Source organism: Rhodococcus sp. 05-2254-2 (genome assembly GCF_002259095.1).
Classification (GTDB): Bacteria; Actinomycetota; Actinomycetes; order Mycobacteriales; family Mycobacteriaceae; genus Rhodococcoides.
Map to the genome: position 1 here is coordinate 115,344 of NZ_NOZJ01000009.1, position 230,686 is coordinate 346,029.

Annotated in this window: 214 protein-coding genes, 3 tRNA genes, 1 other RNA gene and 1 riboswitch (2 of these 219 only partly in view); of the genes, 80 read left to right on the forward strand and 138 right to left on the reverse strand. The window is 65.5% G+C overall.

Annotated features, from left to right (window positions below):
• On the forward strand, positions 1-1,175 hold the 3' portion of the coding sequence (gene treZ, locus CH283_RS15175) for a malto-oligosyltrehalose trehalohydrolase (RefSeq protein ID WP_094640392.1). Its footprint begins 571 nt before the window's first position; 1,175 of the gene's 1,746 nt are visible here — the last part of the coding sequence; its start codon lies beyond the left edge, outside the window; it ends in the stop codon at positions 1,173-1,175.
• Here treZ and CH283_RS15180 read toward each other — a convergent pair.
• Positions 1,148-2,704, reverse strand: coding sequence for an MFS transporter (locus CH283_RS15180; RefSeq protein ID WP_373454823.1), 1,557 nt, complete (start codon positions 2,702-2,704; stop codon positions 1,148-1,150). The genes treZ and CH283_RS15180 overlap by 28 nt on opposite strands.
• Positions 2,705-2,828: 124 nt before the next feature.
• Here CH283_RS15180 and CH283_RS15185 point away from each other — a divergent pair, with 124 nt between their 5' ends.
• Positions 2,829-3,353 (forward strand): TetR/AcrR family transcriptional regulator, encoded by a 525-nt coding sequence (locus CH283_RS15185; protein WP_068051915.1) that lies wholly within the window; start codon positions 2,829-2,831, stop codon positions 3,351-3,353.
• Positions 3,354-3,380: 27 nt separating this feature from the next.
• Here the strand turns inward: CH283_RS15185 and ilvA are convergent, their stop codons facing one another.
• Positions 3,381-4,736: a threonine ammonia-lyase IlvA gene (gene ilvA, locus CH283_RS15190; protein ID WP_094640116.1), complete on the reverse strand. Its 1,356-nt coding sequence runs from the start codon at positions 4,734-4,736 to the stop codon at positions 3,381-3,383.
• A 70-nt stretch (positions 4,737-4,806) separates the two neighbouring features.
• Positions 4,807-5,241 (reverse strand): nitroreductase family deazaflavin-dependent oxidoreductase, encoded by a 435-nt coding sequence (locus tag CH283_RS15195; RefSeq protein ID WP_068051906.1) that lies wholly within the window; start codon positions 5,239-5,241, stop codon positions 4,807-4,809.
• A gap of 157 nt (positions 5,242-5,398) precedes the next feature.
• Between CH283_RS15195 and CH283_RS15200 the strand changes: the two genes are divergently transcribed.
• Entirely contained in the window at positions 5,399-5,668 is a 270-nt protein-coding gene (locus tag CH283_RS15200) for a hypothetical protein (RefSeq protein ID WP_094640117.1), read from the forward strand.
• On the opposite strand, the gene dnaE is transcribed toward CH283_RS15200, so the two are convergent.
• The 4 genes from dnaE to lspA all read right to left on the reverse strand — a co-directional run bounded on the left by dnaE (position 5,639) and on the right by lspA (position 11,533).
• Positions 5,639-9,175, reverse strand: coding sequence for a DNA polymerase III subunit alpha (gene dnaE / locus CH283_RS15205; protein WP_094640118.1), 3,537 nt, complete (start codon positions 9,173-9,175; stop codon positions 5,639-5,641). The genes CH283_RS15200 and dnaE overlap by 30 nt on opposite strands.
• A gap of 146 nt (positions 9,176-9,321) precedes the next feature.
• Positions 9,322-9,978, reverse strand: a complete 657-nt coding sequence (locus CH283_RS15210) for a hypothetical protein (protein ID WP_068051922.1) — start codon at positions 9,976-9,978, stop codon at positions 9,322-9,324.
• Positions 9,978-10,904 carry an RluA family pseudouridine synthase gene (locus CH283_RS15215; protein WP_094640119.1) on the reverse strand — a complete coding sequence of 309 codons (927 nt, stop codon included), beginning with the start codon at positions 10,902-10,904 and terminating at the stop codon, positions 9,978-9,980. The genes CH283_RS15210 and CH283_RS15215 overlap by 1 nt, the downstream gene beginning before the upstream one ends.
• Positions 10,901-11,533: a signal peptidase II gene (gene lspA / locus CH283_RS15220; protein WP_068051928.1), complete on the reverse strand. Its 633-nt coding sequence runs from the start codon at positions 11,531-11,533 to the stop codon at positions 10,901-10,903. The genes CH283_RS15215 and lspA overlap by 4 nt, the downstream gene beginning before the upstream one ends.
• 89 nt (positions 11,534-11,622) lie before the next feature.
• On the opposite strand from lspA, the gene CH283_RS15225 reads away from it, so the two are divergent.
• On the forward strand, positions 11,623-12,600 hold the full coding sequence (locus CH283_RS15225; protein ID WP_255183229.1) for a hypothetical protein: 978 nt from the start codon (positions 11,623-11,625) through the stop codon (positions 12,598-12,600).
• Positions 12,597-13,340 carry a hypothetical protein gene (locus CH283_RS15230; protein ID WP_068051932.1) on the forward strand — a complete coding sequence of 248 codons (744 nt, stop codon included), beginning with the start codon at positions 12,597-12,599 and terminating at the stop codon, positions 13,338-13,340. Before CH283_RS15225 ends, CH283_RS15230 begins: the two co-directional genes overlap by 4 nt.
• A 94-nt stretch (positions 13,341-13,434) precedes the next feature.
• On the opposite strand, the gene CH283_RS15235 is transcribed toward CH283_RS15230, so the two are convergent.
• The 24 genes from CH283_RS15235 to CH283_RS15350 all read right to left on the reverse strand — a co-directional run bounded on the left by CH283_RS15235 (position 13,435) and on the right by CH283_RS15350 (position 41,283).
• Positions 13,435-13,920, reverse strand: coding sequence for a hypothetical protein (locus CH283_RS15235; RefSeq protein WP_176460298.1), 486 nt, complete (start codon positions 13,918-13,920; stop codon positions 13,435-13,437).
• A 197-nt stretch (positions 13,921-14,117) separates the two neighbouring features.
• The gene (locus CH283_RS15240; protein ID WP_068051935.1) at positions 14,118-15,476 is read right to left on the reverse strand and encodes a DNA polymerase IV; all 1,359 of its coding nucleotides are present in this window, start codon (positions 15,474-15,476) and stop codon (positions 14,118-14,120) included.
• A 103-nt stretch (positions 15,477-15,579) separates the two neighbouring features.
• A complete protein-coding gene (gene ileS / locus CH283_RS15245) occupies positions 15,580-18,717 on the reverse strand; it encodes an isoleucine--tRNA ligase (RefSeq protein ID WP_094640395.1) in 3,138 nt (1,045 codons plus the stop codon).
• Positions 18,718-19,001: 284 nt separating this feature from the next.
• Positions 19,002-19,178 (reverse strand): hypothetical protein, encoded by a 177-nt coding sequence (locus CH283_RS28325; protein WP_176460265.1) that lies wholly within the window; start codon positions 19,176-19,178, stop codon positions 19,002-19,004.
• A gap of 79 nt (positions 19,179-19,257) precedes the next feature.
• Complete coding sequence (gene wag31 / locus CH283_RS15250; RefSeq protein WP_094640120.1) at positions 19,258-20,109, reverse strand: DivIVA-like cell division protein Wag31; 852 nt, start codon at positions 20,107-20,109, stop codon at positions 19,258-19,260.
• A 160-nt stretch (positions 20,110-20,269) separates the two neighbouring features.
• The gene (locus CH283_RS15255; RefSeq protein ID WP_068051947.1) at positions 20,270-20,557 is read right to left on the reverse strand and encodes a YggT family protein; all 288 of its coding nucleotides are present in this window, start codon (positions 20,555-20,557) and stop codon (positions 20,270-20,272) included.
• 82 nt (positions 20,558-20,639) lie between these two features.
• The gene (locus CH283_RS15260; protein ID WP_068051950.1) at positions 20,640-21,284 is read right to left on the reverse strand and encodes a cell division protein SepF; all 645 of its coding nucleotides are present in this window, start codon (positions 21,282-21,284) and stop codon (positions 20,640-20,642) included.
• Positions 21,285-21,367: 83 nt separating this feature from the next.
• Positions 21,368-22,123 (reverse strand): YggS family pyridoxal phosphate-dependent enzyme, encoded by a 756-nt coding sequence (locus CH283_RS15265; protein WP_068051992.1) that lies wholly within the window; start codon positions 22,121-22,123, stop codon positions 21,368-21,370.
• Positions 22,124-22,142: 19 nt separating this feature from the next.
• Entirely contained in the window at positions 22,143-22,910 is a 768-nt protein-coding gene (gene pgeF, locus CH283_RS15270) for a peptidoglycan editing factor PgeF (protein WP_068051953.1), read from the reverse strand.
• Positions 22,907-24,202 (reverse strand): cell division protein FtsZ, encoded by a 1,296-nt coding sequence (gene ftsZ / locus CH283_RS15275; protein WP_068051956.1) that lies wholly within the window; start codon positions 24,200-24,202, stop codon positions 22,907-22,909. The genes pgeF and ftsZ overlap by 4 nt, the downstream gene beginning before the upstream one ends.
• Before the next feature lie 171 nt (positions 24,203-24,373).
• Positions 24,374-25,168, reverse strand: coding sequence for a cell division protein FtsQ/DivIB (locus tag CH283_RS15280; RefSeq protein WP_094640121.1), 795 nt, complete (start codon positions 25,166-25,168; stop codon positions 24,374-24,376).
• A complete protein-coding gene (gene murC / locus CH283_RS15285) occupies positions 25,165-26,670 on the reverse strand; it encodes a UDP-N-acetylmuramate--L-alanine ligase (RefSeq protein WP_094640122.1) in 1,506 nt (501 codons plus the stop codon). Before murC ends, CH283_RS15280 begins: the two co-directional genes overlap by 4 nt.
• Before the next feature lie 63 nt (positions 26,671-26,733).
• The gene (murG, locus tag CH283_RS15290) at positions 26,734-27,876 is read right to left on the reverse strand and encodes an undecaprenyldiphospho-muramoylpentapeptide beta-N-acetylglucosaminyltransferase (RefSeq protein ID WP_217901112.1); all 1,143 of its coding nucleotides are present in this window, start codon (positions 27,874-27,876) and stop codon (positions 26,734-26,736) included.
• A complete protein-coding gene (ftsW, locus tag CH283_RS15295) occupies positions 27,873-29,471 on the reverse strand; it encodes a putative lipid II flippase FtsW (RefSeq protein WP_068051961.1) in 1,599 nt (532 codons plus the stop codon). Before ftsW ends, murG begins: the two co-directional genes overlap by 4 nt.
• On the reverse strand, positions 29,468-30,940 hold the full coding sequence (gene murD, locus CH283_RS15300) for a UDP-N-acetylmuramoyl-L-alanine--D-glutamate ligase (protein ID WP_094640123.1): 1,473 nt from the start codon (positions 30,938-30,940) through the stop codon (positions 29,468-29,470). The genes ftsW and murD overlap by 4 nt, the downstream gene beginning before the upstream one ends.
• A 3-nt stretch (positions 30,941-30,943) precedes the next feature.
• Complete coding sequence (gene mraY, locus CH283_RS15305) at positions 30,944-32,029, reverse strand: phospho-N-acetylmuramoyl-pentapeptide-transferase (protein ID WP_032394385.1); 1,086 nt, start codon at positions 32,027-32,029, stop codon at positions 30,944-30,946.
• Positions 32,026-33,534 carry a UDP-N-acetylmuramoyl-tripeptide--D-alanyl-D-alanine ligase gene (locus tag CH283_RS15310; RefSeq protein WP_094640124.1) on the reverse strand — a complete coding sequence of 503 codons (1,509 nt, stop codon included), beginning with the start codon at positions 33,532-33,534 and terminating at the stop codon, positions 32,026-32,028. Before CH283_RS15310 ends, mraY begins: the two co-directional genes overlap by 4 nt.
• A complete protein-coding gene (locus CH283_RS15315) occupies positions 33,531-35,132 on the reverse strand; it encodes a UDP-N-acetylmuramoyl-L-alanyl-D-glutamate--2,6-diaminopimelate ligase (RefSeq protein ID WP_094640125.1) in 1,602 nt (533 codons plus the stop codon). Before CH283_RS15315 ends, CH283_RS15310 begins: the two co-directional genes overlap by 4 nt.
• Positions 35,133-35,291: 159 nt before the next feature.
• Positions 35,292-37,148, reverse strand: a complete 1,857-nt coding sequence (locus CH283_RS15320; protein WP_068051974.1) for a peptidoglycan D,D-transpeptidase FtsI family protein — start codon at positions 37,146-37,148, stop codon at positions 35,292-35,294.
• Positions 37,145-37,972, reverse strand: coding sequence for a hypothetical protein (locus CH283_RS15325; RefSeq protein ID WP_231893930.1), 828 nt, complete (start codon positions 37,970-37,972; stop codon positions 37,145-37,147). Before CH283_RS15325 ends, CH283_RS15320 begins: the two co-directional genes overlap by 4 nt.
• Complete coding sequence (rsmH, locus tag CH283_RS15330) at positions 37,969-39,000, reverse strand: 16S rRNA (cytosine(1402)-N(4))-methyltransferase RsmH (protein WP_255183230.1); 1,032 nt, start codon at positions 38,998-39,000, stop codon at positions 37,969-37,971. The genes CH283_RS15325 and rsmH overlap by 4 nt, the downstream gene beginning before the upstream one ends.
• Before the next feature lie 220 nt (positions 39,001-39,220).
• Positions 39,221-39,652 (reverse strand): division/cell wall cluster transcriptional repressor MraZ, encoded by a 432-nt coding sequence (gene mraZ / locus CH283_RS15335; RefSeq protein ID WP_027497352.1) that lies wholly within the window; start codon positions 39,650-39,652, stop codon positions 39,221-39,223.
• A 510-nt stretch (positions 39,653-40,162) separates the two neighbouring features.
• Positions 40,163-40,600, reverse strand: coding sequence for a DUF3040 domain-containing protein (locus tag CH283_RS15345; RefSeq protein ID WP_068051986.1), 438 nt, complete (start codon positions 40,598-40,600; stop codon positions 40,163-40,165).
• Between the two features lie 227 nt (positions 40,601-40,827).
• Entirely contained in the window at positions 40,828-41,283 is a 456-nt protein-coding gene (locus tag CH283_RS15350) for an SAV_6107 family HEPN domain-containing protein (protein WP_068051989.1), read from the reverse strand.
• A 196-nt stretch (positions 41,284-41,479) separates the two neighbouring features.
• Between CH283_RS15350 and CH283_RS15355 the strand changes: the two genes are divergently transcribed.
• Genes CH283_RS15355 through CH283_RS15375 form a run of 5 tightly spaced genes read left to right on the forward strand, consistent with a single transcriptional unit; the run spans position 41,480 to position 46,497 of the window.
• Positions 41,480-42,097, forward strand: coding sequence for a GNAT family N-acetyltransferase (locus CH283_RS15355; RefSeq protein ID WP_094640397.1), 618 nt, complete (start codon positions 41,480-41,482; stop codon positions 42,095-42,097).
• 4 nt (positions 42,098-42,101) lie between these two features.
• Entirely contained in the window at positions 42,102-43,709 is a 1,608-nt protein-coding gene (locus CH283_RS15360) for a phytoene desaturase family protein (RefSeq protein WP_094640126.1), read from the forward strand.
• Positions 43,706-44,548, forward strand: coding sequence for a carotenoid biosynthesis protein (locus tag CH283_RS15365; protein ID WP_094640127.1), 843 nt, complete (start codon positions 43,706-43,708; stop codon positions 44,546-44,548). Before CH283_RS15360 ends, CH283_RS15365 begins: the two co-directional genes overlap by 4 nt.
• 27 nt (positions 44,549-44,575) lie before the next feature.
• Complete coding sequence (locus CH283_RS15370; protein WP_176460266.1) at positions 44,576-45,331, forward strand: LppM family (lipo)protein; 756 nt, start codon at positions 44,576-44,578, stop codon at positions 45,329-45,331.
• Positions 45,328-46,497 carry a glycosyltransferase gene (locus tag CH283_RS15375; RefSeq protein ID WP_255183231.1) on the forward strand — a complete coding sequence of 390 codons (1,170 nt, stop codon included), beginning with the start codon at positions 45,328-45,330 and terminating at the stop codon, positions 46,495-46,497. Before CH283_RS15370 ends, CH283_RS15375 begins: the two co-directional genes overlap by 4 nt.
• Positions 46,498-46,503: 6 nt before the next feature.
• Here the strand turns inward: CH283_RS15375 and metF are convergent, their stop codons facing one another.
• Positions 46,504-47,430 (reverse strand): methylenetetrahydrofolate reductase [NAD(P)H], encoded by a 927-nt coding sequence (gene metF / locus CH283_RS15380; RefSeq protein WP_068052013.1) that lies wholly within the window; start codon positions 47,428-47,430, stop codon positions 46,504-46,506.
• Positions 47,431-47,679: 249 nt separating this feature from the next.
• Here metF and CH283_RS15385 point away from each other — a divergent pair, with 249 nt between their 5' ends.
• From CH283_RS15385 to CH283_RS15400, 4 genes are all read left to right on the forward strand, one after another.
• Positions 47,680-48,738, forward strand: a complete 1,059-nt coding sequence (locus CH283_RS15385; protein WP_068052016.1) for a polyprenyl synthetase family protein — start codon at positions 47,680-47,682, stop codon at positions 48,736-48,738.
• 11 nt (positions 48,739-48,749) lie between these two features.
• Positions 48,750-50,333, forward strand: a complete 1,584-nt coding sequence (gene crtI, locus CH283_RS15390; protein WP_176460268.1) for a phytoene desaturase family protein — start codon at positions 48,750-48,752, stop codon at positions 50,331-50,333.
• 157 nt (positions 50,334-50,490) lie between these two features.
• Positions 50,491-52,134, forward strand: a complete 1,644-nt coding sequence (locus CH283_RS15395; protein WP_094640129.1) for an alpha-(1->6)-mannopyranosyltransferase A — start codon at positions 50,491-50,493, stop codon at positions 52,132-52,134.
• Positions 52,135-52,145: 11 nt separating this feature from the next.
• Positions 52,146-53,111: a phytoene/squalene synthase family protein gene (locus tag CH283_RS15400; RefSeq protein WP_068052046.1), complete on the forward strand. Its 966-nt coding sequence runs from the start codon at positions 52,146-52,148 to the stop codon at positions 53,109-53,111.
• On the opposite strand, the gene CH283_RS15405 is transcribed toward CH283_RS15400, so the two are convergent.
• A complete protein-coding gene (locus CH283_RS15405) occupies positions 53,108-53,479 on the reverse strand; it encodes an Rv2175c family DNA-binding protein (RefSeq protein WP_068052028.1) in 372 nt (123 codons plus the stop codon). The two genes, CH283_RS15400 and CH283_RS15405, sit on opposite strands and share 4 nt — an antisense overlap.
• Before the next feature lie 185 nt (positions 53,480-53,664).
• On the opposite strand from CH283_RS15405, the gene pknB reads away from it, so the two are divergent.
• Positions 53,665-55,647, forward strand: a complete 1,983-nt coding sequence (gene pknB, locus CH283_RS15410) for a Stk1 family PASTA domain-containing Ser/Thr kinase (protein WP_094640400.1) — start codon at positions 53,665-53,667, stop codon at positions 55,645-55,647.
• Here the strand turns inward: pknB and CH283_RS15415 are convergent, their stop codons facing one another.
• Positions 55,648-57,033: a class II 3-deoxy-7-phosphoheptulonate synthase gene (locus tag CH283_RS15415; protein ID WP_032394396.1), complete on the reverse strand. Its 1,386-nt coding sequence runs from the start codon at positions 57,031-57,033 to the stop codon at positions 55,648-55,650.
• 45 nt (positions 57,034-57,078) lie between these two features.
• Positions 57,079-57,570: a polyadenylate-specific 3'-exoribonuclease AS gene (locus tag CH283_RS15420; RefSeq protein ID WP_027497365.1), complete on the reverse strand. Its 492-nt coding sequence runs from the start codon at positions 57,568-57,570 to the stop codon at positions 57,079-57,081.
• Between the two features lie 80 nt (positions 57,571-57,650).
• On the opposite strand from CH283_RS15420, the gene CH283_RS15425 reads away from it, so the two are divergent.
• Complete coding sequence (locus CH283_RS15425) at positions 57,651-58,943, forward strand: glycosyltransferase 87 family protein (RefSeq protein ID WP_094640130.1); 1,293 nt, start codon at positions 57,651-57,653, stop codon at positions 58,941-58,943.
• Between the two features lie 22 nt (positions 58,944-58,965).
• Here CH283_RS15425 and CH283_RS15430 read toward each other — a convergent pair whose 3' ends face one another.
• From CH283_RS15430 to CH283_RS15455, 6 genes are all read right to left on the reverse strand, one after another.
• Positions 58,966-59,694: a lysophospholipid acyltransferase family protein gene (locus CH283_RS15430; protein ID WP_068052034.1), complete on the reverse strand. Its 729-nt coding sequence runs from the start codon at positions 59,692-59,694 to the stop codon at positions 58,966-58,968.
• 179 nt (positions 59,695-59,873) lie between these two features.
• Positions 59,874-60,848, reverse strand: a complete 975-nt coding sequence (locus CH283_RS15435) for an ROK family protein (protein WP_037192841.1) — start codon at positions 60,846-60,848, stop codon at positions 59,874-59,876.
• Between the two features lie 55 nt (positions 60,849-60,903).
• Complete coding sequence (locus CH283_RS15440; protein ID WP_094640131.1) at positions 60,904-61,377, reverse strand: hypothetical protein; 474 nt, start codon at positions 61,375-61,377, stop codon at positions 60,904-60,906.
• 31 nt (positions 61,378-61,408) lie between these two features.
• On the reverse strand, positions 61,409-62,635 hold the full coding sequence (locus CH283_RS15445) for an ArsA family ATPase (RefSeq protein WP_082898940.1): 1,227 nt from the start codon (positions 62,633-62,635) through the stop codon (positions 61,409-61,411).
• A 29-nt stretch (positions 62,636-62,664) separates the two neighbouring features.
• Entirely contained in the window at positions 62,665-63,099 is a 435-nt protein-coding gene (locus CH283_RS15450) for an SRPBCC family protein (protein ID WP_068052039.1), read from the reverse strand.
• Positions 63,100-63,232: 133 nt separating this feature from the next.
• On the reverse strand, positions 63,233-63,625 hold the full coding sequence (locus CH283_RS15455) for a polyketide cyclase / dehydrase and lipid transport (protein ID WP_082898941.1): 393 nt from the start codon (positions 63,623-63,625) through the stop codon (positions 63,233-63,235).
• Between the two features lie 136 nt (positions 63,626-63,761).
• Between CH283_RS15455 and CH283_RS15460 the strand changes: the two genes are divergently transcribed.
• Positions 63,762-65,567 carry an AMP-dependent synthetase/ligase gene (locus CH283_RS15460; RefSeq protein ID WP_094640132.1) on the forward strand — a complete coding sequence of 602 codons (1,806 nt, stop codon included), beginning with the start codon at positions 63,762-63,764 and terminating at the stop codon, positions 65,565-65,567.
• A gap of 10 nt (positions 65,568-65,577) precedes the next feature.
• Here CH283_RS15460 and CH283_RS15465 read toward each other — a convergent pair whose 3' ends face one another.
• The 5 genes from CH283_RS15465 to CH283_RS15485 form a co-directional block, all read right to left on the reverse strand.
• Complete coding sequence (locus tag CH283_RS15465; RefSeq protein ID WP_094640133.1) at positions 65,578-66,702, reverse strand: glycosyltransferase family 4 protein; 1,125 nt, start codon at positions 66,700-66,702, stop codon at positions 65,578-65,580.
• A 23-nt stretch (positions 66,703-66,725) separates the two neighbouring features.
• Positions 66,726-68,078 (reverse strand): hypothetical protein, encoded by a 1,353-nt coding sequence (locus CH283_RS15470; protein WP_094640134.1) that lies wholly within the window; start codon positions 68,076-68,078, stop codon positions 66,726-66,728.
• A 31-nt stretch (positions 68,079-68,109) separates the two neighbouring features.
• Complete coding sequence (locus CH283_RS15475) at positions 68,110-69,171, reverse strand: C40 family peptidase (RefSeq protein WP_082898910.1); 1,062 nt, start codon at positions 69,169-69,171, stop codon at positions 68,110-68,112.
• 308 nt (positions 69,172-69,479) lie between these two features.
• Positions 69,480-70,034 carry a C40 family peptidase gene (locus CH283_RS15480; RefSeq protein ID WP_068052083.1) on the reverse strand — a complete coding sequence of 185 codons (555 nt, stop codon included), beginning with the start codon at positions 70,032-70,034 and terminating at the stop codon, positions 69,480-69,482.
• Between the two features lie 16 nt (positions 70,035-70,050).
• A riboswitch (cyclic di-AMP (ydaO/yuaA leader) is annotated at positions 70,051-70,214 on the reverse strand.
• Positions 70,215-70,329: 115 nt separating this feature from the next.
• A complete protein-coding gene (locus tag CH283_RS15485) occupies positions 70,330-70,611 on the reverse strand; it encodes a hypothetical protein (protein WP_068052086.1) in 282 nt (93 codons plus the stop codon).
• Between the two features lie 147 nt (positions 70,612-70,758).
• Here CH283_RS15485 and CH283_RS15490 point away from each other — a divergent pair, with 147 nt between their 5' ends.
• On the forward strand, positions 70,759-72,558 hold the full coding sequence (locus CH283_RS15490) for a DEDD exonuclease domain-containing protein (protein ID WP_094640401.1): 1,800 nt from the start codon (positions 70,759-70,761) through the stop codon (positions 72,556-72,558).
• Between the two features lie 54 nt (positions 72,559-72,612).
• Complete coding sequence (locus CH283_RS15495) at positions 72,613-72,888, forward strand: Lrp/AsnC family transcriptional regulator (RefSeq protein WP_068052089.1); 276 nt, start codon at positions 72,613-72,615, stop codon at positions 72,886-72,888.
• A gap of 12 nt (positions 72,889-72,900) precedes the next feature.
• Here CH283_RS15495 and trpD read toward each other — a convergent pair whose 3' ends face one another.
• On the reverse strand, positions 72,901-73,962 hold the full coding sequence (gene trpD / locus CH283_RS15500; RefSeq protein ID WP_094640136.1) for an anthranilate phosphoribosyltransferase: 1,062 nt from the start codon (positions 73,960-73,962) through the stop codon (positions 72,901-72,903).
• Positions 73,963-74,013: 51 nt separating this feature from the next.
• Positions 74,014-74,490 (reverse strand): hypothetical protein, encoded by a 477-nt coding sequence (locus CH283_RS15505; protein WP_068052095.1) that lies wholly within the window; start codon positions 74,488-74,490, stop codon positions 74,014-74,016.
• Between the two features lie 151 nt (positions 74,491-74,641).
• Between CH283_RS15505 and ctaE the strand changes: the two genes are divergently transcribed.
• The 5 genes from ctaE (at position 74,642) to CH283_RS15530 (ending at position 79,687) form a co-directional block, all read left to right on the forward strand.
• Positions 74,642-75,253 carry an aa3-type cytochrome oxidase subunit III gene (gene ctaE / locus CH283_RS15510; protein ID WP_037192869.1) on the forward strand — a complete coding sequence of 204 codons (612 nt, stop codon included), beginning with the start codon at positions 74,642-74,644 and terminating at the stop codon, positions 75,251-75,253.
• 83 nt (positions 75,254-75,336) lie between these two features.
• Positions 75,337-76,185, forward strand: coding sequence for a cytochrome bc1 complex diheme cytochrome c subunit (qcrC, locus tag CH283_RS15515; RefSeq protein ID WP_094640137.1), 849 nt, complete (start codon positions 75,337-75,339; stop codon positions 76,183-76,185).
• On the forward strand, positions 76,182-77,393 hold the full coding sequence (gene qcrA, locus CH283_RS15520; protein WP_255183232.1) for a cytochrome bc1 complex Rieske iron-sulfur subunit: 1,212 nt from the start codon (positions 76,182-76,184) through the stop codon (positions 77,391-77,393). Before qcrC ends, qcrA begins: the two co-directional genes overlap by 4 nt.
• Positions 77,390-79,168 (forward strand): cytochrome bc1 complex cytochrome b subunit, encoded by a 1,779-nt coding sequence (qcrB, locus tag CH283_RS15525; protein WP_094640138.1) that lies wholly within the window; start codon positions 77,390-77,392, stop codon positions 79,166-79,168. Before qcrA ends, qcrB begins: the two co-directional genes overlap by 4 nt.
• A 243-nt stretch (positions 79,169-79,411) precedes the next feature.
• Positions 79,412-79,687, forward strand: coding sequence for a helix-turn-helix domain-containing protein (locus CH283_RS15530; RefSeq protein WP_068052101.1), 276 nt, complete (start codon positions 79,412-79,414; stop codon positions 79,685-79,687).
• A gap of 171 nt (positions 79,688-79,858) precedes the next feature.
• Here the strand turns inward: CH283_RS15530 and CH283_RS15535 are convergent, their stop codons facing one another.
• Both CH283_RS15535 and ctaC read right to left on the reverse strand, forming a co-directional pair.
• Positions 79,859-80,275, reverse strand: a complete 417-nt coding sequence (locus tag CH283_RS15535; RefSeq protein WP_068052104.1) for a cytochrome c oxidase subunit 4 — start codon at positions 80,273-80,275, stop codon at positions 79,859-79,861.
• 18 nt (positions 80,276-80,293) lie between these two features.
• Entirely contained in the window at positions 80,294-81,373 is a 1,080-nt protein-coding gene (gene ctaC / locus CH283_RS15540) for an aa3-type cytochrome oxidase subunit II (protein ID WP_068052110.1), read from the reverse strand.
• Positions 81,374-81,595: 222 nt separating this feature from the next.
• On the opposite strand from ctaC, the gene asnB reads away from it, so the two are divergent.
• Positions 81,596-83,524, forward strand: coding sequence for an asparagine synthase (glutamine-hydrolyzing) (asnB, locus tag CH283_RS15545; protein WP_094640139.1), 1,929 nt, complete (start codon positions 81,596-81,598; stop codon positions 83,522-83,524).
• 94 nt (positions 83,525-83,618) lie between these two features.
• On the opposite strand, the gene CH283_RS15550 is transcribed toward asnB, so the two are convergent.
• The 3 genes from CH283_RS15550 to CH283_RS15560 all read right to left on the reverse strand — a co-directional run bounded on the left by CH283_RS15550 (position 83,619) and on the right by CH283_RS15560 (position 86,201).
• Positions 83,619-84,593: a carbohydrate kinase family protein gene (locus CH283_RS15550; protein WP_094640140.1), complete on the reverse strand. Its 975-nt coding sequence runs from the start codon at positions 84,591-84,593 to the stop codon at positions 83,619-83,621.
• 104 nt (positions 84,594-84,697) lie between these two features.
• Positions 84,698-85,063 (reverse strand): HesB/IscA family protein, encoded by a 366-nt coding sequence (locus tag CH283_RS15555; RefSeq protein WP_068052114.1) that lies wholly within the window; start codon positions 85,061-85,063, stop codon positions 84,698-84,700.
• Between the two features lie 64 nt (positions 85,064-85,127).
• Positions 85,128-86,201 carry a glycerate kinase family protein gene (locus CH283_RS15560; RefSeq protein ID WP_094640141.1) on the reverse strand — a complete coding sequence of 358 codons (1,074 nt, stop codon included), beginning with the start codon at positions 86,199-86,201 and terminating at the stop codon, positions 85,128-85,130.
• A gap of 100 nt (positions 86,202-86,301) precedes the next feature.
• On the opposite strand from CH283_RS15560, the gene CH283_RS15565 reads away from it, so the two are divergent.
• From CH283_RS15565 to CH283_RS15580, 4 genes are read left to right on the forward strand one after another with little or no spacing between them, the layout of a single operon-like run.
• Positions 86,302-86,961, forward strand: a complete 660-nt coding sequence (locus tag CH283_RS15565; RefSeq protein ID WP_068052118.1) for a DUF3043 domain-containing protein — start codon at positions 86,302-86,304, stop codon at positions 86,959-86,961.
• 5 nt (positions 86,962-86,966) lie between these two features.
• Positions 86,967-87,536 carry a bifunctional adenosylcobinamide kinase/adenosylcobinamide-phosphate guanylyltransferase gene (gene cobU, locus CH283_RS15570; RefSeq protein ID WP_094640142.1) on the forward strand — a complete coding sequence of 190 codons (570 nt, stop codon included), beginning with the start codon at positions 86,967-86,969 and terminating at the stop codon, positions 87,534-87,536.
• Entirely contained in the window at positions 87,533-88,651 is a 1,119-nt protein-coding gene (gene cobT, locus CH283_RS15575; RefSeq protein WP_094640143.1) for a nicotinate-nucleotide--dimethylbenzimidazole phosphoribosyltransferase, read from the forward strand. The genes cobU and cobT overlap by 4 nt, the downstream gene beginning before the upstream one ends.
• A 2-nt stretch (positions 88,652-88,653) precedes the next feature.
• Positions 88,654-89,415 (forward strand): adenosylcobinamide-GDP ribazoletransferase, encoded by a 762-nt coding sequence (locus CH283_RS15580; protein WP_094640144.1) that lies wholly within the window; start codon positions 88,654-88,656, stop codon positions 89,413-89,415.
• Here CH283_RS15580 and CH283_RS15585 read toward each other — a convergent pair.
• Positions 89,412-90,515 carry a branched-chain amino acid aminotransferase gene (locus tag CH283_RS15585; RefSeq protein WP_094640402.1) on the reverse strand — a complete coding sequence of 368 codons (1,104 nt, stop codon included), beginning with the start codon at positions 90,513-90,515 and terminating at the stop codon, positions 89,412-89,414. The genes CH283_RS15580 and CH283_RS15585 overlap by 4 nt on opposite strands.
• 41 nt (positions 90,516-90,556) lie before the next feature.
• Positions 90,557-91,657 carry a glycine cleavage system aminomethyltransferase GcvT gene (gene gcvT / locus CH283_RS15590; protein WP_094640403.1) on the reverse strand — a complete coding sequence of 367 codons (1,101 nt, stop codon included), beginning with the start codon at positions 91,655-91,657 and terminating at the stop codon, positions 90,557-90,559.
• A 117-nt stretch (positions 91,658-91,774) separates the two neighbouring features.
• Here gcvT and CH283_RS15595 point away from each other — a divergent pair, with 117 nt between their 5' ends.
• Positions 91,775-93,298 (forward strand): leucyl aminopeptidase, encoded by a 1,524-nt coding sequence (locus CH283_RS15595; RefSeq protein WP_094640145.1) that lies wholly within the window; start codon positions 91,775-91,777, stop codon positions 93,296-93,298.
• A gap of 48 nt (positions 93,299-93,346) precedes the next feature.
• On the opposite strand, the gene CH283_RS15600 is transcribed toward CH283_RS15595, so the two are convergent.
• On the reverse strand, positions 93,347-93,688 hold the full coding sequence (locus CH283_RS15600) for an oxidoreductase (RefSeq protein WP_094640404.1): 342 nt from the start codon (positions 93,686-93,688) through the stop codon (positions 93,347-93,349).
• A 378-nt stretch (positions 93,689-94,066) separates the two neighbouring features.
• Between CH283_RS15600 and sucB the strand changes: the two genes are divergently transcribed.
• The 5 genes from sucB (at position 94,067) to CH283_RS15625 (ending at position 99,536) form a co-directional block, all read left to right on the forward strand.
• Positions 94,067-95,854: a 2-oxoglutarate dehydrogenase, E2 component, dihydrolipoamide succinyltransferase gene (gene sucB / locus CH283_RS15605; RefSeq protein ID WP_094640146.1), complete on the forward strand. Its 1,788-nt coding sequence runs from the start codon at positions 94,067-94,069 to the stop codon at positions 95,852-95,854.
• Between the two features lie 149 nt (positions 95,855-96,003).
• Positions 96,004-96,894 carry a TIGR01777 family oxidoreductase gene (locus tag CH283_RS15610; protein ID WP_068052143.1) on the forward strand — a complete coding sequence of 297 codons (891 nt, stop codon included), beginning with the start codon at positions 96,004-96,006 and terminating at the stop codon, positions 96,892-96,894.
• A 21-nt stretch (positions 96,895-96,915) separates the two neighbouring features.
• On the forward strand, positions 96,916-97,695 hold the full coding sequence (gene lipB, locus CH283_RS15615; protein WP_094640147.1) for a lipoyl(octanoyl) transferase LipB: 780 nt from the start codon (positions 96,916-96,918) through the stop codon (positions 97,693-97,695).
• Positions 97,696-97,705: 10 nt separating this feature from the next.
• Positions 97,706-98,719, forward strand: a complete 1,014-nt coding sequence (gene lipA, locus CH283_RS15620; RefSeq protein ID WP_176459221.1) for a lipoyl synthase — start codon at positions 97,706-97,708, stop codon at positions 98,717-98,719.
• A gap of 61 nt (positions 98,720-98,780) precedes the next feature.
• The gene (locus tag CH283_RS15625; protein WP_094640148.1) at positions 98,781-99,536 is read left to right on the forward strand and encodes a DUF4191 domain-containing protein; all 756 of its coding nucleotides are present in this window, start codon (positions 98,781-98,783) and stop codon (positions 99,534-99,536) included.
• Between the two features lie 40 nt (positions 99,537-99,576).
• On the opposite strand, the gene CH283_RS15630 is transcribed toward CH283_RS15625, so the two are convergent.
• Positions 99,577-100,041 (reverse strand): RDD family protein, encoded by a 465-nt coding sequence (locus CH283_RS15630; RefSeq protein ID WP_068052146.1) that lies wholly within the window; start codon positions 100,039-100,041, stop codon positions 99,577-99,579.
• A gap of 167 nt (positions 100,042-100,208) precedes the next feature.
• Between CH283_RS15630 and glnA (CH283_RS15635) the strand changes: the two genes are divergently transcribed.
• The 5 genes from glnA (CH283_RS15635) (at position 100,209) to CH283_RS15655 (ending at position 105,436) form a co-directional block, all read left to right on the forward strand.
• A complete protein-coding gene (gene glnA, locus CH283_RS15635) occupies positions 100,209-101,645 on the forward strand; it encodes a type I glutamate--ammonia ligase (RefSeq protein ID WP_032368128.1) in 1,437 nt (478 codons plus the stop codon).
• Between the two features lie 186 nt (positions 101,646-101,831).
• Positions 101,832-102,482: an ABC transporter permease gene (locus CH283_RS15640; protein ID WP_037192916.1), complete on the forward strand. Its 651-nt coding sequence runs from the start codon at positions 101,832-101,834 to the stop codon at positions 102,480-102,482.
• Complete coding sequence (locus tag CH283_RS15645) at positions 102,475-103,671, forward strand: ABC transporter ATP-binding protein (protein ID WP_094640149.1); 1,197 nt, start codon at positions 102,475-102,477, stop codon at positions 103,669-103,671. The genes CH283_RS15640 and CH283_RS15645 overlap by 8 nt, the downstream gene beginning before the upstream one ends.
• Entirely contained in the window at positions 103,668-104,453 is a 786-nt protein-coding gene (locus CH283_RS15650; protein WP_094640150.1) for an ABC transporter permease, read from the forward strand. The genes CH283_RS15645 and CH283_RS15650 overlap by 4 nt, the downstream gene beginning before the upstream one ends.
• Entirely contained in the window at positions 104,453-105,436 is a 984-nt protein-coding gene (locus CH283_RS15655) for a glycine betaine ABC transporter substrate-binding protein (protein ID WP_094640151.1), read from the forward strand. Before CH283_RS15650 ends, CH283_RS15655 begins: the two co-directional genes overlap by 1 nt.
• 13 nt (positions 105,437-105,449) lie before the next feature.
• Here CH283_RS15655 and CH283_RS15660 read toward each other — a convergent pair whose 3' ends face one another.
• From CH283_RS15660 to CH283_RS15670, 3 genes are all read right to left on the reverse strand, one after another.
• Complete coding sequence (locus CH283_RS15660; protein ID WP_094640152.1) at positions 105,450-108,497, reverse strand: bifunctional [glutamine synthetase] adenylyltransferase/[glutamine synthetase]-adenylyl-L-tyrosine phosphorylase; 3,048 nt, start codon at positions 108,495-108,497, stop codon at positions 105,450-105,452.
• A 130-nt stretch (positions 108,498-108,627) separates the two neighbouring features.
• On the reverse strand, positions 108,628-109,968 hold the full coding sequence (glnA, locus tag CH283_RS15665) for a type I glutamate--ammonia ligase (protein ID WP_032379097.1): 1,341 nt from the start codon (positions 109,966-109,968) through the stop codon (positions 108,628-108,630).
• A gap of 102 nt (positions 109,969-110,070) precedes the next feature.
• Complete coding sequence (locus tag CH283_RS15670) at positions 110,071-111,639, reverse strand: alpha/beta hydrolase (RefSeq protein WP_094648543.1); 1,569 nt, start codon at positions 111,637-111,639, stop codon at positions 110,071-110,073.
• A gap of 81 nt (positions 111,640-111,720) precedes the next feature.
• On the opposite strand from CH283_RS15670, the gene CH283_RS15675 reads away from it, so the two are divergent.
• The 4 genes from CH283_RS15675 to pip all read left to right on the forward strand — a co-directional run bounded on the left by CH283_RS15675 (position 111,721) and on the right by pip (position 115,868).
• Positions 111,721-113,451, forward strand: coding sequence for an NAD+ synthase (locus CH283_RS15675; protein ID WP_094640405.1), 1,731 nt, complete (start codon positions 111,721-111,723; stop codon positions 113,449-113,451).
• A gap of 118 nt (positions 113,452-113,569) precedes the next feature.
• Positions 113,570-114,421, forward strand: coding sequence for a 3-methyl-2-oxobutanoate hydroxymethyltransferase (gene panB / locus CH283_RS15680; RefSeq protein ID WP_068052164.1), 852 nt, complete (start codon positions 113,570-113,572; stop codon positions 114,419-114,421).
• Positions 114,422-114,463: 42 nt separating this feature from the next.
• Positions 114,464-114,910 carry a hypothetical protein gene (locus tag CH283_RS15685; protein WP_176460269.1) on the forward strand — a complete coding sequence of 149 codons (447 nt, stop codon included), beginning with the start codon at positions 114,464-114,466 and terminating at the stop codon, positions 114,908-114,910.
• A gap of 1 nt (position 114,911) precedes the next feature.
• Entirely contained in the window at positions 114,912-115,868 is a 957-nt protein-coding gene (gene pip, locus CH283_RS15690) for a prolyl aminopeptidase (protein WP_094640153.1), read from the forward strand.
• Here pip and CH283_RS15695 read toward each other — a convergent pair.
• From CH283_RS15695 to rnpB, 3 genes are all read right to left on the reverse strand, one after another.
• Positions 115,858-117,288, reverse strand: a complete 1,431-nt coding sequence (locus CH283_RS15695) for an RNB domain-containing ribonuclease (protein ID WP_176460270.1) — start codon at positions 117,286-117,288, stop codon at positions 115,858-115,860. The two genes, pip and CH283_RS15695, sit on opposite strands and share 11 nt — an antisense overlap.
• Positions 117,289-117,290: 2 nt before the next feature.
• Positions 117,291-117,473, reverse strand: a complete 183-nt coding sequence (locus tag CH283_RS15700; RefSeq protein WP_045194843.1) for a hypothetical protein — start codon at positions 117,471-117,473, stop codon at positions 117,291-117,293.
• A gap of 60 nt (positions 117,474-117,533) precedes the next feature.
• An RNA gene (gene rnpB / locus CH283_RS15705) (RNase P RNA component class A) lies at positions 117,534-117,975 on the reverse strand.
• Positions 117,976-118,038: 63 nt separating this feature from the next.
• Here rnpB and CH283_RS15710 point away from each other — a divergent pair.
• Both CH283_RS15710 and CH283_RS15715 read left to right on the forward strand, forming a co-directional pair.
• Positions 118,039-118,563 (forward strand): DUF1697 domain-containing protein, encoded by a 525-nt coding sequence (locus tag CH283_RS15710; RefSeq protein WP_094640154.1) that lies wholly within the window; start codon positions 118,039-118,041, stop codon positions 118,561-118,563.
• Entirely contained in the window at positions 118,560-119,810 is a 1,251-nt protein-coding gene (locus tag CH283_RS15715; RefSeq protein WP_094640155.1) for an SLC13 family permease, read from the forward strand. The genes CH283_RS15710 and CH283_RS15715 overlap by 4 nt, the downstream gene beginning before the upstream one ends.
• 91 nt (positions 119,811-119,901) lie before the next feature.
• Here the strand turns inward: CH283_RS15715 and CH283_RS15720 are convergent, their stop codons facing one another.
• From CH283_RS15720 to cobC, 5 genes are all read right to left on the reverse strand, one after another.
• Positions 119,902-120,504 carry a hypothetical protein gene (locus CH283_RS15720; RefSeq protein WP_094640156.1) on the reverse strand — a complete coding sequence of 201 codons (603 nt, stop codon included), beginning with the start codon at positions 120,502-120,504 and terminating at the stop codon, positions 119,902-119,904.
• Positions 120,505-120,537: 33 nt separating this feature from the next.
• On the reverse strand, positions 120,538-121,647 hold the full coding sequence (locus CH283_RS15725) for a bifunctional RNase H/acid phosphatase (RefSeq protein ID WP_094640157.1): 1,110 nt from the start codon (positions 121,645-121,647) through the stop codon (positions 120,538-120,540).
• 5 nt (positions 121,648-121,652) lie between these two features.
• Positions 121,653-122,390 (reverse strand): zinc ribbon domain-containing protein, encoded by a 738-nt coding sequence (locus CH283_RS15730; protein ID WP_032394446.1) that lies wholly within the window; start codon positions 122,388-122,390, stop codon positions 121,653-121,655.
• Between the two features lie 106 nt (positions 122,391-122,496).
• Positions 122,497-123,618, reverse strand: a complete 1,122-nt coding sequence (locus CH283_RS15735) for a Nif3-like dinuclear metal center hexameric protein (protein WP_094640158.1) — start codon at positions 123,616-123,618, stop codon at positions 122,497-122,499.
• 14 nt (positions 123,619-123,632) lie between these two features.
• Positions 123,633-124,670, reverse strand: a complete 1,038-nt coding sequence (cobC, locus tag CH283_RS15740) for an Rv2231c family pyridoxal phosphate-dependent protein CobC (protein WP_094640407.1) — start codon at positions 124,668-124,670, stop codon at positions 123,633-123,635.
• 55 nt (positions 124,671-124,725) lie between these two features.
• On the opposite strand from cobC, the gene CH283_RS15745 reads away from it, so the two are divergent.
• Genes CH283_RS15745 through CH283_RS15755 form a run of 3 tightly spaced genes read left to right on the forward strand, consistent with a single transcriptional unit; the run spans position 124,726 to position 126,830 of the window.
• The gene (locus tag CH283_RS15745; protein ID WP_094640159.1) at positions 124,726-125,418 is read left to right on the forward strand and encodes an HAD-IA family hydrolase; all 693 of its coding nucleotides are present in this window, start codon (positions 124,726-124,728) and stop codon (positions 125,416-125,418) included.
• Entirely contained in the window at positions 125,415-125,888 is a 474-nt protein-coding gene (locus tag CH283_RS15750) for a low molecular weight protein-tyrosine-phosphatase (protein ID WP_176460271.1), read from the forward strand. Before CH283_RS15745 ends, CH283_RS15750 begins: the two co-directional genes overlap by 4 nt.
• Positions 125,889-125,906: 18 nt before the next feature.
• Positions 125,907-126,830 (forward strand): SURF1 family cytochrome oxidase biogenesis protein, encoded by a 924-nt coding sequence (locus tag CH283_RS15755; RefSeq protein WP_068052193.1) that lies wholly within the window; start codon positions 125,907-125,909, stop codon positions 126,828-126,830.
• Here CH283_RS15755 and CH283_RS15760 read toward each other — a convergent pair.
• Both CH283_RS15760 and CH283_RS15765 read right to left on the reverse strand, forming a co-directional pair.
• Positions 126,771-127,739, reverse strand: coding sequence for a cobalamin biosynthesis protein (locus CH283_RS15760; protein ID WP_094640160.1), 969 nt, complete (start codon positions 127,737-127,739; stop codon positions 126,771-126,773). The genes CH283_RS15755 and CH283_RS15760 overlap by 60 nt on opposite strands.
• Positions 127,740-128,103: 364 nt before the next feature.
• Positions 128,104-129,000, reverse strand: a complete 897-nt coding sequence (locus CH283_RS15765; protein WP_094640161.1) for a LysR family transcriptional regulator — start codon at positions 128,998-129,000, stop codon at positions 128,104-128,106.
• A gap of 112 nt (positions 129,001-129,112) precedes the next feature.
• Between CH283_RS15765 and CH283_RS15770 the strand changes: the two genes are divergently transcribed.
• Positions 129,113-130,606, forward strand: coding sequence for a CoA-acylating methylmalonate-semialdehyde dehydrogenase (locus tag CH283_RS15770; protein WP_094640409.1), 1,494 nt, complete (start codon positions 129,113-129,115; stop codon positions 130,604-130,606).
• Positions 130,607-130,698: 92 nt separating this feature from the next.
• Positions 130,699-131,865, forward strand: coding sequence for an iron-containing alcohol dehydrogenase (locus CH283_RS15775; RefSeq protein WP_094640162.1), 1,167 nt, complete (start codon positions 130,699-130,701; stop codon positions 131,863-131,865).
• Positions 131,866-131,871: 6 nt separating this feature from the next.
• On the opposite strand, the gene CH283_RS15780 is transcribed toward CH283_RS15775, so the two are convergent.
• Entirely contained in the window at positions 131,872-133,272 is a 1,401-nt protein-coding gene (locus tag CH283_RS15780; protein WP_094640163.1) for an amino acid permease, read from the reverse strand.
• A 104-nt stretch (positions 133,273-133,376) separates the two neighbouring features.
• Between CH283_RS15780 and CH283_RS15785 the strand changes: the two genes are divergently transcribed.
• Together CH283_RS15785 and CH283_RS15790 are read left to right on the forward strand one after the other, a co-directional pair.
• Positions 133,377-134,318, forward strand: a complete 942-nt coding sequence (locus CH283_RS15785; protein WP_094640164.1) for an NAD(P)/FAD-dependent oxidoreductase — start codon at positions 133,377-133,379, stop codon at positions 134,316-134,318.
• 283 nt (positions 134,319-134,601) lie between these two features.
• Positions 134,602-135,957, forward strand: coding sequence for an MFS transporter (locus CH283_RS15790; protein WP_094640410.1), 1,356 nt, complete (start codon positions 134,602-134,604; stop codon positions 135,955-135,957).
• Here the strand turns inward: CH283_RS15790 and CH283_RS15795 are convergent.
• From CH283_RS15795 to CH283_RS15810, 4 genes are all read right to left on the reverse strand, one after another.
• Positions 135,938-136,612, reverse strand: a complete 675-nt coding sequence (locus CH283_RS15795) for a nitroreductase (RefSeq protein ID WP_176460272.1) — start codon at positions 136,610-136,612, stop codon at positions 135,938-135,940. The two genes, CH283_RS15790 and CH283_RS15795, sit on opposite strands and share 20 nt — an antisense overlap.
• Before the next feature lie 152 nt (positions 136,613-136,764).
• A tRNA-Val gene (locus CH283_RS15800) sits at positions 136,765-136,836 on the reverse strand.
• An 87-nt stretch (positions 136,837-136,923) separates the two neighbouring features.
• On the reverse strand, positions 136,924-137,385 hold the full coding sequence (locus CH283_RS15805) for a peroxiredoxin (protein ID WP_094640166.1): 462 nt from the start codon (positions 137,383-137,385) through the stop codon (positions 136,924-136,926).
• Positions 137,386-137,417: 32 nt separating this feature from the next.
• Complete coding sequence (locus tag CH283_RS15810; protein ID WP_032379129.1) at positions 137,418-137,840, reverse strand: DUF3052 domain-containing protein; 423 nt, start codon at positions 137,838-137,840, stop codon at positions 137,418-137,420.
• A gap of 258 nt (positions 137,841-138,098) precedes the next feature.
• Here CH283_RS15810 and aceE point away from each other — a divergent pair, with 258 nt between their 5' ends.
• From aceE to CH283_RS15840, 6 genes are all read left to right on the forward strand, one after another.
• Entirely contained in the window at positions 138,099-140,918 is a 2,820-nt protein-coding gene (gene aceE, locus CH283_RS15815) for a pyruvate dehydrogenase (acetyl-transferring), homodimeric type (RefSeq protein ID WP_094640411.1), read from the forward strand.
• Between the two features lie 87 nt (positions 140,919-141,005).
• Positions 141,006-142,385, forward strand: coding sequence for a PucR family transcriptional regulator (locus tag CH283_RS15820; protein ID WP_231893914.1), 1,380 nt, complete (start codon positions 141,006-141,008; stop codon positions 142,383-142,385).
• A gap of 128 nt (positions 142,386-142,513) precedes the next feature.
• Positions 142,514-143,422, forward strand: a complete 909-nt coding sequence (locus CH283_RS15825) for an ACP S-malonyltransferase (protein ID WP_094640167.1) — start codon at positions 142,514-142,516, stop codon at positions 143,420-143,422.
• Between the two features lie 88 nt (positions 143,423-143,510).
• A complete protein-coding gene (acpM, locus tag CH283_RS15830; protein ID WP_045199610.1) occupies positions 143,511-143,855 on the forward strand; it encodes a meromycolate extension acyl carrier protein AcpM in 345 nt (114 codons plus the stop codon).
• An 8-nt stretch (positions 143,856-143,863) separates the two neighbouring features.
• Positions 143,864-145,114, forward strand: a complete 1,251-nt coding sequence (locus CH283_RS15835) for a KasA/KasB family beta-ketoacyl-ACP synthase (RefSeq protein WP_068052249.1) — start codon at positions 143,864-143,866, stop codon at positions 145,112-145,114.
• A gap of 127 nt (positions 145,115-145,241) precedes the next feature.
• Complete coding sequence (locus CH283_RS15840) at positions 145,242-146,675, forward strand: acyl-CoA carboxylase subunit beta (RefSeq protein ID WP_094640168.1); 1,434 nt, start codon at positions 145,242-145,244, stop codon at positions 146,673-146,675.
• Positions 146,676-146,819: 144 nt separating this feature from the next.
• Here the strand turns inward: CH283_RS15840 and CH283_RS15845 are convergent, their stop codons facing one another.
• The 3 genes from CH283_RS15845 to CH283_RS15855 all read right to left on the reverse strand — a co-directional run bounded on the left by CH283_RS15845 (position 146,820) and on the right by CH283_RS15855 (position 148,811).
• Complete coding sequence (locus tag CH283_RS15845; protein ID WP_068052255.1) at positions 146,820-147,266, reverse strand: cold-shock protein; 447 nt, start codon at positions 147,264-147,266, stop codon at positions 146,820-146,822.
• Positions 147,267-147,350: 84 nt separating this feature from the next.
• On the reverse strand, positions 147,351-147,863 hold the full coding sequence (locus CH283_RS15850; RefSeq protein WP_068052258.1) for a DUF3145 domain-containing protein: 513 nt from the start codon (positions 147,861-147,863) through the stop codon (positions 147,351-147,353).
• 144 nt (positions 147,864-148,007) lie between these two features.
• On the reverse strand, positions 148,008-148,811 hold the full coding sequence (locus CH283_RS15855; protein WP_094640169.1) for a serine hydrolase domain-containing protein: 804 nt from the start codon (positions 148,809-148,811) through the stop codon (positions 148,008-148,010).
• 85 nt (positions 148,812-148,896) lie between these two features.
• Here CH283_RS15855 and CH283_RS15860 point away from each other — a divergent pair, with 85 nt between their 5' ends.
• The 4 genes from CH283_RS15860 (at position 148,897) to CH283_RS15875 (ending at position 153,226) form a co-directional block, all read left to right on the forward strand.
• Positions 148,897-151,032 carry a molybdopterin-dependent oxidoreductase gene (locus tag CH283_RS15860; RefSeq protein WP_094640170.1) on the forward strand — a complete coding sequence of 712 codons (2,136 nt, stop codon included), beginning with the start codon at positions 148,897-148,899 and terminating at the stop codon, positions 151,030-151,032.
• A 69-nt stretch (positions 151,033-151,101) separates the two neighbouring features.
• A tRNA-Ile gene (locus CH283_RS15865) sits at positions 151,102-151,175 on the forward strand.
• 431 nt (positions 151,176-151,606) lie between these two features.
• Positions 151,607-152,170 carry a gamma carbonic anhydrase family protein gene (locus CH283_RS15870; RefSeq protein ID WP_217901114.1) on the forward strand — a complete coding sequence of 188 codons (564 nt, stop codon included), beginning with the start codon at positions 151,607-151,609 and terminating at the stop codon, positions 152,168-152,170.
• Between the two features lie 132 nt (positions 152,171-152,302).
• Complete coding sequence (locus CH283_RS15875; RefSeq protein ID WP_094640172.1) at positions 152,303-153,226, forward strand: sensor domain-containing diguanylate cyclase; 924 nt, start codon at positions 152,303-152,305, stop codon at positions 153,224-153,226.
• Positions 153,227-153,335: 109 nt separating this feature from the next.
• On the opposite strand, the gene CH283_RS15880 is transcribed toward CH283_RS15875, so the two are convergent.
• From CH283_RS15880 to CH283_RS15895, 4 genes are all read right to left on the reverse strand, one after another.
• Positions 153,336-153,884: a hypothetical protein gene (locus CH283_RS15880; protein ID WP_217901115.1), complete on the reverse strand. Its 549-nt coding sequence runs from the start codon at positions 153,882-153,884 to the stop codon at positions 153,336-153,338.
• Positions 153,885-153,916: 32 nt separating this feature from the next.
• Complete coding sequence (locus tag CH283_RS15885) at positions 153,917-154,267, reverse strand: hypothetical protein (protein ID WP_094640174.1); 351 nt, start codon at positions 154,265-154,267, stop codon at positions 153,917-153,919.
• On the reverse strand, positions 154,264-156,054 hold the full coding sequence (locus tag CH283_RS15890; RefSeq protein ID WP_094640175.1) for a TIGR03767 family metallophosphoesterase: 1,791 nt from the start codon (positions 156,052-156,054) through the stop codon (positions 154,264-154,266). The genes CH283_RS15885 and CH283_RS15890 overlap by 4 nt, the downstream gene beginning before the upstream one ends.
• A gap of 104 nt (positions 156,055-156,158) precedes the next feature.
• Positions 156,159-156,626, reverse strand: a complete 468-nt coding sequence (locus CH283_RS15895; protein ID WP_094640176.1) for a universal stress protein — start codon at positions 156,624-156,626, stop codon at positions 156,159-156,161.
• 116 nt (positions 156,627-156,742) lie between these two features.
• Between CH283_RS15895 and CH283_RS15900 the strand changes: the two genes are divergently transcribed.
• Complete coding sequence (locus CH283_RS15900; RefSeq protein WP_068052282.1) at positions 156,743-157,465, forward strand: GAF and ANTAR domain-containing protein; 723 nt, start codon at positions 156,743-156,745, stop codon at positions 157,463-157,465.
• Positions 157,466-157,475: 10 nt separating this feature from the next.
• Here CH283_RS15900 and CH283_RS15905 read toward each other — a convergent pair whose 3' ends face one another.
• From CH283_RS15905 to CH283_RS15910, 3 genes are all read right to left on the reverse strand, one after another.
• A complete protein-coding gene (locus tag CH283_RS15905) occupies positions 157,476-158,942 on the reverse strand; it encodes a DHA2 family efflux MFS transporter permease subunit (protein ID WP_094640177.1) in 1,467 nt (488 codons plus the stop codon).
• Between the two features lie 52 nt (positions 158,943-158,994).
• On the reverse strand, positions 158,995-159,147 hold the full coding sequence (locus CH283_RS28330; protein ID WP_156516304.1) for a hypothetical protein: 153 nt from the start codon (positions 159,145-159,147) through the stop codon (positions 158,995-158,997).
• Between the two features lie 74 nt (positions 159,148-159,221).
• A complete protein-coding gene (locus CH283_RS15910; protein ID WP_094640178.1) occupies positions 159,222-159,689 on the reverse strand; it encodes an NUDIX domain-containing protein in 468 nt (155 codons plus the stop codon).
• Between the two features lie 82 nt (positions 159,690-159,771).
• Here CH283_RS15910 and CH283_RS15915 point away from each other — a divergent pair, with 82 nt between their 5' ends.
• On the forward strand, positions 159,772-160,413 hold the full coding sequence (locus CH283_RS15915) for a ScbR family autoregulator-binding transcription factor (RefSeq protein ID WP_068052291.1): 642 nt from the start codon (positions 159,772-159,774) through the stop codon (positions 160,411-160,413).
• Here the strand turns inward: CH283_RS15915 and CH283_RS15920 are convergent.
• On the reverse strand, positions 160,391-161,305 hold the full coding sequence (locus CH283_RS15920) for an AfsA-related hotdog domain-containing protein (RefSeq protein ID WP_094640179.1): 915 nt from the start codon (positions 161,303-161,305) through the stop codon (positions 160,391-160,393). The genes CH283_RS15915 and CH283_RS15920 overlap by 23 nt on opposite strands.
• 271 nt (positions 161,306-161,576) lie before the next feature.
• Positions 161,577-161,649, reverse strand: a tRNA-Asn gene (locus CH283_RS15925).
• 138 nt (positions 161,650-161,787) lie between these two features.
• On the opposite strand from CH283_RS15925, the gene CH283_RS15930 reads away from it, so the two are divergent.
• Positions 161,788-162,033 (forward strand): hypothetical protein, encoded by a 246-nt coding sequence (locus tag CH283_RS15930; RefSeq protein ID WP_068052299.1) that lies wholly within the window; start codon positions 161,788-161,790, stop codon positions 162,031-162,033.
• Here the strand turns inward: CH283_RS15930 and dnaG are convergent.
• The 7 genes from dnaG to CH283_RS15965 are packed head-to-tail and all read right to left on the reverse strand — an operon-like array spanning position 162,030 to position 169,568.
• Positions 162,030-163,946, reverse strand: coding sequence for a DNA primase (gene dnaG / locus CH283_RS15935; RefSeq protein ID WP_094640181.1), 1,917 nt, complete (start codon positions 163,944-163,946; stop codon positions 162,030-162,032). The two genes, CH283_RS15930 and dnaG, sit on opposite strands and share 4 nt — an antisense overlap.
• A gap of 53 nt (positions 163,947-163,999) precedes the next feature.
• On the reverse strand, positions 164,000-165,274 hold the full coding sequence (locus CH283_RS15940) for a deoxyguanosinetriphosphate triphosphohydrolase (RefSeq protein WP_094640182.1): 1,275 nt from the start codon (positions 165,272-165,274) through the stop codon (positions 164,000-164,002).
• On the reverse strand, positions 165,275-165,991 hold the full coding sequence (locus CH283_RS15945) for a YdcF family protein (protein WP_068052310.1): 717 nt from the start codon (positions 165,989-165,991) through the stop codon (positions 165,275-165,277).
• A gap of 55 nt (positions 165,992-166,046) precedes the next feature.
• The gene (locus CH283_RS15950; protein WP_068052311.1) at positions 166,047-166,655 is read right to left on the reverse strand and encodes a response regulator transcription factor; all 609 of its coding nucleotides are present in this window, start codon (positions 166,653-166,655) and stop codon (positions 166,047-166,049) included.
• 12 nt (positions 166,656-166,667) lie between these two features.
• Complete coding sequence (locus tag CH283_RS15955) at positions 166,668-167,777, reverse strand: sensor histidine kinase (RefSeq protein ID WP_094640412.1); 1,110 nt, start codon at positions 167,775-167,777, stop codon at positions 166,668-166,670.
• A gap of 46 nt (positions 167,778-167,823) precedes the next feature.
• Positions 167,824-168,627 (reverse strand): ABC transporter permease, encoded by an 804-nt coding sequence (locus tag CH283_RS15960; protein ID WP_094640183.1) that lies wholly within the window; start codon positions 168,625-168,627, stop codon positions 167,824-167,826.
• On the reverse strand, positions 168,624-169,568 hold the full coding sequence (locus tag CH283_RS15965; RefSeq protein WP_094640184.1) for an ABC transporter ATP-binding protein: 945 nt from the start codon (positions 169,566-169,568) through the stop codon (positions 168,624-168,626). Before CH283_RS15965 ends, CH283_RS15960 begins: the two co-directional genes overlap by 4 nt.
• Positions 169,569-169,696: 128 nt before the next feature.
• Between CH283_RS15965 and CH283_RS15970 the strand changes: the two genes are divergently transcribed.
• The gene (locus CH283_RS15970; RefSeq protein ID WP_255183233.1) at positions 169,697-171,649 is read left to right on the forward strand and encodes a TPM domain-containing protein; all 1,953 of its coding nucleotides are present in this window, start codon (positions 169,697-169,699) and stop codon (positions 171,647-171,649) included.
• Between the two features lie 69 nt (positions 171,650-171,718).
• On the opposite strand, the gene CH283_RS15975 is transcribed toward CH283_RS15970, so the two are convergent.
• The gene (locus tag CH283_RS15975) at positions 171,719-173,104 is read right to left on the reverse strand and encodes a glycine--tRNA ligase (protein ID WP_094640185.1); all 1,386 of its coding nucleotides are present in this window, start codon (positions 173,102-173,104) and stop codon (positions 171,719-171,721) included.
• A gap of 184 nt (positions 173,105-173,288) precedes the next feature.
• Here CH283_RS15975 and CH283_RS15980 point away from each other — a divergent pair, with 184 nt between their 5' ends.
• Complete coding sequence (locus tag CH283_RS15980) at positions 173,289-173,750, forward strand: ArsR/SmtB family transcription factor (protein WP_306437454.1); 462 nt, start codon at positions 173,289-173,291, stop codon at positions 173,748-173,750.
• On the forward strand, positions 173,747-174,187 hold the full coding sequence (locus tag CH283_RS15985; RefSeq protein ID WP_037193030.1) for a Fur family transcriptional regulator: 441 nt from the start codon (positions 173,747-173,749) through the stop codon (positions 174,185-174,187). The genes CH283_RS15980 and CH283_RS15985 overlap by 4 nt, the downstream gene beginning before the upstream one ends.
• Before the next feature lie 6 nt (positions 174,188-174,193).
• On the opposite strand, the gene CH283_RS15990 is transcribed toward CH283_RS15985, so the two are convergent.
• The 4 genes from CH283_RS15990 to recO are packed head-to-tail and all read right to left on the reverse strand — an operon-like array spanning position 174,194 to position 177,257.
• Complete coding sequence (locus tag CH283_RS15990) at positions 174,194-175,186, reverse strand: iron-siderophore ABC transporter substrate-binding protein (protein ID WP_094640186.1); 993 nt, start codon at positions 175,184-175,186, stop codon at positions 174,194-174,196.
• 50 nt (positions 175,187-175,236) lie between these two features.
• Positions 175,237-175,656 (reverse strand): hypothetical protein, encoded by a 420-nt coding sequence (locus tag CH283_RS15995; protein WP_068052323.1) that lies wholly within the window; start codon positions 175,654-175,656, stop codon positions 175,237-175,239.
• A complete protein-coding gene (locus CH283_RS16000) occupies positions 175,649-176,467 on the reverse strand; it encodes an isoprenyl transferase (RefSeq protein ID WP_068052326.1) in 819 nt (272 codons plus the stop codon). The genes CH283_RS15995 and CH283_RS16000 overlap by 8 nt, the downstream gene beginning before the upstream one ends.
• Entirely contained in the window at positions 176,424-177,257 is an 834-nt protein-coding gene (recO, locus tag CH283_RS16005; protein ID WP_068052329.1) for a DNA repair protein RecO, read from the reverse strand. Before recO ends, CH283_RS16000 begins: the two co-directional genes overlap by 44 nt.
• A gap of 72 nt (positions 177,258-177,329) precedes the next feature.
• Between recO and CH283_RS16010 the strand changes: the two genes are divergently transcribed.
• Positions 177,330-178,751 carry an amidase gene (locus CH283_RS16010; protein WP_094640187.1) on the forward strand — a complete coding sequence of 474 codons (1,422 nt, stop codon included), beginning with the start codon at positions 177,330-177,332 and terminating at the stop codon, positions 178,749-178,751.
• Positions 178,752-178,794: 43 nt separating this feature from the next.
• On the opposite strand, the gene era is transcribed toward CH283_RS16010, so the two are convergent.
• The 8 genes from era to hrcA all read right to left on the reverse strand — a co-directional run bounded on the left by era (position 178,795) and on the right by hrcA (position 186,652).
• Positions 178,795-179,709: a GTPase Era gene (gene era, locus CH283_RS16015; RefSeq protein WP_068052356.1), complete on the reverse strand. Its 915-nt coding sequence runs from the start codon at positions 179,707-179,709 to the stop codon at positions 178,795-178,797.
• A gap of 15 nt (positions 179,710-179,724) precedes the next feature.
• On the reverse strand, positions 179,725-181,047 hold the full coding sequence (locus CH283_RS16020; RefSeq protein ID WP_068052334.1) for a hemolysin family protein: 1,323 nt from the start codon (positions 181,045-181,047) through the stop codon (positions 179,725-179,727).
• Between the two features lie 40 nt (positions 181,048-181,087).
• Positions 181,088-181,630 carry an rRNA maturation RNase YbeY gene (gene ybeY / locus CH283_RS16025; RefSeq protein ID WP_068052336.1) on the reverse strand — a complete coding sequence of 181 codons (543 nt, stop codon included), beginning with the start codon at positions 181,628-181,630 and terminating at the stop codon, positions 181,088-181,090.
• A 53-nt stretch (positions 181,631-181,683) separates the two neighbouring features.
• Positions 181,684-182,727 carry a PhoH family protein gene (locus tag CH283_RS16030; protein WP_032394544.1) on the reverse strand — a complete coding sequence of 348 codons (1,044 nt, stop codon included), beginning with the start codon at positions 182,725-182,727 and terminating at the stop codon, positions 181,684-181,686.
• Between the two features lie 93 nt (positions 182,728-182,820).
• Entirely contained in the window at positions 182,821-183,564 is a 744-nt protein-coding gene (locus CH283_RS16035) for an alpha/beta hydrolase family protein (RefSeq protein ID WP_255183234.1), read from the reverse strand.
• Positions 183,565-183,572: 8 nt separating this feature from the next.
• A complete protein-coding gene (locus CH283_RS16040; protein WP_094640189.1) occupies positions 183,573-184,346 on the reverse strand; it encodes a 16S rRNA (uracil(1498)-N(3))-methyltransferase in 774 nt (257 codons plus the stop codon).
• A 3-nt stretch (positions 184,347-184,349) separates the two neighbouring features.
• Positions 184,350-185,510: a molecular chaperone DnaJ gene (gene dnaJ, locus CH283_RS16045; RefSeq protein WP_094640190.1), complete on the reverse strand. Its 1,161-nt coding sequence runs from the start codon at positions 185,508-185,510 to the stop codon at positions 184,350-184,352.
• A gap of 98 nt (positions 185,511-185,608) precedes the next feature.
• Positions 185,609-186,652, reverse strand: coding sequence for a heat-inducible transcriptional repressor HrcA (gene hrcA, locus CH283_RS16050; RefSeq protein ID WP_027497502.1), 1,044 nt, complete (start codon positions 186,650-186,652; stop codon positions 185,609-185,611).
• A gap of 133 nt (positions 186,653-186,785) precedes the next feature.
• Between hrcA and CH283_RS16055 the strand changes: the two genes are divergently transcribed.
• Entirely contained in the window at positions 186,786-187,091 is a 306-nt protein-coding gene (locus CH283_RS16055) for a type II toxin-antitoxin system VapB family antitoxin (RefSeq protein WP_008715485.1), read from the forward strand.
• Positions 187,092-187,101: 10 nt separating this feature from the next.
• On the opposite strand, the gene hemW is transcribed toward CH283_RS16055, so the two are convergent.
• Positions 187,102-188,313: a radical SAM family heme chaperone HemW gene (gene hemW / locus CH283_RS16060; protein ID WP_094640191.1), complete on the reverse strand. Its 1,212-nt coding sequence runs from the start codon at positions 188,311-188,313 to the stop codon at positions 187,102-187,104.
• A 336-nt stretch (positions 188,314-188,649) separates the two neighbouring features.
• Here hemW and CH283_RS16070 point away from each other — a divergent pair, with 336 nt between their 5' ends.
• Genes CH283_RS16070 through CH283_RS16090 form a run of 5 tightly spaced genes read left to right on the forward strand, consistent with a single transcriptional unit; the run spans position 188,650 to position 194,153 of the window.
• Positions 188,650-190,368, forward strand: coding sequence for a nitrite/sulfite reductase (locus CH283_RS16070; RefSeq protein ID WP_094640415.1), 1,719 nt, complete (start codon positions 188,650-188,652; stop codon positions 190,366-190,368).
• Positions 190,365-191,075 (forward strand): phosphoadenylyl-sulfate reductase, encoded by a 711-nt coding sequence (locus tag CH283_RS16075; RefSeq protein WP_094640414.1) that lies wholly within the window; start codon positions 190,365-190,367, stop codon positions 191,073-191,075. Before CH283_RS16070 ends, CH283_RS16075 begins: the two co-directional genes overlap by 4 nt.
• Positions 191,072-192,016 carry a sulfate adenylyltransferase subunit CysD gene (gene cysD, locus CH283_RS16080; RefSeq protein ID WP_068052360.1) on the forward strand — a complete coding sequence of 315 codons (945 nt, stop codon included), beginning with the start codon at positions 191,072-191,074 and terminating at the stop codon, positions 192,014-192,016. The genes CH283_RS16075 and cysD overlap by 4 nt, the downstream gene beginning before the upstream one ends.
• The gene (locus CH283_RS16085; protein WP_094640193.1) at positions 192,016-193,320 is read left to right on the forward strand and encodes a sulfate adenylyltransferase subunit 1; all 1,305 of its coding nucleotides are present in this window, start codon (positions 192,016-192,018) and stop codon (positions 193,318-193,320) included. The genes cysD and CH283_RS16085 overlap by 1 nt, the downstream gene beginning before the upstream one ends.
• Entirely contained in the window at positions 193,317-194,153 is an 837-nt protein-coding gene (locus tag CH283_RS16090; protein ID WP_094640194.1) for a sirohydrochlorin chelatase, read from the forward strand. The genes CH283_RS16085 and CH283_RS16090 overlap by 4 nt, the downstream gene beginning before the upstream one ends.
• Here the strand turns inward: CH283_RS16090 and CH283_RS16095 are convergent.
• From CH283_RS16095 to CH283_RS16115, 6 genes are all read right to left on the reverse strand, one after another.
• On the reverse strand, positions 194,113-195,168 hold the full coding sequence (locus CH283_RS16095) for a sulfate/molybdate ABC transporter ATP-binding protein (protein ID WP_094640195.1): 1,056 nt from the start codon (positions 195,166-195,168) through the stop codon (positions 194,113-194,115). The two genes, CH283_RS16090 and CH283_RS16095, sit on opposite strands and share 41 nt — an antisense overlap.
• Complete coding sequence (gene cysW / locus CH283_RS16100) at positions 195,168-195,968, reverse strand: sulfate ABC transporter permease subunit CysW (protein ID WP_094640196.1); 801 nt, start codon at positions 195,966-195,968, stop codon at positions 195,168-195,170. Before cysW ends, CH283_RS16095 begins: the two co-directional genes overlap by 1 nt.
• Entirely contained in the window at positions 195,965-196,858 is an 894-nt protein-coding gene (cysT, locus tag CH283_RS16105) for a sulfate ABC transporter permease subunit CysT (protein WP_373557644.1), read from the reverse strand. Before cysT ends, cysW begins: the two co-directional genes overlap by 4 nt.
• A 5-nt stretch (positions 196,859-196,863) precedes the next feature.
• Positions 196,864-197,886 carry a sulfate ABC transporter substrate-binding protein gene (locus CH283_RS16110; RefSeq protein WP_094640416.1) on the reverse strand — a complete coding sequence of 341 codons (1,023 nt, stop codon included), beginning with the start codon at positions 197,884-197,886 and terminating at the stop codon, positions 196,864-196,866.
• A gap of 203 nt (positions 197,887-198,089) precedes the next feature.
• Positions 198,090-198,179, reverse strand: coding sequence for an Ms4533A family Cys-rich leader peptide (locus CH283_RS29030; protein ID WP_310180897.1), 90 nt, complete (start codon positions 198,177-198,179; stop codon positions 198,090-198,092).
• A 118-nt stretch (positions 198,180-198,297) separates the two neighbouring features.
• A complete protein-coding gene (locus CH283_RS16115) occupies positions 198,298-198,531 on the reverse strand; it encodes a hypothetical protein (RefSeq protein WP_094640198.1) in 234 nt (77 codons plus the stop codon).
• Positions 198,532-198,678: 147 nt separating this feature from the next.
• On the opposite strand from CH283_RS16115, the gene CH283_RS16120 reads away from it, so the two are divergent.
• Positions 198,679-200,670, forward strand: a complete 1,992-nt coding sequence (locus CH283_RS16120) for a glycoside hydrolase family 15 protein (protein WP_373454812.1) — start codon at positions 198,679-198,681, stop codon at positions 200,668-200,670.
• A 10-nt stretch (positions 200,671-200,680) separates the two neighbouring features.
• On the opposite strand, the gene CH283_RS16125 is transcribed toward CH283_RS16120, so the two are convergent.
• Complete coding sequence (locus CH283_RS16125) at positions 200,681-201,688, reverse strand: nitronate monooxygenase (RefSeq protein ID WP_094640200.1); 1,008 nt, start codon at positions 201,686-201,688, stop codon at positions 200,681-200,683.
• A 126-nt stretch (positions 201,689-201,814) separates the two neighbouring features.
• A complete protein-coding gene (lepA, locus tag CH283_RS16130; RefSeq protein WP_373557645.1) occupies positions 201,815-203,662 on the reverse strand; it encodes a translation elongation factor 4 in 1,848 nt (615 codons plus the stop codon).
• 150 nt (positions 203,663-203,812) lie between these two features.
• Here lepA and CH283_RS16135 point away from each other — a divergent pair, with 150 nt between their 5' ends.
• A complete protein-coding gene (locus tag CH283_RS16135; protein WP_094640417.1) occupies positions 203,813-204,382 on the forward strand; it encodes a type II toxin-antitoxin system PemK/MazF family toxin in 570 nt (189 codons plus the stop codon).
• 48 nt (positions 204,383-204,430) lie between these two features.
• On the opposite strand, the gene CH283_RS16140 is transcribed toward CH283_RS16135, so the two are convergent.
• From CH283_RS16140 to CH283_RS16150, 3 genes are read right to left on the reverse strand one after another with little or no spacing between them, the layout of a single operon-like run.
• Positions 204,431-205,261 carry a transglutaminase family protein gene (locus CH283_RS16140; RefSeq protein WP_094640202.1) on the reverse strand — a complete coding sequence of 277 codons (831 nt, stop codon included), beginning with the start codon at positions 205,259-205,261 and terminating at the stop codon, positions 204,431-204,433.
• A gap of 8 nt (positions 205,262-205,269) precedes the next feature.
• Complete coding sequence (locus tag CH283_RS16145) at positions 205,270-206,244, reverse strand: alpha-E domain-containing protein (protein WP_068052387.1); 975 nt, start codon at positions 206,242-206,244, stop codon at positions 205,270-205,272.
• Positions 206,245-207,804 (reverse strand): circularly permuted type 2 ATP-grasp protein, encoded by a 1,560-nt coding sequence (locus CH283_RS16150; RefSeq protein ID WP_255183248.1) that lies wholly within the window; start codon positions 207,802-207,804, stop codon positions 206,245-206,247.
• 355 nt (positions 207,805-208,159) lie between these two features.
• Between CH283_RS16150 and rpsT the strand changes: the two genes are divergently transcribed.
• On the forward strand, positions 208,160-208,420 hold the full coding sequence (rpsT, locus tag CH283_RS16155) for a 30S ribosomal protein S20 (RefSeq protein WP_027497522.1): 261 nt from the start codon (positions 208,160-208,162) through the stop codon (positions 208,418-208,420).
• A 74-nt stretch (positions 208,421-208,494) separates the two neighbouring features.
• Here rpsT and holA read toward each other — a convergent pair whose 3' ends face one another.
• From holA to CH283_RS16210, 11 genes are all read right to left on the reverse strand, one after another.
• Positions 208,495-209,469 carry a DNA polymerase III subunit delta gene (holA, locus tag CH283_RS16160; protein WP_217901116.1) on the reverse strand — a complete coding sequence of 325 codons (975 nt, stop codon included), beginning with the start codon at positions 209,467-209,469 and terminating at the stop codon, positions 208,495-208,497.
• Between the two features lie 50 nt (positions 209,470-209,519).
• Positions 209,520-211,112: a ComEC/Rec2 family competence protein gene (locus CH283_RS16165; protein WP_094640203.1), complete on the reverse strand. Its 1,593-nt coding sequence runs from the start codon at positions 211,110-211,112 to the stop codon at positions 209,520-209,522.
• Positions 211,109-211,993 carry a ComEA family DNA-binding protein gene (locus CH283_RS16170; RefSeq protein ID WP_094640204.1) on the reverse strand — a complete coding sequence of 295 codons (885 nt, stop codon included), beginning with the start codon at positions 211,991-211,993 and terminating at the stop codon, positions 211,109-211,111. Before CH283_RS16170 ends, CH283_RS16165 begins: the two co-directional genes overlap by 4 nt.
• 108 nt (positions 211,994-212,101) lie before the next feature.
• A complete protein-coding gene (locus CH283_RS16175; RefSeq protein ID WP_094640205.1) occupies positions 212,102-212,950 on the reverse strand; it encodes a DegV family protein in 849 nt (282 codons plus the stop codon).
• Complete coding sequence (gene octT / locus CH283_RS16180) at positions 212,947-213,696, reverse strand: diglucosylglycerate octanoyltransferase (protein WP_068052408.1); 750 nt, start codon at positions 213,694-213,696, stop codon at positions 212,947-212,949. Before octT ends, CH283_RS16175 begins: the two co-directional genes overlap by 4 nt.
• Positions 213,683-214,336, reverse strand: a complete 654-nt coding sequence (locus CH283_RS16185) for a histidine phosphatase family protein (protein WP_094640206.1) — start codon at positions 214,334-214,336, stop codon at positions 213,683-213,685. The genes octT and CH283_RS16185 overlap by 14 nt, the downstream gene beginning before the upstream one ends.
• Positions 214,333-214,722 (reverse strand): ribosome silencing factor, encoded by a 390-nt coding sequence (rsfS, locus tag CH283_RS16190; protein WP_032394567.1) that lies wholly within the window; start codon positions 214,720-214,722, stop codon positions 214,333-214,335. The genes CH283_RS16185 and rsfS overlap by 4 nt, the downstream gene beginning before the upstream one ends.
• Complete coding sequence (gene nadD, locus CH283_RS16195) at positions 214,719-215,432, reverse strand: nicotinate-nucleotide adenylyltransferase (RefSeq protein ID WP_068052425.1); 714 nt, start codon at positions 215,430-215,432, stop codon at positions 214,719-214,721. The genes rsfS and nadD overlap by 4 nt, the downstream gene beginning before the upstream one ends.
• A 107-nt stretch (positions 215,433-215,539) precedes the next feature.
• Positions 215,540-216,955, reverse strand: coding sequence for a vWA domain-containing protein (locus CH283_RS16200; protein WP_094640207.1), 1,416 nt, complete (start codon positions 216,953-216,955; stop codon positions 215,540-215,542).
• 1 nt (position 216,956) lies between these two features.
• Entirely contained in the window at positions 216,957-217,838 is an 882-nt protein-coding gene (locus CH283_RS16205; protein WP_068052415.1) for an AAA family ATPase, read from the reverse strand.
• Positions 217,839-217,883: 45 nt separating this feature from the next.
• Positions 217,884-219,161, reverse strand: a complete 1,278-nt coding sequence (locus tag CH283_RS16210; RefSeq protein WP_094640208.1) for a glutamate-5-semialdehyde dehydrogenase — start codon at positions 219,159-219,161, stop codon at positions 217,884-217,886.
• Positions 219,162-219,274: 113 nt separating this feature from the next.
• On the opposite strand from CH283_RS16210, the gene CH283_RS16215 reads away from it, so the two are divergent.
• Entirely contained in the window at positions 219,275-220,393 is a 1,119-nt protein-coding gene (locus tag CH283_RS16215; RefSeq protein WP_176460275.1) for an NADH:flavin oxidoreductase/NADH oxidase, read from the forward strand.
• A gap of 4 nt (positions 220,394-220,397) precedes the next feature.
• Here CH283_RS16215 and CH283_RS16220 read toward each other — a convergent pair whose 3' ends face one another.
• The 8 genes from CH283_RS16220 to CH283_RS16255 form a co-directional block, all read right to left on the reverse strand.
• Complete coding sequence (locus tag CH283_RS16220; RefSeq protein ID WP_094640209.1) at positions 220,398-221,354, reverse strand: D-2-hydroxyacid dehydrogenase; 957 nt, start codon at positions 221,352-221,354, stop codon at positions 220,398-220,400.
• Entirely contained in the window at positions 221,354-222,784 is a 1,431-nt protein-coding gene (locus tag CH283_RS16225) for an MFS transporter (RefSeq protein WP_231911481.1), read from the reverse strand. Before CH283_RS16225 ends, CH283_RS16220 begins: the two co-directional genes overlap by 1 nt.
• Before the next feature lie 114 nt (positions 222,785-222,898).
• Positions 222,899-224,095: a M20 family metallopeptidase gene (locus CH283_RS16230; protein ID WP_094640210.1), complete on the reverse strand. Its 1,197-nt coding sequence runs from the start codon at positions 224,093-224,095 to the stop codon at positions 222,899-222,901.
• A complete protein-coding gene (locus CH283_RS16235; protein WP_094640211.1) occupies positions 224,092-225,384 on the reverse strand; it encodes an aminotransferase-like domain-containing protein in 1,293 nt (430 codons plus the stop codon). The genes CH283_RS16230 and CH283_RS16235 overlap by 4 nt, the downstream gene beginning before the upstream one ends.
• A gap of 2 nt (positions 225,385-225,386) precedes the next feature.
• A complete protein-coding gene (locus tag CH283_RS16240) occupies positions 225,387-226,565 on the reverse strand; it encodes a M24 family metallopeptidase (protein WP_176460303.1) in 1,179 nt (392 codons plus the stop codon).
• A gap of 223 nt (positions 226,566-226,788) precedes the next feature.
• Entirely contained in the window at positions 226,789-227,502 is a 714-nt protein-coding gene (locus CH283_RS16245) for a GntR family transcriptional regulator (RefSeq protein WP_230596661.1), read from the reverse strand.
• A 15-nt stretch (positions 227,503-227,517) separates the two neighbouring features.
• Positions 227,518-228,990 (reverse strand): NAD-dependent succinate-semialdehyde dehydrogenase, encoded by a 1,473-nt coding sequence (locus CH283_RS16250; protein ID WP_094640212.1) that lies wholly within the window; start codon positions 228,988-228,990, stop codon positions 227,518-227,520.
• Positions 228,987-230,686: the 3' portion of an FAD-binding and (Fe-S)-binding domain-containing protein gene (locus CH283_RS16255; RefSeq protein WP_094640423.1), read on the reverse strand. Its footprint extends 1,156 nt past the window's final position; only the last 1,700 of its 2,856 coding nucleotides appear in the window; its start codon lies off the right edge, out of view; it ends in the stop codon at positions 228,987-228,989. The genes CH283_RS16250 and CH283_RS16255 overlap by 4 nt, the downstream gene beginning before the upstream one ends.

Sequence of the window (230,686 nt, forward strand, 5' to 3'; positions counted from 1 at the left end):
ACCTCGGCCCGTCCGGCAACTACCTCGACCGCTTCGGCCCGTACATGACCGAGGGTGCCAACAGTTGGGGCCAGGCGATCAACTACGCCGAGGCCGACTCGGGCGAGGTGCGGCGCTACGCCCTCGACAACGCGCTGCGATGGTTCTCCGAGTTCCACATCGACGCGCTGCGACTCGACGCGGTGCACGCGATCGTCGACCACACTGCGATACACCTCCTCGAACAGCTCTCGATCGAAACGCGAAGCCTCTCCTCTCATCTGGGTCGGCCACTGACCCTGATCGCCGAGAGCGATCTCAACGATCCGATGCTGATCACTGCTCGATCGGGTGGCGGTTACGGACTCGACGCCCAGTGGGACGACGACATCCACCACGCGATCCATGCCGCGGTCTCCGGTGAGCGGCAGGGTTACTACGGTGATTTCGGTTCACTGCAGGGGCTTGCGAACACGCTGCGGCAGGGCTTCTTTCACGCCGGAACGTACTCGAGTTTCCGCGGTCGCGTCCACGGTCGCCCACTGGACACCCGGCGTATCCCGGCCAGTTCCCTGGTGACCTACACGACCACACACGATCAGGTGGGCAACCGTGCGATCGGCGACCGACCGGGCTTCTACCTCTCCCCCGGCCAGCTCGCGATCAAGGCCGCCCTGGTGCTGACCTCCCCCTACACTCCGATGCTGTTCATGGGCGAGGAATGGGGAGCGTCTACGCCGTTCCAGTTCTTCACCTCGCACCCCGAGCCCGAGCTGGGCAAGGCCACCGCAGAGGGGCGCAAGGCGGAGTTCGCCGAGCACGGTTGGGACAAGAGCGATATCCCCGATCCGCAGGATCCCGAGACGTTCACGCGGTCGAAGCTGAACTGGTCGGAGTTGGGCGACGGCGATCATGGGCGACTGTTGGCCGTCTACCGCGATCTGTTGCGGCTGCGTCGTGACCGTACCGAACTGACCGATCCGTGGCTCGACCACGTGAAGGTGGAGTACGACGAGGACGCGCAATGGATCGTCGTACGCCGAGGCCGCATCAGCGTGGTGTGCAACCTGTCCGAATCCGCGGTGACGGTGCCGGTCGGCGGCTCCGCACTGCTCGAGTGGGAGCCGACGACCTCGGACGAGACCGGCTCTGCCACCACGGTTCCCGGTCACTCCGTCGTCGTGCTGGAGTCCTGACGCTCACGTAGATTGACCAGGACGAACACGGCGGTGATCGCCAGCACCACCGCGGTGGCGACGGCCGCGACATGCATGCCCGACACGAACGCAGCATGCGCGGAATCGAGCAGAACCGTCGCCACCGAGTCCGGCAACTCACGAGCCACCGCATCCGCGCCGCCGAGTGTCTCCCCTGCCCTGGCTCCGAGTTCGGGGGTCAATTGGGTGACGTCGATTCCGCGGCGGAAGATGGCCATGACCACGGTGCCGAGTACGGCGACACCCAACGCGATACCCAGCTCGTATGCGGTCTCCGACACCGCCGAGGCCGCTCCCGCTCGTTCGGGTTCGACGGAGCTGACGACCAACTCGGAGGTCAGCGTGAGCGCCACACCGACCCCGGCTCCCACCAGGACGAATCCTGCGATGAACAACGCCGGTCCGCTGTCGGTCGCGAGTCCGACCAGGATGCCTGCGCCCGCGGCGGCGACGATCATCGCGACGCCGAGAACCGTTCCCGCGCTGAAGTATCGAACCAGGACCGCGACCAGCAGTGAGGTGACGATACTGGCGGCGGTGCCGGGCAGCAGCAACAATCCGGCTTCGAGTGGGCTGTTGCCGAGCACGAGCTGCAGGTACTGCGAGCCGAAGAACAACACCCCGGCGAGGGCGAACACCGACAGGAAGTTCGTGGCCACGCCCGTCGAGAACGCCCGGTTGGCGAACAGTCGTAGGTCGATCATCGGGGCGGCAAGCGTCCGCTGACGACGGACGAACACGTACCCGGCGATGACGCCGACCACCGCGGAGAGCAGGTAGACCACGTCGAATCCATGTGCCGCAGTCTCTTTCACCGCGAACACCACGGGGACGATGGCAAGCATCGACAGTGCCGAGCTCGTCAGGTCGAAGCGCCCCGGGTTCGGATCCTTGGACTCGGGGATGACCAGGGGCCCGAGCGCGATCAGCACGATCATCACGGGGATGTTGATGAGGAACACAGATCCCCACCAGTAATGCTCGAGCAGCCAGCCGCCCACGAGCGGGCCTGCGGCGGCACCGCCGCCTGCCATCGCGCCCCACACGCCGATCGCGGCGACGCGTTGACGCGGGTTCAGGAAGATGGTCCTGATCAGGCCGAGAGTCGCGGGCATCAGAGTTGCGCCGGAGATGCCCTGCAGCACCCGGGCGGCGATGAGCATCTCGGCGCTGGTCGACACCGCGGCGACGAGCGAGGCGAGGCCGAAGCCCGCTGCTCCGATCAGCAGCAGTCGACGACGACCGATTCGGTCGCCGAGCGTGCCCATGGTGATGAGCAGGCCGGCAAGGACGAACGAGTAGACGTCGATGATCCACAGCAGCTGATTGCTGGTGGGTGCCAGATCCGCGCTGACGAACGGCAGGGCCAGATCGAGGACGGTGCCGTCCACAGCGATGAGCAGCACCGCGAAGGCAAGCACCACCAACCCGAGCCAATCTCGGGGGCCGGCCCGATGCTCGGACGCTCCGTCGACCTCGTGCACCGAACCGGTGCGCACGTCACTCACCACGATCTCCTACGTTCTGCGCTCGACGACCGGGTAGGTGGCCGAAGCGACGACAGGCACCGACCGTCCAGCCGGTACAGTGATCGAGAGTACCGCGAACCGTCCAGCCGGTAAAGTGAGTTTCATGTCATCGGACACCCGCGACCGAATACTCGACGCACTCGAATCGATGCTGATCGAACACGGCATGACCAAGGTGACCCTCGACAGTGTCGCCGCCGCCGCAGGCGTCTCCAAGGGCGGCTTGCTCTATCACTTCAAGACCAAGGACGCCCTGGTTGCCGCCATGGTGAGGCGACTCGGTGCCCAGGCCGATCAGCAGCGCGCCGACGCCGCAGCGGGGGGCACCTCGGTGTCCGAGTGGTATCTGCAACCACCCGACTCCATCTCCGAGAAGGAGATCGCTCTGTATCGATCGACCCTGGCCGCGTTGCGCAGCGTCGACGGTAATTCCGGCGAGGTGCAGGACGCCGTCACGGAGATGATGCGATTGTGGGACGAGGGGCTACGCGCCGAAATCGACGACCCCGTTCAGGCCGAGATCATCCGACTCGTCGGCGACGGCATCTACCTCGGAGCCCTCCTCGATCTCCCGGGCGTGGACCCCGAACTGCACCGACAGGTGGTCGATCGCCTCCTCGGCCGGTAACGCCGCAGGTAGGTGCGGTGGGCCGACTCAGGTCAGGTAGCGGTACACCGGAGAGCCCGGCTCCAGCTGCTCGACGTGCAGGTGCGAATTCCGCATACGTTCGAGCAGCGGGCTCAATCCGGTCGCCGACCCGAGTTCGACGCCCACCAGAGCCGCACCGGTCTCGCGGTTGTTGCGCTTGACGTACTCGAACAACGTGATGTCGTCCTCGGGGCCGAGCACCTCGTCGAGGAATCGGCGCAGCGCCCCGGGTTCCTGCGGGAAATCGACCAGGAAGTAGTGCTTGAGCCCCAGGTGGACCAGAGAGCGCTCGAGGATTTCGCCGTAACGGGAGACGTCGTTGTTACCACCCGAGACCAGGCACACGACGGTACTGCCGGGGGCGATGTCGAGGTGCTCGAGCGCAGCCACCGCGAGTGCGCCCGCGGGCTCGGCGATGACGCCCTCGTTCTGGTACAGCGCCAGCATCGCCGTGCAGGTCGCGCCCTCGTCGATCTGCGTGATCAGGAACGCGCCCGGGCCCGCACTTTCGAACACCGGCGCAGTGAGCAGCGGCAACGAGGCATGCGAGACCACACTCGCTCCCAGCGACCGCAGCGCGGCGTACGGCACGTCTCCGATGCGGCGGACGGCAGCTCCGTCGACGAACGGATCGATGTCGGCGAGTGTCACCGGACCACCGGCGATCAGTGCGGCGGTCATCGACGCGGCTCCGGACGGCTCGACGCCGACCAGTGAGGTCTGCGGTGCTCGCTCACGCAGGTAGCTCGAGATGCCCGCGATGCATCCGCCGCCGCCGACCGGCATCACGACGACATCCGGCGCGCCGCCGAGCTGGTCGACGATCTCGGCGGCGATGGTGCCCTGGCCGGCCACGGTTCGGGGGTCGTCGAACGGCGGCACCATCGTGGCACCGGTACGAGCGACATCCTCGGCAGCCGCGGCAGCCGCCGCGTCGAACGTGTCGCCGATGACGATGAGATCGACGAATTCCCCTCCGTGCACCCGGATGCGGTCACGCTTCTGCTTGGGGGTGTTGGCCGGGACGTAGATCCTCCCCCGCACCTGCATCGTGCGGCACGCGAATGCGACGCCCTGTGCGTGGTTCCCGGCGCTCGCCGTCACCACGCCCACGGCGCGCTCGGCATCCGTCAGCTGATCCATCAGGTTGTATGCGCCGCGAATCTTGTACGACCGCACGATCTGCAGGTCCTCGCGCTTGAGGTAGACCTTTGCGCCCGTCTCCGCAGACAGCCGCTCGCACAACTGCAGGGGTGTCGCGGCCACCACCGAAGAAATTCGCACCGCAGCGGCATCGATGTCGGCAGCGGTGACGGCTACCGACGATGAGTGCTGGGAGGCGAGTTCAGGGGATGAAGACACCAGGACATGCTGCCACCAGCGTGGAACGGTTGCCCATCCGGGACCGTTCCACGACCGGTGCAGACACTCCTCAGGCGCGCGAGAGAACCAGAACCGGTATCTCGCGGTCGGTCTTCTTCTGGTACTCGGCGTAGTCGGGGTACGCGGCAACCGAGCGTTCCCACCACACGGCCTTCTCGTCGCCGGTCACTTCACGTGCGATGTAGTCGTGCTTCTCGGGACCGTCCTGTAGCTCGACCAGTGGCTCGGCCTTGACGTTGTGGTACCAGACGGGGTGTTTCGGCGCGCCGCCGAGGGAGGCGACGATGGCGTACTCGCCGTCGTGTTCGACCCTCATCAACGGCGACTTGCGAAGCTTGCCGCTCTTGTTGCCCTTCGTGGTCAGCAGCACGACCGGCATACCGTTCATCATCGTGCCTTCGGTTCCGCCGGAGTTCTCGTACAGCTCGGCCTGCTCGCGGGCCCAGTCGGATGAACTCGGTTCGTATTCTCCTGTCAATGGCATGGCGTTCAGTCAACACCCACCGACGTTGCGACGCCAGGAGATCGGCAACAATGCCAGGCCGGAGCCCAAGTTCGGTGGACCGAATCTTTTGTTGGGTATAGTCTGAACTTCGCGCAGCGGAGACCCGAATCTGCCGGTGGCACCAGAGGAGAACGCGATGACCTACACGAGCACCCAGGTGACCCGTCGACCCGCTCCTACCCTGCGCACCGCGGACGTGGCAGGCATCGCATGGCCGGTCTACAAGCTCGAAGCCCTCGCACTCGGACTTCTCGTGTTCGCCGCGACCCTCGTCATCGCCGGCTCGCTGCAGGCAGCCGTGCTGGCCGGCGCAGCGGTTGCCGTAGTCGCCTGGTGGACGCTGCGGCTGACCGAGTTGGGTTCGACCGGGCCGGCCTCAGCCCGTCAGGCAGCCCGGCCCCAGTAGCGCCTTCAGGTCGCCCATCAACGCCGAGGTCGGCGTCACCCTCAGGCTGTCGTCCAGCTTCATCGTGGTGATCTTGTCGCCGCTGACCAACCGCAGATGGACGTCCGAGGTCCCTGGGTGACTGATCAACACCCGCTTGAGCGCGCCGACCTTGTCGGCGGTGCACAGTCGCGTCGGTAGACTCACCGCGAGCGGCTTGTCGATACCGATGGCCGAAAGATCGGGCACCGCAAGGTCGTTCGCGATCAAGGAAACCCGGTCGTCACGCACCGAAACCCGACCCTTGACCAGCACCACCGAATCCTCGGTGACATCGGCACCGAACACCGAGTACGCCTGCGGGAAGAACAGCACCTCGATACCACCGGCCAGGTCCTCGAGCTGAGCCGACGCCCACGTCAGACCGTTCTTGTTGATCCGACGGTTCACCGAGGCCAGAATGCCGCCCACAGTCACCTGGGTGCCGTCCTTGATGTCACCCTCGAGGATGGTCGGGATGTTGCAGTCGGACTTCGCCGCCAACATGTGCTCGACGCCCAGGAGCGGGTGGCCCGAGACGTAGAGACCGAGCATCTCGCGCTCGAGGGCGAGCCGATGCTTGGATTCCCACTCCTCGTCCGGCACTCGGACGTTGAACACCGCGGAGATGGACTCGTCGGCGTCCTCCCCGCCGAACAGGTCGAACTGGCCGATCGCCTCGGCCTTCTTGGTACCCATCACCGCGTCGATCGCATCGGCGTGAATGAGCATCAGACCTTTGCGCGGATGATCGAGCGAGTCGAAAGCACCTGCCTTGATGAGAGATTCGGTGACCTTCTTGCTGCACGCGACCGCGTCGATCTTGCCTAGATAGTCGGAGAAGTCGGTGTACTTCGACTTCTCCGATCGCGCCCTGATGATCGACGCGACCACATTGGTACCGACGTTGCGGACAGCGCCGAGACCGAACCGGATGTCCTTGCCCACCGACGCGAAGTTGAGTTCGGACTCGTTGACGTCCGGCGGCAACACCGTGATTCCGAGCTTGCGGCAATCGGCCAGATAGATCGCAGCCTTGTCCTTGTCGTCGCCGACACTGGTGAGCAGGCCGGCCATGTACTCGGCCGGGTAGTTGGCCTTGAGGTACGCCGTCCAGTACGACACCAGGCCGTAGCCCGCGGAGTGAGACTTGTTGAACGCGTAGCCCGCGAAGGGCAGCACGGTGTCCCACAGCGCCTTGATGGCCGCCTCGGAGAAGTCGTTGTCCAACATGCCCTGCCGGAACCCGGCGTACGCCTTCTCGAGCTCGGAGAGCTTCTTCTTACCCATGGCACGACGCAGCAGGTCAGCTTGGCCCAGGGTGTAGCCGGCCACCTTCTGCGCGAGCTGCATGATCTGCTCCTGGTAGACCACCAGGCCGTACGTCTCGCCGAGAATCACCTTGAGCGGCTCTTCGAGCTCCGGGTGAATCGGCTTGACCTCTTGCCTACCGTTCTTGCGGTCGGCGTAATCGTTGTGCGAGTTCATGCCCATCGGACCGGGCCGGTACAGCGCCAGGACGGCGACGATGTCCTCGAAACCGGTGGGCTGCATGCGCCGGAGCAGATCGCGCATGGCACTGCCGTCGAGCTGGAAGACGCCGAGAGTGTCTCCGCGAGAGAGCAAGTCGAAGGTCGCCGGGTCGTCGAGCGGGAGAGCGTCGAGGTCGATGTCGATGCCGCGGTTGGCCTTGATGTTGTCGATGGCGTCACCGATGACGGTGAGGTTTCGCAAGCCCAGGAAATCCATCTTGAGCAGGCCGATGGCCTCGCACGACGGATAGTCCCAGCCGGTGATGATCGCGCCGTCCTGCGCGCGCTTCCACACCGGAATCGCGTCGGTGAGCGGCTCGGAGGACATGATGACCGCGCAAGCGTGCACGCCTGCGTTGCGAATCAGGCCCTCGAGTCCCTTGGCCGTCTTGTAGATGGTCGCGACGTCGGGGTTGGAGTCGATCAGCGCTCGAACCTCGACGGCTTCCTTGTAGCGCTCGTGCGACGGATCGGTGATGCCCGCCACCGAAATGTCCTTGGCCATGATGGGCGGCGGCAGCGCCTTGGTGATCTGATCGGCGATACCGAAACCGGGCTGGCCGAACTGCACTCGGGCCGAGTCCTTGATCGCGGCCTTGGTCTTGATGGTGCCGAATGTGATCACCTGGGCGACGCGATCGCTGCCCCACTTCTCAGTGGCGTAGCGGACCATCTCACCGCGGCGACGATCGTCGAAGTCGATATCGATATCGGGCATCGACACACGCTCGGGGTTGAGGAATCGCTCGAAGAGCAGACCGTGCGGCAGTGGGTCGATGTTGGTGATGCCCATGGCGTACGCGACCAACGATCCGGCGGCGGAACCTCGGCCCGGCCCGACGCGGATGCCGACGGCTTTGGCGTGGTTGATCAGGTCGCCGACCACGAGGAAGTAGGCCGGGAAGCCCATCTCGAGGATGACCTTGATCTCGTACTCGGCGCGTGCCAGGTAGTCCTCGGCCGGGCCGTCGGGGAACCGTCGCTCGAGTCCGGTCATGACCTCGTGGCGCAACCAGGTGCCCTGGGTGTGGCCCTCGGGCACGGGGAAGATCGGCATGCGGTCGCGGTGCGCCCACACCTCGTCGTACGGCTGCACTCGCTCAGCGATGAGCAGGGTGCTGTCGCAGGCACCGGGCACCTGATCGTCCCAGAGCTCGCGCATCTCGGCGGCGGACTTGAGGTAGTAGCCGTCACCGTCGAACTTGAAGCGAGTGGGATCGCTGAGCGTCTTACCGGTCTGGATGCACAGCAGCGCCTCGTGGTTCTCGGCGGCATCCTTGGTGACGTAGTGGCAGTCGTTGGTGGCCAGCGGCGGAATCGAGAGCTTCTTGCCGATGTCGAGCAGGCCTTCGCGGACACGCCGCTCGATGGACAGGCCGTGATCCATCAGTTCGAGGAAGAAGTTCTCCGGACCCCAGATCTCGCGCCATTTGGCAGCGGCCTCCAGCGCCTCACGATCCTGGCCGAGTCGCAACCGAGTCTGCACCTCACCCGACGGGCAGCCGGTGGTGGCGATGATGCCCTCGGCGTGCTGGGCGATGATCTCCTCGTCCATCCGGGCCCACTTGCCCAGCTGACCCTCGATGGAGGCGAGCGAGGACAGCTTGAACAGGTTGCGGACTCCGGTCGCGTTCTCGGCGACCATCGTCATGTGCGTGTACGCACCGCTACCGGAGACGTCGTCGGACTTCTGGCTGCGGTCGCCCCACAGCACACGCTTCTTGTTGAATCGGGACTCGGGCGCGATGTAGGCCTCGATGCCGATGATCGGCTTGATCCCGGCCTTCTTTGCCTCGTTGTAGAACTCGCTGGCCCCGTACATGTTGCCGTGGTCGGTCATGCCGACTGCCGTCATCTCCAACCGTGCTGCCTCGGCGAACATCGCGCCGATCTTGGCGGCACCGTCGAGCATCGAATATTCGGTGTGGTTGTGCAGATGAACGAACGAATCGGCCACGAAGGTTCTCTCCTGAAGGTCGTGCGTCGGCGTGAATACGAGCCGCGAACGTACTCACTGTAAGCGGTCGAACCGACAGAATTTTCACGCTGCCGGTGTGTCCTGGGAGGACGTGACAGGTGTGACGGATGCGACGAGAAATCGCCTCATCGGGTCGGCACGGGACCGTCGTCCGGGAGCGGACCGACGACGTCGACGTGCTCCGGCAGGAGCGGCTCGACTGCGAACTTGCCGGACACCGCATCCGGCGGAAGCGCCTGCACCGCTCGCACATCGGCGCGGCCGGCCAGCTCGCTCAACTCGGCTGGGGTCGCGCGCACCACCAACGTCACCACACACGCACACCCGTCGAGCAGACGTTGCTGCGAGACTGCGGCGATCTGCGCCTGCCGGTCCCCCGCCCCGAACGATTCGGTCGCCAGGCTCGCTGCCCGCGCGGTCGAATTCAGTACCGAGCGTTCGCTGCCCGGCACGCCGACGGTCAGTATCGGGGTCTGCACACGATCGAGCGGAACACGCAAAAGCACCTGCGAGATACGAATCCCGTCGGCGACGGCATAGGCCTGTTGGGCGGTGAGTTCGCGATCGAACGAAACCGATCCCCACCGAGGTTCGGTGTTGTCGCTGCGCAGGCTCGCCTCGGCGCGGGCCAGGTAATCGATCACCTGCTCGCCGCTGTCCGGGCCGAGCCGGTCGGTGCCCACACCCAGCTGTCGTACCGGGTTGAGGTGCCCGATCACCGCGAGCGCCACGAACACGAGTGCAGCGGTGACGACACCGCCCAGCACTCCCCTGGTGCGCATCACGCCTTCCGAAGCACCTCGAGTGCGTGCTCGAGGTCGGCCGGATACTTGCTCTCGATCTCGACCCAGCGGCCGTCGGACGGATGCGCGAAGCCGAGCGACCGCGCATGCAGCCACTGCCGCTCCAGGCCCAACCGTTCGGCCAGCCGCGGATCGGCACCGTAGGTCAGATCGCCGCAGCACGGATGACGCAGAGCCGAGAAGTGCACCCGAATCTGGTGCGTGCGACCGGTTTCCAGGTGCACGTCCAGCAGGCTCGCGGCCTGGAACGCCTCGACCGTGTCGTAGTGGGTGACGCTGGGCTTGCCGTCGGCACGGACGGCGAACTTCCAGTCGTTGCTGCCGTGTCGACCGATCGGGGCATCGATCGTTCCACTGCTCGGATCCGGATGCCCCTGCACCAGTGCGTGGTAGCGCTTGTCGATCGTGCGCGCCTTGAACGCCCGCTTGAGCACGGTGTACGCCCGCTCGGACGTGGCGACCACCATGACCCCGGACGTGCCGACGTCGAGGCGGTGCACGATGCCCTGACGCTCGTGCGCACCGGAGGTCGAAATTCGGAAACCGGCGGCCGCGAGACCGCCGATGACGGTGGGTCCGGTCCAGCCGACGCTGGCATGCGCGGCGACCCCGACGGGCTTGTCCACGGCCACGATGTCGTCGTCGGCGTAGAGGATGTCCATCCCCTCGACCGGCTCCGCCTCGATCGTCAACTCACGGGCCGGCTCGGGCAGCGTCACTTCGAGCCACGACCCAGCGGCCAACCGATCGGACTTGCCGACGGCACCGGCATCGACCAGAACCGAGCCCTCCTCGGCCAGCGCCGCGGCGACGGTACGCGAGAGCCCGAGCAACCGAGCGAGACCGGCGTCCACCCTCATTCCGTCCAGACCGTCGGGCACCGGCATCGAGCGCGATTCCCTCACTTGTCGGCCTCGGCTGCGGCATCGGAGTTCGCCTTGGTCACCCGTTCACCGTTCGGCTCGAACCCGAACAGGCTCAGGACGACGAGGAGGATCGCACCACAGACGATGGACGAATCGGCAACGTTGAACACCGGCCACCAGCCCACCGACACGAAGTCGACGACGTGTCCCTGGAACGGACCCGGGGCACGGAAGAATCGGTCGATCAGGTTGCCGAGCGCGCCGCCGAGAACCAGACCCAATCCCAGTGCCCACCACGGCGATCGCAGCGTCCGACCGATCTTGATCACTCCGATGACGACCGCGACTGCCACGACCGTGAGCAACCAGGTCATGCCGGTGGCCATCGAGAACGCCGCACCGGGATTACGCACCAGCCGCAACGTCACGACGTCTCCGACGATCGAAATCGGGTTGCCGGGCTTGACGTAGTGCACCACCACGATCTTGGTCACGAGGTCGAACAGCAGAATCACGGCCGCGATCGCGACCAGCAACCGCGTCTTGAGCGGCTTCGGAACTCGACTCGCGGCGCTGTCGGTATCGGTCACCTGCGAGTCCGCGGTCTCGTTCGGTGCCGGAACACTACTCGTCTCGGCTGGCGGATCGTCGGCGCGGTCTTCACTCACCTGTCCATCATGGCGTATGGACGGCGGCGGGTCCTCATCCGTGCCGCGCACCACCGGTCGCCACGGGCGGTGTCAGTAGCCTGGTGGCCGTGAAGTCGACCGATCGTTTCCGCACCGTCCGCTCCGGCACCGTCCGCTCCGGTTTCCTCGCTGCCTGCTGTGCACTGGTTCTCGTCGCCGGATGTTCGAGCGCCGACACCGACACCGATCCCGCTCCCGAGCAGGCGGCGTCCTCGAACGAGGTGACGATCGCCGTGACGCCGACGACCACCACCGTGGTCGACCCCGGCACCGAGCCGCGACGCGTACTGGCCTTCGAAACCTCCGACGCGAACGAGCAGAACGTGGACCTCACCACCACCTCCACCGTCTCGCAGCAGATCAGCGACGGGGCTCCACAGGACTTCTCCAGCCCCGAACTGACCGTGCCCCTGTCCGCATCGACGTCCGATACCGTCCCGGACGACGACGCCTCAACCGGCGCTACCCGGTCCGTCGAGCTGACCATCGGAGCTGCGACGTCGCCCGACGAGGGCCTGACCGACGCACTCTCCGCATCCGAGGGCTCGTCGGCACGGCTGGCGACCACCGACTCGGGAGCGATCACCGCACTGCACATCACCCCCGCCGACGCCGCGCTCGACACCGCCCGCGCGGCGATCGAACGCTCGTTGAACGCCGCGGTGTACCGCTCCGTCGACTTCCCCGAAGCAGAGGTGGGAGTGGGCGCGACATGGACCGTCGATCAACAGGTACTGAGCGGCATCACGTTGAACCAGCGCACCACGGTCACGCTGCGCGCACTCGACGGTGACCGAGCGACCCTGGACGTCGCGATCACCCAGACGCCCGAATCGACCACCTGGAACCTGCCCGACGACGCAGGGACGCTCAATATCGAGACGTACACGTTCACCGGCTCGGGAACGCTCGAGATCGATCTGACCCGACCACTTCCCGTCGGCGGATCGATCACCGCAGGTGGCGAGCAGATGTACACCGACCCCGAAAGCACAACCGTGCTGCGTCAGACCGTCGGAGATTCGATCACCTGGGCCGCCCGATGACCGGGCGGACCGCGACGCAGCTGCTGGCGGCGCTGTCTGTCCTCGGCGTCGCCGCGTCCGGGTGCAGCGCAGACGAGCCGGCCCCGACCCCTGCACCCGCGCCCAGCTCCGTCCCCGCACCCGATCCCTTGCTCGGTGCCCCCATCACCGACTCCGGCGTCCTCGCCGCAGCGATGTTGGGTCTCGGCGACCTCCCGGACGGCTTCTCCTCGATTCCCGACCCCGTTCAGGATCTCGGTCTCGATCCGGCTCCCGAGTACGACTCCCCCGACGAGTCCGGTACCGATCCTGCCGAGTGCGCTGCGGTACTGGCACCGATCTCGGAGCAGCGGGGCGGTGCGGCGTCGAACGCAGTCGTCCGCTTCTCGGGACCGAACTTCTCCTCGATCGACGAGGACGCGGCGAGTTACCCCGATACGGGCACGGCCGAGGCCTTCACGGCGATCCAGCAGGCGTGGGTGGGGTGCACGACGTTCAGCGGCACGGATGCGGACGGGGTGAGCGTCGACTACGCGTTGGCGGGCCGGGAGCAGTCGACGGTCGGTGACGCGTCGGCCTCGGTACGCCTGACCACCAGCAGTGAAGGGTTCACCTTGGTCTCCGATGTGGTGGTGGCCGTGGTCGACTCGACCGTCGTCCAGATCGTCGTCTCGGATCAGGCCGGCCTGGAACCGGAGACCGTCACCGCTGTCGCCGAGGCTGCCGTCGAACGCATTCGATCGGTGACACCGAGCATGTGAATCGAGCCGGGCCCACGAAAAACTGCCGGTGACACGTCCCCGAGGGGACATGTCACCGGCAGTGTTCTTGTCGGTCAGAGACGATCGGCAGGACTCAGGGTGCGGGGCACGCCGGGCTGGTCAGCTGCGCGAGCGAGACGATGCCGCACGCGTTGTCCTTGGAGAGCTTCCAGACGCCGTCCTCGGGGACGAACTGGAAGGTGCCGGGGTTGGCCTGGCCGTTGAGCGTGATCGTGATGCCCGCGTTGAGGACGCCGGTGCCGAGATCGTCGATGCTGGTGATCTCGATCTGCGCGTTGTTGGCGACGGCAGCGGCGGCGACCTGGTTGATCAGTTCGGGATCCTCGGATGCACCCTGGATCAGGGCGGCCTTCTCCTCGACCGGAACGTTGGGGTCGAGCCCGCGTACGAGCTGGGCGTTGAGGTCCTCCACGGTCGGCACCGGCGGGTACGCACCGGCGTCGGGAGCGGCAGCGGCAGAAGTTGTGACCGCCGTCGTCGTCGCGGTGGGCTCTTCGTCGCCTCCGGAGCTGCAGGCGGTCATGGTGAGCGCTCCGGCGATGGCGATGCCGGCAACCATTGCCCGTCGGGTGTTGCGAAGCTTCAAGTGCTTGTCCTTTTCACTCTGAGTCACGTCTCGATCGTTCTGTGACTCGTCGGTCGTCTGGAATGGGGTCGTCTCGGACCTGGTCCACTATGTCAGCTCGACACGCCCGAGTCACAACGCGATCGGCATACCTGTGAAACCTCACAGAGTTTCCTCAGCGACGCCACAGCTCACTTCAGGCTGTCGAGAACGTCGGCAACGACCAGGTTGTCGTCCGATTCGGCGAAGGTGCGCGCGATTCCCGGCCCGCTGGTTCGCGTCTCGAATCGCACGGTCACCACCGAGTGACCGGCCCCCTGCACCCAGCCGTGACCGAAGTCGGGATGCCGGACGTCCATGCCCGGTTGCCACCGCGGACCGTCCGGGACAACGACATCCGCGGCGGCCTCGATCGGTGCGGGCGACTCCTCGGTCGCATCCGCGGCAGGCTCGTACTCCAGCTCGGGAAACAGCGAACCCTGTCGCACGGCCGACAGCCCGGCCAGCCCGACGCCGACGAGCCTGATCGGACCGACGTCGACCGGATCGACGGCAAGTCGCTGTGCCGTGGCCACGATGGTCTGCTTGTCCACCGTCGCGTACGGCAACGTTGCCGATCGGGTGATGATGCTCATGTCGGACTTGCGCAGTTTCAGTACCACCGTCCTGGCACCCCGACCGTCCTTCAGCAACCGGCGATGCGTCGAATCGACGATGGACTCGATGGCCGGGCGGAGCTGAGCGAGAGAGATCAGGTCCTGTGCGAACGTCGTCTCGGCGCTGACCTGTTTGGCCTCGGCCCGCTCGGCCACGACGCGATTGTCGATTCCGCGTGCGAGCTGATGCAGGCTCGGCCCCATCGTGGCCCCGAGAATCGACGCCACCTCGGACTCCGGGGTGGCCACGAACTTGCCGATGGTGTCGATCCCCAAGCGTCGCAAGCGCTCTCCGGCCACCGGTCCGATCCCCCACAATTTCCGAACCGGCAGAGCCGCCATCAACTCGGCCTGGATTCCCGGAGCGACGACGGTGATGCCGTCGGGTTTGGCCAGTCCCGACGCGATCTTGGCAATCTGCTTTCCGGATCCGGCACCGATCGAGGCGACCAGTCCGGTCTCGGCGAGTATCAGTGCGCGCAGGCCCGCGCAGAACTGCTCGACCTCGTGAACCGTCGCACCGGCGAGTTCGAGCGGCTCACCGAACGCCTCGTCGATCGAGAGTTGTTCGAGAACGGGCATGGGTCCGCGTAGTGCCTCGAAAGCGCGTCGGCTGAGCTCGGAGTAGAGAACGAACCGCGGTGGCAACACCACGGCCCCGGCTCCGACGAGTCGGCGAGCCTGATGCATCGGCATGGCCGAACGCGCCCCGAAGGCACGCGCCTGGTAGCTGCAACCGGCCACCACTCCCCGCCCACCCGCGCCGCCGACGAGGACCGGGCGGCCCCGCAACGTGGGGCGAGTGAGCTGTTCGGCGGATGCGAAGAACGCGTCCATGTCCAGGTGCAGCACCCATCGGCGACTCCGCAGAGTGTCGTCGGCGATGTTCGACATGGTCAGCCGAGATCGACGGTGAAGCCGAGCGCCTGCGCCGCACGGTCGGGTATCGGACCCGACCACGGCTCGGTGGGCACGACGACCGATCCGTCGACGTCGATCATGACGACTTGGTGATCGCTGCCCGCACTCCCTCACCGAGATCGCTGCCGTCGTCCCCGACGCGTCCGTCGACGAGCGAGAGTGCGAGCACCTCACCGGCGATGAGATCGCGGTGCGTGTCGAGCCACGCCTGCCGATGTTCGGGGACCTCGATGACGATGTCGATGCGGTCCGAGACGTCGAAGCCGTGGTTGCGACGCGCATCCTGCAGTTCACGGATGCGGTCCTTGGCCCAGCCCTCCGCTTCGAGCTCCTCGGTGACGGCGGAATCAAGCACGACCAGTCCGGCGTTTCCGGGCAACGGTGCCGTCGATTCGGGCTCGGCGGCAACGAGCCTGCGGGTGAATTCCTCCGGCAGCAGAGCAATTCCTGCTGCGCTCACCACACCGTCCGCGTCCTCGGACCAATCGCCTGCCTTCACGGCCTTGATGACGGTCTGGACGTCCTTGCCGATCCGCGGGCCCGCAGCACGCGCATTGACGACGAGCTCGAACTTTCCGTGTACCGCAACGTCTTCGGTGAGATCGACCTTCTTGACGTTGACCTCGTCGGCGATGATGTCGACGAACGGACGCAGCCGCTCCGCATCGGCGGCCGCGACGGTCACCTCGGGCAGCGGCAACCGCACGCGCAGGTTCTGTGCCTTGCGCAGACCCAGAACCGTCGAGCACACGGTGCGGACCTCGTCCATGCTCTCGACGAGTTCGGGATCCGACGGCAGTTCGTCGGCCTCGGGCCAGTCGGTCAGGTGCACCGAGCGGCCACCGGTCAAGCCCCGCCACACCACTTCGCTGATCAGGGGCAGCAGCGGGGCGGCGATGCGCGTGAGCACCTCGAGCACGGTGTGCAGGGTGTCGATCGCGTCGGCGTCCTCGCTCCAGAACCGCGAACGCGACCGTCGCACATACCAATTGGTCAACGCATCGCAGAACGTGCGCAGCTCGTCGCAGGCACCGGCGATGTCGTTGCCCTCGAGCGCATCGGTGATCGCGTCGCGGGTGGCCGACAGCTTGGCCAGAACGTAACGATCGAGCACGTGCGGCGAATCGGTTCGCCACTGCCCGGGCTTCGAGGCGTAGAGCTGAAGGAAGCTCCACGCATTCCAGATCGGCAGTAACGCCTGGCGGACGCCCTCGCGGATGCCCTGCTCGGTGACGATGAGGTTGCCGCCGCGCAGGATCGGTGAGGACATCAGGAACCACCGCATGGCGTCGGAGCCGTCGCGGTCGAAGACCTCCTTGACGTCCGGGTAGTTGCCCTTGGACTTGCTCATCTTCAGGCCGTCGTCACCGAGCACGATGCCGTGTGCAGCAACAGTTTTGAACGCCGGTCGATCGAAGAGGGCCGTGGCCAGCACATGCAACGTGTAGAACCAGCCGCGTGTCTGCCCGTTGTACTCGACGATGAAATCGCCCGGGTTGTGCGTGGAGAACCACTCCTCGTTCTCGAACGGGAAGTGCACCTGCGCATACGGCATCGAGCCGGACTCGAACCAGCAGTCCAACACCTCGGGGACGCGGCGCATCGTGGACTCACCCGTCGGGTCGTCCGGGTTGGGACGCGTCAGATCGTCGATGTAGGGCCGGTGCAGATCGGTCGGCCGCACACCGAAGTCACGCTCGAGCTCGTCCAGGCTGCCGTACACATCCAGCCGTGGGTACGCCGGGTCGTCGGAAGTCCACGCCGGAATCGGGCTGCCCCAGTACCGGTTTCGGCTGATGTTCCAGTCGCGTGCACCTTCGAGCCACTTGCCGAACTGGCCGTCCTTGATGTGCTCGGGAACCCAGGTGATCTCCTGGTTCAGCTCGACCATCCGATCACGGAACTTGGTCACCGCGACGAACCACGACGGCACCGCCATGTAGATCAGTGGCTGACCACTGCGCCAGCTGTGTGGGTACGAGTGCTCGATGGTCTCGTGCCGCAACAACCGACCCGAGGCCTTCAGATCCTTGATTATCACCGGATTGGCGTCGAACACCATCAGGCCCTCGTACGGCGGCACCAGCGAGGTGAACTTGCCGCCTGCGTCGAGCGGTTGCACCACTTCGATGCCGTTCGCGGTGGCAACGTCCATGTCCTCCTCGCCGAAAGCCGGTGCGAGGTGGACGATTCCGGTGCCCGAATCGGTGGTGACGTAGTCGGCCTGCAGCACGCGGTGCGAGTTCTCGTGGCCGAGGAAGAAATCGTACGGCGGTGCGTAAGCAAGTCCGACCAACTCGATACCGGTGTGCTCCGAGAGCACCTCCGGCTCCTCCCCCAGTTCCTTCGCGTAGTGCGAAAGACGCGCAGCGGCAAGCACGTAACGCTCACCGTCGGTGCCTCGCACCTGCACGTACTGCACCTCGGGATGCACCGCGATCGCCAGGTTCGACGGCAGGGTCCACGGCGTGGTGGTCCAGATCAACGCGTTCGCGCCGTCCAGGTCCGAGCCGGGAGCCGTCAGCGGCATCGTGACGGTGACCGCAGGATCCTGACGCATCTTGTACGCGTCGTCGAGGCGGGTCTCCTGATTGGACAGGGGTGTCTGCTCGTACCAGCTGTACGGCAGAACTCGGTAGCCCTGGTAGATCAGGCCCTTGTCGTGCAGCGTCTTGAACGCCCACATGACGGACTCCATGAAGTCGACGTCGAGGGTCTTGTAGTCGTTGTCGAAGTCGACCCACCGCGCCTGCCGAGTGACGTAGTCCCGCCACTCGTCGGTGTACTGGAGTACCGACTGCTTGCAGTAGGCGTTGAACTTCGCCAGACCCATCTCGTCGATCTCGGACTTGTCCTTGATACCGAGCTGCTTCTCCGCTTCCAGCTCTGCGGGCAGACCGTGGCAGTCCCAGCCGAAGCGCCGCTCGACCTTCTTGCCCCGCATCGTCTGGAATCGCGGGACGAGGTCCTTGACGTAACCGGTGAGGAGGTGGCCGTAGTGCGGCAGACCGTTCGCGAAGGGAGGGCCGTCGTAGAAGACGAATTCCTCGGCACCCGCTCGATTGTCGATGCTCGCTCGGAAGGTGCCGTCCTCGGCCCACTCGTGCAGCACGATGCGCTCGAGATCGGGGAACGGGACACTGCCCGATCGGCCCTCGGCCAGATCGACCAGCGGGTAGGACGCATTCTTCGGACGTGCGCTCGCATCTGTCATATCTGTCTCCTCCGTGCCGGACGCGTACTGGACGCGACACCTGTTGGCACGGGGACGACATTCGACGATCGGGACGTCGGATACCGCGGTACCACCCCGCTTGCTCGGCTCCGACGACTGCGTCGCCGGAGCAAGCCTCTCCACGTGAGCTGTGACGGGCTCACCCGTTCGGTTCTACTGGACGTCGATTCGAGGTGGTTGCCCATCGAACCGAGTCGTTCTTCCGAAAGCTCCCCGGTGATAGCCGGATCGACGCCTGAAACAACTGGGGAAATCAGCACATATTACTTGTCGGGTTCCGGCGGTGGTCGTTTGCCCGTCAGTGCACCGACAAGTAGCAGAACTGCTCCCACGATACACACGACGATGCAGGCCCACGCCCACACGACCGACCCCGTCATCAACGCAAGAATTAGAAAGCCGAAGCCGATAGCCGCTGCGCCGAGAGTCAGGACCAGCACGTGATTCCTCGCTCACCGTTCGACGCGACGTCAGGGTGCGATGCTGCCGTGTTCGGCAGCATCGACACGAACTCCTGCGTCAGTTGCCCTTGGCGTACGACTGGCTGTACCCCGACGACTGGCTGTCCTGGTTGAAATTGTCCTGCCCGTTGTCCACCGGCAGCGCCGAGGAACGGTTCTCGAGCTCTTCGAGCTGCGATTCCAGGTAGGACTTGAGCCGCACGCGGTACTCGCGCTCGAACGTCTTGAGCTGCTCGATGCGACCTTCGAGGACCGAACGCTGCTGGTTGATCGTCGCCATGATCTCGGTGTGCTTGCGCTCGGCATCGGCCTGCAGTGCGTCGGCCTTCTCCTTGGCCTGACGCAGCTGGGTCTCGGAGCGCGTCTGTGCGTCGGACAGCAGCGACTCGGACTTCTGCCGAGCCTCGGACATCATCGACTCCGAACGCGTGCGGGCATCCGAGACCAAACGCTCGGCGTTGGTGCGCGCGTTGCCGAGCAGCTGCTCGGACTCCGACTTGGCATCACCGGTGAGACGATCGGCCATCTCCTGAGCGAGGCCCAGAATCTTGGCGGCCTGCATGTTGGAGTCGCCGCTCTGCTGCGGGGCCGCCGCAACGGGTGCGACCGGAGCGGGCTGGGCCGCGACGGGCGGTGGCTTGGGGGGATCCACCGGGCGCTGTGGCTCGGCCTTCGGTGCCGCGACCTGAGCCGCCTGCGGGCTCTGCCGCGAAGCGTTCTTGGCGTCCGCAAGCTCCTGGTCGAGCTCACCGACCCGCTGGCGGAGGTCGGCGTTCTCTTCGATCAGTCGCGACAACTCTTGCTCGACGAGGTCGAGAAAAGCGTCGACCTCGTCTTCGTTGTAACCACGCTTACCGATGGGCGGCTTGCTGAACGCGACATTGTGCACATCAGCTGGAGTCAGCGGCATGGAAGGATCCCTTCACGCGTCTTGGGGCGGTAGAGCAAGCATTCAGTTATATGCCATTCCGCGCGAGTGCAGAACAATCAAACTGTAACTGGCGTCCATTCTGTCACACAGGACACGCAGCATGCGCTGGGTCCCGCGTTCTAACATTTCGTCTGCGATCTCAGGCCGCGAGACCGCTGGTCACATTCCACGCGATGAAGACGACGAACAGCAGGACCATGATGGACAGGTCCAGTCGCACTCCGCCGAGGTTGAGCGGCGGAATTATCCTGCGGAGGAACTTCACCGGCGGGTCGGTGACCGTGAAGATCGCCTCGAGCACGATGACGACCAACCCGGTCGGTTGCCAATCTCTCGCGAAAGTTCTGATGAACTCGACGATGATTCGACCGATGAGAAGGAGCCAAAAAAGAAACAATACGATGTTGATCACCGTGAACACGATCACGGCTATACTCTGCCTGAATTCGACGGGCTGAGCAAAGCGTGCTGGTCACAGCCCTGCACTACCGCCCCGAACAGCGAATCTCTCACTGCTGACTGTAGAAGCCGGTCTCGGCGATCCGCCTGCGCTCCTGCGGCGAGACGTCGACGTCGGCCGGCGAGAGCAGGAATACCTTGGTCGCCACCTTGTCGAAGGAACCGCGCAGCGCGAAGGCGAGCCCGGCCGCGAAATCGACCAGGCGCTTGGCGTCGGCGTTGCTCATCTCGACCAGGTCCATGATGACCGGAGTGCCGTCGCGGAAACGCTCACCGATGGTGCGCGCCTCGCTGTAGTCACGCGGTCGCAGCGTGGTGATCTTCGAGAGCGGGCCGCCGTCGTCCGCGATAGGGCTGCGTCGCGTCTCCGCACGCACGTCCATCCGAGTGTCCATGGCCAACGCTCCCCTGGTTGCTGCACCTCGCGTGGTCGGTGCCGCGCCACGTCCTCGTCCGCCGATCGGGGCCAGCGTCGCCGGACGCGGGGCCTCGTAGTCGTCGTAGTCGTCCTCGACCTGCGCGTGCCGAGATCCACCGAACGACGGCTTCACGAATTCACGCTCATCCATGTCGTCGTAGGTGTCACGACCACCACGGGAACTGCGTCGCGTGTCCGGATCGTCGAGGTAGTCGTCCTCGTAGTCGGCGAGCGGAACCATGCCGAAGTACGCCTTGAACTTGTGCAGGGTGCTCATCGTTCTGCCTTCCGTGGCGGTGTGTCTACTGTCCATCTCCAGGTTCGCAAGTGTCTGTTGTGACTGATGTGATCCATGGACTGTTATTGCGAGGTTATCGGCCGCGCGCCGAGTATTGCGGTACCGACACGCACGCACGTCGATCCGTGCCGCACAGCAGCTTCCAGGTCTCCGGTCATGCCTGCGGACAGCTCGAGCGCTTCGGGATGATCGGCCGTCAGCCGACGGTGCAGGCTCTCGAGATCGGCGAATGCGGCGTCCGGATCGGCACCGAGCGGTGGCACCGCCATCAACCCCGCCAAACGCAACCCGGACGCGTTCGACACCGCGTCGGCAAGCTCGTGGAGTTCGTCGCGTTCGACGCCGCCGCGGTGCACATCCCCGTCGAGACTGACCTGAACGATCACGTCGAGTTCGGTCCGACGCACACCCTCGTCCAATGCCGCCGTCGTCGCCTTGGACAGTGCGGCCACCAACCGCGCACTGTCGACGGAATGAATGGCGTGCGCCCACGCGGCAACCGACTTCGCCTTGTTTCGCTGCAGGTGTCCGATCATGTGCCAGCGAGGCGGATCGCCGACGAAATCTTCGGCCGTCTCGGCGACCTTGGGCGACGCGTCCTGCTCTCGGGACTCGCCGAAGTCGCGGCACCCCAGTTCGTAGAGAACCCGCACGTCCGAGGCGGGGAAGAACTTGGTCACCGGCAGCAGAGCCACGTCGGCGGGCGACCGGCCCGCATCGACACAGGCGCGGTGCAACCGCTCGCGCACCGACGTCAACGCCGTCTCGATCTCCTGCGCCCGGTCGGTGCCCGACGCGCTGCCGGTGGGTTCGCTCATGACAACCTCTTCTGCCGGTTCACCGGTCTGCCGTTTCGGCCCGATCACCGGGGGATGTGCTGTCCATCCAGACGACACTGGCGATTCGGCCGGTCGATCCTTCACGACGGTGACTGAACAAGGCCCGGTCCTCGATGGTGCACCGCGGATCCTGAGCGACACCGGACACTCCCGCGGCGAGCAGCTGAGCGCGGATACCGGCGGGAATGTCCAGCCCCGGCGTGTTGCGGACCGTGGTCGTCGCGCTGCCGGGGAGATGCTTGTCGACGTCCGCTCGCATGGAGGCGGGCACCTCGTACTGTCGGCCGCTCGCCGCCGGACCGAGAAATGCGCCGATCCGCGCCGGAACCGCCCCGAGCTCGACCATGGCGGCCAACACCCGGGGAACGATGCCGATGCGGGCACCGACCCGTCCTGCATGCACCGCTGCGATCACGCCTGCCTCCTCGTCGGAGAGCAGGACCGGCACGCAATCGGCAGTCAACACCACCAGACCGAGATCACGTTGCGTCGTCACCAACGCATCGGTCATCGGCACCGGCTCGGACACCGGACCGTCCACCACGGTGACGGTGCGTCCGTGGACCTGCTCCATGAACACGAGCCGTTCGAGTCCCATACCCAGTCGATCGCCGAGGCGTCGACGGTTGGCTTCCACCGAAGCGGGGTCGTCACCTACGTGATCGCCCAGATTGAACGTGTCGAACGGCGGTGCCGAGACGCCGCCCGCCCGCGTCGTCGAGACGCGTCGGACACGAAACGGACCGGCGGAAGCGGTGTCACTCACCGCCGCATGAAGGACGGCACATCGACTTCGTCTTCGCCCTCGTCCTCGGCGATCGGAACGCGACGGCCGGAACCGACGGACTCGCGGCCCTGTCCGGACGAGTCCCGGCCCTGGCCGGACGAGTCGCGACCGTAACCGGCTGCGGATTCGCGGCTCGACGATTCGCGGTTGGACGAGCTCGACGAGTTCAGCGGCGGCAGACTGCTACCACTCGGTGCGCCGACCGGGTCGCGGAACACAGCACCGTCGGAACTGTCGGTCGATTTGGAGGACACCTCGCCCGAGCGAGCCGATCCGATGGGGCCGCGGGTGGAGGTAGCAGCTTCGACCGGACGCCGCGTCGGGGTTCCGCCGTCGAAGCCTGCGGCGATGACGGTCACGCGGACCTCGTCGCCGAGCGAGTCGTCGATGACGGTGCCGAAGATGATGTTGGCGTCGATGTGTGCGGCTTCCTGCACCAGCGAGGCGGCCTCGTTGATCTCGAACAGACCGAGATCGGATCCACCGGCGATGGAGAGCAGCACTCCGCGTGCACCTTCCATCGAGGCTTCGAGCAGCGGCGAGTTGATCGCCGATTCGGCCGCCTTGATCGCGCGACCCTCACCGCGTGAGGATCCGATACCCATCAGTGCACTGCCTGCGCCGGACATGACGCCCTTGACGTCGGCGAAGTCGACGTTGATCAGTCCGGGAGTGGTGATCAGGTCGGTGATGCCCTGGACACCGTTGAGCAGTACTTCGTCGGCGCTGCGGAACGCGTCCATGAGGCTGACGGCCGCGTCGCCGAGCTGGAGCAGTCGGTCGTTCGGGATGACGATGAGCGTGTCGCAGGACTCGCGGAGCTGCTGGATGCCGGTGTCGGCCTGTCCACCGCGCCGCTTGCCCTCGAAAGAGAACGGCCGGGTGACGACACCGACGGTCAGTGCGCCGAGCTTGCGAGCGATGTTGGCGACGACAGGAGCGCCACCGGTACCGGTGCCGCCGCCCTCGCCTGCGGTGACGAACACCATGTCGGCACCCTTGAGCACCTCTTCGATCTCGTCCTTGTGATCGTCTGCTGCGCGGCGGCCGACCTCGGGATCGGCACCTGCGCCGAGTCCGCGGGTCAGTTCGCGGCCGACGTCGAGCTTGACGTCTGCGTCACTCATCAGCAAGGCCTGAGCGTCGGTGTTGACCGCGATGAACTCGACTCCCTTGAGTCCCTGTTCGATCATGCGGTTGACCGCGTTCACGCCGCCGCCGCCGATGCCGACGACCTTGATTACGGCGAGGTAGTTGTGCGGGGGCGTCATGGGCTCTCGCCTTCCGTGGATTGTTGCCTGAAATGTGGAAAACCCTCAACCTAAACCACAGGCTTAGAGTTATGTCAAGTACTGAACTGGTCGAAACGCTATTCATCGCCGACGACTATCGCCATTAGGCGCGCCGACGCCACGCGAGAAATTCCGGTCCGCGCGTCGAAACTATTTGGTGGTGGGCAGATCCGGACTCGACACGTCGAAGATCTGACCGGGTTGGGACAGCAATGCGATCGCGACCGCGCCCTTGCGCTCGGAGTCGTCCTTGCTGCCCCACACGACGGTGCGCCCGTCGAGCAGCAGAATCGAGATGTCGGACAGCGTGCTCGCCCGCAGCTCGGCGGCCTGATCGCGCAGCAGCGGTGGCAACGTATCGAGAACCGCCAGTGCATCTTTCGTCACCGGATCACCGAACACCGGATTGTCGGTCACCAGACGTACTACCCCTGGCGGTGGCGGCGCGATCGCGAAATCGACGCCGGTGGAGTCCAGGAGATGGGTGCCGTCCGGAGAATCGAAGAACGCCACCGGAACTCGCTCCTCGACCGTCACCTGCACGGTGGACGGATACTGGCGTTGCACGCGGACCGTCGCCAGCGCCGGGATCGTCGCCACCCGCTGCGCAGCGGCCGCTGTGTCGACCCGAACCAGCGGAAGGCCGACGGGTACGTCCAGCCGATCGAGGATCTCCTGCTCGGACACCGACGATGCCCCCGCGACCGCGATGGTGCGAACGGACAACAGCGGCGTGAAGTACACCAGCGCAGCCGATCCCACCACGACGACCACCACGGCGAGCGCAATCAGCGCGGCTTTGCGACGCGACCGCTTCACTCGGGCGCGCTCTTCTTCCCGTGCCTGAGCACGAGCTTGCTTGTCGGTGACCGCGGACGGCGAATCACCCTCCCGTGCAGCTGTTCCCGACCTCGAAGAACGGACTCGATCGGTGCGGCGGGTCACGTCGACGGCCGATCCTTCGGTACTCCGCGGCCGGTCGCAGCACCGAAATCGGTCTTCGAGCGAAGCGCATCGAGAATCGGCCCGCCGAGCATCGTCACGTCGCCGGCTCCCATGGTGATGACGACATCGCCGGGCACACTCAGGTGGGCGACCTGCTTGGCCACCAACGACAGATCCGGCTGATAGTTCACCGGCTTGGTCACCGAAGCGGCAACCAGCGCCCCCGTCACACCGGGCAACGGCTCCTCGCGCGCGCCGTAGACGTCGAGCACCACGATCTCGTCGGCCAACGACAACGCGGCACCGAACTCCTCGGCGAACGTCGCGGTCCGCGAGTACAGGTGCGGCTGGAACACCACCACCACCCGTCCCTGCTCGCCACCCGAACGATCCTGGCCTGCTACGAGGGCCTGCGCGGCAGTCAGCACCGCACGCACCTCGGTCGGGTGGTGCGCGTAGTCGTCGAACACGCGGACGCCGTGCTCACGCCCGGTGAACTGAAAGCGTCGATGCACGCCGCCGAAACCGGTGAGTCCGGCCAGCAATTCCTCGACACCGGCACCGACCTGGCGCGCCGCGACGAACGCCGCCAGCGCGTTGAGTGCAGTGTGCCGGCCGGGCACGCCGAGCCGTACGGTGCGCGCCGCGTCCTCACCTGCGATCTGCAACTGCGCGACGCCGCCGATGTCCTCGGGCTCCCACGCCAGCAGTCGAACGGCCATCTCGACCGGCCCCGCGTCGACGTCCGAGGACCCGTATCCCAGCACCGTGACTCCGGGAAGGTTCCGCTCGACCACGCGTCGAGCCAGCGCCGCCGAACCCGGGTCGTCCATGCAGGCCACGAGCACACCGCCGGGACCGAGGAGCGCAGCGAAGTCGTCGAACACCTGAACGTAGGCGTCGGTGGTGCCGAAGTAGTCCAGATGATCGGCTTCGATGTTGGTCACGATGATGACGTTGGCCGTGTACTGCAGCAGCGAGCCGTCGCTCTCGTCCGCCTCGGCCACGAACACGTCGCCGCTGCCGTGATGGGCGTTGGTCCCGGCTTCGTTGAGCTCTCCTCCAACGGCGAACGACGGATCGAACCCGCAGTGCTGCAGGGCGACGACCAGCATCGAGGTCGTGGACGTCTTTCCGTGCGTACCCGAGACCAACAGCGTGCGGTATCCCTGCATGAGAGAAGACAGCACGGCCGGTCGCAGCACCACCGGAATTCCGCGTTCGCGAGCTTCGACGAGTTCGGGATTGGTCTGGGGAATCGCGGCGTGGGTCGTCACGACCACGGTGGGCCCGCCGTCGATCATGTCCAGGGCGCTGGCGTCGTGACCGATGCGGACCTGGGCGCCGCGTGCGCGCAGTGCGAGCACGCCGCGCGATTCCTTGGCATCCGAACCCGACACCTGTCCCCCGCGAGCGAGCAGGATCCGCGCGATGCCGGACATTCCGGCACCACCGATGCCCACCATGTGTACTCGTTCGAGCTCTGCCGGCAGATCCGACATCGCACCCTCAGTTGTCACGCGGACGTCTCCCTCGTTCTCTTCTCATGCGCGACGCCGCCCAGCTCAGCGCCGCGCCGCGTGCGCGGTATCGAGCACGATCTGCGCGACGGCAGCTGCTGCGTCCTTGTGCCCGGCACCGGCGGCGGCACGAGACATGGTGGCGATTCGTTCGGTGTCGGCCAGCAGCGCGACCACTGTCTCGCTCACGTACTGCTCGGTCAGTGTCGCATCGGCTACCAGGATGCCACCTCCGGCGTCGACCACGGGACGGGCGTTGAGTTCCTGCTCGCCGTTGCCGTGCGGCAGGGGCACGTAGACGGCGGGCAGACCGGTCGCGGAAACCTCGGCGACCGTCATGGCACCGGAGCGACAGATCGCGAGGTCCGCGGCCGCGTACGCCAGATCCATCCGGTCGATGTAGGCGCGCGCGACGTACGGCGCGGCCGGATTGCGCTGCTCGACATCGAGCGAGTTCTTCGGACCGTGGGCGTGCAGAACCGAGATTCCCGCATCGGCGAGAGCCGCCGAGGCTCCGGACACCGCGTCGTTGAGCGATCGGGCCCCCTGTGAGCCGCCGAACACCAGCAGCACCGGGCCGTTCTCGGGCAGGCCGAAGTGCGCGCGAGCCTCCGCGCGGACGGCAGCCCGGTCGAGTCCGGTGATGGTGGGACGCACGGGAATTCCGATCACGTCGGCGTCGGCAGCACCGCGCGCGGCGATCCCCGAGCCCGCGACCGCGGCGAGTACCCGCTCGGCCGAGCGGGCACCGACCTTGTTGGCGATACCCGCTCGTGCGTTGGCCTCGTGGATGACCACGGGAATTCGGCCACCACGGCCGAACAGTCGACCGCGGGCCGCGAGATAGGCCGGTAACGCGACATAGCCGCCGAATCCGACGAGCACGTCCGCCTCGACGGCCGCGAAGATCTCTCGGGTGCGGCGCACCGATCGCACGACGCGCAGCGGCAACTTGAGCAGGTCGACGGTGGGCTTACGAGGCAGCGGAACGGGCGGAATGAGCTCGAGTGCGTACCCGCGAGCCGGGACGAGAGTCGTCTCGAGGCCCCGGCTGCTGCCGAGAGCGGTAACGGTGACGGTGGGGTCGAGGACACGCAAGGCGTCGGCCACAGCGAGCGCAGGCTCGATGTGCCCGGCCGTTCCGCCCCCGGCAACCACTACTGAAATCGGTCGAGATGTCTGCTTCACCGTCGATATCCTCGCTCACCCGAGCGGACGGGAGGGCGACCGGGTTGTGGTTCCGGCCGCGGACGGTATGCCGATCGCGATCCTGCGGCGGGCTCTCGCCGGACCGGATCGCTTCGACGGGGGTTGCCGCGGGCGTTACCGCGGGGAGCGTCGCTCCGGTACGCAGCCGATGTGGGCGACATCGCGTCGGTCCGGGAACTGGAGACGCGCGTGCGGGCACGGCCGGGCTCGGCAGCCCGCGCTGTCCGTGCGTCACTGCCCTTGCCCTTACGGGACTCTAGGCGTTTGCGATCCTGCGCCGCCAGTGTGGGGCGAGTGGACTTCGAGCGCGCCATCGCGGCTCGCTTGGGCGAGAACACGGCGGGCAGCGGCAGCTTCAGAGCTCGCGCGATTCGGCCCTCCTGCCCTGCGTGCAGGGCCGCGATCGCCTCGGGTTCGTGGCGGGCGGCGCTCGCGATGATGCCGAACATCAGCAGCGTGATCGCGGTCGAGGTGCCACCGTAGGACACCAGGGGCAGCTGCAGACCGGTCACCGGCAGCAACCCGACGACGTAGCCGATGTTGATCATGGCCTGGCCGAACACCCAGCACGTGGCACCTGCGGTCAACAGCCGCAGGAACGGATCGACCGAACGCATGGCGATGCGCAGGCCGGTGTAGACGAAGAGGCCGAACAATCCGATGACTGCGAGGCAGCCGATCATTCCGAGTTCCTCGCCGATGATGGCGAAGATGAAGTCGTTGTGCGCGTTGGGCAGGTAGCTCCACTTCGCGCGGCTCTGCCCGAGCCCGCGACCGAACATTCCGCCGTCGGCGAGAGAGTATTTCGCCTGGGTGGACTGATATGACAGGCCCTGGGTGTCCTCACCCGGGTTGAGCCAGGCCTTGACGCGATTGGATCGGTAACCGGCGGTGAACGCGAGCACGGTCGCCAACGCCAGACCGGTCATCAGCACCGCACCGAACAGCCGAGCGTTGAGGCCGGCGAACCACAGCAGCGCCACCAGGATGATGCCCAGGGCGATGGCGGTACTGAGGTTCGGCTGCAGCACGACGAGCAGACACATCAGCAGACCTGCAGGCAACAGCGGCACCAGCAGCGATTTGATGTTGCCGTGCTCGCTGCGCCGCGAGGCCAACAGGTGTGCGCCCCACAGAACCAGCGCGACCTTGGCCAGCTCGGACGGCTGGAAGGACACTACGCCGAAGTCGAACCAGCGGCGCGCACCTTGGCGTTCGGCACCGATTCCGGGAATGAGCACCAACATCAACATGGTGATCGAAACCAGGAACAGCGGAAAAGACAGCTTCCTGAGGTAGCGAACCGGCAGCCGGAGAGCGACGTAGAACGCCACGACTCCCAGCGCGACACCGATCAGCTGCTGGGTGAAGAGCGCGTACCCGGACTCATCGGCTGCGAAGGACTCGGCGGACGACGCCGACAGCACCATCACCAGGCCCAACACCGTGAGCAGTACCGCGATCGTGACGACGAGGTGGAAGGACGCGAGCGGTCGGCCGAACCACAGGCCGATTCGGGTGCGTGGAGCGGCGGTGCGGCGAGGTGGACGCGGCGGATGACCGGCGGCAGTCACGATCGCGACGATCCGATGTCGGTGGCCTGGAGGCGCTGGACCGACTCGGCGAAGCTGCGGCCGCGGTGGCCGTAGTCGGCGAACATGTCCAGTGACGCGGCGGCCGGGGCCAGCAGGACCGTATCCCCCGGCGCGGCGAGTTCGGCCGCATGGGCCACGACCGCCCGCATCACCGCATCAGCATCTTCAGCACCATGAGTCACACCAGCATCGTCTCCCGAAGGGAGCCTGACGACCGGAACATCGGGCGCGTGTCGCGCCAAAGCCTCTGCGATCTGCATCCCATCGCGCCCGAGAACGACCGCAGCCACGAGACGATCGGCGATCTCGACCACCAGATCGTCGATCACCGCACCCTTCAGCAACCCACCCGCGATCCACACGACGCGATCGTGCGCCGAGATCGAGGAGCGAGCGGCGTGCGGGTTGGTCGCCTTCGAGTCGTCGATGAACGTCACCCCGCCGAGCTCGCGCACCACCGCCGCACGATGCGGACCCACCCGATAGGTCTGCAGCCCCACCCGAACAGCGTCGGCCTCCACCCCGATCGAACGAGCCAGCGCGCCTGCCGCGAGCGCATCGAGAATGCCGGACGGGCCGCTCGGCTCCACGTCCTCCGCAGCGAGAAACTCGACGTTCGCACCGAAGGCGTCGTCCACGAGCATCCCTGCCCGCACTCCCAGCTCACCCGAGGCCGGCTCACCCAACCGAAACCCGACGACGGTGGCTGCGGGCGATCCGGCAGCGAGACTCGCCGCCCTCGAGTCGTCGAGACCGACCACCGCGACATCGCCACTCAACGCACGAGCCTTGGCCTGGACGTATCCGTCCATACCGCCGTGCCAGTCGAGATGGTCCTCGGCGATGTTGAGCACCACCCCCGCCGCCGGACGCACCGACGGAGCCCAGAACAACTGGAACGACGACAACTCCACGGCGAGCACACTCGGATGCGGGGTACCGCGCAACGCGTCGGCGATGGGGAGTCCGATGTTGCCGCAGGCCACCGATGCGATGCCCGCGGCGTCGAGTATCGACGCCAGCATCGAGGTGGTGGTCGTCTTTCCGTTGGTGCCGGTGACCACCAGCCAGCGAGTTCGGGGTCCGTACAGCTCGGCCCGGTCCACGTGCCAGGACAACTCGACATCGCCCCACACCGGAATGCCCTGCTCCGTGGCAGCGGCCAACACCGGAGAGTCGGGACGAAAGCCGGGGCTGGTGACGACCAGCGAAAACGCGGCGAGCGCCGCCGGATCGACGAGCAGGTCGTCCTGCAGCACCACGGCAGCACCGGAGTTCGACGCCTCGTCCAGCGCGGCACGATTCGAGTCGGTGACGGTGACGACGGCACCGAGATCGAGCAACGGTTGCACGACGGCCAGTCCCGAGATGCGGGCACCGGTCACCAGCACCGAACTGCCGCGCAACCAGGTCAGGTCGTTCCTAGCGTCGTGCGGAGATTCGGCCATGCCCTATCCGCCGACAGCAGCGAGATACTCGCTGTAGAACAGGGCGAGTCCGACGGCCGACGCGATGGCGGCCAGCAACCAGAACCGGATGATCACCGTCGTCTCGGCCCATCCGGCCAACTCGAAGTGATGATGGAACGGTGCCATGCGGAACACGCGTCGGCGACTGGATCGGAACACCGCGACCTGGATGACGACCGATGCGGCTTCGGCGACGAACAGCGCACCGATGACCACCATGATCAGTTCGGTCTTGGTCACCACCGACAGGCCCGCGATCAGACCGCCGAGGGCCAGGGATCCGGTGTCGCCCATGAAGATCTTGGCAGGCGCGGCGTTCCACCACAGGAAGCCGATGCAGGCTCCCGCTGCCGAAGCGCAGACCAGAGCCAGGTCGAGGGGATCTCGGACGTCGTAGCAGCCGGGGGCAGGCCCTGCGGGGCCTGCGCACGCCTGGCGGTACTGCCAGAAGGTGATGACGGTGTAGGCACCGAGCACCAGTGTCATCGACCCGGCTGCGAGGCCGTCCAGGCCGTCGGTGAGGTTGACCGAGTTGGACCATGCGATCACGAGCAGGCAGACGAAGAACACGAAGACCACCGCGGACATCGACCAGGTGGCGATGTCGCGCACGTACGACAGTTGGGTGCTGCCAGGAGTGAGCCCACTCTCGCTGCGGAACTGCAACACCAGGATCGCGAACAGCACGGCTGCCGTTATCTGACCGACGTACTTACCGGTGGCGTTCAGACCCAGGTTGCGCTGCTTGCGGATCTTGATGAAGTCGTCGAGAAAGCCGACGAGACCGAGCACCGTGGTCAGGCCGAGGACGAGCAGGGCCGAGGCCGACGGACCGTCTGCGTCGTAGCCGATACCGATCAGGTGCGAGCCCCAGTAGCCGGCCCAGATGCCGACCAGAATTGCGACGCCGCCCATTGTCGGTGTGCCCCGCTTGGACTGGTGACTCGCCGGGCCCTCCACTCGAATCTCCTGGCCGAAGCCCTGTTTCGAGAAGGTCTTGATCAGCACCGGGGTCAGGAGGATCGCGACCGCGAGCGCGATGCCTCCGGCGAAGAGGATCTGCCTCACTGCTCACCCTCCGCGGTGGCGCTCGACGCATCGGCCAGCAGGGCGTCTGCGACGGTCCACATCGCCCCGGACTGCGAGGCCTTCACCAGCACGATGTCGCCGGGACGCACTTCCTCGTGCAGTACTGCGATCGCCGTTTCACGGTCGGGCACCAGCATCGATTCCTCGCCCCACGAACCCTCCATGACGGCACCCTGGTGCAACGCCCGGGTGGGACGGCCGGAGTCGACGATGATCAGACGGTCGACATCGAGGCGGACGGCGAGGCGGCCGATCGCGTCGTGCTCGAACACCGAGTCCGAACCCAGCTCGCCCATCTCTCCCAGCACCGCCCAACTGCGGCGCTTCGGCCCGTCGTCGCGACGCGACATCGACACCAGTGCCTTGAGTGCGGCGCGCATCGAATCGGGGTTGGCGTTGTACGAGTCGTTGACGACGGTGACGCCGTCGGCGCGGGTGCGCACGTCCATCCGCCTGATCGACGTCGGTGCGGCGGCCCCGAGCGCCTCGGCAACCTGCGTCAGCGTTGCTCCGCACTCGAGGGCGACGGCCGCTGCCGCGAGGGCGTTGCCGACCTGATGCTCACCGTGCACCGCCAGGGTGATCGGTACCGAACCCGCTGCGCATTCGAGCGTGAACGACGCCCGGGCGTCGGTGTCGACCTGCACGTCGAGGGCTCTGATGTCGGCATCTGCGTTGCGCCCGACCGTGACGACGGCAGCCGTTGTACGCGTGACCATTTCGGCGACGAGGCGATCGTCGATGTTGAGGATCGCCACTCCCCCGTCGGCGGCACTCGGCAGCGCCTCGACGAGCTCGCCCTTCGCCAGCGCGATGGCCGCGCGCGAGCCGAACTCGCCCAGGTGCGCGGTTCCGACGTTCAGGACCACCCCGATCCGGGGCGGTGCGAGCGTGGCGAGTTCGGCGATGTGGCCGATTCCTCGGGCGGACAACTCCAGACAGAGGAAATCGGTGTCGGCATCCGCTCGCAGCGCCGTCCAAGGATGTCCCAATTCGTTGTTGAACGATCCGGGCGGTGCCACCACCGAGCCCAGAGGCTCGAGGACCGCAGAGATCAGGTCCTTGGTGGAGGTCTTCCCGGAGGATCCCGTCACACCGACGACGGTCAGGCCGTGCTGGGCCGTCAACTCGAGCACCGAGGCCCGGGCCAGAGCGCCGAGCGCGGACAGCACTGCCGAACCGGAGCCGTCCGGGTCGTTCTCGAGTGCCATCGCGCGGCTCTCGTGCGGGACCGGACTGACGACCACGGCCGGTACGCCCACCGGACGCGCGGCCAGTACCAGCGCCGCACCTGCGGCAACCGCGGCGGCGGCATGGTCGTGACCGTCCACCTTCGCACCGGGTAGGGCGAGGAAGATGCTGCCGGGGGTGACCTTGCGGGAGTCGAACTCCACCGGTCCTGGCACCACGACCGACGGATCCGGCACATCGTGCACCGTGCCTCCGACGATCTCGGCGATGCGGTCGATCGAGAGGGGGATCACCGTACGCCCGCGCTCGTGCCGACCCGACGCGCATCGATGGCCGAGGCGAGTATCACTCGATCGTCGAACGGATGCTTCACACCCGCTACCTCTTGTCCGGTCTCGTGCCCTTTACCTGCGATCAACACAACATCCCCTTCGCGTGCCCACGCCACGGCCTGTTCGATCGCCGCCGCGCGGCCTGCCACGTTTCGTACTTCACCGCGGGCCTCGTCCGGCACCGACAATGCGCCGTCCTCGACGGCCTGCCGAATGATGGCCGGATCCTCGCTGCGCGGGTTGTCGTCGGTCACCACCAGGAGCTCTGCGCCGCGCGCTCCGGCGGCACCCATCAGCGGACGCTTCGCGGTGTCGCGGTCGCCACCTGCTCCGAGCACCACCGCGATTCGTCCGCGCGAGGATTCGCGCAACGTCGCCAGCACGGCCTCGACGGCGGCAGGCTTGTGCGCGTAATCGACCACCGCCAGGAAGTTCTGTCCACGGTCGATCCGCTGCACGCGGCCCGGCACGTCGACCGTCGCGACCCCGGTCACGGCCTTGCGCACGTCGGCCCCGGCCGCCGCGCAGGTCGCCAACGCCAGCACGGTGTTAGCGACGTTGTAGCGACCCGGCAACCGAACCGAGACCGGCAGCGACGCACCCTGCGGATCGGCGACCGTGAACGACTGGGTGCCGTCGTCGTGCTTGGCCCAATCCGAGACCGTCCACTGCGAATCGGCACCGGTCGACGCCGTCACCACGGCCGACCCGGCCGATCGAGCGATATCCGCCATCCGCACGCCCCACGCGTCGTCGACACAGACGACGGCGGTTCCGGCACGAACCGCCGAGTCGGCTGCGAACAACCGACTCTTGGCCGAGAAGTAGTCCTCGAGAGAGTCGTGAAAATCGAGGTGATCCTGGGAGAGATTGGTGAACGCACCGATCGCAAAGCAGGTGCCGTCGACCCGGCCGAGGGACAACGCATGGGAGGACACCTCCATCACCACCGTGTCGACACCCTCTTCGAGCATGACGGCGAAGAGCGCGTGCAGTTGCGGGGCCTCGGGCGTGGTGAGCGCGCTCGGTACATGCCGGCCCAGAACACGTGTCTCGATGGTGCCGATCAGACCGCATCGACGACCTGCAGCAGTCAGGCCGGCTTCGAGCAGATACGACGTCGTCGTCTTCCCCGAGGTACCGGTGATACCGATGACGGTCATCTTCGACGAGGGGTTGCCGTACACGAGAGCGGAGACAGCACCCAACACCTGGCGTGGACGCTCGTGCACCAGAACCGGAACCTGTCGACCCGTGCCTGCGAGCGCTCTCCGCACGATCTCGAGTCCGGCCGGATCGGTGAACACTGCCACGGCACCCCGCTCGACTGCGTCGGCGACGAACTCGGCACCGTGTCGAGACGATCCGGGCAGTGCGGCGAAGAGATCGCCGGGAAGAACGGACTGTGCACGCAGATCGATACCGGTCACGCTCACACCGGCGGGATCGGCCTCGCCGATCGTTGCACCGACCGCGGACGCCACCTCCCGTACTTCGGTGTGCGGTGGATGCGCCGGACGTGAACCCGGAGCCGGTTGTGAATCCGATGACACAGTCACTCCTGCTCCCTTCCTCTCTACTGCCGGCCACGCGCCTGCCGCGGCTCGATAACGCCGCGGCGGCAGACGAACGAAGACGCCCGAGCCGATGTGTCAGATTACCGGCGTCCGGGATCGTGATGTCGCCGCCCCGACTACGAGGACCGGCGGGTCGGGATCTCAGTCCGCCTGCAGAACCAGCTTGGGTCCGGGGTCCGCGGACATCGGCACGCTGTCGCGCTGCAGCATCCAGCTGGCGATGTTGTGGAACAGCGGTGCTGCCGACTGGCCGCCCGAACCGTCGGCGCTGCGGGTCGGGGCGTCGAGCATGATCCCGATCACGTAGCGGGGATCGTCGGCGGGCGCGATGCCGGCGAACGTGATCCAGTAGTTCGAGTTCGAGTAGCACTTGCACTCGGGATCGACCTGCTGAGCCGTACCTGTCTTGCCGCTGATCTGGTATCCCTCGACCCCCGCGGCCACTCCGGTACCGCGCTGGTTCCCGGTGTCGTCCTGGGTGACGGATCGGAACATGTTGCGGACGGTCTTCGCGGTATCGGGACTGACCACGTACACCCCGTCGGGCTGCTGGGTCTCGGTTCGCTGACCGTTGGCGTCCACTGTCGCTTCGACGATCCGCGGCGGGATGCGAACCCCGTCGTTGGCGATGGCCTGATACATCCCGGTCATCTGCAACAGCGTCATGGACAGGCCCTGACCGATGGGGAGGTTGGCGAACGTTCCACCCGACCACTGATCACGGCTCGGAACATTTCCCGCGCTCTCGCCGGGCAGACCGACGTCGCTGCGTTGGCCGAGACCGAACTTGGTGAGCATGTCCGCGTAGCGATCCTCACCGACGCGCTGCGCCAGCATGAGGGTGCCGACGTTGGAGGACTTACCGAACACCCCGGTCGTCGTGTACGGCACGACGCCGTGGTCCCATGCGTCCTTGACCGACACGCCGGACATGAAGATGCTGCCCGGTACCTGCAGCACCTCGTCGGGTGTGGTGAGTCCGTACTCGATGGCTGCGGCCGCGGTGATGATCTTGTTCACCGAACCGGGCTCGAACGGCGTGGTGACGGGCAGATTGCCCATTTCCTTGGTGCGCTCGTTGTTGCCGACCCCGATACCGGGGTTGAAGGTGTTGTCGTTCGACATGGCTAGCACCTCGCCGGTGTGCGAATCCTGCACGTACGCCGAGGCGTTCTTCGCTCCCGACAGGTCCTTCGCCAACTGCACCTGCTGTTGCACGTAGTACTGCAGATCTGCGTCGATGGTCAGTTCGACACTCGAACCGTTGACCGCCGGCTGCTTGTCCCGCCAGCTTCCTGGAATGACGGCACCGTCGGATCCGCGGTCGTAGGTCTGCGAACCGTCGGTTCCGGCCAGGGTCGCGTCGAGCGAATCCTCCAGACCGAGCAGACCGTGTCCGTCCCATCCGGTGGCACCGACGATGTTCCCGGCCAGCGATCCGCCCGGGTACTCACGGATGTCCTGACGCTCGAGTCCGACCTGCTTGAAATCCTTGCTGATCTTCGACGCCACGGTGGCGTCCACACCGCGGGCGAGGTAGGTGAATTCGTCGTTGCTCTTCAGCTTCGCGAGCAGGTCCTTCTCGCTGATCACATCGCCGAGATCGCTGTGGATGCGGGCCGCGATGTCCTCGAGGTACTGCTCGGTCTCCGGCTCGGTGGGGTCCTTCGCCCTCGCCTCGTCGAGTTCCTTGCGAACCCGAACCGGTTGGAACGTCAGCGCTTTGGCCTCCATCGTGAAGGCGATCGGATTGCCGTTGCGGTCCAGGATGGATCCACGCATCGCCGGATCGACGAGAGTTGTGGTGCGTTGCGACGCCGACTCGGCCGACAACCTCGGCGCATCGAATCCCTGAATCCACAGCAACTGTGCCGCCGCGACGGCGAGCGCCACATACATCAGAACGCGACCGGTGCCGTGACGGAACCGAAAGGTGGACGAGTCGAGACGCTTTCGGCTCGGTGGCCGACGGCGTGGAGCAGGCGACGGCCTGGTCACTGCCCGCCACCCGATGCTTCGCCGGTGGACTCGGGGGCTTCGACCGAAGGTGTTTCGAGCGAGGGGATGCTCATGGGAACCAATTGTTCAGCAAGCGCGGTGTTTCCAGCTCCATTGCTCGAATTCGGCGTGGCGGCGCGGGTGTCGATCGTGCCCGAGGTTCGGTTGGGCTGAGACGCGCTTCGCGGGGTCTGCTGCTGCGATGACTGCGTGCTCGGATTCGCGACGGTGCCCTCGCCTGCGGACGCGGCCGGTACCGGATCGAGCGGCGCCACCGGCGCACCGTCGGCCGGAGCCGGAGTACCGACGACCTGGACACCGCCGTCCGGAGCGACGATCAGACGCGCGGAGTTCTTCGCCGGGACCATCCCGAGCTCGGCGGCCTTGCGCGCCAACTCCGGAGCCGATTCCGCCAACTCCACATCACGCTGCAACGACGCCCGCTGCTGAGCGAGTTCGGCGTTGACGGCCTTGGCGGCGCTGAGATCGTAGGAGTCTCCTGCGGACCGAGTGGTCAGGAGCAACGTCAGACCGAGACCGATGGCGAGCAGGCCGATGATCAAGGCGACGAACGGGATTCGCGCGGCGATAGCGCTTCCGTTGAGCGAAGGCCGTGCACCGGCCCCGGAACCACGCGCAGAATCCGAGGTGTGGATCGACGCACGCTGCTGCCTGCGCTCGTATGCGCGAAGTGCAGCGCCGGATCGTCCACCACCCTTGCTCGTACGCTCGGGTCGCGAGAGTGGAGCCTGCGGAGCGACCCTGTTCCTCGGTGCTGGAACCCGATTGCGTTGTGTTCCAACGGTTGTGCCTGGAACCGTCATTCCGCTCTCCTTGCAATCCGTTCGGCGGCGCGCAATCTCACCGGAGCCGAACGTGGGTTGTCGTCTATTTCTGAATCCGAGGCACGCTCGGCACCTCTGGTCAGGAGCCGGAACTCCGGACCCATTCCTGGAAGCTCGACCGGCAGCCCCTCGGGACTGCGGGACTTGATCCGAGGTGCCAACTCCTGCTTGACAACTCGGTCTTCGAGCGATTGATACGACATGAAGACGACCCGGCCGCCGACAGCCAATGCGTCGAGCCCGGCAGGTACCGCCGCCTTCAACGAATCCAGTTCACCGTTGACCTCGATGCGAAGTGCCTGGAAGGTGCGCTTGGCAGGGTGTCCGCCGGTGCGCCGGGTCGCGGCCGGAATTGCGGCATAGAGCAATTCGACCAACGGGCCACTCGTGGTGAACGGCGTGTGCTCTCGGCGTCGCAGTACAGCGGAAGCGATCTTGCCGGCGAACCGTTCCTCGCCGTACGTGCTGAGGACCCGTGCGATGTCGCCGTGCGAGTACGTGTTGAGGACGTCTGCGGCGGTGATTCCCACGGTCGGATTCATTCGCATGTCCAGCGGGGCGTCCACGGAGTAGGCGAATCCGCGATCGGACTCGTCCAACTGCATGGACGACACTCCGAGGTCGAACAGAATCGCGTGAACGGACCCGACAGCAGGCAGACCGGCCTCGTCGAGCGCTTCGGCGATGCCGTCGTAGGTCGTGTGCACCAACGTGATTCGATCGGCAAAGGGAGCCAAACGGGCTCCGGCCAGCTCGAGCGCATCGGGATCCCGGTCGAGTCCGATGAGGTGCAGGTGCGGGTAGGTCCGCAGGAAATGCTCGGCGTGACCACCGAGGCCGAGTGTTGCGTCGATCATGACGCGAGTACCGCCGGTGGAGCCGAGTGCGGGTCCGAGCAGTTCGTCGGCTCGTTCGAGTCGAACCGGAACGTGGAGCGGGCCTGCGGATCGACGGTGGGGTCGGTCGGCGGACGACTCGATGTCGTCCGGTCCGGTGCCCTCCGTCATGGTTCCTCCCGGTCGCGCGTACGTACTTCTCGCCCGGGTCCGGGCCGTGCGGGTCGCCCACCGAAGCCGACGCGAATGCATCGAGGTCCCTGTCCGATAGGGAACCTGGCGTTGGGGAAGTACGTCAGGGTCCTGATCTGCGAAACCTGGCGTTGGGGAAGAACGTCAGGGTTCTGATCGGGCAGAGGCCTCGCTGCACTCGCAGGCGACCTGGTTCGGGCTACAAGATCCCTCCGAGGGACTCGTCGAAAGCGTCGGAGAAATCCTGTTCGTTCTCGGCGGAGTAGCGCGCCCACGCTTCGTCGTTCCAGATCTCGATGAAGTCCATCGAACCGATCACCACGCAGTTTCGTTCGAGCCCCGCGTACCGGCGATGCTCGGGACTGATGGTGATTCGACCCTGTCCGTCCGGCCGCTGTTCGTCGGTTCCCGAGAAGAACTGACGAACGTAAGCACGGGCTTTGGGGTTGGCACGAGAAGCCGCCGTCAATTTCCGAGAGCGCTCCGCGAAGTCGGCCGCGGTGTAGACAGCGAGGCTGAAATCCTGCCCCTTGCTCACCATGACCCCTCCTGCAAGCGCGTCCCGAAACTTGGCCGGCAACGTGAGTCGACCCTTGTCGTCGAGCTTCGGCGTGTAGGTACCGAGAAACACTCGCCACCTCCAGCCTCGACTCTCCGCTGCGGACCACTTTACCCCACTCTCCCCCACTTCGAACCATCCGCAGCCGGAAAACTTTGGCCAAAATGACATTCATGCAGCTCAGCGTGCACAAGATCGGCTGCTTCGGCAGCGATGCCGCGGGTGATATCGCCGGTTCGATTCGGGAGCGACGGCCCTTGGGTCCACCACTGCAGCCGTCTGAGCAGCACCTCGACGTCGGGTGTGGCGGTTGGACGCAGATCTCAGCCCTTCAGTGGGGCCCTGGTGGGGAGAAGTGGGGAATGTGGGTGAAAGTGGGGAGTGTCGGGGAGGGATCCCAGAACTCCCGTGCGCGGGAGTGTTCGAGCCGGCCCTCGACGCGGAGCGGAGGGCTGCAGGCAATTCTGCGGCGTCTGTTCGCGGGCAGAAAACGACAACAGCACCTCACCCGAGGGTGAGATGCTGTTCTACGTCGACGCGTGAAGTTGTCGAGACGAGCCGGTTCGATGTAACCCGGTCGATTCAGTCCTGCTCGAACCTCTTACGGAACCGATCTTCCATGCGAGAGGTGAAGCTGCCGCCCTTGCGACCACCCTTCGATTTCTGTCCGGTAGAACGCCCGGACGTCTCGGCAGCATCGTTGGCTGTGCTGCCTTCGTCCTGCGACGCTGCGGCTCCCTTGCTGGAACCGCCGAACAGGAACAGTGCCCCGGCACCGAACATCAACAAAAAGCCGATGAGACTGACGACGAGAAAAGCCAAACTGTTCGTCGACAATGCAACACCGGCGACGAGCAACACGAGTCCCACTACGAACAGCGCGGCAGCCTGAAAGCGCCTCCTGCTCGACGCCGCGCGTACGCGACCGCCCCTCACATGAGACGCGAATTTGGGATCCTCGGCGTAGAGAGCGCTCTCGATCTGATCGAGCATGCGCTGCTCGTGCTCGGAGAGTGGCACGGTACCTCCCCCTGCACAGATATTGAAGGTCATTTCGGTTACGAAACGACGGGAAGCTGACCTTGGCGGCTACCTGTTGTCGATGATACGAGCTGAATCGGCCGCTTACCACCTACTCGGTCGATGTGTTCCTGAGAAACACCGAAGTTTTCGAGACGCACGTCCCGAAAACTCCGTGCGAACACCGCATGACGTGGCGATTGTCGGCTGACGTCCAGCTGTGTGAGCTACGCCGACAAGGGTGCGGTCATCGGGTCGACGGACGCGAAACGCCCCTGCCCGCCGAGTCGATCCTCGACGGAGTTCAGAAAACGACCGACGTGCCGCTGGAAATCGTCGGCATCGAGATCGTCGATCGTGCTCGACGCACCGGCCTCGACTGCAGCCCGGGTGGCCGAGAAGGACGCGAAGTAGTCGGCCCAGACTGCGAGTTCCGGTGCCGCCTTCGCCATCAACACCCACGCGCTGCGTGAACGAGGACGCGCTCCGATCGAGTTCGGCAACGACGCGAGCACCGCTGCCGCGCCTTTCAGTGCGGCGGCGTAGCTGCCGAGAAATCGATCTCCGGCATTGCTCTCCCCGATGGACTCGGACAGCAGAGCATCCGCTCGACCCAACAGAACCTGAGCCTGACGCGACACCGGCGACCGCACTCCGGCATCGAATGCCTTCGTGATCGTCATACTCGAACACCTCCAGTTCGAATCTCCGGCGCGCACCTGGCGCGGCCGGAACCGTGGCGAAGCCTTACAGTCGAACTCCGGAGAATCCGACTCGAGGATCCGAGCCGGAACCACCGGCGCACTCGGCCCCGATTGTCGAACACCCGTTCGACACATTCAATATAGCTGTGCCCACCGACAAGTTTCCGAAGAAAGGTTGAGAACAGTCGTCACCGATGCGCAGACAACGCCGTACCTGGTCGATCTGACGCCCCCGGAATTCCGCCAGCGGCTGTTCGAGGCACTGTCCATCTACGTCGAGGCCATGGGCTATCCGCGTGGAACCGAACAGAGCAGAGCACCGATGTGGAGCGAACATCTGCACCGGCCGGGCTGGCGAGCAGTCGGTGCACTGCTCCCGAACACCGACCCGACACAACCCGATTCCCTGGTCGCCGTGGCATACGGCTACGACGGTGCCGCGCACCAGTGGTGGCATCAACAGGTTCGCGACGGTTTGCGACGCACGGGGCATTCCCCACAGAACGTCGAGGCCACGCTCGACGACTACTTCGAGCTCACCGAGTTGCACGTCCTGCCGAGCGCTCAGGGGCACGGCCTCGGCGGACGGCTGTGCAGCCGTCTGCTCGACGGCGTTTCCGCGCAGAACGTGATGTTGTCCACACCCGAGGTATCGGAGGAGGACAATCGAGCCTGGCGGCTGTACCGGCGGCTCGGCTTCGCGGACGTACTACGCGACTTCACGTTCGCCGGTGACCGACGCCCCTTCGCAGTCCTGGGCCGCCGGTTGCCTCTCGACGGGCCAGTAGCCTGAGGGTGTGATCGATGCTGTGGTGGTGGGCTCCGGCCACAATGCCCTGACCTCTGCCTGTTACCTGACCGACGCCGGCATGTCGGTCGAGGTTCTCGAGCGCGACTCCGTTGCCGGTGGCGCGGTGTCGACGGTGGAACGCTTTCCCGGCCACCGTGTGGACCGTGGTTCGTCGGCGCACATCATGATTCGTCACACCGGCATCATCGAGGAGCTCGGACTCGCCGACTTCGGTCTGCGCTATATCGACTGCGATCCCTGGGCGTTCGCGCCTGGGGCCGTCGGCACCGACGAACGCGGCATCGTCTTCCACCGCGATCTCGACCGAACCTGCGACTCCATCGCCGCTGCCTGCGGCACAGCCGACGCACGCGCCTACCGCACCTTCGTCTCTGTCTGGGGTCCCCGCAGCGAACGCACCATGCGTGCGTTCGGCGGACCACCAACCGGGGCGAAACTGCTCCGATCCTTCTGGGGCCTCGGCGCGCCCGACGGCGGCAGCATGCTCTCGCGGGAATTCCTGGCCACCGGCGATTCCCTGCTGGACGAGATGTTCTCGAGCGAACGACTCAAGGCCGCACTCGCGTGGTTCGGCGCACAGTCGGGTCCGCCGATGTCCGAGCCGGGTACCGCACCGATGGTCGGCTTCGCTGCCCTCATGCACACCCTTCCGCCGGGCCGCGCCGTCGGCGGTAGCGGCGCGCTGACCGAGGCGATGATCGCTCGGCTACAGCGCGACGGCGCCGAACTGACGCTCGGCGACGCCGTGACCTCGCTCGTACGCCGCCCACACGGCTGGACCACCAGGACCGCGTCGGGACGGGAGATCGACAGCCGCATCGTCGTGGCCGGTTGCCACATCGTGACCACCCTCGACCTGCTGGCAGCCGGCGGCCACGATTCGGCGCAGCTCGCGCGGTGGCGCAGCACCATTCGGGTGGGGCCCGGGATCGGTACCGCGGTCAGACTGGCCACCGACGCCCTTCCGGCGTTCCCGAGCGCGGACCGGATCGAGGACGGCACCCACGGTCTGGCGCTGCTGGTACGCGACCGCAGCCAACTGCGGTTGGCACACGGGCACGCGCTGGCAGGCGATCTGCCGCCCACCCCGGCTGTGCTGGGGATGTCCTTCAGCGCGCTCGATCCCACCATCGCGCCGCCGGGACAGCACCAGATCTCTCTGTGGTCGCAGTGGCATCCCCACACCCTCGCCGACGGCAGACAGTGGCGATCGGATGTTCCCGGCGAGCGCTCGTTGGCCGAGTTCGAGGCGGATCGGATCGTGGCCGAACTGGACCGATACGCACCCGGTTTCGCAGGATCGGTGCTGGATCGGTTCGTTCAGTCGCCACCCGACATCGAGCGGGAGCTCGGTCTGGTCGGAGGCAACATCATGCATCTGGACATGTCGCTGGACCAGATGATGATGTGGCGACCGCATCCTCAACTGGCCGGACATCGGGTCCCCGGTGCAGACGGGCTCTATCTCACCGGCGCATCGACCCATCCCGGCGGAGGGGTCACAGCGGCCAGTGGTCGTTCGGCGGCGCGGATCGCGATCGCCGACGCCCGCGCCGCCCGCCGTCGCACGTTCTTCGGAAGGAAACGGCTATGAAGGTTGCGCCGATCGTCGTGGCTGCCGCTGCCGTGGGCTGCCAGATCCTCTACCCCTTGGTGTCGGGATCGACCAGAGACGTGGTGACGGTGGCGGTGGTGGCCCTGCTCGCGCTCGCGTCGATCCTGCACGCGGCACTCAATCGCGGCATCGTATGGGCCACCATTCTCGTCGTCGTGACCGCAGGTACCGGGTTCGCGTCCGAACTCGTCGGCACGGCCACCGGCATCCCGTTCGGCGAATACTTCTACGCGCAGAATCGCTTGGGCCCGAGCCTGTTCGAGGTGCCTGTCGTGGTTCCCCTGGCGTGGACGGCCGGGTTCTATCCGATCTGGTGTGCCGTGACCTTCGTCGTTCGCCGTCTCGATACGACGCAGGTACGCGCCACCGCACTCCGAATCGTGGCGGTCGCGGTGGGGATGGTCGGTTGGGACCTGTATCTCGATCCGCAGATGGTCACCGACGGACAGTGGACCTGGACCGCCGGTTCCGCCGGGCTGCCCGGGGTGCCGTCGATTCCGCTCACCAACTACCTCGGCTGGCTGGTGGTGGCCACCCTGATGGCCGCGGTGATGGAATCGCTCGACCGCGCCGTCGGTCGCCCACAGCCATCCGACGACGCGGTGCCCATCGGGTTGTTCCTGTGGACGTGGCTGGGGTCGGCGCTCGCGCACGCGGTGTTCCTCGACGGTCCGGAACTCCGATACTCGGCGGTGTACGGGTTCGTCGTCATGGGCCTCGTCGGCATCCCCCTGGTGTGGATTGCCCGTCGCGACCGACCACTCGGGGCCGGACCGCGTGCGGCCGTCGATCGCTCCGGTACCGACACGCCTCGCTGACAACCCCTGCCGACTGACATCACCTCGATGTCCTGGCACGATGTCGCTGTGCAGTCGACATCGCGAACATCTCATCGAACCCACCGCCGCCGCGTTCTCTCGGTGGTCGCGCTGGCGCTGCTGGTCGCGCCGATGCTGGCCGGTTGCCTGCGTGTGCAGGTCACGATGGGCGTGTCGGCGAACGACCGCGTCGCGGGTCAGATCGTGGCTGCCAGCGTGCCGACATCGGACTCCGACACCGGCCCGGAACTGGTGGTGCCCTCCTCGATCGAGGACAAGGTTCGCGTCGAGCCGTACAACCAGGACGGATACGTCGGGTCGCAGGCCATCTTCGACGATCTGTCGTTCGGCGACGTGCAGACCCTCGGCTCGATCTTCCAGAACGCGGCCGGATCGTTCCAGCTGACGCTGCAGCGCTCGGGTGACACCGTCACTCTGGCAGGCAACGCCGATCTTTCCTCCGTTCCGGTGCAGGGCTCGGACGTACAGTTCACCATCGCGTTCCCGGCCCGCATCGGCACCACCAACGGCACCCGCGAGAGCGACAACTCGATCTCGTGGAAGTTGCCTGCGGGCGAGGTCACCTCGCTGCGCGCCGAGGTCAACTATCCCGATCCCAACACCCGCAGCTTCGCCGGCTGGGCCGGCATCGTGGGCGGCGTGACCGTCGGCGTCGCGGCCATCGTCGGGGCCATGGCATGGGTGTCGCGCAACCCACCGCTGCGGGGCCGCGGGTCGCGCAACACCGACTCCGGAAGCTCCACCGACAGAACGTCTGTGTGAGAGCCCGCCTGCTCGCGCGCACGACGGCGACGGCAAGCGTCCTCGCGACAGCGTCGGCCGCGGTCTCCGTGTTCAACTCTCGGTTCATGCCGAGCCTGCGCTCCCCGGACCACAACGTCACCGAGCGCGTCGTCGTCTGCATTCCCGCCCGCAACGAGGTTGCGACGCTGCCTGCGCTGATCGGCGACCTCACGCGGCAACGATCGTGCACAGACCTGCGCGTGATCGTCCTCGACGACGATTCAACCGACGGAACGGCGTCCGCTGCCCGTGCGGCTGCGGACGGTGACCCGAGGATTCGCGTCGTGACCTCCGGTGTCGCTCCCCCGGCCGGCTGGACCGGCAAGGCCGCAGCGTGCGCCGAGCTCGCCAGACTGGCCGACGAGGACGACCCGATGACGTCGCTGATCGTGTTCGTCGATGCCGATGTGCGACTCGAACCGGAGGCGGTGGCGGCAGCGGCCCGGGTACTGCGACGGCGCGGCGCCTCCCTGCTGTGCCCGTGGCCGGAGCAACTTGCCGAGAGCACCGTCGAGCGACTCGTCCAGCCGCTGCTCGCCTGGTCGTGGATGTCCACGCTTCCGGTACCTCTGGGCAACGCCACTCTCGCACCGTCGATGGCGGTCGCCTGCGGGCAGTTCATGGCCTTCGACGCCGCCGCCTATCGCGCCATCGGGGGCCACAGCTGCGTGGCGGCGAGCGCAACCGAGGACCTGGATCTGGCACGCGCTCTCCGTCGACGGGGATTCTCGACGGCGGTGGCGTCGGGTGCGGGGTTCGTCCGATGCCGGATGTACCGATCGGGCGCGGAGTTGCGGTCCGGCTACAGCCGGTGGTTGTGGAGCGAGTTCGGTGGACCGGCCGGTTCGGCTGCGGCGGCCCTGGCACTGACGGCAGTGTACGTACTGCCCCCGATCACCGCGCTCACGTCCTCGGGTGTCACACGTCGCCTCGGCCTCGCCGGGTATCTCGCCGGAACGGTGTCTCGGATGTCCACCCGGCGGAGCGAGGTGGGATCGCGGTTCGGGGTGGTCGACGCAGTCGATGCTGCGCTGCACCCGGTGTCGATTCTCGCGTTCGTCGGCCTCGTCGCGGAATCCCACGTGCGCAGGCGTCGTGGCTCGCTGTCGTGGAAGTCGCGCCCGATGCCGCGCCGCGAGCCCTGACCCGTCTCACACTCGTGCGGCCGCGAGCCCCAGATTGCTCAACACCTCACGCGTCGCGCGCGCGAAGTTCAGGGTGATGAAGTGCAATCCGGGCGCGCCCTCGGAGATCAGGCGCTCACCGATGTTCGTGGCGAGTTCGATGCCCACCTCTCGGACGGCGGCGCGGTCCTCTTCGGGACCGGATCCTGCTGCGCGAGTGAACTTCTCGTCCAGGTGCGACGGAAGCGTTGTGCCCGAGAGCTCGAGCATCCGCCGAACCGAACGAAGTGAAGTGATGGGCATGATCTCGGGAATGATCGGCTTGGCACCCTGCTCGGCGTCGAACGCACTCACGCGGTCCCGCAGGCGCAGGTAGTCGTCCACATCGAAGAACATCTGAGTGATCGAGTACTCGGCACCCGCCCGCAACTTGCCGACCAGGCACCGGGTGTCCTGCTCGAGGTCGGCGGCGCGGTGGTGACCTTCGGGGAACGACGCCACGCCGACGTGGAAGTCGCCGAGATCACGCACCAACCGGACCAACTCCTCGGCGTACTCGACTCCGTCCGGATGCTTCTCCCAGTCGCCCAGTGGATCTCCGGGGGGATCTCCTCGCAGTACGAGAATGTTGGTGATGCCGCGGTCCGCGTACGACCCGACCATCGATCGCAGCTCGTCCACACTGTGCGAGACGGCAGTGAGATGCGCCACAGGGAGGAGGGTGGTCTCCTCGGCGATCTGCCCGGTGACGCGCACCGTTCGATCGCGGGTCGAGCCGCCTGCGCCGTAGGTCATCGACACGAATGCGGGCTGAAGTTGTTCGAACTCACGAACCGCTCGCCACAGCCTGGCTTCGGCCGCCGCGTCTCGTGGAGGCGAGAACTCCACCGAGAACGGGATTCTGGCCTCGGGTTCTGTCCGTAGCCGGTCGACGATGGACGGTGTTCTCGTCACGAATCCTCGACTCGACCGCCCCCTGACGGATTCTTCGCTCACCCGAAGATCATAGGTTGCGCCCCACCGACGCCCGTGAGGCCTCCCGGACGAGAGATGTTCGCTGCACGTCGGCCCAGGGTGTGCGCGGCTATTACTGTGGGAACCGGAAATCCACGCAATTCACAGCAACCTTGGAGGATCGTCCTGTCCGGAGACTTTTCTTCACCCGTAGCCGACGCCCCCGTCGCCGCGAACGACCCGAAGGCGATGCGTTCGGCAGTCGACGCGACTCTCGCCGAGTTCTTCGCCTCGCGCCGAGGTGTCGTGGACACCGTCGGCGGCGGCTACCCCGATGCCGTGGCCGATCTCGAGGCGTTCGTGCTTCGCGGCGGCAAACGCATGCGCCCCGCGTTCGCCTGGACTGCGTGGCTCGGTGCAGGCGGAGAATCCACCGGTGCCCGCGCCGAGGCAGTGCTGCGGGCGTGTTCGGCGCTCGAACTGATCCAGGCCTGCGCTCTGATCCACGACGACATCATCGACTCGTCCAGCACGCGACGCGGTTTCCCGACCGTGCACGTCGGCTTCGCCCAACGGCACCGGGACGCGGGCTGGACCGGCTGTGCGGACCATTTCGGTGAATCGGCAGCGATACTCGTCGGCGATCTCGCTCTGTGCTGGGCCGACGATCTACTGCGCGAGTCGGGTATCGACGCCGATGCCGCGCGGCGAGTCCAGCCGGTGTGGTCGGCGATGCGCACGGAGGTTCTCGGCGGTCAGTTGCTCGACATCGAAGCCGAGGCAGGCACCGACGAGAGCGTTGCGGCGGCAATGCGCGTCAACCGCTACAAGACCGCCGCGTACACAGTCGAGCGGCCGCTTCATCTCGGGGCGGTCCTCGCCGATGCCGACGAGAACCTGATCTCGGCCTACCGCAACTTCGGTGCGGACATCGGAATCGCGTTCCAGCTGCGCGACGACCTCCTCGGAGTATTCGGCGATCCCGAGGTGACCGGCAAACCGTCCGGCGACGACATCACCGAGGGCAAACGCACCGTCCTGATCGCGCTGGCACTGCAGAAGGCGGACGAGACGAGGCCGGATCACGCAGCCACGATCAGGGCCAGCCTCGGGACCGAACTCGACGCCGACGAAGTGGCCGACATCCGGTCCATTCTCGTCGAACTCGGCGCAGTGGACGCGGTCGAGAAACAGATCGACGACCTCGGGACCCGGGCCGTCGCAGCCCTCGACAACAGTTCGATCGAACCGGTCGCTGCCGCGCACCTGCGCGCCATGGCAACCGCCGCCATCCAACGGCAGTACTGAAAGAGAGCGCCATGTCTTCGATCCGCACGGTCTCCGGCACCACCGACTCCGTCGTCGTCGTGGGAGCCGGATTGTCAGGCCTCGCCGCCGGTCTGCACCTACTGGGAGCGGGCAGAAAAGTCACGCTCGTCGAGCGTGACGAGACCGTGGGCGGCCGCGTCGGGGTGTACCCGGTGTCGGACACCGACGGATCGCACCTCTACGACATCGACAACGGTGCAAGCGTGTTGACGATGCCGAACCTGGTGCTCGAGGCACTCGCCGCCGTGGGCGCCGACTTCGAGTCGACCACGCCGCCGATTCGGCTGACGGCCCTGTCGCCGTCCTATCACACGCGCTACGCCGACGGCACGTCCATCGACGTCTACTCCGATCCCGAGGCCATGGCGGCCGAGGTGGAACGCACCTGCGGCCCCGCCGAGGCGCAGGGATACCGCGAACTGCGACGGTGGCTCGCCGACATCTTCGACGCCGAGTTCGACCGCTTCATCGACTCGAACTTCGATTCACCGCTCGACCTCGTGGGATCGAAAGCTGCGATCTCCGACACCGCGACACTCACGAAACTGGGCGGCTTCGGCCGCCTCGGGCCCCGCGTCGACAAGTTCCTGAAGGACACCCGCCTACGCCGCGTCTTCACGTTCCAGGCGCTCTACGCAGGCATGGCACCCCAGAAGGCCCTGGCGGTCTACGGAGCCATCGCGCACATGGACACCTCCCTCGGAGTGTTCTTCCCCGAGGGAGGGATGGCGGCCATCGCCAAGGCCATGGCCGACGCGTTCGTCACCGCAGGCGGCACGCTCGAACTCGGCACCGAGATCGTCGACATCACCGTCGACCGGGGTCGGGCCGACTCCGTGATCACCGCAGCCGGTGGTCGAATCGCCTGCGACGCAGTCGTTCTCACCGCAGACCTGCCCGTCGTCGATCGACTCCTCGACAGGGCGTCGGTGTCGAAGAAGGGCCGACGGAACGGATACGGCGTGGTCTCACCGTCGGCGGTCGTCGCGCACGGAACCGTTCCCGTCGAGCTGACGGAGACGTGGCCCGCCCGCGCTCACCACACCATCGACTTCGGCGACGAATGGGCCGAGACCTTCCGCCGCATCACCGCGCGATCGGGCAAGGGATCGTTGATGGCCGATCCGTCCCTGCTGATCACCCGACCGTCGGTGAGCGATCCCGATCTCGAAGTGGTGCGCGGCGGAGTACGCAGCGAACCGGTGTCGATCCTCGCACCGTGCCCCAATCTCGACAGCGCTCCACTGCCGTGGGGCGAGCTGGCGCAGCCGTATCTGAACGAGATCCTGACGACTCTGGAGGCTCGCGGATACAAGGGTCTGCTCGACGGATTCACGCTCGACCACATCGACACACCCGAGACCTGGGCGCAGAAGGGCATGATCGAGGGTTCTCCGTTCTCGTCCGCCCACGTGTTCAGGCAGACCGGACCGTTCCGACGCAAGAACATGGTCGCCGGGCTCGACAACGTGGTTCTCGCCGGCTCGGGCACGACTCCTGGAGTGGGCGTCCCCACGGTTCTGGTGTCGGGAAAGCTCGCCGCGCAGCGGGTGACAGGGCGCACGGGCCGGTAGGTTCGTTCGATTCACTGCGTCGACCAACTAAGCTGAGCGCGATCGTTTGCCGGTCGCGCTCATTGCTGCGACCATGATCGTTCGGTGATCGGCGAGAACCATCGGCCGACGTACACATCTCGACCCACAACTCGTTGCAGAGGAGGAGCAGGCGGCAATGTCTTCGATCTCGTCGCACTCCACCTCCGAGGATCGATCGTCGGACGGCGGCACCCCACCCTCGGCTGCGCGACGACCGTCCAGACTGACCGCAACCGGCAATTTCCTGCGCAGTCCCGAGGGCAAGGCAGCGATACTCGGTGTGGTCGGTGCCGTCTGCATCGTGTTCGGCGGGTTCGGCGCGGGCAGTGTGCGCCGACGCGATCCGTTGCTCGAGGAGATGCACCTGTCGTGGCTGCGATTCGGTCACGGATTCGTACTCTCCACCATCATCGTCTGGGTCGGCGTACTGCTGATGATCACCGCGTGGGTTCGGCTCGGGCGCGCAACCCTGCACGGCCGCACCACGGTGGGCGAACTGCGCTGGATCGTCCCGGCATGGACCGCTCCGCTACTGCTGTCGGTGCCGATGTTCAGCCGCGATGCGTACTCCTACCTGGCCCAGGGCGCTCTGCTCCGCGACGGATTCGACCCGTATGCCGTTGGCCCCGTTGCCAATCCAGGAGTTCTGCTGGACAACGTCAGCAACGTCTGGACCACCACCACCGCCCCGTACGGCCCGCTGTTCCTGCTGCTCGGTCGCGGAATCACCAGCCTGACCGGCGACAACGTCATCGCCGGGACCATGCTGCTGCGCCTGACGATGCTGCCCGGCCTGGCACTGATGATGTGGGCGGTTCCGCGGCTGGCGAAACACCTCGGCGGCCGCGCGACCACCGCGGTGTGGCTCGCCGTCCTCAACCCTCTCGTCCTGATCCACCTGATCGGCGGAGTGCACAACGAGTTGCTCATGGTGGGCCTGATGACCGCAGGGATCGTGCTGACGCTCGAACACCGACACGTGGGCGGCATCGCACTGGTCGCGATCGCGGTGGCGATCAAGGCCACAGCAGGCCTGGCGCTGCCCTTCCTGGTGTGGATCTGGATGCTCCATCTGCGAGAGAAGGCGCGGGCCGAGGGGCGAACCCCGATGCCGCCCGCCCTGGCGTTCGTCAAGACCGCGGGCATCGGAGCCGCCGTCTTCGTTGCTGTGTTCGCCGTGGCGTCGGTGATCGCCGGAGTCGGAATCGGTTGGCTGACCGCGCTTTCCGGATCGGCCAAGATCATCAACTGGCTCTCGCTTCCCACGATCCTGGCTCACCTGGTGACCGTCAGCACGTCGTGGTTCCTCGATCTACGCCTCGGACCCGTTCTCGACGTCACCCGCCTGCTGTGCGCCATCGCGCTGGTCGTCGTGCTAGCGGTCGCCTGGTGGTTGGGCCGCAGATCCGAACGCGACGCGGTCAAGGGCATTCTGATCGCCCTGGTCGCCACCGTCGTCCTCTCCCCCGCGGCCCTGCCCTGGTACTACTCGTGGCCACTGGCTGTCGCCGCAGGCTTCGCACTCTCGCGCACCACCCTGATGATCCTGACGGGTCTGTCGACGTGGCTCATGCTCGTCTTCCAACCCGACGGATCGATCGGCCTCTACACCCTCGGACACGTCGCACTGGCGGTCTTCGCCGCGGTCGTCGCAGCTCTGTCTCTGACGCGCGTCGATCCGCTGCGTCTACGATCGGACCGATCCAGGCAACACCGTGCCGTGCCGAACGCACCCAAGACCCCAGCAACGGAACCGACCGGAGACGAATCCACGTCATGAAGGCTCGCGTGATGAAAGAACTGGACGGGATCGATCCGGAGCTGCACGAGGCATACCGCATCTGTCGCGAACTCAACGCCCAGCACGGCAAGACGTATTTCCTCGCCACTCGCCTGCTCCCCACCGACAAGCGCGCAGGCGTGCATGCGTTGTACGGGTTCGCCCGGATGGTCGACGACATCGTGGACCTCGAGGGCACCGACATCTCCGTGGGATCTGACGAACTCAATGCCAGACGCATCGTCGAACTCGACGTGATCGAGTCCCGGGTGCGCGACGCCTTGGCCGGAAAACCGTTGTCCGAGAGCGTGTCCGATCGAGTGTTGAGCGCGTTGTGCGACACCGTGGGGCGCTACGACATTCCGCACGACTATTTCTACGCGTTCATGCACTCGATGCGGATGGACATTCCGGGGAGTCCGATGTTCGTCTCGCGCTACCGGACGATGGAGCAGCTGCGCGAGTACATGTACGGCTCCGCTGCGGTCATCGGACTGCAGATGTTGCCGATCCTGGGAACCGTCGTCGAGCGGTCGGAGGCCGAGCCTCCCGCCGCAGCCCTCGGCGAGGCGTTCCAGCTCACCAACTTCATCCGAGACATGGGTGAGGACCTCGATCGCGACCGCATCTACCTACCCACCGACGAACTCGCTGCGTTCGGTGTCGACGAAGAACTGCTCCGGTGGTGCCGCACCACGGGAAATGTCGACGCCAGGGTGACCAGGGCCCTCGCGCACCTGATCGCCGTCACCCGCTCGATCTACCGCACGTCCGACGCGGGTATCGAGATGCTGGATCCGCGAGTGCGACCGTCGATGCGCACGGCATCGATCCTGTACGGCCGCATACTCGCAGAGGTCGAGTCACAGGGCTACCGCGTGCTCTCGCAACGCGCGACGGTGCCGCAGTGGACCCGAGCTCGCATCGCGCTTCCGCAGTTCGCCGTCACCGGCTTCAAGCGCGCAACGATTCGCTAGAAGGCCATTGCCTGAGCTCGCCTGATCACTTCGCGCATCAGGTCGCCGTGCAGAGCAGCGACGGGTGCACCGGGCAAGCTCTCGTCCTCGGTGAACAGCCACCGCAGGATTTCCTCGTCCTCGTAACCGCCGTCGTGCAGCACGGCCAGCAGACCCGGCAGGCCCTTGACGATGGTGCCCTTGTCAGTGTCGAGGAACTGCTCGGGAACACCGGGCACACGCGAACGCTTCAGCGCCAGCAGCTGCCGATCTCGAATCAGCTGCTCGACGCGGGTCTTGGGAACGTCGAGAATCTTCGCGACGTCGGCGAACTGCAGCACGGACACCGACGGATCGAGCACGTCGTCGGCATAGGGAATGGCACTCACGCAGGTAACGTTAACGGGTCCGGCATCCAGACATCAAAAGCGTGACAGTCGGCCCAGCAGGACGAACACACGAGCCACGATCGTCGGTCGGCATCTCCTGCACCGATACGATCGACTTCAGCATCCGGCGTCGAACGCCGGAAGACCAGTGGACGACGAGGGGAGGTTCGGTGATACCGGGTTCGATGCTCGATCGTCGATACCGAATAGACGCACCGATCGCGCGCGGCGGTATGTCGACGGTCTACCGCGGACTCGACACCAGGCTCGACCGCCCCGTGGCGGTGAAGATCATGGACCCGAAGTTCGCCGAGGACCCACAGTTCGTCCAGCGCTTCGAGTTCGAGGCACGGGCCGTGGCCAGGCTCAGTCACCCGGGCCTCGTCGCCGTCTACGACCACGGTCGAGACGGCGAACACGCCTTCCTCGTCATGGAACTCGTCGAGGGCGGAACTCTGCGTGAGCTGCTGCGCGAGCGTGGACCGATGCCTCCGCATGCTGCAGCGGCCGTCATCCGGCCGGTCCTCGACGCACTCGCCGTAGCCCACCGAGCCGGTCTGGTGCACCGCGACATCAAGCCCGAGAACATCCTGATCAGCGACGACGGTGACGTGAAGATCGCGGACTTCGGACTCGTCCGAGCCATAGCGGCCTCCACCGTGACGTCGAGCAGTGTGATTCTGGGCACCGCCGCGTACCTGTCCCCCGAGCAGGTCACCACCGGTTCCGCGTCCGCTAGCAGCGATGTCTACGGCGTCGGTGTCGTGTTGTTCGAGCTGCTGACCGGACGCACGCCGTTCACCGGCGACACCTCGCTGTCCATCGCCTACCAGCGCATCGACAACGACGTACCGCTCCCCTCCACCCTCATCGCAGGCGTCCCCCCGCAGTTCGACGAGGTGGTCCAGCTTGCCACCGTCCGCGCCCCGGAACACCGGTACCGCAATGCCGACGACATGGCCCGGGCCCTGCGCGCGGCCGCGTCGGCGCTGGCGCTGCCCGAGTACCGAGTGCCGGCACCCAAGCGCTCGGCCGAGCACCTGAGCTCGGCCGCAGCCGGAGCACCGACAACGGTCGCGGGCAACCGTCCGCCGTCCGCTCGCACCCAGGTCGTGGACACTTCGCCGCCGCCACCTCCGCAACACGGGGTGCAGCACACCAGGGTGGTCACCTCGCCCACAGCGCGGGGCATCGACCACGGCCAGGACATCGCCGAGGTGCCGCCCGCCGGACCACCCCCGACCGGCAGGCGGCACTACGAGTTCCCCGATTTCGACGCCGACCGCCAGCGCTCGCGCCGAGCGATCGTCATCTGGCTCCTCGTCGTCGCCCTGCTCGCGGTGTTGGTCGGCTTCGGCGGATGGTGGATGGGCTCGGGTCGCTACACCGCAGTCCCGATGGTGGACGGGCTCGACACCACCGGTGCCACCAGTGCCGTGGAAGCCGCCGGTCTCGAAGCCGCGGTGCGCGGAACCTACTCCGACTCGGTGGACACCGACCTTCTCATCGGCACCGACCCCACCGGCGGATCGCGAATCGCCAAGGGCGACACGGTGTCTCTGTTGGTGTCACTGGGACGCCCCACCGTTCCCTCGATCGACACGAGCGCATCCGTCGACGACATGGAGCAGCAACTGCGAGACCGAACGTTCACGCCCGTCGACGGCGGCGAGGCCTTCAGCACGTCCGCTCCGATCGGCGGCGTCGCAGCCCTGGACCCGCCGCCCGGCACCGTACTGACCACGGGAAGCTCGGTCACGGTGCTGCGCAGCAAGGGGGCACCGCCGGTCGAGGTACCCGACGTACGCGGGCAGAGCGTCGACCAGGCCAGGACAACGCTGGAATCGGTGGGCATCACCGTCGGCGAGGTTCGGGAGACCTTCGACGAGGACACCGACGGCGGCAGGGCGATAGGGACGACGCCGGAGGCCGGGCAGACGGTGCGATCCGGGACCACCGCTGCGCTCGAGGTGTCCAACGCCGTCACCGTGCCGTCGCTGCTGGGTCGCTCGGTCGGCTCGGCCCGGACCGCTGTCGAGACGTTGGGCCTGACGATCGACGTCCGTCAGGTGGTGGACACCGACGGGTCGCTGATCATCACCCAGAGCCCCGGAGCCGGTTCTCGGGTGGAACCGGGCTCCGAGGTCATGGTCGTCTCGCTACCCTGATCAGTCGCGGAGCATCTCGGCGACCAGGAATGCCAGTTCGATGCTCTGCTGCGTGTTCAGACGCGGGTCGCAGGCGGTCTCGTACCGGCCGGCGAGGTCCAGGTCCGAGATGTCCTGGGCACCGCCGAGGCACTCGGTGACGTTGTCGCCGGTCAGTTCGACGTGAATTCCGCCCGGATGCGTTCCGAGGCCGTTGTGCACCTCGAAGAATCCCTGGACCTCGTCGACGATGCGGTCGAAGTGGCGCGTCTTGTAGCCGGTCGAGGCCTCGTGAGTGTTGCCGTGCATCGGATCGCACTGCCAGATGACCTGGTGGCCGGTGGCCTGAACCTTCTCGATGATGGCGGGCAGGATGTCGCGAACCTTGCCGTTGCCCATGCGTGAGATCAGCGTCAGACGTCCCGGCTTGTTGGTCGGGTCGAGGCGCTCGACGTACTCGACGGCCATCTCGGGCGTGGTCGTGGGCCCGATCTTGAGACCGATCGGGTTGGAGATCAGCTCGGCCAGCGCGATGTGCGCCCCGTCGAGCTGGCGGGTGCGGTCGCCGATCCACAGGAAGTGCGCGGACAGGTCGTACAGCTTGGGGTGATCGTCGGTGTTGTCCAGGCGCAGCATCGCACGCTCGTAGTCGAGAACGAGCGCTTCGTGGCTGGCGAAGATCTGCGCGGTGTGCAGGTTCGGGTCGGAGACGCCGCAGGCATCCATGAAGCGCAGGCCGCGATCGATCTCCCCCGCGAGCGCCTCGTAGCGCGCACCGGCGGGCGACTGGGCGACGAACTCGCGGTTCCAGTCGTGCACCTTGTGCAGATCCGCCATCCCTGCACCGGTGAGTGCGCGGACCAGGTTCATCGCCGCGCTGGCATTGGCGTACGCGCGCACCAGTCGTGACGGATCGTGGCCGCGGACGCTCTCGTCGGCGACGAGCGAGTTGATCATGTCGCCGCGGTAGGACTGCAGACCGAGCGCGTCGATGTTCGACGACCGCGGCTTGGCGTACTGACCGGCGATACGGGCGACCTTGACCACCGGCATGCTCGCGCCGTAGGTGAGCACCACAGCCATCTGCAGCAGCGTGCGGATGTTGCCCTTGATGTGCGGCTCGGTGTTGTCGACGAACGTCTCGGCGCAATCGCCACCCTGCAGCAGGAAGGCCTCGCCTCGGGCGACGGCCGCGAGCTTGTCCGACAACGCCTCCACCTCACCGGCGACGGTGATCGGTGGCACGCTCTCGAGCACCTTGCGCATGTCGGCAGCATGCTCGGGATCCCACTGCGGTTGCTGCGCAGCCGGCTTGGCCAACGCATCGTCCAATCGAGAGCGCAGCGTCGGCGACAACGGCGGCAGGTCGGGCAAGCGATCGATGGGTACGTCGACAGTCCAGTTCACCGCTACAGGATATTCGCACCGCCGAAGCCGCAGGACAACGGGTGTTCACCCGCGGTACGAGTACTCCTCGATCGCCTGGAACTTCGCCAGATTGTGCCGCGCGTCGGCCAGGGCGTCGTGAGCATCGTCGGGAACCGACGGCAGCTCGGGACTGCCGCGATCCTCCCAGTGCTGGCGCAGCTCACGAGTGAACCGCGGCAACGAACGCGGCAATTCGGTCATCGAGCCCCACAGCTGGCAGAGCGCCACGTGGTCGTACGCCGCCACCCACGCCCACAGTTCGACCTCGGCACCGTAGTGCGGAACGAGAAATTCGAGCAGTTCGTCCCGGATTCGCGACCGGCTCATCCACAGCGGCGACGAGTACGGTGGCAGCTTGGGAAGCACGTTGCGTCGAACCCAGCGGCCGGCGCGCTCGGGGTCGAACTCGGAGGACACCGCATAGAACTCGCGACCGTCCTCCGACACCACACCGATCGACACCAACTCGATTGTGCGACCATCCTCGATGAACTCTGTGTCGTAGAAGTAGCGCACGCGGCTCACCCTAGCGCGTCCCCGACACGTCCCCCACGTGCCGGTAGCCCCGATCCGAACAGCCCTGAAAGGCAACGCCAGTGACTCCGCCCGACACCAACCGTCCGGTCGCCGAAGCATCGGAGCCGGCGGCGCCGACGCGACGCCGGTGGCCGAGTTGGGCGGTGTCGTCGAGCAGGGTTCTCGTCCTGATCGGTGCTCTCGTCGGCGTGCTGTTCCATCTCAACGGCTTTCCGGGGTTGCGTGAGCTCGGCGAGCACTACCGACTCGATCTGGACGTGTATCGACTCGGCGGTCAGGTGTTCGCCGAGGGCGGGGATCTCTACGGTCAACTGCCGCCGATCGCGACCGGTACGACGCTGCCGTTCACCTATCCCCCGATCGCCGCGGCGATCTTCAGCCCGCTGTCGTCGGTGTCGCTGTACGCCGCCTCGATCGCGGTCACCGTGCTGTCCATGCTCCTGCTGCTGGTGACCGTCGTGGCGACCCTCACCTCGCTCGGACTGCGTCCTCGCACGCTCGTGTGGTGGACTGCCGGAGCAGTCTTCGCCGTGGCCGTGCTGCTTCTCGAGCCGGTCACCTCGACGCTGAACTACGGGCAGATCAACATCGTGCTGATGGCGTTCGTTGCACTGGACTGCCTGCCGAAGAAGACGCCGTGGCCCCGAGGTGTGCTGATCGGACTCGTGGCTGCCGTCAAGCTCACCCCCGCAGTGTTCGTATTGTTCTTCTTGTTGCGCAAGGACTTTCGAGCCGCTGTGGTTTCGGTCCTGAGCTTTGCGGTGTTCACCGCGGTCGGTTTCGCGCTGACGTGGTCGGACTCGGTGAAGTACTGGACCGAGACGATCGTCGATTCCGACCGAATCGGCGGTCCGGCCTACCCGCCCAACCAGTCGATCACCGGAGTGCTCGCGCGGCTCGGGCTGGACGAACTGCCTCGGTCGATCCTGTGGCTCGCGTTGTCGGTGGTGGTCCTTGCCATCGCGGCGATAGCGATGCGAAAGGCGTTCGCCGCGGGCGAGACTGCTCTCGCCCTGACGATCAACGCCATGTTCGGTCTGCTGGTGTCGCCGGTCTCCTGGTCACACCACTGGGTGTGGGCCATCCCGTTCACCGTGGTGCTCGCCGTCCTCGGCTACCGACGCCGCAGTGCGCTGTTGGCAACGCTGGTGGCCGTCGGGCTGGCGTTGATGGTCTACCCGCCGCACTGGAAGCTCGGCGAGGGCCGTTGGAGCGGTCTCGGTTGGCCGCTCGTGGATCAGTTCGCGGCCTCGGGATACGTGTGGTGGGCGCTCGCGTCGATCATCGCGGTGGCCGCGGTCGGCTGGACCGACCGGGCCGATACGACAGTCGACACCCGCTCCGCAGTCTGATCACGGAGCGGGCCGAGCAGATTCAGCTCGCCTTGGAATCCGGGATGCGCTGCGCGGTCGGACCCGACTCCGCCTCGGGCGCAGCCTTCTTCAGCGATGCGGCGTACACGTCCACGTACTCCTGACCGGAGAGCAACATCAGGTCGTACATTACTTCGTCGGTCACCGCACGCTCGACGAAACGGTTGCCTGCCATGCCCTCGAAGCGCGAGAAGTCGATGGGCTTGCCGATCCGGATGGTGACCTTCGCCGGACGCCACACGCGCGAACCGATCGGGTTCATCTTCTCGGTACCGATCATCGCGACCGGAATCACCTGAACTCCGGTCTGCAGTGCCAGACGCGCCATCCCGGTCTTGCCCTTGTACAACCGCGCGTCGGGTGACCGAGTGCCCTCGGGGTAGATACCGAGAACCTTGCCTGCTTCGATCACACGCACGCCTGCGTTGAGTGCGTCCTGTGCCGCGTCGGCTCCGGTGCGATCGATCGGCACCTGCCCGACGGCGGTGAAGAACCATTTCTGGAACTTGCCCTTGAGTCCCGGTCCGGTGAAGTACTCGCTCTTGGCGAGGAAGGTGATGCGTCGAGGCGTCTTGAGCGGAAGGTAGAAAGAATCGAGAACGGCCTTGTGGTTGCTGGCCAGAATGACCGGCCCCTCCGTCGGGATGTTCTCCGCACCCTCGATCGTGGGCCGACCCAGGGCGATGAGAAGGGGGCCGACGAAAATGTACTTAACCAGCCAGTACCACATTGACATGCTCCCTGATGATGGTCGGGAAATCGTTTGGTGCCGCCTCGCCCTGAAGCGAATCGACTGCGGCCGTGCGTCCTCGAACCGTGCCGCGTAGTGAACTGTACCCACGGTTTATGACACCAGCCACATCATCGCCGACACCAGGACCGAGGTCACAGAAAGCAGTCGAAGAACCGTCAGCGAACGCCGGTGACGAACTGCGCCCGGGCCAACTCCGCGGCCCCGATCATGCCTGCTGCCTCACCGAGTTGAGTACTGCGAATACGCGCCAGGGGGCGATGCCCCGCACCGGTCACCAGCTCAGCGTACTTGTCGGTCGCGCGAGCGAGGAACTGACTCGACGACGTCGCCACTCCACCGGCCAGCACGATCAGATCGGGGTCGTACACGTCGCTGACCATCGAGAGCCCGACGCCGAGCCACTGCGCGAAGTCCTCCATCGTGCGGCGGGCGATCGAGTCACCCTCGTGCGCGGCACTGGCGATTCGGCGGCCGGTCAACGAACCCGGGTCGAGGAACACCTCACGTGCCAGCGTCGTCGAGGACGCCGGGTCCGCCGCCAGCAACTCGACTGCGGTGTCCACCAGAGCGGTGCCGCTGCAGTACCGCTCCCAACAACCGCGCTTGCCGCAGGGGCACGCACGGCCGTCCGGCACGACCTGGATGTGACCGAGTTCCGGTGCCACACCGTGGCTACCCCGATAGATCCTGCCGTCGATCAACAGGGCCGCGCCGATTCCGGTGCCGATGGCCACCATCACCACGTTGCGCCCCCCGGACGCCGCACCGAAGCGATACTCGGCCCACGCCGCAGAATTGGCGTCGTGCTCGAGCAACACCGGCAGACCGATGCGCATGCTCATCTCGGTCGCCACAGGGGTGTTCACCCACGGCAGATGCGGGGCGAAGAGAACCGTCGTGCGATCGGAGTCGATGAACCCGGCGACGGCGAGCCCGACGGCCGCGATGTCGTGTCGCCCGGCCAGCTCCTGCACGGCCCGATCGAGACCGCGTTCGAGCGCACGCGCAGTGTGCGGAGTGGGAGCGGCCGTCGAATCGAGGACTTGCCCGTCCTCGTCGACGACGGACGCGCGCAGGCTCGTCCCACCCACGTCGATTCCTACCGTCAGTCGCTGGTGGTGGCGCTTCATTCGTTCATGCCTTCCTCGCCCGTCCCCCGCGCGGGCTGCACCCGAGTCGCTCCGATCACGGACGCTCCTGCTCGTCCGAACGCGAATTCTTCACTCGAACGGTAATCGGAACGAACGAAGCGGGACGATCGCCCTGAAGTTTCGTGTCGATCGACACGTCCGCGACCTCCGCGGGGTCCGAGGGGACACCGGCACTACCGGACCCGGGCTCGGGCGCAGTCCCCGGTGGCGGCGAGGTCGGCGTAGCCTGCGCTGCGGAGTGCGTCGCCCCGGAGGTCGTGTGATCGGCCAGCAACTGACGCAACAGCGCGATCACCACGGCGCTCTCGGAGGCCACGAGCTCGACGAGATCGTGGCGCTCCCCGCGCACCAGTGCCGCGAGAGCGCAAACCGGACACCAACTGCATCCCTGGCGGTCACGATCCTGCTGCGTCTCGGCGACGCGACGCAGGATGGGCTCGAGTCGCGTCAGCACGGTCTCGGCCAGGGCCAGCAGGTCCGCCCCCAGCTCGGAGTGGTCCGAGGTCATCGCGACACCCCGGCCGTCGGGGTTGTCGGAGTCACAGCGGCCACACGTCGGGGTTCGGACGAAAACGCACCACCAGGCACGGTCCGTCGAGTTCGGCGGAGTCGGCCACGCACCGACGCAGCACCGACGCCAATCTGATGCGCCGTCGCCTCCCGTCGGCACTCACTATCAAGTCGTCCTCCACTCGCCCCAGGCCCAAGGTCGTCGAATCCACCACCGGCAGCAGCATTCTCATCGCGTACACGGATTCGAGTCCGCCACCCGACTCGAGCACGACCGAAGGCTGCTCACCCCAGCCCGGCGCGCGCCGTTCGAGGGAGTCCGGTTCGAGGCGATCGGCCACATCTTGCAAGGGGCCCAACCCTACCGGTTCACCGGGAGCCTGCTCCACCTCCACGATCGGCACGGTACCGATGCGTCGGCGCAGCTCGGCGACCGCGTCGAGCTGCGCCGCCCGCCACCTCTCGAACCAGAACACGGCCGGATGAGCGCCCACCAGACCGACCGACGATGCGTTGAGCTTCGGCAGGATTCTGTTGACCAGCACACGATCGATTCTGATTCCGAGCAGAGCAGCTGCCGACAGAGTTCGTTCCGCGTCGACGATCGAGAGCTGTTCGGCGGTGACGACCACGGTCGCCCCGGTACGGTCGGCGTCGGTGATCAGGGACCGGACGGAGTCGATCTGCGCGAGGATTCGCTCGATCATCGCCACCACGAGAGTGAGCCGCACATCGGAACCGGTGCCGGCGACCATCCGAGCGTGCAGAGGCCAGATCCGCTCGACGTATGCGGCGACGGTGTCGGGCAACTGCAGGGTACGTAAGGCATCCGCCGATGCGGGAAGGTCGACTATCACTGTGTCCCAGCGATTCTCGTCGGCAAGACGGCTGATCTCGTGCATGCCGAGCAGCTCTTCTATTCCCGGGAGACCGAGCAGCTCCTCCGGTTCGATCGCCCCGAAGCTCACCCCGTGCTCGTGTCCCGCGGACGCCACGGCCAACAGTGAGCCCAATCCCCGGTACCGGGCTTCGAGCAGCCTCAACGTATCGATCTCGAGGATGTCGAGGCCGGGTGCGATCGAACGAACACCGGACGCATCCTCGACCTCGGCGTCCCCTTTGAATGCATCGGCGAGCGAGTGAGCCTGGTCGACGGACGCGATCAGAACCCGTTCGCCGGCCTGGGCGAGTCGTAGCCCCGACGCAGCCGCCAGCGTCGTCTTACCCGCACCACCTTTGCCGAGGAACAGCAACACCGTGGTGCGGGCTTCGGTGCGAGCTTCGCTCAGCCTTCGACCCGCTTCTTCAATTCCTTGAGTGCAGTGTCGGTGATGACCTTTTCTGCCTTGCGCTTGAACAGACCGATCATCGGAATGTTCAGATCCACGGTGAGCTCGTACGTCACGTCGGTGCCGCTGCCGGTCTCCTTCAACGTGTACGAGCCGTTCTGCGATTTCTGCATTTCGCCCGATACGAGGTTCCAGGAGACCGAATTGCCGTCGGCTGCCCAGTCGTATTCGAGCTCGTAGGTGTCTTTCACCATCCCGGCGTCGAGCACGAACTTGACCCGCTTGCCGCGGCCGTCCGCACCGACCTCGAGGACCTCGACGGATTTCGCGGCCGACACCCACGTGGGGTACGCGTCGAAATCGGCGATGACGTCCATGACCCGGCTCGATGGAGCTTCGACGACGATCGACCTCTGGGTTTTCTCCGCCATGACTACTGGTCCGCTTCCTCTCGGGTACTTCGATCAGCTCGGTTCGCTTCGGTGCCGCAGAACTCGCGCAGGCCTATCTCACACGATCGATCCGCGGACGCACAATGCGAACCGGCCGACCGTACCGCGCGGTTCATTCGCGAGCTGAAGTCGACGCTACGTGGTGGGGTGCTTCACCTGCAGACCGACCGGCCTCGAGCTCTCGCTTGAGCTCGAACGTCATCGCACGTCCGGCCACCCGCCGGGCATGCTGGTGCGCTGCCACGTCGGCGTCCGCGGCGGGTTCGGCGTGCAGGAAGTAATGGACGATCACCCCGTCCAGCGCGGGCTCGAGCCACAGCTCCATCGTTCCGACCACACCGCCGCGCACTGCCCAGCGGATCCCCTTCTCACCCCGGTCCTCGGTGATCGTCAGGTTCAGATCCGGCCACCATCGACGCCACCGCGCAGGCGACGCGAACGCCTGCGCCACCCGCACGCCGGGGGCGGCCACGAATGTCTGATCCGCAACTTGAATACTGCTCATCGACAGAGCTTCACACATCGGGTCGGGGGCCGTGCGCGTCGAGGCGTATTTCGACGCCGGGAGCCCGGGTCTAGAGTATCTGTGAAGCCGAGCTATCGACTTTCGTTCTCCCCAAGTTCTATCCGGAGGTAATCCCGTGCGCGAGTTCACCGTCGCCGCCAAATACGCCATCGCGGACACCGACTCGGCTGTCGATACCGTCTTCGCTCGCGCCCGCACCTCGCCCGACGCGGTGGTGTTCCGACGCACAGTGGACGGACAATGGATCGACGTCACCGCCGCCGAGTTCGAGCGCCTGGTGGTGGGGGTGGCACGGGGTCTGATCGCCGCAGGCATCGAGCAGGGCGATCGGGTCGCACTGATGTCGTCGACGCGATTCGAGTGGTCGGTAGTGGACTACGCGATCTGGGCCGCGGGCGGTGTGACGGTGCCGATCTACGAGACGTCCTCGGCCGGTCAGGTCGAATGGATCCTCGAAGACGCCGAGCCGGTCCTGCTGATTCTCGAGAACGACGCGCATGTGCAGGAGACGAAGTCCGTTGTGGCAGCAGCCCCGTCGGTCCGACAGACGTTCGTCATCGTGAACTCGGCGGGCACCGACGCAGTGCAGGCACTGCTCGACGGTGGTGCCGAAGTCGCCGAAGACGAGGTGCACCTACGGGTTTCGAAACTCGTCTCGTCCGACCCGGCAACCCTGATCTACACCTCGGGAACCACCGGTCGGCCCAAGGGCGTCCAGCTGACCCACGCCAATCTGCTCGCCGAGTCACTCGGGATTCGTGAGACGTCGCTGAAATCGCTGATGACACAGGGCCGCAGCACGCTGATGTTCCTTCCGCTCGCGCACGTCCTGGCACGCGCAGTGTCCATCGCGTCGTTCGACGCCGGGGTCACCATCGGCCACACCAGCGACATCCCCAATCTCGTCGCGACGTTCGGCACGTTCCAACCGGACTTCATCCTGTCGGTTCCGCGAGTGTTCGAGAAGGTCTTCAACACCGCCAAGCAGAAGGCGCACGCCGACGGCAAGGGAAAGATCTTCGACCTCGCCACCGAATGCGCAGTGGCATGGAGTGAAGCGCAGGATACCGGAGGTCCGGGAATCGTGTTGCGCGCCAAGCACACCGTGTTCGACAAGTTGGTGTACGGCAAACTGCGAGCAGCGCTCGGCGGCAAGTGCGAACTCGCGATCTCCGGCGGAGCGCCCCTCGGTTCCCGGCTCGGCCACTTCTACCGGGGCATCGGTGTGACGATCTACGAGGGCTACGGACTGACCGAAACCACGGCAGCGTTCGCGGTCAACACCATCGGATTCCAACGCGTGGGCAGCGTCGGGCGTCCACTGCCCGGCAACACCGTGCGCATCGCCGAGGACGGAGAGATCCAACTCCGCGGACCGGTGGTGTTCGACGGCTACTGGCGCAACGAGACCGCCACCGCCGAGTCGCTGGACGAAGGCTGGTTCCGCACCGGTGATCTCGGTTCCGTGGACGACGACGGCTACATCACGATCTCGGGACGCAAGAAAGAACTGATCGTCACCGCAGGCGGCAAGAACGTCTCACCCGCCGGGTTGGAAGACCACCTGCGGGCGGGTGCACTGATCAGCCAGGCCGTCGTCGTGGGCGATCAGAAGCCCTTCATCGGCGCGCTCATCACCCTCGATCCGGACGCGTTCGATCGCTGGAAGTCCGCACACGGCAAGGCCGCCGACGCCACCGCGGCGGATCTGCAGACGGACCCCGAACTCGTCGCGGAGATCGACGCCGCCGTCGCCGACGCGAACAAGTCCGTCTCGCATGCGGAGTCCATCAAGAAGTATCGACTTCTCCCCCACGACTTCTCGGAGGAGAACGGCGAGCTCACTCCCACGATGAAGCTCAAGCGCAACGTCATCACCAAGTCGTACGCCGACGAGATCGAGTCGATCTACTCCCGTTGAGCCGTACTGCCTAGATCAACGAACGCAGCTTCTCGGTCAGCACGTCCCAGCGCCATTCCGCGTCCACCCAGGCGCGGCCGGCGTTGCCCATCTGCGTCGCCAGCGTGCGATCGGACAGGATTCGCACGATCGCGTCGGTGGTGTCCGAGACGGACGTGCCGTCGACGACGAGGCCGGTCTTGTTGTGCTGCACCGCTTCCGGCGCACCCCCGGACATGCCGGCGACTACGGGTACACCGCAGGAAGACGCCTCGAGGTAGACGATGCCGAGACCTTCGACATCGAGACCGGCACCTCGGGTTCGGCTCGGCATCGCGAACACGTCGGCGATCGTGTGGTGGGCGGCGAGCTCCGCCGACGGGACGGTACCGGTGAACACCACGTGTTGCTCCATGCCGGTGGATCGGACGAGCTCGCGCAGAGTCTTCTCGTACGGCCCGCCGCCGACGATCACCAGAACCGCTCCGTCGACGACCCGGCGGATCCCCGGGAGCGCCCGGATCAGGACATCCTGACCCTTGCGCGGAACCAGCCGGGACAGGCACAGAACGGTGGGGCGATCACCGAGGCCGTAGCGGGCACGAAGTTCCGCTCGCGCTGCGTCGTCGGGCACGAAGCGATCGGTATCGACACCGGGCGGCAGATGTTCGAGGGCGGCGGCCCGCCCGAACGCCGAACTGAATCGCCCCCGGGTGTACTTGCTGACGTAGGTCACCACATCGGTGTTCTCGCCGATCGTGCGCAGGGCCGCCCGCCCGCCCGGCACCATCGACCATCCGACCTCGTGACCGTGTGTGCTCGCCACGATGCGATCGGCCCCCGCCTTGCGCAGGTACGACGACATCACTGCCAACGGAGCCGACGCACCGAACCACACCGAATCGCAGCCTCGGGACTTCAGGATTCGAGCCGCACGGCGCGCGACGAGCGGAGTCGGCAACATCAGGGTCGTCGGATGCCGGATCACCTCGAAAGGCTGCCTGGCATCGAACTTCTCGTGCGAGTCGCCGCGCCAGCGGGGGGCGTAGACCACCAGCTCGTCGGCCGGCAGCTGCGAGGCGAAGCTGTGCAAGTAGGACTGAATACCACCCGGGCGAGGAGGAAAGTCGTTCGTCACGAGCAGGGTACGACGCATGGAGTCAACCGTAGCGCCCCGTGTCAGCCGGCCTGGCGAGCCACCCAGTCACCCCACGAGGACACGAACTGTGCCCGGCCGAGTCCCAGCACCGACTCGAACGCAGAATCGGTGGGGCTCTCGGACGCGAGCGCTTCGTACAGGGAACGCAGGGTCGACTCCCCGAACCGGTCGGCCACGAATGCGAACACCGACCAGGCCGATTCGTAGGCCACACTCGACCGGGCACCACCGGCACCGAAATCCTCGTTCTTCGGCAGCACCGTCGGCGGCCCACCCGCCGCCACGATCGCCGCGAGAGTGGGTGCCAGTTGCGCGAACTCGGCACCGGACCCTCGATACCCGGAATAGTCGGCGAACCCCTCCGACACCCACAACTCCGTACCGTCGGACGTCCGCGCCCTCGCCGCCACATGCGTCAACTCGTGCCGCAGAACCGAGCGCACGGTGAACGGCGTCAACCTCGACGCGGCGTCGGGACCGAACACCACCCGCTGACCCGTCGGACGGGAGCCGTCGGCCGCCACCGCGTCGGACACCGTCACCGCAGCCACGTCGGTGGACGGATCGGACCCCGTCAGTTCGGCGAACTCCTCCGCCGAGGATGCGACGAAAATCAGCCCGTCGCGCGCCCAGTCGTCTCCCCAGAAGTCGGTCACGGCCGCGATTGCCGACGGAAGTTCGGCCGTAAGGTTCTCCACGAACGCATCGCGGTCCGGATGACCCATGACCACAGATGTCCCGGCTGCAGTGGCCACCGAACGCACGGTGAGAGGGCCGAAGTCCCACGGCCCACGCCAGGTCTGGCGTCGATACTCGGTCAGATCCGCGTCGTCGACCAACCGCCATCGACCGTCCCGCTCGGCGACGACGAGTGAGACCGGCCGACGCGTCGGCGATGCGTCCGGGCCGGTGATCGCGTATCGCAGATACACCGCGGGTGCCCAGACATCGGTGGAATCGAGCGCCGCTGCGATCGACGGCGGCACCGGGGTCTCGGGCTCGTCGCCCAGGTCGTAGCCGAACTCCGCGAAGGGGACGCCGGGTACCACTGCTGCCCGGCGCAGCTGCGCTTCGACGAAGCCGGGGTCGGCCTGCGGATCCATCACATCGCGCAGTGCGTCGAGATCACCGGAACGAACCGCGCGCGCCCACTGGTCGAGGAGGACGGTCACGTCGGCGCGGCGCTGCTGATCGTAGGTCGGCGGGTCCTGGCCGACGGTGACCTCGGCGGTCCCGGCCGTGGGCGGGCCGTCGAATCGGTGAATCAGGACGACCGAGACGGCGACCACCACGACGACCACGACGACAAGCCAGCGCCGCCATGACGATCGGACGATGACGTGCAACCCGGATGGTCGGTTCGAGGTGCTCATGCCGCCACTCGTCGATCGTCGAGACACGACCTCAGTATCGACGCGCCCCGTAGTACGGGAACGATGCCATCGACTGCACCTTCACGGGCACACCGAATGTGGAGGCATGCAGCACGTTGCCGTTTCCGGCATAAATTCCGACGTGTGAGATGTCCGGATAGAACAGAACGACGTCACCGGGCTGCAGATCCTTCTGATCCACCGGAGTTCCGCCCGCCGCCTGCGCCTGACTCGATCGCGGCAGCGTCTTGCCCACCTGCTTGTACGCCCACACGACCAACCCGGAGCAGTCGAAGCCATCCGGACCGGTTGCGCCCCAGACGTACGGCTTGCCGATCTGCGTGAGGCCGGCCTGCAGCGCACTGGCTCCCGATCCCGGCGTCAGGTTCTGCAGAATCGAGGACGGGTCGAACCCGTCGGGCAGGGTCGAACCGGCCAGAGACAGTTGCTCCGAGGACGAGAGCGCACTGTAGGCGGCCATGACCTCGGCTATCTGTCCCTGCAGCTCACTCTGCTTGGCCTGGAGATCGTCGCTGACGGCCTTGGCCTGCTCTGCGGCGACGCGTGCCTGTTCGGCGGCCGTCGTCGCGGCCTGCTCGGCCGTCTCTGCATCCGAGCTGGCCTGCTTGAATCGGGCGACCTGGTCGGCGGTCTCCGCCGAGATCACGTCCAGCGCCGACATCTGGTCGAGCAACTGCTGTGGTGAGTCGCTGACCATGACGGCGAACAGTCGGTTGGTCCGCGCGCCCTGGTAGTTGACGTTGGCGACCTTGTCCATGGCCGGTTTGAGCTGCTCCAACTGCGCCTGCGCTGCGTCCACGGCGGCACGGCTCTGGTCGACGAGGGCCTGAGCGTCGAGTTGCTGCTGGTTCTTGGCGTCGAGATCGATCTGGGCATCGTGCAGAGATTCGGTGGTCTGCTCGGACTGGCGAGAGAGCTCGGCGAGTTCGGTCTGCGCGTCGGATGCCGAACCGAATCCCGGCTGCGCGGTTGCCGTCGTCGTCGGCACCACGGCGATGCATGCGGTCAGCGCGAGCGCAACCACCGAGTTTCGGGCCGTACGCAACGCTCGGGTAGATCTCGATATCGCCACGGAAAGCGACTCTCCGTCCTCACAGATGTTGCCTCTACCGAGGCAACGGTTGGAAAAGTAGTCCGAAAACGAACCATACCCATGCTCTTACGGGCGCGGACGTGAACACGGTCCGAAATCGACGGGGGTTCGAGGTGACAGGTCACAAAATAAACATCGACCAGGTCTCGATCAGATTACGAACTGGATCCTTCCCTGTCCACCGAACCGGCGTGTCGCGCAGTCCGTGTCCGGATACGCCGACAGGGCCGAGCCGATGAACGGCTCGACCCTGTCGGTCGGTTCACAACGAGCGTCGATCGCTCGAGTCAGTAACGGCGAGCACCGTCGAACGGCATCGAGTCGAGCGGGGCAACCTTGACCGGCACGCCGGACGTGGATGCGTGCACGACATTGCCGTTGCCGACGTAGATGCCCGAGTGCGAGCCGTCGTAGAACGAGACGACGTCGCCGGGGGCGAGGCTGTCGCGCGAGACCGGAGTGCCTGCGGCGGCCTGGTCGTAGCTCGTACGAGGCAAGCTGACGCCGGCCTGCTTGTACGCCCACTGGACGAGGCCCGAGCAGTCGAACGAATCCGGACCCGAAGCGCCGTACACGTACGGTGCTCCGATCTTGGATTCTGCGGCCTGAACGGCCTTCGCAGCCGGGGTGACCTGCGGTGCCAACGGCGCACCCGGCGCGGGCACACCCGGAAGGTTGAGGGGAGGAAGGCCCGGGATGTCAGGAATCTCGAAGGTTCCGACGCCGGGAATGGTGAGGGGGGCCGCCATTGCGGGTGCAGCGGGAAGAACGACCACGCCTGCCGTGAGCGCTCCGGCTACGAGGACTCGCCGCAATGTTCGGTTGGAAAGTTGTGACGCCACGAAAGATGGTGCTCCGTTTCTTCCTATCGTCCGCCGACCGAGTTAGCTGACGGGTTCGGGCTGGGAAGAGCAGCCCTACCCACCGGCCACCATGTGGTGGCTTAGCGGGATTCACCCCAGTAGATATCGGGTTCCCGGTACGAACACTCTCGCGAGTGAACGATTAGGCGGTGACTTGCGACGCCACTCCGGTTTGGACTGGCGAGACTCCGCAAGGTCTCAGGAAGGTTACGAAATGGCATACCCCCGTGTCGACCCCAACTCGCCTAGGAGAGCGAATTCGGCTCGATTCTCGCTAGCCGGCGCGCTGATCCCCCGGTGTGTCACGAGTCGATAACAAAGGAACCTCGGCGATGTCGTCGTCGTTCACCACGAGCTTGAGAGTGGGCACGAGACCGACATCGGCGAGCACCCCCATGGCACCGAGTTCCTCCTGCTCGAGAGTGATACGAGACGGCGGACCGACCCGCCGTCCGTCCGACCCGGACGGCATCCCCGGAGCCCCCAGAAGCACCGTCACGACGCAGTCCGCGCAGGCGATGTCACGGACCAGGCAGTCACTGCAATCGATGATCATTGTGATCCTTGTCTCTTTACGGTTTCCGGCGGCCGAATCGGCCGACTCAGCGAAAGATAGCGACGGGCACCGACAGGTTCCGTGACACGACGACGTTCGACGGCGCGATGAGCGTTCTTGTCGGAGGTCGGCCCTAACGTCGTCCCGGTGAGCCTGCCCATCCAGCTGACGTTCGACGAACTCGACACCCCGCTGCACGAGACGACGTTCGTCGTCGTCGACCTCGAGACCACCGGCGGTAGCGCGGACACCGAGGCCATCACCGAAATCGGAGCAGTCAAGGTTCGAGGCGGCGAGATTCTCGGCGAGTTCGCCACGTTGATCGACCCGGGCAGGTCCATTCCGCCGTACATCGTGGAACTGACCGGCATCACATCGGCGATGCTCATCGGTGCGCCGCGCATCGAACGGGTTCTGCCCGGTTTCCTCGAGTTCGCACGAGGTTCGGTACTGGTGGCGCACAACGCCGGCTTCGACACCGGATTCCTCAAGGCCGCCGCGAGCCGTCTCGACATCGCGTGGCCACGGTTTCAGGTGCTGTGCACGGTCAAGCTGGCTCGCCGAGTTCTGACCCGCGACGAAGCTCCGTCGGTGAAGCTGTCCGCACTGTCGACTCTGTTCCGATCCGGCACCAGGCCTACCCACCGTGCGCTCGACGACGCCAGGGCCACGGTCGACGTTCTGCACGGCCTCATCGAACGCGTGGGCAATCAGGGAGTCCACAGCTACGCCGAGTTGGTCGACTACCTACCCGCGGTGTCGGCCGGCCAGCGCGCCAAACGCGGGCTGGCCGCCCATCTTCCCGGCACACCCGGCGTCTATCTGTTCCGCGGCCCGTCCGACGAGGTGCTGTACGTCGGTACGTCCAACAACCTCAAACGACGCGTGCGCAACTACTTCACCGGCTCGGAGACCCGAGGCCGGATGAAGGAGATGGTCGCACTGGCCACCCGCGTCGACCACGTCGAGTGTGCACACGCGCTCGAAGCCGGAGTCCGCGAGCTACGTCTGCTCTCGGCGCACATCCCGCCGTACAACCGCCGCTCGAAGTTCCCCAGGAAAGGGTGGTGGATCACCCTGACCGACGAGGCGTTCCCTCGCCTGTCGATCGTCCGCACCCCGGCACCGAACAGTCTCGGACCGTTTTCGGTTCGCGGTGACGCCGCAGAGGCCGCGGCGCTCGTCGCGGAGTTCTGCCGCCTGCGTACGTGCACTCGCCGTCTGGCCCGCTCGGTTCGACACGGTGACCAGTGCCCGGCGACCGACGTCGGAGGCTGCCCAGCGGCACTGTCCGGCCCGTTGACGGCCGACGAGTACTCCGATGCCCCGACGCAGTTTCTCGCGCTGGTGTGTGGCCAGGACGACGCCGTTCTCTACTCCATGCGCCGCCGCGTCGCCGAGCTCGCAGACAAGGAGCTGTACGAGACGGCTGCCCGTCTGCGCGACAGAATTGCGATCACCGTCGATGCACTGCGCCGGATGCACCGATCGGCAGCAGTGGCCGCCATTGCCGAACTGGTTGCGGCGAGGCGCACGGCCGACGGCGGGTGGGAGTTGATCGTGGTGCGCTTCGGCCGGCTGGCCGGCGCTGCCGTCGCGCCGCGGGGAGTGCATCCGATGCCCGTCGTCGATGCCATCACCGCGTCGGCCGAAACGGTGGTGCCCGATACGACCCCGCTGCGCGGCGCGCCCCCGGAGGAAGTCGGACTCATTGCGGCCTGGCTGCGCACGGACGGAGTCCGGATCGTGCGCACGAGCAGTGGGTACTGCAGCCCGGCACGGTCGGCGGGTTCGTGGGAGTCGTGGTGTCGGACGGCGAGAGAAGCCGCGAGGGCAGGAGTGGAGCCTGCGGAACGACTGTTCAGCTCAGGAGTGGAGCCTGCGGAACGACTGTTCAGGTCAGGAGTGGAGCCTGCGGGACGACTGTCGGGGTACGGCAGCAACTAGGGTCTGGGGGTAGCTCGCGTCGGACACCGAGCTCGAGATGCTTGAGGAGCGCACATGATCAATGCCATCGTCTTGATCGACGCCGAGGCCGACTTGATTCCGGAAGCGGCGCAGGCCGTTGCGGATGTCGACGGGGTGTCGGAGGTCTATTCGTGTGCTGGTGATGTCGATCTGATCGCCATCGTGAAAGTTCGTGATCATGCGTCGATCGCAGAGGTCATCACCAAGCACATCAATCGTGTGCGGGGGGTGCGCAGCACCACCACTCACATTGCGTTCCAGTCCTATTCGAGTGCCGATGTCGAAGCCGGGTTCTCGATAGGCGAGTAGCCGCGCTCTTCGTCAGCCGGCGAGTTCGGTGGTGCATCGACCCCAGTCGGCGAGTAGCCGTGCTGCTGCACCGGAATCGATTGTTGTTGCGGCAGTGGCCAATCCGGCTTCGATTCGGGCGTGGAGGTCGTCGGACACGCCGTGGTGCGCTGCCATGGCTGCGGCGGCATTGAGCAGTACGGCGTCGCGGACGGGGCCCTGTTCTCCGGCGAACACTCGGTGCGCCACCGCTGCATTGAATTCGGCGTCTCCACCTCTGAGAGCTTCTATGGGCGCTCGGGCGATGCCGTAGTCGAGCGGGTCGATCGTCTCGACGGTCACCGAACCATCGGACACCACGTGCACTGTCGTGGTGGTGGACAGTGTGATCTCGTCCAGTCCGTCGTCACCGCGGACCACGAGCACCGAGCTGCCCCGGGCTGCGAACACGTCGGCGACGACGGGGACCAGGTTCTCGAACGCACAGCCGATCAGGCCTGCGCGCGGGCGCCCGGGGTTCGTCAGTGGCCCCAGCACGTTGAAGACCGTGGGGATTCCGATTTCCTTGCGCGGTGCGGCAGCGAAGCGCAGTGCGGGGTGGTGGATCGGTGCGAAGCAAAAGCCGATGCCGACCTGCTCGACGCTCGACGCGACTGCGTCGGCCCCGAGGGTCACTCGGACCCCCAAGGCTTCGAGCACGTCGGTCGTGCCGCTCTTCGACGACGCTGCGCGGTTGCCGTGCTTGACGACTCGGATCCCGCTGGCAGCGACGACGACGGCTGCCATGGTGGAGATGTTGACGGTGTCCGCTCCGTCTCCTCCGGTCCCCACGACGTCGACGGCGTCGGTGTCGGTGTGCACCAGCACTGCGTGCGCCAACATCGATTCGGCGAGTCCGTTGACCTCCGCCGGCGTCGGACCTTTCATCTTCAGCGCTACTCCGAAGGCTGCGATCTGCGCGGCTGTCGCGTTGTCGGCCATGATCTCGTCCATGACCCAGCCGGTGTCGGCGCTGGACAGGTCGGTGTGGTTCGTCAACGCGCCGAGGATTCGACGCCAGGTTCGCGGCTGTTCGTCGCTGATCGCTGCGGTCATGGTGGTTCTGCCGTGCCCTTCTGCCGTCGATGCACTCGGTGCGGTGGAAGCTTAGCCAGACGCTGCGTCGGGCTGCGCGGGCTGCAGTGCGTCCCACCCCAGTACTGCTCCCCCTCGACGCTGAGCAAGGCCGGCCATGCGAGAACGCTCCTGCGAGCAGTGCAGAGCGTCGAGTACCTGAACACGTTGCAGAACCAGCGGCACGCCGCCTTCCACCCGAGGGCGGTAGCCGGTGCTCTCCGGTAGTTCGGCGGCCGGCCCCACTTCGTAGTCGTCCTGAGCCGCAACCGCTGCTGCGTCCTCCACTTGGTCGGAAGGCAACACGAGATGATGCCGTAGCACCACCTCCGCCGATTCCGTCCACAGCGGTCGGGTCCTCGCTGCTTCGTCGAGCACGGCCGAGCATGCCTGTGCATCGTCGAAGCAACTCGCCACTGTCACGAGGTCCTCGCGAGTGGGGTCCAGACGTTCGGCCGTCGATCGCGAGAACAGTCTCCGAAACCATCCACCTTCGGTGCGCTTTGCCATGAGGCCAGCCTTGCACGACTGGACCCTACCGGCCCGTACGGAGGCTCTGACCAGCACGGGAACAAGGACGTACGCGGATTCGTTCCGACACGACGCGCCAAGAGCGGACCCGGATATGCCTTCCGTACTACGACGGGTCATACTTCTCTTTGTGACGAGCGCTGTAGGGACTCAAGGATCGGCAATCACCCAACGCGTGCACTCGCTGAACCGTCCCAATATGGTCAGCGTCGGCACGATCGTGTGGCTGTCTAGTGAACTCATGTTCTTCGCCGGGCTGTTTGCGATGTACTTCGTCGCACGCGCCCAGGCGAATGGAATCTGGCCGCCGGAGCCGACGGAGCTGAACCTCGCTCTCGCTGTGCCGGTGACCGCGGTGCTGATCGCATCGTCGTTCACCTGCCAGCTGGGCGTGTTCGCCGCCGAGCGAGGTGACGTCTTCGGACTGCGCCGCTGGTACATCATCACTCTGGTGATGGGCGCGTTCTTCGTGGCCGGCCAGGCGTACGAGTACTACCACATGGTGCACGAGGGCACGACGCTCTCGAGCAGCGTGTACGGCTCGGTCTTCTACATCACGACCGGTTTCCACGGATTGCACGTCATCGGCGGACTCATCGCTTTCGTCTTCCTGATCACCAGAACGCTGGTCAGTAAGTTCACGCCCGCGCAGGCCACCGCGGCCATCGTCGTTTCGTACTACTGGCACTTCGTCGACATCGTCTGGATTGCCCTCTTCGCAACGATCTACTTCATCCGCTAGTGACAGTCAGCACACCAAAGATAACGAGCGAACGGAATCAGCCCCCGACGTTCGGTCCGTCCCGACACGACAAGGGATAGAAGATGAGTACATCTCCCCCAGCAGCATCCGACGACAACGCCGCCTCCAAGACGAGACGGCAGCGTAGGACGCGCCGACGCATCACCGGTGCTCTCGTTCTGATGATGGGCCTCCTGAGCGCAGGGTTCCTCGCCTCGGCCCTGACGCCGGCTCCTCAGGTCGCGACTGCCGATACCGATTCGGCAGCGCTCATCCGCGAGGGCAAGCAGCTCTACGACACGTCCTGCGTCACGTGCCACGGTGCCAACCTGCAGGGTGTTCAGGATCGCGGACCGAGCCTCATCGGCGTCGGCGAAGCAGCCGTGTACTTCCAGGTGTCGAGCGGTCGTATGCCCGCTGTTCGCAACGAGGCACAGGCGATGCGCAAGCCGCCGAAGTTCAACGACAAGCAGATCGACGCCCTCGGTGCCTTCATCAACGCCAACGGCGGCGGACCGACGGTCATCCGCGACGAGAACGGTGAGATCGCTCAGGAGTCCCTGCGCGGTGGCGACATCGGACGCGGCAGTGAACTGTTCCGACTCAACTGCGCTTCCTGCCACAACTTCACCGGTGAAGGCGGCGCTCTGTCCTCGGGCAAGTTCGCACCGTCCCTCGGCCCTGCCAACGAGCAGGAGATCTACACCGCGATGGTCACCGGCCCGCAGAACATGCCGAAGTTCTCCGATCGTCAGCTGACGATCGAGGAGAAGTCCGACATCATCGCGTACGTCAAGTCGGCCCAGGAAACCCTTCCCGCAGGCGGTTGGAGCATCGGAAGTTTCGGTCCCGGTACCGAGATGATCGCTATCTGGACGGTCGGCATCATCGCCGTCGTCGGAGCAACTTTGTGGATCGGAGCTAGATCATGACCGACGGCGATTCCGGCCGTAAGGACGCGGGCAACGACGACGAATCCGGACGCAAGAATGCGCCCGGTGCCGACGGCGTGAACGCGGACAAGAAGTACACCGACGAGGAACTCGCCGCGATGAGCCGCGACGAACTGGTCGAGCTCGGCACCAACCTCGACGGTGTCGATGTCGCTTTCCGCCGCAACCGTTGGGCTGTGGAAGGTACCCGCGCCGAGAAGCGTGCCGAGCGCAGCGTCGCGATCTGGTTCGCGATCGCCGGCCTCGCCGCTGTCGCATTCATCGGCATCTACCTGTTCTGGCCGTGGCAGTACTCCGGTATCGGCGAAGAGAACTACCTGGCCTACTCGCTGTACACCCCGCTCATCGGCGGCACGATGGGCCTGGCGATCCTCGCGGTCGGTATCGGCGCGGTGCAGTTCACCAAGAAGTTCATCCCCGAAGAGGTCTCCATCCAGGACCGTCACGACGGCGGCTCGTCCGAGCTGGACCGCAAGACTCTTGTGGCAGAGCTGGGCGATTCGCTCGACACGTCGACCATCGGTCGCCGCAAGGTGATCAAGCGTTCGCTCGTCTTCGGTGGTGGCGCGCTCGGCGTCATGGCGCTGCTCCCCCTCGGTGGACTGATCAAGAATCCCTGGGCCAAGGGCGAAGATTCGCCGTTGTGGGTATCCGGCTGGACTCCTCGCTACGATGGAGAGACCATCTACCTCCGACGAGACACCGGGCGACCGGAAGATGTCGTTCTCGTTCGGCCCGAGGACTTGGACGCTGGTGCCATGGAGACCGTCTTCCCGTTCCGCGAAGCGGACCGCGAGAGCGAGCACGATCTGCTCGTCTCGCTGCGTGGAGTTCGTAACTCGGTCATGCTCATTCGCCTTCGCCCGGATGCCGCCAGCACCGTCATCAAGCGCAAGGGTCAAGAAAGCTTCAACTACGGCGACTACTTCGCCTACTCGAAGATCTGTACGCACCTGGGTTGCCCGACATCGTTGTACGAGCAGCAGACCAACCGAATTCTGTGCCCTTGCCACCAGTCGCAGTTCAACGCGCTCGAGTACGGCAAGCCGATCTTCGGACCGGCTGCGCGTGCGCTGCCCCAACTTCCCATCACTGTCAACGAAGAGGGATTCCTCGTCGCTTCGGGAGATTTCACCGAAGCTCTGGGGCCCGCCTTCTGGGAACGTCGTCCGGAGCGTGACTCATGAGTACATTGCAAACCCTCGCCGCCAAGCAGGCCGACGGCGTAGACAGTCGTTACCACCTGGCGCCGGGATTGCGTCGCCAGATCAACAAGGTCTTCCCCACGCACTGGTCGTTCCTGCTCGGTGAGATCGCGCTGTACAGCTTCGTCATCCTGCTGATCTCGGGCGTGTTCCTCACCCTGTTCTTCGATCCGTCGCTCAGCGAGGTCGTGTACGACGGTGCGTACACCCCCCTCAACGGTGTGACGATGTCCAGGGCATACGCCACCGCTCTCGACATCACGTTCGAGGTTCGTGGCGGTCTGTTCATGCGGCAGATTCACCACTGGGCGGCCCTGATGTTCGCCGCCTCGATCATCGTGCACATGATGCGCATCTTCTTCACCGGTGCGTTCCGTCGCCCGCGCGAGGCCAACTGGGTCATCGGTTGTTTGCTGCTCATCCTGGCGATGTTCGAGGGCTTCTTCGGCTACTCGCTCCCCGACGATCTGCTTTCCGGCACCGGCCTCCGCGCCGCTCTCGGTGGCATCACGATGAGTATCCCGATCATCGGCACGTGGATGCATTGGCTCATCTTCGACGGCGACTTCCCCGGCACGATCATCATTCCGCGCCTGTACGTCGCTCACGTTCTTCTTCTACCGGCCATCATCCTGGCACTGATCGCAGCCCACCTGGCCCTGGTCTGGTACCAGAAGCACACGCAGTTCCCCGGACCCGGCCGCACGGAGCAGAACGTCGTCGGCGTTCGTATTCTTCCGGTCTTCGCGGTCAAGTCCGGTGCTTTCTTCGCCGTCACCTTCGGTGTGCTGGCAGCGATGGGCGGACTCATCCAGATCAACCCGATCTGGAATCTCGGACCGTACAACCCGTCGCAAGTGTCGGCAGGCGTGCAGCCCGACTTCTACCTGATGTGGACCGACGGCATGGCACGACTGTGGCCTGCCTGGGAGATATACATCGCCGGGCGCTACACCATCCCGGCAGTGTTCTGGGTGGCAGTGATCATGGGTCTCGTCTTCACCGTGATGATCGCGTACCCGTGGATCGAGAAGCGTCTGACCGGAGACACTGCGCATCACAACCTGCTTCAGCGTCCCCGTGACGTTCCGGTGCGTACTGCGATCGGCGCGATGGCCCTCACGTTCTACGTGATCCTCACGCTCTCGTGCATCAACGACCTCATCGCCTACAAGTTCGACATCTCGCTCAACGCGATGACGTGGATCGGTCGTATCGGAATTCTCACCATGCCTCCGCTCGCGTACTTCATCGCGTACCGATTCTGCATCGGACTGCAGCGCAGCGATCGGGCAGTTCTCGAGCACGGCATCGAAACCGGAATCATCAAGCGACTCCCGCACGGCCAGTACGTGGAAATCCACCAGCCGCTCGGACCGGTCGACGATCACGGACACCCGATTCCCCTCGATTACCAGGGCGCAGCCGTTCCGAAGAAGATGAACAAGCTCGGCTCGGCCGGAAAGCCCGGCTCGGGATCGCTGTTCAGTCCGGATCCGGTGGCACAGAGCAAGGCTCTCGAAGATGCCCTTCACAAGGGTGAACACGAGCAGCTGACGATGCTCCGCAACTACCAGGCGGGCATCCACGGCAACGGCCACTCGAACGGCAACGGCCATGCCAATGGCAACGGGCACTCGAACGGCAATGGCCACTCCAATGGCAACGGCCACTCGAACGGCAACGGCCATGGACTCCACTCGGATGAGGACACCGCTATCGCTTCGGGTCGAAGCGATAGCGACAGAGAACACTGACATCTGACAGAGTCTCGAAAAGGGCGACACCGGCAACGGTGTCGCCCTTTTTGTTGTCTGCGAACACGATCCGGGCTGGAACACTTCGCATCACCCTCCGAGGCAGCACGGCCGGCTGCTCGTCGTCGGGAGATCCGATAGCCCTCCCCCCCTCCCCCACCGTCGGATGACCCATCCATATCCCAGGTACATCGACCGGTCTCAGCTCCGGGGTTCGCGACGACCGGTATTACTATCGGTGTCATGGTCCGTGTTCCACTCACCCCCGGCGAACTCGCCCGCGGTGCCAGGCTCGGCTCCGCTCTGCGTCATGCCCGCGGTGGCCGAACCATGACCGACGTCGCCGATACAGCAGGCATCTCGGTCGAAACTCTGCGCAAGATCGAGACCGGCCGAATTCCGACGCCGGCGTTCTTCACCGTCGCCGCGTTGTGCGGCGCGCTGAACATCTCCCTCGATTCGCTTGCCGATCAGGTGCCCCGTGCCGTTCGGTCCCACTCGGAGGCCGACGTTTCCTGAGGGTGCCACCTCGTTCACCGCTGCGCGCTCGACCTCCGCACGCTCGCTCTCAGTGTCACTTCACAGCGCCATGAGCGGACCATCCTGTTCGGCCTCTACTCGGACAGCAGAAAAAGGGCCCCGGTCGCTCGTGAGAACAACCGGGGCCCTTTTCGGGTGGAGCAGATGGAGTCAGTGGCGCTCGGCACCGACGTGGTACTCGAACACCAAACCTGCGGCCGCAGCGATGACGCTCACCACGCCGAGGGCGATGAGCCACGGCTGGAAGAAGGCGAATCCGATGGCGGTGATGGACGCGGCTCCTGCGAGCACGATCGGCCAGAAGCTACCGGGGCTGAAGAAGCCCAGGTCTCCTGCGCCGTCGCTGACCTCGGCGTCGTCGAAGTCCTCGGGTCGGGTGTCGAGGCGTCGTGCGACGAATCGGAAGTAGGTTCCGACGATCAACGTCAGACCGACCGACAAGAAAATCGCGGTGACTCCGGCCCACTCGACTCCTGTGCGGCTCAGGCCCGTGAACAACGCGTACACGATGCCGACCAGGAGAAAGAAGACAGTGAGGATTTCGAAGATCTTGGCTTCGATTTTCATATCAGCATGCTTCCTTGGTCAGTTGCCTTCAGCGACAGCGGCTGTGCGGAGGGTGCGGTCGGTCGAGAACGGAGCGGTGCTCGTTGCGAGGGGGCTTTCGCCGATGGCTTCGAGTGCCTGCGCGTTGGTCAGCGCGTCTCCGCCTTCGGACAGAGGCTTGCGCAGCTCGATGTACTGCTCGAACCGCTCTGGAGACACGGCACGAACCTCGAAGTTCATCATCGAGTGGAAGGTGCCGCACATTTCGGTGCACCGTCCGACGAACGAGCCTTCGCGTTCGATTTCGCTGATCTGGAAGACGTTGTCGGAGTGGTTCTCCTCGGGGTTCGGGAGAACGTCACGCTTGAACAGGAATTCCGGAACCCAGAATCCGTGGATGACGTCCGAGGACGCGAGCACGAATTCGATGCGCTTACCGGTCGGCAGAACCAGGACCGGGATCTCTTCGCTGGAGCCGACCGTTTCGATCTTGTTGTAGTGCAGGTACGACAGATCCTGCGTGGATGCTCCGTTGATCGGTCCCGGAACGAACTCGCCGTCCTCGCTGCCCTCGGCACCTTCGCCCGGAGTGGCAGCGGCCTCGGCGGCAGCCTGCTCCTCCTCGTCGGTGCCCTCGTACTTGGCGGCACCGTCCTTGAGGTCGATGGTGCGGTAGCCGAACTTCCAGTTCCACTGGTAAGCCGTGACATCCACCTGGACATCGGGATCGGCCTGCTTCTCGTCGACGTAGTTCTGCACCACGACGGTGAAGTAGAACAGGACGGCGATGATCACGAACGGAACCGCCGTGTAGAACAACTCGAGCGGAACGTTGTAGGCCGTCTGGCGAGGGAACTCCGGTGAGCTCTTCTTCTTACGGTGGAACAGCACCACCCAGAAGATCAGAACCCACACGATGATGCCCATGACCAGGGCGGCAATGACCGACCACGTCCACAGGTCGCCGATGCGTCGCCCCTGCGGGGTGACGCCCGAGGCGAAACCGAAATTGAGTACGTTGTCGCTGCTGATGGAACAGCCCGACAGCATCAACGCGGCTACACCGAGAAATGCTGTCAGCCCCGCTCGCCGAAGGATCCGACTATGCGCCACGTTCACGCCTTCCTGATTGCCCACCACTGAAGAATAAGGGCTTCCACATGGAGATGCCCGAGTACTACGCAGCGTAGACCAAAGCTGACGCGGAGCCACCCTTGGGTCGTTACCTAGGTTCGAGCGTGTCTGCGGCATACTCGGTTGCTGATCGACCGTCCCGCTGACGACACGCGGAGATCCGGCCCCCGGCATTGTCCCCAACTGCGAGAAGAGGTAGCAGACGCTGTGTGTGGACTGCTCGGAGTACTGACATCTCACGGAACGACCGCCGCCGGCGTCGAGCTGGTGAGCTCGGCGACTCACTGCATGCGCCATCGTGGCCCGGACGAGCCCGGTGGCACCTGGCACGATGACGACGTCGTCTACGGCTTCAATCGACTCTCGTTCATCGACATCGAACACTCGCACCAGCCGATGCGGTGGGGTCCGCCCGAGTCGCCGAACCGGTACGCACTGGTGTTCAACGGCGAGATCTACAACTACCTCGAGTTGCGTGCGGAGCTCGCGCGCGATCACGGGGCAGAATTCGCCACCGAAGGTGACAGCGAGTCGATCGTTGCGGCATTCCACTACTGGGGCGCTGCCGCCGTGCAGCGTCTGCGAGGAATGTTCGCCTTCGCCATCTGGGACACCGAAACGCGCGAGATGTTCGTTGCACGCGATCCCTTCGGCATCAAGCCGCTGTTCCTGGCCACCGGTCCCGGAGGCACCGCGTTCGGTAGCGAGAAGAAGAGCGTGCTCGAGCTGATGGATCTGCTCGGCGTCGGCACCGATCTCGATCCGCGCGCCATCGAGCACTACACGGTGCTGCAGTACGTCCCCGAGCCCGAAACCCTGCACGCAGGCGTTCGGCGGCTCGAATCCGGTTGTTACGCCACGCTGTCACCCGGCACGCCGCCGAAGGTCACTCGCTACTTCACCCCGAAGTTCCCGGTTCAGCCCTTCGCACCCGGTAGCGAGAAGGCGCGGTACCAGGAAATCGCCGAGGCACTCGAAGACTCGGTTGCCAAACACATGCGCGCCGACGTCACGGTCGGCTCCTTCCTCTCGGGCGGAATCGATTCGACGGCCATCGCAGCTCTGGCGATCCGTCACAATCCCGACCTGATCACGTTCACCACCGGATTCGAGCGCGACGGCTACTCCGAGGTGGACGTGGCAGCGGAGTCGGCCGCGGCAATCGGTGCTCGGCACATCGTGAAGGTCGTCGGACCCGAGGAGTTCGCGGCGTCCATCCCCGAGATCGTCTGGTATCTGGACGATCCAGTGGCCGACCCCGCGTTGGTGCCGCTGTACTTCGTCGCCAAGGAAGCCCGCAAGCACGTCAAGGTCGTGCTCTCCGGCGAAGGCGCGGACGAGTTGTTCGGCGGCTACACCATCTACCGCGAACCGCTGTCGTTGAAGCCGTTCGAGTCGCTCCCCGCCTTCCTTCGACGTGCGGCCGGCTCGTTGAGCGAGCGAATCCCCGAGGGCACTCGCGGCAAGAGCCTGCTCAACCGTGGATCCATGACTCTCGAAGAGCGTTACTACGGCAACGCACGCAGTTTCAACGACGCGCAGTTGCGATCGGTGTTGCGCGAGTTCCGATCCGAGTGGACCCATCAGGACGTCACCGCGCCGATCTACGCGCAGTCGCAGGGATGGGATCCGGTGGCTCGCATGCAGCATCTGGATCTGTTCACCTGGTTGCGCGGCGACATCCTGGTCAAGGCCGACAAGATCACCATGGCCAACTCTCTCGAGTTGCGCGTTCCGTTCCTCGACTCCGAGGTCTACAAGGTCGCCGAGAAGCTCCCGCTCGACCAGAAGATCACCAAGAGCACCACCAAGTACGCTCTGCGTCAGGCGCTGGAGGGAATCGTTCCCGGTCATGTACTGCATCGCGCCAAGCTGGGATTCCCTGTGCCACTGCGCCATTGGCTGCGCGGACCGGAACTCTTCGATTGGGCGCACCAGCAGATCGCCGACTCGCAGACCGATCACCTGCTGAACAAGGCCGCCGTCATGGCGATGCTCGACGATCACCGCGCCGGCAAGTCCGATCACAGCCGTCGACTGTGGACGCTGCTGATCTTCATGGTGTGGCACGGCATCTTCGTCGAGAAGCGCATCGTGCCGCAGATCGCCGAACCGGAGTATCCGGTCAACATCTGACCTGGCCGACCGTCCCCGCCGGATCAATGCGACTTTCGGTCGCGCAGAGTGCAACAAAGCCACATTGATCCGGTGGGCGAACGAACAACCTCGATCAGGCGGGGAGCAATGCCCCGATCTCCTCGCCCGCTTCGGCACCGTAGGCAGAGGTCAGACGCTTGATCGCGTCGTCGCGGTTGAGTTCCCACTCCTGAGTGCCGGTGGTCTCGAGCACCAGCACGGCCACGAGCGAACCGAGTTGCGCTGCACGTTCGATGCTGGCTCCGGCCATGTGGGCGGTGAGGAAACCTGCTCGGAAGCCGTCGCCGACACCGGTCGGATCGACCTTGCTCGTCTCCGGCACGACACCGATATGGGTGTGCACACCACCCTTTTCGACGATGTCCACGCCCCGCTTGCCCAGGGTGGTGACGCGCAGATCCACCTTGTCGGCGATGTCAGCGTCGGACATGCCGGTCTTCTGCTTGAGGAGCGCCCATTCGTACTCGTTGGTGAACAGGTACGCGGCACCGTCGATCAAGTCGGTTGCCTGCGCGGCGTCGAGCCGAGCGAGCTGCTGCGACGGGTCTGCCGCGAACGGGATGCCTGCAGCGCGGCACTGCGCCGTGTGCGCCGTCATCGCGTCGGGGTCGTTGGCACCGATCAGAACCAGGTCCATCGCGTGCTGCGCTGCGAGTGCCTCGATGGAGATGTCACGGGCCTCGCTCATCGCTCCGGGGTAGAACGACGCGATCTGCGCCATGTCCTCGTCCGTGGTGCAGACGAAGCGGGCAGTGTGTGCGGTAGCGGACACTCTCACACCACTGCAGTCGACGCCGTGCTCTTCGAGCCAGGTCCGGTACTCGGCGAAGTCCGGTCCCACGGCCCCGACGAGCAGCGGCGCGCCGCCGAGAACTCCGAGTGCGTACGCGATGTTTCCGCCGACGCCTCCCTTGCGAATGACCAGATCGTCCACCAGAAAGCTCAACGAGATGTTCGAGAGCTGATCGGCGACGATCTGCTCGGCGAACCGTCCGGAGAATCGCATCAGATGGTCGGTCGCTATCGAGCCGGATACCGCGAGTGTCACGAAGGAAGGCCTTTCGGTTCGTAGATGCTGTGGAGTCGACGGGCAGACACGACTGTGACCGGTACACGCATGCGTGTACCGGTCACAGTCGAGTACGAGTCAGCTCAGTTGAACGAGTCGCCGCACGCGCACGATCCCGTGGCGTTCGGGTTGTCGATCGTGAAGCCCTGCTTCTCGATCGTGTCCACGAAGTCGATGGATGCACCCTCCACGTAGGGAGCGCTCATCCGGTCAACTGCGAGGGTGACGCCGTTGAAGTCGACCGCGAGGTCGCCGTCGAGGCTTCGGTCGTCGAAGAAGAGCTGGTAGCGCAGTCCTGCGCAACCACCCGGCTGCACGGCGATGCGCAGCGCGAGGTCGTCACGGCCTTCTTGATCCAGCAGCGCCTTGGCCTTGGTCGACGCGGTCTCCGTCATGGTGACCTTGTGTGCCGTGGTTTCGGTCGTTGCGGTCTCATTCGAAACGGTCATGGGTTCTCCCTATCAGTCGTACAACCCGTGAATGACTCAACCGTACTCCCGGTAGCTCTATTCCTCACGCTCGCCGCCTCCCTTGCACACCGGTGTCGACCACGTCGGCCGCGACGCGCGCGGCCAACTGTTCGAGCTGATTGGCCGCATCCGACATCGCCAGCTCGACCGAACCCGCGAACTCACTGATCGAGTGCGCAGCCGAGATGCCCGCCGACTCCAGTTCGTCCTTCGACAACGTGACCTGCCCCGCGAGCACGATCGTGTCGATGCCTGTCGCGCCGCCCGCGGCAGCGATTCTGGTCACCAGCTTGCCGCGCAGCGATTGCGAGTCGAATTTGCCCTCACCGGTCAGCACCAGGTCGACGGAGTCGAGCAGTTCCTGCTGGCCGGTTCGTTCGGCCACCACGACGGCACCGGGTAGCTGCCTGCCACCGAGTGCGAACAGTGCCGCCCCCAGACCTCCTGCGGCTCCGGCTCCCGGTCGGTCTGCCACGTCGTAGCCGGCGGCAGAGAGCACTGCAGCCCAATCGGTGTTCGACTCCTCCAGCCGAGCGACGGTGTCTGCGTCGGCACCTTTCTGTGGACCGAACACGCGGGCCGCACCGGCGTCACCCAGCAGCGGGTTCTCCACGTCCGACGCGGCGACGAGGTCGATGCCCGACAATCGTGCGACCGCCGATCCGAGTCCGCCCAGCGCACGAATCATCGCGCGCCCGCCGTCGCTGCAGCTGCTTCCGCCGAGCCCGACGAACACCGTTCGCGCCCCGGCGTCGAGAGCGGCGTCGAGCAGCTGACCGACGCCGTAGCTGCTCGCCTTCAGTGCTGACAGTGGAGTGGGCGGGCCGTCGAGAAGATGCAGTCCGCAGGCCTGAGCCGATTCGATGTACGCCGCCGTACCGTCGAGCAGCCAGTGGGCTCGGACCGGGTTGCCGAGGGGCCCGTCCACGTCTGCGGTCTGCACGGTGCCGATGCGCGAGGCCAGGACCTCGACGAACCCTGGGCCGCCGTCGGATTGGGGCGCGAGTTCGAGTTCGTCGGTCTCACGAACCGAGGCCCATCCCCTGGCGATGGCGTCGGCCGCGGCCGCGGCAGTCAAGGTGTCTCCGAACGAATCCGGCGCAATCATCACTCGCATCGTCGGAAGTCTAGGGCTGCCGCGCCGGAACGGCATCCGCTGTTTCGCCGCTGACCTGGCCGGTGTTCGTGGGCAACGGGCCATCCCATACTCTGAGTGCGTGAAGCTGCTACGCCGTGGAAACTCTGACAATTCGGACGGAAACGACTCGAACGAATCCGAGTCGACGACGGCCGGGAGCGACGCGACCCCTTCGGTGTCTCTCGGCAAGGGCCGGCCGACTCCCAAGCGCCGTGATGCCGAAGCTCGGCGTCGCGGACCGGTTGCTCCTGCTCCTCTGACGAGCAAAGAGGCACGCGAGCGCCGCAAGGCGAACAAGGGCAGCAAAGAAGATCGCAAGGCCGCCTCCAACGAGCGACGCGCCGCCGCAGCCGAACGACGCGCACGGATGCTGGCGGGCGAAGACAAGTATCTGCTCCCCCGCGACAAGGGTCCGGTGCGCGCCTACGTACGCGACATCGTCGATGCACGACGCAACCTCGTCGGCCTCTTCATGCCGCTGGCGTTGATCCTGATCTTCGCGTTGTTCCTGCAGCCGCAGGTGCAGCAGTACGTCACCCTCGGCATGTTCGTGATGATGCTCTTCATGGTCGGCGAGGGCATCTACCTCGGCAAGATGATCAACAACAAGATCCGGGTGCGGTTCCCCGAGACCACCGACGGCGGTTTCAGGATCGGGTGGTACGCCTTCGTCCGTGCGTCCCAGATCCGCAAGATGCGCGCGCCCAAGCCACGAGTCAGCGCCGGCGAGGCCGTCTGACGTCGGTGGGTGAACCGAGACGAACCCTCGTGCTCGGTGGAGCCAGATCCGGGAAGTCCGGGCACGCGGAATCGCTTGCCGTTCTCGAGCCGGTTCGCTACCTCGCGACCGGTCGGCGGGACGCCACCGACGAGGACTGGCAGCTTCGTATCGAGCGTCACCGTGCGTCGAGACCGACACACTGGTCCACCGTCGAAACCGTCACGTCTCTGTCCGGTGTCGTGACGCAGCCGTGGGACGGCACCACCGTCGTCGACGATCTGGGAACGTGGCTGACGGGAATGCTCGACGATGCACAGGCCTGGGAGCTCCCCCGCGGCACGATCGCACCGGCTGTCGACGATCTGGTTCGAGCAGTCGCGGACTGCCCGTCCCACCTTGTGCTCGTCAGCCCCGAAGTCGGCTTGTCCGTGGTGCCCGAATCCCGTTCCGGTCGCCTCTTCCGAGACGAGCTGGGCTTGCTCAATTCTCGGCTCGCGGCAGTATGTGACAGGGTTCTGCTGGTCGTCGCAGGACTCGCGCTGACCCTCAAAGACCCTCCGGCGGACTTCATCACCGCGAAAGGCACAGTGTGACAATTCTTTCGGAAGAGGATTCGGCGTCGTCGCCGTTTCGTCCGGTGACAGCTCCGTCGGACTCGGCTCGATCGGCCGCCGCCGACCGGCAACAGGAATTGACCAAGCCTGCCGGAAGCCTCGGTCGCCTCGAGGCGCTCGGTGAGTGGATCGCCGCCTGCCAGGACGCCTGCCCGCCGCGGTCTCTCGAACGAGTGCGTGTCGTCGTCTTCGCCGGCGATCACGGCGTGGCCGCACACGGGGTCTCTGCCTACCCTCGCGAGGTGACGGCTCAGATGGTCGCGAACATCCGCGCCGGCGGCGCAGCGGTCAACGTACTCGCGGCCATCGCCGGTGCCGCGGTTCGGGTTGTCGACATCGCGGTCGACGCCGATACGGATTCTTCGGTGTCCGCGTTCAAGATTCGACGGTCCAGTGGCTCGATCGACCGCGAGGATGCACTCACCGAGGACGAGGTTCAGGCCGCGATCGCCGCTGGAGCCGCCATCGCCGACGAAGAGGTCGACGGCGGGGCAGATCTCCTCATCGCAGGCGATATGGGTATCGGAAACACCACTCCGGCAACGGTATTGATCGCCACCCTGACCGATACCGAGCCGGTTGCCGCCGTCGGCCGCGGCACCGGAATCGACGACGCGGGGTGGATCAGGAAGACTGCAGCGATCCGGGACGCGATGCGTCGAGCCCGGCCGGTCGCGAAGAACCCCACCGATCTGCTGCGAGTCGCGGGCGGTGCCGACATCGCGGCCCTCGCCGGCTTTCTGGCACAGGCAGCGCATCGGCGAACCCCGGTGATTCTGGACGGCCTGGTGGTGACCGCGGCCGCATTGGTGGCCGAGGACGCGGCGGCCGGAGCACGCAACTGGTGGGTTGCCGGGCATCGCTCGGCCGAGCCTGCCCATTCACTTGCGTTGCGGCACTTGCGTCTCGAACCGATCGTGGAGCTCGGGATGCGACTGGGCGAAGGTTCGGGAGCGCTGGCGGCGTTGCCTCTGGTTCGTGCGGGTGTCGGCACCCTCAATTCGATGGCAACCTTCGTCGACTCCGGTGTCAGTACCGGCGACAGCGAAGCCCGCAGCACTGCCGAAGACCGCAGCACCGCCGAAGACCACTGACTGTGCGCAGCCCAGCCGATTCACTGGTGCTCGCGTTCTCCTGGCTGACGGTGCTTCCCGTGCGCGGCCCCGACGAGGTCGACAGGGACTCCGCCGGGCGCGCGATAGCGCTCGCTCCAGTCGTCGGTATCGCCCTCGGCAGCATCAGCGCGATCGTTCTGTGGGTGTCGATCACGGCGGGCCTGACGCCTCTCCTCGGCGGACTGCTAGCCGTCGCGGCCTCGGCATTGCTCACTCGCGGCATGCATCTGGACGGCTTGGCCGACACCGCGGACGGACTGGGCTGCTACGGACCTCCCGAGCGCGCGCGAGAAGTCATGAAGTCCGGCAGTGCGGGGCCGTTCGGAGTTGCGACCATCGCACTCGTTCTGGCAGTACAGGCCGCGAGCCTGGGCCAGCTCGCGCACCAACAGCTGTGGTGGGCCATTGCAGTTCTGCCGGTGATCAGCCGGGTGTCGGTGGTCCTGGCCTGCCGCCGGGGTACGGACGCGTCGTCGCCGAACGGTTTCGGCGCTCTCGTCGCGGGCACGCAGTCGAACATGGCACCAGCGCTGTGGGTGGTTGTCGCAGTGGCGATCTCGGTGTTCGCACATCCCGACCGCCCGTGGCAGGGCCCCCTGGTGGTCATCGCCGTACTCGCCGTCGCAGTAATTCTCACTCGCCACTGCGTGCGACGCTTCGGCGGGCTCTCCGGCGACGTGCTCGGAGCCGGAATCGAGACCACCACCGCGCTGGCCGCGGTCGGCCTGCTTCTGGGAAGCTAGCGGAGCGTGGTCATCCAGCCGTGCGTATCGGCAAACGTGCCGCGCTGAATGCCGGTGAGCGTGTCGCGCAGTGCGAGCGTGATCTCGCCGGGCTCGCCGCCTGCGATCTCGAACGCCCCCTCGGTGGACTTGACGCTACCCACCGGTGTGATGACCGCTGCTGTGCCGCAAGCGAACACCTCGGTGATCTCGCCGGAGTCGGCCCCCTTTCGCCACTCCTCGGTGGAGATCCGACGCTCTTCGACGGGGATGCCTGCGTCGGTCGCCAGGGCCAGCAGCGAGTCACGAGTGATGCCGGGGAGCAGTGACCCGGACAGCGACGGCGTCACCAGTCGTGCGTCGGAGCCCGAGCCGAAGACGAAGAACAGGTTCATCCCGCCCATCTCCTCGACGTACCGGCGCTCGATGGCATCGAGCCAGACCACCTGATCGCATCCTTCATCGCTGGCCTGTGCCTGCGCCAGCAGAGATGCGGCGTAGTTGCCCGCGAACTTCGCGTCTCCGGTGCCGCCCGGTGCCGCCCGGACGTATTCGGTCGACAGCCAGACGCTCACCGGCTTGACGCCTCTGGGGAAGTACGCACCTGCGGGAGAGGCGATCAACATGTAGCGGTACGAATCGGCCGGGCGGACACCGAGTCCGGCTTCGGTGGAGAACATGTACGGCCGGACGTAGAGCGCGTCCTCGCCGCCTGCCGCGGGGACCCAGTCGTGGTCGAGTTCGAGCAGCTTCTCGATCGATCCGATGAACAGCTCGTCGGGCAACTCCGGCATCGCCAGACGGCGAGCCGAGGAGCGGAAGCGCTCGGCGTTGGAGTGCACCCGGAAGGTCGAGAGGTCGCCGTTCGGCTGACGGTAGATCTTGAGTCCCTCGAAGATGGCCTGGCCGTAGTGCAAGACCATCGCGGCGGGGTCGAGCTCGATCGGACCGTACGGCGCGATCGTGGCATCGTGCCATCCGCCGTCACGGGTGTAGTCGATGTACACCATGTGATCGGTGAAATGTTTTCCGAAACCGGGTGCAGCGAGCACCGCGTCGCGCACGGCGGGCGTAGCGGGCGAGGGATGCTGCACGTACGTGAATTCGGAGACACCTGTCATGCCCGAGATCCTATCGTCACGGCCACCGAGCTCTCGCGCGGTCACCTGGTCTTCACTGCGACGAAGGGCGGCGCGACCACTTCGCAGCGCAACGCTCGCCCACGAACGTCGACTTCGACCTCCGAGCCCACCGCAGGAGCGGCCTCCGCGTCGAGCAGGGCGAGGGCGATTCCGATCTTCAGCGACGGCGAGAACGTGCCGGACGTCGTCGTTCCGATCTGCTGTCCCGATGCCTTGACGGCAAGGCCCGGGCGCAGGACACCGCGATCGAGAGCCCTCAGTCCACGCAGCACACGCGCCGGTCCGCTCTCCTTCTCCGAGGACAAGGCTTCCTTGCCCCAGAACGCATCCTTCTTCCACCCGATAGCCCAGCCGCAGCGCGCCTCGAGAGGCGAGATGTCCAGTGCCAGTTCGTGTCCGTGCAACGGGTAACCCATCTCGGTGCGCAGTGTGTCGCGCGCTCCGAGCCCGCACACCTGTCCCCCACGAGACCGCACTGCTGCCATCAGCGCCCGGAAGAGCGGTTCCACGTCGCCCGCGGGTGGAACCAGTTCGTAGCCGTGCTCGCCGGTGTATCCGGTTCGGCAGACTCGCACCGCAACCGAATTCCAGGTGGCGTCCTCGAACGCCATGTAGTCCATGTCGGTCGGCAGGCCCAGTTCCTGAAGAACCTCGGTCGATTTCGGTCCCTGCACGGCCAGGACTCCGAACTCACGGTGCTGGTTCACCACCGAAATCCCGTCGGGTGCCTGCTCGGCCATCGCCGCGACGACGGCCGCCGTGTTCGCCGCGTTCGGCACCAGAAAGACATCCTCGTCCGAGACGTAGTATGCGATCAGGTCGTCGACGACGCCGCCGGATTCGGTGCAGCACAGCGTGTACTGCGCCTTGCCCGGTTCTATTCGGTTCAGATCGTTGGTGAGAACGGAGTTCACGAACGCAGCGGCTCCGGGTCCGGTCACCGACGCCTTGCCGAGATGCCCGACATCGAACAGACCCACGGCCTCTCGCACTGCCGTGTGTTCGACGACGACCCCGGCGTACGACACCGGCATGGTCCAGCCGCCGAAAGGTGCGAATGTCGCACCCAATTCGGTGTGCACGGCGTGAAGTGGTCCCTCGATCAGCTCGGTGTCGGTCATGGCGGTCACGCTAGCTCACATCGCGGCCGTCGCGGGCCCGGCAGACCGACTGCGTCCCTCGACGAGTCGTCATTAGGATCGAGGTACGTACACGTCAACCCCTACAGGAGCAGCCACGTGCCTTCACCCTCGACGCCTTCCCGCACTCTCGGACCCGACCTGGTCCTCGCGGGCAAGCTCGGTAAGAAAGTCGACGTTCTCGTCGTCGCGCTGAGTACCAGCGACGACGGCCTCGAGCTCGCCATCACCGACGACATCTCCGACGACGCCGTCGCTGCTGCGCTGCTCGATTCCTTCGAGTCCGTCGGTGCCACCGGCAAGGCCGATGAACTGGTGCGCATTCCGGCACCGGCCGGCCTGTCCGTGGACAGCGTGTTGGCCGTCGGCCTCGGTAGCGCAGCCGACATCGACAGCGAGCGCATCCGGCAGTCCGCCGGAACCGCGGCTCGTGCACTGAAGGCCGTCGATACGGTGGCGACCACGTTGTCGGCACTCGATCTCGGTGCGACCGCGGAGGGGTTCTTCCTCGGCGCGTATCAGTTCACCGCGTTCAAGTCCTCGCTCTCGGCCCCGAAGGCGGACGGTCTTCCCCTCGCCCGCGTCGAGTTGCTCGTGCCCGACACGCGCTCGAAGGAAGCGAAGAACGAGCTGGCACGCTCGATCGCCATTGCCGAATCCGTTGCTGTAGCACGTGATTTCGTCAATACTCCGCCGAGTCACCTCTACCCTGAGGAGTTCGCGGCGCAGGCGAAGGCGCTGGGTACGGCTGCAGGCCTGAAGGTCGAGATCCTCGACGACAAGACACTGGAGAAGGACGGCTACGGCGGCATCTACGGCGTCGGCAAGGGTTCTTCACGCCTGCCCCGACTGGTTCGCCTGACTCACTCGGGCGGCAAGCGGGGCGCGAAGAAGGTCGCCCTGGTGGGCAAAGGCATCACGTTCGACACCGGCGGCATCTCCATCAAACCCGCTGCGGGCATGGAGAACATGACCTCGGACATGGGCGGTGCGGCTGCGGTCATCGCGACGGTGATCCTGGCCGCCAAGGTCGATCTGCCGCTCGACGTCGTCGCGACGGTGCCGATGGCCGAGAACATGCCGTCGGGCACAGCGCAGCGTCCGGGCGACGTACTGACCCAGTACGGCGGCATCACCGTGGAGGTCATCAACACCGACGCCGAAGGCCGCTTGGTGTTGGCCGACGCGATCGTGCGTGCCTGCGAGGACGATCCGGATTACCTCATCGACACCGCGACACTGACCGGGGCCCAGGTGGTCGCGCTCGGCAATCGGACGCCAGGAGTCATGGGCACCGAGGACTTCCGCGACCGCGTCGCCGAAATCTCTCAGGCCATCGGCGAGAACGCGTGGCCGATGCCGTTGCCGAAAGAGATCCGACGTGAACTCGATTCCAAGGTGGCCGATCTGGCGAACGTCACCAACGGCCGCGCCGGTGGAATGCTGGCCGCTGCGCTGTTCTTGAAGGAGTTCGTCCCCGAGGGCGTCGAATGGGCTCACATCGACGTCGCGGGACCGGCGTACAACACCGGCGGGCCCTTCGGGTACACCGGCAAGGGCGGCACCGGCGTTCCGGTACGGACGATGTTCGCGGTCCTCGAGGACATCGTCGAGAACGGCTGATGGCACAGTCCGTGCGTGCGGATCGAAATCTGCACGCACGGATTTCGGTCAGAGATCGCGCTGCTGCTGTTCGCGCTTCTTGATGATCTTCTGGCGAGCGTCGTGATCGCGCATGCGCTGGGGGTAGCCGGTCTTGCGCACGTCGTAGACCGGCATCTTCAGGTCGCGTCCGATCTTTCGTGCATATTTTTCATCCAGCGGCCGACGGGTCCACTCGCCGTCGTTCGCGATGAGCACCACCGTCAGCGGGGTCACCGTCGTCTTCGGCTCGACGTAGGCCTCGACACCGATTCGAGCGGCCGTCCAATCGGCCAGGTACTGGGCAACCGACCCCTCGGGGCCACGTTTCGCGGACCCGCCGCTTCGTTTGAGTCGATCGAACAATCCCACGAGAACATCCTTTTCGTACGGCCGATGAATCACCGGTTCGGGTGCCGGAATGTTGTTACCCGCCAGTTTGCCAGGCGTGTTTCCGCGCCCTAGGGGAACGGCGAGGCGATAACAATGGAAGGATGACATTAGAGGGTTCAGCTCTCTTGATAGTGAACCAAGGCTCGTGAAGTGAGTAAGTGAATTGCCGAGAGGGAGTGTCTACGTGGGCGCTGTGTCGAGCCGAACACGCTCGATCGGTGTTCTGTGCACCGGCGCCTCCGTCGAACCGAATCACGCAACTCTCGTCCATGAACCCTGTTCCGCCAGCACAATGGTCTGCGACCACGAGTCGTCGAACCACATCACCCGCACACAACTGTCGAGGAGTCAACAGACATGGCCTTCTCCGTCCAGATGCCAGCTCTTGGTGAGAGCGTCACCGAGGGAACTGTCACGAGGTGGCTCAAACAAGAAGGCGACACCGTCGAAGTCGACGAGCCATTGCTCGAAGTCTCCACGGACAAGGTCGATACCGAGATCCCGTCGCCTGCAGCCGGTGTTCTGACCAAGATCGTCGCTCAGGAAGACGACACCGTCGAGATCGGTGGCGAGCTCGCCCAGATCGGTGACGCAGGCGAGGCTCCCTCGTCCGACGCGCCGGCCGAGGAAGCTGCGCCCGCTGAGGAGTCGGCACCCGAGGAAGCTGCCGAGGAGCCCACTCCCGCAGCCGAGCCCGAGCCACAGGCCGAGGAGGAGGCACCCGCAGCGAGTGCATCGTCCGACTCGTCCGGATCAGGCACCCCGGTGACGATGCCCGAGTTGGGCGAGTCCGTCACCGAGGGCACCGTGACCCGTTGGCTCAAGGCCGTCGGCGACGAGGTTGCTGTCGACGAACCACTGCTCGAGGTCTCCACCGACAAGGTCGACACCGAGATCCCGTCTCCGGTCGCCGGAACTCTGCTCGAGATCTCCGCCGAGGAAGACGACACGGTCGCCGTCGGTGGCCAGCTCGCCGTCATCGGATCGGGATCGCCGGCCGAGAAGGCCCCCGAGCCCGAGGCCACCCCGGAGCCCGAAGCCCCCAAGGCCGAAGAGCCGAAGAAGGAAGAGCCCAAGAAGGAGGCTCCCAAGCAGGAAGCCCCGAAGGCCGAACCGAAGCCCGAACCCAAGGCCGAGCCCAAGCAGGAGGCTCCGAAGGCTGCTCCCGCCAAGGAGTCGGCACCGTCGGGTGATTCCAGCCCGTACGTCACGCCGTTGGTTCGGAAGCTGGCGTCGGACAACGATGTCGACCTCTCGACGGTCAAGGGCACCGGTGTCGGTGGACGCATCCGCAAGCAGGATGTGCTCGCTGCTGCCGAGGCCAAGAAGGCTCCGGCTGCTCCGGCCGCCGAGGCTGCGCCCGCCGCGGCCGCCAAGCCCGCTGCGCCGGCCACGGCCGGTGTTCGTCCCGAGCTCGCGCATCTTCGTGGCACCACGCAGAAGATCAACCGGATCCGGCAGATCACCGCGAAGAAGACGCGTGAGTCGCTGCAGACCTCTGCACAGCTCACCCAGACCTTCGAGGTGGACGTCACCAAGATCGCCGGTCTGCGGACGAAGGCGAAGGCGAAGTTCGCCGAGAACGAGGGCGTCAACCTGACGTACCTGCCGTTCTTCGCGAAGGCCGTCGTCGAAGCTCTGAAGGCGCACCCCAACGTCAACGCGAGCATCAACGAGGAAGCCAAGGAGATCACGTACCACGCCGATGTCCACCTCGGTATCGCCGTGGACACCGAGCAGGGTCTGCTCTCCCCCGTCATCCACAATGCGGGCGACCTGTCGCTCGCCGGGCTGGCTCGGGCGATCAACGACATCGCCACCCGTGCACGCTCGGGTGGGCTCAAGCCCGACGAGCTGTCCGGTGGCACGTTCACGATCACCAACATCGGCAGCCAGGGTGCATTGTTCGACACCCCGATCCTGGTTCCGCCGCAGGCCGCCATGCTGGGCACGGGCGCAATCGTCAAGCGTCCGGTCGTCGTCAAGGACGACTCGGGCAACGAGTCGATCGGTGTTCGCTCGATGTGCTACCTGCCGCTCACCTACGACCACCGCCTGGTGGACGGAGCCGATGCGGGACGCTTCCTCACGACGATCAAGCAGCGTCTCGAAGTGGCGTCGTTCGAGGCCGATCTCGGCCTGTAGGCAACCGGCGAATCGCGACTCTCACGTATTCTGGTGAGAGCGCGAAACATTCGCATCGGAGTCTCGAAAAGAGGGGCACGAACCGTGCATCCGGGGCATCATTCGTTCGCGAATGATGCCCCGTTTGCGTCAAGGAGGCTTTCGTTCACATGCGCGTAGTCATTGCAGGTTCATCAGGTTTGATCGGCACGGCCCTGGTCGCAGCGCTGCGGGGCCGTAGCCACGACGTCACCCGCCTGGTTCGGAGATCACCGGCCGGACCCGACGAGTCGCAGTGGGATCCATCGCGCGGAAGCGTCGATGCGGCCGCGCTCGACGGAGCCGACGCGATCGTCAACCTCTGTGGTGTCGGAATCGGTGACAAGAGATGGTCCGGTGCGTACAAGCAGTTGGTGCGGGACAGCCGCATCGCTCCCACCGAAGTACTCGCCGGGGCTGCCGCCGACGCGGGTGTGCCCACTCTGATCAACGCGAGTGGCGTCAACTTCTACGGCGACACGGGCGATCGGGTGGTCGACGAGACGGCTCCGGTCGGTGAGGGGTTCCTTGCCGAGGTCTGTCGTGATTGGGAGAACGCCACGTCTGCGGCGTCGGACGCGGGTGTTCGCACGATCATGCTGCGCAGCGGTGTCGTGCTGTCGCAGCGTGGCGGCATGTTGGGCAAGCTTCGGCCGCTGTATCTGTTCGCCCTCGGCGGGCGGCTCGGCAGTGGCCGCCAGTACTTCCCGTGGATTTCTCTCGAGGACGAGATCGGCGCCATCGTCCACGGCATCGAGAACGACTCCCTGCGTGGCCCGGTCAACATGGTCGGTCCCACTCCGGTGACCAACGCGCAGTTCAACAGTGCGATGTCGCGCGCGGTGCACCGTCCGGCCCCCTGGGTCGTCCCCGGCTTCGCACTGAAGGCGGTGATCGGAGAATTCGCCGAGGAGGCCATTCTCACCGGGCCACGGGCAATTCCGAAGGCTCTGGAGGACGCGGGCTACACCTTCGAGCACAACACCGTGGGAGAGGCACTGCGGGTGGCCGTCGGCTCCTGACGCGGCGTACCGTTCCGATTCATGAGTGATGCGAACTCTTCGTCGGCCGCAGTGTCGGCGCGCGCGAGCTCCGAACCGATGGTGGTGCGCGAGTTGGGCACCGTCGAGTACACCGAGGCCTGGGCACTGCAGCGCGAGCTGGCCGGTGCCCGGGCGGACGGTGTCGGATCCGACACGCTGCTGCTGCTCGAACATCCATCCGTCTACACGGCAGGTCGGCGCACTGCCGAGGAAGACATGCCGCGGGACGGCACTCCCGTCGTCGAGGTCGATCGTGGCGGCAAGATCACCTGGCACGGTCCGGGCCAACTGGTGGGTTATCCCATCGTGAAGCTCGAGCAGCCGATCGACGTCGTCAAGTACGTGCGCCGGATCGAGGAAGCTCTGATCTCCGTCGTGTCCGGGTACGGCATCGCCTGCGGACGCGTCGACGGCCGATCGGGAGTGTGGTTGGCGGCCGAGATGCGCGACGGCGCGTGGCTTCCCGAACGCAAGATCGCTGCCATCGGAGTACGCGTTCAGCGTGGGGTGACGCTGCACGGTTTCTCACTGAACTGCAACGCCGCCATGACGGGCTTCGATGCGATCGTCCCGTGTGGCATCGCCGATGCTGGTGTGACGTCGCTGTCGCTGGAGCTGGGCCGAGACGTCACCGTCGGCGAGGTCACCGCTGCTGTCACCGAGGCCGTTCGGGCCGCGCTGGACGGGTCGATGCGCGTGGAGGATCACGAGATCGAACATCCGGCCGTCACGAGTGCGTCGATCAACCCGCAGTTCACCACGGTTCGCTTCGGCGCGTAGCATCGATTCTGTGACTGTGGCCCCAGAAGGACGCAAGCTGCTCCGCCTCGAGATCCGAAACGCGGAGACCCCCATCGAACGCAAACCCAACTGGATCAAGACCAAAGCGAAGATGGGCCCGGAATACACCGAGCTCAAGGGTCTTGTGAAGCGTGAAGGTCTGCACACGGTGTGCGAGGAAGCCGGCTGCCCCAATATCTACGAATGCTGGGAAGATCGCGAAGCGACCTTCCTCATCGGCGGTGAGCAATGCACCCGCCGTTGCGATTTCTGTCAGATCGACACCGGCAAGCCGGAAGACCTCGATCGAGACGAGCCGCGCCGGGTGGCCGAGAGCGTGCAGGCCATGGGTCTGCGCTACTCCACGATCACCGGCGTTGCTCGGGACGATCTCGAGGACGGTGGCGCGTGGCTGTACGCCGAGACGGTGCGGTACATCAAGAAGCTGAACCCCAACACCGGCGTCGAGCTGTTGATCCCGGATTTCAACGCCAAGCCGGATCAGCTGGCCGAGGTGTTCTCCTCCCGTCCCGAGGTGTTGGCGCACAACGTCGAGACGGTGCCGCGCATCTTCAAGCGCATCCGCCCCGCCTTCCGGTACCAGCGGTCGATGGACGTCATCACCGCGGCCCGCGACGACGGTCTGGTCACCAAGTCGAATCTGATCCTCGGCATGGGTGAGACCCCGGAAGAGGTGCAGGAAGCCATTCGTGACCTGCACGAGGCCGGTTGCGACATCCTGACCATCACCCAGTACCTGCGCCCGTCGCCGCGCCACCACCCGGTCGAGCGTTGGGTCAAGCCGGAAGAGTTCGTCGAGCACTCCGATTACGCCACCGAGATCGGGTTCGCCGGTGTGCTGGCCGGTCCGTTGGTCCGCTCCTCGTACCGCGCCGGACGCCTCTACGCACAGGCCATGGCGCATCACGGCCGTGAATTGCCCGAGAGCATGAGCCACCTGACCGATGGTGGCGAGGCCTCTCAGGAGGCCAGCTCGTTGATGGCTCGTCTGGCCGCGCGCTGATCGTCGTTCCCAATCCGGAGCGGTGCGAGTGAGCGTCGGCACAGGACGTATCCTGTGAGGTATGGCGAACGGCAGTAAGGCTGGCAAAGCAGCAAAGCCCAGCAAGGAAGCAAAAGCGGCTGCCAAGGCGGCGCGCAAGCAGGCATCGAGGGAACGGCGCAAGCAGCTCTGGCAGGCGTTTCAGATGCAGCGCAAGGACGACAAGGTTCTCCTGCCGCTGATGATCGGGTCGGTGGTCGGGCTGGGGCTCCTCGGATTCCTCATCGGCCTGGCCTTCGGTTTCCAGTGGTTCCTGCTCCCCATCGGACTGCTCCTGGGAGTCCTGGTTGCGTTCATCATCTTCGGTCGCCGCGTGCAGAAGTCGGTGTACAAGAAGGCCGACGGCCAGGCCGGAGCGGCCGCGTGGGCCCTGGACAATCTGCAGGGGTCGTGGCGGGTGACCAACGCGATCGCCGGAACCACCCACCTCGACGCCGTGCATCGTGTGATCGGCAAGCCCGGTGTCATCCTCGTGGCCGAGGGTGCTCCGCACCGCGTGAAGTCGTTGTTGGCTCAGGAGAAGAAGAAGACCGCCCGCTTGGTGGGCGACACTCCGATCTACGACATCATCGTCGGCAACGAGGAGAACCAGATTCCGCTGTCGGGTCTGCAGAAGTACCTGTCGAAGTTGCCGAAGAACATCGACGGCAAGCGCATGGACACCATCGAGTCGCGGCTGTCCGCACTCGGCACCAAGGGTGGCCCGGCGATGCCGAAGGGACCCATTCCCGGCGGAGCCAAGATGAAGGGCGTTCAGCGGACCATGAAGCGCCGCTAGCACTCACGACCACTCGAAACAGCCCTGGTGCGACGACCCCTCAGCGGGTCCGCAGCAGGGCTGTTCCCGTTGCGCGGTCGTGCATTCCTCGGCCGTCCATGTCGGTCACGACGGCCGGGACGACGAACAGCAGAATCAACTGGCGCACCAGGGCTCGGACGAAGCCGACCCGCGCGTTGGCATCGATGCGTGCCACCTGAACACCGACGACGAACTGCCCCGGGGTGAACGAGAACAGTGAGACGCTCACCAGTCCCACTCCGAACCACACGGCCAGCACGATCGTCGAGATCAGGCCACTGGTGGTGTATCCGCCGAGAATCAGCGACGCCACGCCGGTGGCCATCGTCCAATCCAGCACCAGCGCGAGGACTCTGCGTCCGGTACCTGCCAGCGATCCGACGCCCTGCTGCGGCAGACCCAACTCCTCCCCACGGAAGTTCTGGGGTTCACGTGGGTTCGCCGAGGCCGGTCCGGACAACCAGGACCCTGTCATTCGTGCCATGATTCCAAGGATAGGCGCGGTCGGGCACACGGGAAAACACCTGGACGTACTGTTGTCCGTGCCAGTCGTGAGCCAGGACGTGTAACACGGGCGAAACACGAGCTTGACGGGCGGGCAACACCAAGTCCATACCGTCAGGTCGACGGACTCAACAAAGGAGCAAAAGCGTGGCGTTTTCCACGGCCCAAGAGGTCATCAAGTTCATCGCAGATGAAGGAATCGAATACGTCGACATCCGGTTCACGGATTTGCCGGGTGCACAGCAGCACTTCTCGATCGCCGCCAAGGCGTTCACGGCAGACACACTGGAAGACGGCCTCGCGTTCGACGGCTCGTCCGTCCGCGGCTTCCAGTCCATTCACGAGTCCGACATGATTCTGCTTCCGGACTACGCCACCGCTCAGGTCGATCCCTTCCGCAATGCGAAGACGCTGAACATCGACTTCTTCGTTCACGACCCGTTCACGCGTGAGGCCTACAGCCGCGACCCGCGCAACGTCGCACGCAAGGCCGAGGAGTACTTGGCGAGCACCGGCATCGCCGACACCGCTTACTTCGGTGCCGAGGCCGAGTTCTACATCTTCGACTCCGTGCGCTTCGATTCGCAGGCGAACGGCGCGTTCTACGAGGTCGACTCGTCCTCGGGTTGGTGGAACACCGGAGCCGAGACCGAGGCCGACGGCAGCCCGAACCTCGGTTACAAGGTGCGTTTCAAGGGTGGCTACTTCCCCGTCGCTCCGTACGACCACTACGTCGACCTGCGCGACCAGATCTCGACCAACCTGCAGAACGCTGGCTTCGAGCTCGAGCGTGCGCACCACGAGGTCGGCACCGGCGGCCAGCAGGAGATCAACTACAAGTTCAACACGCTGCTTCGCGCAGCGGACGACCTGCAGCTGTTCAAGTACATCGTCAAGAACACCGCATGGCAGAACGGCAAGTCGGCGACGTTCATGCCGAAGCCGCTGTTCGGCGACAACGGCTCGGGCATGCACGTGCACCAGTCCCTGTGGAAGGACGGCAAGCCTCTCTTCCACGACGAGGCCGGATACGCCGGACTGTCGGATCTCGCTCGCCACTACATCGGCGGCATCCTGCACCACGCGCCGTCGCTGCTGGCGTTCACCAACCCGACGATCAACTCGTACCACCGTCTGGTGCCGGGCTACGAGGCCCCCATCAACCTGGTCTACAGCCAGCGCAACCGCTCCGCTGCTGTGCGTATCCCGATCACCGGCAACAACCCGAAGGCCAAGCGCCTCGAGTTCCGTGCGCCGGACTCCTCGGGTAACCCGTACCTGAACTTCGCCGCTCAGATGATGGCGGGTCTGGACGGAATCAAGAACAAGATCGAGCCGATGGCTCCGGTCGACAAGGATCTCTACGAGTTGCCGCCCGAGGAAGCCAAGAACATTCCTCAGGCACCTACCTCGCTGAATGCCGTGATCGACCGGCTCGAGGCCGATCACGACTACCTCACCGAGGGTGGCGTCTTCACCACCGACCTGATCGAGACCTGGATCTCGCTCAAGCGCGAGCAGGAAATCGCTCCGGTGAACCTGCGTCCGCACCCGTACGAGTTCTCGCTGTACTACGACGTGTGATCGTCTGATTTCACGCTGACAACGCCCGGCCGAATCCTTTCGGCCGGGCGTTGTTGCGTTCCCGGGCAGTAACCGATCGGCAACGCTTACGGCAATCGACGAAGAATTCAGACCGGTCGGCGTTTGATTGTCGGTACGCGGGGTAAAGGTATTTATCCGCTACGGGCGAACAGAGGACGCAACTGCATGGATGCACTGTGGGAATTCATCGTCGGACGGCGAAGGCAGTTGGCGATCGACTCCTATTTGCACGTCTCGGCCGTCGTTCAGTGCGTCGTCATCGCCACCGTCATCGGTGTCGCGATCGGTGTTCTGGTCTACCGCAGCCCCGCTGGGTCGGCGATCGCGACGGCTCTCGCGAGCACGATCCTGACGATCCCCTCGTTCGCGCTGCTGGGAGTTCTCATCCCCATCATGGGATTGGGCGTTCGGCCGACGGTGACCGCGTTGGTTCTGTATTCGCTGCTGCCGATCATTCGCAACACCGTGGTGGGTCTCGCTGCAGTCGATCCGGCTGTCGCCGACGCCGCCCGCGGTATCGGAATGAGTCGCACGCTGGTGCTGCGACGCATCGAAATCCCTCTCGCCTGGCCGTCGATTCTGACCGGGATGCGGATCAGCACACAGATGGCCATGGGCATCCTGGCCATCGCTGCGTACGCGAAAGGCCCTGGCCTGGGCAACCTGTTGTTCTCCGGGCTCGCTCGCGTAGGAAGCCCCACAGCCCTACCGCAGGCCCTCACCGGCACTGTCCTGATCGTCCTGCTGGCGTTGATCCTGGACGGGATCTACGTGTTGATCGGCAAACTGACCACCTCGAGGGGTATCCGTGAGTGACTCGACCCGTACATCCAACGTCTCCGGCGCGGAAATCGTGCTCGAGAACGTGACCAAGAGCTACCCGGGGCAGAAGCTCGCCGCGGTGGACAACGTGTCCATGACGATTCCTGCCGGCGAGGTCGTCGTTCTGGTCGGGCCCTCGGGCTGCGGCAAGACGACGACGATGCGCATGATCAATCGGCTCATCGAACCGACGTCGGGCCGCATCACGATCGGTGGAAAGGATGCGCTCTCGATCGACCCCAACGAGTTGCGTCGCACCATCGGCTATTCCATCCAGCAGGCGGGTCTGTTCCCGCACATGACGATCGCGCAGAACGTCGGCATGGTGCCCGGGCTCATCGGATGGAACAAGAAACGCATCGACGATCGCACCGACGAGATGCTCGATCTCGTCGGGCTCGACCCTGCCGTGTACCGCCAGCGCTATCCGCGTCAGCTCTCCGGTGGCCAGCAGCAGCGTGTCGGCGTCGCCCGCGCTCTCGCCGCCGATCCCCCGGTGCTGTTGATGGACGAGCCCTTCGGCGCGGTCGATCCGATCACGCGAGGACTGTTGCAGGACGAGTTGATGCGGCTGCAGGCGGAACTGGGCAAGACCATCGTGTTCGTGACCCACGATTTCGACGAGGCCGTCAAGCTCGGTGATCGAATAGCGGTGCTCGGAAACCAATCGACGATTCTCCAGTACGACACTCCCGAGGCCGTTCTGGCCAACCCCGCCGACGACACCGTCGCCGGATTCGTCGGGGCCGGAGCCGCGTTGAAGCAGCTGACTCTGATGCGCGTACGCGACATCGAACTGTCCGACGTTCCCGTCTTCGGCGAGGACGACTCGGTGGAGACTATGAACATCGCTCTCGGCTCCGATCCGGAGGCGTGGGGAATCATCCTCGACGCGCGCAAGCGGCCGCTTCGCTGGACCGATCGCCGCCACCTCGTGGGGGTCGGCAGCCTGCGCGATGTGGGTGTGCCGATGGGCGAGATGGTCTCGACGCAGTCCACCCTGCAGGACGCACTGGAAGCTCTTCTCTCCGAGGGCAATGCGACGGCCACCGTGACCGGCAACCGCGGCGAGTACGTCGGCACCGTGACGATCGACGTGTTGATCGACACCATCAAATCCCTGCGGTCTCAGCACGCCAACGATCACGACGAGGCGCGCAGCGACGTCGGGACGCCGTCGTGACCGCACTCGCCGACGCCGGCGAAACCACGAAGGACACCGCGCGCGCCGCCAAGCGGGCCGAGCGACTCCGGCTACTCATCCAGCCCGTGGTCATCCTCGTCATAGTGGCGGTGCTCTTGGTCTACACGTTCAGCCGGGACCTGACCGCCACCCAGTCGGGCACCCTCAACGCCGGCAGCATCACCACCGCCGTCCGCGAGCACGTGGCGATCACGTTCGTCGTGACGGCACTCGTTCTCGCCATCGCGGTGCCGCTCGGAATTCTGCTGACGCGGCCCGGGTATCGGAAGCTGGCTCCGTTGTTCATCGGTATCGCCAACATCGGTCAGGCAGCGCCGGCCGTCGGACTGCTCGTTCTGTTGTTCCTGGCCACCGGATGGACCGGATTCACTGCGGGCGTTCTGCCCATCGCGTTCTACTCTTTGCTCCCGGTTCTGCGGAACACCATGCTGGGCTTCCAGACGGTGGACCCGAACTACATCGATGCCGCACGCGGGCAGGGCATGTCGAACATGGGCATCCTGCGGCGCATCGAGTTTCCCCTCGCGGTTCCGTTCATTCTCGCGGGTCTGCGGACCTCGCTGGTGTTGGCTGTGGGCACCGCGACCCTGAGTTTCCTCGTCGGAGCGGGCGGTTTGGGCGTGTTGATCGATACCGGCTACAAGCTCAACCAGCCGATCATTCTGGTGGTGGGAGCAGTTCTTGCTGTTGCTCTCGCACTGCTGGTCGACTGGCTGGGCGCACTCGCCGAGGCATTCCTCGGACCGAAAGGACTCCGCTGATGCGGCGCACCACTCGACGACTTGCGGCCCTGTGCGCCGCGGCAACCCTGGCGCTCTCGGGATGCGGATTGCAATCCGGCGGTGCCATGCCGTTGTCGGTCGAGCCGGGAAGCATCACCCCGCTCCCCGGCCTCGAAGGTGCCCAGTTCACCGTGGGATCCAAGGACTTCACCGAGCAGATCATCCTCGGCTACATCCTCGAATTCGCGTTGAGCGCGGCCGGAGCCGACGTACGGGATCTGACCAACATCGCCGGATCGCAAAGTGTGCGGCTGGCCATGCAGAGCGGTCAGGTGGACGTCGCCTACGAGTACACCGGTACCGGATGGATCAACTTCCTGGGCAACGAAACCCCCATTCCCGACGCCACCGAGCAATTCGAGGCCGTGCGCGACGCCGACAAGGCCAATGGCATCGATTGGGTCAATCCGGCCCCGATGGACAACACGTACGCGCTGGCGATGAATCAGCAGGTTGCACAGGAGACCGGGGTTCGCACCCTCTCCGACTACGCGGCGCTGGTGAACAGCGACCCCGCCGCGGCAGCACTGTGTGTGGAGACCGAGTTCAACAGTCGTCAGGACGGGTTGCCAGGCCTCGCCGCCACCTACGGGTTCGACGCCAGCACGTTGCCGGTGCAGATTCTGCAAACCGGCGTCATCTATCAGGCCACGGCCGAGGGCGCTCAGTGCCGATTCGGTGAGGTGTTCACCACCGACGGACGTATCAAGGGCCTGAATCTGGCGGTCGTCGAAGACGACAAGTCGTTCTTCCCGCGCTACAACGCAACCGTCATCATCCGCCAGGAGGTCGCCGATCAGTACCCCGAGATCGCCGAGGTGACCGCACCGATCTCGGCCGCGTTGACCAACGAGGCCATTTCCGAGCTGAACAAGCAGGTCGACATCGACGGACGCGAGCCTGCGGACGTCGCACGGGACTGGATGGTTCAGCAGGGGTTCGTCACCGTCGGAAGTGATTAGAGGCAGACGGGGACTAGTTCCCGCCGAAGGTCCTCTCCACCACTGCCTTTGCTCGACGCGTCACTCGTAGGTAGTTGTCGAGGAACGCTCCGGCGTCGCCGTTCTCCCAGCCCGCTACCTGCGCGACCGCCGACAGGACAGCTCCCGGTCGCGGCAGCTGATCGGTGGGCTTACCGCGGACCAGAACCAGCGCGTTGCGGGCCTTGGTTGCGAGAATCCACGCCTCCCTGAGCAATTCGACGTCGGTTTCGCTCATGAGCTCGGCTGCGCCGATGGCGTCGAGCGACTGCAGAGTCGAGGTGTTGTGCAGCGTCAGGACCTTGTGCGCGTACCTGAGCTGGATCAGCTGGACGGTCCACTCGATGTCTGCCAGTCCCCCACGTCCGAGCTTGGTGTGGGTGGAGGGGTCGGCCCCCTTGGGTAGACGCTCGGAGTCGATGCGCGCCTTGATGCGTCGGATTTCGCGGACCGCGTCGGCGGACACGCCGCCCTCGGGGTAGCGCACCTTGTCGGCCATCAGCAGGAATCGGATTCCGAGATCCTGGTCGCCGGCCACCTGGTGTGCGCGCAGCAGAGCCTGCACTTCCCAGGCCTGAGCCCACTGCGAGTAGTACGCGGCGTACGACGACAGGGTGCGCACCACCGGTCCGCTTCGCCCTTCCGGTCGCAGACCGGTGTCGACCTCGAGGGGCGGGTCGGTGCTGGGCGCGCCGAGCAGTTTGCGGATGCGATCGGCAATGGTGTTGGCCCACTTGACCGCAACGGTCTCGTCGGCACCGTCGACCGGATCGCAGACGAACAGGACGTCGGCGTCGCTGCCGTAGCCGAGTTCGCCGCCGCCGAGGCGCCCCATGCCGATGACGGCCAGAGTTGCCGGTGCCGGTTCCCCGCGCTCGATCTCGCTGGCGCGTACGGCTGCTGCGAGGGCGGCATTGATGACGGCGGCCCAGACCGAGGACAGCGCCCGGCACACCTGAGGCACGTCGAGCATGCCGAGGATGTCCGCCGAGGCCACGCGGGCCAGTTCGTGACGCCGCAGCGCCCGAGCTGCGTTGATCGCCCGCACCGGATCCTCGTACCGAGCCGAGGACGACAGGATGGCGCGGTACGTCTCTTCCGGCTCGACATCGAGCAGGCGCGGACCTGTAGGTCCGTCGGCGAACAGACGGATGACCTCGGGAGCTTTGATCAACAGATCCGGCACGTAGGCCGAGGAGCCGAGCACGATCATCAGGCGCTGTGCCACGGCACCCTCGTCGCGCAGCACGCGCAGGAACCACGTCTGCTCCCCCGCCGATTCGGACAGCCTGCGGTAGTTGAGCAGTCCGGCATCGGGGTCGGGGGTATCGGCGAGCCATTCGAGCAGCGTCGGAAGCAACACCGCCTGAATCTGACCGCGGCGGGTGCCCGAGGCGACGAGCGCACGCAGGTGGCCCAACGCATTCTGCGGGGTTGCGTAGCCGAGCGCAGCGAGCTGACGCGTTGCGGCGTCGGGCGTCAGACGCACCGTCTCGGAGTCGAACTTGACCACCGAGTCGAGCAACGGCCGGTAGAAGAGCTTGGCGTGCAACCGGCGGATGCGCTGCGCATTGCGCTTGATCTCGGCGTTCAGCACGCCGAGGGCGTCGCGGTTGCCGTCGGGTCGCATGTGCGCCGAACGGGCCAGCCACCGCAGGGCTTCCTCGTCGTCCTGAGGAGGCAGGGTGTGTGTGCGACGCATTCGCTGCATCTGCAGGCGGTGCTCGATCAGCCGGAGAAACTCGTAGGAGGCCGTCAGGTTCGCGGCATCGTCGCGGCCGACGTAGCCGCCCTCGGTGAGCGCGGTCAGTGCGTCGGTCGTGCCGAGAACGCGCAGCGACTCGTCGGTTCGACCGTGCACCAATTGCAAGAGCTGGACGGCGAATTCGACGTCCCGCAGGCTGCCGCGCCCGAGTTTGATCTCGCGCTCGCGGAGCTCGGGCGGCACCATCTCCTCGACGCGACGCCGCATGGCGCGCACTTCGGGCACGAAGTCCTCGCGCTGGCTGGCCAACCACACCATCGGGTTGACCGCGTCGACGTAATCGTTGCCGAGCGCGATGTCGCCGGTCATCGGACGGGCTTTGAGCAGCGCCTGGAACTCCCAGGTCTTGGCCCAACGCTTGTAGTAGGCAACATGCGAATCCAGGGTGCGGACCAGCTCGCCGCGCTTGCCCTCGGGACGCAGCGCCGCGTCCACCTCGAAGAACGCCGAGGATCCGATGCGCATCATCTCACCGGCGATGCGGCTCGCCTGCGAGTCGGCGGGCTCGGCGACGAACACGACATCGACGTCGGAGACGTAATTGAGTTCGCGCGCACCGCATTTGCCCATCGCGACGACGGCCAGACGCGTCGGACACGGAGCGTCCGGGCACACGGTGGCAACCGCCACCGCCAGTGCGGCGGTGAGCGCAGCGTCGGCCATGTCGGAAAGCTGTGACCCGACCACTGTGTACGGCAGGACGGGTTCGTTCTCGACGGTCGCGGCGAGGTCGTATGCCGCCAGCACCATGATCTGGTCGCGGTACTTCTTGCGCAGCGCGATCACCGCGGGCGGTCCTGTGACGGTCGCGCGGTACAGGTCCGGTGCGGCGTTGGGGCCGGTCTCGGGTTCGGCCCCGACGGCCTCGAGCAGTTCCGCGACCAGGGTGGCTTTGGTGGGGAGCTCGATCTTCGCCGAGACTCCGCTGCTCTGACCTTCCTTGGTCAGCAGCAGACGCCAGGTGCTGTCGTCGGCAACCAGGTGATCGGCGAGCGCACTGGAAGCGCCGACGAGGCCGAGGATGCGCCCGCGGAAGCCCTTGTCGGTGCGCAGTGCCGAGTCGAACTCGGCCCACCCGGCACCCAGCAGTTCGTACATCCGCACCAGCGTCCGCAGTGCGAGGTCCGCGTTGGGCGCACGGGAGAGCGACCACAGCAGCTCGAGGCTTTCCTCCCCCGTCCAGCCGAGGGTGCGCAGGTCGGACGGCGCAGTTTCTTCGACGAGGCCGAGACGGCCCGGTCCGGGAACGACGGATCTGGAGGTCGGAGGACGCACCATCTACAATCCACCTCGGGGTGCCACAGAATTACCTCGTCGTCAGTACACAGCGGCGCGAGGGTGCTCGCGTCGGCATCGGAACTACCATTGAAGGATCGAGTAGAACGTAGCCCATGACGACGCCGCGCTGTTAAAGACCCAGGTAGGCCTTCAGCTCGTACGGCGTGACGTGACTGCGGTATTCCTCCCACTCGCGACGCTTGTTGCGGAGGAAGAAGTCGAAGACGTGCTCGCCCAGTGCTTCGGCGACCAGTTCGGAGCCTTCCATCGCGTTCAAGGCCTGATCGAGGTTGCCCGGTAGTTCCTTGTACCCCATGGCGCGACGCTCGGCGGAGGTCAACGCCCACACGTCTTCCTCGGCCTCGGGCGGCAGGGTGTAGCCCTTCTCGATTCCGCGAAGACCGGCCGCGAGCAGCACCGCGAATGCCAGGTACGGGTTGCAGGCCGAGTCCGGGCTACGGATCTCGACGCGCCGCGAGGATGCCTTGTTCGGGGTGTACATCGGCACGCGGATCAGTGCCGAGCGGTTCGCCGGTCCCCAGGATGCAGCGGTCGGTGCTTCGCCGCCGCGCACGAGTCGCTTGTAGGAGTTGACCCACTGGTTGGTCACGGCGCTGATCTCGTTGGCGTGTTCGAGGATGCCGGCGATGAACGACTTGCCGGTCTCCGAGAGCTGCATCGGATCGTCCGGGTTGTGGAAGGCGTTGGCGTCGCCCTCGAACAGGCTCATGTGCGTGTGCATCGCCGAGCCGGCCTGGTCGCTGAACGGCTTGGGCATGAACGTCGCGCGCACACCCTCCTCGATGGCGACTTCCTTGACCACGTAGCGGAAGGTCATGATGTTGTCGGCCATCGACAGTGCGTCGGCGTAGCGGAGGTCGATCTCCTGCTGGCCGGGTGCGGCCTCGTGGTGGCTGAACTCGACCGAGATTCCCATCGACTCGAGCGCGTCGATGGCATGCCTGCGGAAGTTCGGGGCCGAGTCGTGCACGGCCTGGTCGAAGTAACCGCCGTTGTCGGCCGGGGTCGGCGGTGAGCCGTCCTGCGGGGCGTCCTTGAGCAGGAAGAATTCGATCTCGGGGTGCACGTAGCAGCTGAACCCGAGGTCCGCGGCCTTGCTCAACTGGCGACGCAACACGTGGCGCGAGTCGGCCCAGGACGGCGAGCCGTCGGGCATGGCGATGTCGCAGAACATCCGCGCCGAGTGCTGGTGGCCCTTGCTGGTGGACCACGGCAGAATCTGGAACGTCGACGGATCGGGCTTGGCCACGGTGTCGGCCTCGGACACGCGAGCGAATCCTTCGATGGCGCTACCGTCGAAACCGATTCCCTCGTCGAAAGCCCCCTCGAGCTCGGCGGGGGCGATGGCCACCGACTTGAGGTACCCGAGGACGTCGGTGAACCAGAGGCGGACGAAACGAATGTCGCGCTCTTCGAGGGTCCGGAGCACGAATTCCTTTTGACGATCCATGAACGCGAGAGTAAGCAAACGGAGTTAAATCTGTGTTACATCGTGAATTCGGTCTCACTTCGTGAAACTCTCAGCACACTTTCCAGGTGGTGAGGTAGCACGTCAGCACCGCAATCCGTCCCCCGGCGGAACCAGATCGACAAGATAGTTCACCAACGGATCGTCGATGCACTCGACGCCCGAGAAGGCGACCGTGTGCTGGGTGCCCTCGTAGGTCACCAGATCGCCGCGCAGCTGAGCAGCCAACTCCACACCTGCCTGGTACGGCGTGGCCGGATCGTCGGTCGTCGAGACCACCACCAGGTTCGGCAGTCCCTCGACGTCGACGATGTGCGGTTCGCTCGTGTTCGGCACCGGCCAGAAGGCGCACAGGTCGAGCGGCGCGTTGCCCGTCGCCCGGCCGTCGTCCAGATACGGCGCGGCGGCGCGGAACCTGACGTCCGCCGCGTCGGCCTCGGCGCGATCGGTGGTCGGCGGGCCGTCGACGCAGCGAACAGCGTTGAACGCGTCGTCGATGTTGGTGTAGCTGCTGTCCTCGAGCCGTCCGGAGTAGGTGTCGGCGAGCCGGAGCAGGGTGTCGCCCCTGCCGTCGCGCAGTTCGTTCAATCCGGCCCGCAGCAGACGCCACAGCTGCTGCGAGTACAGCGCCTGCTGGGCACCGGTGATCGCATCGTCGTAGCTGAGACCGCGAGGGTCGGTCGTCTCGGCCGGCTGGTCTATCAGCGGGTCGACCAGCGATCGGAACTGCTCGACGGCCTGGGCCGGATCGGTTCCGAGCGGGCAGGTGTCGGTCTGTGCACAGTCGGCGGCGAACTGATCGAACGCGGTCTGGAATGCCGCGCCCTGGGCGACGGCTTCGTCGACGGGTGACTGGTCCGGATCGAGCGCACCGTCGAGCACCATTGCGCGCACGTTGGACGGGAACTCCTCGGCGTACGCGGTCCCGATTCGGGTGCCGTAGGAGTAACCGATGTAGGTCAGTTTCTCGTCGCCGAGTACCGCACGGATGACGTCCATGTCGCGCACCACTTCCCGGGTGCCGACGTGTTCGAGCACGTCCGCCCCGGTGCGCTCGACGCACTGCGCGGCGTAGTCCCGATGTTCGGCCTCGGTCGCCGCGATGCCCTCGGGGCTGACGTCCACATCGGGTTCGCGACGTTCCTCGTCGACCTCCTCGGATGTCAGGCATCGCACCTCCGGATCGGATGCTCCGATCCCGCGCGGGTCGAAGCCGATCCGATCGAAGCGATCGGCGACGGCGGTGCCTTCCGCCTGCCCGGCGAGGTAGAGCCCCGACGACCCGGGCCCGCCCGGGTTCATCAGTACCGACCCGATCTTCTCGCCCGTCGCCTCCGTTCGCGAGATGGCGACCTCGATCGTCTTGCCCTCGGGGTCTGCATAATCCAACGGCACAGTCACCATCGCGCACTCGACGGCTCTTCCCAGTTCACTGCCGTCGGTGTTGTAGCTGTCGCAGGACTCCCACTCCAGCGTCTGCGTGTAGAACGCCTCGAGCCCCGAGGGAATCGGGCCGGCGACCGATGCCGGCGACGAGGCGTCGGGCACCGCGGAGTTCTCCGGTGTGGCGGTGGGCTCGGGGCCGGAGCAGCCTGCGAGCACCACGGCCACGGCCGACATCGCCACGGCCGACTTCCTGGTGGGCGTTCTCATGGACACGATCGTGCCAGGTCTTTCGAGCGCGCCGCTCTCGCTGCCCGGCGGGGACGTCGTGCGAGCACTAGCGTGGGCGCAGTGCAGGCACTTCGACTCGCCCTCGCCCAGATCAACTCCGTCGTAGGCGATCTTGCGGCGAACTCCGCAGCCATCGTCGAGTGGACGGTCCGCGCGGCCCACGACGGTGCCAACGTGGTGGTGTTCCCGGAGATGGCGCTGACCGGATACCCCGTCGAGGATCTGGCTCTGCGACCGTCGTTCGCCGCCGCATCGGCTCGCGCCCTCACCGAGCTGGCTGCCGCCTTGGACAGTGCCGGGTGCGGCGACCGCATCGTGGTGGTCGGTTACCTCGATCGCGACGCCGAGGGCTCGCGGAACAGCGCGGCAGTGATCACCGATGGACGGGTTGCCACTCGATACGACAAGCACTCGCTCCCCACCTACCGGGTGTTCGACGAGGCCCGCTACTTCGCTCCGGGATCCGGCCTGAGCATCACGACGGTGAACGGCCTGCGGCTCGGTGTCGTTGTCTGCGAGGACATCTGGCAGCCGGGCGGGCCGGTGCCGGCCTACGGGGCAGCCGGAGTCGACATGTTGCTCTGCCTCAACGCCAGCCCTTTCGAGCAAGGAAAGGACGAGGTGCGCCGCTCCATCGCCGCGCGCCGAGCCACCGAGATCGGTGCCCCGATCGCCTACGTCAACGTGGTCGGTGGACAGGACGAGCTGGTGTTCGACGGGGCGAGCTTCGTCGTCGGGCCCGACGGTTCCACCTGGGGCCGCTCCCCGCAGTTCGTCGAGCATCTGTTGATCGTCGACGTCGATGCGCCCGCCGATCCGGGTCCGGACGCCGCGGCGGTACCCGGCTGGAGCATCGACCGGATACCGCTGCCCGACGTCGCGATCACCGGCTGGCAGCGAGCCGAGCCGTACCTCGCAGAGATAGCGAGCACCGAGGAACAAGTGTGGGGCGCACTGGTGACCGGACTACGAGACTATGTGCACAAGAACGGTTTTCGTTCGGTGGCTCTCGGATTGTCCGGCGGGATAGATTCTGCGGTGGTCGCCGCCATCGCAGTCGACGCCCTCGGCCACGACGCGGTACACGGAGTGTCGATGCCCTCGACGTACTCGTCGGGTCACTCCCGCACCGACGCAGAGGATTTCGCGTCGCGCACCGGTATCCATTTCCGCGTCGAGCCCATTGCGAACATGGTGGCCTGCTACGTCGACCAGCTGCATCTGACCGGCTTGGCCGAGGAGAACATTCAGGCCCGCTGCCGGGGCATGGTGTTGATGGCACTGTCGAACAGCTTCGGCCATCTGGTGCTGGCCACCGGTAACAAATCCGAGCTGGCCGTGGGCTATTCGACGATCTACGGGGATGCCGTCGGCGGCTTCGCGCCGATCAAGGACGTGCCGAAGTCACTCGTGTGGGATCTGGCGCGGTGGCGAAACAAGTCCGCTGCCGACCGTGGTGACATCCCTCCGATACCCGAGTCGAGCATCGACAAGCCGCCGTCCGCCGAGCTCCGGCCGGGCCAGCTCGATACCGACTCGTTGCCCGACTACGACGAACTGGACGCCATCGTGTTTCGCTACGTCGATCACGACCAAGGGTTCGCGGACATCGTGGCGGCCGGGTTCGACGCGGCGGTGGTCGCGGACATTCTGCGCAAGGTCGATGCGTCGGAATACAAGCGGCGCCAGTACCCGATCGGTACCAAGGTCACCTCTCGTGCGTTCGGTCGCGATCGCCGCATGCCGATCACCAACGGCTGGCGGGACCACGCGACGCTCGACGAGGTGTGACGAATTGCACTGCCGGTAGCTGCCCGGCAGTTCGCGCGCAGTGGCAGACTCGAGCACGTCATCACACCCCATCCCGGGGACCCGCCGAGCGGGCCTCGAGGACCAGAAAGGGACAAAGATGTCCGAAACTGCTGTGTACGGCGGATCTGCCCAGGAAGCACCCTCCACCGCGTTGACCCGCAAGACCCGCACCCACCACCTTCTGCAGATGAAGGCCGACGGTGAGCGCTGGGGAATGCTCACCGCATACGACTACTCCAGCGCCCGCATCTTCGAGGAAGCCGGCGTACCTGTTCTCCTCGTCGGCGATTCGGCGGCAAACGTCGTCTACGGCTACGACACCACCGTGCCGATCACCGTGGACGAGCTTCTTCCGTTGGTTCGCGGAGTGGTCCGCGGCGCACCGCACGCCCTCGTCGTGGCGGATCTGCCCTTCGGCACGTACGAGGCCTCGCCGCAGCAGGCCCTCGAGACCGCAGTTCGGTTCATGAAGGAAGGGCTCGCAGGCGCAGTCAAGCTCGAGGGCGGCGAGCGCGTGGCCGCTCAGATCGCCGCGATCACTGCCGCAGGCATCCCGGTGATGGCTCACGTCGGCTTCACCCCGCAGAGCGTCAACACGTTGGGTGGATTCCGCGTGCAGGGTCGCGGAGACGCGTCCGAGCAGCTGGTGGCCGACGCCATCGCAGTCCAGGAGGCGGGTGCATTCGCCGTCGTCATGGAGATGGTTCCCGCCGACATCGCCGGCCAGGTCACCCGCAAGCTGACCATTCCGACGGTCGGTATCGGCGCGGGCAACGAATGCGACGCGCAGGTACTGGTGTGGCAGGACATGGCCGGATACACCAATGGCAAGACCGCGAAGTTCGTGAAGAAGTTCGCCGACGTCGGCGATTCACTGCGGACCGCGGCAACGACGTACATGTCCGAGGTGCGATCGGGAGTCTTCCCCGGGCCCGAACACAGCTACTGATCGTTCTCGCCTCGCCGGAGTTCGGGTGGCACACTCGGGGCCATGACAATCAGACGGGGTACGACGTCCATTGCAGGAAGAAGCGCAGTCGCATTGGCAGGCGCGGCTGCGCTTCTCGTCGTAGCGACTGCATGCAGCACCGACACCACCAACACCGGTTCGTCGTCCACCACGACGGTCGCACCGACCCCGACGGTCACCGCACCGCCTGCGGGCGCAGCGATCACCGACGCGCAGAAGCAGCAGCTGTGCACCGATCTCGAAGCGCAGCTGTCCAATTGGCGCGTCCAAGGGCCCACCCTTGGTCGCGGCGGGCTCAACATTCTCGTGCAGACCTGGGCGGCGCAGAGCGGCGTCATCAATCTTCAGGTGGTGCAGGACCGAGCGATCATCGACGACATCACGACGGAAACCTGTTCGGACGTACGAGACGAGGCCATCCGATCGCTCGACATTCCGGACCTCGCGTCCGGTCTGGTGGGCTTCTGAGATGCGGACCCTCTACCCCGAAATCGATCCGGCGGAGACCGGCCACCTCGATGTCGGCGACGGCCAACAGATCTACTGGGAGGTCTCCGGCAATCCCGACGGTGCGCCGGTAGTGTTCGTGCACGGCGGTCCGGGCGGTGCCACCAATCCGTTGCAGCGCAGGTATTTCGACCCGCAGGCCTATCGAATCGTGTTGTTCGATCAGCGCGGCTGCGGGCAGTCGACCCCGCACATTGCCGACGGTGCAGATCTGTCGGTCAACACCACCGACCGGTTGATCTCGGACATGGAGAAGCTCCGCGAGCACCTGGGTATCGACACGTGGTTTGTGTTCGGCGGTTCGTGGGGCTCGACGCTGTCCCTGGCGTACGCGCAGTCGCACCGTGATCGTGTGCGTGGGCTCGTACTACGGGGAATCTTTCTCGTGCGTCCGTCGGAGATCGCCTGGTACTACGGCGGCGGGGCAGGCCACATCTTCCCCGATCTGTGGGAGAAGTTTCTCGAACCCATTCCGGAAGACGAGCGCGACGGCAATCTCGTCGAGGCGTATCACCGGCAGCTGATGTCCGAGGACCACGAAGCCGCGACGCGAGCTGCGGTGGCATGGTCCACCTGGGAGGCAGCGACGAGTTACCTGCTGCCCAAACCGGATGCAGTGCAGTCCAATTCGGATGCACGGTTCGCACTGGCGTTCGCTGGTATCGAGAACCACTACTTCCGGAACAACTGCTTTCTCGAAGAGAATCAACTGCTGCGCGACGCCCACCTGCTCGACGGCATTCCCGGTGTCATCGTGCAGGGCCGCTACGACGTCGTGTGCCCGGCAACGAGCGCGTGGGCACTGCACAAGGCCTGGCCCTCAGCAGATCTGGTGATCGTCGACGATGCCGGTCATTCTGCGGCCGAGCCCGGCATCGTGCATCACCTCGTGGAGGCGACGGATCGTTTCAGGCCGTGACCGCCGAGTAGTCGAATCGTACTGCGCGCGAGTCGGTGTCGGCCCGGGTCAACCGGACCTTCACCGACTCCCCCGCGGGCGGTTCCCCGTCGCACTTGCCGAGGACGATCGGTTCGGACACCAACACCTCGGCATCCCGCTTGCCCTCGGCACCGCGCAGTACGACCGCTGAGAATTGCTCGCCCACTCGGTCTTTGAGTACGTGCGCTTCGGTGAGGTCGATGCAGGCGCGGTCCACTTTCGATGCCGCGGAATCCGATCCGCGCATGATTGCAGGCAGCTCCGGCAATGCCTGCGCGGCCCAGTCCGGTATCGGAGTTCCGGCGACGACCGCCAGGCAGACCTCGGTGGCGAAGCGATCGGACAGCCGCCGCAGTGGTGCCGTCACGTGGGCGTACGGGGCACCGATTCCAGAATGTTCCACCGATTCGTCGCTGTCGGCAGGGTTGGTGGTGCGATCGAATGCGCGATAGTCCGCACCACGCAGCAAACCGGTCGCCTGGGTCATCATCGCCAGTGTCGACGGCTCACCGGTAGGCAAACCGGCCAGCACTGCGCCGGCCGACGCCCCTGCCGGCCAATCGATTCCGAGCGCGGTTGCGGTCTTCTTCAACGTCTCCACGGCCTCGGCGGGCGCGGGTGGGAGTGTACGGACGAGGCCGATGCCGGCGTCGAGCATGATTCTGGCGGCGCACATCCCCGTCAAGAGCGACACCTCGGCGTTCCACCCGTCCACTGCCGTGCGGGGCTGCAGATCGATGCGCCACCCTTTTCCGTGCGGCGTCACTTCCTGCTCGGGCAGTGTGATGTCGATTGCCCCGCGTCGTCTGGCTGCGGCCGCGCGCTGTGCCCCGAATTCCGGCAGTGCCGCGATGGAGGGGTGCGGTGTGCCTGCGTCGACGTCGGCCTGCACCGCGGCGTAGTCGAGCCGTGCAACAGAGCGCACCAGGGCGCGGGTGACGGTCCACGCGGCCGCCTCGCCGACGTCGTCGAGTTTGATGGTCCACAGCGCGGCGCAGCGAGTCTGCCCCTCCAGCAGGCTGCCCGAACCTTCCGACAGCTCTCGTGGATGCAACGGCACGGATCCGTCGGGGAGGTAGAACGTCTGGCCGCGCCGACGGGTTTCGGTGTCGAGAGCTCCACCGGGCGTCACCAGTGCGCCCACGTCGGCGATCGCGTAGTGCACCACCAAGCCGTTCGACGTCTTCTCGATGTGTACGGCTTGGTCGAGGTCCTTCGAGCCGGGTGGGTCGATGGTGACGAACGGGATGTCGGTGCGGTCGATTCTGCTGTCGGCGTGCAGGTCTCGGGCTTCGATGGCCTCGCGCATCACGTCGGCGTCGAACGCTTCGGTCAGTGCGAACTCGGATCTGATGGTCTCGAAGTCGAAGCCCGGGGCCCTCAGCCGGGTGAGCAGCACCGTCAGTTGTTCCAGTCGTCGTCGGAATCTGCGGCCTTGTTGCGCGCCGCGGCGATCTTCAGCGCCTGCTCCGCGGTGGCCTTGTCCGGATACGGGCCCATGCGGTCGAGGGCGTTGGTCTGCTTGCCCTGTACGACCTGCTTGGTGCTGATGTCGTAGTACCAGGAGGTGTCGTCGTCGGTCATGACTTCCAGTGTGCCCCATGGAGCGACGCCGCAGGCGAACTGCGGGAGAAATGGTGAGTGCGAACGAGTCGGCCTGTAAGCCGGATCCTGTCTGCCGTTCCTGCTCTCGCAGGTCCGACGTCGACGACCATCCATCTGGGCACACCGTTGCCGGGTACCTCGAGCAGTCCACCCGCAGGCTCGGGCGAGCAGCCCTCGAGCACCTGCGCAGCTGCACCCCTTGCGCGATGCAGCCTTCGACCTTGCTCCGGGCGGGGTTTACCTAGCCATCCCAGTCACCTGGGATGCTGGTGCGCTCTTACCGCACCGTTTCACCCTGACCTGCAGTTCGACTCCGAAGAACCGATCCGCAGGCGGTCTGTTTTCTGTGGCACTGTCCCGCGAGTCACCTCGGGTTGCCGTTAACAACCGCCCTGCTCTGTGGAGTCCGGACTTTCCTCGGCCCGAAGCGCGACGACACTCGTTCGCCGGTCCTCCGAGCCGCAGCCGTCCGGCCAACTCGTTCGCGGTTGCACACTCTACTCGGCGAGCCGCGCCAGCCGGGAACCGAACTACAGTTCCTCCCATGAATGAGTGGGTCGTGTTGCTCCGCGGCATCAACGTCGGTGGCATCAACATCAAGATGGCCGATCTCCGTGAGGCCCTGACATCGGCCGGCTTCACCGATGTCCGCACCGTTCTGGCGACTGGCAATGTTCTGCTGGGCTCCTCGCTGACCGCGGACGCCGTCAAGACACAGGCGGAGAGCACGCTCGCCCAGGCGTTCGGCTACCAGGCCTGGGTTGTCGTCCTGGACGTGTCCACACTTCGAGCGATAGTGGAGTCGTACCCGTTCGACGCCGAGCGGGAGGGCTGGCATCCTTATGTGGTGTTCGGTAGCGACGACAGCCATTTGACCGAATTGTCCGCTCTTGCAGACGAACTCGACCCGGAACTCGAAAGGATCGCCGAGGGGAACAGCGTGCTCTACTGGGAGGTCCGCAAGGGCAACACCACCGACAGCACGTTCGGCAAAGCCACGGCCAAAGCGAAGTACAAGGCCACGACCACCACCCGAAACGTGCGCACACTGGTGAAGATTCTCGCGTGACCGTTCTTGCCGCGGCACTGGTGGCCGCCGTTCTCGTCTTCGCCATCGTGCGCCCGCGCGGTCTCCCGGAGATCGTTGCCGCACTTCCAGCCGCGGCGGTCGTTCTGCTCGTCGGCCTCGTCAGCCTCGACGCCGCACGCGAGCAAGTACTCGAACTCGCTCCGACCGTGGTCTTTCTGGCGTTCATCCTGATCCTGGCGCACCTCTCGGACGCCCTCGGAGTGTTCACGTGGATAGCCGCGAGGCTCCGCCGAGGATCCAAGGGCAGTCCCCGCCGATTGCTCACCCTCGTGTTCGCTGCAGCAGCATCGACCACCGCTGTACTGAGCCTCGACGCCACCGTGGTTCTGCTGACGCCGGCCATCATCGGTGCTGCGCGGATTCTGGGGATGTCGCCACGTCCGCACAGTTACGCCACTGCGCACCTGTCCAATTCGGCGTCGACGCTGCTGCCGGTGTCGAACCTGACCAACCTTCTCGCCTTCGCCGCGACCGGACTCACCTTCCTGCATTTCACCGCTCTGATGGCACTACCGTGGGTTTTCGCGGTGGCCATCGAGTTGGCGGTGTTCCTGATCTTCTTCCGCAAGGATCTGAGCCGCACCGCCGCACCGCCGGAGAAGTCGACTCAGCAGAGCGCCGAGGACGTCCCCGCACCGCGAACCACGCTGGCCATCCTCGGCACAACACTCATCGGCTTCGCGGTGGCAGGCCTGTTCGACGTCGAACCGTTCTGGGTGGCCGCGATGGGATCGGTGGCATTGGCCGTCCCCGCACTCCGGTGCCGGCACACCAGTGCTCGCGCCATTCTGCGCGGTGCCGATCTACCGTTCTGCGGCTTCGTCTTTCTGCTCGGCATCGTCGTTCTCGGCGTCACCACCGGCCCGATCGGCGACTGGCTGACGCGAATTCTGCCGTCGGACACCACCTTCGCATCGCTGCTGGCAGCCGCAGCCATTGCGGCGGTGGCGTCGAACATCGTCAACAACCTGCCCGCGACGCTGCTGCTGCTGGCCGCGTTCGGTGCTGATGCTCCCCCGGCGTTGCTGTTGGCCATGGTGATAGGCGTGAACCTCGGACCCAACCTGACCTACGTCGGGTCGCTGGCAATCATGCTGTGGCGACGCGTCGCTTCGGCCAACGACGAGCCGGCAGATCTGCGGACATTCACGGTATTGGGCGTCATCACGACACCGTTGACCATTGTCGGTGCCGTCGCGGGCCTGTGGCTTGCGTTGCAGATCTGACCCATGCCATGCAGCTCGTGCATCGAACAGGCGAGTCCCGACAGCTGTCGGATAAGGCCGTCGGCCAACCTGCTCGACAATCGGCGCGGAGTCAGGGCAAGCGTCGTGCGCGGAGTTTCGAGACCGCCAGCACCACACCGAACACCGTGGCACCGATCACCGCTCCCATCACCGGCAACAGCTGCCCCGCATGCACGGTGTCGAACAACGGCGGACCGCCGTAGATGTCCAGACGCGCAGCGCCGGTCGGCCCGAGGTCGTCGAAATAGGGGTTCGCGACCATCCTGTCGCGGATTTCGGGAGGTTGGCTCCGTGCCCACCATGCTGCCCCCGCGCCGACGATGCTTCCCGCCACGAGTGGGGCCGCCCCAAGCGTCAGCCGACCGGTCTTTCGGCCGAGACGGAACCATCCGATAGCGACCGACACGACGGTGCCGATCACAAGAGCGGCAACCGGAAGGACCCACGTAACCGGCCACCACGGCGGACCCGACACGTATTGCACGTAGTCGTACACGCGGAAGTACCCGGTGTCACCCGAAGCCACAGGCGGTGGTGAATCCGCATCGATCCACGTCCGCGTCACCCCGTACCGCCACCCGAACGCGACTGCCAGACCACCAGCGGCGGATGCGAACGATGCCAATACAATCCAGCGCGCCGCCGCAGGCTCGCGAATTCTGTTCTCGGACATACGAACCGCGCCCTCCATCGACGCTCCGAAAGATCAGGCCAGCCGAGTCAAGTGCGAGGTGTCGTTCACCAATCGCACCGATGCCCCGCCGTCGGGGTAGAACTCGGCGATGCTCAGCGACGCGAGGTCGAGGTGCAGTCGATACAGCAGCGACGGGCCGACGTCGAGGGCGAGTTGCAGCAGCATCTTGATCGGTGTCACGTGTGTGACCACCAGAAGGGTCTTCCCGGCGTACTCGGTGAGCAACTGGTCGCGGGTTGCTTCGATGCGCATGCGCACCGCGTCGAAGCTCTCCCCGTTCGGTGGTGCGACGGAGGTGTCGCCGCGCCACGCCTTGTGCGCGTCGGGGTGACGTTCCATGGCCTCGGTGAACGTGAGGCCTTCCCAGTCGCCGAAGTCGGTCTCGATGAGACCGTCGACGGTGGTGACGGGCAATCCCAAGCGGTCGGCTGTCGCCGAGGCGGTCTGTTGCGCGCGCCCCAGTGGCGAGGCAACGATGGCGTCGATATCGGTGCGCGACCCCAGAACCGTTGCGGCAGAATCGGCTTGACGTCGACCCAATTCGGTCAGATCGGGGTTGCCGCGACCGGAGTAGCGCCGGTCCACCGACATGGGGGTCTGGCCGTGACGCAGCAACAGCAGGCGAGTCGGCTCCCCCATGGCACCGGTCCAGCCGGGCGACTCGGCCTTCTTCGCCACCGGCTCGGCATCGGGCAATTCCGATAGGTCCGCACCCTCGGCCGCGGCGTCCATAGCCTCGTTCGCCAGTGCGTCGGCGTGCGAGTTCTGCGAACGCGGAATCCACTCGTAGGTCACGGAATCGAAGTGGCGGGCCAGGTCGGCCGCTGTGCGCTGAAGCGGAATCATGTCCGGGTGCTTCACTTTCCAGCGCCCGGACATCTGTTCGACGACGAGTTTGGAGTCCATGCGGACCGCGACCTCACGCGCCCCGACATCACGAGCCGCGCTCAGTGCTGCAATCAGTCCGTTGTACTCGGCGACGTTGTTCGTGGCCACGCCGAGCGATGCCCGACGCTCGGCCAGAACCTGCGAGCGATCGGCACTGAACACCACTGCGCCGTACCCGGCCGGGCCGGGGTTGCCACGCGATCCACCGTCGGCCTCGGCGACGACCCTCGACATCTGACTCAAATCCCGGATTCCTTGGTGCGCACCAGGATTGCATTGCACTCCGAGCAACGAATGAGAGCATCCGCGGGCTTGTTGGCGATGCTTGCGATCTCGTTGCGATCGAGTTCGATGCGACACGCTCCGCAACGGCGAGCCTGCAGCAGTGCCGCACCGCGGCCGGTGAGCGCTCGCTGCTTCTCGTAGAGCGCAAGCAGATCCGCGGGCAATCCCGAGGCCAACGATTCGCGGCGCTCGGCGCTGCGCTTCTCAGCGACGTCGAGGTCTGCGACGGCGTCGTCGCGGCGACGGCCGGCATCGACAAGTTCGTCTTCGATCTGCGTCAGCTGCGCACCGGCATGCTCGTAGTCCCGCTCACTGGCCTCGCGCTGCTCCATGACCTCGAGCAGCTCCTCCTCGAGGATGCCCTGGCGACGTTCGAGGCTGCCGAGTTCGTGCTGCAGTTCGGTCATCTGCTTCGGGGCGATGGTGCCGCTCTCGAGCATTTTCTTGTCGCGAGCCTCGCGTTGCCGGACCGCGTCGACCTCGCCTTCGAGTTTGCGGATGTCCCGATCGAGATCGTCCATCGAGATCTGCACCGTCACCGCGGCATCCTTGCGGGTGGTGCGCTCGGTCTCGAGCTTGTCCACCTCCTGCTGCTCGGGGAGGCTCTTGCGGCGGTGGGCGATCTGCGAGAGTTCGGTATCCACACCGGCCAATTCGAGCAGCGAGGCCTGGACTTTGGGATCGACGTTCACGCTTGATGACTCCTGCGACTATGGAAGTTGATAAGAGATCACCCTACCGGCTACCCGAAACCCAGACAGCCGGATCCACCTCACCGCCGGTCGCTGGGCTCGATGGTCACAGCGTCCACGGGTCGGTGCGCACGTCGGTGACGCGGCTGCCCCACCCGTCGGTGTCGCCGAACGCGGCGTCGACGATGCCTCTCGCCTGTTCGCACCACGGAAACTCCGAGGCCCAGTGCGCGGTGTCGATCACGGCGGGTCCACCGGCGCGCAGATGCTCGTCGACGGGGTGGTGCCGCAGATCCGAGGTGACGTACACATCGGCGTCGGTGCGCGCCACCGCGGACAGGAACGAGTCACCCGCTCCCCCACACATCGCAACCACCGAGACCGTGGCCTCAGGATTCCCTGCCGCACGTACTCCCCATGTCGTGGCAGGCAACGCCTCGCGGACGACGTCGGTGAACTCGGCGAGGGTCATCGGATTCGGTAGCTTTCCGATGCGCCCCAAACCGGTGCACGACGGTAAGGCCGCGGACTCGAAGACGTCGAACGCGGGCTCCTCGTACGGGTGTGCCCGACGCATCGCCGAAAGCACTTCTGCACGTAGCCCTTTCGGGGCAACGACTTCGATGCGATCCTCCGCCTCGGTGTGCACCTCTCCGGCAACACCGAGCGTCGGGTGCGCATTCGGACCCGGACGGAATTGGCCGAGTCCTGCGCTCTGCCAGCTGGCTTCGCTGTACTCGCCGATCTGTCCGGCTCCGGCGTCGAACATCGCCTGTCGCACTGCGGCCGAGTCGGAGGTCGGCACGAAGACCACCCACTTGTCATGCGCGGGAGCAGGAATGGGGTCGAGTGGCCGGGTGTCGACCACCCCGAGGGCGGACGCGAGTGCATCGGAGACACCGGGATCGGCGGAGTCGGCGTTGGTGTGGGCGGTGAACAGCGCGCAGTCGGCCTTGATCAGGCGATGGATCACCGAGCCCTTCGCGGTATCGGCCGCGACGGTGTCGACGCCTTTGAGCAGCAAGGGATGGTGGGCGACGATGAGGTCGGCACCCCGAGCGATGGCGTCGTCGACCACGGCGTCGGTGACGTCGACGGTGTACACGACCTGCTGCACAACAGCTTCGGGATCCCCGCACACCAGGCCCACCGAGTCCCAGCTCTCGGCCAAGCGCGGTGGGTACGCATCGTCGAGTACCTCGATGACGTCCGCCAGTGTCACTGCCATGGTCGATGCTCTCCTCACAGAACGGTGTTCAACGCGTCCACCAGTATGTCGACCTGCTGCGAGTCCCGTACTGCGACGCGCAGGTAGTGACGGTCGAGCCCCGGGAACGTGTCTGCACGCCGCACCGCGATACCCATCGTGCGCAGGCGTTCTCGGACCGAATCGGCTCCGTCGACGCGCAGCAGCAGGAACGGGGCGCGAGCCGGGCCTGCGACAAAGAGGCCGAGAGCCTCGAGTCGCGGGATCATCGCGGTTCGTTCGCGGTGAATTCGTTCGGACTCGGCGCGTGCCTGCTGCGTCGCGAACGGTTCGGTACAGGCGCGGATCGCTTCGAGCTGCAGGCTCCCCAGCGGCCAATGCGCGCGGCCGTATTGCAGCTTCGCGAGGACGTCGGGGTGGCCCAGCGCATATCCGCATCGCAATCCCGCCAGCGCCCACGTCTTCGTCAGACTGCGCAGAACCAGTACGTCGGGAAGGCTCTGTGAGGCAATCGACTCCCCCGACCCGAGAACGGCGTCGGCGAAGGCCTCGTCGACCACCAGCGTGCGTCCGGGTCCACGCAGACTCAGTACCGCCTCACGGGGATGCAGAACCGAGGTGGGGTTGGTCGGGTTGCCGAGGATCACCATGTCGGCGGCATCGGGCACGAGCGTCGGATCGAGCTCGAAGGGCGGCGGCAGGATCACTCGGTGCACCGGAATGCCCGCCTGCTCCAGTACCCAGTCGGGCTCGGTGAACGACGGGTGGATCGTCGCTACGAGCTGAGGCTCCAGCCGCGGCAGCATCGAGAAACCCTCGGCCCCGCCACTGAGCAGCAGCACCTCGTCCGGTGATCGGCCGTGGTGTTCGGCCACCTGTTCTCGTGCGGCCTTGTCGGCGGCCTTGCTCGGGTACGAGCCCAGCGAATTCAGTGCCGCAGCCAGCCGATCGCGAAGCCATGCCGGCGGTCCGTCACCGCGCACGTTGACGGCGAAGTCGACGAAGCCGGAATCGACCTCGACGTCGCCGTGGTGACGGAGTAGCGCATCGGGATCGGCAGCTGTGTCGGACATCGCGACGAGCGTAGCCGCGCCGTCACCGAACGGCCCGCACCGATAGGCTCGGACCATGTCTGTCGATGCTCCCGCGTCCGTTGTCCTGTTCGATCTCGATGGGACGTTGACCGATTCCGCACCGGGAATTCATGCCGGTTTTCGTCATGCTCTGGCGTCGGTGGAGGCTCCCGAACCGACCGAGGAACAGCTGTCGATGGTCGTCGGACCACCTCTGATCGACACGTTGCGCGGGCTCGGCCTGGACGAGGATGCAGCGCAGCGCGCACTGGCGGCGTACTTCCAACGCTACGACGAGCGCGGCTGGGCCGAGAACACCGCGTTCGACGGCATCGAGACGGTGTTGACGCGATTGCAGGAACGCGGCGTGCGCCTCGGCGTTGCGACGTCGAAGTCGGAGCGATTCGCCGTTCGGATTCTGGACCACTTCGGTCTGTCGACGTACTTCGAGTTCATCGGCGGTGCCAGCAACGACGGCACCCGACGGGCGAAGTCCGATGTGATCGCGCATTCGCTGACCAACCTCGGCATCGATCCGGTGGAGTCCGCGGACGGCGGCACAGCCGGGGTGATCATGATCGGTGATCGTGATCACGACGTGCACGGTGCCGCTCGATTCGGCATTCCCACGGTGTACGTGGAGTGGGGCTACGGCGTCGACGGCGAGAGCGACGACGCCGCGTTCACCGCGTCGAGCATGGACGAATTGGCCACCGTGTTGGAGCAGAACACGGCGGCCGTGCAGTGAACGAGCCACTGCATGTGACCTTCGTGTGCACCGGCAACATCTGCCGATCACCGATGGCCGAGAAGGTCTTCGCAGGGCATCTGCGCGACGCCGGTCTGGGCGAGGCGGTGCGTGTCTCGAGCGCCGGGACCGGCGGTTGGCATGTGGGCGACGGCGCAGATCCACGAACCGTCGCCGAGCTCGATGCCCACGGCTACGACAGCGAGCACGAGGCTGCGCAGGTCGGGTCGGATCACCTGGCGGCAGATCTGATCGTCGCGCTCGATACCGGTCATGCGCGCGCCCTGCTGCAGCTCGGCGCTCCGGCAGATCGTGTCGCCCTGCTGCGGTCGTTCGATCCCGATGCCGACGACTCGTCGGTGGCCGATCCGTACTACTCGTCCGATTCGGCGTTCACCGAGGTGCGCGAGCAGATCGAAAGTGCCGTTCCCGGCATGCTGGACTGGGCACGGTCTCGACTCTCTCACTGACCCGGCTACCGTGGTGGAGTGCGAAAGTTAGCGTTCTTGCTGCGACCCAAATGGTTGGTGCTGGCTGCGGTGGTGCTGGCCTTCGCGTTCCTGTGCTTCAGCGTGCTCGCTCCGTGGCAGTTGGGGAAGAACACCTCGACGTCCGCGCGCAACGATCTGATCACCCGATCCGTCGACGCGGATCCGGTGCCGATCTCCGACGTTCTCACCGCAAACGGGTTTCCGGCCGAGGACGAGTGGCGTCGGGTCATCGCCTCCGGGGCCTATGTCACCGATTCCGACGTGCTGGTGCGACTGCGCAGCATCCGTGATCAGCCCGCATACGAGGTCATCACCCCGTTCGTGATCGACGGCGGGCCCACCGTGCTCGTCAATCGCGGGTACGTGTTGCCGGTGGAGGGAACCAGAGCGCCCGAGTTCGAGGCGGCACCCGCCGGTGAAGTGACGCTGAACGCACGGGTACGCCAAGCCGAGGGCACCTCGCGCGAGCCCGTCGAGGACGACGGCCGGCTGCAGGTCTACAACATCAATCCGGAACAGATCGGCGCGGCGGTCGGAGTCGACGCCATCGACGGATACCTGCAGCTCGACGACGCTCAGCCGGGCGGTCTCGGCTTGATCGAGCTACCGCAGACCGACGCGGGCCCCTATCTGTCCTACGGTCTGCAGTGGCTGGCGTTCGGCATCATGGCACCGCTGGGTCTGGCGTATTTCGCTCGGGCGGAGATACGCGAACGCCGCAATTCGCGTGCCGAGCTCGCGAATGCGATGTCCGGCGAGCCGGAGACCGAGCCCGAGCCGGAGGACAAGGCCGGACCGGACGAGGAAGAAGAATTCACGCTGCCCACCCGCCGCGAGAAGCGGGCAAAGGCGCGCGCGGCGTCACGCCCGACGACGCCGTCGGATCCTCGCTTGGCCGATCGCTACGGCAAGAATCGCTGACGCGACCGCGGACAGTTCCTGCACTCGGCTCGACAGTGCCACCGATCGACGAAGATCGCGTGCGGTCGGCGAGTGGCCGTCACCGAGTGTCGGCCTGATCTCGATGCCGTGACGGTACTGCGTTCTGCCGCCGAGCTGCAGCCCCAGTGCCCCGGCAGCCGACGCCTCCGCAACACCGGCGTTGGGGCTGGGGTGCTGCGCGGCGTCGCGTCGCCACATCTTCAGGGCTCGGGCGGGCGATCCCTGCACCGAGGGCGCTGCGACAACCGTCGCCACACCGGTGACGCGAGCCGGTAGCAGGTTCAGAACGTCGTCGATTCGCGCTGCGGCCCAACCGAAACGCAGATACTTCGGAGACCGGTAGCCGACCATCGCGTCGAGCGTGTTGCTCGCTCGGTAGGCCAGAATTCCCGGCACCCCGGCCAGTGCTCCCCACACCAGCACTCCGACGGTCGCGTCGGAGGTGTTCTCCGCGATGGACTCCAGTGCGGCGCGCGCGAGGCCGTCGGAGTCGAGTGGTTCCGGATCCCGACCGCACAGTGACGGCAGCAGTGCGCGTGCGCTCGCGAGGTCGTTGTTGTCGAGCTGGTCCGCCATCTGCCGACCCACCTTCGACAGGGACGTGCCACCGAGGGCGGCCCAGGTAGCGGCCGCGACCAGAGCGACCTCGGCGGGTGCACCCACACGAACGGCCACGCGGTTCGACCCGACGCCGAGTGCGGTCACCGAGCCGATCAGCGCGACTGCGTGGACGACGCCCAGCGTCCGACTATCGCGATAGAGGACGTGTTCGACGCGCAGCGCCGTGGTGCCGAATCCTGCCACCGGGTGCCAGCGTTGTGGGTCTGCGAACACTCGATCGAGGCCGTAGCCGACCAGTAAGCCGATCGCTCGGGGGTGTGTCCACATCCCACGAATCTTGCCAACTGTGCACCCGGCGCAGGAATTCGGTATGCCGGACTCAGCGCTGGCGGTACGCGCCCGCCAACTGGCGGCCACGGAAATTCATGTCGCTTCCGTCGTTGAGCAGTGCGATTGCCATACCGACGAAGCCGACCGTTGCCATTACGAACAGTGTCATGATTCCCCCAGAATCTCGAGTGGATCCGCGTCCGCGGATGTGTCTGTAACAGATTGTTACCCCTATCTTCACTGTTTCCCACTTCTTTGAGGTCGGCGTCACGTGTGTCCGTCATCACGAGACGCGCGTCTCATCGAAACGTCCAAATGTCAACGGCCACCGACACTCTCGGACTGTGCACTTCTCTCGTCGTTACTGCGGCACAGGAAATAAATGCTGTTCGTCGGTCACCACCGACCGCAGAAATTCGTCGACGGCCTTCACCCGAGCCAGACCGGTCAGCTCGCGCGGCACCACCGTCCAATACGTCCGCTCGACCGAGACGACGCCGGGCAAAACCGACGCGAGGGCCTCGTCCGGGTCACCGATGTAGCTGGGCAAGGGCGCGATTCCCACCCCGGATCTCGCCGCGATCCACTGCCCGGTGATGTTGTTGGTCTGAATCTGCGCACGGCCCTCCGGCAGGATCGAATCCAGGATTCGCAGCGGCGCCACGTCGAGCAGCGCGTCGACGTACGAGATCAGCGTGTGTTCTCGCAGATCGTCGACAGTCCGGATCGGCGACATCGCGGCGAGATACTCGGCGGCGGCGTAGAGCTCGAGAGAGTACGTCGCCAACCTGCGAGTGACGACGAATCGCGGCGACGGCCGCTCCAACGTGATTGCGATGTCGAATTCCCTGGTGGCCAACGAGTTGTGCTCGGTGGCGGTGACCAGTTCGATGTCGAGATCCGGATGCTTGCCTCGCAGTACGCCGAGTTTCGGTGTCAGGACGAATGCTCCGAACCCGTCCGGGGCCGCGATGCGCACGGTCCCTCGCAGAGAGCCGGTGTCGGAGGTCTGATCCTCGAAGGCGGCGATGAGCGTCGATTCGACGGTCTCTGCGTATCCGACGAGGCGTCGACCCGCCTCGGTGAGTCGCCAGCCCGACGGCGTTCTGTCGAACAGACGCTGCCCGGCCGATTTCTCGAGCGCCGTGATGCGCCGACCGACGGTGGTGTGGTCCACACCGAGAGTGTGCGAGGCGTCGGTCAGACGCCCCGTCCTCGACACTTCGAGGAAGTAGCGGAGATGGTCTGCGTTGAACACCCACCGAGACTATCGCCAGTGTGCATTTCTGCACAGCGATCTGCGGTTTTGGCCTTTGACATGTGCATCCGTACAAGTGAGACTCGAGACACACCGATGGAAGGATCGAACGTTGACCGACGTCATTGCGCACTGGCTCGATGGAAAGACTTATTCCGGTAGCTCCGACCGGACCGCCCCCGTCACGAACCCCGCTACCGGCGAGGTCACCGGCACCCTCACCCTGGCCGATCCCGGCGACGCCCGCGCGGTCATCGACGCGGCCGCAGCCGCATTCCCGGCGTGGCGCGATACTTCCCTTGCCAAGCGGACCTCTGTCCTGTTCTCGTTCCGAGAGCTGTTGAACGCGCGGAAGAACGAGCTCGCCGAGATCATCACCGCCGAGCATGGGAAGGTCCTCTCCGATGCACTCGGCGAGATCTCCCGCGGCCAGGAAGTCGTCGAATTCGCCTGCGGCATGGCGCATCTGCTCAAGGGTGGGTACACCGAGAACGCGTCCACCGGCGTGGACGTCTACTCCATCCGTCAACCGCTCGGACCGGTCGGCATCATTTCCCCCTTCAACTTTCCGGCCATGGTCCCGATGTGGTTCTTCCCCATCGCCATCGCGGCCGGCAACACCGTGGTACTCAAGCCCTCGGAGAAAGACCCGAGCGCGAGTATCTGGCTCGCCCGGCTCTGGGCCGAGGCCGGTCTGCCCGACGGGGTGTTCAACGTCCTCCAAGGCGACAAGGTTGCCGTCGACGAACTCCTCGAGAACAAGAAGATCAAGTCGATCTCCTTCGTCGGCTCCACCCCCATCGCCCAGTACGTCTACTCCACCGGCACCGCACACGGAAAGCGCGTCCAAGCCCTCGGCGGTGCCAAGAACCACGCCGTCGTACTCCCCGATGCAGATCTCGACCTCGCCGCCGACGCCATGGTCAACGCGGGCTTCGGCTCCGCAGGGGAACGCTGTATGGCCATCTCCGCACTCGTGGCCGTCGGGAACGTCGCCGACGAACTGGTCGCGAAGATCGCCGAACGCACCACTCCGCTGGTCACCGGCGACGGCACCCGAGGGGCTGACATGGGTCCACTCGTCACCAAGGCCCACCGTGACAAGGTCACCTCGTACGTCGATGCAGGCGAAGCAGCCGGAGCCACCCTCGTCGTCGACGGACGCACCGTCCAGCCCGACGGTGGCAACGACGGTTTCTGGCTCGGCCCCACCCTCATCGACAACGTGACTCCCGACATGAGCGTCTACACCGACGAGATCTTCGGACCGGTCCTCTCGGTCGTCCGCGTCGAGACCTACGACGACGCGCTTCGACTGATCAACCAGAACCCGTACGGCAACGGCACCGCCATCTTCACCAACGACGGTGGGGCTGCCCGTCGCTTCCAGAACGAGGTGGAGGTCGGCATGGTCGGCATCAACGTGCCCATCCCGGTTCCCATGGCGTACTACAGCTTCGGTGGCTGGAAGAACTCCCTCTTCGGCGACAGCCACGCCCACGGCACCGAGGGTGTCCACTTCTTCACCCGCGGCAAAGCTGTCACCAGTCGTTGGCTCGACCCCAGCCACGGCGGCATCAACCTCGGCTTCCCTGAAAACAGCTGAGCCCAGAAACAGAGCTGACGCATGTGCACGGAACTTCGTAGCCGGTTACGAATTTCCGCTCACATGGGTCCACAGCGCTAAGGAGCACACCCATGGTTGCCAATATTTCGTTTCCTCGGTTTCTCAAGCTGGGCGGCGGTGCCGTCGAGGAGCTGGGGACGGTTCTGACCGACCTCGACGTGTCACGGCCGTTGCTCGTCACCGATGCGTTCATGGCCGGCAACGGCTCGGCGGATCGTTTGATGAAGATCATGACCGAGGCCGGTAAGACGCCTGCCTTGTTCTCGGGCACCGTTCCGGATCCGACGACCGATTCGTTGGTGGCCGGTCTCGACGCGGTGCAGCAGCATTCGGCCGATTCGATCATCGGGTTCGGCGGTGGCAGTCCGATGGACACGGCCAAGGCGTTGGCCATCCTCGCGGTGCAGGGCGGCACGATGCGGGACTTCAAAGCTCCCGTGCTGTCGACCGGCCCGGCACTTCCGATCATCGCAATCCCCACCACGGCCGGAAGTGGTTCGGAGGCAACTCAGTTCACCATCATCACCGACGTCGCCTCGGACGAAAAGATGTTGTGCCCCGGGCTGTCGTTTCTGCCGATCGCCTCGATCATCGACTTCGAGTTGACGATGTCGATGCCGGCGCGCCTGACGGCCGACACCGGTGTCGATGCTCTCACCCACGCCATCGAGGCGTACGTCAGCAAGAAGGCCAACCCCATTTCCGACGGTTTGGCGCTCAGTGCGATTCGCACGATCGGGACGTCATTGCTGCGGGCGTATCGGGACGGCGACGACCGGCAGGCGCGCGAGGCCATGATGCATGCCTCGACGCAGGCCGGAATGGCCTTCTCCAATGCGAGCGTCTGCCTGGTGCACGGGATGAGTCGTCCCATCGGGGCTCATTTCCATGTTGCACATGGGCTTTCCAACGCCATGCTGTTGCCTGCCGTCACCGCATTCTCGATCGACGGGGCACAGGCGCGCTACGCCGACTGTGCACGCGCACTGGGCGCGGCGTCGGAAAGCGATTCCGATCAGGTTGCCGGTGGCAAGTTGCAGGATGCGATCGTCACGCTGTGCCGTGAGGTTGAGGTGCCGACGCCAGAGACCTTCGGTATCGACAAGGCGAAATGGGACGACCTGTTGCCGCTCATGGCCGAGCAGGCACTCGCGTCCGGCAGCCCGGGCAACAATCCAATCGTGCCGACCGCCGAACAGATCGTGGATCTGTACCGGCAGGTGTACGCGGGAATCTAGTCGCAGTCACTCCGATGCGCGGGCGGCAACAGTGTCGCGCCGCGTATTTCGGCGTTGCACCACTATTCCGCCGATCACGGTCACTGCGGCGAGGACGGCCGAGAGCAGGATCGACGACCGCTGCTCCGGCCGGACCACCATCATCACCAGGACGAAGACGATGAATCCGATGGCCAGGTAGGTCAACCACGGGTAGAGCCACATCCGAACGGCAGGGCGTTCGTCGTCGCGGTCGAGTTGACGTCGCAGCACCAGCTGGCTGCTGGCGATGGCAAGGTAGACGAACAGGGCGACGGCACCGGTGGTCGCCAGCAGGTAGGTGAAGAGCTTCTCGGGCAGGATGTAGTTTCCGATCACGGCGAGGAAGCCGAGAACCATCGAGGCGATCACCGCGATCCACGGCACCCCGTTCGTGGTGATCTTCTTGACCGCCCTGGGTGCGTCGCCTCGGTCGCCGAGCGAATACAGCATGCGCGACGCGGTGTAGAGCGCAGAGTTCAGGCACGACGCGACGGCAGTCAGGATGACGATGTCCATGATGGTCTCGGCGTGCGGAATTCCCATCTTGGACAGCACGAATTGGTACGAGCCCGTATTGGGGTCCAGTTCGTTCCAGGGCACCAAAGCGACGATGACGAAGATGGAGCCGAAGTAGAAGATCGAGATTCGCCAGATCACCGAGTTGGTGGCGCGGGTGATTCCCTTTGCCGGGTCCTTGGATTCGGCGGCGGCGATGGTGACGATTTCCGAACCCATGAACGAGAACATCGTGGTGAGCATGGCCGCGATCACCGCGCCGAACCCGAGGGGCATGAATCCGCCCGAGGCCCAGAGTTGGTCCACACCACTGACTTCCGAATCGGGTAGCCATCCCAGGATGGCCGCGATTCCGAGGCCGATGAACGCGATGATCGCCACCACCTTCACCAGCGCGAACCAGAACTCGAATTCGCCGTAGTTGCCGACGCTGATCAGATTGGTCGCGGTGAGGGCAATGACGATGAGCAGTGCCCACATCCACTGGGCTCCGCCGAGCCAGTTGGTGAGAATCGACGCTGCCGCGGTGGCTTCGACCGGGATCACCAACACCCAGAACCACCAGTAGAGCCACCCGACCGAGAATCCGGCCCAATGTCCGAGTGCGCGTGTGGCATACGTGGAGAACGAGCCGGTGTCGGGATTGGCCGTTGCCATCTCCCCCAGCATGCGCATCACCAGAATCACGAGTGTTCCCGCGAACAGGTACGCCAGCAGCACCGCCGGGCCTGCCGTCGCGATGGCGTTGGCCGAACCCACGAACAATCCCGCGCCGATGACTCCGGCTATCGAAATCATCGTCACGTGCCGTGGTTTCAGGCTGGTACCGAGTCCGTTCTCGCCGGTGTCCGGCTTCTCCGTAATGGCCATCCCTGTAGTCGAACACAATGTGAACGCGGACGCAGCGGGTGACCGTTATGTCCAGACAGCCGGTGGTACAGAGATATTCGCGTGAATCCGGGCATACTGGACGCATGAACTCCGAAGCGGACAGCATCACCGATCCGGTCACCATCGTCGGTGCGGGCATGGCCGGCGCCGCCTGCGCGCGGGTTCTCCGCGACGCAGGCGTGCCGTTCCGCATCGTCGACCGAGGCCGAGCTCCGGGCGGGCGGATGTCGTCGCCGGAGTTGCACGGCCGTCGCGTCGACCTGGGCGCCGGTTACTTCACCGTTCGTGATCAGGAATTCTCGACCGTGGTTGCCGATTGGGAGTCGGCTGGGTTGGCGCGCCAGTGGGCCAACACGTTCGGCATCCTCAAGCCCGCAACAGCCCCGTGCACAACGACCGGACCCGTTCGCTGGGCTACCCCGAACGGGCTGCGATCGCTGGTACGAAACATGCTCGAGGGCTTCGACATCGAGCATTCCACCGAGCTGACCGAATTGCCCGACGGCCATGTCGTAGTCGCGATGCCGGATCCGCAGGCGGCGCGACTGATCGCCGTCCCCGATGCCGTCGATTACGTTCCTGTCATCGCGGTGGCGTGTGGGTTCGACGGGCTCGACATCCCCTTCCGCGATGCGGCGTTCGTCAACGATCATCCTGATATCGATTTTGTCGTCGACGACGGTGCACGCCGAGGCGACGGTGCTCCGGTTCTGGTGGTGCACACCACGTCGGAACGAGCTCAGCAGCATCTGGACGACCCCGATGGTGCGATCGCCCCGGTTCTCGCCGCGCTACGCGAATTGTCCGTCGTCTCGGCGGCACCCGCGTGGAGTCACGCTCATCGATGGACATTCGCCAAGCCTGCGACGCAGCACGATTCGAACTTCGCGTTGCAGCAACAGGACGGACGCTTCGTCGGTTTGGCGGGCGATCAATGGTGCGAAGCCGGAGTGCCCAGGGTGGAGAGCGCCTGGCGTTCGGGGACGGATGTGGCGCGTGCGCTGATCGACGCGCTCCGGCACTGAACCTCGCGGCGCGACTGCTCCACTCCCTTGTGCGCTCGGGTTCCCTCGTGGCGGTAGCGCAATCGGCGTGGACCGTTGCCGTGTTCATGCCCGCTGATGCCACCGAAAACAGTGCGCGCGAACATCTCTCAACCGGATCGCCGGCAGCCACGTCGTCCGCGCGATAGTTACTTTAATTCTTGTTCACTATTTCGAAGTATGTACACATTTAACCGGTTAAGGTGTGACGACACGTGCAGATCTCGCCCCCTCGTCGCCGTCGCACACAGAATCGGAGCAGTCCGTGGCCACCATTCGCACCCCTGAGCAGACCAGACGCCGTGGCGTACTCGCTGCCACGGTCGGCACCATCGTCGAGTACTACGACCTCACCGTCTACGCCTACCTCGCGGTCGTCGTCAGCCCATTGTTCTTCCCCGGCGACGACCCGACTGCGTCGTTGCTCGCGAGTCTGGCCGTCTTCGCATCTGCCTACCTGATGCGTCCGATCGGCGGAATCTTCTTCGGCCGCCTCGGTGACAGACACGGCCGCAAGCGCGCCTTGTTGTTCTCTGTTCTGCTCATGGGCGTCGGCAGTGCACTGATGGCCTTCCTCCCCACCTACGAGAACGCGGGGGTTCTCGCGCCGATCCTGTTGGTCATCGCCCGTCTGGTCCAGGGCTTCTCGGCCGGTGGCGAACTCGGAGGCGCGCTCACATACGTCTACGAGACGGTCGGCGAAAAACGCAAGGGGCTCGGCGCATCTTTCGTCGCATTGGGTAGCAACAGCGGTTTCGCACTCGCGGCCATCGCTGTGGCCGTCACCTCCACTCTCACCACCGATGCACAAATGACCAGCTGGGGCTGGCGAATTCCGTTCCTGCTCGGCATCCCACTGGTGCTGTTCTGCCTCTGGACCCGAACTCGAATCGAAGACACCCCGCAGTTCGTCAACGCAGTCGCGGAAAACGAAGTCGCGAAGGCACCGTTGACCGAACTGCTTCGCACTCACCCCAAGCAGGTTTTGCAGGTCTTCGGACTGGGTGTGGCTCAGAACGCGACCGGATACATGGTGCTCACCTACATCGGCATCCATTTGGTGCGCGAAGGTGGATTCAGTCAGAGTTCGGTCACCTGGACTGCGGCCGGTGTGATCGTGCTCGTCGCGGCGTCCATGCCGCTCGCCGGGTTGCTGGTAGATCGGTTCGGCAGCGTGCGTGTGCTGGCCAGCGGATTGCTCGCCTCGGCACTGCTCGCGTACCCGGCAATGTCGATGATGAGTGGTCACGGGTTGTTCGTTGCTGCAATTGCTTTCATGTTCTTCGCGGTAGGCACACCCTTGATCCAGACGGCAACCGCTCCCCTGTTCCCGTCGTTGTTCGACTCGCGAGTTCGATTGACCGGCGTCGCTCTCGGCTTCAACATTGCGACGATCGCGACCGGTGGGACCGCTGCCTACATTGCGACGTGGCTGATCGACCGCACCGGAAGCTCGGTTTCACCCGCCTACTTCGTCATAGGCTCGGCCGTGATCGGCATGATCACCCTCGCGACCATCCGGCAGAAGACCTACGGCGGATTGCGGACCGGCAGCCGAGTCGCCGACGGACTGCCGTCGCAGTCGGGAGCGCTCGACGATGTCAGCTCCCGACGAACGTGACCGTCTCGTCCAAAGGGGCTCGGCTGGTACGGAATCCGTTGATCGAGTGCGTCTCGTCCGGGTAGCCGAAGGAGATGCCGGCCACCACTTTTCGAGTGTCCGGGATGTCGAACCACTCGTGCAGAAACGGTGAGTACGCGGCGAGGGCTGCTTGTGCGATCGCTCCGAGACCGAGACTCTGCGCGGCCAGCAGGAAAGTCTGCAGATACAAACCGCAGTCGACCGCGCCGTACACACCCAGATCGGCGTCGGTGGTGATGATGGCCGCGTGCGGGGCGTCGAACAGCTCGTAATTGCGAATGAATTGCCGGGTCGTCGCCTCGGTGTCGGATTTGACCACGCCGATGCTTTCGTACAGCGCCCCACCGCATTCACGTCTCCGCGCGCGGTGCAGGGCGTTGTAGTTGGCTGGGAACGGAAAATCCGGTTGCGGCACACCGGCCGCTACGTGCTCGACCAAGGCCTCGGAGAACTTCCGGGTGGCATCGCCTTCGGTCACGATGATCTGCCACGACTGGGTGTTGGACCACGACGGTGTACGCCGGGCGGCAGACAGTAGCTGTTCGAGTACCTCACGCGAGACCTGCTTCGGCAGGAACTGCCGGCACGAATACCTCTCGTCGAGAAGTTCTGTCAGTGCGTCGTACCGGGTCACATCGTCCGCCTCGTGTCGGTGTCGTCGGGTGCGGGTCGAACGTAACACCACGGCTGAACCCAGCCACACACTCTTCGGCGCGGATGAACGGCTGCCAGAGGAGCATCGGGCGCGTTGTGCGGGGTCCCGGCGAGCCGCGTATCGGAAGACGGTGGGCGCAGAGGGGTTCGAACCCCCGACCGCTGGTGTGTAAAACCAGAGCTCTACCGCTGAGCTATACGCCCGAGTACCGGTGGCCTGGGGACAACCCCGGGCCACCGGAACGCTTGGAGAAATTTATCGTGTCTGATGTCTAACTACAATTCCGCAGGTCAGCTCACTTGTGCGAGAGCCTCGGCCCACGAAGAACTGTCGCGAGCCTCGCCGGGTCCGTTCATTTCGGCGAACCTGATGATTCCGGATTTGTCGACGACGAACGTTCCACGATTGGCGAATCCGGCGCTGTCGTTGAACACGCCGTACGCCTGAGCAACCTCGCCGTGCGGCCAGAAGTCCGACAGCAGCGGAAAGGTGTAACCCTGTTCTGCAGCCCAGATCTTGTGGGTCGGAGGCGGACCCACGGAGATTGCCAGGATCGCAGTCTCGTCGTTCTCGAAGGTCGGTAGCTCGTCGCGCACTCTGCACAGCTCGCCCTGGCACGTGCCGGTGAAGGCCAGTGGATAGAACACGAGCAGAACGTTTTTCACGTTCCTGTACGACGACAACGTGACCAGTTGGTTGTTCTGGTCTTTGAGGGTGAAGTCGGGCGCAACTGCGCCAACCTCGATCGGCATCTAGAACCGTCTTCCTGTATCGAGCATCTCCCCTACCGCTTGGTGGCAGGGGTCTTGGGCTGAACCAATCGACTTCCGATCCAGTCACCGAGGTTTGCCGCAGAGGTCTGCGTCAATCCTGCGGTCGGGGCGGACTCGGCAATCTCACTGGGTTCGACATGACCGGACATGCCGGTCTTGGGGCTGAGGACCCACACGATGCCATCGTCCGAGAGCGGACCGATCGCATCCATGAGTGCATCGACCAGGTCACCGTCTCCGTCGCGCCACCACAGCAGTACAACGTCGATCACCTCGTCGGAATCCTCGTCGAGGGTCTCGCCACCGATCGCATCTTCTACGTCGGCGCGCAGATCATCGTCGGTGTCCTCGTCCCAGCCCAGCTCCTGTACGACCATGTCGCGAGTGATGCCAAGTTTCTGAGCGTAGTTCTGAGCGTCCGCCGCGGCGACCACGGTGGTGACCTCCTTGAATTGTGGGTGCAGTAGTCAAAGCGAACAGTGTCGAAGCCGTTCGCGCAAGCTGACCGCGCCGAAATTGCGTACATAAATTTCTACTGGTGGGTATCGGACCTCTGTACTACCAGAACCGACGAGATGCGGCAGGATTGGGGAGGAATCACGAGAACGAGGAAAGTAGACCGCCGTCACAGGGGCGGGTCTACCGGGACCGGGCGCCACACCGAGCGTCCGCCACATTGAGGAGTGCACACGTTGTCCGAAGTGAACAGCGGCGAACGGCAGAACACATCGTCTGCAGGCAAGAAGGGCTCGGACGGACGGGTCCGCGTCATCCGTGAGGGTGTCGCGTCGTACCTGCCCGATATCGACAACGACGAGACCAACGAATGGATCGAATCGTTCGACGGCTTGTTGGAGAGGTCCGGCCCCAACCGCGCTCGCTACCTGATGCTCAGGTTGCTCGAGCGCGCCGGCGAGCGCCGCGTCGCTTTGCCGTCGCTGACGTCGACGGATTACGTCAACACCATTCCCACCGAGAACGAGCCGTGGTTCCCCGGCGACGAGTCCATGGAACGCCGCTACCGCGCCTGGATCCGATGGAACGCCGCGATCATGGTGCACCGCGCGCAGCGTCCCGGCGTCGGTGTCGGTGGCCACATCTCCACGTATGCCTCGTCGGCAGCGCTCTACGAGGTCGGCTTCAACCACTTCTTCCGCGGCAAGGACCACCCGGGCGGCGGCGACCACATCTTCATTCAGGGGCACGCCTCCCCCGGCATCTACGCCCGCGCCTTCCTCGAAGGTCGTATCCCGGCCGAGCGCATGGACGGCTTCCGCCAAGAGGCCAGCCATGTGAACGAGGGCGGCGGACTGCCGTCGTACCCGCACCCGCGTCTGATGCAGGACTTCTGGGAGTTCCCGACGGTATCGATGGGTCTCGGCCCGATGAACGCCATCTACCAGGCCCGCTTCAATCACTACCTCAACGACCGCGGCATCAAGGACACCACCGATCAGCACGTGTGGGCGTACCTCGGTGACGGCGAGATGGACGAGCCGGAGTCGCGTGGACTCGCGCACGTGGCCGCTACCGAGGGCCTCGACAACCTGACGTTCGTCGTCAACTGCAACCTGCAGCGCCTCGACGGCCCGGTCCGCGGCAACGGCAAGATCATCCAGGAATTGGAGTCGTTCTTCCGCGGTGCCGGCTGGAACGTCATCAAGGTCGTCTGGGGCCGCGAGTGGGACTCGCTGCTGCACAAGGACCGCGACGGCGCACTGGTGAACCTCATGAACACCACGCCCGACGGCGACTTTCAGACCTACAAGGCCAACGACGGCGGCTACGTTCGCGATCACTTCTTCGGCCGCGATCCGCGCACCAAGGAGCTCGTGAAGGATCTCTCGGACGACGAGATCTGGAACCTCAAGCGCGGCGGCCACGACTACCGCAAGGTGCACGCTGCCTACGCAGCCGCGATGTCGCACAAGGGCCAGCCGACGGTCATCCTGGCGCACACCATCAAGGGCTACACCCTCGGCAAGCACTTCGAGGGCCGTAACGCCACGCACCAGATGAAGAAGCTGACGCTCGACGATCTCAAGACGTTCCGCGATCTCCAGCACATCCCGATCTCCGACGAGGAGCTCGAGAAGGATCCGTACATGCCGCCGTACTACCACCCCGGTGCGGACGCTCCCGAGATCCAGTACATGCTCGATCGCCGCAACAAGCTCGGTGGATTCGTCCCCGAGCGGCGAGTGGACGTCAAGCCGCTGCCGCAGCCGGGCGACGACACGTACAAGACGCTGCGCAAGGGCTCGGGCAAGCAGGAAGTCGCCACCACCATGGCGCTCGTGCGCGTCATGAAGGAGCTGTTGCGAGACAAGGAGATCGGCCACCGAATCGTGCCGATCATCCCCGACGAGGCACGCACGTTCGGTATGGACTCGTGGTTCCCGTCGCTCAAGATCTACAACCGCAACGGCCAGCTGTACACCTCGGTGGACTCGGAGCTGATGCTCGCCTACAAGGAGAGCTCGGTCGGCCAGATCCTGCACGAGGGCATCAACGAGGCCGGTTCGACGTCGTCGTTCACCGCGGTCGGCACCTCGTACGCGACGCACGGCGAGGTCATGATCCCGCTGTACATCTTCTACTCGATGTTCGGATTCCAGCGCACCGGCGACGGTCTCTGGGCAGCGGCAGACCAGATGGCTCGCGGATTCGTCCTCGGTGCCACAGCGGGTCGCACCACGCTCACCGGTGAGGGTCTGCAGCACGCCGACGGTCACTCGCTACTCCTGGCGTCGACCAACCCGGCGGCCGTGGCCTACGACCCGGCGTTCTCGTACGAAATCGCACACATCGTCAAGGACGGTCTGCGACGGATGTACGGCGGCACCGAGGGCGTGGAAGGCTTCGGCGGCGAGAACATCTTCTACTACATCACCCTGTACAACGAGCCGTACGTACAGCCGGCCGAGCCGGAGAACCTCGACGTCGAGGGTCTGCTCAAGGGCATCTACCGGTTCGCAGCTCCGCAGGAGGGCGACGGACCCGAGGCGCAGCTGTTGGCGTCGGGTGTCGGCATGGTGTCGGCCCGCAAGGCCCGTGAGCTGCTGTTCGAGGAGTGGGGCGTGCGCTCGGCCGTGTGGTCGGTGACGTCCTGGGGCGAGCTGCGCCGCGACGGCGTCGACGCCGAGAAGGAGTCGCTGCGCAACCCCGGTGCCGACAAGCGGGTTCCGTTCGTCACCTCGGCGCTGGCCGACGCCAACGGCCCGGTCATCGCATCGTCGGATTGGATGCGCGCTGTTCCGGACCAGATTCGTCAGTGGGTTCCGGGCGACTACGTCACCCTCGGCACCGACGGCTTCGGATTCTCCGATACCCGTCCGGCCGCCCGACGGGTGTTCAACGTCGACGCCGAGTCGATCGTCGTCGCCACGTTGTCCGCTCTCGCCGCATCCGGTGAGATCGACAAGTCCAAGGCAGTCGAGGCCGCGGAGAAGTACAAGATCGACGACGTCACCGCAGCACCGACGTCGTACGCCGACACCGGTTCGGCGTAGGTTCCACCCCTGTTCGGCCGACCCCCGTCCCACGTCGCGAAGCATGTCCGTCGCGATAGGGGCGGGGGTCGGGCGTAGGTTCTCCTTATGTCCGATGCGAAACCCGACTCACCGGGCAGCGCGTCATCACGCGATGTGTCCCGACGCGACGCCTACCGTGAGGCGTTGCGTGAATCGTTGACCTCGGACAACGAAGTGCACCTTCCGGTCGCCTCACTGGCACCCTCCCGCCAGAAACGCGATCCCCTGCCCGATGCGCTGCTGCGTCGCGTCAAACAGTTCTCCGGCCGACTCTCGACCGAGGCCGTCACCACGATGCAGGGGCAGTTGCCGTTCTTCGGTGATCTCGACGCGGCCCAACGTGCCAGCGTCCAACTGTTGATTCAGACAGCCGTCGACAACTTCCTCGAATGGCTGAAGAACCCCAACAGCGATATTCGCTTCAGCCTCGATGCCTTCCAGGTCATTCCCCAGGACCTTGCCCGACGCCTCACTCTGCGCCAGACAGTGGACATGGTGCGGGTGGCGATGGAGTTCTTTGAGCAGTGGCTCCCGGCGCTGGCACGCAACGATCAGCAGCTGGTGGCCCTGACCGAGGCCGTGTTGCGCTACGGGCGAGAGCTGGGTTTCGCGGCCGCGTCGGTCTACGCCAGCGCAGCCGAATCACGCGGAGCCTGGGACACCCGCCTCGAAGCCCTCGTGGTCGACGCCGTCGTACGCGGAGATACCGGCTCGGACATGCTCTCGCGTGCCGCCACGTTGAACTGGGACGCCACCGCGCCCGCAACGGTGCTGGTGGGCACTCCTCCCGACGATCGAGGCGTCTCGGTCGTCGGAACCGTGCACGCCGTGGCGCAGAAGCACGGTCGCGCCGCACTGGCAGTGGTGCAGGGAACGCGGCTGGTGATGGTGGTCAGCGGTCAGCTCGACGACACTGCCACCCATCGCGCCTTCATCGACGACATGCTGCAGAACTTCTCGGACGGACCCGTCGTCATCGGCCCGACCACCCGCACCCTCGGTGCGGCGCACTCGAGCGCGGTGGAGGCATTCGCGGGGATGCAGGCCGTGGCGGGGTGGCGGGGTGCGCCGCGTCCGGTGCATGCGGGCGAGCTACTGCCCGAGCGCGCACTGCTCAACGACGGTGCGGCGATATCGGCGTTGAACGATCACGTGGTCGTTCCGTTGGCCGCGGCAGGTTCGGGACTGGCCGACACCCTCGATGCGTATCTGGACTGTGGCGGAGCGGTGGAAACCTGCGCACGGCAGCTGTTTGTTCATCCAAATACCGTCCGGTATCGGCTCAAGCGCATCGCCGAGGTCACCGGTCGCGACCCCACGCATCCGCGCGATGCGTACGTACTCAGGGTTGCGGCAACGGTAGGTAGGTTGGCTCGAACGCATCACGAACCGCCCCATCCTGCCCCATATGTCACACAGGTCACATTCGGAGAAGTAGTCACGTAACGCCGGACCACCCTTCGGCGATAGCGGATCCCCACGAGGCAATTTGTAGGGTTCCCACAAATTGCTTGTCGAGAGTTCATCGAGCGCGACATCACTCATTCGGCACCCGACGGTGTTCTCTTAACCCTGTGATTGCGTTGCTTGCGCCCGGTCAGGGCTCCCAGACTCCCGGCATGCTGCTGCCTTGGCTCGAATTGCCGGGTGCGGCAGACCGACTCGCGCTGTGGTCGAAGGCCTCCGGTCTCGACCTCGTCCGCCTCGGCACCACAGCCACCGCCGAGGAAATCACCGACACCGCAGTGACCCAGCCTCTGGTCGTCGCGTCGGCATTGCTCGCGTTCGAGGAGATCGCATCGCGCGGCCTGTTCCCCGAGGACGCCGTCGTCGCCGGACACTCGGTGGGCGAACTCGCCGCCGCTGCGATCGCCGGCGTCATCTCCTCCGACGACGCCGTATCGCTCGCTGCCGTCCGTGGCGCAGCAATGGCCAAGGCCTGCGCGCTCGAGCCGACCGGCATGTCCGCCGTGCTCGGGGGCGACGAAGCTGCTGTCCTGGCCCGCCTCGAAGAGCTGGACCTCGCTCCGGCCAACGTCAACGCTGCAGGTCAGATCGTCGCAGCCGGGCTGCTCACCAAGCTCGCCGAGTTGGCCGAGAGCGCGCCCGAGAAGGCTCGGGTTCGCGCACTACCGGTCGCAGGCGCATTCCACACCAAGTACATGGCGTCCGCGGGCGACACCGTTGCCGCAGCCGCTGCCGCCATCACCCCGTCGGAGCCGACGCGGACGTTGCTGTCCAACTCGGACGGTCAGCCGGTCTCCTCGGGTGCCGACGCCCTGAACAAGCTCGCTGCCCAGGTCACTCGCCCCGTGCGATGGGATCTGTGCAACGCCTACCTACGTACCGCGGAGGTCACCGGACTCGTCGAGCTGCCCCCGGCAGGCGCACTTGTCGGTATCGCCAAACGCGAACTGCGCGGCGTCGCCAATCTCGGCCTGAAGACACCGGCGGACATTTCCGCAATGGTCGAGCTCGGTTAGCTCGACCCACACACTTCGCAGTCACAGCACTGCGGCTCGCACTTCCACTCCCCGAGTGGCAGAAATGCACAATCGCGTCTCGAAGCACATGACTTCGGCGTTCTACACAGAAGAGAAGGGAGCCACAACAGTGGCCAGCCAGGAAGACCTCATCGCCGGACTTGCAGAGATCATCGAGGAGGTCACGGGCATCGAACCGTCCGAGGTGACCATCGAGAAGTCCTTCGTGGACGACCTCGACATCGACTCACTCTCCATGGTCGAGATCGCAGTGCAGACCGAGGACAAGTACGGCGTGAAGATCCCCGACGAGGACCTCGCAGGTCTGCGCACCGTCGGCGACGCCGTGAACTACATCCAGAAGCTCGAAGCGGAGAACCCCGAGGCCGCAGAAGCTATCAAGGCCAAGCTCGACGACTCCGCGAGCGAGTGACACGGCCCATGACCAACCCATCCACCGCCAACGGACGCTTCCCCAGTGTCGTCGTCACCAGCCTCGCTGCGACCACGTCACTCGCGGGTGACGTCGATGCCACGTGGAAGGGTCTGCTGAACGGCGACAGCGGAATCGCAACGCTGGAAGACGATTTCGTCGCCGAGTACGACCTGCCCGTGCGGATCGGCGGCCACCTCGCGGTGAACCCGCAGAGCCTGCTCTCGCGGGTCGAGATTCGTCGCCTGAGCTATGTGGAGCAGCTGGCCACCGTTCTCGGTCGTGAGGTCTGGAAGAACGCCGGGACTCCCGACGTCGATCCCCTCCGCCTCGGCGTATCTATCGGTACCGGCCTCGGTGGCGGCGATTCTCTGATCGACGCCAACGACAAGATGAAGGCCGGTGGTTATCGCAAGGTGTCTCCGCTCGCCGTTCAGATGGTCATGCCGAACGGCCCTGCAGCGGTCGTCGGACTCGAGCTCAAAGCACAGGCCGGTGTCATCACTCCCGTCTCCGCCTGCTCCTCGGGATCGGAAGCCATCGCACACGCGTGGCGGATGATCGTGATGGGCGACGCGGACATGGTCGTCACCGGCGGCGTCGAGGGTTACATCGACGCGGTTCCGATCGCCAGCTTCTCCATGATGCGGGCGATGAGCACCAACAACGACAACCCGAAGGGTGCGTCACGTCCGTTCGACAAGGATCGTGACGGCTTCGTCTTCGGTGAAGCGGGTGCGCTCATGGTCATCGAGACCGAGGAGCACGCCAAGGCACGCGGCGCAACGATCCACGCCCGCCTGCTCGGTGCCGGAATCACCTCCGACGGGTTCCACCTCGTGGCTCCCGACCCGGAGGGCACGGGTGCCGCGCGCGCCATGAAGCGTGCAATCGAGACCGCAGGACTGCAGAAGTCCGACATCACCCACGTGAACGCCCACGCAACGGCAACTCCCATCGGAGACACCGCCGAAGCGCTCGCGATCAACAAGGCCGTCGGAAATCACGCAGCCGTGTACGCACCGAAATCCGCGCTGGGCCACTCGATCGGTGCCGTCGGCGCTCTCGAATCGGTTCTGACGGTGCTGGCAGTGCGTGAGGGAATCATCCCTCCCACACTGAATTTGGAGAATCAAGATCCCCAGATCGATCTCGACGTCGTCAAGGGCGAGCCCCGCGTCGGACAGATCGATTACGCGATCAACAACTCGTTCGGATTCGGTGGGCACAACGTAGCGCTCGCCTTCGGAAAGGCGTGATGCACTGAGTCGTTCTTTCGACTCAGCGAATCCCGCTCTCGCAGTGCATGATCCGGGCTGGGGCCGTTCCCAGTGAACGGCCCCGGTTCGGGCCTCGCCCCCCAGGGGCCCTGAAGAAGGACAAGCGATGACCATTCTGGCCCCCGTCACACGATCCGGTACCTCCACCGATCCCCGCGATCCACTCGCCCGCCTCGAGAATCTGTTCGACGCCGGAACCACTGTGCCCCTGCACGATCGGGACAAGTCCGGCATCCTCGCAGCGTCCGGCGAGATCGACGGCGTCCACACCATCGCGTATTGCTCCGACGCCACCGTCATGGGCGGTGCCATGGGCGTCGACGGCTGCAAGCACATCGTCGCCGCCATCGACACGGCCATCGAGCAGCGCGCTCCGATCGTCGGCGTCTGGCATTCCGGCGGCGCGCGCCTCGCCGAGGGCGTCGAAGCCCTCCATGCCGTCGGGCTCGTCTTCGAGGCCATGGTTCGAGCATCCGGCCTCGTCCCCCAAGTTTCCGTCGTCCTCGGCTTCGCAGCCGGCGGCGCCGCCTACGGTCCTGCGCTGACCGACGTCGTCATCATGGCTCCCGAGGGACGCGTGTTCGTCACCGGTCCCGACGTCGTCCGCAGCGTCACCGGTGAGCAGGTCGACATGGCCTCGCTCGGCGGCCCCGACACCCACCACAAGAAGTCCGGCGTGTGCCACATCGTCGCCGACAGCGAGATGGACGCGTTCACCCGCGCCCGCCGCCTGGTGTCCATGTTCTGCGAGCAGGGCGAATTCGACATCGCCGCCGCCGAGCACGGAGACACCGACCTCCGAGCGCTGATGCCCGAATCCAACCGTCGCGCATACGATGTGCACCCGATCGTGCACGAGCTGCTGGACAACGTCGAAGGGGAATCGACCTTCGAGGAGTTCCAGGGCGGCTGGGCCCGCAGCATTGTCATCGGCCTCGGACGCATCAGCGGCCGCACCGTCGGCGTCATCGCCAACAACCCCATTCGTCTCGGCGGTTGCCTCAACTCCGAAAGTGCCGAGAAGGCAGCCCGTTTCGTGCGACTGTGCGACGCATTCGGCATCCCACTGATCGTGGTCGTCGACGTTCCCGGGTACCTCCCCGGCGTCAGCATGGAATGGGAGGGCGTCGTCCGTCGCGGAGCAAAGCTGTTGCACGCCTTCGCCGAAGCCACGGTCCCCCGCGTCACCCTGGTGACCCGCAAGATCTACGGCGGCGCGTACATCGCGATGAACGCCCGTGCACTCGGTGCTACCGCGGTCTACGCCTGGCCCGGCTCCGAGGTCGCCGTGATGGGCGCGAAGGCCGCCGTCGGCATCCTGCACAAGAAGGCACTCGCAGCCGCTCCCGAGGAGGAGCGTGAGGCATTGCACGATCGCCTCACCGTCGAGCACGAAAGCATCGCCGGTGGCGTCGAGCGCGCCGTGGCCATCGGTGTCGTCGACGAGGTCATCGAGCCGTGCAAGACCCGCAGCACGGTCGCCAGGGCGCTCGCGGCCGCCCCTGCGGCACGCGGCAACCACAAGAACATTCCGCTCTGATCGTCACGGGGTGCCCCGCCGCCTCGGGTGGTGTCACCCCCGGCCCCGGTTGGGATCAATGCGGCTCCGAGGCGCTCCGAGTGCAACAAAGCCACATTCATCCTGAACCGAACGGGCGTCACAACGGACGGGCGAACTCCGGCGTCAGCTCTCGATCCACTTGTGGTCGTGAGCCAGTCGCAGCATTGCCGATCGGATGTCGAGGATCTGCGCTGCGGTGACAGTTCCGTTGGCTGTCAGCAGTGCCTCGGTCACTTCGGCGGTGAAGTCCGCCTCGGAGAGCACGTCGCAGATGACGTCCTCGAGTTGCTCGCGTTCGCTGATCGGAACGTCGTGGAACGGCACGTCGGGCTTGCGCCGGGTGACCAGCGCGGTCGACGCGGGGGTGTCGATGATCTGCACCTGGGTGGCCTTGAGGCCTCGATCGCCTTCGACGGCAACGTATTCGACGCGAACCCCCGGTGCCAACAGTCGTTTGTCGAAGTCCAGATCGTTGACGTGAATGAACACGTCCTCGCCGCCCTCGTCCGGCGCTACGAATCCGTACCCCTTGAACTCGTCGAATCGAATCACTTTTCCGGTCGACAACATCGAACTCACCACTCCACGGTCGTTCCCACATGCCTACCCCAGGCACGGACGCAAACTACCGCGAGCCAGAACCCCCAGCAACCCCTAGCCGACGTTGCGACTCAGCCACGTCACTTCGGCTCCGGCCCCGCCGGTTCGGTACGGCTCGAGGGCTGCGTCCCAGTCCGATCCGAGAGCCTGCTCGACGGCCGCGGTGAAGTTGCCCTGGTTGTTCTCCATCAGGGCGCGCAGCCGCATCTCGCCGAGCATCACGTCCCCGTTCGCGCTCGTCGTTCCGCGCCACAGCCCCAAACCGGGCACATGGGAGAACCGTTCGCCGTCCACGCCTTCGCTGGCGTCCTCGGTCACCTCGAACCGCAGCATCTGCCACGAGCGCAGGATGCCGGCCAGCTTTGCTCCGGTGCCGACGGGGCCGACCCAGTCGGTGGTGGCGCGCAGCTGCCCATCGGAGGCGGGCTGCGCAGACCACTTCAAGTTCGCACGGCAATCGAGGGCGTCGGTCAACGCCCATTCGACATGCGGGCACAACGCAGCGGGCGACGAGTGGATGTACACAACACCCGACGTCGCTTCTGCGAATTGATTCGATCCACGCATTGCACTACCTCCAGCTTCGACGAGGGACGTCTTCCCCAACGACCTCGACATGCTTCGGCTGGCTGCAGTGAATCAATGCGTCTGTGTACTAGTGTGCCCCGAGTTGCCCCTGTTGCGCCAGTGCAATCTGTGAACGATGGAGTTTCACCCGGCCAGCACTGCGTCGGAGAGCTCCGGCCACAGCGGTTTCGCCCAGTCTCCGAAGGCTCGATCGGTCAACACCACACACGCGGTCCGCACGGCCGGATCGACCCACAGGAACGTTCCGGCCTGCCCGAAGTGGCCGAACGTCGCGGACGAGTTCTTGCTTCCGGTCCAGTGCGGGCTCTTGCCGTCGCGCAGCTCGAACCCGAGTCCCCAGTCGCAGGGCTTGTGCGATCCGTATCCGGGCACGATCCCGTTCAGGCCGGGAAACTGCACTTCGGTCGCCGACGCGAGTGTCTGCGACGCCAGCAGCGTCGGTGCCAACAGTTCGGCGGCGAACCTCGTCAGATCGGCGAGGGTCGAGCTGGCCCCGTGGCCCGCCGATCCCGGCAACGACGTGTTCGTCATCTGCAGCGGCCGACACACGGCCTCGTCCAAGTAGTCGGGGAAGGCAATGCCTGCCTCGGTTTCGATCAGCTCGGCCAGCACCTCGAACCCGGCGCTCGAGTAGATCCGCTTGGTACCGGCCGGTGCCTGGACTGTGAGGTCGCCGAACGCCAGTCCCGACGCGTGTGCGAGGAGGTGTCGAACCGTCGACCCTTCCGGTCCTGCGGGCTGATCGAGCTCCACCGCACCTTCCTCGACGGCGACGAAAACTGCGTACGCACTGAGCAGCTTGGTGACCGAGGCCAGCTCGTAGACGCGATCGGTGTCCCCGACCTCCTCACGAACTCCGGAGTCGGTGACGACTGCTGCACTGACATGGTCGACGGGCCAGGAGGCCGTGAGATCGAGGGTGGTCACGACTCACGAGCCTAATTGTCGGTCGACGACGGTGCCCCGGTCCCCCGCCGGGCTACGCTCGCAGCACATGAGTGGGAGGAATGCGATGTCGGTTGTGTATGGATCGTGCAATCTGTGCGAGGCGATCTGTGGGCTCGAGTTCACGGTGGAGAACGATGCGGTGGTCTCGATTCGCGGTGACGAGAAGGATCCGCTCTCACGCGGCCACATCTGCCCCAAGGCGCTGTCGCTGATCGATCTGCACGCCGATACCGATCGGCTCACCACACCGGTCAAACGTGTGGGCGAGAAATGGGAGAAGATCGGCTGGGACGAGGCATACGACCTCGTGATCGACGGTTTGGTCTCGACGCGTGAGAAGTACGGCCGCAATGCCGTCGGGATCTATCAGGGCAACCCCAACGTGCATTCGATGGGTGCGATGACCCACGGTATTCCCTTCACCTCGCTCATGCGGACGCGCAATCGATACTCCGCCACCTCGCTGGATCAGCTCCCGCACCAGCTCGTCGATCACCTGCTGTACGGGCATCAGTTGCTACTGCCGATCCCGGACATCGATCGAACCGACTTCTTCCTCGTCCTCGGCGGCAATCCGATGGCCTCGAACGGCAGCATGATGACCGTGCCCGATTTCGCAAAGAGGGCGCGGGCACTGCGCAAACGGGGCGGCCGCCTCGTCGTGGTCGATCCGCGCAAGACCGAGACCGCCGACATCGCAGACACCCACTTCTTCGTTCGGCCCGGCAGCGACGCACTGCTGCTGCTCGCGATGATCCACACGATCGTGGCCGACGGCACGGTGACCGTGGCCGACTACGTCGACGGTGCCGACCGACTCGCGGATCTCGTCGCGGAATTCGCACCGGAATCCGTCGCTCCGGTCGTCGGGATTGCTGCGGAAGAGATCTCGGCCCTGGCACGTGATTTCGCCTCGGCGAGGTCCGCGGTGGCATACGGCCGAATGGGGGTCTCGACTCAGCAGTTCGGCACCGTGTGCCAGTGGGCGATTCAGGTACTGAACATCATCACGGGCAATCTCGACCGCCCCGGCGGTGCCATGGTGACCGATCCCGCGATCGATCTGATCAAGCAGGGCATCGTCGGCCGCGGCCATTTCGACAAGTGGCGCAGTCGCGTTCGCGACCTGCCCGAGTTCGCAGGCGAATACCCCTGTTCGACGCTCGTCGACGAGATCACCACCGAGGGCAAGGACCAGATCCGTGCGATGGCGGTCCTGTCCGGCAATCCGGTGTTGTCGATGCCCGGCGGCACCACCCTGAACGACGCGTTCGCGGGTCTCGATTTCATGGTGTCGTTCGACTTCTACATCAACGAGACATCGCGTCACGCACACGTGATTCTGCCGCCGACGATGTCGCTCGAACGCGACCACTACGACCTGATCTTCAACTCCTTCGCCGTTCACAACACGGCGAAGTACATGCCTGCAGTGCTGCCCAAGCAAGCCGACGCCAAGCACGATTGGGAGATCTTCCGTGATCTGTCGCTGCGCTACAAGAGCCGTATGGCCGGTTCGACGGTCGGTCGGTTGAAGTCACGAGTGACTCCGAAGAACATCATCGGCGAAGCCCGGCTGCGCCTGTCCCCCGCCCGCACCCTGGACATCCTGCTCCGGAGTCAACGAAAAGGACTGTCGCTGAAGAAACTTCGAGCCAACCCACACGGTGTCGATCTCGGACCATTGCGTCCCGGCTTCCCACAGAAGTTGAAGACGCGGGACAAGCGGGTACAACTGATTCAGGACATCGTTGTTGCCGAACTCCCCGCGTTGGTGGATCTGATGCATTCCAGCGCAGTTCCATCCGGCGATGAACTGCTGATGATCGGTCGGCGACACCTGCGCAGCAACAACTCGTGGATGCACAACACCGCCCGGCTCACCAAAGGCAAAGCGCGACATCAGCTTCTGGCGCATCCTGAGGATCTCGCGAACCGCGGTATCGAGGACGGTTCGATGGTGTCGGTCACCTCCGCCGCCGGAACCGTCGACATCGAGGTAGCGGCGTCGGAGAAGATGATGCCCGGCGTGGTGAGCATGCCGCACGGATTCGGACATCAGCGCCCCGGCGTGCAGTTGTCCGTTGCCACGACGGTGCAGGGGCCGAGCGTCAACGACATCACCGACCCCAATCGCGTCGACGCCGTCTCGGCCAATGCGATCCTCAACGGTGTCCCGGTGCAGGTCCGAGCGAAATAGCTGCCCCGATGCACCGTCGAGGCGACGCGATTCTGTACGATTCTGCAGGCTCGTACCTGGTACGGGCATGGGGCGGTAGCTCAGTCGGTTAGAGCCGTGGACTCATAATCCATTGGTCGCGGGTTCGAGCCCCGCCCGCCCCACACCCGATCGGCCTCCCTGTCAGGTCGGTGAGCCCTGGCGATTGCGTACATACCCAGCCTGACCCTGCCCGAAGATACAGCGACACAGGGCGACTCGGACCCATCAGCAATTCTGGCGTGCACGCCGCGGCATCGAGGCTTTTGCACTGCATTGCCATTCCCAGTGGTTCGGATCACTGAATCGATGACGCCATGCGAATCACAGCTGCGTCGGTTCCGTGGCCAGCGATTTCGGTGCTGATCTCTGCTGATGATGCGCCCGATGAAGGCTCGAAGGTGCAGACTTTCGACGGCCGATACGCCTCGATGACCATCGACACCCGTTCCCAACATCCTTCGAATTCAAAATTTCGCTCGACCAGACCAGTTCGCCGAGCAACTACCGAGGAAAAGACACCATGCGGTACCAACACCGAGGTTCGTCCCCGTCCGTGTCCGAGCATGCGTGGGTTGCGCCGACGGCAGTGTTGGTGGGCAACGTTGTCGTCGGCGCAGGGTCGCGGATTCTGCACGGTGCGATCCTGACGGCCGAGGATGGTCAGGTAAGTATCGGTGAGAATGTGGTCGTGATGGAGAACGCCGTCGTCAAGGGACGCGCGAAGTACCCCACGATCGTCGGTGACAGTGTGTTGATCGGCCCGCACGCGCACGTCAATGGCACCGTCATCGGTCGGGAGTCGTTCATCGCCACCGGTGCGTCGACGTTTCCCGGGTCGATCGTCGAGGCAGGGTCGGAGGTCCGAATCAACGCAGTGCTCCAGGTCGATTCGAGGCTTGCCGCCGGGTCGGTCCTCCCCATCGGGTGGGTTGCCGTGGGAGATCCGGCCAGCATGTTTCCGGCAAACAGCCACGACGAAATCTGGGCCATCCAGCAAACTCTGGACTTTCCGGGAACGGTGTACGACGCGTCGCACGGCGACGGTATGCAGGACATCATGCAGTCGCAGTCGTCCTTCTACGGCGAGCACGCCTCGGACTCCGTTGTTCCGGAGTGACGTTGTAGACCTGACTTCGGTGTACCCGACGCGCCCGCGTCCCGCGAGTCGTGTTCTTGTCGTGTGTGGCGTTGCTTACTGACCGGTAGTATTTTTGCTCTCGGCAATTCCCGTCGGTTTACCCTTGGCCAGGTGGACGCACGTGGAAGCGAGGGTGTGCCACGGATCGTTACTGCGCAGCAGATCGTCGCCGCTATCCCGCTTCCTGCGCTCGTTCACGACACCAGTTTTCACATCCTGGCCGTCAATACCGCGTGCCGAAAGTCGGCGAATCTATCTCGCACGTACAGCGATACCCGTGATGTCTTCGCCTTCGTGCACCCAACGGAGCATGCGGAGATCCGGGCCGTATCAGAGAATCTACTGACCGACTTCGCCCGAACAGGGGAATCGTCACAGACACCGGTCGCCGCGATGCGACGGCTCCACCAAGACGACGACGTGTCGGTGTCGTGCTGGACGCACACCGGACTCGCGGTGTTCGACGGCGTGCCTCTCATCGTCGTTGCCCTGGATCTTGCGAATCCTATTGTCAGTGAGGCACGAACGTGGCGTGAGCGCGCAGAACGCGACGACTTGACCGGGCTGTACCGTCGCAACGTTGCGGTCTCGGTCATCGACGATTGGCTTGCAGCCGGCGACGAAGTAATGGTGATGTTCGCCGATGTCGATCACTTCAAGCAGGTCAACGACGGCTACGGCCATGCGGCCGGAGACGCAGTCCTGTCCGCGATCGCAGACCGACTTCACGCCCTGTCGCATGACGACAGAATCGTCTGCCGGTATGCGGGTGATGAGTTCCTGATCGCGTCCCGCCCATCCGTGTGGGCTCACGGAGGCTTCGTCTGGCAGTTCGACGAACAGCGTTATCTAGCCGACTACATCGCCGCGGCGGCGGGGGCAGCAACGCACCTCCTTGGAATCGATGGGCATGAGCGTGTATCGATCAGCACAGGTGCAGCAAGGCGACGACCCGCCGATTCGGCCGCGACGCTGATTCATCGGGCCGATACCGCGATGTATCGGAACAAGGCACATCGCGTGCGGGAGCGATGAGTTCGGCGATCGGGCAGCTCAGATGATGCGCGAACCGAAGTGGGTGCCGACGCAGTAGCGCAACGTTGCGGCTACCGACACGCCGCCTTCGAGTGTCCGGTCGCACGAGTCATCGGCTTCCCACCCGACGGTACAACCGTGACGAATACACCAGCAGCACAGCAGCATTCGCGCCGAACCACACCCACGTGAGAAACGCCGCCACCACGCCGGTGACGAAGAAGCCCAGTACCAGTGCCACGACCCAGGCGAGGACGAAGGCAACAATCGTGACGACTGCCGCGACTGCGCACCGCCCCGGGGACTGCCGGACAGTCGCCGTCGCAGCGCGGAACGGATGTCGTTGCCCGTCGGCCACGGCCGGAAGCACCAGCAGCGCAACCAGAATCACGACAATCGGAAGCAGCGGGAACACAATCGCCAGCGCGACGGCAACCAGAGTCGAGACCACACACCACACCAGGACGCGCGGCCGCCGCCATGCCCGAGCCAGCGCACCGCGGATGTTGCCGTCCACCACATCGAGTGCCGTCGATGCGGTGATCCACAGGGCGACCACCAGTGCCGCGGCAGACGCCGCAACCAACCCACCGAATCCCACGGAGGATTCTGGAACGGGATCGCCCAGGACTGTCACCGCCTGAATCAGCGCAGACACGAGCACAACGGCAGCGAGCACCGCACTCCCCCTCACGGCGCACCGACCGTCGAATTGCGGTCGAGCACGTCCTGCACAGACCCCGAGTAGAGAACCTCCGTGCCGACCTTCACCTCGACGGTGCTCGCGTCGTCCGACGTGGCCGAGCCGGTGATCGCCTCGTTGTCGGTTGTCTCCCCGACACATTCGATGTCTGCTCCGGTACCGGAGCAGACCGGCGCAACCCGTATCTCGATTCCCTTCTCGAACAGAACGTCGTTCACTGCGTAGCGGAGGTCCCCGAGTTCGGCACCGCCGACCGGCGCGAGCGCAGCGGTCTGCGAACATCCCGCGCACGCCACCACGGCGGCGACCAGGAGAATCTTCCTGCACACTCCGTTCATCGACCCTGCCTCGTCTCGTAGGCGATCAGTCTCGCGTGCTCGTCCAGATGTTGCTGCTCGAGCGCGGCGTCGGTGATGGCACTCAGATCGAACGGTGCAGGCAACAGCAATTCGGTGTTGCGATCCAGGCGCGACCCTCGACGCATCAGCGGATTCTCGGCCCAGTCGTTGGCCGCCAATTCGCGGCTGCGCGACGCCAGATCCAGGTAGCTTCCGCTGTTTCCGGGTGTGATCGGCGACGCGTGATCGAGCACCGTGGTGAACAGCGACAGAGTTCCGTCGCGGTTGTCGACGATCTCGACCACCTGCTGCTGCTGCGGGAAATCGATGCACGACGCGGTGGTGATCTCCCAGAATCCGCGTCCGCCGCTCGAATGCGCCAAAATCTGGTTCTGGTGGGTGTGGCCGTTGAGCCAGCCGATCACCACGGGATACTTCAACAGCAGATCGATGAATTCGTCTGCGCCGTAGAGCTTCCCCGATTCTCCTGGACGCTGCGCTCGGTTCTCCAGCGTGAGACTGTTGTGATGGGTGTAGATCAGCACGAGCTTGCGCTCGGCCTGCGCTTTCTCCAATTGCTCGGTGAGCCAGTCGAATTGGTTCTCGGGCACCGCACCGTCGGGGCCGGCGACGGCGTTGCAGGTGTCGAGTCCGAACGTTCGGATGTTCGGGGTGGGGTCTGCCGCCCACCACGTCTCACCGGAGTCGAGATTGTGCTGGGTGAAGCCGTGTCCGATCGGTCCCGGTGTCGGGGTGGTCTCGAAGTGCTCCTGCATGAACTCGCGTTGCTCGAACAGGTACCGTGCCGGGTCGGCCGACACTGCGCGAAACCCCGGTCGCGCACCGGATCCGACGCCCAGCGCATCGACCATTCTCTGCAGCGGACTGGCCGTCGACGCGTAACCGGCCAGGGCGGAGGTGGCCGTCGCCTCGAGGGTGTACGCCTTGCGGCCCCCGACGGCGAGCGCGTGCAGCTGCGAGGACAGGTCGAAGGTGCCGAGCAACAAAGTGTCGTGGTTGCCGTAGACCGAGTACCACGGCACGGGCAGACCCACCGATTCGACGGTTCCCGACATCGCTTGGGTGAGAAGGTCGGGAAGCGTCGGGAATCCGTAATCGCCGAACGACCCTCCCGAAGGATCACCGGGTCGGTAGGCCCACTGCGCCTCCGGCCAGGCCTGAACACCCTCGAAGATGTCCGCGGCCCCACTCGTCGGCCGAACCGGTACGCCGTCGAGAACGTCGATGTACCAGCGCAATTCGAGGTGCGAATGCATGTCGGCACTGTCCCCGGTGACCACGGCAGCCCCCATCGGTGCGCCGGTGACCGGGCTGATCCGCGCGTCCGCGAACGCTTTCACCATCGCCGCGGTGACGTGCACGGTCAGCGGGTCCTGCGGATGGAACGCCGAACCCCATGCGGCGTGGTCGGAGACGATCATGGGCTCGATGCGGCCGGGAGATTGGGCGTCGATGACGTGCATGTCCGAAAGGTGCCCGAGGTAGAGCAGCGACCGTCGCGACTGCGCCCTCGACGGGTTCGGCGCTCGTCCGAGAACGTCGAGGCGTGCAACGTACGGCTCCCCCGGACCGGCATCGAGCACGCGGTACTTCCCCGGCCCTGTCGAGGATCGCAGGATCGTCTGCGCGAGTGTTCCGGTTGCGCCCACGTTCACGGGCTGGGCGTTCGCCGCAAGAGCCTGACCCAGCACGTGGGGTGCGATACCCCACACCGCCGCGAGTGTCCCCACTCTCGCCACGAATTGTCTACGCGACAGCCCGGTCATGGAACTCCTCGGATCCGAAAACGGCACCACGTGCGCCTCGCATCCGACGAGGTGACTGCCTATTTTTACAGGGCAGACGGCAGATCGGCTCGATTTCGCTCCGTTCAGGGCACGACGGTCACCGGCCACCGTCCCGCTTTGACCAATCGCACCGCCACCGAGCCGGCGATTCGATGTCCGGCAGTCTCGGACGCCCCCACCACGACGGCGTCGGTACGCAATTGCTCTGCCACGGCGATCAGCCCGTTGTACGGGTCACCCTGTGCGGTTCGGAACTCCCACCGCACGTGCTCCCGATCCCCGAACCGGGCGGCCGACGTTCTGATGTAGTCGAGCAGTTCGTCGGCTATCTGTTGACCGGTTTCGACGAGTGAGATGCCTGCCTGGCCCCACGAGGCCGTCGCAATGGGTTGCACGTACACCAATACCAGCAGCGACTGCTGCCTACGGGCGAGCCCTGCCGCATAGGCCGCGGCGCGCCAGGACGAATCGGACCCGTCGACGCCCACCACGATCGATTTCGGTCCGTCGTGGCCGTACTCGAACCCGGTGGACTCCTGCGCATCGCTCACGACCTGAGGCTACTGCCGAGACCCGACTGTTCGTACCCCCAGCCGCCTGGCGGTACGGTAAGTAGCGCCTACGCCCGGTTATCGGGGAGACGGTTCCATACGCGACGGGAGAAGCAATGAACGACGACCGACAGTTCGACGCCCCGTCCACCGACCCGGCTACTGTGTTCGCGGCCCTGGCCGACATCGTGTACCGAGGTACAACCGCCGAAGAGGTCTACACCGCACTGTGCAATGCGGCCACGCTGTTGGTTCCGCATTGTGACCACGCCAGCTTGATGTTGATGCGCCACGGGAAGGCTGTCACGGTCGCAGCCTCGGACGACATCGCGCGTGTCGTCGACGATATCGAGCGCGCTACCGGCGAAGGACCGTGCCTGGACGCGATCACCAGCGAGGCAGCCCAGCTCGAAGCCGACTTCCGCACTCCCACCCAGTGGCCGGCGATGGCTCGCGGTGTGTTGAACCGGACGCCGGTACGAGGCGCGATGGGATTTCGGCTCAAGGTCGACGATCAGAAGGTGGGGGCTCTCAACCTGTTCACCGATCGTCCCGGCGTCTTCGGCTCGGACAGTGTGGACAAAGCAGTCATCCTGACGGCCTTCACCTCGATCACCGTCGCCGCCGTCATGAACGGCGAAGAAGCGTCGACGCTGCGCGCCGGCCTCGAGAGCAACCGTGAGATAGGCAAGGCGATCGGATTGATCATGGCCCTGCACGACGTGAACGGCGACGAGGCGTTCGCGTTGTTGCGCAAGTCTTCCCAGGATCTGAACGTCAAGATCGCCGATCTCGCGTCCACCGTGGTCGCGCGACACAGCAAAGGCCTGAAGGGCTGATCGGCAGCGCTCAGTGTGCGCCCTGCACCTTCTTGGGAAGCGCGAAGACCAACGCCAGCGCAATCACACTGAACGCCGCGCTGACAGCCATTGCCATGGCTGCTCCGTGTAGAAAGCCCGACCCGACGGTGTCCGGCCCGGTGATCTCGAGCGACCCGAACAGCACGCTGCCGATCACTGCGATGCCGATCGCCGAGCCGACGCGCTGCATCGTGGAAATGACGCCGCTCGCGGCTCCCGCATCGTCGCGATCGACGGTCGCGACGATGAACTGCGCGTTGGGTGCGATGAACGCACCGTTGCCGAGACCCGCGATGAACAGTGGCACCGTCAGCGTCCAGTGCGAGATCGTGTCGGCGGAGCTGGTCGCGAGGATGATCCACAACCAGATGAGCCCGATCGAGACGAGGGACGCGCCGAGTATCAGAACGGTACGCCCGAGTTTGATCGTCAGCCTGTTGCTCTGCGAGGCGGCGATGATGCTGCCGATCGCGAAGGGTATGGACACCAGGCCCGATGCCAGTGCCGTGTTGCCGAGTCCGGTCTGCCACAGCAGCGAGATGGTGAAGAAGATGCTCGTGAAGGCAGCGAAGTAGACGAGCGCGAGGATCACGCCTCCGGTGAACGCCGGACGGGTGAACAATCGAGGTGGTACCAACGGATTCTGTCCGCGGCCCGTTCGGATCACTTCCCACCAGCCGAACAACGCGATCAGACCGAGTCCCGCTGCGATCGTCAGGTAGGTCCACAGGGGCCAGCCCAGTTCCTGGCCCTCGATCAGCGGAACGAGCAGCGCGATGAGACCTGCCGAGATGAGCACCAGTCCGAGCCAGTCGATTCCGGGGCGCGCAGCCGGTTCGGTATCGGTCTTGCCCGGAAGTAGCACTGCAGCAGCGACGAGACCGACGATCCCGATCGGCAGGTTGACCCAGAAGACGAGCCGCCAGCCGTTCTCTTCGCCGAAAGCCTGGATGATCAGGCCGCCGGCGATGGGACCGAGCGCGGTCGACACGCCGATGACGGCACCCATGATGGCGAATGCCTTGCCTCGCACCGGCCCTGGGAACAACAGCTGGATGAACGCGGTGACAGCGGGAACGAACATGCCGCCCGCCAAGCCCTGAACGACTCGCGCGACGACCAGTTGCAGATCGTCCTGAGCCAGCCCGCACGCGAAGCTCGCGAGAGTGAAGAGTGCCAGACCGGTGAAGAAGACCCACTTGTGACCGATGCGGTCGCCCACCTTGCCCGCCGGGATGAGAGCCAGTCCGAACGCAAGTGCGTACCCCGAGATGATCCACGACAGAACCGATTCCGACGCTTCCAACGTGGTGCTGATCGTCGGCAACGCCACGTTGACGATGGTGGTGTCCAGTAACGCCATGAACATCCCCAGCAGCAGAACCACGAGCGCTTTCCAGGCGCGTGCGGGCACCTCCGTCGAGGGTGGTGTTGCTGAGGCAATGCTGTCGGTCACAGTGCTGTCCTTCGTCGTTGTCGCCGAGCAGTTTCGGCCGACCGATCCTCGGTCACTGTCCGATCATTGCCGACGCGACGAAGACCCACGACAGTCCTGTGGCCAGAACCACGAACCCCGATGCCACTATCCGGCCGCCCCATACTGTCTCCACGAGAGCAGTCTCCGCGTGAGCGGTCACGCCTGCCGTACCCGTAGGTGTCATGATCTGTTTCCCACCCTGCATCCGCGACCCTCGCCATTTCCGGCCGGTGGATACCCCGGGAACCCGCGCCGAAACTACGGTGCTGCGACAACCGCCTCCACCGCGTCCAGAAAGGGGTGCTGGGAGGCGAGCAGTTTCGTCCTCGCCTGCGCCAGCGGAAACCATTCGACGCGATCGACCTCGGGAAACGACTTCATGAGACCGGATTTCGGCGGCCACTCGATCTCGAATGTGTTGCTCACCGCATTCGAGACATCCAGATCGGCCTCGACGCCGAAGGCGATGACGATCTTCCCGCCGCGTTGCCTGACGGTGCCGAGTTCGACGTGTTCTCCGGCCGGCACCTCGACACCGACTTCCTCTCGGAATTCCCGTCGTGCCGCCGTCCAGGGGTCTTCACCATCGGTGATCAGCCCCTTGACGATGGACCAGGCCCCGTCGTCCTTACGCGCCCAGAGCGGTCCTCCGGGGTGAGCGATCAGGACTTGCGGACCGTCGACACCGACGCGATACAACAGAATTCCTGCACTGGTATGGACCATCGCCTCAGCCTGCCATCGATTCGCAGGGAGAAGTCCTTCGCGCCGTCGTGCCGCGAACCCGGGTAACAGTTATTGTCTACCGATGCAGGAGCGTGCAGCGTCCACCAGGCAGGCCGTACTCCAAGGGGCCGCCGCCAGTTTCGAGAAGTTCGGTTACGGCACAGCAAGTTTGAGCACCATCATCGCCCATGCCGGGGTCAGCAAAGGCGCGATGTACTTTCATTTCTCGTCCAAGGAAGATTTGGCGCAGGCAGTTATCGACGCGCAACTGTCCATGGCGGCGAGCGCGAGCGCCCTCATCATGGAGCGGACTCCGAAGGCCTTGGATGCCTTGATTCTGGTGAGCAAGGAATTGGGACGCCAACTGCAGACCGAATCCATCGCCCGCGGGGGTATGCGATTGACGCTGGAGTCGGCCATCGCGGACAGCCCCAATGCGCGCGCGTTCGAGGACTGGATCGGCAAGATGGGTGATCTGGCCGCACGTGCTCAGGCCGAGGGCGACATAGTCGACGGTATCGACGCGCACACGCTCGGTCGATACATCGTCGCCTCGTTCACCGGCGTACAGACGGTGTCGGAGATGTTGACCGGACGCGCCGATCTACAGCAGCGGCTGACCGAGATGTGGCAGATGTTGCTGCCCGCGGTGGTGCCGCGCCGACGCCTCGCGCGCGTGATGGCAGTCGCCGAAGACGCCCTTATCGACTGGAGCGATCGGTAGGGGCCAACCACGGTTCGGACGTCACCGTGACGGACATCGCAGACAGCACCTCGCCGTCGTGCTCGAACTGAATGCGAAAGACGCCGTCGGTGGAGTCCGTGTCGACGATCACCGTGCACGGGTTGGTCCATTCGGCGAATCCCATGAATCTCACCTCGCAGGAGGTGAAATCCAACGTCGGTGTTTCGGTCGCCAGACGCAGAGCCTGACGGGCCGCCTCGAGCATCGTCACTCCCGGCAGATACTCGACCGAATGGTCGAACATCGCCAGGTTTCGCGGATCCGGCGCGACGACGATGGTGCCGTCGGATGTGTGCCGTGCCAGCACCACGTCGGAGGGATCGAGACGTCCGACGGAGGACGCCGGGACCACCTCGGTTCCGGCCGGCAGGAAACGGAAGTGGGGGTCGGCAACGGTCGATTTGCGGAACTGCGAATACACCTCGGGTCCGATGGTCCGCACCGACGCCGTCCCCGACGCGACGAGGTGGGTGCCGTTCAGGAGTCGGGCAGACAGCTTCATGTTGTCGAGCGACTCGTTCTCGAACGTAACGTCGGTCGTGATCGACTCTGCGACAAGCGAATCATCGATGTCGTCGACCGAGAGCGGGTCCAGGATCTCGAAGCGGGAGTGCTCGATGAACACCACGTGATCGAGTGGCACCCCGTGGTTGACGTGGCAGAAGAGGCTGATCGCTTGGCGCAGAGCCTCGGCCACCATCAACGAGTCGTGGGTTCGGCGCACCGGCGCGAACATGCGATGCGACGTGGGGAACTGAACGGCCGCCCGATGGGTGCCCTCGACGGTCTCGTAATCGGTCAACAGAACGTCGCCCGGCGACCTCCGATGCACGAGGTGCCGTGGAACTGTTGCTGCGTAACTCAAACTCATGAAGCCCCTTAAAACCGACCGACCCGGCTTTTTATAGCACTGTTGAGCCACCGGGATCGCTCGTTCAGTATGTCGCGAGAGACCGACAAAACTGGCATCGGTCGAAGGGATTCATTCAATCGATATACAGAAATAACCGTCACGATCTGTTAACTGACTCGAACTCTCAATACCACTTGTTTCGGTACGTTCACGGGCAGTGCCGGACGGCTCGTGCGGCTCACTCCGGACAGCAAAAATCCCCGCCCGGGCGAACCGAACGGGGACTGCGCTCCCCCACCTGGACTCGAACCAGGAACCCTTCGATTAACAGTCGAATGCTCTGCCAATTGAGCTATGGGGGATTACCTCGCGGCGTCACACTCTCGTGCGAGCCGTTGGAAACAATAGCGCACACCCCCTGCCGAGTACCAAATCGCCCTGCTCGAGGTTCGTCGGGCAAGATGGAAGAACAGCCGCACGCTCTATGGAAGGACCTACTGATGATTCGTTTGGTACTGGCGGCTGGAGCTGCTTATGTGCTCGGTGCCAAGGCAGGACGGGGCCGGTACGAGCAGATTCGCAAGACTGCGAACGCCGTTGCGTCGAGCCCCGCCACCAAGAAGGCGATCGAGGTCGGCCGTCAGAAGCTGTCCGATTCCCTGAACACGCAACCGCGGCTCGAGCCGATGCAGCCGATCGACGACGAGACCCAGGTCTTCGTTCCCCGCGATCAGCTGCGGCGCTAACCGACCTCGGCCACACTTCCGACGGCGAGCTCGAGCAGACTGCGGCGGTACTGCTCGAGGGCGATGAGGTCGCCGAACAGCGCGTTGTAGTCGTCGGGCTTCTCCACCGGTGACATGCGCTGCAGTTTCGATTTCAGTTCGGCCACCTGTTGGCCGACCCACACCTCCTGCAGCCGTGCGAGTACGCCCGAGATGTAACGGGTGAGAGCGTCGTCGGCCACGCGCATCGGGTCGACGGCCAACTCGGTGACCAACGACACGACAACGGCGTCCTTGGCCTGTTTGGCCACTGCGTCGACCCACTCCCCTCCGCCCAGGCCTGCAGCGGTGCCGCCGGCAGCGGCCACCGCGTCGCGGACGGCCGAATACGCCGGATGGTGGAAGCTCTCCGGCGGGAGCGAATCGAAGACCGTGCCCGCCACGGCAGGCATCTGCAGCACCGCCTTGAGTGCTTCTCGCTGCGGCCACAGAGTCGGATCGGTGGGGTTGGGACGCGGAGGACCCGTGGGGGCCGGTGCCGGAGCGGCCTGACGCTTCTCGAACGGGACACGTTTGCCGCTCGTGTCGCCCCTGGCACCCTTCTTCGCCTCGTCGCGGACTCGGGCGAGCACCATCGCGGTGTCGTCCCAGCCGGTCCACCCGGCCAACTGCCGGGCGTACTCGTCCCGCAACGACGCGTCCTTGATGCGGGCGACCACCGGGACGGTTCGCTTCAACGCCTCGACGCGTCCCTCGGGCGTGTCCAGATCATGTTCTCGCAGAAGTGATTTGACCACGAAGGCGAACATCGGGGTACGCCTGGCGACCAGATCGCGAACGGCGTTGTCGCCGGACTTCAGCCGTAGGTCGCACGGGTCCATTCCGTCCGGGGCGACGGCGACGAACGTCTGACCGGCGATCTTCTGATCACCCTCGAACGCCTTCATCGCGGCGGCCTGGCCGGCTTCGTCGCCGTCGAAGGTGTAGATCACTTCCCCGCGAAAGTAGCTGTCGTCCATCATCAGTCGGCGCAGCATCGCCAGGTGGTCCTCGCCGAACGCGGTTCCGCAGGACGCCACCGCAGTCTTGACGCCTGCCAGATGCATCGCCATCACGTCGGTGTAGCCCTCGACGATGACGGCCTGATGGGACTTCGCGATTTCCTTGCGCGCCAGATCGAGGCCGAACAACACCTGAGACTTCTTGTACAGCATGGTTTCCGGGGTGTTGATGTACTTACCCGGCATCGTGTCGTCGTCGAACAACTTGCGCGCACCGAAGCCGATGACGTCGCCGCTCTGGCTGCGAATGGGCCACACCAGCCGGCGCCGGAAGCGGTCGATGGGCGTTCCGCGCTTGCCGGGTGTCGCCAGCCCTGCGTCGACGATCTCCTTGGCCTCGAACCCCTTGCCCAGCAGGTGTTTGGTGAGGGTGTCCCAGCCGTCGGGTGCATACCCACAGCCGTAGGCCAACGCCGCATGGCCGTCGAAATTGCGTTCGGTCAGGTAGTCCCGCGCGGCCTGGGCGTCGGGACCGCTGAGCCTGCCTGCGTAGAACTCCTGCGCTGCTGCGTTGGCGGCGATCAGTCGCGCACGGGTGCCGCGGTCGCGCTGAACCGACGGGCCTCCGCCCTCGTAGGAGATCGAATAGTTCAGCCGGTCGGCCAGTTGCTCGACGGCCTCGACGAACGAGATGTGCTCTATCTTCTGCAGGAAGGAGTAGGCGTCACCGCCCTCGCCGCAGCCGAAGCAGTGATAGTGACCGTGATTGGGGCGAACGTGGAACGACGGGGATTTCTCGTCGTGGAAGGGGCACAGCCCCTTCATGGAGTCGCCGCCCGCGCGCTTGAGCGAGACGTAGTCGCCGACTATGTCCTCGATCCGTGTGCGTTCGCGAATGGCGGCGATGTCGCGTTCAGGAATTCGGCCGGCCACGAAGGGCAGTCTAGTCCCGATCCGGACCTACCCACATTCGGTCGGCGGAGCGATCAGCCCCAGCTGGCCTGAGCCCCGAGTGACCGCTTGTCGATCAATTCGAGGCGACTTTCGGTGTACGAGGCGATCTGGTCGACGACCACACGAGTGCGTTCCGCATCGCTGTCGGCCCGCTGCCACGCGGGCACCAGAATGGGGTCCAGTTCGCCAGGAGCAGAGCGCATCAACCACTCGGCGACGCGGTGGATACGGTCGCGTTGGCGCTCCTGGCGGATCTTGTGTCCGGCATCGGACATCACGTACCGCAACGCCATCGTCTTGAGCAGTGCAACTTCCGAGCCGACGATCGACGGCACCACCAGGTCGGCGTCGTATCGGCTCAGCGGCGCAGTGCCGTACTTCTCGTGGGTGCCCTCGATCGCGGCGGTGGCGAAGCGGCCTACCAGTTCACTGGTCATGTGCTTGAGCGCAACGGATGCGGCGAGAGTGCCGTCGTAGCGTCCGACCGCGACCACGACGGGCATCCTGGACAGTCGATCTGCGGCCTCGATCAGTTCCTCCACATCGAGTCCGCGAAATTCCGAGACGCCGAGCTCGGCGAGGGCGCGTCGCTCGATCGGATCAGAAAGCGCCCGTAGATCGATTCGGGCGTCGATCACACCGTCCTCGACATCGTGGACCGAATACGCGACGTCGTCGGACCAGTCCATACTCTGCGCTTCGAGGCACTTGTGCTTGTCCGGAGCGCCGTCACGTACCCAGCCCAAGATAACGGAATCGTCGTCGTAGGCACCGAACTTCGCTCCGGGGGCTGGCCTGATCCATGGGTACTTGGTTGCGGCATCGAGCGACGCCCGGGTCAGGTTGAGTCCTGCGCTGCGGCCGTCGGAGTCGAGGATTTTCGGCTCGAGCCCGGTCAGGATGCGCAGGTTCTGCGCGTTGCCTTCGAACCCACCGCAATCCTGAGCCACTTCGTCGAGGGCGCGTTCGCCGTTGTGTCCGTACGGCGGGTGGCCGATGTCGTGCGCCAGCCCGGCGAGGTCCACCAGATCCGGATCGCTGCCGAGCCCCTCGGCGATGCTGCGGCCGATCTGCGCAACTTCGAGCGAGTGCGTCAATCGTGTGCGCGGGGTGTCTCCGTCTCGAGGACCGGTGACCTGAGTCTTGTCGGCGAGCCTGCGCAGCGCGGCGCAATGCAACACGCGCGCTCGATCGCGTGCGAACGCGCTTCGATGCGAGGCGTTGTCCGCCCCGGCCCGCAGTCCTGCGGTCTTCGGGGGTTCGGTGACGAATCGTTCGACGTCGTGCGCCGAGTACGTGCCGCTCATCTACTGGCCCGCCGTGTAGGAGAAGTCCGCGGTGAAGTGGGTCAGCTGATACCACAGCAGAGCGCCTGTCTCCCTGGCGATTCCGTGCGCCTGGGATTCTCTGGTGTAGACCGCGGGCCCGGTGCGCGTGGGCGAAGTCCAGGCATCGAGGCCGGCGTCGCGCGCCATGGTTCGGGTGCGTAGTGAATGCCACGGATCGCTGACCAACACCACCGACGACCTGCCCTGCTCACGCAGTGTGTTGCTCACCGCCTCGATGCTCTCGAGGGTGTCCGAGCCGGTCTCGACGGCGATGATGGCGTCGGCGGGAACTCCCTGATCGATCAGATAGTTGCGGCCCGACGCGGCCTCGGTGAACAGGTCGCCCTCCTGCTTGCCACCGACGGTGACGATCTCGGGGGCGATTCCCTGCTCGTACAGCGACGCGGCCTGGGACAGTCGTGCCTCGAACACCGTCGAGGGTGTGCCGCTGTACTGAGCAGCGCCGAGTACGACGATGGCGTCGGCCTTGGAGTAGTCGTCGATGCGCGCCACCTGCCATACCCGCACCGCTGTTCCCGCGACCAGCACCAACGACATCAGTACCACTCCCGCGACCAGCCGACCGGTCCAGCGTCCGAGCGTTCCGAAGAAGCCGAGGCGCTCGGGACCGGGGTCCGGGGCATACCGGTCGTCGTACGGATCGCCGTACGAATCTCGGTCGAGAGTTGAATTCACTCCTCGAGTTTGCCAGGCCCTGGCATCGGAACCGTCACGGCGCGCCTCGAACGACCTACAGCCACCCTCGATCCTCGGCCACCCGGACCGCCTCGGCCCTGGTGCTCGTGCCAGTTTTTCCGATCGCCGACGACAGATGATTGCGCACCGTGCCCTCGGAGAGGTGGACCTGAGCAGCGATGGCCCCAGCGGTTCCGCCCCTGGCAGCCGCGCGGAGAACCTCCTGCTCTCGGGCCGTCAGTGGAGAGACGCCATCGGTGAGGGTTTCGGTCGCCAGCGTCGGATCGACGACGCGAAGCCCCATGTGTACGCGCCGAACGGCGTCGGCCAGCTGCTTGGCGGGAGTGTCCTTGACCACGAAACCCGACGCACCCGCATCGATGGCGCGTCGCAGGTATCCCGGTCGCCCGAACGTGGTGACGATCAGCACCCTCGACTGCGGGGCGACGAGCGCCAGTTCGGCGGTGACCTCGATACCGTTCTTGCCGGGCATCTCGACGTCGAGCAGGACGACGTCGGGTCGATGTTCGAGAACGGCGGCGGCAACCTCGTCTCCACGTCCCACTTCGGCGACGACCTCGAGATCGTGTTCGAGCCCCAGCAGGGCCGCAAGTGCGCCGCGCACCAGGGCCTGATCGTCGGCCAACAACAACGTGATGGTCATCGCGCCTGCGTCCTATTCACCGTGTACCTCCACCCTGAACCCACCGGTCGGCACCCGGGCGATCGTCAGTGAACCACCCGCTGCCGTCACCCGTTCACCGAGACCGCGCAGACCGTTGCCACCGGACTGCTGGTCTGCCGGTCCCACCCCGTCGTCGACGATGGAGATGCTCGACGCCGTCAGCGTCACCCGGCACTGCCGTGCACGCGAGTGTCGAACCACGTTGGTCACTGCTTCGCGGAGCACCCAGCCGAAGAGTTCTCGATGCCGCAGCGGCACCACGTCGGCGTCACAGGGCAGATCTGCTTCGATCCCCGCCGCGGTCAAAGCCGTTCGTGCACTGGCTAACTCGGATCCGACGTCGACCTGGCGCATGCCCCCGACGGTACTGCGCACGTCGGCGAGTGCTTGCCGAGCAAGGGTTTCCAGTTCCGCGATCTCCACGGCCGCGCGGGCCGGATCGATCTCGATGAGCCTGCCCGCCAATTCGCTCTTGACGGTGATGACGGTCAGCGAGTGGCCCAGAATGTCGTGCACGTCCCGGCTCATGCGCTCGCGTTCGGCCACGATGGCCAGATCGGCCAATTGTTGCCTGGCCACGGCCAATTCGTGATTGCGCTGGAAGACCTGCGTGATCCCCCATGCCGCGGCCGCGCTGATCAGCAGCTGAAATGCGAAGAAGGTGTCGGGCTCCCAGGACGAGATGAAGCGTGGCACCGCTTCGACGAGCGCAACCATCACCACCACCAACACCCACGCTTGCCTGACCGGCAGGGTCATCATGGCCAGTACTGCGATGTAGACGGTCGCGCCGAATGCGGTAGTTCCGATCCATACACTCATGAACACGGTCAGCGTGATCATGACTCCGAGCGCGATCCACGCCTGGGAGACCGGCAGCGGCTTTCCTCGGCGGTGTCCGTTACGAAAACGCCAGAAAGTGGACGTGAACACGGCACCGAAGGCAACGATCGTGACGACCCCGGCAACCTTCGCCGGCACGTATTCCAGAGCGAGGATGTCGTTCAGCGGATAGATCAGGTACACCAGCCAGATGGCACCGAACATCCAGCCGAACCGCCAGATCCGTCCCTCGGGAAGGTCGGCGGTGAACGTGGTCATGTCGCCCACGGTATCTCTGTGGACGACATGATCAGCGGTTTCGGTCTCACGCACGCTTGGTGTCTTTGCGGAACAGCAAGGACGCTCCGGCGACGAAGATCGCGGCCCACACCACCAGGTTCACCACGGCGATCACCAGGGTGCCGGTGTCGGCCGAGGTGAACGGTGCCCGGGACACGGTCGCCAGGCCGTAGAGCGGGGTGAACTGGGCCAGCATCGGAAACCAGCCGCTGTCACCGAGCGGGACGAACAGTCCGCCGGCCAACGCCAGGAAGGCGAGCACCGGTCCGAGGATCTGCATGACGTTCTCCGAGGGCAGCAGGTAGCCCATGAACAGCCCGAACGCGGCGAACACTGCCGACCCGAGCCACGCGATCGCTCCGCAGCTGAGCCACACCCAGATCGGCATGTCTGCTCCGAAGAACTTCGCGACGACGAACACCACGACGATTGCGGCTGCACCCATCGTCATGGCCACGAGAACCTTGGTGACGATGTAGGCGACGGGCTTCAGCGGAGTCAACCGCAACTGGCGGCTCCACCCCTGCGCCCGTTCGACCGAGACCATCGCTCCCCCGCTCGTGGTCGCGAGCATCGCGCCGTAGACGGCCATGCTGATGGCGATGTAACCGGTGACGTTGCCGTGCGCGAAGGGGTAGTCGGTCCGGTAGTCGGATTGCGTGCCGAAGATGACGAAGAACACCGGCGGCATCACCAACGTGAAGATCAGAGTTCGCTTGTTCCGGAAGAGCCTGCGGATCTCGAGTCCGAGGAAGGTCGGGGAGAATCCGCCGCAGGCAACGGCTCTGGCAGAGGTGCGGGTGGCTGCGGAGTGTGCTGTCGTGGTCATCGGATGCTCCCGGCGAGGTCGTTTGCGGCTGTGTCGTTTTCGGCTCTGTCGTTTTCAGAATCGGTGGTCAGGGCGAGGAATGCGTCTTCGAGGTTGCGCGAGACGATTTCCAGATCGGTCGCGTGTGCATCGTTGAGTAGGTATCGGGCCACGGCGTCGGAGTCGCGTCCGTGCACGATCACCCGATCGCCACGTGTGTCGACGCGGTCCACCCCCGGCAGAGCCAGCAACACCGACTGGTCGACGCCGGGCAGGGTGGCGGTGACGGTGCGTCCTGCCGCCAGGTTCTTCACCTCGGCGGCGCTGCCGTCGGCGACGATCTTGCCGTGCCGCACCAGCACGATGCGGTCTGCGTACGCGTCGGCCTCGTCCAGATAGTGCGTTGCGAACAGCACCGTGCGGCCGGTGCTGGCGTCCTGGCGAATGGCGTTCCAGAAGTCGCGACGCCCCTCGACGTCCATGCCGGTGGTCGGCTCGTCCAGCACCAGCAGATCCGGATCGGGCAGCAGAGCGAGCGCGAACCGAAGCCTTTGCTGCTGACCGCCGGAGCATTTCGCCACTCGACGGTCTCCGATATCGGCGATGCCGGCCCTGGTCAGTACCTCCTTCACCGACCGGGTGTGGGCGAACAGTGCCGAGGTCAGCTCGACGGTTTCGCGGACGGTCAGATCGCGAAGCAGACCGCCGGTCTGCATGACGGCCGAGATGCGCCCCTGGGCGATGGCGTCGGCGGGCGTTCCCCCGAACACCGAGACCGTCCCGGTGGTGGGTGTCGCCAGGCCGAGCATCATGTCGATGGTGGTCGTCTTTCCCGCTCCGTTCGGTCCGAGGAATGCGACGACCTCGCCCGGTTCGATGGACAGGCTCAGCCCGTCGACCGCCCGGACCGAGCCGTAGGTCTTGGTGACGCTGCGCAGTTCGACTGCTTTCGTTGTGGTCATGGGAATCACTCTGCGGCGGCCGAGCAGCTCCGACCTCGTTCGGGCGTCACGATTGCGAGGTGACAACTGTCATGCATCCGGATCGACCTGCTCGATCTCACGGGCGCGTAGCCGGTAGATTTCAGGCCATGGCAGTCCAGCACCGGCGGCACACCAGCGCCCCAGTCGTTCGAGAAGCAATCCATCGATTTCGTCGTCTCGCCGCCGTGGGTGCTCTGACCCTCTTCGCCGCGGTCCTGCTCGCGCCGGGAGTTGCATCCGCCGAGGCTCCGTCGCGACTGGCCACACAGATCACCGACAACGTCCAGGCACTCGACCCGGATGCACTCGCCGAGGTGCAGACCTCGATCGACGATCTCTACGGCAGCAGCCAGGTTCGGTTGTGGGTCACCTATGTCGCGGACTTCGACAACATGTCGGCGGCGAACTGGGCCGAGCAGACGTACCAGAGAAGTGACCTCGGCCAGCGCGACGTTCTGCTCGCCGTGGCCACCGTGGACCGTTCGTACTACCTCGCGGTGAACACCGGCCTGTCTCAGATCACCACCTCCGAACAAGATTCGATCCGTGTCGACGATGTCGAACCTGCACTGCGCGAAGAAGATTGGTCCGGTGCGGCCATTGCGGCAGCCGGTGCACTCGGCGACGCGTACGCCTCGAGCGGCAGCGGTGGCTCGTCGGCACCCCTGCTGATCGGAGTCGGCGCACTGGCCGTGGCGGGCGGCGGAGCCGTCGTCTACTCGTCGCGCCGCAAGAAGGCCCGAGTCGCCGCCGAGGTCGAGGCCGTGGCGAAGATCGACCCGAGCGACCCGGCCGCACTGGCCGCCTTCCCCATCGACGTCCTCGACACGCGGGCCAAGGAAATTCTGATCGAGACCGACAACGCGGTGCGCGCCAGCGAAGAGGAATTGAACCTCGCCCGTGGAGAATTCGGAGATTCCGCGGCCGCGCCGTTCATCACCGCCTACGACAACGCCAAGAAAGCCCTGGCCTCGGCGTTCGAGATTCGTCAACGCCTCGACGACGCCATTCCGGAAACTCCGGATCAGCGACGGGCGATGCTCGTCGAGATCATCTCCTCGTGTGGCCAGGCCGATCGCGAACTCGATTCGCGGGTGGAGGAATTCGACGGGTTCCGCGATCTCGTGATGAACGCCGACGCCCACCTCGACGAGCTCACCCAGGCTGTCGTCGGCTTGACGGTGAGAATTCCGCAGTCCGAATCGGTTCTTGCTCAGCTGCATTCGGACTTCTCCGAATCGGCGCTGAACTCGATTGCCGACAACGTCACGATGGCCAAGGAGCGCATGGCGCTGGCCGAGGAGAACATCGAGGCCGGACGCTCGGCGGCGGCACTCCCGCCCGGCAAGCAGGGGCCGGCGGTCACCGCGATTCGCACGGCCGAGCGAGCCGTCGACCAGGCCAAGACCCTGCTCGATGGCGTCGACCATGCCCGTGACGACATCAGGCATGCCATCGCAACCCTGCCCGACGCCATCGCGGACGTTCGACGCGACATCGAGCAGGCTCGTGGATTGGCCGAACACGGCGGGGCCGAACTGCAGGCAGCCGTGACAGCCGCCCAGACTGCATTGAAGAACGCGGAGACGGCGCAGTCCTCGGACCCTCTCGGCAGCTACACCGCCCTCGCCGAAGCCGATGCCGAACTCGAGAAGATCGTCGACGAGGCGTCGGCGGACAAGGCGGCCGGGGACCAACTTCGGGCCCGCCTGGATCGCGATATCGCGGCCGCTCAGGCGCAGATCACCGCCGCTGCGGACTACATCTCGACGCGCCGCGGCGGAGTGGGTGCCGACGCCAGAACGCGCCTGTCCGAGGCCGAACGGCACCTCGGTGCGGCGCGTCAGCTCGAACCCGAGAACCCGGACGAGGCCCTCAAGCACGCGCACGCTGCGAGCCAATTGGCCTCGCGCGCATCGCAGATCGCCCAGTCCGACGTGCAGAACTGGGAGAATCGCCACGGTCCGCGCGGTGGCAGTAGCGGCGGCAACATCGCCGGTGCGGTCCTCGGCGGCGGCGGCGGTGGTGGCGGATTCGGCGGTGGCGGCGGCCGCTTCTAGTTTCTCGACAGACAGACGACAGGGCCCGATCTCATCGCGAGATCGGGCCCTGTCGTGTGTGTGAGGTTCCTACGCGCCGATCAGACGAGACGCGATGTACCCCTCGACCTGATCGAGTGCCACACGCTCCTGCGCCATGGTGTCGCGCTCGCGGATGGTGACGGCGTGATCGTCGAGAGTCTCGAAGTCGACGGTGATGCAGAACGGCGTGCCGATCTCGTCCTGACGACGGTAACGGCGACCGATGGCTCCGGCGTCGTCGAATTCGACGTTCCAGTACTGACGCAGTTGCTGCGCAAGATCTTTCGCCTTGGGCGTCAGATCGGCGTTACGCGAAAGCGGGAGCACCGCGACCTTCACCGGGGCCAGACGACGGTCGAGCTTGAGCACGACGCGCTTGTCGACGCCGCCCTTGGCGTTGGGTGCCTCGTCCTCGGTGTACGCATCGACGAGGAACGCCATCAGCGAACGCGTCAGACCGGCCGCAGGCTCGATGACGTACGGGGTGTAGCGGGTGTCGGTGGCCTGCTCGTAGTAGCTCAGATCCTGGCCCGACGCCTTCGAGTGCACCGAGAGGTCGTAATCCGTGCGGTTCGCGACGCCCTCGAGCTCACCCCACGCGCTGCCCTGGAAGCCGAACTTGTACTCGATGTCCACGGTGCGCTTGGAGTAGTGCGACAGCTTCTCCTTGGCGTGCTCGTAGAGCCGCAGGTTCTCCGGATCGATACCGAGGTCGGTGTACCACTTCATGCGGTAGTCGATCCAGTACTGATGCCACTCGTCGTCCTCGCCCGGCTTGACGAAGAACTCCATCTCCATCTGCTCGAACTCACGGGTGCGGAAGATGAAGTTGCCGGGCGTGATCTCGTTACGGAAGCTCTTGCCGATCTGGCCGATGCCGAACGGCGGCTTCTTGCGTGAGGTCGTCAGCACGTTGGCGAAGTTGACGAAGATGCCCTGCGCGGTCTCGGGACGCAGGTAGTGCAGGCCCTCTTCGTTGTCGACCGGGCCGAGGAAGGTCTTGAGCAGGCCCGAGAATGCACGCGGTTCCGTCCAGGAGCCGGGCTCACCGGTTTCGGGATCGCGAATGTCGGCGAGGCCGTTCTCCGGCGGGTGGCCGTGCTTTTCCTCGTAGGCCTCGATGAGGTGGTCGGCGCGATACCGCTTGTGCGTGTGCAGCGACTCCACCAGCGGGTCGGAGAACGTCTCGACGTGGCCCGACGCCTCCCACACCTCGCGCGGCAAAATCACCGAGGAGTCCAGCCCGACGGTGTCGTCACGGCTGGTGATCATGTTGCGCCACCACTGCTTCTTGATGTTCTCCTTGAGCTCGACGCCCAACGGACCGTAATCCCAGGCCGACCTGGTACCGCCGTAGATCTCGCCGCACGGGTAGACGAGGCCTCTGCGCTTGGCGAGGTTGGCGACGGTTTCGACTTTGGACTTGGGTGCCACTGGCGGAGCTCTCCATCTTCGGTTACATCGTGTAAGAGGTGACGTGGGCGTTTTCGCCCTGATCAGACTATCTGGCTCGGCGGTCGAATCCGAACAGCGGTCAGGTGCGGAAGTTGACATGCGCACTTGTGCATATCACAATGAATACGATTTGCAATAACAACTACTGCACTAACCTGGTGCCATGACGTCGATCGTGCAGGGAGAGTCCGCCGGCAACGAACCGGCGGCCGAAGGAGCCGCAACCGTGTCCACGGACTCGACAGTGGAAGCAAGTTCGCCCCACCGGCAAGACCCCGAGCATCCGTTGCACTCCGGCGATCCGTTCGCCGACGCTCCCCCGGCTCATATTCCGCCGAAGGAAACTCTGGCTGCGGCAGGCGACATCCTGCGGGCACTGGCGGCCCCGGTACGCATCGCCATCGTGCTGCAGCTGCGCGAGTCCGAGCGGTGCGTCCACGAACTCGTCGTCGCCCTCGGTGTCACGCAACCGTTGATCAGCCAACACCTTCGGGTACTCAAGGCAGCGGGTGTGGTGCGCGGAGAACGCAACGGACGCGAGGTCCTGTACCGGTTGGTCGACGATCACCTCTCCCACATCGTCGTCGACGCCGTGGCCCACGCCGAGGAAGGCCGGAACCTGTGACCGACAAGTCCACCGACACCGCCACCCCCAGACGACCCGTCGTCGTCGGGGTGCGAGCCACCAAGCAGCGCAGCGCGATCTCGGACCTGCTCGACACCATCGAAGAGTTCAAGTCCGCACAAGATCTGCACGACGAATTACGCAAGCGCGGTGAGGGTATCGGCCTCACCACGGTGTATCGCACACTTCAGACCCTGGCGGACGCCGGGACGGTCGACGTACTGCGCACCGACAACGGGGAGTCCGTCTACCGGCGCTGCTCCTCGGGACATCATCATCACCTGGTGTGCCGCTCGTGCGGTTTCACCGTCGAGGTGGAAGGTCCCACTGTCGAGAAGTGGTCGCAAAGCGTCGCCGAATCCAACGGTTTCAGCGACGTCAGCCACACGATCGAGATATTCGGCACCTGCAGTCAGTGCAGCGCTGCCGCTCGCTGAATCCGCTCAGGCGACGGCGTCGGCCACGCGAGGCACCACCGCGTCGATGGCGAACGGAATCGACAGCACCGAGTTGTACGTGATCGCTCCACGCTGATCGATGGACAACGGAACGATCGCATCGTTTCGGGCGGCTGTCAGCGTTCCGAAGATCGGGTTCTCGGCCACGACGTCGATGTCCTCGCTGGTGCCGAGGTAGAGAACCACGTCGGCGTCGAGCTGCGAGATGTTCTCTGCCGAGACCGGAACGAAGAAGTTGGTGCCGTCGTCCTGGGCCAGAATCGGTTCCGGAATCTCGAAGCCCAGCGACGTGACGAACGTGCCGCGGGCATCACCGGGCAGATATGCACCGAATTGGCCGTCGTACGGAAGCACCACGGCTGCAGTCTTACCCGCGAACTCCGGATGTGCGGCTCGCACCTGTTCGAGCGAAGCGGTGGTCTGCGCGTTCAACTCCTCGCCGCGTTCTGATTCGCCCATCGCGCGAGCGATCGTGTCGGTCGCCACCTCGCGGTCCACGGCATAGGCAGCCGATCCGGCCGGTCGAGCGACCGTCGGGGCGATATCACTGAGCCTGGCGTACGTGGCCTCGTCGAAGCCCGCGTTGAGCCCGGTGATCAGATCCGGTGCCAGCGAGGCGATCAGCTCGAAGTTCGGCTCGGACTCGGAGCCCAGCAACGTCAATGGTGCATCACCGACCAACTCGTCGGTCCACGGACCCAGTCCGGTCTCGTAGAACGTGTACCCGGCGTTGCCGACGGGAACTGTGCCGAGCGCGATGACGGCATCGGCGTCGGACACCCCGAGTGTGACGATGCGCGTGGGCTTCTCGGCGATGGTCGTGCTGCCGTAGATGTGATCGATGACGACCGGGAATACACCGTCCGCCGATTGCGTCGCCGTGTCGCCGTTGTCGGCAGTCGAACAAGCTGTCCCGGCCACACCGAGGGCGATCACCGCCACCACCGCCGTGAGCATTCGGGTCCACCGCACAGTCATCGCATCCGCCTCTACTGGGAAGTAAGTACAGGCAAACCTTAGCTGACCGATCAGGGAAGTAGGCCCTCACGCGCCTTTTCGACTCCGGCGAGCACCAGGATGAGCATCGTCAGCATGGCCTCGTCGTCCAGACCGTTCGCAGGAAAGGTGTAGCGCAACAGCACATCCGCGAGCTTGTCGTGGGTGTTGACCGAGATGGCACCGAACTGCGAATCCGCATTGCGGTCGGCGACCTTCTTGTGCAGAGCCGGCTTCAACGGCCGGTCCCACGCCAGGACTGCAGTGAGCGAGAGCACCTCGAGCTCGGGCGAGAGTCGCACGGCACGCAACGAACACAGAGCACCCGCATAGTCGAAACCGAGCGACCCCTCGTCGCCGAGTGTGACCGTCGCGAACTGTGAGAGCGCCAACTGGGCACGGGCCTGCAACGAAAGCCCCTCGTCCGGCGTCCCGTTCGCGGTGTCACTCATATTTGACTCCACCGAATCGTCGGTCCCGCGAGGCGTATTCGATACACGCCTCCCACAGATCCCGTCGGTCGAAATCCGGGAAGAGCTTCTTCTGGAACACGAACTCCGCATAGGCCGACTGCCAGAGCAGAAAGTTCGACGTCCGCTGCTCCCCCGACGGACGCAGGAACAGATCCACGTCGGGCATATCCGATTCGTCCAGGTACTTGGCGACGGTGGCCTCGGTGATCTTCTCGGGGTTCAGCTTGCCCGCAGCCACCTGTCGAGCAATTTCCCTTGTGGCATCGGCAATCTCGGCCCGACCACCGTAGTTGACGCACATCGTCAATGTCATCACGGTGTTGTGCTTGGTCAACTCCTCGGCAACTTCGAGTTCCTTGATGACACTGCCCCACAACCTCGGTCGACGGCCGGCCCAGCGAACCCGGACGCCCATCTCGTTCATCTCGTCGCGCCGCCGACGAATGACGTCACGATTGAAGCCCATCAGGAACTTGACCTCGTCGGGACTGCGCTTCCAGTTCTCCGTCGAGAAGGCGTACGCGGAGAGCCACTGCACCCCGATCTCGATGCACCCGCAGACGGTGTCCATGAGCACCGCTTCACCCTGCTCGTGTCCTGCGGTGCGCGGCAGACCGCGATCCTGTGCCCACCGACCGTTGCCGTCCATCACCAGTGCGACGTGGCGAGGAATCAGTTCCGGCTGCAGGATGGGCGGACGAGCGCCCGACGGATGCGGATCGGGAGGGCGCACCGTCGACTGTTCGTCAGGCCGAGGCCCCTGCTCTCGTCGTCGAATCACGGTCCCCATCCTGCCCGACGGTGTCGGCGAACACGGAGTCAGGTTGCGCCAGCGGTACCTGATGCGGGTGCGAACGTTCGATGAGCGGAAGCGTGCGCAACTGTCGTTCCAGATGCCATTGCAGATGAGCCGCCACCAGTCCACTGGCCTGCTTGCGGACGGCATCGGAGGTGGTGACGGTGTAGTCCCATTCCCCGCGCTCGAGCGCAACCATCAGATCGAGAACACCGGTCGACGGCGTCGCCGATCCCGGCGGTCGGCAGTGCACACACACGGCTCCACCGGCCGCGACATGGAACGCTCGATGTGGGCCCACCGCTGCGCACCGCGCGCAGTCGGTCAGTGCGGGAGCCCATCCGGCGAAACCCATCGCGCGCAGCAGGTACGCGTCGAGCACCAGCTCGGGGGGCCTGACGTGCTGCGCGAGGGCACGCAGGGCACCGACGGTCAACTGATGCAGCCGCTGTGCGGGTGCATGCTCCTCGCCCGCCAGCCGTTCGGCAGTTTCGAGAACCGCGCAACCGGTGGTGTAGCGACCGTAGTCGGCCACGATGTCTCCGCCGAACGCGTCGACCGTGTGCACCTGGGTGACGATGTCGAGGTTGCGCCCCGGATAGAGCAGAACGTCGATGTGCGCAAACGGTTCCAGCCGCGCACCGAACTTGGATTTGGTGCGGCGAACCCCCTTGGCAACGGCCCGCACGATTCCGTTCTCCCTGGTCAACAACGTGACGATGCGATCGGCCTCACCCAGCTTGTGCTGGCGCAGGACGACTGCGTTGTCACGGTATGGCCTCACGTCATCCAGTGTCCCACGCGGGCTGCGGCGGTGACCGTTCCCGCGCTGACGAGGAGTCGATACTGTGCAGGCGTGGATTTCCATCGGTCGACTCTCGTTGCTCAGGCTGCCGCTCTCGCGTCGGGTCGCATCACGTCGGTACAGGCGGTTTCCGAATCACTCGATCGCATCGAGAAGAGCCAACCCACGCTCAACGCGTTCCGCATCGTGCGCCGCGATGCAGCCCTCGCCGAGGCGGCCGAAGCGGATCGTCTGCGGGCCGCCGGCACCACCGCTCCCCTGCTCGGCGTTCCCGTTGCCGTCAAGGACGACGTCGATGTCACGGGCGAACCGACCGCATTCGGTTGCGCGGGTAACTTTCCACCCGCCACCACGGATTCGGAGGTGGTGCGCAGACTGCGTGCGGCCGGAGCCGTCATCGTCGGAAAGACCAACAGCCCGGAACTCGGCCAGTGGCCGTTCACCGGCGGCACCTTCGGGCACACCCGTAATCCGTGGGACCGTGCGCGCACCCCGGGCGGCTCCTCGGGTGGCAGTTCTGCCGCGGTGGCTGCCGAATTGGTCTCTGTCGCTCTGGGTTCCGACGGTGCCGGCTCGGTGCGGATTCCGGCCTCGTGGACCAATCTCGTGGGGATCAAGCCGCAACGCGGACGCATATCGTCGTGGCCGGAGCCCGAGGCGTTCAACGGCATCACCGTCATCGGCCCGCTCGCGCGAACCGTGGCCGACGCGGCACTGCTCCTCGACGTGGTCTCGGGCAGTCACGACGGAGATCTGCATCGTCCGACGCCGCTGACCGTCTCCGATGCCGTCGGGCGCAACCCCGGTTCGCTGCGGATCGCGCTGAGCCTGCGTAAGCCGTTCATTCCGACGCCCGCCCCGCTGGACCCGGAGATCGCCGGTGCCGCATATCAGATGGCCGCGGTACTGCGGCTACTCGGGCACCGAGTGGTCGTCGACGATCCGGCATACGGAATGTTGTTGGGGCTCAACTTCTTACCCCGCTCGCTGGTGGGTGTGGCGACCTGGCTCGACCGTCTGCCCGATCCGTCTCTCGCCGACCCACGCACCCGAGCCAACGCCAAGAGCGGCCGGGCTCTGGCCGGGGCACCGCTGCGCGCAGCACGCGCCGCCGAACCTCGCATCGGGCGTCGTATCGGCCGGTTCTTCGACGAGTACGACATCGTGCTCGCCCCGACGACAGCCACCCCGCCGCCCCGGATCGAGGCCATCGACGGCATCTCCAACGCCGACACCGATCGGGTCATCACCGAGCACTGCCCCTACACGTGGCCGTGGAACGTGCTGGGGTGGCCGAGTGTCAACGTGCCCGCGGGATTCACCGCCGCCGGCCTACCCATCGGCCTCCAGTTGATGGGCCACGAATCCTCCGAGCCACTGCTCGTTTCCGTTGCCGCTCAACTCGAGAACGTGCTGCAGTGGCATCGCAAGCGCCCCGATCCCTGGTGGACCCAGGTGAGCGAAACCTCGTAGCCTGCTACGAATTGCCGTGCACATGCGGCGAAGCCGCTCCGGATCAGAACCCGAGCTTGCCCATTTGCTTCGGGTCGGTCTGCCAGTCCTTGGCGATTTTGACGTGCAGGTCCAGGTAGATCCTGGTACCGAGTAGCTTCTCGATCTGCAGTCGCGACGCGGTGCCGACCTCTTTGAGTCGCGAACCACCTTTGCCGATGATGATGGCCTTCTGACTCGATCGCTCGACGTAGAGGATTGCGTGCACGTCGAGCATGTTGTCGTGGCCTTCACGGGGCAAGACCTCGTCGATGACGACGGCAAGAGAGTGGGGCAGCTCGTCGCGGACGCCTTCGAGCGCGGCCTCACGGATGAGTTCGGCCATGAGGACTTCCTCGGGCTCGTCGGTGAGCTCACCGTCGGGGTAGAACGCCGGGCCCGGTGGCAGTTCCGACGCCAACAGGTCGACGAGCTTCTCGATCTGCTCGCCCGATTCGGCGGACACCGGGATGACATGCGAATTCTCGCCGAGCAGCTTCGACAGCGACATCAGCTGCTGTACGACGCGTTCCTTCTTGACCTTGTCGATCTTGGTGATGATTCCGATGAGCGTCGTCTTGGGCGCGATGTGCCGCACCTGTTCGAGGATCCACCGGTCGCCGGGCCCGATCTTCTCGTCCGCGGGGATGCAGAGTCCGATGACGTCGACCTCGGAGTAGGTGTCCTGCACCAGGTCGTTGAGGCGTTGCCCCAGTAGCGTTCTCGGTCGGTGCAGGCCGGGGGTGTCGACCAGGATCAGCTGGGCGTGCTCTCGGTGCACGATGCCGCGAATTGTGTGCCGCGTCGTCTGGGGACGCGAGGACGTGATGGCGATCTTCGATCCCACCAACGCATTGGTCAGCGTGGACTTGCCGGTGTTGGGTCGGCCTACGAAACAGACGAATCCGGATCGGAACTCACCGTTGTTCTGCTCGGACAAGAGCACCTCCAGATTTCAGTGTTGACGAGTGGCCTCGGACGAGTCGTCGTCCTCGGTGGAATCTTCTTCGGGTTCGAGCTTTTCGACCAGGACCGTGGCGATGCGGACGCGCCCCTTGGGATCTGCTCCACCTTCTCCACGCAGCAGCAGGCCGTGGGTGATCACCTGCGAACCGGGCAACGGTACTCGGCCGAGTTCGTAGCCGAGGAGTCCGCCGACGGTGTCGACTTCCTCGGATTCGATGTCTATGCCGAAGATCTCGCCGAGGTCTTCGAGCGGCACCCGCGAGGACAGCCGATAGCGTCCGTCGTCGAGTTCCTCGATGGGCGCGACTTCGTCGGAATCGTATTCGTCGGCGATCTCGCCGACGATCTCCTCGATCACGTCCTCGATGGTCACCAGCCCGGCGATGCCCCCGTACTCGTCGACCAGCAGGGCCATGTGGTTGCGATCGCGCTGCATCTCGGCGAGCAGACTGTCGAGTGCCTTGGAGTCGGGAACGAAGACGGCCGGACGCATCAGGTCGGACACCTGCACTCCGCGGCCGCCGTCGGTGGAGTAATACGTCTGCTGCACAAGGTCTTTGAGATATACGACGCCCACGATGTCGTCCACGTTCTCGCCGATCACCGGGATGCGGGAGTGGCCGCTGCGCACAGCCAACGAGGTGGCCTGTCCTGCTGACTTGTCGGACTCGATCCACACCATCTCGGGGCGCGGCACCATGACCTCGCGGGCGGAGGTGTCACCCAGCTCGAACACCGATTGGATCATCCGCCGTTCGTCGTCGGCCACGACGCCGCGCTCGCGGGCCATGTCCACCAGTTCCCGGAGTTCGATCTCGGAGGCGAAGGGGCCGTTGCGAAATCCCTTACCGGGGGTGATCGCGTTACCGATGAGGATGAGCAGTCTGCTGATCGGTCCGAGGAGCCACCCGAGTGCCCGCAACGGCAATGCGGCCGCCAACGCGATCGAGTACGCGTTCTGCCGACCGAGGGTTCGCGGACCGACACCGATCACGACGTAACTGACCAACACCATGGCCACCGCGCTGATCACCAATGCGGTGGTCGAATCGATCAACTGCGTCAGGCCACCCGCGAGCAACACGGTGCCGCCGATTTCGCACAGAATGCGCAGCAGCACCATCAGATTGACGTATCGCGGGCGATCACCGACCACGACGACGAGGCCGGTGGCACCGGGGCGCTCGTCCTTGACCATGTCGTCGATTCGCGCACGTGAGACCGTGTTCAGCGCAGAATCGACAGCAGCGAACAGGCCTCCGAGAGGCACGAGAAGGACAGCGAACACGATGAGCGCAACAGCACTGCTCACGCGCTAGGACCCCACACTTGCACCTGTCCGACGACGCAGATCATCGGTCGAGTCCGTCCACGAAACCGGCCTTGCCGAGTAGCCTGGCGTCGCGGGCGGCCTGTTCGGCGGCCTCCTCTGCGCGCCTGGCGTCCTCGTACCATTCGGCCAGCAGACGGTTCTGCAGCTCGAACATTTCCTTCTCTTCGTCCGGCTCGGCATGGTCGTAACCCAGCAGGTGCAGCACACCGTGCACGGTCAGCAGAGCGAGCTCGTGTTCGAGCGAATGCCCCGCTGCGGCAGCCTGATCCGCGGCGAACGACGGGCACAACACGATGTCGCCGAGCATCGCCGGTCCGGGCTCGGGCGCGTCGGGACGACCGCCCGGCTCCAGCTCGTCCATCGGAAACGACATCACGTCGGTCGGGCCGGGCAGATCCATCCACCGCATGTGCAGATCTGCCATCGTTGCCGAATCCACCAGCACCATCGACAGTTCCGCAGCGGGATGCACGTCCATGCCGGCGATCGCGAACCGCGCGACCGAGACCAGCTCGGGTTCGGAGATGTCCATCCCCGACTCGTTGGACACTTCGATACTCATCTAGCCACTACCCACGCTCTCGTTGCCTGCATCTGTCGGTCCGTATGTCTGAATCATCTTCTCGCCGAACGCGGTCCACCGGTGCGGCGTTGCGCCCTGTTGGGAATGACGCCTTCCGATGTCGACTCGAACCGCTCGTACGCGTCGACGATCTCCGAGACCAAGCGGTGGCGCACCACGTCGCTGCTGGTGAGCTGCGCGAAGTGGATGTCGTCCACGTCGGTGAGGATCTCCGAGGCTGCCCGCAGCCCGGACCGCGCACCTCCGGGAAGGTCGACCTGGGTCACGTCGCCGGTGACGACTATCTTCGACCCGAACCCGAGTCGGGTCAGGAACATCTTCATCTGCTCGGCGGTGGTGTTCTGCGCCTCGTCGAGAATGATGAATGCATCGTTGAGAGTGCGTCCGCGCATGTAGGCGAGCGGGGCGACCTCGATGACCCCGGCCTGCATCAGCTTCGGAATCGCCTCGTCGTCCATCATGTCGTGCAACGCATCGTGCAGCGGCCGCAGGTACGGGTCGATCTTCTCGTGCAGCGTTCCTGGAAGGAAACCGAGCCGTTCCCCCGCCTCCACTGCCGGACGCGTCAGGATGATGCGGCTGACCTGCTTGGTCTGCAATGCCTGCACGGCCTTCGCCATCGCCAGGTACGTCTTGCCGGTACCGGCCGGGCCGATGCCGAACACGATGGTGTTGGCGTCGATCGCATCCACATAGCGCTTCTGGTTCAGCGTCTTGGGCCGAATCGTCTTGCCGCGACGCGAGAGGATGTCCAGGCTCAGGACCTCGGCCGGTGAATCCGACACGCCCTCGGTGAGCATGGCGATCGATCGGCGCACTGCATCGGGGGTCAGTGGCTGAGCGCGCTTGGCGAGCGCGGCCAACTCGGAGATCACCCGTTCGGCCAGCGCCACATCGGCCACTTTTCCGGTGAGCGTCACGGCGTTTCCTCGTACGTGGATATCTGCCGTCAGCATCTGCTCGAGCGCCCGCAGGTTCTCGTCGGACTGTCCCAGCAGTGGCATCACTGCTTCGGGGGCGAGTTCCAGGGTGGACCGAACGTCACGCTCGGCGGGAAATTCGCTGTGTTCACTCACGTGGTGGCTATGGCCTGCTCTCTGGTGTCGGCTTCTCGGACGTGCATTTGGTATGGATCGAGTTTAACGCCGCAGCAACGATGCGCATTCCCATTACTCGCTGGTGGCACCGATCACCGCGTCGAGCGAGAGCGCCCAACACCGGGAATCGGGATTCAGGAAAGCGAAGTGGTCTTCCCCCGGCACGATCGTCAGTCGGGCGTCGTCTCCGGCAGCGCGCGCCAGCGCTACGTACCGCTCGCTCTGCGCCGCGGGCACCTGGATGTCCTCGGATCCGTGTAGGGCGATCGTCGGGATGCCGATGGGCGCGCGGGCCGCAGGCGAGGCCGACCGGTACAGCTCGGGGTCGTCCTCGTATCGGGCCTGCAACAGCGCCTCAACCGCCGGGTTCGTCCGTCCCGAGGCACCGCGCGGCTCTAGATCGAGTACACCGGCCTGCGAAACGATGCGCGACGGGCGGACCTTCGTGCCGGTCTCGCCGCCGAGCCACACGGCCAGGTGGCCGCCGGCGGAGTGGCCGATGACGCGGACGTCGTCGATCCCGACCGGGGCGTGGTGCTGCAGTTCCCCGGCGACGACGTCGAGTGCCGCAGTCACATCGGACTGCATCTCCGGCCAGTGCCCACCTGCGCCGACGCGTCGGTACTCGATGTTCCACGCTACCGCTCCGGCTGCGGCGACTGCGCGGGCGAACTGGGTGCCCAGATTGGACCCGTACTGTCCGCTCCAGAACCCGCCGTGCACCACCACGACCACCGGCGTCCGGTGATCCATCGGCTCGGCCGGCAGGTAGAGGTGGCCGAACTGCTCCGGATGATCGCCGTACGCGATCTTCATCCGCGCGCTCATACGTTCTGGAAGTCGGGCGGGAGTTGGGTCCACCGCGAGGTCAGGACGCCCAGCGCGCCCAGGGCCACAGCTCCTGCCGTCGAGGTCCGCAGCACCGTCGGGCCCAGCACCACCGGCGTCGCACCCGCCTCGGTGAGAGCGGCGACCTCTCTGTCGTCGAGACCGCCCTCGGGTCCGACGACGATCACGACCTCGGGAACCGAGTCGAACGGCAGGTCCCGGAACACCGAAGTAGCCGCCTCGTGCAGCACGGCGACGATTCCGCCGCGCTCGACGACGCCGCGTACGAAGGCGTCGACCTCCCGCGAATCGTGCAGCTCGGACACCTCGGGGATGAATGCCCGACGCGACTGCTTGGCCGCCTCCGCCGCGGTACTGCGCCACTTGGCGACGCCCTTGGCTGCCTTCGGGCCTTCCCACCGTGCGACGCAACGAGCCGACTGCCAGGGCACGACGGCATCGACGCCCGCTTCCGTGGCCAGCTCGACGGCGAGCTCCGATCGGTCCGCCTTCGGCAATGCCTGCACCAGCGTCACCACCGGGGTGGGACGCGGCATCTCACTGCGCGATTGCACGGTCAGTTCGAGTCGGTTCTTCTCCGCTGCGGCCACGACCGTGTCGGCCAGGCCGCCCGCTCCGTCACCGAGCAACACCCGCTCGCCCACCCGGATGCGCCTCACCGTCGCGGCGTGGTGCCCTTCCTTGCCGTCGAGCACCGCGAGCTCGCCGACGTTCGGTAGAGGCGAGAGGTAGAAGACCGTGGGGGCCATCGATCAGCGACCGCTGAACGCTTCCCGCAACCGCGAGAACAGGCCGCCGCTGTGCGCCGAACCGGTGGTGACGACCTCCGCCGAGTCGCGGTCGCGCATCGACCTGAGCTGTTCGAGCAGATGGGTCTGCTTGCTGTCGAGCTTGGTCGGCACGATGACCTCCAGGTGCGCGTGCAGATCGCCGCGAATACCGGACCGCAGCTTGGGCATACCGTGACCGCGCAGCACCGTCGTCGAATTCGGTTGTGTGCCTTGATCGATCGAGATCTCGGTGGGTCCGTCGATGATCGCGTCGATGTTGACCGAGGTGCCGAGAGCGGCGTCGACCATCGGAACACGGACGGTGCAGTGCAGGTCGTCACCGTCGCGCACGAACACCTCGTGCTGCTGTTCGACGATCTCCACGTACAGGTCTCCCGCGGGTCCGCCGCCGGGACCGACCTCGCCCTGAGAGGCCAGTCGAATGCGCATGCCGTTGCTCACGCCGACCGGCACCTTGACCGAGATGTCGCGACGCGACCGGACGCGACCGTCGCCGCCACACTTGCGGCAGGGGTCGGGGATGGTCTCGCCTGCGCCGCGGCAGGTGGGGCACGGGCGGCTGGTCATGACCTGGCCGAGGAACGAGCGCTGCACCGACTGCACTTCACCGGCACCGCCGCAGGTATCGCAGCGAACCGGCTTGGAGTCACCGTTGGTGCCCGAGCCCGTGCACAGGTCGCAGAGAATCGCCGTGTCGACGGTGATGTGCTTGGTCACGCCCGTCGCGCACTCGTCCAGGGTGAGCTTGGTACGCAACAGCGAATCCGCTCCCGGCTGGACGCGCCCCTTGGGCCCGCGCTGGGATCCGCCCGCACCGCCGCCGAAGAACGCCTCGAACACATCTCCCAGGCCGCCGCCGAACCCGGCACCACCGAATCCACCACCGCCGCCGCCTCCGCCGCCCTGCTGCAGCGGGTCGCCGCCGAGGTCGACGATGCGACGCTTCTCCGGATCGGAGAGCACCTCGTATGCGGTGGAGATGTCCTTGAACCGAGCCTGCGCGGCCTCGTCCGGGTTGACGTCCGGGTGCAGCTCTCGCGCCAGCTTGCGGTAGGCGCGCTTGATCTCCTGGTCCGTCGCCTGCTGGCCGACGCCCAAAGTCCCGTAATAATCCCGTGCCACGTCGTCTCTCTCGTCCTAGAAGATGAATCTCGTTCGGTGAAGCTGTGTGCCGGCCGTCCGTGCCCCCGCCGCCGGCGTTCGATCGGTTCTCGCTCGTCTCAGCGCTCGGCCAGGACCTCGCCGATGTACCTGGCAACCGCGGCGACCGACGCAATTGTTCCTGGGTAGTCCATTCGGGTCGGCCCGAGAACACCCATTCCTCCGAGGACCATGCCAGCCGACCCGTACCCGGTGGAAATCACCGATGTCCCGCGCATTTCCTCGACCTGCGTCTCCTCGCCGATCCGCACCGTGACGGTGCGGGTGTCCTGCGTCACTGCGAGCAGCTTGAGGACGACCACTTGCTCTTCCAGCGCCTCGAGTACCGCCCTGAGCGATCCGGGAAACCCCGCGTCGCCGGCGAAATCGGCGGCATTGCGCGTCAGGTTCGCCGTCCCGCCGAGAACCAGGCGTTCCTCGGGATGCTCGACCAGCGATTCCACCAGCACCGTGGCCGATCGAATCATCGCGTCGCGTAGCGCAGGTGGAGCGTTCTCGGCGAGTTCGGCCACCGCAGCCGATGCCGCCGCCAGACGCTTGCCCTCGAGTGCACCGCCGAGAAGACGCCGCAGCTGCGCAAGATTCTCGTCGTCGATGACGTCACCGAGTTCGACGATGCGCTGATCGACTCGCCCGGAGTCGGTGATGAGCACCAACAGCAGCCGGGCCGGGGTGAGCGCCACCACTTCCAGGTGGCGAACCGAGGACGCCGACAGCGTGGGGTACTGCACCACGGCAACCTGCCGGGTCAACTGAGCCAGCAATCGGACGCCGCGTCGCAGCACGTCGTCCAGGTCGACGCCGTTCTCGAGGAACTCGAGGATGGCACGGCGTTCGGCCGCGGACAGCGGCTTGACGTCCGCTATTCGGTCGACGAACTGCCGATAGCCCTTGTCGGTCGGCACCCGACCGGAACTGGTGTGCGGCTGCGCGATGTACCCCTCGGCCTCGAGCACGGCCATGTCGTTGCGCACCGTTGCACTGGACACCCCCAGATTGTGGCGTTCGACCAGGGCACGTGAACCGACGGGTTCCTGGGTGGACACGTAGTCCGCCACGATCGCTCGTAGAACCTCGAACCGCCTGTCGTCGGTGCTCGACATCGGTGCCCACCTCCGTTCTCGTTTCCAATCGTCGCTCGAGTCTAGTAGCCGGCGAACGCATGCTCGTGCAAGGCCTTACTGTGGTCCGAGTGGAAACGTTCTTTCGATTCGGTCCAGCGGCTCGAGGCTCGCGATGATCTTCAAGGGTGTTCGTGACGGAAAGCCGTACCCCGAGCACGGTCTGTCCATCAGAGACTGGTCGAGAATCCCGCCACGCCAGCTGCGTCTGGACGAGATCGTCACCACCACCAAGGTGCTCGAGCTGGACAGATTGCTGTCCGAGGACTCCACCTTCTACGGCGATCTGTTCCCCCACGCGGTGCAGTTCCGCGGCGTCATCTACCTCGAAGACGGCTTGCATCGCGCAGTGCGTGCAGCACTGCGCAATCGAACGGTGTTGCACGCCAGGGTGTTCGACTACGACGCCCTCGGAGCCTGAAACAGACTGTTCAGGCGGCAGCGATGGTGCGCACCACCGCGTCGGCCAGCAATCGGCCCCGGTCGGTGAGCACGAGTCGTTCTCCGCGGCGCACCATCAACCCGTCTGCGACGGTCTGTTCGGCAGCGGCGCGCTCGGCCGGCCCGAGCAACCTCATCGGCACTCCCGAGCGGAGTCGGACGGTCAGCATCAGCTCTTCCAGGTGTCGATCCTCGGCGCTGAGCAATTCACTGCCGTGCACCGGTAGCTGTCCTGCGGCAAGGCGATCGGCGTACGCGGCCGGGTGTTTGACGTTCCAGAACCGGGTGCCGCCGATGTGGCTGTGTGCACCGGGCCCAGCGCCCCACCAGTCGCCGCCGTCCCAGTAGCCGATGTTGTGGCGGCACTGCGCGTCGGCGTCGGTGGCCCAGTTCGACACCTCGTACCAGGACAGCCCTGCGGCGTTCATCGCCGTGTCGATGCGCTCGTATCGGCTCGCCAGCACGTCGTCATCGGGTGCAGGCAACTCACCGCGGCGAACCTTGCGGGCCATGGCGGTGCCGTCCTCGACGATCAGCGCGTAGGCCGAGACGTGGTCGACGCCGGCCTCGAGCACTGCCGCGAGGGACTGGTCCAGATCGCTGTCTCGCTCGCCGGGAGTGCCGTAGATGAGGTCGAGATTGACGTGCTCGAAACCGGCCGCGCGCGCTTCCTTTGCCGCGGCGACCGCTCGACCGGGCGTGTGGGTGCGATCGAGGACGGCAAGCACATGTGGTGCAGCGGACTGCATTCCGAGCGAGATGCGGGTGAAGCCGGCGTCACGAAGCCGGTCGAAGAATTCCGGTGACGTCGATTCCGGGTTGGATTCCGTGGTCACCTCGCCGCCGTCGGTCAATCCGAAACTCGACCGAACCGCACCCAGGACGTCGGCCAGACCGTCGCCCCCGAGCAGTGACGGGGTGCCACCGCCGACGAAGACGGTGTCTGCCGTCGGAACGCGACCCGTGCGGGCCCGCATCAGCCCCGCGGCGGTGTGCAACTCACGTCGCAGACCCTCCAACCAGGACTGCGGCGACGCCGATGTGCCCAGCTCACCCGCCGTGTAGGTGTTGAAGTCGCAGTACCCGCACCGCGTGGCGCAGAACGGAACGTGCACGTAGATCCCGAACGCGCGGTCCCCCACTCCGTCGAACGCCTCGGTCGGCAACTCGAAGGTGGACGGGACGGGTACGACGGTATTCACGCCTTCCAGTGTCCCAGAGTTCGGGCACACCCGATCCCACACGCCCTGCCAGCCTATTTACCTCGAAATCGGGGTAAATAGCCGCCGCGGTCGTCCATCGCCCCGATGACGTGGCACAATGACTCCCGTGACCGACTCAGGAATTCGACTCGTGGCGCGCCGCCATGTCGATCTCGGCCGTGTCTGCAGCGCGTCGTGTCGATACACGACCGGCTGCTGACCAGCCCTCCTTCGAGCACGTCCATTCGATCCACCGGTTTCCCACTGTCGTCGAGCGAGCACTGATCTGCGCTCCCGTACCGGGTACCGGCCAGCACAAAGATGCAGGAGCAATGCATGCCGTCGACCAGCGACGCGACCACCGACGCTGCCTCCGTCACACCACGGGAGCGCACACCGCGTCCGACCAAACGCCGAGCCGAGGGACAGTGGGCACTGGGGTACCGGGAGCCACTGAACGCCAACGAGCAGTCCAAGAAGGACGACAACCCGCTCAACGTGCGAGCCCGCATCGAGAACATCTACTCCAAGCAGGGTTTCGACAGCATCGACAAGGGCGATCTTCGCGGCCGCTTCCGCTGGTGGGGCCTCTACACCCAGCGTGAGCAGGGCTACGACGGCACGTTCACCGGTGACGACAACATCGACCTCCTCGAGGCGAAGTACTTCATGATGCGTATCCGCTGCGACGCGGGCGCACTGAACCTCGAGCAGCTGCGTGTCCTCGCCGGCATCTCCCAGGAGTTCGGTCGCGACACCGCAGACCTGTCCGACCGTGAGAACGTGCAGTTCCACTGGGTCGAGGTGGAGAACGTCCCCGAGATCTGGCGTCGAATCGAAGCGGTCGGCCTGAAGACCACCGAGGCGTGCGGCGACTGCCCCCGAGTGGTGCTCGGTTCCCCGCTCGCGGGCGAGGCCGTCGACGAGATCCTCGACCCCACTTCCGCCATCGACGAGATCGTCGAGCGTTACATCGGCAAGCCCGAGTACTCCAATCTGCCGCGCAAGTTCAAGACGGCGATCTCGGGCCTGCAGGACGTGGTGCACGAGATCAACGACTGCGCGTTCGTCGGCGTCGTGCATCCCGAGCACGGGCCCGGACTCGACCTGTGGGTCGGCGGCGGCCTGTCCACCAACCCCATGCTCGCGCAGCGAGTCGGCGTCTGGGTTCCGCTCGAGGACGTTCCCGACGTATGGGAAGGCGTCGTCTCGATCTTCCGTGACTACGGCTACCGCAGGCTTCGTACCAAGGCGCGCCTGAAGTTTCTCATCAAGGACTGGGGCATCGAGAAGTTCCGCCAGGTCCTCGAGGACGAATACCTGCACCGCAAGCTCATCGACGGCCCGGCTCCCGAGAAGCCCGCTCGGCCACGCGATCACGTCGGGATCCAGAAGCTCAAGAACGGCCTCAACGCCGTCGGGGTGGCACCCATCGCGGGCCGCGTCTCCGGCACCATCCTCGCCGCCGTCGCCGACGCCGCCGAGAAGGCCGGGTCGGATCGCGTGCGATTCACGCCGTACCAGAAGCTGATCGTCCTCGACGTTCCCGACGAAACGCTCGAGCAGCTGATCTCGGACCTCGATGCGTTGGGCCTACCTGCCCGGCCCTCGCACTGGCGCAAGAATCTGATGGCGTGCAGCGGCATCGAGTTCTGCAAGCTCTCGTTCGCCGAAACCCGCAAGCGCTCACAGGTTCTCGTCCCCGAGCTCGAAGAGCGCCTGTCCGACATCAACAGCAAACTCGACGTGCCGATCACCATCAACATCAACGGCTGCCCCAATTCGTGCGCACGGTCGCAGATCGCCGACATCGGCTTCAAGGGCCTGTTGGTCGACGACGGGGACGGGAATCAGATCGAGGGTTTCCAGGTTCATCTCGGAGGCAGCCTCGGACTGGACAGTGCGTTCGGCCGAAAGTTGCGCCAGCACAAGGTCAACAGCTCCGAGCTGGGAGATTACATCGACAGAGTGGTGCGCAATTTCGACAAGCACCGCGAGGACGGCGAACGGTTCGCTCAGTGGGCCGTGCGAGCAGACGAGGCGGATTTGCGATGAGTACCAGGTTGAATTTGACGGTGGAGGAATTGAAGGACATCGCCGAGCGCGGTGCCCGCGAACTCGACGGGGCGAGTCCGCTGGAGTTGTTGCAGTGGACCGAGGACAACTTCGGTGACGACTTCATCGTTGCCTCCAACATGCAGGACGGGGTGCTCGTTCACCTCGCTGCACAGGTTCATCCCGGTGTGGACGTGCTGTTCCTCGACACCGGCTACCACTTCGCCGAGACCATCGGGACGCGCGACGCCGTCGAGTCCGTCTACGGCGTCCGGGTCGTCAACGCCCGAGCCGAGAAGACTGTCGCAGAACAGGATGCGATCGACGGCAAGGACCTGTTCGCCCGCGAGCCCAATCGCTGCTGTGCGATGCGCAAGGTCGCCCCGCTGAAGAAGGAACTGGCGAATTACAGCGCCTGGGTCACCGGTATCCGCCGGGTCGAGGCCCCCACCCGCGCCAACGCCCCGCTCATCTCGTTCGACGACGCCTTCGGTCTGGTCAAGATCAACCCGATCGCGCCGTGGTCCGACGAGCAGATGCAGGCCTACATCGACGAACATTCGATTCTGGTCAATCCCCTCGTCGACGAAGGCTATCCGTCCATCGGGTGCGCACCGTGCACCGTCAAACCTGCCCCCGGAGCCGACCCGCGTAGCGGTCGTTGGGCCGGCAAGGCCAAGACCGAATGTGGGTTGCACGCCTCATGACACTCGATCTCACCTCGGCCACCGTCGGTCGGACCCATCTCGACGCAGATCGGTTCGACACCCTCGACGCACTCGAATCCGAGGCCATCCACATCTTCCGTGAGGTGGCGGGCGAGTTCGAGCGCCCCGTCATCCTGTTCTCCGGCGGCAAGGACTCGACCGTTCTGCTGCACCTGGCGATCAAGGCGTTCTGGCCCGCTCCCCTGCCGTTCGCACTGCTGCACGTCGACACCGGACACAACCTGCAGGAGGTGCTGGACTTCCGCGATCACGTGGTCGCCAAATACAACCTGCGTCTGCACGTGGCCAGCGTCGAGGAGTATCTCGCCGACGGACGCCTCACCGAGCGCCCCGACGGCATTCGCAACCCGCTGCAGACCGTGCCCCTCCTCGACGCGATCTCCGAAAATCGGTTCGACGCCGTCTTCGGCGGTGCCCGACGCGACGAGGAGCGGGCCCGTGCGAAAGAGCGGATCTTCTCGCTGCGCAACGCATTCGGCCAGTGGGAGCCCAAGAAGCAGCGACCCGAACTGTGGAACCTGTACAACGGCAAGCATTCCCCCGGCGAGCAGGTGCGCGTGTTCCCGCTCAGCAACTTCACCGAACTCGACATCTGGCGCTACATCGCCCGTGACGACGTGGAACTGGCGAGCATCTACTACGCCCATCAGCGACCCGTCTACCAGCGTGACGGCATGTGGATGACGCCCGGCGTCTGGGGCGGACCGGCCGAGAACGAGGAGCTGCAGACCCTGTCGGTGCGCTACCGCACCGTCGGCGACGGATCAACCACCGGCGCAGTGCTGTCCGAGGCCGCCGACAACGAGGCAATCCTCGCCGAGGTAGCCGCGTCCAGGCTGACCGAACGCGGAGCCACCCGCGGCGACGACCGCGTCTCCGAGGCTGCCATGGAAGATCGCAAACGAGAAGGATACTTCTGATGAGCAGCACAGGAACGCAGCTTCTTCGCCTCGCCACCGCGGGGAGCGTCGACGACGGTAAGTCGACGCTCGTCGGACGGCTCCTCTACGACACCAAATCCGTTCTGGCCGACCAGATCGACGCCGTCACTCGGGCCTCGGTGGACAAGGGGCTGGCCACTCCGGACCTGTCCCTCCTGGTCGACGGCCTGCGCGCCGAGCGTGAACAGGGCATCACCATCGATGTCGCCTATCGCTACTTCGCGACGCCGCACCGCTCGTTCGTACTGGCCGATACCCCCGGCCACGTTCAGTACACCCGCAATACCGTCTCCGGTGCCTCGACGGCTCAGCTCGTCATCCTGCTGGTCGACGCCCGCAAGGGTGTCATCACGCAGACCCGCAGGCACGCAGCGGTTCTCGCTCTGCTCGGCGTTCCGCGCCTGGTACTCGCGGTCAACAAGATCGATCTGGTCGAGGACCCCGCAACGGTGTTCGCCGAGATCTCGGCCGAGTTCAACTCGCTGACCTCCTCCCTCGGCTGGTCCAGCGAGGACGTCATCGAGATCCCGGTGTCCGCACTGCACGGCGACAACGTCGCGGTGAAGTCGGACAAGACCCCGTATTACGACGGACCCACCCTCATCGAGCACCTCGAGTCGGTTCCGGTCGACGCCGAACCGCACCGGGTCGGTCTGCGATTCCCCGTGCAGTACGTGATCCGGCCTCGCACAGCGGAGTTCCCGGACTACCGCGGATATGCCGGCCAGGTCGCGGCGGGCTCCGTCGACGTCGGCGACGAGGTCGTCATCCTGCCCTCCGGCACCCGAACGACAGTCGAGCGCATCGATACCGCGGACGGGGAATTGCGTTCCGCTCATGCCGGACGCAGTGTCACCCTCGTACTCGCCGACGATGTCGACGTCTCACGCGGCGACACCATCGCCTCCCCGCAGGACGCACCGGAGCCGATCGGCGACTTCGAGGCCACGGTGTGCTGGCTCGCCGAGAAGCCGCTCCGCCCGGGCGCTCGCCTGCTGCTCAAGCACGGCACTCGCACCACCCAGGCCATCGTCGGGACCCTGATCGAGCGATTCGACGAGCAGGAGCTCACCGCACACGAAGGTCCGGAGTCGTTGGAGCTCAACGAGATCGGCCGAATCTCGGTGCGCGTCGCCGAACCCATCGTGGCAGACGACTACGCCGTCAACCGGCACACGGGCAGCTTCCTGCTGATCGATCCGACCGGCGGCAACACGTTGGCTGCCGGGCTCGTGGGCAACGCTCTGGCTGCCGTCGAGCTGGGGTCGGCAGTTCCGGCGTGAGCGCACTGATCGCGGTTGCACACGGCAGCCGTGACCCGCGCTCGAGCGCGACGATCCACCGCGCCGTCGACGCCCTGCGTCGGCGGCGACCGGATCTGGACGTGCGCGTGGCGTTTCTCGATCTCTCCGAGCCCGGCGTCGATCAGGTGGTCGACGACCTGGCCGTTGCCGGACACGCACGCATCGTCGCAGTTCCGATGTTGCTGGGCAAAGCTTTTCACGCAAAAGTCGATCTGCCCGAATTACTGCAGGCCGCGAGAACGCGACACCCGCACGTCTCGATAACGCAAGCCGACGTTCTGGGAGACGACCGACTCCTCATCGACGCAGTCCGCGACCGCATCACCGACACCCGTGTCGCAGTAACCGATTCGACGGTCGGAATCGCTCTTGCCGCGGTCGGCTCCTCGGTGGCACCGGCGAATCAGCGCACCCGAGTGATCGCGCAGAAACTGCTCGCCGGAACAAACTGGGCCGGAGCTGTGACCTGCTTTGCGACCTCGGTCTCCCCGTCCCCCACCGATGCGATCGCACAGCTGCGCGCACTGGGAGCCGACCGCATCGTCGTGGCACCCTGGTTCCTGGCCCCCGGACTGCTCACCGACAGGATCGAAGCCTCGGTCGCAGGCCTACCGAACGTGGTGCACGCCGAGGTCATCGGAGCACATCCAGCGCTGGCAGATCTGGTGTCGCGGCGCTACGACTCCGCAGTCTCGATGGGTCGTTCCGCAGGCTCCACTCCTGCGGCACGAGCTGGTGCAACACCGGAGCCGAACGCTCTACCGCACCGGTTCAACGAACCGGTGCACCAGCAATCGCGTCGGCATCGCTAGCGTCTGCGATTTTCGGCACCCGAGTCGCTCGCACGTACACCGTCTCGCCCTCGCGCAGACCGAGAGCCTCACTGTCGCCGCGGGTGATCTGCGCCGCGAACAGTTCACCGGTGGCCGCGTTCTTCAATTCGACCTTCACCTCGAAGCCGAGGTGCACCACCCGCTCGACGACGGCACGCGTGACACCGGCCGATTCGGCCGTCCCGCTGGCCTGGGCCTGCGCCAACGACGGGTCGCGTCCGACGCGAATGTCGTGCGGTCGCACGAGCAGTCCGTTCAGCTTGGCGACCTGACCGAGGAACGACATCACGAAGTTGTTGGCCGGGCGATCGTAAAGATCTTCCGGGCTGCCCACCTGTTCGATGCGACCCTTGTTGAGCACCGCGATCCGATCGGCGACGTCGAGCGCCTCCTCCTGATCGTGGGTCACCAGCACGGTGGTGACGTGCACCTCGTCGTGCAGTCGACGCAGCCACGTACGGAGATCGGCGCGCACCTTGGCGTCGAGCGCGCCGAAGGGCTCGTCGAGCAGCAGCACCTGCGGGTCGACGGCGAGAGCGCGAGCCAACGCCATGCGCTGGCGCTGTCCACCGGACAGCTGCGCCGGGTAGCGGCTCTGGAAACCGGCCAGCCCGACGATCTCGAGCAACTCGTCGACCTTCTTGGCGATCTCGGCCTTGGGCCGCTTGCGAATCTGCAGGCCGAACGCGACGTTGTCTCGCACCGTGAGGTGTTTGAACGCCGCGTAGTGCTGGAAGACGAATCCGATCTCGCGGCGCTGCGGGCTCACCCACGTCACATCCTGGCCTGCGAGCACCACCCGACCGGAGTCGAGTTGTTCGAGCCCGGCGATGGAGCGCAGCAGCGTCGACTTGCCCGAGCCACTGGGGCCGAGCAGTGCCGTCAGCGACCCCTTGGGAATGTCGATGCTGACATTGTCGAGCGCGGCGAAGTCGCCGTAGTGCTTGTTGCCGCCAACGACGGAGATCTCGATCTCGGGGGATGTCTCGGTCATTACTTCGTCCTCTTCTTGTCGAGGGCCGTCATCAACAGCAGCACGACGACGGCTATCGCCATGAGCAGTGTGGACGCGGCGTACGCGCCCTGTTGATTGAAGTCCTCGTACCGTGAATTGACCAGCAGCGTGAGTGTCTGGGAAATGCCGGGCAAATTGGTCGAGACCATGATCACCGCACCGAACTCGCCGAGCGACCGTGCGACGGTGAGTACGACGCCGTACGTCAACCCCCACCGGATCGCCGGAAGAGTGATGCGCCAGAACGTCTGCCACGACGACGCACCGAGCGTCGAGGCGGCCTCCTCTTGCTCCTCACCGATCTCGTACAGCACGGGTTCGACCTCGCGCACGACGAACGGCAGCGTGACGAAGATCGTCGCGATGACCATGCCAGGAAGCGCGAAAATCACCTTGAAGCCGAGGCTTTCGACGCCGCCGAACCATCCGTTGGCACCCCACAGCAGGATCAGCGCAACGCCGGTGATGATCGGCGACACCGCGAACGGCAGATCGACGATGGCTTCCAGAACACCTTTGCCGCGGAACCGTCCGCGCACGAGCGCCAGGGCGGTCACCACACCGAACACGATATTGATCGGAACGACTATCGCGACGATCAACAACGACAGCTGCAGTGCCGACTGCGCAGCCGGGGTGGTGATCTGCTCCCAGAAGGCGACGACGCCGTCCTCGAACGTGCGAAACAGGATGGTGCCGAGTGGAAAGAGCACCAGAACGGCGAGATACAGCAGAGCCACGGTGCGCAGCGTCAGCTTGATCGGCAGACCGATTTTCACGAGATCTGCTCCTCACGTCGGGCCAAGCGATTGCCGACCACGCGCAGTACGAACAGCACCGCGAACGCGATCGCCAGCAGCACTACCGAGATCGCCGCCGCGTCGGTGGGACGGTCGTACTCGATGAGCTCACGAATGTATTGGGACGCCACCTGTGTGTCGTTGGGGATGTTGCCGCCGATGAGCACCACCGACCCGAATTCACCGATGGCGCGCGCGAAGGCGAGCCCCCCACCGCTGAGGATCGCCGGCAGCAGGACCGGCAGGACGATGCGACGGAAGATGGTCCAGTTGTTCGCGCCGAGCGAGGCCGCGGCCTCCTCGACGTCCTTGTCGAGCTCGATCAGCACCGGCTGAACCGCTCGCACCACGAACGGCAACGTGACGAACAGCAGCGCGACGATCACCGCGGGCTTGGTTGCGTTGAACACCAACCCGACCGGACTCGCCGGACCGTACAGCGACAGCAGAACCAGGCTCGCCACGATGGTCGGCAGTGCGAACGGCAGATCGATCAGGGCGTTGACGAAACGCTTGCCCGGGAACTCGTCACGAACCAGGACCCACGCGATCAGCGTGCCGAGAAACAGGTTGACCACGGCCGCGGCCACCGACACCTGCAACGTCACCTTGAACGTGGCCAGCGCGCGTTGCTCGGTGACTGCGTTCCAGAAGCCGGTGAGACCGTCGTCGAACGACTGAACCGTCAACGCCGCCAACGGAAGCAGCACGATGACGCTGAGCCACAACACCGCGACGCCGAGGCCGAGCGGACCGACCGATCCCGGGCCACGGAACTTTCGGCCTTCCCGCCCGGCACGAAACCGTGGTGTCGCGCTGGGCGGGACGGTCGAATCCGACGGCGCGGGTTCGCTGCTCGATAGGGACATGATCGCTACCTGGTGCTGTCTTGGTAGATCGTGGCGATGGCACCGTTGTCTCCGAACAGGTCCGCGTCGACCTGCGTCCAGCCACCGAGATCGTCGATGGTGTAGAGCTTTTCGGGGGTGAAGAACTTGTCGGAGTACTCCGACGCGATGTCCGGGTTCGTCGGGCGAAAGCCGGCCTCTGCCCAGATCTTCTGCCCCTCGTCGGTGTAGACGAAATCGTTCAGCGCATTGGCGCGATCGAGATTGGCGCTGTCGTTGATCACTGCCACGGGATTGTCTATGCGGAACGTGACGGGAACGTCGACGTGCTCCACGCTCTGCCCCTGTTCCTCGATCAGGAGTGCTTCGTTCTCGTAGCTGAGCAACGCATCACCCTGGCCCTGCAGAAAGGCTTCGGTTGCGGCGCGGCCGGATTCGGGCTGAACCGGGAAGTGATCGGCAACGAGGGTGCGAACGAAGTCGAGACCGGCCTGCTTGTCCTGTCCGCCGTTGCTCTTCGCCGCGTAGGGGGCGAGCAGGTTCCACTTGGCCGAACCCGAACTGAGCGGGCTGGGGCTGATGACCTGAACGTCGGGCTTGACCAAATCGTCCCAGGTACGGATGTTCTTGGGGTTGCCTTCGCGCACGACGATCGTCACCACGGAGCCGAACGGCACTCCGGCGTAGGCATTCTGGTTCCAGTCCTCGTCGACCTTGCCAGCCTGCACCAGACGGGTGATGTCGGGCTCGACCGAGAAGTTGACGATATCGGCGGGTGCGCCGTCGGCCACCTTGCGCGACTGGTTGCCCGATGCGCCGTAGTCCGCGTTGATCGCCGTTCCGTCACCGTCCTCGGTTGCAGCGAAGGCGGGACCGATTGCGTCCCAACCATTCTTGGGGACGGCGTAACCCACGAGGGTCAGTGCGGGGCCGCTCGCGGTGTCCGGCTCACCGCCGACGACGTCACTGGATCCGCCGTTGCATGCGGTGAGCAGAAGGGTTCCCACAGCCGCGAACGTGGTCAGCAGGTAGCGAGAGCTGTGCCTCATCGAGAAAAGGCCTTTCGTGACAGTGTGCAATGAGTACGAACTGGGCATGGTCGACATTCCCGAAGTCGAACCGGTGCACCACCGTGGCCGCGAGTCATCGCGAGATCACCGAGGGCGGCAGAAAGTACGTCGTGAACCGCCCGGCCCCGAGAAGTAGGCGCGTGGGCAACGGATCGACGGAACCGATTCGACGAAGGAAGGAATCAACAACAGTCGATATCGGCGACTGCCAGCATGCCGACAGCGATCAACGCCAACTGATGGCGGACGCGATACTCGGCGGCAGAAGACACGGTCAGAAATCTAGCAGAGGTTCCGGACCGACTCTAATCGGCTATCTAGTGAGCAACCAGGCGATGACAACCAGCACCAGCAGCGCGATGAGCGCCAACGTGACCCGAGACCGTGGCATTACTGTCCATCCTTCGTCGTAGTGGTGGCCGCACCCGTCGGCTCCGCATCGCGAGCCGCCCGTGCATCACGCCCGAGCACGTGCAGAACCACCGCGAGCACACGATCGAACACTCGTGCCAGCAGGAACGCGGTAGGCGCGATGACCAGCAGCACGACTACCGACTGCGGCACGAACGGCAAACCCGTCACCCACAGTTCGACGCCGTCCCACCAGCGTGCGATCGATTCCACCCTCGCAGCTTAAACCAGCTCGTTCCGCTCTCACGCCACGCCGATCGACGACCAGCAGTGGACGCATGCCATCTATCGGTCGATGATTACGCCATGACGGCATACGAAGATCTTTCGCCAGTGCCCCCGGTGGCCGACGAGCCCGCCATGGGGTCGGGGCATCCAGGTTTGGGCGGGGTCGAGGTCCAGGGAGCGTTGGGCAGCACCGACGCACCGGTGTCCACCCTGACGTCCTACCGGAGCGCCTTTCCGCCGATCGACGACTATGCGTTCCTCTCGGACTGCGAGACGACCTGCTTGATCGCTCGAAACGGATCGGTCGAGTGGATGTGCGTGCCTCGGCCGGACTCCCCCAGCATCTTCGGCGCGGTTCTCGATCGCAGCGCAGGCCATTTCCGTGTCGGGCCGTACGGTCAATCGGTCCCCGCGGCACGGCGGTATCTGCCCGGTGGCCTGATCGTCGAGACGACGTGGCAGACCGAGACCGGTTGGCTCATCGTCCGCGACGCACTCGTCATGGGACCGTGGCACAACACCGATCAACGCTCTCGCACTCACAAGCGCGCACCGAGCGACTGGGACGCCGAACACATCCTGCTGCGCACCATCAAGTGCGTCAGCGGCACAGTCGAACTCGAGATGAGCTGCGAGCCCGCCTTCGACTACCACCGCGCGCCGGCGAAGTGGGAGTACACCGGCAAGGTGTACGAGGAGACCACCGCCACCTGCGAGGCCAGTGCGGGCGGCGATCAGCCCACATTGAAGCTGACCACCAATCTCCGCATCGGCATCGAAGGACGTGAAGCCCGCGCCCGCACTCGAATGACGGAGGGCGACAACGTGTTCGTCGCTCTGTCGTGGTCGGATCTGCCTGCGCCGCAGACGTTCGAGGAGGCCGCGGACAAGATGTGGCGCACGTCCGAATGCTGGCGGCAGTGGATCACGATCGGCCGATTCCCCGATCACCCGTGGCGGGGCTACCTGCAGCGCAGTGCCCTGACGCTCAAGGGACTGACCTACGCCCCCACCGGCGCGCTGCTGGCGGCGTCGACCACCTCGCTTCCGGAAACACCGGGTGGAGAACGGAACTGGGACTACCGCTACACGTGGGTACGCGACTCGACGTTCGCACTGTGGGGCCTCTACACACTCGGACTCGACCGTGAGGCCAACGACTTCTTCGCGTTCATGTCCGATGTGGCGACAACCGCGAACGGCGAGGTCAATCCGCTCCAGGTCATGTACGGCATCGGCGGCGAGAAGACACTCGACGAGAGCGAGCTGCCGCACCTGTCCGGATACGACGGCGCACGTCCGGTACGTATCGGCAACGGAGCCTACGATCAAGAGCAGCACGACATCTGGGGCACGATGCTCGACTCGGTGTATCTGCACGTCAAGTCGCGCGAGCACGTCCCCGAATTCCTGTGGCCCCTGCTCAAACGACAGGTGGAGGAGGCGATCGCCAACTGGCGCAAGCCCGATCGCGGCATCTGGGAGGTGCGCGGTGAACCGCAGCACTTCACCTCCTCGAAGCTCATGTGTTGGGTCGCACTCGACCGCGGGGCCAAGCTCGCCGACATCCACGGCGAGAAGGAGTATTCGGCCAAGTGGAACGAGATCGCCGACGAGATCAAGGCGGACATTCTCGAGAACGGCACCGATTCTCGGGGTGTCCTCACTCAGCGCTACGGTGACCCGTCGCTGGATGCGTCACTGCTGCTCGCACCGCTGCTTCGATTCCTGCCTGCCGAGGACGAACGCATCCGCGCGACAGTGCTCGCCATTGCCGACGAGCTGACCGAGGACGGCCTGGTCCTGCGCTACCGAACCGACACCACCGACGACGGTCTGGCGGGTGAGGAAGGTACGTTCACGATCTGCTCCTTCTGGCTCGTGTCGGCGCTGGTCGAGATCGGTGAGCTCCCTCGCGCCAAGCACCTCTGCGAGCGTCTGTTGGGGTACGCGAGCCCACTCAAGCTCTACGCCGAGGAGATCGACCACCGCACCGGCCGTCACCTCGGTAACTTCCCGCAGGCATTCACCCACCTCGCACTCATCAACGCGGTGGTGCACGTCATCCGCGCCGAGGAAGCTCAGGTGGCAGGGCACTTCCAGCCCGCCCACTCCAACCCCTGAGAGGGAGGGCTCAGCGGCCGAGTTGCCTCGCCCATTCGGCGATCAGCTCGGCCGCGGGCTTCGCCTGTGCCCGGCGATGACCGGTGCCTGCCCACATCGACAGTCCCGACGGGTCTCCCGCCGCTGCGGCCTTCGCGCGCATCGGCGCCGTCAAGTAGTGCAGATCGGGGTACGCCAGCGGTGCGACATCGGAATTCTCGCGCATGAACTCGTTCACCAGACCCCGCGCAGGGCGGCCGGAGAATGCCCTGGTCACCGCAGTGTCGGGAGCAAGCGTCAGTTGCTCACGGTGTACGGGTTTGGTGCCGGCCTCGGGTGTGTTCAGCAACGCCGTACCGAGCTGAGCCGCGTGCGCAAGACCCGAATCGAGCAGTGGCGCAATGTCGTTGCCGTCCATCAATCCACCTGCAGCGATTCGCGGTAGGTCGGATGTCTCGCGCACTGCGATCAGCAGTTCGGTCAGTGGTTCGTCCGGGGCCGACCCGTCGAACGTGCCTCGGTGCCCGCCCGCTTCGGGTCCCTGCACCACGAGCGCGTCCACCCCGTTCGCGGTGGCCACCGATGCGTCCGACGCGGTGGCGACGGTGGCCCACACCTCGGTTCCCACGGCGTGCAACTGGGCGACCTCGTCCGCGTCGAACGTCGCGAACGTACTCGATACCAGCGGTACCGGGTGTGCCAGCAGCCAGGCGAACTTCTCGGCGTAGAAGTCGTCCCGGCGCACCAACTCTCCCGGCTCCGCATCGAAACGCTCGAACCAGGACGTCAGGTGCTCGGCATAGGACGCCACATCCGCACCCGATGGCTCCTCCGGCAGAAAGAGATTGACACCGAACAGCAGATCGCGCACCGAATCGATCTGCGCCGCAAAGGCTTCGGGTGTCAACAGCGCACCGGCGATCATGCCCAGCCCACCTGCCTCCGACACCGCACGGGCGAGTTCGGGAGTACTCGGGCCGCCTGCCATCGGCGCACCGACAACGGGAACACGCAGCTGCTTCAGAATCGGCGTCGTCACAGGTTCGAAATGTACTCGCCCGCCATGTGCGGCTGGATGTGGTGGGGACCGCGCGCCCTCACTGACAACTGCGCGCCCCGGCTCCGATGCGAGTAGGGGCGTGCAGTCGACAGAAAGGGTGTGAGGTTACTTCTTGGGCTTGTCCGACGAGGATTCCGAGGACAGTGCGGCGACAAAGGCTTCCTGTGGCACCTCGACGCGGCCGATCGTCTTCATCCGCTTCTTGCCCTCTTTCTGCTTCTCGAGCAGCTTGCGCTTACGGCTGATGTCGCCGCCGTAGCACTTGGCCAGCACGTCCTTGCGGATCGCGCGGATGTTCTCGCGGGCGATGATGCGAGATCCGATGGCGGCCTGGATCGGCACCTCGAACTGCTGGCGCGGGATCAGTTCCTTGAGCTTGGTCGTCATCTTGTTGCCGTAGGCCGCAGCAGCGTCCTTGTGCACGATCGCCGAGAACGCATCGACGGCCTCACCCTGCAGCAGGATGTCGACCTTGACCAGCGCACCGGCCTGCTCGCCGATCTCCTCGTAGTCGAGGCTGGCGTATCCGCGTGTTCGGGACTTCAGGATGTCGAAGAAGTCGAAGATGATCTCGGCCATGGGAATGGTGTACCGCAGCTCGACGCGGGTCTCGGACAGATAGTCCATGCCCCCGAGTTCTCCGCGTCGTCCCTGGCACAGTTCCATGATGGAACCGATGAACTCGCTCGGCGAGATGATGGTGCACTTGACCATCGGCTCGAACACTTCGCGCGCTTTGCCCTCGGGCCAGTACGACGGATTGGTGACGATGTGCTCGGCACCGTCTTCCATCTCGACGCGGTAGACCACGTTCGGCGACGTCGAGATCAGGTCCAGGTTGAACTCTCGCTCGAGCCGCTCGCGGGTGATCTCCATGTGCAGCAGACCGAGGAAGCCGCAGCGAAAACCGAAGCCGAGAGCCACCGATGTCTCCGGCTCGTACGTCAGTGCCGCGTCGTTGAGCTGCAGCTTCTCGAGAGCGTCACGCAGGTCGGGGTAATCCGAACCGTCGAGCGGATAGAGGCCCGAGTACACCATCGGACGGGGCTCGCGGTAACCGGTGAGCGGCTCGGTCGCACCCTTGCGGAAGGTGGTGACGGTATCGCCGACCTTCGACTGGCGGACGTCCTTCACGCCGGTGATGAGGTACCCCACTTCGCCGACGCCCAGGCCCTTGGTCGCCTTCGGATCGGGTGAGACGATCCCGACCTCGAGCAGCTCGTGCGTCGAGCCGGTCGACATCATCGTGACCTTCTCGCGCGGATTCAGCGCACCGTCGACCACGCGAACGTAGGTGACGACGCCGCGGTAGGTGTCGTAGACCGAGTCGAAGATCATCGCGCGGGCAGGCCCGTCCGGGTTGCCGACCGGGGCCGGAACCAGCTTGACGACCTCGTTGAGAAGTTCCTCGACGCCCACACCCGTCTTACCGGACACGCGGAGCACGTCGTCGGCCTCGCACCCGATGATATGGGCGATCTCGGCGGCGTAGCGGTCCGGGTCGGCGGCGGGCAGGTCGATCTTGTTCAGCACCGGGATGATGGTGAGCTCTTTGTCGAGAGCGAGGTACAGGTTCGCGAGCGTCTGCGCCTCGATGCCCTGCGCGGCGTCGACGAGCAGCACTGCACCTTCGCAGGCCTCGAGGGCGCGCGATACCTCGTAGGTGAAGTCGACGTGGCCGGGCGTGTCGATGAGGTGCAGCACGAATTCCTCGCCGTCGACGACCCACGGGAGCCGGACGTTCTGCGCCTTGATGGTGATGCCACGCTCGCGCTCGATATCCATCCGGTCCAGGTACTGAGCGCGCATCGACCGGTCGTCGACGACGCCCGTGAGCTGCAACATCCGGTCGGCCAGCGTCGACTTACCGTGGTCGATGTGGGCGATGATGCAGAAGTTCCTGATCCTGGACGGATCGGTGAACGTCGTGTCGGCGAAGCTGGGCACTCGTATCCTTCGGCTGGCGTGTTCGAAATGAGCGAACGGGTTTCCCTATCGTCCCACGCCGAGAACGGTGCGCCGTCCCCGGCTGTCCGACTCGGGTGTTCTCGTCGCCGCGGTTCGGGCGATGAGCAGCAGAGTCTGCATCGCTACACTCGCCGCATGGCTGGCAACTGGAGCAGATTCGGCAAGGAACTGAGCAAGATCGCGATGCGCGAGGGTCCCCGACTGCTGCGTCAATTACAGAAGTCCGGAGCCCTGCAGAAGGGCAAGGACGCGATCAGCGGGACGGCCACACGCACGTCTGCTCCGACTCCTCGTCCGGGGCGACCGGTGGCGTCGCAGACCAGGCCCACGGCGCAACGCGCCCGCACCATCGAGTACTCCCCCGACCTGGACGGCAAGGCCGACCCCGGCGAAATCGTCTGGACCTGGGTCACCTACGAGGAGGACGCCAGCCAGGGCAAGGACCGCCCGGTGTTGGTCATCGGCCGCGAGGGCAACGATCTGCTCGGCCTGATGTTGTCGAGTCAGAGCAGCCGCGACGGAGACCGTGACTGGCAGTCGATCGGGTCCGGTCCGTGGGACGCCGAAGGCCGACCGAGCTGGATTCGTCTGGATCGAGTACTCGACGTGCCCGAGGACGGCATCCGACGCGAGGGTGCGATTCTGAGCAAGCCCCAATTCGATTCCGTGGCAAACAGATTGCGCCGCGACTTCGGCTGGAACTGATGTGTGCGCGTTGTGCGCCCATGAAAGGGCGCACAACGCGCATCTGGCTCACGCCAACCGGGTGATCTCCACGACCACGTCGAGGGCCGTCGAACCGCCGCCGGAGAAGATGCCCTTGAGCGGCGGCACGTCGGCGTAGTCGCGGCCGAGTCCGACCGACACGTGCTGCTCGTTGACGGCGATGGCGTTGGTCGGGTCGTAGCCCCACCACGCACCGGTCCAGGCCTCGATCCACGCGTGGCTCTGGCCCTCCACCGTCGCACCGATCGCGGCCTGCTTCTTGGGATGCAGGTAACCCGAGACGTACCGGCTGGGGATCCCGACGCTGCGCAGCATCAGCAGTGTCAGGTGGGCGTAGTCCTGGCAGACGCCCTTCTTCTCCGACCACGCTTCCACGGCCGAGGTGTGCACGCCGGTGGTTCCCGGCACATAGGACATCTCCTGGTTGACCCAGTTGGAGATCTCCACCACCGATTCCTGCGGCGGTAGCCCCTTCGACAGCTTCTTCGCCACCGACGCGAGTTGCCTGTTCTTCGGCACGTATTCGGTGTTGTCGAGGACCTCGTTGAAGCGGTCGATGACCTGCTCGCTCGCGAGTTCCTCCCAGGAGGCGTTCTCGTCCGGGTAGACGAAGGGATCGGTCTCGACCACCGACGATCCGGTGACCTCCAGCTCGGTGTGCGGAGCGTGCAGATCGAACGCCGTCACCGCTGTGCCCCAGTAGTCGGTGTAGCGGTAGGAACGCGTCACCGGGTTGGTCTCGACTCGGTTCAGAATCACGTTCTGCCGATTGTCACTTCGCGGCGTCAACCGAGCCTCGTTGTACGACGACGTCACCGGTGCGTCGTACTGATAGCCCGTGGTGTGCACGACACGCATACGCCAGCTCACAGTTCACCTTCCAATTGATCTTCGAATGTTCCGGAGCCGGCATCGGTCCACGCGACCCACGGGGCGGCGTGGAAATACTGCTTGGAGATCGCATCACCGAGTTCACGGCAGGTTTCCTGCAGCGAGAGCAAGCGCTCCTGCAGATCGTCGAGAATTTCACCGGGACGGAGGAATTCGAGTTCGCTACGAGCGCGACCGAGTAGGCGCTGAGCCTCGGCGCGCGCACCGACTCGACTGTTGGGCTGATGGTCGAGCTGATCGAGCGAACGTTCTGCCTCGTTGAGGGCGTAGAACACCGATCGCGGAAAGAGCCTGTCCAACAACATGAATTCGAGAACTCGCTGCGCGTCGAGCGCGCCGCGGTAGGTGCGCAGGTAGGTGTCGTGTGCACCGGCGGAGCGAAGCACGGTGACCCACGCCGGCGACGACGGCCGGTCACCGGCTCGCGAGAGCAACAACCGAACGATCATGTCGATGCGCTCGACCGAGCGACCGAGCAGGAGGAAGCGATAGCCGTCGTCGTGGCTGAGGGTGGAGTCCGCCAGACCGGCGAACATCGCGGCACGCTCCTCGATGTAGCTGAAGAACTCGGCCGGGCCGGTGCGCTTGGACGCCTTGATGCGCTCGTTCAGCCCGTTGTACGTGGTGTTCAAGCATTCCCACATCTCACTGGACGTCACTTCACGCGCGCCACGGGCGTTCTCACGGGCACTCGACAGCGAGTCCACGATCGAACCCAATCCGTCGCGGCTGAAGGCGACGACCTCGGTCAGAGACCACACGTCGAGCGAGACATCGGGCTCGTGCTTGAACCCGAGTACTCGCAACAACACTCGCGAAGTGTGGTCGGGATCGACCGTGGCGTCTTCGAGTAGCTGGTGGACGGTGACATCGAGAATGCGGGCAGTGTCGTCCGCTCTCTCCACGTACCGTCCGATCCAGTAGAGCGACTCTGCGTTGCGCGCGAGCATTTACTGTCCACCGCCGTTCGAGTCCGAGTTCGTTGCCTGCTGTTGTTGCTGCTGTTGCTGTTGCTGCTGATTCATCTGCTGGTCCATCGTCAGCTCCGGACCTTGTTCGGCCATCGGTGACTCCGGCGGAACGCTGACGATCTCCTCGCCGGCAAGTTCCTGCTCCTCCTGAGAGGTTCGGGTGGCGAGCACCCAGGTGTCCTTGCTGCCACCGCCCTGGCTGGAGTTGACCACCAGGGATCCCTCCGGCAGCGCGACCCGGGTCAGGCCGCCCGGCAACACCCAGACGTCGTCGCCGTCGTTGACGGCGAACGGCCGCAGGTCGACGTGGCGGGGTACCAATCGATCACCGATCTTGGTCGGCACCGTCGAGAGCTGCACGACGGGTTGGGCGATCCAACCACGCGGATCTGCGCGAACCTTCTTGCTGATGGTGGCGAGTTCCTTCGGCGAGGCGTCGGGTCCGAAGACGATGCCGTAGCCGCCCGAACCTTCCACCGGCTTGATGACCAGTTCGTCGATGCGGTCGAGGACTTCCTCGCACTCGTCGTCGAGCCAGCACCGGAACGTGTCGACGTTGGCCAGCAACGGCTTCTCGCCCATGTAGTAGTCGATGATCGTCGGAACATAGGTGTAGACGAGCTTGTCGTCGCCGACGCCGTTTCCGACGGCACTCGAGATGACGACGTTGCCTGCGCGGGCGGCGTTGACCAGACCTGCCACTCCGAGCACCGAGTCGGGCCGGAACTGCATGGGGTCGAGGTAGTCGTCGTCGATACGCCGGTAGATGACGTCGACCTGACGCTCCCCCTCGGTGGTGCGCATGTAGACGATGTTGTCTCGGCAGAACAGGTCCCGTCCTTCGACGAGCTCGACGCCCATCAGTCGCGCGAGCAGCGAGTGCTCGAAGTACGCCGAGTTGGCCACGCCGGGAGTGAGAACCACCACGGTCGGATCGGCCTCGTTGAGGGCGGCCGATGCGCGCAGTGCTCGGAGCAGGTGCGAGGCGTAATCGCCGACGGCGCGGACGCGGTGGCTGGCGAACAGGTCGGGGAACACCCGGGCCATCGTGCGCCGGTTCTCCATGACGTAGGACACGCCCGACGGCGACCGCAGGTTGTCCTCGAGCACTCGGAAGGTGCCCTGGGCGTCACGAACCAGGTCGATGCCGGCGACGTGGATGCGCACACCGTTGGGCGGTGTGATGCCGACCGCTTCGCGGTGGAAGTGCTCGCAGGAGGTCACCAGCCGCTTCGGTACCACGCCGTCGCGTAGGATTTCCTGGTCGCCGTAGATGTCGGCCAGGAACATCTCGAGGGCTTTGACGCGCTGCTTGATGCCGCGCTCGAGTCGTGACCATTCACCTGCGGCGATGACGCGGGGAACCTGGTCGAGCGGGAACGGGCGTTCCTGGCCCGACAGGGAGAACGTGATGCCCTGGTCGATGAAGGCGCGTCCCAGCGCGTCGGATCTCGCGTCCAGGTCCACTGCGTTCGCCGGGGCGAGTGCAGTATGGATGCCCTTGTACGGAGTTCGGGTGCGCCCGTCCGCGTCGAACATCTCGTCGAAGGCGAGACTGTACTTACCGACGTCGGAGTATCCCCCGAACACCCCGTCGAGCTCGGGTTCGACGCGATCCGCTGTCTTGGTTCTGGTCGCTTTGGCCTTGGTGGCGGCATGCGTTGCCGATCGCGGACTCATTCTGGCCATGTTGCTACAGAGACAGGAGTTAGGCGCGGTAGAAGCGTTAATTTCTTGAAACGCATCGTCACCCCACTCCGGATTGGGTTCTGGCCGACCGTACTGGTATTCTCGATCTTCGGCGCAGGGCTCCAAAGCTCAGCAGCAGACTTCGGGCATTCCATCATGGATCGCCCTGACCGGAATACCGACGAAGACGACAAGGATTTTACGCGTGGCCAATATCAAGTCCCAGAAGAAGCGGATTCTCACCAACGAGCGTGCACGCCTGCGCAACCAGTCGGTGAAGTCCTCGCTTCGTACCGTCATCCGCTCGTTCCGCGAGGCACAGGCTGCGGGCGACAAGGACAAGGCTTCCGAGATTCTTCTCGATGCAGGCCGCAAGCTCGACAAGGCCGCCAGCAAGGGCGTCATCCACAAGAACCAGGCCGCCAACAAGAAGTCGGCACTGGCTCTCGCAGTCAACAAGCTCTGATCCATCACTGAGCTCGATCGAGCCCGCCGCATCCGACCAGGATGCAGCGGGCTTTTTCGTGCTCTCTGCCGACGCTACCCACCCAGTGATGCGACCTCGGCCACCGCTTTCTCCACCGCGTAGTCCGCGTCCGCTGCTTGACCTTTGACGTCTGCATTGAGCTGCGCCACCACGCGCAGCGCCTGGGCGATGGATCGACCGTTCCAGCCGCGCGCCTGACCCTGCGCCTTCTTGATCTTCCACGGCGGCATCCCCAGCTCCCCTGCCATTCGGAACGGGTCGCCGCGACCCGCCGAACCCACCAGCGCAATGGTGCGGACGGCATCGGCCAACGCGTCGGCGAGCAGCACGTGCGCCACGCCCCGGTGCATCGCCCAGCGCAGAGCCTCCAGAGCGCCGGCTCGGTCACCGATCACCGCTTTGTCCGCGACGTCGAATCCGGAGACCTCGGCCTTGCCGGAGTAGTACCGACGCACCGCGGCGAGGTCGACCTTGCCCCCGGTATCGGAGACCAACTGCGAACAGGCCGAAGCCAATTCGCGAAGCTCGTTGCCGACGGACTCGACCACCGCCTCGATCACGTCGCCGCTCACCCGGACATCGGCGGTACGGAACTCTCCGCGCACGAAGTCGATGCGTTCGGCGGGCTTGGTGAGCTTGGCGCACTCGTGCACCTGTGCGCCGCATTTCTGCAGCGCTCCGACCATCGCCTTGGCCCGGCCGCCGCCGGAGTGCATGACCACCACCACAGCACCCTCGGGCGGATCGGTAGCCGCGTCGAGCACCAGCGCGGCGGCGTCCTTGCCTGCCTCGGCGGCGGCCTCGAGCACGAGAACACGGTCCTCGGCGAACAGCGAGGGACTGAGCAGTTCGGCGAGCTCCGGAGCGCTGGCATCGCCGGTGCGCAACCGCGTGACCGGCAGGTCCTCCCCCGGTATCGCAGCACTCGCACGCACCTGAGCCACGATCGCGGCTACCGCGCGATCCATCAGAAGTTCCTCGTCGCCGAGAACCAGATGCAGAGGAGCCACACTCGAAGTCACGACCATGATCGTGCCATGCGCGGCCGACACACTCGGCATCCGCTTCGTCCGAGCGATCACCACAGAACGTGTGCCGTCCACATCGCCAAGGCCGTTATCGCCACCGCCGCGGCCAGCCAACGAAACACGGTCAAACGCAACGCCGTCAGCACCGCGACCGTCGAGAACGCCGCCAGTGCTGCACCCTCGACGCCGTCGGGGACGACGATGCCCGCGCCCGGCACCGACGCGGCCCGCTCCGCCACCGTGATCAACCACCACAGCGGAGCGGACGCCAGCTGCGCGACCAGTTCCGCCAGCGAGCCGCTGACGGCAGCGATCACCGCTGTGACGATCCCCACCACCGTGATCGGAGCGACGACAGGTGCCACCAACACATTCGCCGCCACTCCCACCACGCTGAACGTTCCGGCCATGGCCGCAACCACCGGTGCCGTCACCGCGTGCGCCGCCGCGGCTACGGCCACCACCTCCGCTGCCGCTCTGGGCCAGCCGCGCGCCCGAAGCCAATCGACCCAGATCGGCGCGACGAGCACGAGCCCTGCGGTGGCGAACACCGACAGCACGAATCCGACATCCACCGCCAATCTCGGCCACCACGCGAGCAAACCCAACACGGCTCCGCACAGCGCCGGTACCGCCTGCCGTCGTCTGCCGGTGACGAGGGCCAGCAGGCCGATCGACCCCATGATTGCGGCACGCAACACACTCGGCGACGGCCTGGCCACGATCACGAACGCAACGAGCACGACGAACGCCACCGCGACCGTCGCACGGGGCCCGATTCCGATACCCCGCAACACCAACAGAACCGCGCCGATCACGATGGAAAAATTTGCGCCGGACACAGCCGTCAAATGCGTCAGGCCTGCCGCCCGGAAGTTCTCGGCCACCGTCTCGTCCAGCCGCGAGACGTCTCCGACCACGAGCCCGGGTAACAGACCTGCACGATCCGGTGGCATCGAATTCTGCGCTACCGCTGCCAGATTCGACCGGAACGTACCCGCGGTAGCGGAGATCGCCCCGGGCTCGGTCACGGTGACGGGCGCACCCGACGTGCGGATGACGGCCACACTCATGTCCGGTCTGATCGGCACAGCGAGCCGGCCCCGCACGGTGACCTCCTGGCCCGGCAGCAATGCCGACCAACTCGACTCCGGAGCGATGATCGACACCCGCCCACCGACGTACAGAGCCTCACCGCCGACGTCCACGCGAGTCATCTCGGCGTTCACCATCACCATCGAGGGCCCCGCCGACAACAGCCGGCGTGGGTCCTCCTCCAACCGCACCGACGCGGTGACCCACGCTCGGTTCTCCGCCGCCGCAGCGACAGGATGTTTGGCCAACGAACTCATCTGAAGCCAGATCGCTCCCCCGAAGCACAGCGCCAGCCCGATCACCGCGGCCGCACCGAACCGACTCGAACCAGGCAAGGCGCGCCGAATCGACAACCGGTGCAGGGATACTGCGACGAGCAGCACCACCGCACCCGCCGACGCGGTAGCAGCGAGAGCAGCACCCGGGCCTCCGAGAATTCCGATCGCGGTGATCGACCAGCACACCGCAGCGGCCGGGACCAGTCGCACATCGAATGGCTGACGATCCTCGGTCTGCTCCGCACCGGTCGACGCGGTATCGGTGTTCATCCGACGTGCACCAGGTCTCGGATCTTCGCCAGTCGGCCGGGCCCGATCCCGTCCACCTCGGACAGCTGATCCACGGTTGCGAAGCGGCCGTTGGTCTCTCGCCAACCGACGATCGAAGTCGCGGTGACCGGCCCGACCCCGGGCAACGCGTCCAGCTCTGCGACGGTCGCGGCGTTGAGGTCCACCGTCCCGCCGGGCGTGGAACCTCCGCCACCGACCGGTGCGCCGCTACTACCGTCTGCCGGTGTGCCGATCCCGGAAGTCGTACTGCTGACCGGTGGAGGGGCATCCGGCGGCACTGCTCCGACGACGATCTGATCACCGTCGGCGACTCGCGCGGCCATGTTCAGCGCCAGCAGGTCGGCACCCTCCACTGCGCCGCCTGCCGCAGCCAGCGCGTCGGCGACTCGCGAACCCGGTTGCAGCCGAACCAATCCGGGGCTCGTCACGAGCCCGACGACGCTCACCACGAGTTCGGCGTCGGCGCTCGGCACTGGATCGACCACGTCGTCGGCATCCACCGTGCCGTCGGCATCAGCCGTGCCGGTCGCGACCACGGCGAGCGGCGGCGCAGGTGCCGGAGTCGGCGTGTCTCGAAGCACCGCGAATCCCGCCACCAGCACGACGAAGACTCCGGCCGCCGCCATCGCCACCGCCCCCGGTTTCCCGGGGTCGACGCGGGCGGATCGCCATCGCGACGGCAGCAAGGCCGACCACGGGGTGCCTGATCGTTCCGCTTGCGGCAGCAGCCAATCCGGGTCGGTGGATCCGGCGTCAGCTCGCGGCTCCTCGGGCGCGACGCGATCGCGGTCGGAATCGTGTTGTCTGCGCACGGAGTTCAATCGCGCCACCGTGTGTGCCCGATCGTCGTTGCCGCCCATGCTCGAGGACGCTAGTGCCCGCGATCGGTTCACTCCCCGGTGATTACAGGTCGCCGATTGCCCTGTGTACAACCCGGAGGCTGTGGATGAACCGAGGGCCGGGCCCGGTTATCGGCGTCCCGGAGCCACGACGACACCGACCGCGCCGGGGCCGACGTGAGCACCGAGAACGGCACCGAAGGGGTAGACGTCGATGCTGGTCGAGTGCGGAATTCGGGAGGCCAGCATCGCGGCTACGTCCTCGGCTCGCTCCGGGCACTGCATGTGGTGCACCGCGAGCGCAACCCCCGATTCGTCACCGACCTCGGTCGCGGCAGCGACGGCGGCGTCGACCAGCTTGTTCAATGCCTTGGACGAGGTCCGCGCCTTCTCCTTCAGCACGAGTTTGCCGTCGCTGATGTGCAGTACCGGCTTCATGGCCAGCGCAGTGCCCAGCAACGCCGCGGCGGCACCGATTCTGCCTCCACGTCGCAGGTGGTCCAGTCGATCGACGACGATGAAGCATCGCGAGGTCGTCGACGCGGCGACGGCGTCGCGGTACACCTCGTCCAGTTCTGCTCCCCCGGCGGCAGTGGCTGCCGCAGCAAGCACCGCGAAGCCCAGTCCCATGCCCGCCGAGGCGGAATCGACGACTCGGACGGCCGAGCCCACGTGATCTGCGGCCTGGCGTGCTGCCTCCCACGTGCTCGACAGTCCCCGGGAGATGTGCAGGGCCACAACACCGGCACCTCGACTGCGTTCGAGAGCCGCGGCATAGATCTCGGTCAGCTCGCCCGGGGAAGCCCCCGCTGTGGTCACGGGCTTGCCCGAGGTGGACTGCTCGGGAATGTCGTCGACGCCTTCGCGATGGTCGATTCCGTCGACCAGCACGTGCAGTGGCACCAACGCGATGCCGCGTTCGGCGGCGAGTGTGGCCGGCAGACAGGACGAGGAGTCGGTGACGACGGCGACGGTCATGGCGATCCGGTCACCGATCCGGCGGCGACGGGTCGCAGCACCTCCAGCATCGCCTCGGCGACCGCGACATGAGCGTCCCACCCCCAGTGGATGCCGTCGGGGTTCGCGTTCTCGGACTCGATGTTCGGTCGGACGGCGTCGGCGAGGTCGACCATGGGGACGTTGTTGTCCACGCTCCATGCGCGCAGTGCGCGTACGGCGGGTTCGCGACCCGAGTGCACCTTGCCGTAAGCATCGCAGCGGTGCACCGACGGATAGGTACCGATGACCGGAAGTTCGGGGCGCACGTACGCCAGTGCCGCGCGGGTCTGTTCCAGATACTCGACGCTGAGCCGCGGCGGCAGCGCCACGGGCCAACCGAGATGCGACAGAACAGGTTGCACCGCTTGGTATCCCGCGCGAACCACGCGCCGAAGGGCAGGCGGTCGGACGTATCTGATCTGTTCCCGGAGCGCAGTCGGCAACGGCGACGGGAGTGAATCCATGCCGCCGATTCCGAGTACGACGGCACCGGCACGGGGAATGGCTGCCCACACCCGCGGATCCTGGGTCAGAGCCCACCACGCGTCCCGACTCGTCCAGCCGATGCGCGCAACCAACTCGACCGTCCAACCGAGTTCCGCTGCAACGAGATTGGGCCAGAGCCGCGGATCGTCGACGGGCAGTCCGCCCTCGGGTCCGTAGTAGCTCAGCGAGTCCGCGAGCACGAGCAGCGCGGGCTGCGCCGCCGTGTCAGAGGACGTCACTGGCCACTCGCGCCGAGGCGTTCCACACGTCCAGTCGCCAGGACGGATTCTCCCCGGGCCCGTGCGCACCGAGTTGCACCCAGCTGGTGTTCGCGAGGCCACCGAGCACCGGCCAGCGATCGGTCGGCAGATCGAGCAGCGCGGCGGTCAGGGCCGCGATCAGACCTCCGTGCGCGACGAGGACGAGCGGTCGCTCGTTGCCGTCGGCACCCCACTCGGGCACGCCTGCGGCGAGTTCACGAACCAGCGGCACGCTGCGTCGGGCGACGTCGATGCGGCTCTCCCCACCGGGCGGGGCGACGGTGGCGTCGGCGCGCCAGGCCGGTCGCGCACCGGGGGCGATGTCGTCGACCTCGGTGTGGGTGAGTCCCTGCCACTGACCGAGGTGAGTTTCGCGCAGACGCTCGTCCACCGACACCGCCACCCCGGCTGCATCTCCGAGCGCGTTCGCGGTGTCGAGAGCTCGCCGCAGATCCGAGGAGACGATCTTGATCGGCTCACGCGTCGCGAGCTCGGCGGCGGCCGTCTTCGCCTGGCTGCGGCCGAGTTCGGACAGATCGGTGTCGAGCTGACCCTGCATGCGGTCGGTGGCGTTGTATTCCGTCTGACCGTGCCGAAGCAGGATGAGCCGTCTGATCATTGCTCCGATTCCGGAGCCGGATGCTGTCCGAGACCGGGAACCTCGATGGTCGGGCAGTCCTTCCACAACCGCTCGAGCGCGTAGAAGTTGCGCTCTTCGTTGTGCTGGACGTGCACGACGATGTCGGAGTAGTCCAGCAGTGCCCAACGGCCTTCCCTGGTGCCCTCGCGACGGACCGGCTTGTGTCCGGCCTCACGCAGCTGATCCTCGATGTTCTCCACGATCGCGTTGACCTGACGCTCGTTCGGTGCCGAGGCGATGACGAAGCAATCGGTGATGTAGAGCTGATCGGAGACGTCGAGAATCACCACGTCGCCGGCCAGTTTGTCGTCGGCTGCGAGCGCGGCGATACGCGCCATCTCGGCGGCTTCGGCTGTTGCAGTCACTTCGGTGTACTCCCACTCGTATGGCTCGGGTTCGCGGTCATTGCGCTGGTGACCGACCCTGCCGGTTGCTTCTTCTGGGGCGCTGGTTCCGACATGGTGACGGATCCGTCGAGACGCTGAGCGCCTCGTGGTCTGTAGAGATTCCTCTTCGAGATGTATTGCACGACGCCGTCCGGTACCAGGTACCAGACGGGCCGATTCTCACCGGCTCGAAGTCGACAGTCCGTCGACGATATCGCGAGTGCAGGGATTTCCATCAATGTGAGAGTGTCCGCGGGCAACGACCGAAGGTGATTGGCGAGATGTTCGACGCCGAGCTCGAACCCGGGACGCGAGACACCGACGAACTTGGCGAGCTCGAACAACTCCTCCCAGTTCTGCCACGTGAGTATCGACTCGAGCGCATCCGCCCCGGTGATGAAGTACAGCTCGGCGTTGGGATGCTGCGACCGCAGATCGCGCAGGGTGTCGACGGTGTAGGTCGACTTCTCCCGATCGACGTCCACCCGACTGACCGAGAAACGCGGATTGGACGCGGTCGCGATGACCGTCATCAGGTAGCGATCCTCTGCCGGGCTGACCGTCTTGCCTTCCTTCTGCCACGGGTTTCCGGTGGGGACGAAGATGACCTCGTCCAGACGGAACTTGTTCGCCACTTCGCTGGCCGCGACGAGGTGCCCGTGGTGAATCGGGTCGAAGGTGCCGCCCATCACGCCCAAACGGCGGACGGACTGCCTACCGGTGTCGTCGCCGGGGTCGGATTCGCGCTGCACAACCGCCGATTCTACGGCCGGCGTGCCGCCGGCCGTCACACGCCTCACACCGGCAGCAAACGCGAGACCACGGTGGCGAGCTGCTGAGCCGATCGGCACTCGTGCATCGCGATCACGTCGGAGTACACCTTGGCAGCCGAATCGCCGGAACCCCACTGCGATTTCGGTTCGGGATTGAGCCAGTACGCATGTTTGGCCACCGACACGATGTGCGCCAACGCCGGCAGCTTCGGTTCGCGATAGTTGGTGCGGGCGTCCCCGAGAATCAGCACCGAGCTGCGACTGGTGACCGCGTGCGCGTACTTCTCGTCGAACGTCGTCAGTGCATGGCCGTAGTCCGAGTGGCCGTCGTACGTCACCAGATCGGACTCGCGAACGATGCGACTCATCGCCGCTCCGAGGTCGGAACCGGAATCGAAGAATCGCGTCACCTCGTCGGTGGAGTCGATGAACGCGAAGATGCGCACGCGCGAGAACTGCTCTCGCAGCGCATGCACCAACAGCAGCGTGAAATTACTGAATCCTGCCACCGAGCCCGAGACATCGCACAGCACAACCAGTTCGGGGCGCGCTCGCCGCGGCTTGCGCTCGGCCAGGTCGATCGGAATACCGCCGGTGGACATCGACTTGCGCAGCGTACGCCGCAGATCGATCGAGCCGTGCCTGCTTCGGCTGCGCCGCACCGCAAGTCGCGATGCCAACAACCGGGCGAGAGGGGTGACGTTGCGTCGCAGCGCCGCCATCTCCGTGTCCGAGGCCCGCAGGAAATCGACTTCCTCCGCGAGCTTGGGTACCCCGTAGCTCGCCACTCGCTCACGGCCCAGCTTTTCTGCCGACCGACGCCTCGTCTCGCTCTCGATCATCTTGCGCAGGTCTGCGATACGTTGCGCGGCAGTGCGTTTGGCAACCTCGGACTCGTAGTCGTCGGTGGGGCGATCAGGTGCGTCGTCGCTGCGCCCGAGCAATCCGTCGAGAATCTTGCGCAGCAACGTTTCGGGCGCAACGTCGCGCAGCGCCTGATATGCCGAGAACGACGGCCCGTTCGAGGACTTGTACTGTCCGAGTTCCTCGACCATCTGCGCCGCCAGCATCTGGGTCAGCTCGGCGGCCTCGGCCGAATCGTCCGAGAGCAGATCGACCAACAGCTCGCGGAGGGCATCGATGTCGACGTCGCCGGCATCGGTGCGGGGCAGGGCGGTATCGATCTGCCCCGAGTCCCTGGTACCCGATGCCACCGGGAACCACAGGTCGAACAGGGCGTCGAACACTCCGCGGTGCGTCGGACGGCGCAGCAGTGCACAGGCCAGACCCTCACGCACGGCCTCCCGATCGAGCAGATCGAGAACCGACAGGACGCGTCCGGCATCGACCGTCTCCGACGGCCCGACCGAAATTCCACGCCGACGCAGTGCGTCGACGAAACCGACGAGGTGACCGGGAATTCCGTGTGGGGCCTGCATGTCAGTTGAGCCGGAGTTCGGCTGCCGCGCGAACCTGGTCCGACTGATGCTTGAGTACCACACCGAGTGTGGAGCGAACCGCTTCGTCGTCGAGGGTGTCCATACCGAGCGCCAACAGTGTGCGTCCCCAGTCGATGGTCTCGGCCACCGAGGGCAACTTCTTGAGCTGCATCGCGCGCAGAACCCGCACGGTCTTGATCATCTGCTCGGCGATCGCCTCGGGTAGGTCGGGAACCCTGCTGGCCAGAATCCGACGCTCGAGGTCGGTGTCCGGGAAGTCCAGGTGCAGGAACAGGCACCGACGCTTGAGGGCCTCGGACAGTTCACGAGTGGCGTTCGAGGTGAGCACCACGAACGGCGTCCGCTCGGCCACGATCGTGCCGAGTTCGGGAATGGTGATCGCGAAGTCGCTCAGTACCTCGAGCAGCAGTCCTTCGATCTCGACGTCGGCCTTGTCGGTCTCGTCGATGAGCAGAACCGTGGGATCGGTCCGGCGAATGGCCTGCAGAAGCGGGCGCGCGAGCAGGAACTCCTCGGAGAACACGTCCAGCTTGGTCGAGTCCCAGTCGGCAGCGGTACCGGACTGGATGCGCAGAATCTGCTTGGCGTGGTTCCACTCGTACAGCGCGCGAGCCTCGTCGACACCCTCGTAGCACTGCAGCCGCACCAGTTCGGCCCCGGTCGTCTGCGCGACGGCACGGGCCAGCTCGGTCTTGCCGACTCCCGCCGGACCTTCGATCAGCAGCGGTTTGCCGAGGCGATCGGCGAGAAACACCGAGGTTGCGGTGGCCTTGTCGGCCAGATAGCCCGTCTCGGCCAGGCGCCTCTGGACGTCGTCCACGCTGGCGAACAGCGGGGGTGTCGTCGGTAGGGCACGATCCATGTCACAGCTCCTGATGATCGGGTCTGGCCGGTACTTCGAGGGTTGTCAGTCTCGGACGTGTCCGTCGCCCCACACGGTCCACTTGGTCGAGGTCAATTCGGGCAATCCCATGGGTCCACGCGCGTGCAGCTTCTGCGTCGAGATACCGATCTCGGCCCCGAAGCCGAACTGCTCGCCGTCGGTGAACGCCGTGGAGGCGTTGACCATCACTGCCGCCGCGTCGACCCGCTGGGTGAACTCGCGCGCGGCACCGATGTCGGCAGCAACGATCGCCTCGGTGTGGCCGGTCCCGTATCGGTCGATGTGGTCGATCGCCTCGTCGATACCGCCCACCACCTTCAGCGCGATGTCGAGTGAGAGGTACTCCTGCGACCAGTCCTCGTCGTGCGCGGGCACGAGCCCGGACAGATCCCCGTGCACCGTGACGCTGTGCATCTGGAAGGCCTGGAGCAAGCGCGGAACCATGGTCTCGGCGATCGCGGCATCGACCAAGACTGTCTCGGCGGCGTTGCAGACGCTGACTCGCCGGGTCTTGGCGTTGAGCACGATCTTCTCGGCCGTCTCCGGATCGGCAGAGGCATGGATGTAGACATGGCAGTTTCCGACGCCGGTCTCGATGGTCGGAACCGTGGCGTCGCGCACGACCGCCGCGATCAGACCGGCTCCACCACGCGGAATCACCACGTCGACCAAGCCGCGAGCCTGGATGAGGTGCGTGACCGTGGCACGATCGGCGCTTCCCAGAAGTTGCACCGCGGCCTCGGGCAGACCGTGACCGCGCAACGCTCCCTGCAGTGCCTCGACCAACGCCGCATTGGACTGCGCCGCCGACGACGAACCGCGGAGCAGCACCGCGTTGCCAGATTTGAACGCGAGGCCGAACGCGTCGACGGTGACGTTGGGACGGGCTTCGTAGACCATCCCCACCACCCCGAGCGGAACTCTCAGCTGACGGATCTCCAGCCCGTTGGGCAGCGTCGAACCGCGGATGACCTCACCGATCGGATCGGGCAACCCGGCCACCTGACGCAGTCCCGCCGCGATGCCGTCGATGCGCGACGCGGTCAGCCGCAGCCGGTCGAGCAGACCCTCGTCGGTACCGGCCGCTCGCGCGTTCTCGATGTCGACTGCGTTCGCGGCGAGTACCGACTCCGAGGCTGCGACGACGGCATCTGCCGCGGCGTGCAGCACCGCGTCCTTCTCTGCGGTCGTCAGCAGCGCGAGCGCCCGCGATGCGGAGCGCGCTCGGCATGCTGCGGCGTGCACGTTCTCTCGCTCGTCGGCAGTGCTGGTCACCGGTTCGGCCGAGACGGAAGCTGTCATGAACTACACACTAATAGGGGCCGGGAATGAAGCTGCATCGCCGCGTCGTTGCAGCACAGCGTGAAGATCGTCGACCGACCGTCGGCGCTGCCCGAAGACCGGAGGAACCCCTTGTGAGTGTGCTGTTCGAGCCTCTGACCCTGCGCAACGTCACCTTCCCGAACCGGGTGTGGATGGCACCGATGTGCCAGTACTCGGCCGACGAGGCGGGTGACAACGTCGGTGTCGCGGGCGACTGGCACCGCACCCACCTGGTGAGCCGGGCGATCGGCGGTGCCGGTCTGATCATCACCGAAGCCGCCGCCGTGAGCCCCGAGGGGCGCATCAGCCCGTCGGACCTGGGCATCTGGAACGACACCCAGGCCGATGCATTGGCAAAAATCGTCGCCGAGATCTCGTCCTTCGGAACCGTCCCGGGCATTCAGCTGGCACACGCGGGGCGCAAGGCGTCGACCGCTGCGCCCTGGGTGGGTGGCAAGTCCCTGCCCGCCGAGGACCCCCGAAGTTGGGAAACCGTCGGCCCCAGCGAGGTTGCGTTCGGTGACTACGCGAGCCCGCGGGAGGCGACGACCGAGGACATCGCGAAGATCGTCGACGACTTCCGGACCGCCGCCCAGCGTGCGCTGAGAGCAGGATTCCAGGTGGCCGAAGTGCACGGCGCGCACGGATACCTGCTGCACCAGTTTCTGTCTCCCGTCAGCAACACCCGTACCGACTCGTACGGCGGAGATTTCGCTAGCCGCACGCGTCTGCTGATCGAGGTCGTCGACGCCGTGCGTGAGGTGTGGTCCGAGGAGCTGCCGCTGTTCGTTCGCCTGTCGGCCACGGACTGGCTCGACGAGCCCGAGAACAGTGAGCATCCAGCCGAATTGGAGGCTGCGAGCTGGACGTCGGATCAAACTGTCGCGTTGTCGCAGATACTCACCGAGCACGGGGTGGATCTGGTCGACACCTCCACCGGAGGCAACGTGCACGCCACGATCCCGGTCGGTCCCGGCTACCAGGTTCCGTTCGCCCGGCGAATCCAGAACGAGACCACGATGCCGGCCGCTGCGGTCGGCATGATCACCGAACCCAAGCAGGCCGAAGACATCGTCTCGCTGGGCGAGGCAACGGCTGTACTGCTGGCACGCGAACTGCTGCGTGATCCGTACTGGCCGCGGCGCGCAGCTCGTGAACTCGGCGTCGAGATGCTCCCGGCCGTGGCACCGCAGTACGAGCGGGCCTACTGAGGGCTCACACCACGAACCCGAGCTTCTTGTCCACCACGTTGCGCAGCGGTTCGCCTCTGAAATGCCGAAGTGCGTTGTCCACGAACAACTCCGCGAGCCGCTGCTTCCACCCGGAGGCATCACCGCTCATGTGCGGGGTGACGATGACGTTCTCGGCCGTCCACAACGGGTGGTCGGCCGAGAGCGGCTCGGTGTCGAACACATCGAGTGCGGCCCCAGCGATGTGCCCGGTGGCGAGGTGTGCCAGCAGTGCATCGGTATCGAGCAACTCCCCACGGCCGACGTTGATCACCCGGGATCCGGGCTTCATCGCGGCCAACACCGCGTCGTCGACAAGTCCCCTCGTCTGTTCGGTGAGTGGCGCGACGAGCACCAGATAGTCGGCTCGGTCTGCCACGGAACCCAAATCGTCGCTGGCGTATACGGTTCCGAAATCGCGATCACCCTCTCGCTGTGTTCGCCCCACGCCCGAGACCGACATCCCCACTGCAGTGAGCATGGTGGCGATGGCCCGACCGATCGCTCCTGTTCCCACGATCATCGCGTGGGCACCGTCGATTCGTTCGGTCTCGCGATGCTGCCAGACCTTCGATTGCTGCAGTGCGCGAGAACGTTCGGAGTCCTTGGCGAACGCGAGGATCTGCGCCAGCACGAACTCCGCGATCGGCCGATCGAATACGCCCCGCGAATTGGTCACGATCACATCGGAATCGACCAACTCGTCGAACATCAACGAGTCGACGCCTGCCGCGGCGATGTGTATCCATTTCAGCGAGCCGCAGCGGGGCCACGCGGATCGGACTGCGGGAGAGAAGAAGTCCCACAACAGCAGCGCGTCGGCCCCGTCGACCGCATCACCGAGGGTGTCGGCGGTGGCGTACCGGACGTCAGCGACCTCCTCGACGGAGTCGAGACCGTCGGGAAGGTCGCCGGCGTGCAGAACGACGAGAACAGGTGCCACTACTTCTTCTTGTATCCGACGAGTTCGACGCCGGACGCGGCCACCTCGTCGTCGTTGTCACCGGGGCACTGGGTTCCGCGCAACGAGCGGCCTGCGGTTTCCGGCATCAGCAGAATCGGCACGAAGGCGATGGCAGCCGCGATCATCATGTACCAACCCGGAACCAGGTTCGATCCGGTTCGGTCGATCAGGAACGTCAGGATCAGCGGAGCCGTACCGCCGAAGAGCGCCGTCGAGACGTTGTACCCGATGGCGAACGCTCCGTAACGCACCTGAGTCGGGAACAGTGCTGGCAGGGTCGACGACACACAGGAGCACATGATCACCAGCAACACTCCGAGACCGAGCAGGCCGACGCTCTGGCCGATCAGTCCGGTGTTGATGATCAGCAGGAACAGCGGAACGCTGAACACGAAGTACCCGATGCAGGCCGCCAGCAGCAACGGCTTTCGGCCCACTCGGTCGGACAGCGCACCGATGGGGTTGATGATCGCCATCATGATGATCATGATCGCCACGAGGGTGAAGTTGGACTGAGTCGTACTGTGCCCCAACGTGTCGCTGAGATACGAGGGCAAGAACGTCAGCACCGTGTAGTAGGCGATGTTGAGCAGCAGCACGAATCCCATCAGGATCAGGATCCGCTGCCAGTACGTCATCGTGGTCTTGAGCGAGGCCATGGCCCCACCTGCGCCTTCCTCGACCGTACCGCCGTCTTCCTTGGCCTCGGCGAACACGGGAGAATCCTCGAGCCGGGTACGCAACCACAGTGCGACGATGCCGAGCGGCAGAGTCACCAGGAACGGGATTCGCCAGCCCCACGCCTCCATCGTTTCGTCGCCGAGCGCGACGTTGAGCAGGGTGCACAGCGTGGCACCGCCCACGGTTCCTGCGAGGGTGCCGAATTCGAGGAACGATCCGAAGAATCCGCGGCGCTTGTCCGGCGCGTATTCGGCCATGAACACAGCTGCGCCGCCGTATTCACCACCGGTGGAGAAGCCCTGCACCAATCGGCAGACGAGCAGCAGCAGCGGTGCGGCGATGCCGATGGTGTCGAAGGTCGGCAGCACGCCGATGGTCGCCGTCGCCAACGTCATCATCGAGACGGTCAGAACCAAGACCTTCTGGCGGCCGATGCGGTCTCCGAGTGGGCCGAGCACGATGCCGCCGATGGGGCGAATGATGAACGACGCGGCCAGCACGGCGAACGTGGAGAGCAGGCTTGCTCCCCCGTCCTCGGACGGGAAGAAGTTGGCGGCGATGTACACGGCCAGGTAGCCGTACACCGCGTAGTCGAACCACTCGACGGCGTTACCGAGCGCGGATCCGCCGATGGCGCGATGGAGAACCTTGGTCTCGTCCGGGCTCAGAGTGTCGGTGCTCGGGGGATATCCGGTCGGCGATGCTGCCGACCCTGATTTTTCGGTCACGGTCGAAATACCTCTCGCTTTTGTGGTCAAAGTGGAGCGTCGGTGTGGTACTTCGCAGCGTTCGACATTACGACGATGCGGAACATACGGTTCGGCCCACCCCCTCGTGCAACGCTAAAGCGCTGGTAGCGCAGCAATTCTGGTGGCGATCAACGCGTACGCCCTTGCGCTGTCGGTCAATTGCTGCACGGCGACGGACTCGTCCGGCCGATGTGCTTGGCTTTCGATCTCCCCCGGACCGAGCACGACGGTCTTGATACCCATCAGCTGTGCCACGAAACCACCATCGCACGATGCGGTCCAGATGTCAGTCGAACGTGCAGATCCGGTGTCGAGGACCGATTGCACTGCGGTGGTGACCAATCCATCGTTCACGCTGGTCAGAAAGCCCGGCATCTCCATCGCGATTCCGATGCGAACGTCGATGTCGCCGCCGGTCAGGCCGGCCGATTCGATGCGCGATCGCAGGTCGCCGACGACACCGGCAGCGCTCTCTCCCGGTACCAGACGGCGGTCGACGGTGAGCACGCAGCGATCGGCGACCATCGATGTGCCGGTGCCTCCTGTTATCGTCCCCACGTTCCACGTGGCCGGACCCAGATCGGGGTCGGGGTTGGCATCCAACTCGGCCTGGGAGCCCTCGATGATCCCGATGATGCGCGCTGCCGCGGAAATTGCGTTGGCCCCGTTGCGCGGCTGCCCCGCATGCGCGGAACGGCCACGCACCTCTATCTCCAGGTTCGCCGCCCCTCGGCATCCGACGATGGTGACCAGGTCCGTCGGCTCTGCCACCACGCAGCAGCTGTAGTTCGGGTGCGGAAGCGCGTCGACGAATGCTCGGATACCGAGACCGGTGTCCTCCTCGTCGACCAGACACGCCAAGGTCATCGGATACTCGTCCGCGAGACCGGCGCGATGCACTGCGGTCATCGCCGCGACCACTGCGGCCAGGCCGCCTTTCATGTCGCAGGCCCCGCGGCCGACAATTCGGCCGTCTCGAACGACCGCGGAGAACGGATCGGTGGTCCAGCCCGTACCCGCCGGAACCACGTCCGAGTGGCCGACGAACAGCACTCCCGGCCGTTCGTCGGATCCTATGGACACGATGACGTTGGGTCGCCCCGGAGCCACCTCGACAGTCCGAACGTCGAATCCCAGTGCGCGACAGTGCTCGGCGAGCACCTTCGCAGTCTTCTCCTCGGTGTCGCCGGGGTTCTCGCCACCGGCATCGATCAATGCCGCAGTCAGAGAGACGATCTCGTGCTCGTCGATCGAACTGAGAAGAGCGCCTTCGGACGTCGAAACGGTCATCGGGTGGGATCGGAGGCGAGCAGGTGCTTCGACTTGTCCACCGCTGCCGCCAGCCGTCTGATTCCCTCGTCGATGCGTTCGGGCGTCGACGAGGCGAAGCACAGCCGCAACGAATCGTGGAACTTCCCACCCACCGACAACGCCGGCCCGGGTATGTAGGCCACACCCTCTGCCAGTGCCGTCTCGAACAGGTCCTGCGTCGAGAAGTCGACGTCGTTGCCGCGCAACGTCGCCCAGAGAAAGAACCCTCCCTCGGGGTCCGTCGTGGACATCGACTCGCCGAAGTACTTGTCGATGCTGTTCTGCATCGCGACCTTGCGGGGCAGGTACACCGAGGCCAACGATCGAAGATGCTCGTCGAGCAGGCCGCGCCGGATGTACTCGGCCACCATCCGCTGACCGGGCAGGTTGGTGCACGTGTCCATGGCCTGCTTGGCGTTGACGATCAACTGCCGTGCCTCCGGGGCAGCGTCCACCCATCCCACGCGCAGGCCAGGGGCGATCATCTTGGAGAAGGTCCGCACCGAGAAGATCAACGGGTCGTTGGGACTGAGCGTGCCGAAACTGGGAATCGGATCACCCGAGAAGCGGAGCAGGCCGTACGGATCGTCGTCGAGAATCACCGATCCCCACCGGTGCGCCAGCTCGATCAGCAGCTGTCGGCGCTCGAGCGACAGGGTGACCCCGGACGGGTTCTGGAAGTTGGGAATCACGTAGATCATCTTCGGCACTCGACCAGCACGCTCGACGAGCTCCGGCAATGCCTCGACGATGAGGCCGTCACTGTCCATCGGGGCCTCGAGGATGTCGCCTCCGTAGCTGAGCACGGTGGCGGTTCCGTTGGTGTACGTGGGACTTTCGACGATCACCAGGTCGCCCGGATCGACGAACAGCTTGCACGCGATGTCGAGCCCCTGCATTCCGCCGGAGGTGATCACCACTCGCTCGTGGGACGTGGGTTCGCCGACCGAATCGAGGTACGAGAGCAACGCGTCGAGCAAGCCCGGATCGCCCTCGGTGGCACCGTAGTCGAACGCGTCGGCAGTCAGTACGCTGCCGGCGATCTCGGTGAACGCAGCGGCCGGAACGGTCTCGGCTGCAGGAGATCCCATGGCAAATCTGACGATGTCGTGCTTCTGTGCAGCGAGGAGCGATGTCGAGGAATCGATCACCGATCCCACCAGTTTGTCGGTCCGCAGGGCCCAGGGAATGGCAGGAGTGGAGCCTGCGGAACGACTTTGGGTGGCAGGAGTGGAGCCTGCGGAACGACCCTTCGTTGATGCGGTCATGCTCACTCCTTCGTCAGTAGTTCTCGGGGGTATGCGGTGAAGGTTTCGAGGCCGGTTTCGGTGACGCGAACGGCCTCGGATACCTCGTATCCGTAGTCGTCCATCCACATTCCGCCGATGATGTGGAAGGTCATGTTCTCGGCGAGCACTGTCTCGTCGTCGGTGCGTAGGCTCACGGTGCGCTCACCCCAGTCGGGTGCGTAGGCGATGCCTATCGAGTAGCCGATGCGCGACGGTTTGTGCAGTCCGTGCTTGGCCAGGCTCGTGTTCCATACCTGTGCCAGTTCGGTCGCGGTGACGCCCGCCTGCACGGTCGCGAGCACGTCGTTCAGTGCTTCTCCGGTGGACTTGGCGAGGTAATCCATACGCGGACTCGGCTTTCCGAGCACGATCGTGCGCGCCATGGGGATGTGGTAGCGCCGAAACACTCCGGCCAGTTCGACGACGGTGGTCTCGCCGCGCACGAAGGGTTGATGCGACCAGGTCAGATGTGGGGTGTCGGCTCCGGCACCGGTGGGCAGCATCGGGACGATGGCCGGATGGTCGCCGCCGAACTCCTCGGTGCCGCGTACCTGTGCGTTCATGATGGCCGCGGCCGCGTCGCACTGCCGTTCACCGACCGAGATCGATTGGTACGCAGCCGACATCGCCGATTCGCAGACTTTCGCGGCACCGCGCATCAGGGCGATCTCCGCGGGCGATTTGACCACGCGCACCCAGTTGATGAGCTCGTAGGAGTCGGTGAAGCGATATTCGGGCAGTGACTTCACGAGTGCCTCGAAAGCCTTGGGACTGAAGTAGTACGAGTCCATCTCCAGCCCCACCTGGCCGTGCTCGAAGTTGTTCACCAGTCCCAGTTCGCGCAGTTTCGCGGCTACCCAGACGAACGGGTGCGTGTCCTTGCGCTGCACGAACGTTTCGGGGTAGCCGAATGTTCGATCCTGCGGAAGCCACGACGTGCGGAACGCGCCGTTGGCGTCCATCTCGCGGGCGAAGAAATACATCTCTCCCTCGAGGGGCACGTACAGCATCTGCGGGGTGTAGAACGAGAGCGCGTTGTATCCGAGCAGGTAGTAGAGGTTCGCTGGATCGGTGACGATGAGCGCGGTGAGGTTCTGCGCTGCCATCCGCTCGCGGACGGCAGCGAGCCGGAAGGCGTACTCCTCGTCGGTGAACGTGATCGGCGTGCTGTTCGGAACATCGGGGTACCGAGCGAGGCCGGGAGCGGCCCGTCCTGTGGTCTCGTCGGGTCCGAGTGCGGTGACGTAGGCGGCGTCGGGTGAGTCGTTCACGGGCACCCCCTTCAATGAGGTCGGTTTAGTAGATTGTTGACAATCAGGCTAGGCGCTGGCGTGAGAGGTTCGCAAGACTTCGGATGTAAATGCTGTGTTGCCGGACCGGCGACTATCCAGGAGTGGCCAGTGCCGAGTGTTCGGCCTGCTCTTCGACCATGGCACGGGTCAGGTCGTGGATGGCGGTGTCCATGTGCTCGTGCACGCCCTTTTCCAGTGCGTCCCAATCCGATCCGAGCAACAGGTCGACGATCAGCTGGTGTTCCTCCACCAACGCCTCCGGCCGGTAGTACGCAGTTTCGAGGTTGGCCATGCAGATACGTGCCTCCGCCGCGAGCGTGGCGTACATGCGCGACATTCGGCTGTTGCGCGTCGCCGCGACCAGTGCGGTGTGAAACGCCAGATCCCGTTCGGCAAGACCTCGCCAATCCGCCCGATCGATGAACGGCTGCATCTGCATCACGATGGCCGAGAGCTCGTCGGCAGCCGACACCAGGCGCGCACGGTCCCCGTGCACCAGAGTCCACGCGGCACCGACCTCGATGGCCGCGCGGGATTCGTAGATCTCGGTGACATCCTCACTGCTCAGCTCGACGACGAACACGCCGCGATTTCGGTAGCTGACGAGCAGCCCCTCCTGATTGAGGCGCTGCAGCGCCTCCCGCACCGGTCCCCGCGAGATCTCGAGTTCCGCGGCGACGTTGGCCTCGTTGATCTGCTCCCCGGGGGCGTAGGACCCGTCGATGATGCGGTCGCGAATCTGGTCGGCAATGACCATCGACGTGTTGCGTGCGTCGATGGGCGTCAATCGTCTCGAACTGGGCATGATCGAAAACCTCTCTCAGCCTCGGGGAATGGCGAAGTATTTGTACTCCAGAAACTCGTCTATTCCGACTTTTCCGCCCTCACGGCCGAGTCCGGACTGTTTGACGCCACCGAACGGCGCAGCCGGATTGGACACCAGACCCGTGTTGAGGCCGACCATTCCCACCTCGAGGCGCTCCCCCATCCGCAGAGCCCGGTCGATGTCCTGGGTGAAGACATATCCGACGAGTCCCCATTCGGTGTCGTTCGCGAGGGCGATCACCTCGTCCTCGGTGTCGAACGGGACGATTGCGGCCACCGGTCCGAAGATTTCCTGGGACATCAGATCCGACGCCGCATCGACATCGGTGAGGACCGTCGGCGGGTAGAAGTAGCCGGGTCCGTTCGGAGCCGCTCCCCCGACGATCGCACGTGCGCCACGCCCGAGGGCGTCGTCGACGAGTGTCTGCACCTTGGCGCGGCCCGCCTCGTCGATCAGCGGACCCACCTCGGTTCCGTGTGCGCTACCGGCACCCACCGACAGCGCACCCATGCGCTCGGCGAGCTTGTCCGCGAACTGCGCTGCGACACTGCGGTGTACGAAGAACCGGTTGGCGGCGGTGCACGCCTCACCCATGTTGCGCATCTTGGCGACCATCGCACCGTCCACGGCGCGGGCGAGGTCGGCGTCGTCCATGACGATGAAGGGTGCGTTGCCGCCGAGCTCCATCGAGGTGCGCATCACCGTCGACGCAGCTTGCTCGAGCAGAATCTTGCCCACCGCAGTCGATCCGGTGAAGCTGATCTTGCGGGCCGCACCGCTGCTCATCCACGAGCCCACGACACCCGACGCGTCGGTGGTGGTCACGACGTTGACCACTCCCGCCGGAACACCCGCGTCGTGCAGGATTTCCGCCAGGGCCAGTGCGGTCAGCGGCGTCTGCTCGGCGGGCTTGAACACCACGGTGCAGCCTGCGGCCAACGCCGGTCCGATCTTCCGAGTTCCCATGGCCAACGGGAAGTTCCACGGAGTGACGAGAATGCACGGCCCCACCGGTGCCCGGGTGACCACGATGCGGTTCTTGCCGTCTCCGGTAAGGGTGTGATCGCCCGAGATGCGCACCGCTTCCTCGGAGAACCAGCGGAAGAACTCGGCACCGTACGCCACCTCACCACGAGCGTCGGCCAGTGGCTTGCCCATTTCCGCGGTGATGATCTCAGCGAGCTCCTCCTGCCGCGCCATGATCAATTCGTATGCTCTGCGCAGGATTTCGCTGCGTGCCCGCGGCGCAGTCGCGGCCCAGTCGGCGGCGGCATCGACCGCTGCGGCCATGGCGTTCTCGGCATCGACGATGCCGCCGTCGGCGACCCTGGCGATGACCTCGCCGCTGGCAGGATCGACGACATCGAACCGGGCATCGGATGCAGCGGCGGTCCACGCGCCTCCGACGAACAGTTCGGTCGGAGCAGTGATCTCCGGACGCGTGAGGCTGGTCGAGCTGGCGGTCATGGCCGCGGTCCTTTCGTCGAACGTGGATCGAGTATCTGCGCCAGGTGTACGGACGCATCGCTGGTCAGGTCACCGGTGAGTTGACGCACCTGCATGTGGCAGGAGAATCCGTCGGTCAGAATCGGGGTATCGGGCTCGGCGGCGCGAACCGCCGGGGCGAGGGCCTGCTCGGCCACGGCCATGCTGAGCTCGTAGTGCCGAGACTCGAAGCCGAAGTTTCCTGCGACCCCGCAGCATCCGGTGGCCTCGCGCACCGCCTCGATACCGACGGCGGCCAACGCCGTGCGCTGGGTGGCGTTGCCGAACACCGCGTATTCGTGGCAATGGGTCTGCACCGTCACCGATTCGGGAACCTCGGCCGAGGGCACCCACCCGGCAGCGGCCTGGTCGATCACCGCGCCGGCGAAACTCTGCACCCGCGCCGCGACCCGTCTCGCGGCCGCGGTGGGAACCAGCTCCGGCATGTCCTTGCGGAACGCCGCGGCGCAGCTCGGTTCGGTGACGACGATGGGTCGGTCGGTGCCGTCGTCCAGTGCAGCAACGGCTTTCGTGAGGTGCTTGCGGGCGGCCTTCAGCTGGCCAGTCGAAATCCAGGTCAGGCCACAGCACACGTCGGTCCGGCATTCGGTGCTGCGGCCGGAATCCTCGAGCACGCGCTGCGCTGCGCCCGCGACCTCGGGCCGAAAACCCTGGGTGAACGTGTCGACCACCAACACCACGTCGGCGGCGCGGCCTCCACCGATCCGTATCTCGTCAGCAAGTTCATTCGCCGACGCGAAGCGCGGCAGCGGCCGCTCGGTGGTGAGCCCACCGAGTCGAGCGGCCAGCGCCGCGATGCGCGGGGTGAGCAGACGGTTGAGCAGCGGTGCCGTTCGCTGTGTCACCTTCAGCCAGCGAGGCAACCAGCCCAGCGAATAGTGCGAGAGCGGCCGCAGTCGCCCCGCATAGTGATGATCGAGGAACTCGGACTTGTACGTCGCCATGTCCACGCCGACCGGACAATCCGACGAACAGGCCTTGCAGGACAGACACAGGTCGAGCGATTCGGCTACGTCCTTCGATGCCCATCCGTCGGCTACGGTCGGCGAACTGCGCACCATCTCCTGCAGCACTCGGGCCCGGCCGCGCGTCGAATCCTTCTCGTCGCCGGTCGCCCGGAAACTGGGGCACATGACGCCGCCCGACGTCGTACGACACTTGCCGACACCGACACACGACTGAGTGGCGTGGACGAACGGATCCAGATCTGCCCGCGTTCCGATCTGGTGCAGATCGAAGGTCGTCTTCCATTCCCGCTGCGGGATGCCCTGCAGCATGAGGTTGTCCATCATCGGTTCCGGATCGGTGATCGAACCCGGGTTGAGAATCCCGCGGGGATCCCAGATGCGCTTGAACCGCGCGAAGGCGTCGAGCATGCGCGGTGAGTACATCACCGGGAGCAGTTCCGACCGGGCCCTGCCGTCACCGTGCTCGCCCGACAGGCTGCCCCCGTGCTTGACCACCACCCGCGCGGCGGCGCGCAGGAAGTCGTACATCACCCGTCGTCCGGCGTCGGTGCGCTGATCGAACGTGATGCGCACGTGCATGCAGCCCGCACCGAAGTGTCCGTACATCACGCCGGTCAGATCGTGTTCGGCCAGAAGCGAATTCAGGTCGGCGAGGTAGGCGGACAGGTTCTCGGGTGCGACGGCGGCGT

What these genes read in the sequence shown, in the direction of transcription:
- CH283_RS15385 (WP_068052016.1), top strand. Translation starts at nt 47,680, where the DNA reads ATGCGTTCGGCAGTCGACGCGACTCTCGCCGAGTTCTTCGCCTCGCGC.
- CH283_RS15200 (WP_094640117.1), top strand. Translation starts at nt 5,399, where the DNA reads ATGACCTACACGAGCACCCAGGTGACCCGTCGACCCGCTCCTACCCTG.
- CH283_RS15885 (WP_094640174.1), bottom strand. Translation starts at nt 154,267, where the DNA reads ATGAACGGAGTGTGCAGGAAGATTCTCCTGGTCGCCGCCGTGGTGGCG.
- CH283_RS15820 (WP_231893914.1), top strand. Translation starts at nt 141,006, where the DNA reads ATGTCCGATGCGAAACCCGACTCACCGGGCAGCGCGTCATCACGCGAT.
- CH283_RS15185 (WP_068051915.1), top strand. Translation starts at nt 2,829, where the DNA reads ATGTCATCGGACACCCGCGACCGAATACTCGACGCACTCGAATCGATG.
- rsmH (WP_255183230.1), bottom strand. Translation starts at nt 39,000, where the DNA reads ATGACGGAGGGCACCGGACCGGACGACATCGAGTCGTCCGCCGACCGA.
- hrcA (WP_027497502.1), bottom strand. Translation starts at nt 186,652, where the DNA reads ATGTCGAGCACCGACGACAGGCGGTTCGAGGTTCTACGAGCGATCGTG.
- CH283_RS15240 (WP_068051935.1), bottom strand. Translation starts at nt 15,476, where the DNA reads ATGTCGAACATCGCCGACGACACTCTGCGGAGTCGCCGATGGGTGCTG.
- cysT (WP_373557644.1), bottom strand. Translation starts at nt 196,858, where the DNA reads ATGTCCCTATCGAGCAGCGAACCCGCGCCGTCGGATTCGACCGTCCCG.
- CH283_RS16170 (WP_094640204.1), bottom strand. Translation starts at nt 211,993, where the DNA reads ATGGGCGGCAACGACGATCGGGCACACACGGTGGCGCGATTGAACTCC.
- CH283_RS15850 (WP_068052258.1), bottom strand. Translation starts at nt 147,863, where the DNA reads ATGCGTGGATCGAATCAATTCGCAGAAGCGACGTCGGGTGTTGTGTAC.
- CH283_RS15625 (WP_094640148.1), top strand. Translation starts at nt 98,781, where the DNA reads ATGGCGAACGGCAGTAAGGCTGGCAAAGCAGCAAAGCCCAGCAAGGAA.
- CH283_RS15785 (WP_094640164.1), top strand. Translation starts at nt 133,377, where the DNA reads ATGAACTCCGAAGCGGACAGCATCACCGATCCGGTCACCATCGTCGGT.
- CH283_RS16120 (WP_373454812.1), top strand. Translation starts at nt 198,679, where the DNA reads ATGGGGTCGGGGCATCCAGGTTTGGGCGGGGTCGAGGTCCAGGGAGCG.
- CH283_RS15610 (WP_068052143.1), top strand. Translation starts at nt 96,004, where the DNA reads ATGCGCGTAGTCATTGCAGGTTCATCAGGTTTGATCGGCACGGCCCTG.
- pip (WP_094640153.1), top strand. Translation starts at nt 114,912, where the DNA reads ATGCGGACCCTCTACCCCGAAATCGATCCGGCGGAGACCGGCCACCTC.
- CH283_RS15230 (WP_068051932.1), top strand. Translation starts at nt 12,597, where the DNA reads ATGACCGGGCGGACCGCGACGCAGCTGCTGGCGGCGCTGTCTGTCCTC.
- CH283_RS15745 (WP_094640159.1), top strand. Translation starts at nt 124,726, where the DNA reads ATGTCTGTCGATGCTCCCGCGTCCGTTGTCCTGTTCGATCTCGATGGG.
- CH283_RS16250 (WP_094640212.1), bottom strand. Translation starts at nt 228,990, where the DNA reads ATGACCGCCAGCTCGACCAGCCTCACGCGTCCGGAGATCACTGCTCCG.
- murC (WP_094640122.1), bottom strand. Translation starts at nt 26,670, where the DNA reads ATGTCGGATCTGCCGGCAGAGCTCGAACGAGTACACATGGTGGGCATC.
- qcrB (WP_094640138.1), top strand. Translation starts at nt 77,390, where the DNA reads ATGAGTACATTGCAAACCCTCGCCGCCAAGCAGGCCGACGGCGTAGAC.
- CH283_RS15430 (WP_068052034.1), bottom strand. Translation starts at nt 59,694, where the DNA reads ATGTGGTACTGGCTGGTTAAGTACATTTTCGTCGGCCCCCTTCTCATC.
- cysD (WP_068052360.1), top strand. Translation starts at nt 191,072, where the DNA reads ATGACACTCGATCTCACCTCGGCCACCGTCGGTCGGACCCATCTCGAC.
- CH283_RS16245 (WP_230596661.1), bottom strand. Translation starts at nt 227,502, where the DNA reads ATGCCCAGTTCGAGACGATTGACGCCCATCGACGCACGCAACACGTCG.
- CH283_RS15970 (WP_255183233.1), top strand. Translation starts at nt 169,697, where the DNA reads ATGGCAGTCCAGCACCGGCGGCACACCAGCGCCCCAGTCGTTCGAGAA.
- CH283_RS16000 (WP_068052326.1), bottom strand. Translation starts at nt 176,467, where the DNA reads ATGGGGACCGTGATTCGACGACGAGAGCAGGGGCCTCGGCCTGACGAA.
- CH283_RS15930 (WP_068052299.1), top strand. Translation starts at nt 161,788, where the DNA reads ATGATTCGTTTGGTACTGGCGGCTGGAGCTGCTTATGTGCTCGGTGCC.
- CH283_RS15435 (WP_037192841.1), bottom strand. Translation starts at nt 60,848, where the DNA reads ATGAAGCGCCACCACCAGCGACTGACGGTAGGAATCGACGTGGGTGGG.
- CH283_RS15505 (WP_068052095.1), bottom strand. Translation starts at nt 74,490, where the DNA reads ATGGCAAAGCGCACCGAAGGTGGATGGTTTCGGAGACTGTTCTCGCGA.
- CH283_RS15260 (WP_068051950.1), bottom strand. Translation starts at nt 21,284, where the DNA reads ATGAGCACCCTGCACAAGTTCAAGGCGTACTTCGGCATGGTTCCGCTC.
- CH283_RS15760 (WP_094640160.1), bottom strand. Translation starts at nt 127,739, where the DNA reads ATGTGGACACACCCCCGAGCGATCGGCTTACTGGTCGGCTACGGCCTC.
- CH283_RS28330 (WP_156516304.1), bottom strand. Translation starts at nt 159,147, where the DNA reads ATGACACCTACGGGTACGGCAGGCGTGACCGCTCACGCGGAGACTGCT.
- qcrC (WP_094640137.1), top strand. Translation starts at nt 75,337, where the DNA reads ATGAGTACATCTCCCCCAGCAGCATCCGACGACAACGCCGCCTCCAAG.
- CH283_RS15960 (WP_094640183.1), bottom strand. Translation starts at nt 168,627, where the DNA reads ATGACCACGACAGCACACTCCGCAGCCACCCGCACCTCTGCCAGAGCC.
- CH283_RS16200 (WP_094640207.1), bottom strand. Translation starts at nt 216,955, where the DNA reads ATGCAGGCCCCACACGGAATTCCCGGTCACCTCGTCGGTTTCGTCGAC.
- CH283_RS15485 (WP_068052086.1), bottom strand. Translation starts at nt 70,611, where the DNA reads ATGATCATCGATTGCAGTGACTGCCTGGTCCGTGACATCGCCTGCGCG.
- gcvT (WP_094640403.1), bottom strand. Translation starts at nt 91,657, where the DNA reads ATGACCGACACCGAGCTGATCGAGGGACCACTTCACGCCGTGCACACC.
- CH283_RS16175 (WP_094640205.1), bottom strand. Translation starts at nt 212,950, where the DNA reads ATGACCGTCGCCGTCGTCACCGACTCCTCGTCCTGTCTGCCGGCCACA.
- CH283_RS16070 (WP_094640415.1), top strand. Translation starts at nt 188,650, where the DNA reads ATGCCGTCGACCAGCGACGCGACCACCGACGCTGCCTCCGTCACACCA.
- CH283_RS15465 (WP_094640133.1), bottom strand. Translation starts at nt 66,702, where the DNA reads ATGCGTCGTACCCTGCTCGTGACGAACGACTTTCCTCCTCGCCCGGGT.
- CH283_RS15530 (WP_068052101.1), top strand. Translation starts at nt 79,412, where the DNA reads ATGGTCCGTGTTCCACTCACCCCCGGCGAACTCGCCCGCGGTGCCAGG.
- CH283_RS15955 (WP_094640412.1), bottom strand. Translation starts at nt 167,777, where the DNA reads ATGACCACGTTCACCGCCGACCTTCCCGAGGGACGGATCTGGCGGTTC.
- CH283_RS15265 (WP_068051992.1), bottom strand. Translation starts at nt 22,123, where the DNA reads ATGAGCGAACCCACCGGCAGCGCGTCGGGCACCGACCGGGCGCAGGAG.
- CH283_RS15725 (WP_094640157.1), bottom strand. Translation starts at nt 121,647, where the DNA reads ATGTCGAGGGTCGTCGCCGAGGCCGACGGTGGATCGCGTGGCAACCCC.
- CH283_RS15470 (WP_094640134.1), bottom strand. Translation starts at nt 68,078, where the DNA reads ATGAGCACCTCGAACCGACCATCCGGGTTGCACGTCATCGTCCGATCG.
- glnA (WP_032379097.1), bottom strand. Translation starts at nt 109,968, where the DNA reads ATGGATCGTCAAAAGGAATTCGTGCTCCGGACCCTCGAAGAGCGCGAC.
- CH283_RS15585 (WP_094640402.1), bottom strand. Translation starts at nt 90,515, where the DNA reads ATGACAGGTGTCTCCGAATTCACGTACGTGCAGCATCCCTCGCCCGCT.
- CH283_RS15915 (WP_068052291.1), top strand. Translation starts at nt 159,772, where the DNA reads ATGCAGGAGCGTGCAGCGTCCACCAGGCAGGCCGTACTCCAAGGGGCC.
- sucB (WP_094640146.1), top strand. Translation starts at nt 94,067, where the DNA reads ATGGCCTTCTCCGTCCAGATGCCAGCTCTTGGTGAGAGCGTCACCGAG.
- CH283_RS16230 (WP_094640210.1), bottom strand. Translation starts at nt 224,095, where the DNA reads ATGACCGTTTCGACGTCCGAAGGCGCTCTTCTCAGTTCGATCGACGAG.
- CH283_RS15920 (WP_094640179.1), bottom strand. Translation starts at nt 161,305, where the DNA reads ATGAGTTTGAGTTACGCAGCAACAGTTCCACGGCACCTCGTGCATCGG.
- CH283_RS15365 (WP_094640127.1), top strand. Translation starts at nt 43,706, where the DNA reads ATGAAGGTTGCGCCGATCGTCGTGGCTGCCGCTGCCGTGGGCTGCCAG.
- CH283_RS15805 (WP_094640166.1), bottom strand. Translation starts at nt 137,385, where the DNA reads ATGCCGATCGAGGTTGGCGCAGTTGCGCCCGACTTCACCCTCAAAGAC.
- crtI (WP_176460268.1), top strand. Translation starts at nt 48,750, where the DNA reads ATGTCTTCGATCCGCACGGTCTCCGGCACCACCGACTCCGTCGTCGTC.
- CH283_RS15720 (WP_094640156.1), bottom strand. Translation starts at nt 120,504, where the DNA reads ATGTCCGAGAACAGAATTCGCGAGCCTGCGGCGGCGCGCTGGATTGTA.
- CH283_RS15710 (WP_094640154.1), top strand. Translation starts at nt 118,039, where the DNA reads ATGAATGAGTGGGTCGTGTTGCTCCGCGGCATCAACGTCGGTGGCATC.
- CH283_RS15210 (WP_068051922.1), bottom strand. Translation starts at nt 9,978, where the DNA reads ATGCGCACCAGGGGAGTGCTGGGCGGTGTCGTCACCGCTGCACTCGTG.
- CH283_RS16165 (WP_094640203.1), bottom strand. Translation starts at nt 211,112, where the DNA reads ATGAACACCGATACCGCGTCGACCGGTGCGGAGCAGACCGAGGATCGT.
- CH283_RS15835 (WP_068052249.1), top strand. Translation starts at nt 143,864, where the DNA reads ATGACCAACCCATCCACCGCCAACGGACGCTTCCCCAGTGTCGTCGTC.
- CH283_RS16140 (WP_094640202.1), bottom strand. Translation starts at nt 205,261, where the DNA reads ATGCGTGTCGTGCACACCACGGGCTATCAGTACGACGCACCGGTGACG.
- CH283_RS15535 (WP_068052104.1), bottom strand. Translation starts at nt 80,275, where the DNA reads ATGAAAATCGAAGCCAAGATCTTCGAAATCCTCACTGTCTTCTTTCTC.
- CH283_RS15995 (WP_068052323.1), bottom strand. Translation starts at nt 175,656, where the DNA reads ATGAGTGACACCGCGAACGGGACGCCGGACGAGGGGCTTTCGTTGCAG.
- CH283_RS15910 (WP_094640178.1), bottom strand. Translation starts at nt 159,689, where the DNA reads ATGGTCCATACCAGTGCAGGAATTCTGTTGTATCGCGTCGGTGTCGAC.
- wag31 (WP_094640120.1), bottom strand. Translation starts at nt 20,109, where the DNA reads ATGCCGCTGACTCCAGCTGATGTGCACAATGTCGCGTTCAGCAAGCCG.
- CH283_RS15195 (WP_068051906.1), bottom strand. Translation starts at nt 5,241, where the DNA reads ATGCCATTGACAGGAGAATACGAACCGAGTTCATCCGACTGGGCCCGC.
- CH283_RS16095 (WP_094640195.1), bottom strand. Translation starts at nt 195,168, where the DNA reads ATGACCGAGACATCCCCCGAGATCGAGATCTCCGTCGTTGGCGGCAAC.
- CH283_RS15395 (WP_094640129.1), top strand. Translation starts at nt 50,491, where the DNA reads ATGTCTTCGATCTCGTCGCACTCCACCTCCGAGGATCGATCGTCGGAC.
- CH283_RS15860 (WP_094640170.1), top strand. Translation starts at nt 148,897, where the DNA reads ATGTCGGTTGTGTATGGATCGTGCAATCTGTGCGAGGCGATCTGTGGG.
- CH283_RS16055 (WP_008715485.1), top strand. Translation starts at nt 186,786, where the DNA reads ATGATCTTCAAGGGTGTTCGTGACGGAAAGCCGTACCCCGAGCACGGT.
- CH283_RS15325 (WP_231893930.1), bottom strand. Translation starts at nt 37,972, where the DNA reads ATGACGGTTCCAGGCACAACCGTTGGAACACAACGCAATCGGGTTCCA.
- pknB (WP_094640400.1), top strand. Translation starts at nt 53,665, where the DNA reads ATGCTCGATCGTCGATACCGAATAGACGCACCGATCGCGCGCGGCGGT.
- ybeY (WP_068052336.1), bottom strand. Translation starts at nt 181,630, where the DNA reads ATGAGTATCGAAGTGTCCAACGAGTCGGGGATGGACATCTCCGAACCC.
- CH283_RS16205 (WP_068052415.1), bottom strand. Translation starts at nt 217,838, where the DNA reads ATGGATCGTGCCCTACCGACGACACCCCCGCTGTTCGCCAGCGTGGAC.
- CH283_RS15685 (WP_176460269.1), top strand. Translation starts at nt 114,464, where the DNA reads ATGACAATCAGACGGGGTACGACGTCCATTGCAGGAAGAAGCGCAGTC.
- trpD (WP_094640136.1), bottom strand. Translation starts at nt 73,962, where the DNA reads ATGACCGCAGCGATCAGCGACGAACAGCCGCGAACCTGGCGTCGAATC.
- ileS (WP_094640395.1), bottom strand. Translation starts at nt 18,717, where the DNA reads ATGACAGATGCGAGCGCACGTCCGAAGAATGCGTCCTACCCGCTGGTC.
- CH283_RS15660 (WP_094640152.1), bottom strand. Translation starts at nt 108,497, where the DNA reads ATGGTGCGTCCTCCGACCTCCAGATCCGTCGTTCCCGGACCGGGCCGT.
- CH283_RS15350 (WP_068051989.1), bottom strand. Translation starts at nt 41,283, where the DNA reads ATGACGATCACGAAGGCATTCGATGCCGGAGTGCGGTCGCCGGTGTCG.
- CH283_RS15735 (WP_094640158.1), bottom strand. Translation starts at nt 123,618, where the DNA reads ATGGCAGTGACACTGGCGGACGTCATCGAGGTACTCGACGATGCGTAC.
- lipB (WP_094640147.1), top strand. Translation starts at nt 96,916, where the DNA reads ATGAGTGATGCGAACTCTTCGTCGGCCGCAGTGTCGGCGCGCGCGAGC.
- CH283_RS16035 (WP_255183234.1), bottom strand. Translation starts at nt 183,564, where the DNA reads ATGAAGATCGCGTACGGCGATCATCCGGAGCAGTTCGGCCACCTCTAC.
- CH283_RS16040 (WP_094640189.1), bottom strand. Translation starts at nt 184,346, where the DNA reads ATGGCCCCCACGGTCTTCTACCTCTCGCCTCTACCGAACGTCGGCGAG.
- CH283_RS16085 (WP_094640193.1), top strand. Translation starts at nt 192,016, where the DNA reads ATGAGCAGCACAGGAACGCAGCTTCTTCGCCTCGCCACCGCGGGGAGC.
- CH283_RS15400 (WP_068052046.1), top strand. Translation starts at nt 52,146, where the DNA reads ATGAAAGAACTGGACGGGATCGATCCGGAGCTGCACGAGGCATACCGC.
- CH283_RS16150 (WP_255183248.1), bottom strand. Translation starts at nt 207,804, where the DNA reads ATGTTCGACGCGGACGGGCGCACCCGAACTCCGTACAAGGGCATCCAT.
- CH283_RS15890 (WP_094640175.1), bottom strand. Translation starts at nt 156,054, where the DNA reads ATGACCGGGCTGTCGCGTAGACAATTCGTGGCGAGAGTGGGGACACTC.
- murD (WP_094640123.1), bottom strand. Translation starts at nt 30,940, where the DNA reads ATGGCCGAATCTCCGCACGACGCTAGGAACGACCTGACCTGGTTGCGC.
- CH283_RS15235 (WP_176460298.1), bottom strand. Translation starts at nt 13,920, where the DNA reads ATGGTTGCCGGCATCGCCATCGCCGGAGCGCTCACCATGACCGCCTGC.
- CH283_RS15455 (WP_082898941.1), bottom strand. Translation starts at nt 63,625, where the DNA reads ATGAGCAGTATTCAAGTTGCGGATCAGACATTCGTGGCCGCCCCCGGC.
- CH283_RS16235 (WP_094640211.1), bottom strand. Translation starts at nt 225,384, where the DNA reads ATGACCGCATCAACGAAGGGTCGTTCCGCAGGCTCCACTCCTGCCACC.
- panB (WP_068052164.1), top strand. Translation starts at nt 113,570, where the DNA reads ATGTCCGAAACTGCTGTGTACGGCGGATCTGCCCAGGAAGCACCCTCC.
- CH283_RS15670 (WP_094648543.1), bottom strand. Translation starts at nt 111,639, where the DNA reads ATGAGAACGCCCACCAGGAAGTCGGCCGTGGCGATGTCGGCCGTGGCC.
- CH283_RS15780 (WP_094640163.1), bottom strand. Translation starts at nt 133,272, where the DNA reads ATGGCCATTACGGAGAAGCCGGACACCGGCGAGAACGGACTCGGTACC.
- CH283_RS16185 (WP_094640206.1), bottom strand. Translation starts at nt 214,336, where the DNA reads ATGATCAGACGGCTCATCCTGCTTCGGCACGGTCAGACGGAATACAAC.
- CH283_RS15450 (WP_068052039.1), bottom strand. Translation starts at nt 63,099, where the DNA reads ATGGCGGAGAAAACCCAGAGGTCGATCGTCGTCGAAGCTCCATCGAGC.
- CH283_RS15555 (WP_068052114.1), bottom strand. Translation starts at nt 85,063, where the DNA reads ATGACCGTTTCGAATGAGACCGCAACGACCGAAACCACGGCACACAAG.
- CH283_RS15560 (WP_094640141.1), bottom strand. Translation starts at nt 86,201, where the DNA reads ATGCGAGTGATGATTGCGCCGGATTCGTTCGGAGACACCTTGACTGCC.
- acpM (WP_045199610.1), top strand. Translation starts at nt 143,511, where the DNA reads ATGACTTCGGCGTTCTACACAGAAGAGAAGGGAGCCACAACAGTGGCC.
- CH283_RS16075 (WP_094640414.1), top strand. Translation starts at nt 190,365, where the DNA reads ATGAGTACCAGGTTGAATTTGACGGTGGAGGAATTGAAGGACATCGCC.
- CH283_RS15655 (WP_094640151.1), top strand. Translation starts at nt 104,453, where the DNA reads ATGCGGCGCACCACTCGACGACTTGCGGCCCTGTGCGCCGCGGCAACC.
- CH283_RS15990 (WP_094640186.1), bottom strand. Translation starts at nt 175,186, where the DNA reads ATGACTGTGCGGTGGACCCGAATGCTCACGGCGGTGGTGGCGGTGATC.
- CH283_RS16145 (WP_068052387.1), bottom strand. Translation starts at nt 206,244, where the DNA reads ATGCTCGCGCGCAACGCAGAGTCGCTCTACTGGATCGGACGGTACGTG.
- CH283_RS15640 (WP_037192916.1), top strand. Translation starts at nt 101,832, where the DNA reads ATGGATGCACTGTGGGAATTCATCGTCGGACGGCGAAGGCAGTTGGCG.
- CH283_RS15900 (WP_068052282.1), top strand. Translation starts at nt 156,743, where the DNA reads ATGAACGACGACCGACAGTTCGACGCCCCGTCCACCGACCCGGCTACT.
- ftsZ (WP_068051956.1), bottom strand. Translation starts at nt 24,202, where the DNA reads ATGACGCCCCCGCACAACTACCTCGCCGTAATCAAGGTCGTCGGCATC.
- CH283_RS16210 (WP_094640208.1), bottom strand. Translation starts at nt 219,161, where the DNA reads ATGACAGCTTCCGTCTCGGCCGAACCGGTGACCAGCACTGCCGACGAG.
- CH283_RS15775 (WP_094640162.1), top strand. Translation starts at nt 130,699, where the DNA reads ATGGTTGCCAATATTTCGTTTCCTCGGTTTCTCAAGCTGGGCGGCGGT.
- CH283_RS15370 (WP_176460266.1), top strand. Translation starts at nt 44,576, where the DNA reads ATGTCCTGGCACGATGTCGCTGTGCAGTCGACATCGCGAACATCTCAT.
- CH283_RS16135 (WP_094640417.1), top strand. Translation starts at nt 203,813, where the DNA reads ATGGCTGGCAACTGGAGCAGATTCGGCAAGGAACTGAGCAAGATCGCG.
- CH283_RS15495 (WP_068052089.1), top strand. Translation starts at nt 72,613, where the DNA reads ATGATCAATGCCATCGTCTTGATCGACGCCGAGGCCGACTTGATTCCG.
- qcrA (WP_255183232.1), top strand. Translation starts at nt 76,182, where the DNA reads ATGACCGACGGCGATTCCGGCCGTAAGGACGCGGGCAACGACGACGAA.
- CH283_RS15840 (WP_094640168.1), top strand. Translation starts at nt 145,242, where the DNA reads ATGACCATTCTGGCCCCCGTCACACGATCCGGTACCTCCACCGATCCC.
- CH283_RS15845 (WP_068052255.1), bottom strand. Translation starts at nt 147,266, where the DNA reads ATGTTGTCGACCGGAAAAGTGATTCGATTCGACGAGTTCAAGGGGTAC.
- cobC (WP_094640407.1), bottom strand. Translation starts at nt 124,670, where the DNA reads ATGTCCGACACAGCTGCCGATCCCGATGCGCTACTCCGTCACCACGGC.
- CH283_RS15440 (WP_094640131.1), bottom strand. Translation starts at nt 61,377, where the DNA reads ATGACCTCGGACCACTCCGAGCTGGGGGCGGACCTGCTGGCCCTGGCC.
- holA (WP_217901116.1), bottom strand. Translation starts at nt 209,469, where the DNA reads ATGGTCGTGACTTCGAGTGTGGCTCCTCTGCATCTGGTTCTCGGCGAC.
- CH283_RS15940 (WP_094640182.1), bottom strand. Translation starts at nt 165,274, where the DNA reads ATGAGCGGCACGTACTCGGCGCACGACGTCGAACGATTCGTCACCGAA.
- CH283_RS15980 (WP_306437454.1), top strand. Translation starts at nt 173,289, where the DNA reads ATGACGTCGATCGTGCAGGGAGAGTCCGCCGGCAACGAACCGGCGGCC.
- CH283_RS15630 (WP_068052146.1), bottom strand. Translation starts at nt 100,041, where the DNA reads ATGGCACGAATGACAGGGTCCTGGTTGTCCGGACCGGCCTCGGCGAAC.
- CH283_RS15700 (WP_045194843.1), bottom strand. Translation starts at nt 117,473, where the DNA reads ATGACCGACGACGACACCTCCTGGTACTACGACATCAGCACCAAGCAG.
- CH283_RS16110 (WP_094640416.1), bottom strand. Translation starts at nt 197,886, where the DNA reads ATGAGGCACAGCTCTCGCTACCTGCTGACCACGTTCGCGGCTGTGGGA.
- CH283_RS15950 (WP_068052311.1), bottom strand. Translation starts at nt 166,655, where the DNA reads ATGACCATCACGTTGTTGTTGGCCGACGATCAGGCCCTGGTGCGCGGC.
- CH283_RS15965 (WP_094640184.1), bottom strand. Translation starts at nt 169,568, where the DNA reads ATGACCACAACGAAAGCAGTCGAACTGCGCAGCGTCACCAAGACCTAC.
- nadD (WP_068052425.1), bottom strand. Translation starts at nt 215,432, where the DNA reads ATGGGCGGCACCTTCGACCCGATTCACCACGGGCACCTCGTCGCGGCC.